Here is a 230686-nt window from a genome sequence, read left to right as displayed (position 1 = left end):
GCTGAGGTTTGATTTTGCACAATACGCATTTTCGAAGCCGCGTAATTGGCCATTTTATAATCGTATCTGTCTAAATGATCTGGTGTGATGTTGAGCAATACAGCGATGTCTGCTTTAAACGCATACATATCATCTAGCATAAAACTTGATATTTCTAAAACATACCAATCGAATTCTTGATCTGCCACTTGTGCTGCAAAGCTGTGCCCTATATTGCCAGCCAAACCAACATTTAATCCTGCATTTTTTAGGATATGATACGTAAGCATGCTCGTAGTAGACTTGCCGTTTGAGCCTGTAATGCAAATCGTTTTGGCATTGGTGTAACGCTTTGCAAATTCAATCTCTGAGATTACCGGAACGCCTTTTTCTACTAATGCTTTTACGATAGGCGCTTTTGAAGGAATACCTGGACTTTTAACCACCTCTGTAGCATTCAAAATCAACGCTTCGGTATGTTGGTTTTCCTCAAAAGGGATATTCATCTCTTGTAGATCAGCTTTGTAAACATCCGCTATGCCACCAAAATCTGAAACGAAAACATCGAAACCCTGCTTTTGAGCCAATTTGGCCGCACCTACTCCGCTCTCGCCTGCACCCAAAATAACAATGCGAGCTTGTCCAACAGCGTTTTGCTTAGGATTACTTTGCGATATGTTGTTATTCGAGTTCATTCTATTTTTTTGTGATTTCACTGATTTTATGATTTCACCGATTTTTCTTCTTATTTACCACCTCAGACACCTTAGTTCATTTTAGTGTTTGATTGCGCTATATTTTTACTTTTGACTTTCTACTTTTAACTTCTTTCCTATCTTAATTTCAGCGTTACAAATGCAATAACTGCCAATAAAATCCCAATGATCCAGAAGCGGGTTACAATTTTTGCTTCGTGATACCCTTTCTTTTGGTAATGATGGTGCAATGGCGACATCAAGAAAATTCTTCGACCTTCGCCAAAACGCTTTTTAGTGTATTTGAAATAAGTTACCTGCAAGCTCACAGATAAAACCTCTACCAAAAACACCCCACATATAATTGGAATTAACAATTCTTTTCTAGTCATGATGGCGAATACCGCTATGATACCCCCGATAGTTAAACTACCTGTATCGCCCATAAAAATTTGTGCTGGGTACGAGTTGTACCACAAGAAACCGATACAAGCTCCAATAAAAGCAGCTGCAAAAATAATCAGCTCACCACTGTTAGGAATGTACATTATATTCAGGTAATCAGCCATAACGGTATTACCCGAAACGTAAGCAAATATGCCCATCGTAATACCAATAATAGCGGATGTTCCTGTTGCCAAACCATCTATACCATCGGTTAAATTAGCGCCATTTGAAACTGCGGTTACAATCACAATCACAAAAGCTAAAAACACGATGAACGCATATTTCTCATAACCTTCGCCCAAAAACTTAACTACTTTTGCGTAATCAAACTCATTGTTTTTATAAAACGGAAGGTTAGTTTTTGTTGATTTTACGTCCTGTGTGTAATAATAAGTTTCGCCTTTTTTACGCAAAACCATCGGCGCAGCACTTTGAACTTTAGCTGTATCCACTTTCGCTGTTTCATCAACCGTTTGGCGCACTACAATATTAGGATGAAAATACATGGTACACCCCACAATAATTGCCAAACCCACTTGGCCAACCACTTTAAACCTACCCGCCAAACCTTCTTTGTTCTTTTTGAAAACTTTGATATAATCATCTAAGAAACCAATGGCGCCCATCCACAAAGTGGTCACAATCATTAAGATTACATAGATATTGGTAATGTTAGCGAATAACAAAGTTGGAATTAAAATTCCCATCAAAATCATGATACCACCCATAGTTGGGGTACCTTGTTTTTGCATTTGTCCTTCTAAACCTAAATTTCTTACCGTTTCGCCAACTTGTTTCGAGTGTAGGTAATCAATAATTCTACGACCGTAAACGGTAGTGATAATCAACGACAAGATGATAGACAATGACGATCTGAAAGTAAGGTATTGGAACAACCTTAATCCAGGAAAATCATAATGTTTATGTAGATATTCGAATAATAAATATAACATTAGTTGATTTGGTTTAGTTGTTCGTTAATAATTTCTTTATCGTCAAAATGGTGTCTCACACCGTTTACCTCTTGATATTTTTCGTGACCTTTTCCTGCAATAAGAATGATATCGCCCGGTTGGGCAATATGACAAGCCGTTTTAATCGCTTCTTTTCTATCTAAAATACTGATCGCTTTGCGTTGGTTGGTTGGCGATACACCTGCTTCCATATCCTTAATGATAGCCTGCGGATCTTCGGTACGAGGATTATCAGAAGTTAAAATCACTTTATCGCTCCAATCGCAAGCTACCTGTGCCATTACTGGGCGCTTGGTTTTGTCCCTATCGCCACCACAACCAATAACGGTAATTACCTGTTCAGTCCCTTTTCTAATATTGGCGATGGTGCTCAGCACATTTTGAACCGCATCTGGTGTATGTGCATAATCTACAATACCAACAATACCAGATTTAGAAACGATGTAATCGAACCTACCTTCGGCACCTGATAAAGCGCTCAGCTTAGTCAACACACTCAACTGGTCTTGCTCTAACAATACCGCAACACCATAAGCAGCCAGCAAATTGTAAGCATTAAAAGAACCTACCATCTTAAAGTAAACATCGGTATGGTCTACTTCTAGGTGCAAGCCACTGAATTTGTTTTCGATGATTTTAGCTTTAAAATCAGCCATCTGTTTCAAAGCGTAAGTTTTCTTGTAAGCTTTGGTATTTTGCAACATTACCATGCCATTTTTATCATCAGCATTGGTTAAGGCAAAGGCCGATTTTGGCAACATATCGAAAAAGCCTTTTTTAGCTTTGATGTAATTATCGAAGGTTTTATGAAAATCCAAATGATCGTGAGTGATGTTCGAAAACACCCCGCCAGCAAAGGTTAGTCCCGCAATGCGATGTTGAGATACCGCATGAGAACTCACTTCCATAAAACAATATTCGCAACCCTCATCTACCATTTCTCTCAACAACTCATTTAAAGCAATTGGATTTGGCGTAGTGTGCGTTGCTGGTACTATTCTTTGATTGATTTGATTTTGCACTGTAGAAATCAATCCTACTCCATAATTCAAGCTGCTAAATAATTGGAAAAGCAAAGTAGCAATGGTAGTTTTACCATTGGTGCTGGTAATGCCAACCAGCTTTAAAGCTGCCGATGGATTACCATAGAAATTACAAGCAATTACACCCAAAGCTTCAGCCGAATCTGCTACCTTTACGTAAGTTACCGCCTCGTTTAAATTAGTAGGCAACTCTTCGCAAACAATTACACTTGCACCAGCCGCTATAGTTTGATCGATGAATTGGTGTCCATCTACCGCGGTGCCTCTAATGGCAAAAAACAAAGTTCCAGCATTTACCAAACGAGAATCAAAAGCCAATGCAGCTACCTCTACCTGAGGCAAGCCTTTTAAACTTTTAATCGAAACTCCGTAAAGTAAATCTTGTAAATTCATATTTTCTAATAATGATTAATTGAGCAAATGAGTAAGTTTTAAATGTTGGAGCATATTCCGTCATCATTTTCTCATTTCGTCATTTCCTCATTTTAAATTTTCTTACTGCAACAATATATCTACCACCAGGCCTTTTCCAATTCTGCTTCCAGGATGAATAGACTGGGCAATCACTTTTCCACTACCTTTAACTCTAGCTTTTAAACCTGCATTGCCCAAAAGGAACATCGCATCTTTTAAGCCCATGCCATTTACGTTTGGCATTACGCCTTTTACTGGCGTACTTTCTTCGTAAGCAATACCATTGCTGGTATCTACCGAATTAAAATAATCTGACTTAGCGGCATAGAGCGCTTTAATACCAAAAGCGTTATACACTTTTTTAGTTGCTTGGCTTTGACCAGCTTTAGCCTCTGGCGCTACCGTATTACCAGCCAGATGCTCTTCTACCTTATTGTACATATTTACATCACTGGCGTAAATACGATCTGCCACTTCTCTAAATACCGGACCAGAAACCAACGCTCCATAATAAGCGCCTTTAGGGTCGTTAATTACCACAATCATCGAATACTTAGGATTATCTGCCGGAAAATACCCAACAAACGAAGCTTGGTACTGCTTTTTAGCTTTGTAACCCAAATTAGCATCAGCTACTTGTGCTGTACCAGTCTTACCAGCAATTTTATACAATGGATTATATACCACTTGTTTACCACTACCGTTAGTTACCACCCCTTCTAACATCGCTTTCACTTTACTCAAGGTTTCATCAGAGCATATTTTCTCATTAATTACCCTGGCCTTAAACTGCTCAATTGGGTTACCCAATCTTCTAATCTCTTTCACAAAAATTGGCGCTATCATTTTGCCATTATTAGCCACAGCATTATAAAGTGTTAGCATATTCAAAGGCGTCATCTGCATTTCATAACCATAAGCCATTTGCGGCAAAGTCATATTTTTATTCCAGCTTCTGTTGGCCTCAATATTTTTAACCACTGGTTGCGATTCACCAGGAATTTGCAGTCCCATTTTTTTGTTTAGCCCCCATTTATACAAATGGTCTGTAAACTTCATGGGGTTTGAACCGTAGTTATCATTGATCATTTTGGCGATGGCTGCATTCGACGATTCCTCGAAAGCTCTTTTTACCGTAACCATTTCATCTTTAGGATGAGAATCGGTAATTCTTTTCCCAGGTATCTGGTACCAACCTGTTCTAACTAGCGTGTTCGTATCTATTTTTCCGTCCTCTAACAAAGCCATATATGAAGCTAGCTTGAAAGTAGAACCCGGATCTTGATTACCCGCAATAGCATAATTGAACTGTTCTTTATAAATCCCTTCTTCAACCTTAGTAAAATTAGCGATAGCTCTAATTTCGCCCGTTGCTACCTCCATCACAATTACAGCTCCGTGATGCGCATTGCTTTTAATCAGCTGTTTTTCTAGCGCACTTTGTGCCAAATCTTGCATATTGATATCGATGGTAGAGATGATATCGGCACCGTCTTTAGGCGCCACTTCAGCATCGCTATTTACGGGGATCCAAACGCCACCACTAATGCGCTGTTTCAGTCTTCTACCAGTTTCGCCATTGATATAATTACCATAAGCACCCTCTAAACCTACACCATTAGCCACGTTTTCGTTTTTATAACCGATAGTTCTGGCAGCCAAAGCTTTAAAAGGAAGAATACGTTTATTTTTTGCGATAGCCATTAAACCTCCAGAATGCTTACCTATATTATACAAAGGAAAGGTTCTAACCACCTTCAAATCTCCATAAGAAACCTTACGTTTAATTAGTAGGTAACGAGCACTATCTTGCCTTGCTTTACGCAGCAAACGAGAATAATCTTTAGCACTTTTATCCTTAAAAAAACTCGATAGCTTCATCGCTAAAGAATCTACCTTTGAATTGAAAATCTTATCATCCTGGATGCCTCCAGCAAAAAGATCCATCCTCAATTCGTACTCCGGAACCGAGGTAGCCAACAAACTACCATCTACAGAATAAATATTACCGCGAGTTGCCTCTACCTCAAACTCTTTAATAGACAAACTATCGGCCATAGCCACCCACTTGTGCCCCTGCCTAAACTGCACATCGCACAACTTAACGAAAACCGCAAGCGCAAAAAGTACAATTAGCCCAAAAGCCAAGTACACCCTTAACAATATGTTTGCCCTGATATTCATTATTTACCTTGTACTATAATTTTTTTAGGCGGTTCTACCAACTCTTCTAAACCCAAGGTATCTACCTTCTTAGCCACCTCTGTCATTTTGCTTTTAAACATCAAATCTGCTTTAAGCGATTTGTATTCCCAGCTCAGCTCTTTTACTTCTTTACTAATCCTGTCAATATCTCTGATATTTTTTACCGCCATGTGGCTATTTGCGATATAAATCATCCCCAACACACACAAGAAAACCAAATACGGAAGCATGTCTGTTGCCGCTTCTTTAGAAACGGCACCCTCCACAAATAATTTTCTAAAGAAAGCCGTCGCACTTCCCTCTTTTGCTGGCTCTTTCTTTTTCGGCTCTTCTTTTTCTTTTAAAACTGGCTCATCTTCTTCTGCCAATTCTTCTTCTAACTTCTCTCTAAACCTATTCATCTTCCCCCCCTCTTTTTCCTTTTCCGTTGACTGAAGTCAACGGCAATGAAGACAGCGATGAAGATGACAATGAAACACGTTCGCCAATTCTTAATTTCGCACTGCGAGACCTACTGTTACGAGCCAATTCCTCCGCATTAGCCACTATCGCTTTCCTAGTGATTACATTAAAAGGTTTTTGATCGTTACCAAAAAAATCTTTCTCCACTTCGCCCCTAAATTTTCCTTTGGCTAAGAAATTTTTCACTGGCCTATCCTCTAACGAGTGATAAGACATCACTACCAAACGCCCACCAGGTTTCAACACCTCTGCACTTTGCTCCAAGAAACGCTCTAGCACCTCTATTTCCGCATTCACTTCGATACGCAAAGCCTGAAAAACCTGCGCCATATATTTATGCTCTTTTCCACGAGGGATATGAGCCGCAATTACATTTTTAAATCCAGACAAAGTTTGAATAGGCTCATCCAAACGAGCCGTAGCAATGGTTCTAGCTAAAGATTTCGCATTTTGCACCTCGCCATACAAACCAAAAATTTTATGTAAATTTTCTTCGGTATAGGTATTCAACACTACCGCAGCCGTTAAGTCACGTTGTTGATCCATACGCATATCCAAATCAGCCTCGAAGCGAGTAGAAAAACCTCGCTCTGGCTCATTGAACTGATGCGAAGAAACCCCCAAATCAGCCAAAATACCATCCACCTGTTTGATACCCAACAAGCGCAAATGGTTTTTCATGTAACCAAAATTTTGATCTACGAAACGAAAACGCGGATCATCAATCTTATTTCTTTGCGCATCAGGATCTTGATCAAAAGCCACCAGCACTCCATCCGGACCCAGATGCTTCAAAATCTCACGAGAATGACCACCTCCACCAAACGTCACATCCACATACACACCGTTTGGCTTGATATTTAAACCATCGATACATTCTTGCAGCAAAACAGGCACATGGTAATTACTCTCCATCAGCACCCCCTTTGTTTTGAACGCTCTTGCCACCCATTACCTCTTCCGCCAAGGCAGCAAAGTTTTCAGGAACATCATCAAAAAGCCCATCGTAAACCTTCTTATCCCAAACCTCAATCTTATCTAACTGACAAGCCAAAACCAGTTCGGCATCAATACCAGCATATTCAATTAAAGATTTAGGCAAAAGCACCCGACCCGCAGCATCTAACGACAAAGGCATTGCTCCACGCTGAAATGCTCTCACAAACTCACGATTTCTCTTCTCGAACATATTCAACTTACTTAACTCGGCCACCGTTTCATCCCAAACTTTTTTAGGATAGATGACCAAATTCTTCTCAAAACCCCTGTTCACAACCAATCCATCTCGCTCTACATCAAGCAATTGCTTCTTCAGCAAAACAGGCACCATCAAGCGCCCTTTCGCATCCATTTTGCAATCATATTCTCCGATGAGTTGGTTCATTTATAGTAGCTACACTTTTTATGTAGTGTAAAATTAAATACTTCTACCACTTTTTACCACTTTTTACCACAAAAAAGTTTTCAACACACACTTCTTACCACTTTAACCCATTTTTTAATATCTCTAGGGCATTTTTGGTGGTGGTAAAAAACAAAGCGGCCCCGACTTTTCAGTCGGGACCGCTTATTTACAGTGCTTTACGCTTTAAATTAAATCTAATTTAGCCACAGATGCACAGCTATTTTCACATCAGCATATCATCAAACATTATCATCTGTGCATCTGTGGCTACAAATCAAAAACACCTCTATTTCTGAATGGCAGCTACACCTGGCAACTCTTTACCCTCCATGTACTCTAGCAAGGCACCACCACCAGTAGAAACATAGCTTACCTCATCTTCTAAACCAAACTTAGCAATGGCCGCAGCCGAATCGCCACCACCAATTAATGAGAAAGCACCGTTTTTAGTAGCCTCTACTACCGCCTCAGCAACAGCTTTGGTTCCTTGTTGGAAGTTCTCCATTTCGAAAACACCCATTGGACCATTCCAAAGCAAAGTTTTTGAGTTTTTAATAATATTGCCAAATAACTCTACCGTTTTAGTACCAATATCTAAGCCCATCCAATCTGCAGGGATATGACCGCTATCTACTTGATCTTTGCTTGCATTGTTATCAAACTTATCTGCAATTACCGTATCTACAGGCAACACCAAGTTTACTCCTTTGGCTTTTGCTTTCTCTATCAGCTCCAAGCAAAGCGCCATTCTATCTGCCTCTAATAAAGAAGTACCTATTTCGCCTCCTTGTGCTTTAGCAAAAGTATAAGCCATGCCACCACCAATAATTAGGTTATCTACTTTCTCCAATAAACTTTCGATCAACAAAATCTTATCAGATACTTTAGCGCCACCCATAATGGCAGTAAATGGTTGTTCGGCATTATTGATGATTTTTTCGGCATTTTTTACCTCTTCTGCCATTAAATAACCGAAGTATTTGGCATTAGGAAAAAACTGTGCAATAGTGGTAGTAGAAGCGTGCGCCCTGTGCGCAGCTCCAAAAGCATCATTCACATAAACCTCAGCTAATTTTGATAGTTTTTCGGCAAAACCCACATCTCCTTTTTCTTCTTCTTTGTAAAAACGAAGGTTTTCTAACAATAAAACATCGCCAGGAAACAAATTACCTGCTTTATGTACCGCATCTTCTCCAATACAATCATCGGCAAACTTTACCGTAAGACTTAACATTCTAGACAAATCTGCTACAATATGTTTTAACGAATACTTGTCTGTTGGCCCATCTTTTGGCCTACCCAAATGCGACATTAAAATTACTGAACCACCATCATTCAAGATTTTTTTTATGGTTGGCAATGCAGCACGCATCCGTTTATCGTCGGTAATGTTAAAATCGGCATCTAAAGGAACGTTAAAATCTACCCTTACGATAGCTTTCTTATCTTTAAAATCGAACTGGTCAACTGTCTTCATTGTTTTCTATATTCTATATTAGGTTTAAAATCATGATGTAATGCGGCCCAACGCCTGGAATTTCGAATTCTTCAGAAATAATTTCAAATCCTTGCTTCTTGTAAAAATCTATGGCCGAGGTACGGGCATTGCACCAAATATACTCAGCTTTTGCCGTTTTTATATAATCTACTGCATAATTTATAAGAGCAGCACCATAACCTTTACCAAAAAAAGGTGTATCGGTAGCCATACCGCGAAGCTGATAACCAAAAGCTTCCCTGCCTGCTAATTTTTGAGGATAGAAAGTAGCCACCGTAGCAATTTCGGTTTGGTTAACATAATAAGCTAGATGAAAAATACCTTCTGCATTATCTGTAGGAAAAACGCATGCTGCAATATCGGCACCATCCCTAAGCATCTTGCTTCTTAATGGCAATACAATTCCTAAAGGAACAAATTTGATCATGGTTATAGATTTGAGTATTGAGTATTGAGAATTGAGTATTGAGTATTGAGTATTGAGTATTGAGAACAACTCTAAAGTCTGTTACTTGTTTTTATTTTAATTTGATATAGGCTAATTTCTTGAATTTTGTTTATTTGGGGATTTGGTTATTCGGCAATTTGCCTAACCTCCACGCTTTGGACCACCAACTTTCTCACTTTTCCAACTTTCCCGACTTTTCTGACTTTCCCGACTTTTCTGACTTTCCGTCTTCCAAACTTCCAGAATCCCCAATTTACCTATCCGCCCAGTTTTCATCCATCCTACTCCTGACCACTGATCCCTAACTCCTGATCACTTGTAAACTGTTCATCATCCTTTCCACTACATCACCCAAACGATTAGAATAACCAGATTCATTATCGTACCAACCCACTACTTTTACCAAATCGCCAACAATAGAGGTTAATTGAGAGTCGAATATACAGGAGTAAGGATTATTGATCACATCAACAGAAACAATTGGATCTTCGGTATATTGTACAACTCCACTTAGACTCCCGGTAGCAGCAGCTTTAAATGCTTGGTTAATTTCAGCGATGCTAGTTTTCTTTTTGAGGATGCAGGTAAAATCCGTTAATGAACCGTTTAATACAGGCACCCTAATACCTGCACCACCTAATTTCCCATCTAAATGAGGAAAGATATGCGTAATTGCTTTTGCCGCCCCGGTTGTGGTTGGTATGATAGAAGAAGACGCTGCTCTAGCCCTACGCAAATCCTGATGCGGGGAGTCGTGCAGGTTTTGATCACCGGTCATAGAGTGTACCGTAGTAATGTAGCCATCTTCAATTCCCCAATTATCGTCCAGAATTTTTACCATAGGCGCTACATTATTGGTAGTACACGAAGCGTTAGATAAAATTGGCAACGAAAAATCTACGTCTTCATCGTTAACGCCCATTACCACCATTGTGATTTCCTTATCTGCCGCTGGGGCCGAGATTAGCACTTGTTTAGCACCAGCCTGCAAGTGTTTATCTGCACCAGCCTTATTGGCAAATTTACCTGTGGCCTCTACTACCAAATGTACATTTAACTCTGCCCAAGGCAATGCTTCTGGATTGGCATTGGCTAGTATTTTTATTTTCCTACCATCAACAACCAAGTATTCGCCCTCGGCTTTAACATCACCTTGATAAATACCATGAACCGAATCGTATTTAAACAAATGCGCCAAGGTAGCAGACGTAGTTAAGTCGTTAATTGCTACGATCTCAAAATCCCTTTGCAACGCAGTACGAAGAAACATACGACCTATGCGTCCAAAACCATTAATGGCTATTTTCATTGCTATAATTTGTTTTCAAATTGATGAGGCCAATTAAATTTTGCTTGGTAACAATCATAAAATCATGATCATTTCAAAAGCTTCATCTTTATTAACTTCACGCAAAGCTAGCCAATATCTACAGAAAGAAAATCTAATATTAAAAATAAAGAAAAAACTATGACACCTTTAAGGTATCTTTCGTAAACACATCCAAAACGGTGTAAGATTTGGTAACCCTTCTGCCTTTCACGTATGTAAGCACCATATTAAAGGTCATGCAAATGCCTATCTGCAAAAAGATAAGCACAAAATTACCCAAATCGCTCAGCAATACCGTAATTGCAATTATACCTACATTAAACAGTAGGGTAACCAACAAAATCTGCTTAGCATTTAGCCCTAATCTCAGCAAGCGATGATGAATATGGTTCCTATCTCCCTTAAAAGGCGATTTTCTATTGATGATTCTAATGAAAAATATTCGCAACGAATCAAAAACAGGAACAATGAGAACGGCAACAGCAATAGCCGGGGCCGAATTAAAATAAGGCGTAGGAAAAGAGCCCACCTTATTGATCTCAATAAACTTGATAGCCAAAACTGCAGAAACCAATCCTATAATGAGCGAACCGGTATCGCCCATAAATATTTTTGCTGGCGGATAATTAAACACCAAAAAACCAAGGATAGCCCCAAGCATAGAAAAGGCAATGAAAGCATAGGCCACATCATTCCCTAAGGCAAAAAAAACACCAAAACAAAGACTTACGATAGCACCAACCGTACCAGCCAAACCATCTACACCATCTATAAGATTAAAAGCGTTATTGATAAAAATAATTAAAGCGATAGAAAAAACCCCTCCTGCAATAGGGTGTACATCCCAAATGTTAAACACCCCATAAAGGCTCGATAGCTTAAAGCCACCCAACACCACTAAAATTAGCGCAACCACAATTTGCAAGGCAAATTTGGTACTTGGGCTAACCCCATAAATATCATCCTTAATACCCAGAGCAAACAACAAAATGCTCGACGCAATTAGAAAGTTTGCCTCTTGGTAATGCACCGTGGTAGCAAATAACAAAACAGTTATGGTAAAACCACAAAACAAGCCAATACCACCCAACCTAGAAATATTTTCTTTATGCTCTTTTCTATGCAAATCAACAGAATCGAACAATTGATGTTTATTGGCGGCATGTATAATAGAAGGAATAGCAAACCTAACCAACAAAAATGCTAGCGATACGATTGAAAAATAAAACACCAAGGGGTACTCGGCAAATAGTTGTTTGGGCATGCTAATCTTTAAAGACTGACAGTCAAATTTATGAATTATTTACACAAATAAGTTGTGTTTTTTTTCAAAAGAACAAAAAATAACCTCTGCTTAACATACCAAGTTGTAGGTATTTCAAAAAAACTGGTTTATTTTCCTCAACTTTTTCAACACTAAAGCCAATAGTGGAAAAGGTATTTTATTATGTTTTAAAGCACTATAATCATTTAACAATGCTTGGTATCGATGCTTAGCAGACTGATTACTCATCCCCCCGTTACGCATATTTACCATAAGCAAGGGCAAATACCGTGTATTCATTTTTTGAGTATAACCATAACGCAGCATCAATTCGTAATCTGCTGCCGAGCCATAAGTCAAGCGATAGGCTCCGTACTTTTTAAATAGATTGGCTTTGATATACAAGGTAGGATGTGCGGGCATCCAGCCCATGGCCAAATCTTTAGGCGTAGCAGGTGCCGAACGCCATTTGCGCTGCACTTTCGTCACGTCATTTTGTGCTACATAATTCAAATCGCCATACACGGCCTCAACGCCAGACTCTTGAAACACTTTGGCCACCTCCGTAATTACACCACTATTGGCAAGTATATCGTCGGCATTTAAAATTCCAATCACATCGCCTGTAGCCAAGCCAATCCCTTTATTTAGCGCATCGTACATTCCTTTATCAGGCTCCGAAATTAAAACTGAAATTTCATTTTGATATGCTTTAGCAATTTCAAAAGACGCATCGGTAGACTTACCGTCAATTAAGATATACTCTAAATCTGCATAATCTTGAGCCAGCACAGACTCAATGCAGTCTCGCAGAAATTGCTCTGCATTATATACAACGGTAATGATAGTTACTTTCAACGATTGCAGTTTATGCCACGAAAATACGATTAAATTTGATGGTTGGTTTTTTGAGTTAAATTTTGAATGAGTAAATGAGTGAATATTCCTCACTCCTCCGGACATCGGACTTTTCGGACTTTTTACGTTGTTCGTTAGTCGTCTATCGCTTTTTGGGGATTCGTGGATTTGGAGATTAGTTGATTTGCCAATGCCACCAGCCTTCGGACCTCCGACATCGGACTAATTTAATTTTGATTGACTAAATGAGTAAATGATTGAATACTCCTTACATCTTCGGACATCTGACCTTTCAGACTTTTCGGACTTTTTACGCTGTTCGTTAATCGTGTATCGTTTTTTGGGGGATTCGTGGATTTGGAGATTCGGGGATTTGCCAATGCGACCAGCCTTCGGACCTCCGACATCGGACTAATTTAATTTTGATTGACTAAATGAGTAAATGAGTGAATACTCCTTACATCTTCGGACATCTGACCTTTCAGACTTTTCGGACTTTTTACGTTGTTCGTTAGTCGTCTATCGCTTTTTGGGGATTCGTGGATTTGGAGATTAGTTGATTTGCCAATGCCACCAGCCTTCGGACCTCCGACATCGGACTAAACAAATTTTGAATGAGTAAATGAGTAAATGAGTGAATATACCTCACACCTCCTGATATCTGACCTTCCCCGACTTTTCGGACTTCCCCGACTTTTCTAACTTTCCCGACTTTTCGGACTTTTCGGACTTCCCCGACTCTTTGCACCACCCACATCCTTAGCAAAAACGCTTAAAAACGCAATACCTAAAACTTGTGATTTACAAAATTTGACCCTTAGTTTTTTTATTTTATCATTTGACTCACAATAAAAAGTTGTAATTTGCACCTTCATTCAAACTAATGAACTACAACAAATTACCCTTAACAGTACTTATCTTTTTTAGCGTATCGGCAATGTTTTTCGGCTCCTGTTCTTTCAAAAGCAGAAACGCCTTATTAAAAACCCCTTACGATGCCGACACGGTTAAAACAGTAAGGGTAATCAACAGTTTAGACAATCCTGCCGACTATTACAACCTCATTAAACCAGAAGACGAGCTGGCCATTAGGAATGTACAAGATATGCGTTTAATTGTAAGAGACCCGCAATTGGGCAGCAATACAACTAACAACCAGCAAACCTACACTACATTTAAAGTAAACGCCAATGGCGAGGTAGTACTCCCTAAAATAGGCGCCATTAAAGTAGGTGGTTTAAACCGCACACAAGCGGCAGCCGAAATACAAAAAGCTTACGAAGCCAAAGAACTTAATGCTCCGTTAATTGATGTACGCATTGCCAACGCCTACATTGTATTGCTAGGCGAAGTGGGCAAGCAAGGCAAATACATTATAGACAGAGAAGATTACGAATTGGTAGATTTACTGGCCGATGCCGGAGGCCTAACGCCAAATGCCAACAACAAAATGTTACGCATATTTAGGGGCGACCGCAGTAATCCGGAAGTGATTATGGTGAACCTCAGCGATTATAGTTTCATCAAAGACCCTAAATTAAAGCTCCAGGCCAAAGATGTAATTTACGTAGAACCACGAAGAGCGGCGGTAAGTAGCCAAAACTTTCAGGCCTACTCCACTTTTATACAAGTGGGTTTCGTGATTGTAAATACCCTATTGTTAATTTATACACTTACCAAGTAATGGAACAGCCAGCGGCGGGGAATGCAAATGTGCAGCAAGATATAGACTACGTTAAAATCATCAAGATTGTACTTAGCAGGTGGTATTGGGTAGCGAGCTCGGTAATTATTGCCTTAATTGTAGCTTACCTTTATTTATGGTACACGCCAGAAGTATTCAGTACCAGTGCTTCCCTAAAATTCGACGAGAAGAGATCGGAAATATCTGAGCTGTTAAACGTACGCAACGTGTACGACCGCAACAATAAAATGCAGTCTGAGCAGTTTGTGATCCGCTCAAGAGATGTACTGAACAACGCAATAGGCAGCTTAGACTACAACATATCCTTTTACTTAAAGGGAAGGGTACGCACCAGCGATATTTATCCTCAAAAACCCTTAGATATCGCCATTATAGAACAAGACAGTGTAGAATTTACACAGGCGCTGTTCGAATATGAACCCATTAATGCCAGCACGTTTAAGCTAAGCCACCTAGAAAATGGCCAAGAAGTAAGCAAAAACTATCAACACGGGCAAATTATTTCGGTACCCGGCATCAAATTCAAGATCAACAATAGCACTTTCTCCAAAGACAACAATGCTATATACTGCTTTAAATTTAACACCAAGAGGAGTTTCTTAGGGCGTATCTCGAGCGGCCTAAATATGAGCGAAACCAAGGGAACCAATATCCTTACGCTATCGCAAACCGACAATAACCCCTATTTCGCTACCGATATCCTTAACGCCATTTTACGCTCGTACGTTAGCTACGATCGCAGTCAGAAAACCATATCGGCCACGCAAACCATTAAGTTTATAGACACGCTACAGCAAAACATGTCTAAGGTGGTTAAGGCTTCGGGCTCGCAACTAGAGCAGTTTAAAGTGAGCAATAAGGTATTAGATATTTCGGCAGCGGGCCAAGATGTAATGAAAAAACTTACCGACTTGGAAACCGAGAAAAACACGCTCAATCTGCAAGGTATTTTCATCAACCAGTTAGAAAAAGAAATTGTAGGCAATAAAAACCTTAATGCCATCAACTACAATTTGCAGGGCATTACCGACCCTATGTTGGCCAGCCTGCTTACGCAATACAACACCTTGTTGCTAGAACGAGAAACGGCGCTTAGCACGTTTAAACCTACTTCAGACAAGGTACAGCAAATAGACAAGCAAATTATAGACATTAAGGCGGCCTTTGTAAGCAATGCCCAAAGCCAAAGGCAAAAAAACCAAAAAACCATTGCCTTTTTAGACCAACAAATTGCTAGCATTAAGCAAACCTTTAATACGATACCCAAAGCAGAACGCGACCTCATTAACCTTCAATCTAGTTTTGAGATTAACCAAAAAGTATACAGCTACCTATCGGAGAAAAAATTAGAAGCACAAATAAGCAAGGCCGCCGTAACACCTGGAGCTACCATTGTAGATTTTGCGCTGTACAACCCTACGCCTATTGCGCCTGTACACAAAAAAACTTACGTAAGCGCCCTCATGATTGGTCTAATTTTAGGCATAGGCCTGATCTTTTTGGTAAGGATGCTTAACCCTTTCATTTACGATAAGGAAACCATCGAAAGCCTAACCAATATTCCAATTATTGGGGTAATTAGAAAATACCAGGATGCCATAGACGAAGATAACCGTCAGATCCTTTCCATCAAAAACCCCAAATCACTATTTGCCGAATCGGTAAGATCGGTACGTACCAACCTCAGTTTCTTGGCCTCAGAGAAAGCGAGCAAAATTGTGTGCATCACTTCCGAGATTTCTGGCGAGGGCAAATCGTTTACTACCGTAAATTTGGCAAGTACGCTAAGCTTAATTGATAAAAAGATAATTGTAATTGCGGCAGATTTAAGAAGATCGAAACTGCACCACACCTTTAAAGTAAACAACTTAAAAGGGCTAAGCTCTTACCTGTCTAACCAGGCAGAACTGGCAGAAGTAACCCATCCTACCGAAGTAGAAAACCTGATGTTTATCCCTGCTGGCCCAGTACCTCCTAACCCATCAGAACTCTTGTACTCTGATAAGATGAAGAACTTATTGGAAAGCCTTACCCAATCTTACGATTTCGTGATTGTAGACTCGGCACCAGTGGGTTTGGTTTCTGATGCCATTCCGCTAATTCGAATGGCCGATGTAAACCTATTTGTAATTCGCTCTGGCGTTTCGCGTTACCAAGCAGCCTCGGTACCCGAGCGCCTATCTAAAGAATTTAACTTATCTAATATCGCCATCATATTAAACGCTTTCGATAATGATATCCTGCATAGCAGGTACTATACTACCAATTACACGGGCAGTTACTATGCCAATTACTACTACTATTCGGATTATGCTAGTACTGGATATGGTGGTGGTTACTATAGCGATGAGCCCGGCAAAAAATGGTGGGAATTTTGGAAAAGGAAATAAAAAAATGATTGACAATTTGTACCGATGGTATCCAGTGTACACGAATTCGAGGGCAGAGAAAAAGGCTTATCAAGAACTACAAAAAAAAGGCATTGAAGCTTATCTCCCTTTAAGAAAAGAAGTAAAACAGTGGAGCGACCGTAAAAAAATAGTAGAAGAACCTTTATTCAAATCGTACTTGTTTGTGCGCATTTCGAATAAAGAACAGGCCGAAGTGCTAATGACGCCAGGCATCAGTCGTTTCCTATATTTTTCTGGAAAGATTGCCATAATGCCCGATAAGCAGATGGAAGACCTGAAATTGCTTTTGGCCTCCGGAGAAGAACTGGAGCTTATAGACCATGACATCCAACCGGGAGAAAAAGTAATTGTAAACGCTGGCCCTTTTAAAGGGATGATTGCCGAACTAGTTTCGATAAAAAATAAAAAAAGCTTGGTGCTAAAGCTAGAAAACTTGGGCTATGCACTAGAAATAAAAACCTCAATGGCTTATATAGAGCCGTTGAAATGAATGAAAGAGAATGAGTAAATGATGGAGTGAGTAAATGAGTAAATGAAATATCAGCATTAACGTTTATACGTGCTCATTCAATCATTCGAAATTTAATCATTCAAAATTAAATGCCCCGGAGGTACCGTAAATGGGACTGAAAGGGCGAAGCTGTATTCGATTAAGGAGTAAAAAAGGAGTTAGGAGTTAGGAATTAGGGACAAGAAATAAAGAGTAAAGAGTTGTGGAAGTTTTAAGTTACAAGTTGCGATTTACAGGTTACCATTCAGTCATTTACTCATTCAAAATTGTATTAGCAAAGACTAAAAAGCTGTGGAAGTTACGGGTTACAGGTTACGGGAAGTTGGATGTGCGAAGATTAAACGCTTAGTCAAATCACAAAATCCACGAATTAACAAATCTCCAAATCAACAATGAACCTGCTCTTCCTTACTTTAAAAACATTCAGTTTTACTGGCGGAATAGAAAAAGCTTGTCGATCGTTAATGTACGCCATCTCGCAACAAGAGCGCATGAGTTTAAGCACTTGGTCTATGTATGATGCCACGGCAGATTGCGATCACAAGTATGCGGCACAATCCATATTCAAAGGCTTTTCGGGCAGCCGAATATCATTTGCATTGGCTGTTTTGCGTAATGCGTTCAAATTTGATAAAGTCGTTTTAAGCCATATCAACCTGCTATTGTTTGGCAAGCTCATCAACATCATAAAACCCTCTACCCAAATCATCTTGTGGGCACATGGCATTGAAGTTTGGAGAACCATACCTAATTGGAAAAAGAAATTTCTACAAGAAAAAGCTGAAATTTGGGCAGTAAGCAACTATACCAAGCAACAATTGATAGAAAGACACCAAATTCCTTCAGCAAATATCAAGGTACTGCATAATACGCTCGATCCATTTTATAAAATACCTTCAAACTTTACTAAACCTAGCAACTTGCTAGATCAATACCAAATCAAACCAGATGCTTTTGTTTTGTTTACGCTAACCAGGTTATCGGCTACCGAACATGCCAAAAATTATGATTTGGCCATCAACGCCGTGAAAGCCTTAAAAGCTCAGTTTCCTCAACTCGTATATATAATAGGCGGCAAAGCCGATGAACAAGAGCAAATGCGATTGAGCCAACTGATTGCGAAGCACCAACTCTCAGATGAGGTAAAAATCATTGGTTTTATTGAAGAAAAGGAAATTGAAGCGCATTACCGTTTAGCAGATTGCTTTGTGCTCCCTAGCAAAAAAGAAGGTTTTGGAATTGTACTCATCGAAGCTGCTGCACATGGCTGCCAAGTGATTGCTGGCAATATCGATGGCAGTACCGATGCCCTACTGAATGGCAAGCTAGGCCAACTAGTCAATCCCGATAGCGAAGAAGAAATCATCAAAGCTATACAACAAGCATTGAATAACCCAGCACATGAGCCTAAAGCGCAACAAGCATTAACGGTAAAGCAATTTGGATTTGATAGGTATGTGGAAAAAGTTGGAGCGTTGTTAAAATGAAAATTCGTTTATCGAGTTTCATATATAATCGTTAATACCACTTAATCGATTAGATAAGCTGAAAAATAAAAATGTTACTAACTAAAAATATCCGCAACTTTGGTGTAACAGGCATTAGCCAATTAATTATTCAAGTTATCAGTGTTATCTCTGGTATTTTAGTTGTCAGGTTACTCTCCACTTCAGATTATGCTTTATTTACTTTGGCAAATACGATGTTGGGTACAATGATAATTCTTGCCGACGGAGGAATTTCGGGTAGTGTAATGGCTCAGGGCGGCCAAGTTTGGAATAACAAAAAGGCTTTAGGTAGAATTATGCAGACTGGTCTTGCCTTAAGGAAAAGGTTTGCTTACTACAGCTTGCTTTTTGCCATTCCTATATTGTATTATTTTTTACAAAGACTTAACCCAAACTTATTAAACTCAACGATAATAATATCCGCATTAATTCCTTTATTTTTTTTATCCTTTTCCAATTCACTCTTACAAATTGCTCCTAAATTACATCAAGATGTTAGCGAACTTCAAAAAAATCAATTGATATTAAATATCCTGAGACTAACATTACTTGTTTTTCTATACTTTATTCCTAAAGTTTCCGTGGCTTTACTAATCGGGGTTCTACCACTTTTATGGTCTAACAATAATCTAAAAAAAGTTTCCGGAAAATATATAGACTTTAATCAACAGACTGATGATATCGTAAAACAAAAGATGTATGCTACAGTAAAAAGAGTTTTACCTACATCTTTATACTATTGTTTATCCAGTCAAATCACAATATGGTTGATGTCTATCTTAGGCACTACATACGCAGTGGCACAACTTGGGGCACTTGGAAGATATAGTGCTTTTTTTCTATCATAACAATAATCATTTCTACAATAATCGTCCCAAAATATTCTAAACTTCTCCCAAACAAACAAATGCTATTGATTGCATTTATGAAAATAATAATTACTCTAACGGCTGGAATGGGGATAATCTTAATTGGATTTTGGTTATTTGCTACGCCTTTACTATTAATAATTGGAAAGCAATATAGTGGCCTTGAACACGAACTACTTTTAAGTATGATTGGAAGTTGCGTAAGCTTGCTTGCTGGAACTGTTTTTTCATTATATATTGCCAGAGGTTGGGTAATTAATCCTATTATATCTATACCTATTAACCTAGTCATCATTATTGTTGGAATCGTAATTTTTAATCCTTCTACTATTGAAAAGGCATTGGTACTGAATATTATCATAGCTGCAGGACAATTGCTGATGAATTTCATTTACGCACTTATCAAAATCAATAAAGTATCAAATGAAACAACTGTTCTTTAAAATTATTTTCAAAATAACTTCCATTTTAGAAAACGAAAAGCATAGACGATTGATAGATAAAATGAAATACTGCGGCATTAATGTCAGATTAGACAGATCAGTTCATATTCTAGTACCACAAGAGTTTGAAATAGGCAACAACAGCAGCATATCATCTTACACGACGATTTATGCCACATTTGGCGTAAAAATAGGAGAAAACTGCTTAATATCTAGCAATTGTGGAATATCTTCCTACAATCATGTTCCTAACTCTCTAAACCGTCCTCGAGACGTTTCGAAAGATAAAAATTATTCGAAACCAGTAACCATCGGAAATAATGTATGGATAGCAATGAACTGCTGCATTTTGCCTGGAGTAACAATAGGTAACAATTCCATTATTGGTGCAGGAAGTGTTGTAACTAGAAATGTTCCTGAAAACGAAATTTGGGCGGGTAACCCAGCAAAATTCATCAAAAAGTTAAGTTAGAAAATGTTATTATCTGTAATAATTCCAACTTGTAATCGTAACGATTTACTTAAAAAGTGTCTAGATGCATTACATCCCAGCATCCAAAATTTCGCAATAGATAACTATGAAATTATTGTTAGTGACGATAGTAAAGAGAATATAGCTAAAGAACTTGTTGAAACTGATTATAATTGGGTAAAATGGATTTCTGGCCCTAAAAAAGGCCCGGCCGCTAATAGAAATAATGGAGCACGATATGCGAATGGAGATTGGCTTGTTTTTTTAGATGATGATGTGTTACCGTCAACTGATTTTTTAGCCAACTATCACAAAGGTATTAACAGCAATCATAATGTGAAGGCGTTTGAAGGTGCCATTATACCTGATGACTGGGACCTTCTAAAAAAAGATCTTGCTGAATGCCCAATAAATACTAATGGCAACTGTTTCTGGACTGCTAATGTCGCGATTAACAAAGAGCTCTTTTTTCTTATAGAAGGATTTGACGATAGCTTTCATATTGCAGCACAAGAAGATCAAGATATATTTCTTCGTCTAAAAGAACATACTAAAATAGTTTTCTTAAACTATGCCATTGTTGTACACCCTGTACGAACAGTTTCTTTTTTTAAAAGCATAACATCAATTTATAAAAAATCTAGAAATTATATAAAATTCACGAAAAAGCATATAAAGAAAGGACGTGGGAATCTATTAAATTTTTCTATTTCACAATGGGAATTTCATACTATACACATGTTGAAGAATATCAGAAGTTTTAAGATTAAAAGTGCAATAGTTAACATATGTTGGATATTTTTTGGAGTTCCACTAAATATTTATTTATTAGCTAAAAATGAAATCTAAGATAATCGTATTAACTCCCATTAAAAATGAGGCTTGGATACTCGCTCATTTTCTATCAATTACTTCGAAATTTGCAGACCACATCATTATATTAGATCAAATGTCTAACGACGGTAGCAAAGCTATCGCAAAAAAATTTGAAAAAGTTATTCTCTTAGAAAACAACAATTCTGATTACGACGAAGCTTACCGACAAAATATTCTAATAAACAAAGCAAGAGAACTATTTCCCGACTATAAGCGTATACTAATTACGCTAGATGCTGACGAATTTATTAGCGCTAATGGAATAGTATCTTTGGAATGGAAATTAATAACGAGTGCAAAAAAAGGAACAGTTTTATATTTCGAAAAGCCTGATTTATACCTAAATGCAACTGATTGTGTAAGATATATAGATAACAAATGGCCACTAGGAATAGTGGATGATGAAAATTTAATACACACCGCAACGAAAATTCATAGTATTAGAGTTCCAATTCACGAAAACTCTGAAAAAATATATCTAAATGAAATTATCTTCCTACATACTGCGTACTTGCGCCCAAGTATACAGCGAGCAAAATTTAGATTCTATAGTGTAAAAGAAAACATCAATAATTCAAATCCTTGGTATAGGCGTAGACGAAGATATAGAGCCCCAAACCACTTATTAATCAAACCCGTGATTTCTCAAACGCCTACTGAATGGTTAGCTCATGAAGGATTCTCTCTTTTAGATATAAAAGATAGTATCGAGACCTGGCATAATACAATAGTAGCTGAAGACATTTGTAACAAAGGAAGTATTTATTTTTGGTTAGATGATATTTGGGATATAAGCTGGAACAGATATAATCGGAAACAAAAAATTATTAGTCCTCCTATGTTATTAACATTTTTTTTACGTCTATTTGATAAATACATTTTGAAATGATGTGCTTTTAGCTTCTTAAAAATTTGTCTAACTTGGATGATTAAGAGCATTTAAAAAGTTAAATAAATGATACCTTAATAGTCCAAAAATATTTCGCCAAAACTCCAGATACGAATTTGTCACTTTCTCAATATCATTATTAGCGATCTTATAATTGGAACTAGAAAACCGAATTAAATAGGGATTCCAAATTTTATTTAGGACACTCAGCTCCTAAGTTTTTTATAGCAACTTCAACAATAGTGTTAAAGTTCTAATTTGTATATATGAAAATTACAAACTATTTGCTTAGCATTTGTATTCCAACTTACAATAGATTTAACTATCTAACAGAGTTAGTTGAAGATATTTTTTCACAACATGGATACTCCACCTCGACTATCGAGTTAATTATAGCTCAAGACCGATTTAAAGATGGCCAGTTTTGTAAAAAAACGGAGGAATACGGAAAAGCACTTGAAGCAAGCTTTGAAAACATAACTTACAACCTAACTTCCAAAAATTTAGGCTTAGCTGGTAATTGGAACAATTGCGTAAACTTGGCTAAAGGAGAATATTGCATAATTTTAGGTGATGACGATTTATTTGTAGAAGGAGCTTTGAGCACCTATTTAGATCTAATCGCAAGATCGAACGCTGACATCATATTCTCTAACCACTTATTAATAGATGATAAAGGAGAAGTGCTGGAGAATTCCTATTCAAACAATGAAAAATTTAATAGAGGCGATTTAAATGAAGGAATTTTGTTAGATCCTGAAAAAAACATTTGGCAAAACGCTATCCCTATCTCTACATCAGCCATTAAAACTTTTTTTTAAAAAAGGAGATGTTTAGAGAAAATCTGAACACACCAGAGATTGAATTCTTCCTAAGAGTTTGGAACAATCATCAGGCTTCTTTTTATTTCCATAATGCCTATCTAATTAAATATAGAATTCATTTTCAATCCGCAACATCTAGCGGTCTTTCTATTCACAATTTATTCTTATGGTTAAAAGATATTGCGGTTAGTGAAAATAATAAAAAATACAAAATAAACTTTCTAAACCGTTTATCTGTTCCTGCGATGAATAGTTTTCTAAGAGAAGGAGACCTTAAAAAAGCAAAATTAGTCTACTATTCTGAGTTCTACAAAGATGTAAGTTTTTTAAATTATAAATCTACCATTCAGAAAATAATACTATTATTCCCATTTATTAGAAAGTATATTTAATTATAATTTAAAAAATCTTGCCGCATTAATACTTATAAGTATAAAAAGATCTATATAACTCCGAAAAATAAGTGAAAGAGAGTAATAAAAAAATATTATTCATTTGTGGTTCATTAGGAAATGGAAACGACGGCGTTGGCGACTACACATTAACCCTTGCGAAACAGCTCGATAAAATGGGCCATAACATATCTATCATTGCTCTTAATGATAAATATTTGTCTCAAAATAACTATATAAAAGAAAATATCGCTGATATCAATATACTCAGAATTCATCATACTCTGCACATTTCGGCAAAAAAATCACTTATTAAATCTTTTCTGACATTACATAACCCCAGATTTATTAGCTTGCAATTTGTTCCATTTGCATTTCAAAATAAAGGTTTGCCAATCAACTTATTATTTTTACTAAATAGTTTTGAAGATTTGAAATGGCATATAATGTTTCATGAGCTATGGGCCGGCATGGAAATAAACGACTCATATCGATTAAAGATATTAGGTTATTTACAAAAGAAAATCATACATTATTTAATATTTAAATTACAGCCTTTTGCCATTCACACTTCTAACACTCTATACATTCATCAGCTGAAAAAAGTTACTAAACTATATGTTTCTAAATTGCCTTTGTTTGGAAATATTGAAAAAAATGAATATATAAGCGTAGATAGCGACAAAAAAAAGAATTCAGAGTCATAATTTTTGCTGGAATACATCATGGAGCTCCAATAAGACTTTTCCTGAAATGGATAAAATCGGAAATAAAAAAACAAAACTTATTTTTAAAATTTACTTTTGTTGGGAGAAACGGTTCTTATCTGGAATCGTGGGAAAAAGAAATGAATCAGCAGAAAATACATTATGATGTTTTGGGTATACAGCCTGACAGTGTTATTTCAAAATTATTTACAGCTTCAGATTTAGGTATATCGACGACCCCATATTATTTATCAGACAAAAGTGGATCAGTTGCGGCTATGCTTGAGCATGCATTGCCTGTTTTATGTGTAAGTAGAAAATGGATACCGAGTGTTGCTTTAGATTTTGCATTGCTAGAGAACAAAAATATAATAAAATGGGATGACCAGCTTAGTTTGAATGACATCATAATCAGATCTATTAATCACAATAATTTATCCTCAATAACCAATCAATTCCTTGAAAGTTTGAAAGAATAATGGCAACATTAAGTTACTTGTGGAAGAACAGAGCAAAGTTTTCTATCCTCCAAAAAAGCTTTTATAGAGCATGGGGAAAAAGACTACTGACGCTCAAATCATTATATCTACGTAACAGGCGCAGATATAATTTAACAAGAAAAGGTGCTACAATAGCTAACACAGCAGAAATAGGAAAAATTAAGTTAGGAGGAAAAACAAATAACTTAACCGTTGGCGAAAATACATTTATAGGGAATGTCGAATTGGCACTACATGATAAAATTAATATTGGTAATTTTGTTTGCATTAATGATGGCTCTGTCTTATTAACTGCTTCTCATGATCTATCAGATCCATTATGGCAACAAAAAAAGAAACCAATTATTATCCAAGACTATGTATGGATTGCAACAAATGCAATTATTTTACCGGGAGTTAAAATTGGCAAAGGTGCAGTAGTAGGTGCTGGTTCGGTTGTGACTAGAGACGTCAAATCCTATGATATTGTTGGGGGCAATCCTGCGATACCCATTGGAAAAAAACGAGTTGAAAACCTAAAATATAATCCTTGTGAGTTTTTAGCAGCAAATCGTGCGTGGTTAAAAACCTGGTAAATTAACAATTTTGAAATTATCAAAAAAAATAAAGTTTAATGAGTTTTTGCTAGTTGGAATATTATTATTCACAGTTTTAAGTGGTGCCGTACGAAAATGGATAACAAATAATGGTGGAATAAATAATATTATTACACTTATGCAAATTCTAGTAGTTTATCTTTTAGTTTTTATAAAAGGTAGATCTACACTCAGCAATAAAAATATTGCTGGTATTTTTTTCATCTATGTTTCATATCTAGTAATTGCTGCATTTAACCCACTATCTCCATCCATTTATCATACTATCAGCGGCTTAATAATACATCTTAGTTTTTGGTTAGGGCTATTTGTCTACATTGCAAACAGAGATTTTATAAAGTTTGATAGATTTTACTACCTAATTTTAGTATTAATAATACTAGAGGCTATATTAGCAATAATTCAATATCAAATGCCTAGAGAGAGTGCGATTAATCAATACGTAATCGAACAGGAATTTGACGAAGAAAGTGCATTAAAGATAGCAATGGTTGGAAATGCTGTTAGGGTAACAGGAACGTTTTCTTACATAGCTGGTTTTTCTGCTTTTGTATTATTTGTTCAGTTATTTTCATTTTCACTTTTCTACAGAGAAGATAAAAATAAACATTTTGCTATAATAGGAGTGGCTCTGAGTTTAATTCTAGCTTTTTTAACAGGCTCTAGGTCTACTACAATCATTAATATCTTTTTAACAATCTCATTTTTCGTCTTTCAGCTAAGAAATTATAACTACAAACAACTTATATCTATACTCGGAGGATTATTTTTGATAATATCTATAAATCTCAGTATCGGAGACCCACTTCATACCATTGACTTTGTGTCCAACTCTTATGAAAATCTAGATACAAGATTTGAAGATAACAGAGATGAAGGACAAGGAAGAATTCTTACTCCCATTAATACTTTAATTAATAATGAATTTCCCAACAAAATAATAGGTAATGGTCTAGGTATAAGTTATCCCGCAATTGTGGCTGTTAAAGGAACATCTAAAGTGGCAGAAACTTTCTGGGTCCAAGATGATGAAATTGGAAGAACCTTATTAGAAGGTGGATATATTTTGCTTATTTTAAAGCTACTACTCATAATAACCGCATTGAAGCTTTTGCAAATGGATAAACGGTTTATGACAATAGCATTCTCACTAATATTTATATATATGCCCCTCACTACAAATATATATAACATCGTATTTTTCCTCATGGGAATTATTTATCTTGAACAGGCTATTTTAAGCAGTAAAAATACTGAAATTTCATTAAAATGAAAGTAATCGTTTCCCATCCTGGTAAACAACATGCCTACAAATTATTAATAGCATTGCAACAACTTGGTATTGAAGTTACATTTTGTACAAGTTTCGCTTTAAAAAAACAAGATAACTATTTTGCGAATAGATTTTTCGGTAAAAGGTTGTTAATCAATAGTAATGTAGCGTTAAAAACATTCCCCATTCTAGAGTTAATACGTTTGCTTGGAAGAAAAATTATTAAGCCAATTGTTGCACAACACTATTTTGAGAGAACTTTCGATCGATTAAGCTCAAATTGGCTGAAAAGGCAGGAATTTGATATTTTTATTGGCTATGAATGTTCCTCTCGCTTATGTTTCGAAGTATGTCGAGAGATGGGTAAAGTTTCATTATTGGATTTAGCCCAAATACATTATAACGAGCTTAAGCAATTAGGCAAAGAATATGAATGTCTAAATTATCTTTTGGAAGATGGTATTAGATCTAAGATAGACGGCACTAAACATAGAGAGCTCGAACTTTGCTCGAAAATATTGTCGATATCAAGCTTTGTTAAAGAATCATTATTAAAAAATAACATTCCAAAGAATAAAATTTTTGATTTGCCAATCGGAAATAAGTCTATTGTTAAAAATATCAAAAAAAGAAATCGGATAAATTTGAAATCATCTTTGTTGGTTCCATAAGGAACCAAAAAGGAGTTGAGCTATTAATTAAATGCTTAGACGAGATAGCAGATAATAAGATACAATTAACGCTTATTGGTCAGATAAATGAAGATCATTATGATAATTTGATTAAGGCGAGAAACTATATCATACATATTCCATATGTTCCAAACGAAGCATTAAATGAATATTATCAGCGTAGCGATATCTTTGTTTTACCATCCTATTTAGATAGTTGGGGAATGGTAGTAATTGAAGCCATGTCAAATGGAGTTCCAGTGATTGTTACTGAAAATTGCGGGGCTAAAGATGCTGTAAAAAGAGGTGGTGGAATTATTATTAAACCAGATAGTATTATGGATTTGAAACAAGCCATAGAATTTTATATGAAAGATGAAATGGCAAGGGAAATAGATGGCGCTAAAGCAAAAGAAATTGCATTAAGTTATAATGATATAAATTATCAACAGAAATTAAAGGACATCTTAGAAATAGTAAATCAGATTTAGTCATATTTTATCTCTCTATTTAATATTAATATTTTTTTTCAGATATAAATTTTAAACCCACCCCCTCCAAACCCCATAAAAAAAGACCCGCACGGGTCTTTTTCGCGTTTAAAGCTAATCAGCGCCTACGCCAATACCGGTAGAGCAGAACCATTAACAACAACACTAGCCCGGCGCCCAAGCTAAGCCAACGTTGGGTTTGGGTTTGCACTTCTTTTTCGCCTTGCTTCATTTGGCTAATCACTTGCTGCTCCTCTTGGTTTTCTAGCACCTCCTAACCGGAACTCAACAAACACCAGTACTTTGAAGCCTTTGCGCTTGTTGCCGCAGTAGCACCACTGCCTTAGCCCTACCCACAAAACCATCTGGGCCAAATTGTATGGCACCATCGGGGTAAATGAGTACCTGCTCTTTAAGTGCGGTGCTATCATTTTGCCAATAGCGGTGCGCCAGCTGTGTTTGGCTGGCCAAAAGTTGTGCTTGCTGCGTTTCAACCTTTTCGGTCTGTTGTTGTCGCTGCATCCAACGTTGTTTACTGCTACAGGAACCTAACAACAATAAAAATAACCAAGCAACAACGATGAACGAAAATCGAACAACGAAAAAACTCCTTTTCATGGCCTCCCTCCTTCCTTAACTGGCAACCAATTGGCATAAGCGGCAATGGTTTTGGCATGCCGCAGCTTGCGGTACACGCCATCCCCTTCTCTACTACCAGCGATATTGGTATTGCCTTCTATGGTGTAGATCCATTGGTCTTTTTGTTTTTCTACCAAGCCTGCGTGGGCAATGCGCCTCTTATCTTTAAAATAAATGCCAAATACCGTAGCGGGCTTTGCTGTACCAACTTGCTTAGCTTTGGGAAATAAAGCTGGGCTCCAGGCTGTGCAGGGTTGCTTATACCCAGCCTGCCCAAACACCCAGCTTACAAAGGCGGCACACCAAGGTTCGCCTTTTATGTTGCCAGTATAAAGCAGATAGCGCTCTACTTCTTCGCCATCGTTATGGCCTGTAGCCTCCCTTACACCTACTTGCGATTGTGCAATGGTTAGGAGTTGGTTAATTTGATGACCTGGAGATTTGGTAGTTGGACTACTAAATCTTTTGGTTTTCAATGGATGAAAAGTGCCGACTGCAACGATCAGATACAGTACAGTATAGTTTAAATATGTTTTAATCATGTCAGTTGAATTATTTTTTTTTATGAGTACACTACCGATAATCCGATAGCTATCGGATAGGCGCATGAGCTATGGTGGTGATATTTTATTTTTTGTATCCTTGGAAGAAGTAAAATGAGATTGAGCGAAAGCATGCCTAACGTTGAAAAAAATGGCTACATCAAGGGGCTTTATTCGACTTTTGTCTTGATACAAAAGTTAACAAAAAATCAAGGCTACATTGCCTTCCTTACATTACACTAGCGTACCTTCAATAGCGAAATTAGGAGGTCTTTTCCCTGGCCAATCCCTATCGCTCGACTGCCTAATTTCTTGTACCTTGATAGAGGTAAGGAACTGCAAAAGGTCCACTGCGTACTGCTACAGAATGCAATAAGGCCGTCTGCGTACTTAGCAATGGCAGTGGGTAAATCATCAAATCCCCAAATCCCCGTATCCACTGTTAACGAACAACCAACTAACATATCGCGATCAGTGCGCCAATGGCCGAGCAGAGCAACAAAGCATAGCAGGCCAAATACATGAGGTATTGTTCCCATAGTTTCAGTAATTTAAACTGGGCAATAAGTTGGTGGATAGCAGGCAGCCCCATACGCAATAATAAATAGCGCAACAGGTGATAAGCTGCCGCAACAGCCAATAACCAACAGCAGAAGCCGAGCAGCACTACGTGCAATATACCCAGATCTACAAAGCCAGCGGCCAGTTGCAGGGCGTTAAATACATAAGGTATGGCCAGCCAGCTGATGATTAGCAGGGCTAGAATGTGCCAGAAATTTAAGGGTACGGGTACCCAAGGTTTGCTAAGGTATTGAAGTAATGTTTTCATGATTTTTATTTTTTTAATTTGTTGGTGGTAATTGGAGGGGGCATGGGTTTGGGTTATATATTAACTGGCTCTTCCCATACGGTGCATACTACCTAAGTTGAGTTGTGAACTTATGGGATAATTTGTATTGTTCTTCATTTTGTCTTGATACAAAACGATGCAAAAAATCAAGGCTTGCCTAAATCCCCTTGCACTAAGCTAACAACAGCATCATAGCACAAGAAAAGGCGTTTGCTTTTGCTCAATCTCCACACACGCTGCTTTCTTGCGTGGCAGTAAGTGCTCGATTGTTTGTAGAAAGCTGTGTGTTGCTTTCTGCGGCGGCGATAGGCGAGGCCATTTTGTGCTTAGCAGTAGGGCTCGAATCCCCAAATCAACCAACAACAATGATCGAATTAACGAATCTCCAAATCCCCGAATAAACGATGAACAATTAACGAATCCCCAAATCAACCAACAACGATGAACGAGCAACGAACAATCAACAACGGCTCCTAGCGCAGCGCTACGCCAGAAACCGAATTGTAATTACCGTTGGCTAGCTGATAACTGCCGAGCCTAAGTAGACACTAGTGGCGGCTCTTTTTAGTTCCGTATTCACAAAACTTAACCATACATGTACGGTATCGCCTGTAAAAGCTGCCGGAACCGCAATAGCTGCAGTCATGTCTTCGCGTTGGGCCACATCATTGGATATGATGAACTGTCCCTTATCGCTATTATAAACTACTGCCAAGAGCACATCGGTCGCTTCGGCAAGCACCTGGCCACTATTGTTGGCCCATTGCAAGTTAACCGTAGCAGGTTGCAACGTTTCCATTGCCCCATCTTTTACGCCGATCACTTCGCCCTTACTGATCAATACTTTGGTATAATCAATCATAAAATCTGGGCTATCGCCTAACAGCGCCTGTTTCAAATGGTAAGAAACGGCATTATTTAGCCGAGAACTTACACCCGAGGAGCTACCATAATATTCGGATAATAGCGCCGTTAGCGGGCTTAAAAAGCCAATAATCGCTGCAAACTTTTCTCGCTGTACCACCTGTTTTTGGCTAGGGTTAGTATTCGATTTTTTGGGCAAACTGCGCATCACGTTTAGCCCTCTCCAATTAGAACCAATTACGGTTCCTACTTTTCCTGAAAATCCACCTAGGATTCCTTTGTTAAATGTTCCCATTTTTTTAAAAATTAAGTTGAAAAAAATTGTTTCCCAACCCATTGTTTTGCCGGCAAAAGCGATTGGTTGAACGAATGTAAAGGCTCTTTTTGGAAAAAATAAACAGCTGGCTAGTATTGGCAGGGTTTGACCGAATTTGGCCGCTTTTGACCAGTTGAAGAATAACCTTGTTCGAGACTTGTTCGAGAATGGTGGCTGTTTGTTCGGAAAAATGTCCTTTTTACCGAAGAAACCCCGAACAACTGTGGGAGCTCGCCCGAGCTGAAGAAAGACCTAAGACCAAAGGCTGGGCACATAGCCAAATCCACATATCCCCGAATCCACGCATCCACCAACAACGAATATCCAAATCCACGAATTGCCGAAGACTAAAGACCAAAGACTTGGCACATAGCCAAATCCACATATCCCCGAATCCGCACATCCGCCAACAACGAATATCCAAATCAACGATTAACGAAACACGAGCAACTAGTTGCTAACCAACACTAGCCTCTTCTTCTTCTGCGTTGAGCCAATTTTTAAAACCAACAAGATTACGGTAGCTTACCACCAAAGATACGGGAACCTCAAACCCCAACACTACCCGCATCAGTTTCTCTTCGGGCTGTGCTTCTTTTATTGCCAAGCGGCTTACCATAACACTGCGGCGTATGGTAAAAAAGTCGGCCCCTAATGTATGTTCGGCATCTTCAAAATTGCCTGGCCAAAGGAAAAACTCACCACTAAGGGTAACATAATGGCATACGCCCTTGTACATGTAAACACAGGCAATTTGGCTATCCATCAAATGGTTAGCCGTCTGCAATTTAGCGGACACCTTTTTGGCATGCAAGGGCTGCCGTGCTACATCTTTGATAGGTGCTGGTGGGGTTGGCATAGTGGGATCTTTGCGGAAATGCTGGTTCCAAGCAAACACGAGTGTGTTAAGTAGCACTAAAAACAAACTAATTAACGGAAAATAACGTCTGAAATATACCGTGTGAAGAATATTGATCCTAAAATACAAAAAATACAAGGTAGCAATGGCCATTGCCAATACTAGCGGATAAAATATACCATAAAGCAACTGGTTTTTTAGACGCTGAGCGAAAGCTTCTCTCCAAGCTAAGCTCGCATCAAGCTGGATACTCTTTTTCCTGACCCACCATACCAAGCCAACTGCTACCATCCAACTAAATAGCAAGGCCCGATAGTAGCCGAAGTTGGTCATGATCACACTCAGTTCTTTCTTCTCTTCAAAAGTGATGAGAAAGTGTACCAAGAACAGCAAAACCGGAGATAAAAAACAGGCAGAAGGATAAGGTTGATGACAGGCGGCACTAAAGTATTTTTTTAGATTGAGCATAGGAGAAAGCTTTAAGATGACCACTAATATAACTTTTTAGACTAAGCCATCAAAACCTACGCTCATTACCAAAACCAACTACGCTCGCTACAAAAAGGGCACAGAAGGCTTGCTAAGGCCATTTCTTTTATCAAGATTTGGGTTTATTAACCCTTAAACCTAAATTGAATGAAACATGCATTTACCCCTGGAGGTGCGGCCAAAGTGTTGGCCAACCTTTACGCATTAACAGACTCCGCTCTAGCTATAGAAGCACAAGCTTTTAGCAACGATCTTAAAAACTGGCTACATCAGCATTTTGAGCTTAATAGCCACCAAACGCTTTATCTGGCACAACTTAACCCAGAGGCTACCGGGTTTTATGCTACACAAGGCGCATTCGCCTTGCAAAATCGCTTGCCCATTTATTTAGAAGTAGGCGAACATGAAAGCCAAGACGGAGAAGAGGGTGGTAACAACCAAGGTAAGATCATTTACACTAAGGGCAGCGCCACTGCCGTAACCGATGGCCAAGGCCAACTATTTGCCGAAGGCGAACTCTATTATTGCATCAGGTATTAGCAGATGCTGCATCATTGATCATCGAGTTTACGTACTTACGGGGGTAATACCATTTACCCCCAACTTTTTTGGCGGGCAATTGTCCAGAACTACGCAGACGATAAAGCGTACGGTCACTAATTTTTAAGAGCAACTTCACGTCGGTATTGTCTAGCCAATCGTCGTACTCCGCTATTTTTATATTTCCTACTAAAACCTCAATTAGTTGTTGCTGCAATTTCAGGATGGCATCTAGATATTTAAAAAGCTCATTTTTCATAGGCTTAGCGTTAGTATCGCAAATTAAGCAATGCCCCTCCTTTCTTACAAACACTAAAAGATTAAATCAATGCTTATGAAAAATTCACATTTTATTCATTTACTCAAAAACCAATTTAACCTCTCGGAAGATGGAGAAAAAATGCTCGAACCCCGTATCAAAAAAATCTTTATGCCCAAAGGTACGCCCCTACTTCGCCCACGAGAAATTTGCAGGTATATCTATTTTTTAGAAAGTGGTTTCCTAAGGCTTTATAAAGAAAATGGAGAGCAACAAACCACCGACTTTGGCTGTGAAGGTCATTTTTGTGCAGCTGTAGAAAGCCTCCTTAACCAATCGGAAAGCGAAGAGGGAATCATCTGCGAAACCGATGCCAAGCTATATGCTTTGCATTATTACGACCTCATGATGCTCGAAGAACTGTCCATAGAATTTTTACTGCTCAGCAAAAACTTACTCAGTTATTACCTGCTTCGCCTTAACCAAGAAAAAAAGGTTTATCTAAAAGGTAATGCCACCGAAAAATTCAAATACGTGTGCAAGCACTATCCTGGCTTGGTAGCACACATTAAAAATAAAGACATGGCTTCTTACCTAGGCATAACGCAACAATCTTTTAGTAGAATGCTCAAAGAAAACTTAACAAAAGGGTAAATAAAATCTTTTCATTTTTTAACCTAACGTTCATTGTAGATGCGGGTGCTAGCTACAAACTTTGTAGTAAGCAATAAAAATTGACCAGCGTACACTATAGGAACAGGTTAGATCGGCTACATCAGTTGATTAGAACCCAACAAATGTTAGACGTGCCTACCATGGCTAAAAAGTTGGGCTACCACAAGTCTACCCTAGAAAGGCTTTTGAAAAGATTAAGGGCCGAAGGGCATGTGATTAGGTATGATACTACGCTAAAAAGATATGTGCTGGAGGAGGAATGATTGGTTCATTGGTCATTGGATTAGAGAATAAAGAACAAGGAGTAAGCAGCAAGGAACAAGGATTAAGGATTAAGGAACAAAAATTAAATGCAAAAACAAAATGTGCCCTGGGGTTCGGCGAACCAAATGGTACAGGTGCCAGGCCTACCAAAGTGGCTATAAATAAAAATCAACAAAATCGTTCGTCGTACTTCTTGTATCGTGTTTTAAGCAGGGAGCAACCACAAACGAAATTAAACCAAAACTTTTTTCGACTGCTTTTTCAAATGCAATAAAGCAGTCAACAAACATGAAAAAGAACAAAATTCTTTTTGGCCTTGCAGCGCTGGTAGTAGCGTTCGGCCTAGTATTTAGTATGAGTGCTTTCCGCTCCAATGAAAAACTGGCTACGCTCAAATACCGTTACACGGGTAATAACGAAGCAGGCCTTCATACTGCATCAAATTGGGATGATGTGTCGGCTCAGCCCAATCCAGAGGGTTGCGAGCCCGGTGAAGAAATCCCTTGTCTGGTAGAATTCGATACTTCGGAGTACACCGACTTACAGGATTTTATCGATCAAAATCCAACCTTGCAAGACATGATCGATAGCGAGCGTGTACAATCGTACAAAAACGAGGTTCAGTAAGCCTAAACTATGGGCGGAGAAATTCCCCGCCCATAGTTTAATCATATTTATTCTGCCACATGCCGCTCAACTCCAACACCACTTCTGGCAGTGGCATAGCAAACCTAGGAGAATTTGCGGGCAACCGATAAGTTTGCCCATCTACCGTTCTTTCCAAGGATATCCCTGCGCCCAACACGTTCAGCCTTTTGATATCGGCCCATCTCAAATTCCTCATCAACAACTCCTTACGCCTTTCCTGCAATATCAACTTTAGCACATCATTGGCATTTGATAACGTATATGGCACGAAAGTGCCATTGATGTAACGGTTCCTTAACAGCAGATTAAGATCTTCCAAGGCCAAGGCCTGCTGTCCTAACCTTGCCCTGCATTCTGCTCTAGTTAAATAAACTTCATCAACAGCTAAGCCACTAAATAAATTGGCCGAACCTTGATAGCTACCTTTAAAACGATAGGTACCGTCGGTGTTGCGGAGAAAAAAGACAGTTTTTCGCAGATCATTTGCTGCATAAGAGGCATATAGTGAAGGCTCAATACGGGCGGTACTAGGATTAATGATGGTAAGTAATTGCATCATACTAGAATGGATTACCTCTTTATTAAAGGCGGCAATGGGAAAATTAGCATTGGCATTTAGCGTATTGTAATTGAGCAGATCGGATTTGAGGGCCAAGCACAAATCGGCATACAAAGCCGCCTTTTCAAAATTTCCCATTTGCAAATGTGCCCGAGCCAACAGCCCATAGGCTGCAGGCTTACTAGGCCTATACACATGTAGCGGCGTAACTGGCAACAATTGTGCAGCCGCCTCTAGGTCACTTAGCGCTTGCGCATAGCCCACAGCCAAGCTGCTCCGTACCGATACCTCGTTGAAATTGACATTTAGCCGCAGTGGGATGCCCAGATCAGTAGTGGCACTGGCAGCCCTGTAGGCCTTGCCCCAAATGCTGAGGCCCAATAGAAACATTTTACCCCTGTGGAAATGGGCCTGCCCTTTTACATTACGCCATTCTTCCAAGTTAACATTACTTATCGGCACCTCGGCTATGCCCTCCAATACCGTATTTGTTCTGTACACAGCCCGGTAAAGGTTGGCCCATTCGTTATTGAGCGGGTCATATACGAAATCGTTTTGCCACGTGTGCAAGCGCTGCTGGTTTTCTACACGGGAGAGGTAATTGGCAGTAGTGAGGTAACTATCAGTTACACTGGCTTCGCCAGAAGAAGCATCCAAATCGTTCATCACACTGCTCTGATCTAAAAGTGCCTGAAAATCTTTTAAGCTGGTTGGCACAGCAAGGTTAGACCTAGGTTTTTCGTCTAAAAACTTTTTGCAGCCCAACAAGCTGCTCAAGGCAATTAAGCCTATCCAAAAATGATGATATCGTGTTTTCATTTACTTAAAATTTAATTTGAACGTTAATGGCATAGGTTTTCAATGCCTCACTGTAAGGATAATCTGGGTCGTTTGGCTCGTCATTGCGTTTCCATATCAAGCCAACTTGGTTCACGTTTCCAGTAACCGTTAACTGCTGAAAAGGCAAGCGCTTCCATTGCTGCTTAGCAAAAGCATAACTTAAACTGATGTTCTGCAAGCGAATATGGTCGGCACTTACCAAGGTGGCCTCAGAAAAATTGTAGAAAGTGTTCCTATTGCTGGCAACTGGATAGATCATACTCGGCACGTTTGTGAAGGCCTCATCACCCAGGCTGCTGCCACCGCTGACTAAATTCCCTATCGCCGTTCCTGTTGTTATATAAATTTGAATAATTTAAGCTCGTCCTCCGGTAGTAATGACCAAACTTGTACGACAAGCGAACCGATAGGTTAAAACCCCGGTAAGCCACGGTATTGGCAAAAGCGCCCGTTAGCTTGGGCAAAACGGGGCCCACATAGGCCAAGTCATTAATGGTGGTTTGGCTATTGGTCATTGCAGCATAATTTTCGCTGATTTCGCCATTGAAGTAGCCACGCGGATTACCATTCTGCGGATTAAGCCCTGCCCAGCGGTAACCATAGGCACCATACACCGGCATGCCCACTACGGCAGTGACTACGTTGCTCCCATTCACAAAGTTCGATCCCGTCTGCGAATTCAGATAATAAGCATCTACCCTATCCTTATAAAAGTTAGCAAACCAACTACTGTTCCATTTTACCACACCTACCGTGTTTTGAGAGGCAAGCTCTACATCTATACCGCTGGCCGTAATCTGTGCGGCGTTACGTACTACCCTAGTGCCCACCCCGCCAGTATAATCTACGGGATCGGAAGCCATCAGATCGTAAGACCTTTTTCTGTAATACTCTGCCGAAAGTGCCAACCTGCCGCCTAACCATTTACTATCCAAGCCAGCATTCAGGGTATTTACCGTTTCCCACCTTAAATCTGGGTTAGCATAATTGTTATAGCCTGCCATAGGTGTACCTGTAAAGTTAGAAACACCGGTATAGGTAATCGTAGTGGCGGCAGCATTCCTCGAATCGCTGTTACCACTACTGCCATACGTTAACCTCAAACGTAAATAGGTTAAAGGCTGCCATTTCAACCAACGCTCGCCACTAGCCAGCCAGGCAGCGCCTACCGACCATAGCGGGTTCCATAGATCATTGGTGGCTACCCCAAAAAGATTAGAAGCATCTCTACGTGCACTGCCAGATAGCGTATATTTCCCTTGGTAAGACAAAGCCCCATTGGCATAGGTAGAAACATAATTGTTCACTTCTCCAAACGCATCTGCCAAATAGGGAATAAACTGGTTATTGCCATTTACAATGTTTACGTAAGCGTTCTGATAATCTACCGGACTGCTCAATAAGGTCTCCGCATCTACCCCATAAACACCATTAGCCATGGTATTACGCTTAGTATTGCGTAACTCTGCACCAGCCAACACATTCAAATCAAACCCTGCCCAGCTTTGCTGATAGTTGAGTTGTGTACGCAAATTTTGGTTATTCAACAAGACCCTGCTTTCTTGGCTAATGCCTCCCAGTGGAATAGGCCGCTTCAGTTCGTTGCCATTTACTTGCGTAAATTGGTTAATCAGGTTGCGCACATAATAACTATTTGCACTATAATCCGTACTTGCAATGTCTCTAGCCACCTGTGCGGTATAGTTGGCACTCAACTGTAAGCCCTTTACTACTTGATAACTTAGCTTAAAATTAAAGAGCGCATCTAGCTGCTTCCCAGTGCTCAGCACCTCGTTTCCCTCCTGTAGGGGATAATAACGCCAATCCAACAACCTGCCCTGTGCCAATTGCGCCGTAAAACTTTCCCTGTAATTTTTCATTACCGATAGGGCATTGCCCTCGGCATCCGTAAAAGAAGTATAAGGCGGCAAAATGCCATTGCTGGTAGTTAGCTCACTAAAAGCGACCCTTCCGCTCTCGCTATTTTGCAAAGTAAGCCAAACCGCCGCACTTAAATCCAGCTTTTTCCACAACTTAAAAGTATAGTCAGATTTTAAGTTTAAGCGATCGCTACTGGCAGCCAAGGCATCCATACCTTGGTTATAACCCGCAAACAAATACCACTTGCTCACCGCACTGCCACCACTCACATCTAAATGGTATTGTTGCAACAAGGGCTGCGTATAAAACTGTTTACGGTATTCCTGCACTAGATCTATGCTGCCCAAGTTGCCCAACTGCTCATTCAATGCAGTGGTACTCCACTGCCCATCCCTGTTGGCAATCAGCAACTCTACCACTGGCGAAAGCGGAATACGAGCGATAGAGTTTTCTTGCGCATTGTAAAAGCCCTGCCCAAATAAGAACCGCTCTACATCAATCATCTCGGCACTACTCAAATTGTTATAATTGCGCAGCTTGGGCTTTTCGTTCAATAGCAGCCCACTACTTGCATTGATCTGGATGCTTTGGTTAAACCGCCCCTTCTTGGTTGTAATTACAATTACCCCATTTCCGCCCTGCGCTCCCCAAATAGAAGCCGCAGCAGCATCCTTCAATACCGTTACACTCTCCACATCATTAGGGTTCAAATTATCCAATCCTCCCGCATACGGAAAATCGTCTACCACTACCAGCGGTGCCCTATCGCCATTAATGGTACTCAAGCCCCTAATCATCATCGAACCACCATAAGTACGCCGATCTATGCTCAAGGCGGGGGTAATCCCCTCCAACCTACTCATCACATCTACCCCCTGCTGCTCATTGAAAGTTTGCTTGTCTACCACACTAAAACTACCCGTAGCCCGCTCCTTCGGTAATTGCTGGTAACCGGTATTCACAATTACTTCTTGCAACTGGGTGCTCCTGGGCTTCAACAAATGCACTACCCAACCCGCTAAAGGCAAACGCAGCTGTAAGGTATCGCTTTGGTAGCCCATTGCCGAAATCCTCAACCGCTGCTCACCATTTAAACCATCCAGTAGCACCTCTCCTCTTTCATTTCCCTGCAACTGCCTACCATTGTCTAGCAGCCGCACCGTTACATTCACTACCGCTTCTTTCGTTTGGGCATCCCTCACTGTTAATCCATATGGTGTTATCTGGGCGCTTACTGTGGTGCCAGCTAGGCACAACAGCAACATCATCATCCTCAATTTCATGGTGCTACCTCCTGCTTTGCCTTCCCGTTCAACACCTGCGCTACACTGGCTTCATTGACCAAACCAGAATCGCTAAAAGCCATCACATGGCCCTTGGCATTAATCCACACATAAAATGGCAACTGCCAATGCGGAAATAGCCTCCCTAAATGTTCATCGCCTACCACGGTACTCAAACCCGTTGCCTTGGCATGTTTATCAAAAGATAACCTTACTTTCTCGCTATCTTTATCACTTCTGGTTTTACTTACCAGCACAATAGCTACATCACCAGCGTAGGCTTTTTGCAATTGGCCTAAGCCTACAAACTTCTGTAAACAGCTACTGCACCATGTCGCCCAAAAATCTAGGATAAGCAGCTTTCCTTTATATTTCTCTAGCGTTTGTTTGCTGGTTTGCCCATTGCTATAAAAGGTATGTTCTTGTTGCCAAAAGGTTTCTGATAGTTTATCGCCAACTCGTAAAGGAGCCCCACCCTTACCCTCCCCTGAGGGAAGGGATTTGGACACTGTATAATCGTTGCGTGTTGTGTTTTTATTAAAGTTGGTCTGCCCCTGCGCCATAAAATTAAGGCATAACAATAAGGTTATTAGCGCATAAGCTTTCAGCTTTGGTCTTTTAGCTTTCAGCTTTATTTGGCAACGCAAAGCCATCGCACCGTGTATATGTATTTCATTGGTTAGTTTTTTGGTTGTTAGTTGAAAAATTTGGGACATAGTTATCCCCTTTGGCCGAAATGAACATTTCGCCATTCATTGAAAAAAGAAAAACTGCCGGCCAAATTATTATTAACCTAAACCTTTATTTATGAAATAGGCCGACAGTTTAATGATCTTTAAACTGGGTTTTTCGGCTTCAAAGCATAAAGCCGATCAAAAGGATAAAACGAATTCGGTTTGGATAGGCGGAGAGAAAATGTCAATAACCTGCGCAAACCATGTTTTGGCCGGGCTGTTGAAGAATGAGTGACTTGTTTTCTTTCCATTTTACTCGTATTGGTTATACGAGTCTTCTTGGCTGGCAGCAGTACAATACATGTGGGACTACAAACCATGGCTGCTTAAAGTTTCTGACGCCTTACGCTAACATGGATTTACAGCAGTCCCACATCTATTTCGATGTACAAATATATACATCTACGCATAGATATGGGCATTAATCTGCTGTCTTGCGTTAGCGGCGTCAGAAAATGCAACCACAAGACTCTTATTAATACCTATTTACAATAATCAAATATACAAAAACAATATCAATAAATGCAAATATTTACACGTTTTGAGATCATTTTCATTTTGAAATTAGCCTTATGGCTAATACAAATGATATTTTCACGGAAAACCTCAACTCACTAATTGAACATTCTGGTTTAACAGATGAAAACTTTTCTAATATGATGGGCTTCTCCCTGCGAAAACTGAAGTACCTTAAAAATGGGAAGGGCAGTTTAAAAGTAAATGAATTGGAAAAGATTAGCTCATTTTTTTCAATAAAGAATATCAATACCAAAAAGATTAACGTTGAAAAAGATCTAAGATTGAAGCTTATAAAAACTCACGCTAAAAATGAAGAATATATAACATCGTTGAGAGAAGCTCCAACAATAGTTTACGCAATTAAGGTTATTTTATTAGGTGAAGATATATTCAAGAACCCGATTGGTGTTAAAGAAATAAAATCATTTTTCATGCAAAGAGATTGGAATTATAGCAGTTCTGCAATTTCTATGGCGTTAACAAGGATGCCAGACTTAATCAAAATAGAACCACACCCTAGCAAGAAAGGTACTTTTGTTTATAGTAAGAGGTAATTTGAATTTTAAAACAAGCTCAAAATGAAGTCAATTTCATTTTAAGCTTACTTTTTATTTTAAACAGTTGCAAAAACGGCGATGGTAATTATCTCTTTAGGGAACTTCCCTCCTATGTTCAATAGGCTTATATTTTCCATAGCACGAGCACTGTAAACAGAGTCGCATAGTGTTACCTCCTTACCAACGTAGTTGACTACTTCTTTTGCAGTAACTTTAGTTTGCCCTTTAGCTTGGCTTAAGCCAACTATTAAGATTAGGATAGATAGATATGTTTTCATAAATTGAATTTACGATTTTTCACAAAAAGTCGACTGCGAAGAAAAAACGTAAAAGGCTAAAGTTGAATAAAAACAACAACTTATTAAAAAAGGAACGTTTGTTTATTCAAAAAGATAATTTAAAGATAAAAACACATTCAAAATGAAAACATCTAAAAATCTTAAAATTAATTGTGAGTAAAATCAAATTATAAAAGTTTTAATTCGGAGCATAAAAATGTGACTTTTTTGCACATTTTTGGTGGTCTGATTTCGCTTTGCTAGATTCATCAAACCTTAAATTGGTTCGTTACAAAAAAATAATTTTTCCTTAATAATTAACAAACTCATTATCATGTCATTAACACTCATAAAACCTATCAAAACTCTTCTAGGACACTCAACATCTACGGTCCTTTTATTGTATCAATCCTTTTTTTTAGTGCCTGCAAAAAAGAGTTATTAACCAGTGAGAACCCAGACGAAGTTGTTGCTAGCAAAAATGGTTCTTCAATGAATCAAATTAGTTATGAAGATTTTCTCAACAAAGTAGACTTAAATCAAATCGGAGATATCAGTAAGATTTTTCAAAAGTCACCTAAAGGATCCTTAGTGAGTACAGAGGCGTTGGGTGAACCTGACTATTTATTCGAACTTGAGACTTCAAAATTAATGGAGGTTAAGTTGAATGGCCATGTGAGTTACGTTTTTCCTATTAAATCATCGTCAAAATATGCTCGTGATTTTAGTAATCTGACAATTGACATAAAAGGAGGAGAAGTTAAAACGTTCATAAATACCTATACACCTACTTCACAATGGATCAATAATTGGAAAGATAAAAAGTTAACAGGTCCTTTTGACGGAGTGGTTAGCTATCAGGAAATCCCTAACAATTTTGCAGGATATAAGCAAAAATCAGGAACTATGACGATGTCGTCAATCGAATGCATAAGCTGGAATGAAACGTACGCTACTCCCTATCCATGTGACATTGATGATAGGCACATGCCTTGGGATCATTGTGAATGGGCAGGTCAATCGGGTGGCCCTGGTTGGCATGTAAGTTACACCACTAAAACAGTTTGCTATACTGGTGGTGGTGGAGGCGGTGGAAGTGGAGAGCCGGGCGGTAACGGTGGTGGTGGTGGCGAAACACCAATTACAAATCCATACCCTCCATCAACATACCAGCCTTGTGGAGTTCCACCATCAAGGCCTAGTCCAAACGTACCTCCCTGTGGCGAACCAACATTAGTTGACATTCTAATTTGGAATCTAGACCCACTTACCTCTAATCAGGAAAATTACTTGAGAAGTCCTGTTAGAAAACCATTGGTAGATAAGTTAAGTAATTATTTGCATGTCAATTGGGGTTCACAAGGCAGTTTAAATTTTGCAAAATGGTCAGTGGAGCACCTTATGAGTAATAGTCTAGCAACATTTGATAAATTAGGCGGAAACGTTATCAACAAACCGTTTGACTTTGAATCAAGCCAGCAAACTTACACACCTAAAGACAAAGAGCCTACAAGCTACTATTGGAGACCAAAGCTGAAAAAACAAGAAGATTTCCATGAGCATTTAAGCTTTGTCCCGTCAGACACTGATCCTATTGACCTATTTAATTGCCATTATCATGCTTTCGGTGATGTAGCAGGAGCAGTTAAATACCCTGGAAGCCCAAAGCACATACTCGCTATGAACATAACTCCTACATGGGAAAAGGTCACTGGTAATATCCAGGTTGGAGATAGAATAGGATACTATATGCCAAATTCAGCAGGTACCGGACCAGGGTGGGTGCACTCCGGCATAGTGGTTGAGGTAGATTCAGATGGATATGCCACAAAAATTGCAAGTAAGTTAGGACCGTATTATCAAATCATAGAACATCATCCACGAGACATTCCAGAATCATACGGCAGTAGTGAAGCTTCATTTACAGTCAATGGCAAAACTGAGCCCTCTCGTATTTATTGGAGAATAAAATAATTTGACATAGCATGAGAAAGATTCTCTTAATATTGACCTTATTAGTCTTCGCAACTACAACATTTGCGCAGGATAAAATCGCTCATGATCTCCAAAATCTTGCAAAGCTCAAGCTATGGTCAGAGATGTATGGTGCATATCCCAATAGAAAAGAATTCAAAAATGATGCAAAAAAGACGACTAGAGATTCACTTTACCATGAATATGTTTCCCTTATTGCCAAGGTAAAGAAATCGCCAAAAATATATCTGTCATATATCAATAAGGTGCTGAAAGAAAATACGGATTCGCTGCGTAAAAAAAGTATATTGTACAATAATCCGACCCCGACGATCCTCTACAATTATGATCCCCACTCTATAAAGGTTATTGATTTGTATCGTGTAATCAAGTTCAGTCTTTTTGAACGCAATGATGATTTTTTACCAGAAGACTTTAAAAAACCAGGAATAATTGATCCCAAAAACTACTATGGCTATTACGAACCTGAGCCTAAGCGTAAAGCAGCCATCAAATATATTATGAATAGGTTTGCTTTAAACTCGGAAGAAAAAAATTTCTTCGGAATAAATTAAATGTCGGGTTTGTAATGGATATAAAGAAATTTCTAGATACCAGTGCAAAGACAATCGAAAATGAAGAGTTCATAAAGAATTCTATAGCGGCTTTTGTAAAGAGTAGGGAAACTCCGTTGGCGGGCCGCTACTTTTATTTCAAGTTATCAAAAGAAACGAAAGACTATGTCCCAAAAGATAAGCAGCCATACCAAAAGTAATCTTGTGGAATATTGCACTTTTCTCACTTATATGCTTCAAATTTCATGTACCTGAATAGTCTTAGCCCCCCCTTTTCTATCACGCATCATTTCACTTCCCATTTCCGGAGATATATTAATTTGATCCCATGTATCGAATATTGGATAGTGCAATAGGACGTTTCGTACAAAGACGATAAATTCAAAAATGCCCTCAAAGCACTTTGGATTAGAGAAGTTTGTTTTTATATCATAAACTGCTTGAATTTCATCGAAGATCGAAAAGATTTCTTTTAGCAAGAGTAATCTAATTTGGGGTGGGAGGTTATCATTCTGCAAAGCGTCTTTAAGATGTACAAATCTGACAAAAGCATGTTCGACAAAATCACTTCTTATATTTCCTAGTGAAGCTCTTATTGCTGGATCAAGTTTGGCTGAATATTTAATCATACATTAATTTATTTATTAGCTATTTCAGATTAGTTATTTTAGATAATTTTGTTATACTTTATAACGTTATGTTTTAGAGCATTAGATAAGGTTAAAAAGCTAAAACACGAACATAACCGTGTTTTAGCTGAATTGATATTTTTGTTTAAAGTCTTAAGGAGCAATCCAATCAAAGTCAATTAAATGTGCTAGGTTGTCCGTTACTTTGTTATCTGGATTGGAACGTAAATACTTCCCGTTGCTACCATTAACAACAGTTACTGTTTCTCCAATATCCCATCCCCCTCTGGTATAATTCCATACCCAAGTTTTAGCGGTATTTCCTGTTTGCTCAAGCAGTGCTATCGCATCTGCTTTTGTTTTTTTTACCGCTCTTGAAGTTGAGCTTTCACCAACAGTATGAAAAGCATAATGAGTTATCACATCATTAGAGTTTTTCCACACACCTGTAATTTTGTATTGTGCCATAGTTTTTCTATTTTAATTAAAACTTAAAATTTGATAAAATTTCTTTCTCATGCTTTGCATAGGATTCAATGCCTAACCTATACATTGTATTGAGTTTTTTCACATCCTTCTCTAACATATTAGTACCATATTGAGGCTCATTAAAAGTATCGTTAATCCTCACTATAGATAAATCAGGAAATAATAATTTTGTAACTACTTCAGTGGTATTGGAACTCGCCACAAGTATTCTACTGGCAATTTGTCCCATCTCAAACCAGCTGATTACTTTATGAAATCGATGTAAGGGCTTTTCGATATAGTTGCCCACTCCTATGCTTAAAACCTTGATCTGATCATCAGCCAATTTCAATGCTTTTTTAGCATCAATTAGAGCAAATAGAGTTGGATTATTTGCAATAAATCCTCCGTCAATAGCCACTAATTCTTCTTTATTTTCCGTCTTAAGTACTTTCTTGCTAAAAACTGGACACGCTGCGCAAGATGCTTCTACTGCATCTAAAATGGTTACGCCAAAGCCTGATACAAACGAACTTTTGGTTCCGTGGGCCCTTGCTATGTCATTTTTAAATATTAAAGGCTTTTGAGTATTATAGTTCGTTGCAATTATTCCGATCCCTGTTTTAAATTCATCAAACTTCCTGTCACCAAAAATATCAGAGCCAAGCTTTCGTAATTTTTTCGACTTCCTTCCCGAGCCATAACACTTCATTATTGGAGGTATAAGTTCTAGGTATTTCTGCTTAACTTCATCAACGCAGTATCCCAACGCAAGCATCGAAGCGATAATAGACCCTGTACTAGTCCCATAAATAAGTTGAAATACTTGGTTTAAAGGTTTGCCAGCAGCTGTTTCAATTTCTTTCAATACGCCTAGAGTATATACACCCTTAGATCCTCCTCCATCTAGGCACAGTATATTAGTTAAATCTTCTTTGTTCATATTTTTTGAATAAAAGCCTACTAAATAAAAAATTAGTAGGCTTTAAATAATTAAGATGCATTTCTAAAAAACCTTTCAAACCTTACCTTATCCTCAAATGGCATACTTGAGTATGATGTAATTACAGTAGAATTAATTTCTTTAATCACTATATAAAGCTTCAGCACTTCCTTCGACATAAGATAAGTAGGTCCGAAAAGTTTTCTTGTCCCATTCGGTACCAGTGCATTTTCCATTTGTTCAGGATCATTTAATAGCCTTAGAAGAAACATTTCACAACTTTTTGAAAGTGCGACTGGAGAATAATCTTGAGCAATTAATTCCATTTCACTTTGTAAATACATTAGACCGGCAGCATCATAGCTTGATATTTTAATATCTTCCGAATCCTTTATAATATTCTTTACATATCTAACCAGTTTTTTATACTTACCTCCCACTCTTTTATCTTTTCCATCGCACTTTGCAATATGTAGAAAAGGATAATTTTCAATCATCTTATCCTCCTTTTTATCATACAGCATTATCCCTCTTGCGGTTAAATCTATAGACCCATAAGAATTAGTATTATGTACCCAAGAACATGGCACCAGGTCTATCTTTCTATTTAAAGAACCGCCCTCGATAGATGTTGCTTTACCACCAACATCATCTATTGTAACAGTAGGAAATTTAGTTTCTATTGTGCCAACTAGATCATCTCTCAACTCAATTAAATCATTAGTTGCATTGCCCTGATAAGGATTGGTTACAGGTAATGGAGGTGTAACCCAATAGTAACGGCCAGTTACAACTAGCAAATCAATATCACTATGCTGTTTAATATGAACATTTAAGGGAACAGAACCTTGGTATTCAAATGAAAGATTTGAATGATTTGCAGATATATTCTCTTTCAGTTGATTTATCACACGCTCACATTGCTTGAATGTATTCTCGGTGTAACTACGAGATACTGGTTCCATTGCTTCGGATATGTAAAGAACACCTTCTGAAGTCTTGCCAGAGAAATTTTCAAATAAGTCACCTTTTATTAAATCATCACCAAATTTTCTACGCTGCATAGCCTGCAGACTCTTTGTAAAATCAAACGCCATCTTATTTCCCCTCCTTTCTTACACCTTTAAACTTGCCCCCAGATGTTTTAACATCCATAAATTGTCCTGTTTGCGTATCTCGCTTGATCCATAATCCCGTTTTTGGGTTTTGTGTCTGCGTACGTTCGCCAACGTATCCATGTCGGCGGTTATCTCCGCTCTTTCCATTTCCTGCCATTGTATTTTTCTTTATCAAATTAAATTTCGTGCTTAAAGCACAGTTAAGCATACGGGCTTGCTAAGAAAGCAAAACACAGTATGGTGCTGGTGTGTATTTGCACCAACACAGAATTAAACCTAAATGACGTATTCTTTCGTACAGAACAAGGGGTACGTGCAAACCCCAAGGTACAATGGAAAGGAAAAGTATATTTACGGTTTTCCGTAGATTTTTTTTGGTATTGCGAAACAAAAAGCTTTATTTCGCGTTCAAAATAATGAAACAACTTCGTTCTACTTTCCAGGTACGGACGATAAAAATTTCAAGGAGTCAAGTCTTCGACCACTTGGCTCTTTACTTTTTATATCACCTTCTATTTCTCTATCTTTATTTTTTCATGCTAATTATTTTATCAAAATTACTATTTTTTTTAGTGTGCAGGTTAAATAAATATCCACACTCTCAAGGCTTACAAGGATTTAAAGAAAGCATGCCTTATTTTTTTAACATTATCGCATTTGCTCTACTTTTTTTAGTATCTCCTTTACTGGCTCTTTTAACTCTTCGCCCATTTTTATAATTTCATTGGGGAATTGCTCTTTGAGCAATGTCATCAAAGCATAATAGGTTGGTTTAAATATATCTTTTAGCTGTGTATGTTTATTTAGAATATCCAATAATATATAATTTTGCTTCTTAACAAGCAGCTCTAAGAATACCGGATTTAATTCATATATCTCAGATTTAGAATCTTTCACTATTCGATCTATTAAACCTATCGCTTGAGTAAATTTTCCTACAACTGTAAACGCATGTGCGTTAAGCGCTAGCGCAGGTATATCACCTATCTTTTCAATATCATCGACCAATCTCTCTATATCGCTTAAATGCTCAAGTGTATCCTCTAAATACGATTGCAGTAAGAATACTTGCACATATTTAATAGCAGAAGTTCTTTCCCCCTCATATAACTTGTACAATTTTTGTAAAGTTTCTAAATCTGTATTTAATATTAGATCACCTTTCGCATTTACGGAGCTAGTGTAAATCAATTCATAAAAAGACAGCTTAAATGACTTTTTTACCACCTTACTATCAATTGTATTTAAGACACTATTTCCAATTTCAACAGCTTTAATATTAAATCCCTTTTCAAATAAGTAATCAAGTAGCAGATATTTCATTTCACTATCCATTGAAATACCTTCTTTAAATGCAGCTATAATCTGATCTTCATCATGGTAAGACTTTAATAAAATGTTAATCGCTACTTTTCTTCCATTTTTTAGGCTGAGCAAAACATATTTCCGAACATTCTCCTCATCCCCAGTCATGAAGTAAGCATGAGCCAAAAATTCGTAAACTTCATTTTTTTCTTCGTCACTATAATTCTTTGCAATATCAACGATATCACTATATGCATCAACAAGTGCATAAAATGGAATTAATGATAAAATATCTTCTTTTTTAAATTTAGTATTTAAATTAATTGTATTAAGAACGTCTTTAATCCTTAAACCTTCTTTATCTTTTGTATACGAATAGATTAATAACAAATGTTTAATTTTAAGTAAATCATTGTCTTCAATTCTGTTAGCATAATCAATTGCTAACTCGAATTCTTTAGTCTTAATCAGCTCAAGAATTTTTTTACTTCTCCATTTTGTAATACTAGGTAATTGCTTTTGTAAATCTTCGTTTAAAATAGCTTTTGTTTCATCGTACAAAACCTCCATCTTATCCAATTCTATCTTACCGATATCAGCCAATGCATCAAGTATCATCAAAGCCGCATTCGGCTTATAATTACCCGTTTTTAACAGTTTTACATGATTTAAAACAAAACTAGAAAGCTCATCCCGATCGGCATACCATATCTCCAGAAACCTAGTAAGCCAAGCTACCCTTCTTTTATCCCTTCTATCTCCATTTCGCATTAAATACCAAATATTAAAGAAACGCTCTCTTAATTGGTATAGATGATTTTTTGTGTTGGTTTCTTTTTTCTCTACAATATTATTTTTCTCTAGCTGATTCAACTGTGCAGAAACAACCTTAGTTGCAATGTTTTTGCCGTCCTCTCGAATTTCGCTAGCGATTTCTTTAGCGCTCACCGCATCCCATTTTTTAGCAATTACATCAACTATTCTTCTTTGCTGTAGCGGCAGATCTTCTATTCGATGTTTATACAACGGTGTAGCTTTATCCAGAACTTTTTCCAAATCTTCCAATGCCGAACCATCCTTATCGTCAAGCAACACCTGATAAAGCATCATAATGGTACGTATAACACCGCCCGTAAGAATTGACAAGGTATCTATTTTGCCCTTGCTCCTTTTTAAGTCAATTTTCCTATCTTCTTCACAGCTTTCCTGCAACTTTCCAATCAATTCAAAAGTTTCGTCTTTTGTTAAGCCTTCAAGACGTATGATCTGAAAAAACTCATAAAACGGTTGCGAGTAATCGTGCAGGTCGTTAATTACAACGGCAGAGGCCCCTATAATCCTAATATCATTGCAGTCCATTAAGATTTCTCTTAATCTTCGCTTTTCTTTATCGCGTAAATTGTCTAGAAATAGCTCTCCAAAATTATCAAAGAATAATACCAGTTTTTTCTTATTCTTTCTTAATACTTCGATGAAATAATCAAAACATTTCTTCTCATAATCTACAGCATCAACGAATTGTTCTGTATAATCGTAATACTTGCCATTTGTTTCAAAATATTCATCTAAATACTTTAATAGTTTTTCCCACAAACCAGCCAATGAATTAACATCATAAGTTTCTTCGTTAAAAAAAACAGGTATTAGCCATTTATTTAGCTTATCATCTTTTTCTACCTCATACTTTAATCTCAGCAAAAGAGTGGTCTTACCCATGCCTCGCTGGCCTTGTATGATATAGTGTTTTTCTGGATAATGCATATCACTACCCTTTATATCCTTATATATTTTCTCAAAAGTTTTAGTTCGTACCACAAAGCTAGAAATAAGGTCTTCCTTATTTAAGCTTGCCGGATTATATAGTGTTGTATTCGCCATTTCAATTAATTTTTATCTGCATATATGCTGCTTACACCACATTTGCAATATTGGGGAGGTATAATAATAAACCGTATCTTGTTGACTATAATATAAATAACCATCTCCTTCAAGTACATTTTTAACACGTTGTTTTTCTACTACGTTATGCTTTACGGCATAGTCGTTCAGCTCATTCTCGTCAATAGTATTGTTTAATGCTACGTGCTTGAGCACATCCATAACAAAAGCATATTCTTCATCTTTAAATAGACTTGTCAACCGCGAAAAGTACGGCTCAAATTGAGGCCTATTTCGTACGTGCACCACTTGATCAAACGCCTTATCTACAGCATTTTTATCTAACTCGACACCATTATTAGCTTCAAACACTTCTATTAATTCTTGCGCTATGAGCTGCAAATGGAATGGAATAAGCCATTTCAGTTTTGCCATCACATAAGTCAATTCTTCCTCTTTCAGGGAAAGTCCTTCTTCTGCCAATAGTTTTTGCAGAAAATCTTTACCTTCATTTTCAGTTAGCCCACTAACTTCAACCGTACGCAAATCGTTTATTGCAGTAAGTTGAGTAACCTGCTCAACTATTGGAAAAAGAGATAGGGAACCTGTATATATAAACTGAATATTACCAGTCACATTATCATGATGGCGCAGTTCTCTGTTTCTTTGAATAAATTTTTCTGCAACTTCAACACCAGATTTAGCCACTATATTCTGTATAGTTTGTGGAAATTCGTCTATTTGAATCACCAAACTACCAACTTCTTTTTTCACCTTACCTAATACCTCAATTAGCAGCTCAAAATAATCAGGCTCTTCCCTTCCCTGTAACTCTACATTGTAAACTTTTTTAACCCTTGCTAACACTGCCTCTAGCCCCTCAGACAGATATTGCGATAACTTAAAGATTCCAACTATAGCATCGCTTTTCAGCAACGCATCAAAGATTGCTTTAAAAAAATCGTTCGAATCATCGATAGATTCAGTTATAACATAAACGAAATAAAAATTTTCCTCAGGCTGTTCTTCTATATGCCTTAATATAGAAGTCTTTCCAACTCTTCGAGGCGCCGATAAATAAATACTTACACCGCTTCTTAGCACCCTATATATCCTAGCAATCTCTTTTATTCTTGGATAAAAAGCTTCTCCTCTTGCTGGATTACCTAAACTGTTTCTCATCTTAACAATAAATTTGTTGTCAAATATAATGACAATAAATCTATTGTCAAAATTTTTAACAAAATATTTATTGTCAAATACTGCTTTCATTGCAGCGAGTGCTGTCATCCGTATGGCCATCATTTACAAAATTGGCTACATCCGTAACACGACAATAAATTGAATCACGGTTATTTAGGGGAAGTAGTGCCAGGAAACAGGTTACCATAAGCCTACTTAATCCCGTCTTCATTTAGCATCACTTCAATGTTTTCATATTCTTACATTTAGGATAATTTGTGCGCCCTAAAAAGTTACTATATGGTCCTTTTTTCTTTGTCATAAAACCACTTTTGCAACTTGTGCATAGCATTTTGTCATCCACAATTGCTATGCTAAATGTTTGGCTACAATTAGGGTAATGCGTGCAGCCCAGAAATGGCTGGCTACTTGACGGCTTTTGTCTCATTACCAATTTACCCGTTTTACAGTATGGGCAATTGGTAGTTTTTAGTGTTCCCTCAGTAGTTAACAAGTAATTGTTATCGGTCTCGTTGTGAAAAAGCTTGTTTTTTGGTTTGTTGAAATACACCGTATGTATTTTTTATTGTTCGACTTGTTTTTTAAATTGTTATTATCTACTTTCGAAGTAAGGAATCGAACGCCTCAGTTGTGAGTGACTGAAACGTGGGGTTAAAAAATCAATTAAAGACAAGTTAAACAGCAGATTTTTGTTAAACCGCTGGCATAGTTGTCCTTAAACACCCCCCTCTAGCGCCAGCATTTTGCTGGTGATCATGCTACATCATATTCAATATATCCGACTTAAATCAAGTTAATAAATAAACTGCAAGCGCCGTTGCACTTATGCTTGCGCTGGCCAAATCGCTTAAGCCGGTAGAGAACTGAAATTTAGCAAATAAGAGCAGAATTAAGTACTTCCATTTTAGAAGTACCTAGCTCCGATCTTTAAAGTTGTTGCTATTATTAATTTTATTATTTCAAACCATCTCTTATTTGGCAGAAAACATCTACGCTATACAGCAATTTGAATATTAATCAATAGATCATTAAACGGGTATCCAACGCCCATGTTCAGTTTCGCTTGCTACTCTGATATCAATTTGATTTGCATGGCTTACATCAGACAACACCATGCAGGCAAGAAATGCGGTTTGAAACGCTACTGTAGCGGCTGCGAAATTTCCTGAAACCGCTGCTACCGTCGCTGCAATTGCGCCTTGTTTTGAACACTTTTCTACGTTTGTTAGCAACAGATCCAAAGGATAACAAACTTCCGCATATACTTTATAAGTCACACTTCTACGATACACTCTTGGTCTGCCTGCTGTTCTAATTGTACCGTTCATCGGTATGCTTACGATAATATCATCTATTTCTGTTTTAAATTGGAATGGATGCTCAATAGCGGTAATGGTGGTTTTAATACAAACCTTATTGGCATCAAAAAAATTTACTGCTTTCTCTTGAATTATATTTTCAAAATGCTCTTGAAAACCTTTGTCAACAATAACTTGTTCTTTTGTTTCTCCTGTAGTTTCTACCGTTAACCACTGTTCATCCATACCATTTTCAGTGATGACACTAAACTTGATTTGTTCCATAATAATTTTTTGTTTTTTTTTGATGCCTACTCTAAAGTTTTTGGCTTCCCTTTACTTTGTCCGTTCATCAATAAATAGATACAATAAGCTCGGCTCTCCTTGCGTAATTTATACTTATACAACATCTAAATAATAAGCATTGGATGCTATATGCAATACTTCGGTCTTGTCGCCTTAAAACGAAAATGGGAATGGCTAGAAATTTTCGATACTGCAATTTCGGAACTGCACGCTCAAACTGCAATACCAACATACAGGTATTTTAAAACGCTATAAAACAAACATTTAAACTAAAATAAGGGGTTAGTTTCAATAAATTCAGTATAGCAGCTTTGCGTTGCTTATTTAAAGCAGATCTTCTGTTAAGGTTTCTTTACTTCACTACCTTAACTGCTTTTTTATAAGCTGCCAGGCATTGCTCGCCCAGCTCAATTTTAGGACTATATATCGTATTTCCTTCTGTTGTAGATTGGCTCACCTCAATTAGCTCCAGCGTTTCTAAATTAATTAGCATGCCGTATTCGTAATTTACACGTTTATCAACTATCCTAAAATTTAAATAATAGGGCAAAATTCTTTTTTCGTGATACCACGAAGCTGATAGATACACCTTTGGATTTTGATGTTGCTCGAAGTAATATTGTAAGCATTTTGGAAAGACAACTTCTCTATCTCTAATCCTTAACCTTTTTGCAGCCAAATCAAACTTAGCTGGGCCATACTGTTTAGGCAAACCAATAATGTTTCCAACTTTGTCTAGTTTTAACTGGGTATCTTGATGGAACGAATTTGGGAAGTAGACAAATAAAAATGTTAGGAAGACCAAAAGTATTTTCATTGCAGAAAGGAGCTAGCGTTATTTAGCTAAGGCAAGATAAATGAACGCTTTGAAATTTACAAATGGCTGTTAGTTCTTAATTATTTAATTAGTTTGAGGCTTATCATATTAATATCCCTACATACGCGAGGATGACGATAAGTAGCAAACAAAGATTTTCAAGATGCCAAGCTACAGTATGATTTTAACCAATTTCTAGGGATTACCGTAATTGAGTTAGTAAGTTTGTTATTCGAAATATCTTAGCACATTGCCGCTATCTTGCAGATAGATTGATCTGAGAAATTAACACAGGTAGTTACCTGCGAACAGGTTTCACCATTGCTCTGTTTAAATCTACCTCTATTGCGAAAAAATAAAAGAAAAAATTCATCGCCCTTTTTGTTAAGCACATTTTCCACATCACATGCTAGATTAATATGAATGCCTCTTTTTGTTTTAAGTCTCCTACTTTACGAGAGCACTCGTACCCCCAAAACTGAATGCAACATTTTAGGTTCGCTTGCGTCTATACGATAAATATCGAGTGAAAAACAATGCTATTGGCTCCCTCAACTCCTTGGCATTAATACATTTAACATCAAACAACTTGATCTGGGGTAGATAAACCATATTATCATTAAGCATGAAATACATCAATACGTATCAGCAATCAGTTTTAAGTATCATTACCTATCTTTTGGTATTTAGCTCCCTTGGTGTTCAGGCACAGTCTACTGAAAATACAAGAGCGTTATTTGGTAATTGGGGAATTGAAACACAGTTGATTAGCACCAAAATATTGCCGGGAGATGATTTTTATCGCTATGTAAACGATGGATGGCTAACCAACAAAACTATCCCAGCGGGCGCCTCAGGGCTGAGCAATTATAGCGAAGCAAAAAAATAGTAAATGATAGGATAGCCGACCTGATCACGGTACTCGCCAATGAAAAAACTTCCTCAAACGCACTAAAACAGATCGGAACACTATATCAGGGCTATCTCGATACTGCACAATTAGAAGCTTTAGGTATCAACTCGATTAAAAGGGAGGTCGATCAAATACTATCGCTTAACAGCCATAGGGAGGTAGCTAAATTTATGGCCCATCCAAAATCGTTCAGCATTGTAGCTATCAGCACCCAGCCAGATGTTAATGACAGGAGCAGGTTTTTGGTGACACTTAATGAAAGTGGCATTGGCCTGCCCGCACCTATATACTATCAAAAATCGGATGGCCCCTATCCCGCCTATCGCAAGGCTTATAGAGATTACATGATAGATGTGTTTCGTCTATTTGATATAACTGATCCAGAGAGACGTGCAGATGACATCATTGACCTAGAGACAAAACTCGCCGCCCTACAATGGACCCCGGCTCAAAAGCGAGATAGCAAGATTAATTTTCACCTGATGCAAACCAATGAACTTCAATCTTATGCACCCGGTTTTCCGTGGAAAGTATTCTTGGAAGAGCGACAGGTAGCAGAGGTAAAGGAAGTCGTGCTACAGGCAGATCTGGCAATCAAATCCAAAGCGGTATTGTTTGCTTCCACTCCTGTAGAAGTGTGGTCATCCTACCTGGCATTCCACTGGATAGTTAACCATTCAACGCTATTGCCTTATACCCTTCGAAAAAGTCAATTTGATTTTTACTCGGCCACACTAAATGGAATAAAGAAAGACATTGCCAGGGAACAGAAATCCATCTTGTATGTTAACAATCGACTGGGTCAGCTGATAGGAAAAATGTATGTGGAAAATTATTTTAAAGAAGATTACAAAGATCGTATCGCAAAAATGGTCGCCTATGTTTCTAGGGCATTTGAGTCTAGGCTAGACACCTTGCAATGGCTAGACGACGCTAGTAGAAATGAGGCTATAGCAAAGCTCAAAGCCGTTGTCGTTAGGATCGGATACCCAGATCAATGGCGAGATTATTCGACAGTTCATTTCAGTAAAAGCGATCCAATTGGAAATGAGCGAAATATGGCGTGGGCCAATTGGGATTACGAACGTTCGTTACTCTATAAAAAATACACCAGTAGAGAATGGTACCAAGTTCCACAGACAGTGGATGCGACCAGTAGCAAACTCTATAATTCGATTGAATTTCCTGCAGGCATACTGCAACCGCCATTTTTTGACCCCAATGCAGATGCTGCGGTAAACTTTGGGGCAATCGGCGCAATTATAGGGCACGAACTGGGGCACTGCTTCGATGATGAAGGTTCAAAATTTGACGCCAATGGAAACATGCGAAACTGGTGGACTGAAAGCACCCGTAGATCTTTTCAAATAAGAACGGCAAAGCTAGTTGAACAATATAGTTCTTTTTCTCCCTTAGATGGTCTTTTTGTGGATGGAAAACAAACACTCGGGGAGAATATCGGCGACCTGACAGGCGCCATCATAGCTTATGATGCCTATCATCTCTATCTAAAAGAAAGCAAGGAAAGCCCAGCTGTGTTAGATGGTTTCACTGGAGACCAGCGGTATTTTCTTTCATTGGCACAGGTTAGCCGCTCGCTTTACACGCCCGAAGCCTACCGAGCGACTTTAAGAGACTATCATGCGCCTGCAGAATATAGAGTGAATGGCGTAGTGAGAAACATGGACGCTTGGTACAATGCGTTTTCCGTAACCCAAGATCATAAACTCTTTGTGCCGGCAAACGAACGTGTAAGCATTTGGTAGTTGAGCCCCCTTCGGGGTTCAAAATCAAAAATATAATACTTTCTAAAAATAATGACATCCCCCAAAAATTGGGAGAGCTCTTCGGGATTTGATTTTTAAAAGCGATTTCCTTGTGATCGAATAACAAATAAATAAAGAGCAAGGGCTTTATGTTTCAACTTTCAAGGGAGTTCAATAGCTTGATATCCCAAATGGAACATTGAGCTGGGGCGAAAATTTTTTGCCTATACACCCCGAAATAATAAACAAATAACTTGCGTTTTTTGAATATTCTTTAAACAAATCATACTCAAAAAACGCAACGCTACAACCAAAAAAACATCACTAAAACACTAATAAAGCAAATATCTGTGTATTTCTAAAGTGGAGGGTATTGCGTATATTTGAGAGTTAGCGGTCAGCATAAAACCGACGCAAATAAAACAACAACAAACAAAGACTTAACACATAGATGAAGAAAGTTGAAATTCCATTAAGCAAGACAAAACTGACATTAACAATTTTTGGAGCTTTTTCTTTTGTATTTTTTGGGACACTTTTTATTATTAATCCAGACAAATTTGTTTCACCATTTTTGCGAAATCCCGAAATGGTAAAAATTGTTGGTTTCATAGGTGTTACATTATTTAGTATTTTAGGTATTTATGGTATTAAAAAATTATTCGACAAAAAATTAGGACTAATAGTTGACGAAAATGGAATTACCGACAACACAAACGCTTCAAGTGTTGGACTAATAAAATGGAATGACATAACAGAAATCAAGGCGGAACAAATTATGTCAACAAAATTTCTATTAATTTTTACAAACGACCCAAATAAAATTTTAGAAGAAACAAGCGGAATGAAACGAAAAATATTGCAAGGAAATATAAAAATGTATGGAACACCAATTTCTATAACTTCTACGACCTTAAAATATAAATTTGACGACTTAAATAAATTATTAACCGAAAGACTTAGTGAGCAAAGAGAAAAAATGCCGAACCGCTAACAAGGATTTTGCAATAGTGAGGCGAAACTGCAAAGTTCAACAGTTGTTCTTCGGTTTAACGTTTGTGCTAAATTGAAGATTTGTGCTCTTATTGCCCCACCATCGCAAAGTCCCGGAACGTTAGCACTAATTGCTAAAAACGGACATCAACAATGACAATTACTGAACTAATAAATGACTTCCAAAATACTTCTCGACTTGTCGCTGAAAAATTCTATGATAAATTTGGAACACAAGAGCGATTTCCGCCACTTCGCCAAGCTGAAAAACGTTATGTGCCATTTTAAACAAACCGTATATGACAAAAGAACTTTGGTATTTTTTAATCAATGGACAAGCAGACTGCAAGCAAGTAAAAAGCAGTCAAAAAATGGAATAAATTTAAAAACCGTTTATTGTCCCAACTGTAATACAAAACAGCCATTCATACGCATTCCGGCCAATACTAGGCTTCATTCTACATTTTACTTTATCAACTGCTTCTTATGCGATGTTACTTATCAAACAAAACCATCAACAATTGCTGTACACAAGCAGCTATTTTTTAATCAACTTATGCACACTACTGCCTCCTGTGCCTATGAGTTTAATGATATAAACCCCGGCTGGGTATGCTGCTACGTTGATACTGGTTTGGCGCTGTTCAGGTGTTAAACTTTCTTTCATGATTACTTTACCATCTATACCGCTAAACACCAAAGTTTGGTACTGCCCCGCACCAAAAGTAACCGTAGTTTTTGCCGTAGCCGGATTAGGGTAGACACTGATATCCAAAGCAGAAAGATCAAAGTTCAGTACCTTTTGACCAAGTTCGGTAGTTTTACCATCACGATCTATCTGTACCAGCCAGTAGTAGTTGTTGCCATTTAAAGGCCGCTGATCCGTATGGTTGTATACACCGGGCGCATTTTTACCCGCAATCTGTGCTATTCTTATCCGTTGCTTGTCATCGCCACTACGGTAAATTTCAAAGCCGCTATTGTCTTGTTCCATAGCAGTTTGCCATTGTAGTTTGGCAGCGTTATTTTCTATTTTTGCCGTAAACGAAACTAAGGTTACTGGTAAAGCTTGTTCGCGGTTGACGTTTATTGTATAAGTGGTACGGGAAATGCCATCTTGTGCAATAATCATTACTTCAACAGTGTTGTTACCTAAATCTAAACTAATAGGATCAGATGTGTTGCCGCTAGCCATCCATGAGCCATTCACTTTTACTTTTGCGCCATAATGTGCCAACGTTGGGATGAGGGTAAAACTGCTAGCGGAAGTAGTAAGGCTATAAGTATATATTTCGTTATCAAATGATGGGGAAAAGCTCCCTACGCTAGGCAGCAGTGAGGTTAGGGTTAGGTTATCTGATGGCAACTCCATTCGCCATAGGTCTCCACGATAGTTACTCTCGCCAGCTATATCATAACCGTTACCACCAAAAATATAAAAATAGCCCCCATTAAACCAGCTAACTGCGCTATTGCGTGCGCCTATTTGATTTTGTGATGGCACATTACTTAACACACCGTTGGCATTTGTTTGGTGGCTACCTTGGTGCCAAACCCATTGGCTACTGGCAATATCGTACATCCATACATCATTTAAACGACCTATAGTGTTGTTTGATGCATAGCCAAAGCCACCAAAAAGATAGAGTTTACTATTTACAGTAATTCCGGTAGCAGACATTCTACCTCCCGGTCGGCTACCTGCACTGGCAACACCAATTTGACCATACACACCCAACTTGTTCGCTACCACATCACCACTCATCAAAGCCCAATAGCTAGTGGCAGTATCAAATGCCCAAAGATCGTTATAGTAACTGGTGGTGTACGAGTTAGGATTATAATAAGTCCCTCCAAAAAGATACAAACGATTGCCTACTGCCCAAGCTACGGTACCCGCCCTAGCGCCGGGCGTATAATCTTCTGAAAACTGGGCTAAATTACCTGCGACTGGAAACTGAGGTCCGCCTTTAAGCCATGTCCAATTTCCAGTCTCTGGATTATGCGACCAAAGATCTGGTAAATGAGCGGTATTAAATGAGCTATAGCCTGTACCTCCAAATAGATAAAATTTACCGTTAACCACCACAGCGCTGGCATCATAACGTGAACGTGGCTGATTGCTTGCGTTTTCTACACCAAGTGTACCATAATTACCATATTCGTTCAGCTGCTTGCTTCCATTGAGGTAAGTCCAATTCTTAGTTTGGAGATCAAACACCCAAAGATCATTTAATATGCCTTCCGTTGCTGTTGTTGTTAAACCCCGACCGCCAAAAAGATAAAGTTTACCATCATAAGCCCATCCATTGGCGTAATATCTGGCGCCAGGGGTATTCGCTATAGCTGCTACCCCTATTGTTCCGTAATTACCTTCCTGCCCTGGTGCATTGCTTCCTTTTAACCAGGTCCATTGTTGTGTGGCCGGGTCATATTCCCACAAGTCGTTCAAACGCCCTGAGCCGCTAGGGGTAACGCCGTTGCCACCAAACAAATAGTGTTTTCCGTTAAGTGTCCATTGGGTAGCACCAGATCTAGCACCTGGTTGGTTCTTAACGGTAGCAAGACCTGGTGTGCCATAATAACCCGATTGGGCAGCTGTTTCTTCGCCGGCTAGCCAAGTCCATTGGTTGCTTGCAATATCATAAGACCAAATATCATCTTGCCTATAGCTTACAAAGGGATAGTAATATTGCCCCCTAAAAAGGTAAAGTTGGTTATTTTCTACCCAGCCCAGTGTACGCTCTCTTGCTCCGGGGGTATTAGTTGCGGCAGCTACGCCCTTTGTGCCGTAGCTGCCAGTTTGATTGGTGGTATTTCCACCCTTTAACCAAGCCCATTGGTTGGTACCAGGCTGATAAGACCAAAGATCATTCAGCGCCCCAGCAGTTGCTGTATTGGCATAGCCATTACCGCCAAAAAGGTACATCTTGCCATTGGCTGCCCAAGCAACCAAGCTTCTTCTGGCTCCGGGTGTATTGGCGGCAGCGGCTGTACCTTGTACGCCATAGGTGCTTAATTGATTAGTAGAACTGCTTCCCTTTAGCCAAGTCCAAGTGTTTAAGGCTAAATCATACATCCATAAGTCATTATAAAGGTTAGCATTAGCTAAGCCACCAAAAAGATATAGCTTGTCATTTAAGGTACAGGCTACACCTAAAGATCTTCCGGATGGTGTATTGTTTACATGGCCTACACCTATACTTCCGTAGATGCCACTAGCATTAGAATTGTCGCTTCCTTTAAGCCATTTCCATTGGTTAGTGGCCGTATCATATTCCCAAAGATCGTTTAAAGGCCCTAAACCGCTAGAAACCCCGTAACCGCCACCACCAAACAAATATACTTTTCCATTAACCACCCAAGTTAGGGCAGCAGTTCTGGCGCCAGGCTGATTACTCGCATCGTAAGTGCCTTTTACGCCGTAAATACCAGGTTGGTTGTGTTCTTTCTCTCCCTTTAGCCATGTCCAATTGTTGGTAGCAGGATCATATTCCCATAAATCATTCAAGTAATTGATCGCGATTCCTTCGGTCAAACCATATCCTCCAAACAAGTATAGCTTCCCTCCATTGGTCCAGGCGACAGGGCTTTGTCGGGCTCCGGGTCTATTGCTAGCAGCAGCTTCTCCCTTGTTTCCATAAATTCCGCTTTTGCTTACCGAAGTACCACCTTTTAACCAAGTCCATTCTAAAGTGGTAAGATCATAAGACCACAAGTCAGCAAGGTTGTCACTCGTTCTATCGGCACCATAGCCAAAGCCGCCAAAAAAGTAGATCTTATTTCCTATTTTCCAACTAGCAGCAGTTTCCCTAAGTCCCATCCTATTGTTTACAGAAGGTACACCCTGCTGCCCATCTATACTAAAATTACCAGAAGTTGAATAGCCTTTTATAAATTCCCAATTGGGTTGTTGAGACCAAGTAGCGTAATGAAAAAACACTGTAAAACAGAAAGCTAAAAGATACTTTAGTGGTATAGCAGATTGAAATGACATGGGAACTTGTTTTTGTTCAAAGCTATATCATTACTGCTTTAAAAAAAAATACTTTAAAATAGGTATTTTTTACTCTCCATTTCAAATTCGGAGATAAACTTAGCCATGGTATTAAATAGATGTAAATCAGCAAACTATTTAAAAAAACAACGTTACTACCGCTAAAAAACCAAAAAATTGGAGCTTTAAAACCCAAACCTTAGTTTTTACATTTATATTTGAAAATTCAGAGACGTTATCCAGCTGATTAAATGACTTGCAAAAACTGCGGTACAGCATTCAATTCATGTACTATATTACATCAAGAGCTTGCTGGCTTATATTTTAGGAATGATCAGCTTTTGGATTATTCCAATATTAATTGGGACTATAATAGACTTGATAAATAAACATTAAAAAGATAAATCCTAAATACAGGCTTTACTGAGCGTAAATCTGACAGCGTTTTTTTCTTCCACCACAAACAACCAAACAAAACTACTGCTTGGATGTTGCCTTTCTGTTGGGGATAAAGCTTCAATTTTGCGATGGGTAAAAGCGCATATTTATTAATCGCAATTTTACCGAGAACAACAGAAAAATCTATGTCAAATTACCGTGCCAATGAGCAACAGCGTTTAGCTGCCCTACAAGCTTACCAAATTCTTGACACTACCGCAGAAGAAGACTACGACGAGCTTACTGAACTTGCGGCCGCAATTTGCGGTACGCCAATTGCCCTCATTAGTCTGGTAGATAAAGAACGACAATGGTTTAAATCTCATAAAGGCTTAGATGTAAAAGAAACGACAAGGTCACAGTCTTTTTGCGCCCATGCCATACTAGAGCCCAGCACGCTGATGCAAGTAGAAGATGCACAGCTAGACGAACGCTTTAAAAACAACCCATTGGTTACGGGCAACCCGAACATTGTATTTTACGCCGGAATGCCCTTAGTAGATGCCGATGGTTACGCCCTAGGTTCGCTCTGCGTAATTGATAGCAAGCCACACCAACTTAACGAAGCGCAGCAACAAGCACTTAAAACCTTGTCTAAGCAAGTGGTTAACAAGTTTATGCTGCGTAAAAAACTACTTGATCTGGCCGCAGCAAATGAAGAGAACATTAGGTTAAACCAGCAAAGCATAGAACGAGAAAACCACCTCGAAAGAATTATAGAACAATCGCCAGCGGCCATTGTGGTTTTACGAGGAGAAGACATGATTGTGGATGCCATTAATCCGGCCATGCTGAGCCTAATTGACCAGCAACCCGATATTCAAGGCAAAAAACTATTAACCGCAATGCCGGAACTTAAGAACCAACCCGCCTACGAATTATTGCAGGAGGTATTTAAAACCGGCAAAGCGCTACATCGCTACGAAACACCAGTAAGCCTAGATCGAAATGGCAAAATAGCCACAGCCTATTTTGATTTTTCTTATACACCGCTGATAGAAAATGGCGAAGTAACGGGCATTATTGACATGGCTGTTGAGGTTACCGAGCAAGTAGCTGCCAAAAAGGTGATTGAAGAAAATGCTAACCACCTCTATCAAATGGTAATGAGCGCTCCAATGGGCATGTGTATCATTAGAGGTTACGACTTGGTGATTGAGGTAGCCAACGAACCAATGCTGAAAATTTGGACACGTACCGCTAACCAAGTGCTGGGCAAATGCTTAACGGATGTTTTCCCCGAAGTGATAGACCAACCATTCCCAGAGATGTTGCTTAATGTGTTGAGAACAGGCGAGGCACTTTCTATACCCGAACTGACTGCCGATATTGCCGAGCTAGACGGCACCATCAATAGAATTTATATTGATTTTACCTACAAACCCCTACGCAACGCCCAAGGCGAGCCCGAAGCGATTATCGCCACAGTAATAGACATTACCGAAGCGGTAAAGTCGCGTAGGCTTTTAGAAGAAAGCAAAGAAGAACTACAATCGGCCAATGCCGAGTTGGGCTCCGTTAACGAGGAGTATATGGCGCTGAACGAAGAGCTCATTGCCACCAACGAACAATTGATGAAGGCCGAAGAAAGCCTGATTGACCTTAACGAACGGATAAGCATTGCTATTGATGCGGGCGGGCTTGGCTACACCGAGGTGGATTTAGCTACGGGCAAAATGCGCTGCAATGATACTTTTAAAAGCTTTTATGGCCGCAAACCGCATGAAGAGCTACCTACGCCCAAATGTTTGAATTGATGGTGCCAGAACACAGAGAGGTAGTGCGTGCCAAAGCCATTAAAGCACGGGAAGAACGTTCACTCTACCATGCCGTTTATGAAATTAAATGGCCCGATGGCTCTAGCCATTGGATTAGCGCCTACGGCAGAGGGCGTTATGATGCTGAGGGAAAGGCCGACCGTATGGTAGGTATGATAGCCGAAGTAACCGAACAAGTAAAAGCCCAACAGCGGATAGAAAAGCTAAACACCGAGCTAAAAACGGCATTAGCTAGAGCCATCAATAGCGAAGAACGGATGAAATTGGCCGTAACAGCCGCACAGCTAGGCACTTGGTTCTTAGCCATCGCTTCTGGCGAGTTTATCATTACTTCACGTACCAAAGAGATTTATGGTTTTCATGAGGATGAAGAAGTTTCTTTAGAACAAACCATGGCCCAAATTATAGATACCCACAGAGATGAAGTGAGAATGGCGATGGAGATGGCGATTAAAGAAGGCAGCCCTTACGATATAGAATATCCAATTATCCGCCTTAAAGATGGCGAGCTGCGCTGGTTAAGAGCGGTGGGCAGAAAATACTCGGCCATTGCCAATGCTGCCGTCGAACACTTTTCTGGCACCATCATGGACATTACCGAACCTAAAGCTGAGGACCAACGTAAACAGGACTTTATCAGCATTGTTAGTCACGAGATGCGCACCCCTATTACCTCAATCAATGGCTACATCCAAATTCTTGAAGCCAAGGCTAAAAAAGCTGGCGACCAAATTAACGCCGACATTGCAGCGAAAGCTAGGCGGCAGGTAGCACGCATGACAGGACTGGTTAGTGGCTTTTTGGATATGGCCAGAGCCGGCGAAGATAAAATTTACCTGTATAAAAACACTTTTAACTTGGCCAACATGGTGGCGTACACCCAGGCCGAAGTGTTGGCAACCGTTACCACCCATCAAATTATATTTCAACCCTGCCCTGATGTGCTGGTAAAAGCTGATCAGGAAAAGTTAGAACAGGTATTGGACAATTTTATCAATAACGCGGTAAAAATGCTCGCCAGCTGGAAGCGTTGTACAAGTGAATTGCCAAAGAAAAGAAGCTTGCGTAAAAGTTAGCGTAACTGATAGTGGAATGGGAATTCCAATCAAAGATCAGCCGCATATATTCGACCGCTTTTACCGCGTTTTAGGACCCCAAACAGAAAACATTACCGGTTTTGGCATAGGACTTTACCTTTGTAAAGAGATTATTGGCAGACATGGCGGACGTGTAGGCGTAGAAAGTGATTATGGTAAAGGAAGTACCTTTTGGTTTGAAATCCCAATAGCGGATGAATTGCTAGGCTAACCCTTGGGCATGTAAAGGATAGTCACAGACATTACACTCAAACCATTACGACAAAATATGAAGGCTGCCCATCGTGGCCAACGCCAAAAGACACTAACAAGTGGGCAAATAGCTAGCAATCCAATTTTTACTAGATACGGATAGCCTATTTTAAAATAATTACAATTAATTCAAACAAACGGATGCATGTCTACGTTATCATGATAGCGTTTAAAAAAATAAATAGTTTGTTTGGTTTAATCCCGCCGATATGAAGTTGGTGGGATTTCTTTTTTTTAAACATAGCTTGGCAAAAATTGCACACCCTAAAAGCCTAAAGCTTTGGCAAACAACTCGGCTTAATAACTGTTTTTCTAGCCATGAAAGCACATGAACAATTGATGGAAAAGGCCATTGGCCTAGCTGAGCACAATCTCAAAAGCTTAAATGGCGGCCCATTTGGAGCCCTAATTGTGCGAGACGGAAAAATCATTAGCCAATCGGCCAATACCGTAACTTCCGACTGTGACCCTACGGCGCATGCCGAAATTAACGCCATTAGAAAAGCCGCCAAAAAGTTGGGAAAGCCAGATCTTTCGGGCTGTATATTGTACACCAGTGCCGAACCCTGCCCCATGTGCCTAAGTGCCATCTATTGGGCTAACATAGCGGAAGTGTATTACGGCAATACCAAACGTGATGCAGAGTGGGCCGGATTTGGCGATCAATTTATTATTGATGAGCTACAAAAACCCATTGATCAGCAACAAATTAAATTTAAACGGCTCATGCCCAGCAGGGCAATAAAAGCGTTTGAACAGTGGAAAGCTGCCGGACCTGAACTTCAAGAAAAAGTAAAAGATGGCTCACTGTAATTTACGCTGCGAACGCTCAACCCAATGCTTGGGAGACAGCAGCTTAAAGCCTTTAAAGCTAAATTGCCAAAACAATTGATTACCTAATGCAGTTCATCTATTAAAGCGAAGTTAAATGCATCTTGTTACTACGTCTATATTTCAAAAAAGTGCCAGAATACTGCTGGGAACTTTCATGGTGCTAGCGGGCATCGGGCACCTCACGTTTCAACGTAAGGAATTTCAAGCGCAAGTGCCCAACTGGGTACCGCTTCACAAAGATACCACGGTAGTGCTATCAGGTATTGCAGAAATCATGTTGGGCTTGGCAATGCTATTGATTGTAAAACAGCGACCGAAGGTGGGCATTGTGCTTGCCCTTTTCTTTGTTGCGGTATTTCCGGGCAATGTAGCACAATACCTCAACCAAAGAGATGCCTTTGGACTAAACACCGACCGTTTGCGACTACTGAGGCTATTTTTCCAATCGGGTACTTATCATTTGGGCGCTGTGGAGCACTGGTGCCTTATCTTACCTGAAGATGCAGAAAAAAGCCTTGGATGGCAATTTTACGAAGTGATTACACCTTCCTTTCACGATTATTTCTACAACCTACCGAAAAATTAGCGATCGATTTAGCACTAAGTAGCTTTTTAATAAATTGATCACTATTTTTTATTGCTCGACAACGGTGGGTACCAACCTAAATATTTAACTTAGCACACAGCTAAAACATTCGTCGTTAAACACCGTTTAAGTTTTATTAATTTCATTCGCATTTATAGCAAAGAGCAAGTACAGATATGAACACTATCGCTAAAAAACAACGCACATACATACCCCAAAACCTAGCAATTAAATGGGAGAACCTAGCTCCTATTTTTGAAGAACTACAAAACAGACCTATCAACAGCGCCGCCGAGTTAGAGCAATGGCTACGCGACAAGAGCGAGTTAGAAGCGGCTTTAGAAGAAGACTTTGCTTGGCGATATATTAAAATGAGCTGCGATACCGCCAATGAACAATTGGTAAAAGATTTCCAATATTTTGCCACAGAAATTGAACCTAAAATTGCGCCACTAGCCAACGAGCTGAACAAGAAACTGGTGGAAAACGACTATGTAGATGAGCTAGACCAACAAAAATATTTTGTTTACCTACGTGCAGTAAAAAAGGCTTTAGAATTATTTAGGGAAGAAAACATCCCATTATTTACAGAGCTACAAGTAAAACAACAACAATACCAAGGTGTTACTGGTGCTATGAGCGTAGAGCTAAACGGACAAGAATACACCTTAGAGCAGGCTGGTAATTTCTTAAAAGATACCGATCGAAGCGTGCGCCAAAATGCTTGGGAAACCATACAAAAACGTAGATTGGTAGATAAAGACCAGCTCAACATCTTATTCGACGAACTCGTAAAGCTACGCCACCAAGTAGCATTAAATGCTGGTTTCGAGAATTACCGCGATTACATGTTCCAAGCTTTGGGCAGGTTTGATTATACCCCTAAAGACTGCTATGATTTTGCAACAGCTATTGAAAAGGAAATTGTTCCAATATTAAAAGAACAGGCCGATAAACGCAAAGAAGCTTTAAGCCTAACCTCGCTAAAACCTTGGGATTTGGAGGTAAGCACTACAGGTAAACCAGCCTTAAAACCTTTCCAAAATGGAGAAGATTTAATAGACAAATCTATTGCTTGTTTCGATAAAATTGATAGCAGTTTGGGCGAAAAATTAGCCTTTATGAAAGCTAACAACTTGTTTGATGTTGAAAGCAGAAAAAGCAAAGCGCCCGGTGGCTACAATTATCCTTTAGCAGAAACTGGCGCACCGTTTATTTTCATGAATTCGGCCAATTCGCTAAGAGATTTAACCACCATGGTACACGAAGGTGGCCACGCCATACATACCTTTTTAACCGCCAATTTAGAGCTTAACGACTTTAAACACTGCCCTTCTGAAGTGGCAGAGTTGGCATCAATGAGCATGGAGCTGATTTCTATGGATCAATGGTCGGTTTATTTTGATAAAGAGGAAGACTTAGTTAGAGCCAAAAAAGAACAATTGGTTGATGTATTGAAAACTCTACCTTGGGTAGCAGTAATTGATCAGTTTCAGCATTGGATTTACACCAACCCAGAGCATAACGCTGCTGATAGAGAAGAGGCATTTAAACAAATTTATACCCGCTTTGGTGCCGGCTTTGTAGATTGGACTGATTTTGAACAGCAATTTGGCAACGTTTGGCAAAAGCAATTACACTTATTTGAAGTACCTTTTTATTACATAGAATACGCCATTGCGCAATTAGGTGCCATTGCCGTTTGGAAAAACTACAAGCAAGATCCTGAAAAAGGTTTACAGCAGTATTTAGACGCTTTAGCCTTGGGCTATACAAAGCCAATGAACGAAATTTACGAAACCGCAGGGATTAAGTTTGATTTCAGCGCAACTTACATTAAAGAATTAGCTGCCTTTGTGAAAGAGGAATTGGAGAAGTTGGGGTAGCGACCATGCGTCATTTCGGCCGCAGCAAAGCGAGTGGAGAAATCTCCAACATAGTAGCACCGCAAAAACATTAACCTTTTGCCTTTGCTTTTTTCCTTTGGGAGGTGTTATCAATACCTTTTCGTTGTTGGTGATAACACGATAACTGTTCGGAACAATTTATAGCTATTAATTTTGGATATAAATTAGCTACAATAGTTATCTTTTTAGATGTACAAACACGGCCTAAAACTTTTTATGCTTTGTACCTTTTGTGGTTCATCTTTATCTTTTTCCTTTGGTTGGTGTTATCACCAACCAAATACTTTCTAGTTGTTGGTGATAACACCAACAACAGGTTTAATACAAAGAAACAAACAAATCTCTCCTACTGCTACCGTAGAGATGACGCTAAAACAAAACGAAAGGTAAGAGACTGAAAACGATGAACTAAAAACAAAAGACAAAAAACGATAAACGAAAGAAAATCGTAAATTGCGCCATCATCAAACAAACCATAGCGCATGCTAAAAAACCTATTCAGAAAAAAATCCGTTAGTAAAATATTGGCCGATGCGGCAAAAGGATACGGCGACCATGAGAGTGGATCTTTACATAAAACCCTAGGTGTAAGAGACCTTACTGCTTTTGGTATTGCGGCTATTATTGGCGCCGGCATTTTCAGTACCATTGGTAAAGCCAGTGCCGATGGTGGTCCCGCGGTAATTTTCTTGTTCATATTTACGGCCATTGCCTGTAGTTTTGCGGCTTTTGCCTATGCCGAATTTGCATCAATGGTACCAGTTTCGGGCAGTGCCTATACCTATTCTTACGTAGCTTTTGGCGAGCTTGTGGCCTGGATTATCGGTTGGTCGCTCATTATGGAATACGCCATTGGCAACATTACCGTGGCCATTTCTTGGTCCGATTACTTTACTGGGCTGCTCTCCTCCATCAAAATACCTGCCTTGGGCATCAATGGTATTCATGTACCAGATTGGGCAAGTATGGATTATTTAAGCGCTTATAACGGACATCAACATGCCGAAGCTTTGGTAAATGCAGGAAAAAGCATGGCCAATTTAGACGATGCCACACGCATTGCGGCCAACGCTTGGAACACCGCTCCACAAATTGCTGGTTTCCATTTAGTAGCCGATATCCCGGCATTGGCCATTATCATTTTCATCACATGGCTGGTATACAGAGGTATGAAAGAATCTAGAAATGCCAGCAATGCTATGGTAATTGTAAAATTGGCAGTAATTTTATTGGTATTGGCCGTGGGTGTGTTTTACGTAGATACAGAAAACTGGAACCCATTTGCCCCTAACGGAATTTCTGGCGTATTGAAAGGTGTATCTGCTGTATTTTTCGCTTATATCGGTTTCGATGCCATTTCTACCACTGCCGAAGAGTGTAAAAATCCACAACGCGATTTACCCAGAGGCATGATGTGGGCCATCATTATCTGTACCACTTTGTACATTGCCATTGCCTTGGTATTAACCGGAATTGTAAAATATAACACTTTGGCCGTAGGCGATCCTTTGGCTTACGTTTTTGACCAAATAGATTTAAAACTGATGAGTGGTATTATTGCGGTAAGTGCAGTATTTGCCATGGCATCTGTGCTTTTGGTTTTCCAAATGGGGCAGCCACGTATCTGGATGAGCATGAGCCGCGATGGTTTACTACCTAAAAAATTCTCAAAAATACATCCCAAATACAAAACACCATCATTTTCTACCATAGTAGTTGGTTTTGTAGTGGCCATTCCATCATTATTCTTAAACTTAACTACCGTAACCGATCTTTGTTCTATAGGTACACTGTTTGCCTTTGTTTTGGTTTGTGCGGGTGTTTTAGTATTGCAAAACAGACCCGATGTACAACGCGGAAAATTTAAAATCCCTTATGCCAATGCCAAATACATTGCCCCTCTTTTATTTATAGGCGGCTTGGCTATTGCATTTACCCAATTTAAAAAAGAAACATTAGCCTTTGTAACTAACGAAGCAAAGGTGCTTAGCCCTGTAGCTTTTGTAACTTCTTTAAACAGCGAAGAATTACAAACAGTAAAACAGGAGATTAGCGCTAGTCCGGTGGTGTTACAAGGCAAACAGATTGATGCCGAAGCTTATTTAAGCAGCCTTAAACCTGAGCAGTATGAAAGCTTCATGAGCAGATCAAGCATTGCTTACGATAAAAAATACGAAAGCGGCTGGCATTTGTTTAAACACAAAATCCCAATGTGGATTTTCTTTTTCATTTGCCTTATTGTAACTTATTTTTGTGTCAAGAAAAACCTATCGCTTATACCAGTTTTGGGACTAATAAGCTGTTTATATATGATGTGCGAGCTAGAGCTAAGCAACTGGATAGGCTTCGGAACATGGCTGTTGGTTGGCCTTGTTGTTTACTTTTCTTATGGTTACAAGCATAGCAAATTGGCAAAAGAAGAAAATGGTTCATTGGTTCAATAGTTCATTGGCTTTTATTTATCAGATATTAAATACTAACTCCTAATTCCTGATCCCTGAAAACTGCGAAGCTTAAAATCATCCAAATATGTGCAGCCTATAAGCCAGCTTTTGTGTACGGCGGGCCGACCATGTCGGTAGCTAAACTATCCGAAGAGCTGACCAAAGCTGGACATGAGGTAACCGTGCTGGCTACCACCGCCAATGGCAAAGAAGAATTGAATGTGCCTATCGGTAAAAAAACCTTAGTGGATGGAGTTAAAGTTTATTATTTTAAACGCCTAACCAAAGACCATACGCATTTTTCGCCATCGTTGCTGTGGTTCTTACATCAAACCATCAAAAACACCAAACGCCAAACACCAAACAATAAGCTTATCATTCACATTCACGCCTGGTGGAACTTAGTTTCTATTTTTTCTTGTTTAGTAGCCAAACTGCATGGTGTAAAGGTAGTGTTGTCTCCCAGAGGAATGTTAACCAGCTACAGCTTAACTAACCGTAATTCTAAATTTAAAGATGCCATACATTTCTTTTTAGGAAAAAGTCTTTTACGTTATTGCCATATTCATGCTACCAGCAACAAAGAACAACGAGATGTAGCGCAAACCTGCGAAGTAAATGGCATTACGGTAATTCCAAATTTTGTATCGTTTCCGCAAGCAATTACTGTTACAGATGTCGAAAATAAGGAGCCTTACCAGTTGCTTTTCTTATCTCGAATTGAAGAAAAAAAAGGCTTGGAATTGCTTTTTGAAGCACTACCAACTTTAACAATTCCTTGGCAACTGGCCATAGCGGGCACTGGCGATAAAGCTTATGTACAAAGTTTAAAAGAGTTAGCGAGCAACCTAGATATCGGCAATAAAATAGAGTGGCTGGGCCATATCGCCAATGAAGATAAATTTAAACTAATGGCAAACAAGCAGCTTTTGGTATTAACTTCTTATAACGAGAATTTTGCCAATGTGATTGTAGAGAGTTTAGCCATGGGCACGCCTGTATTGATAAGTGAAGAAGTAGGTTTGGCCGATTATGTAAAGGAACATCAACTGGGTTGGGTAAGTACATTGAAAACCGAGGAAATTTCGGAGCAAATTGTTAGCTCATACCATGACCTAAGCAAAAGAATACAAATTAGAATAAGTGCTCCATCTGTTATCAGAAGTGATTTTGCCTCAGAGAATTTAGTAAAACAATATACAAACTTATACCACAGTTTTGTTTAACTTTACTTGCTCTAATGGCTGGTAAATTTAGTTTTATTGTACTTACTTTTAACGAAGAACAGCATCTTCCTCGTTTGTTAAATTCTATTGCCAAATTAGGCGCTCCACTTTTTATTTTAGATTCTGGAAGTACCGACCAAACTTTAAAAATTGCCGCAGATTTTGGGGCTACAGTAAAGTTTAACGCTTTCGAAAACCACCCTAAACAATGGGATTTCGCGTTAAAGAACTTTGATATTGAAAGCCCTTGGATTATAGGGCTTGATGCTGACCAAATTGTAACGCCAGAACTTTTTGAACAATTGGCCAATTTCAAAGATGACGACACCTATAAAGGTATTAACGGCATCTATTTTAACCGAAAAAATTTCTTTAAAGGTAAGTGGATTAGGTTTGGTGGCTATTACCCCAAATATCTCTTAAAAATGTTCCGCACTGGTGTGGGATTTTCGGATACCAACGAAAATATGGATCATCGGTTTGTAGTGCCCGGCAAAACCATTACTTGGAAAAAAGGACATATCTTAGAAGAAAACCTCAAAGAAAATGAAATTAGCTTTTGGATTAGCAAACACAACCGCTACAGTGATTTAGTTGCCGAAGAAGAAGTAGAACGCATGCAAGCTTTGAGAAGCCAAACCATTAAACCTAAGCTATTTGGCGACCCCTACCAGCGAATGGCCTTTCTAAAACGTATGTGGTGGAACATGCCGCGATTTTTAAGACCTTTGCTTTATTTTGGCTACCGCATGACATTTCAATTGGGTATCTTAGATGGTAAAACCGGAATTTTATTCCACTTTTTGCAGGGCTTTTGGTTTAGAATAATTGTAGACATCAAAATAGAAGAAAAACTGAAGAAACATGATTAAAGCCATCAAACGTATTCTTCCAGACCCCTACATTAGGTTCGTTATATTTTTTATCGTCCTTTATTTCGTGTTTTACTACTTTAATGAATTTTACATTGGCATTACGGCAAAAGGCGGCTTGTACAGTACATTTTTAGATGAGCACCTCAACTACATCAGGTGGTGGCGTAGGTTTTATTTAGAAAGTTCAGCATCGATACTGAGATGGTTTAATTACACCGTACTTACTAACGAAACAGATTTAATGGTGGTGGGCAAAGGTGGTATCAGATTAGTGTATTCTTGTTTAGGCTATGGTGTAATTAGTGTTTTTGCTGCGTTTTGTCTTACCTTTCCTAATCCGTTTAAACACAGGCTTGGCTTTTTAGCGGCAGGTTTAATTTTAATCCAATTGATGAATATCTTGAGGTTTGTACTGCTCTCACTGTATTGGGACAGACGGCATCCTTTATTCGGAATGGATCATCATGACCTATTTAACATTGTTATCTATTTACTTCTAATCGGAATATGTTACCTTTGGATCAGATATTCTAATAAGGGTACACATGTTAAAAACGCAGCTTAAAAAAGATTTCGACAGAAAAGATTTCGATGCAGGAGCGTCTGCACTAAAAATACTGATTTGGTATTTTGTGAGTGTGTTGTTCATCAGATCGGGTATTATTCCCTTTAGCACCATCATTGTATTTTTACTGAGACTATTTGGAGCTAAAATAGGCAAAGATGTAAGAATTAAGCCCGGAATTTATATCCACTACCCTTGGAAACTTCGAATTGGGGATCATGCTTGGCTGGCCGAGTGCAGAATAGAAAACTTAGAAGAGGTAACTATTGAGGCCAATGCTTGCGTATCACAACAAGCCTTGCTACTTACAGGCAACCACAATTATACATCCGTTAATTTCGACTTAATAGTTAAGCCAATTGTGTTAGAAGAAGGCGCATGGGTAGGTGCTAATGCAACGGTTTGCCCCGGAGTTACGTTAAAATCTCATTCGGTGCTAACGGTGGGTTCTGTGGCTACTAAAGACTTAGAAGCCTATACCATTTATCAGGGAAACCCAGCGGTTAAAGTGAAAGATAGGGTTATTGTTGCGTAGAAAATGGTTAATCGGTTAACTGTTGAATTTGTTTAATTGTTGATTTGAATATTTGGGAATTTGGCTATTCGTTATTAATTGGTTATTTGTTATTTCTTGACGTTCAAACCATCCACTAATACCTAATCCCTAACTCCTAATACCTGACTCCTAACCCCTAAAAACCAACTACCGCTAACTGTTTATTTCCTTCCACAGCATATCTTTAAGCTCTACCAAGCCCAATTGCGCTACCGAAGAAATAAACAAATGCGGAACATTAGGCAGTTCCTTTGTCATTTCGGCTTTCAACTCTTCATCTAACATATCAGCTTTAGTTACGGCCAACACATGAGGCTTTTGCATCAACTCGGCATTAAATTGCTGTAATTCATTCTTTAATATCTCATACTCTTCTGCAATGGTTCTGCTCGTATCTGCTGGCACCATAAACAACAGCACCGAGTTACGTTCGATATGCCTCAAAAACCTAAAACCTAAGCCTTTTCCTTTTGATGCACCTTCAATAATCCCCGGAATATCAGCCATAATGAAAGACTTAGAATCACGATAGGAAACAATGCCCAAGTTAGGTACTAAGGTGGTAAAAGGGTAATCGGCTATCTCTGGTTTAGCTGCCGACAATACCGATAGCAAGGTAGATTTGCCCGCATTTGGAAAACCAACCAAACCTACATCAGCCAATACTTTTAGCTCCAACACCATCCATTCTTCTTTGCCCTGCTCTCCTGGTTGTGCAAAACGTGGCGTTTGCTGTGTAGCGGTTTTAAAATGCCAGTTGCCTAAGCCACCTCTACCACCAGCCGTTAAAACTTTGGTTTCGCCATCTTCAGTAATTTCAAATAAAACCTCTCCAGTTTCGGCATTACGGGCAATGGTACCTAGCGGCACTTCCAAAACCTCGTCTTTACCCATCTTGCCAGATTTTTGCCCACTACCACCAGCACCACCATCTTCGGCAATGATATGCTTACGGTATTTTAAGTGCAGCAACGTCCAAAACTGTGCATTACCTTTCAAGATAATATGCCCACCTCTACCGCCATCTCCACCATCTGGACCACCAGTGGCAGTGTGCTTATCGCGGTGTAAATGTGCCGAACCCGCACCACCTTTACCAGAGCGGCAGCAGATTTTTACATAATCAACAAAATTTGAACCTTGAGACATTTTAAATTACGATTTTAGATTTACGAAGTACGATTGCTAAATGGTTATATTTTTTAAATGTTGAAATTTAGAATGCCGCTAAAATAGCGACCCTCAACTTCTTTGTGCCTTTGCGTCTTCGTGGTTAAACTTTTATAAAAACAAACATCCGTAAAAATAGCTAATGTATTTTATACGGATGTTAATCATCAGCTAATTCTCAAATCATCAAATTAGCTAATCAATACTATTTTAATAGCTATCAATAACCTCACAAAGGCTACTGAAAATAACTTCGATTTCGCCGATACCATTTACTTTAACCAATTTACCTTGACTTTCGTAATAAGGCAACACGTGGATAGTTTTGGTAAAATACTCGTCGATACGTTTCTTTAACTTTTCAGCATCATCATCTGGCCTACCACTAATTTTATGGCGTTCAGCAATACGACGGGTTAGTTCATCTTGATCTACATCTAAAGCAATTACCCCATCAATTTTAGCACCTTTGTCTTTCAAAAATTTATCCAGCTCTTCTGCTTGTGGCACCGTACGCGGAAAACCATCGAAGATAAAACCTTTTGCATCAGGGTTTTTATCCACTTCTTCCTCTAACATGGCAATGGTAATGCTGTCTGGCACTAATTCGCCATCTGCAATTAATTTGCTAACCTGCTGTCCTAATGAAGTTTGATTTTTGATATGCGCTCTAAAAAGGTCGCCGGTAGAGATGTGTACTAACTGATATTTATCAATTAATTTTTGAGATTGGGTGCCTTTGCCTGCACCCGGAGGGCCAAAGAGAACTAAATTGAGCATTTAAGTTTGTCTTTAAAGATTAAAAGCCTTCCCGCTTGGGCGGCAAGGCTTTACCTAATTGTTTGTGCTCTCGTAGGGATTCGAACCCCAAACCTTCTCATCCGTAGTGAGATGCTCTATCCAGTTGAGCTACGAAAGCGTTTCCGTATCGCTAACGGAATGCAAAAGTAATGTTTCCATTTTACTTTCACAATATTTTATAAGAAATATTTAAAAACAAATTTTAAAAAACCTACTAATAAACTGAAAATAAACATCGTACAAGATCAAAAAAATAGCTTAATACTATTCTATTTAAACTCTACAGCCACTAAATAGATTGCTTTACAAATTGCAACACTACACTTGCTGGTAGCACCACAGTAGTAGTTCTGCTAAACCTAGCGATATTTATCCCCAAAAACTTACCTTCCAAATCAAACACAGGCGAGCCACAATCGCCAGCTTTTACGTTAGCATCGTGAGCAAACACTTGTTTAAAACCATCTCGTCTTTCAGACTTTCCGCCTTCAATGCGCTCTGCCGGATGACTAGATACACCCTTTTTTACATCTGCCAATATCAACGTTTTGGTGATGGTAGCGGTATCGCTTTTCCAAGTCAAAGTAATTTCATCGCCTGGCCAATGTTTCTGCAAAGCAGGCACCAAATCATTTGCCTTTTCTATTTTTTGTCCATTAAATGCCACCAGCTCATCTCCTACCTTAATACCCGCCGTACCCGCCGGGCTTTCTGGATTGATTAAAGAAAAAAGTGCTGGCTTAGAATTATACTTTAACATAGCACCCAAATAAGGCCTGCTGCTGATTTTAGGCAGGCTAAATAATTCGCTGCCCAATACTCCAGCTAAAAGCTCGCCTTGATCTTTTTCGCAGTAAATAAGCTTACCCATATTGGCAGCTGCAAGGGGTACTTCCGATAAATTTATACCATCTGGCAAACTGTTTGTACCATGTACAGACAAGATTACTAAATCATTTTCTTGATCTTTAGCAATTAATGCCAGTTTTGTTTGAGGAAAAGCATTAAGCATAGGATTTTTGCCCAGCATGGATAGTTTAGTGACTAAAAATTGGCGTTTAACCCCTTGCTTATCTACCTCATTAAACAAAGTTGCCAATATTTGCTGCTGTTTAGATTGGATTGTACTTGTGATAGACATACAGTTTAGTTTCTTCGCCTTGGTATCAAAAGCTGGATGAAGCTTCCTCTGTTGGTTCTCTTTTTGAATTGTAGCTGCCAAAGGGTCTTTTCCTATGCTATCTTTTTGCTTTGGAAAATCGGTATAGCTAATTTCCTGCTGTAAGGCTGTCCAGTAGTTGCGGTACAAATCCACAGGAATTTCGAAATTTTGGTCTTCGCCAACATCGATGGCACTATGTAAACCAATTACACGGCCGTGATAATCAAACAAAGGGCCACCAGAATCACCAGGCTCCATTTTACAGGTAGAGCGAATAAAGCCATACTGATTTTTTACCTCGGCCACCTTACCTAGGCGCAATGTAGGGAGCTTATGATCTAAACTTTCGGGATAAGCAATGCTGATACAAGGTTCGCCAGCTACCAAACTGTGCGAAAAGCCCATTTCGGCAAAAGGCCAAACACCTTTGTCGGTGATCTTCATCATCCCCACATCGGGCATACCCGGAGTTTTTGGATTATCGATACGACCCAAAGCAATGGCAATACACTCTTTTCCATCTGGGAAGAAAACTTTGTAATTGGTTCCGGGATTGGTGGTGTGTGCCGCCGTTAAGATGTAACCATCGGCGGTAACTACTACCCCACTAAATTGCGCTCCGGTGCGCTGGTTTTGCTTCACATCGAAGCTCCACATCCTTACACTGGCCGGGTAACTTCTGTTAATAGCCTGCGCCACAACCTCTTCAAACTGCTTTAGCTTTTTCTTTTGGGCGTAAGCGTTGACACTAAGCAATATTGAACCCAAAAGCAACATTGCCAACTTCTTATACATGCTGTTCATCAATTTAAAATTAAAAAAGGCATGACCATTACTGGCCATACCCATCATTACTAACCTAAAGTCTTTAACGGTAGATTTGATGTGGACCTGAACTACAATTTTTAAGCCTAAAGTAAACCACAAGATCTTTGGCAAAATAAATTTGACCATCATTAAGCACCACCCATACAGAATTTAGATGAAAAATTTTAAACAGGCTTACTTTTTATGGCAAGCCTGTACTTATAGAGCGACTATTTAAAAATTTCTGCTAATTTTTCGTTCAAAGGTTCGCCCCTTAAACCGTTGCCAATAATCTTCCCTTGTGCATCTACCAAGAAACTGGCAGGCACAGCACGTACACCATACAAACGACCCACCTCGTTATTCCAGCCTTTTAAGTCTGATACGTGTGTCCATTCCAAACCATCTTTCTCTATCGCTTCTAACCATGCTGTTTTTACATGATCTAAAGACACCGAGATAATTTCGAAGCCTTTATCATGATAGGTTTTGTACTGTTTTACCAAATTTGGATTTTCCGATCTACAAGGCCCACACCAACTTGCCCAAAACTCTACCAACACCACTTTACCTTTAAAATCGGCCAGCGAAACAGGTTTACCTACCTCATTTTGCTGGGTAAACAAAGGTGCAGGTTTACCTACTGCTGTAAGCGTATTGGCTTCAATACGTTGCGCCAGTTCTTTACCCATATCTGTTGCCCTAAGTTCTTTAGGCAGTGCATTAAAAAGCGGTTGTACCTTGGCTACGTATACTTTGCTGCCAGCGGCCTCAGAAAGCGCCACTAAAGCGAAAAAAGACTTAGGGTTAGCTTCTGCAAATTCGAACTGCTTATTATTTCTATCTTCTATTCTTTTGCGAAAACGCTGATCAACCGATTTAACGAAAGCCGTATCTTTCTTTTGCTCTGGCGTTCCGCTATTAAAATCGGCATTTGCAGCTTTAGTTAAAGCCATAATGGTACCGCCGATAGCTTTGTTATAGGCCTCTGATTCATCGTAGATTTTAGAGCCGGTTATTGTAGCTGTTTGTAACGAATCTTTAGAAGTAAGGTTAAACTGCTCTTTTCCAAAATAAAAATAAATTACATCGCCAGTGTAAACGGCGTGCCCCTTACCTTTTCCAGTATGATCTAAAGCCATACGGGCATAACCATATCCAGATTTTATATTGCCATTAAATTTAAAAGCCCCATCTACCAAGGCTACCGAATCTTCGCGGCCTGCACCGTTATCCATGTAATCGAAATACACCATAGCAGGTTTATTCAAATTGCCAACTTTTCCAGTAAAAGTAAAATTGGGCGTTTGCGCCAAAGCCAATGTAGGCAATAGCATAGCTGATAAAAACAATCTTTTTATTTTCATTTGTGTTATTTTTTATGTTAGAAATCTTTTATCTACCACCTTCCTTGTATCTAGCCGATGGTAGATTGATTAAGGTGCTTTTCTGGTTACGATATCTACCGCAGCACCAGGAATACCATTAATAGTTTGCGTAATTACGCCATTTACCCCTACGCTTACGTTTACATCATAAACCGAACCATCGGCACCTACGGTAAGTGTGTTATCGTCGGCACTGATTTTTAGCATGGTTACTTTTTTACCTCCAAAATCGGCATCTAAGGCTCTCAAATCTTGGTTAAGTGGATTATAACGGTAAATCTTATCGTTAGAAGTAAAGTAGAATACATTTAACGTATTGCGCACCCATTTACTGTCGGCTTTTACTAACGATGCCCCTGCAAACACCCTTTTATTTAAGGCCTTAATTCTTTTAGAGCTAGAATCAAAGGTGTAACTAAAGCTCAGTTCGTAAATTGCACCATCTGTTGCTTTAAAAAATGCATAGAATGTACCTGCTTGGCCTGTTTGCATAAAAAGCAGTTCATCCATACCTACATTTTTAGGATCAAAAGCAGTACTTTCTGTATCTACCACATAATCTTTCCCCAAGTAGCTACCATCGCCACCAAAAGTTACAAAGCCTTTAGATTTGGTATCAAAACCAAAGTAAAACCCCGGGGTGCGTGTAAAATATTTCGACAGCATATAATCGCCAGCCTGCTCATTGGCAAACTTGCCATAATCTGGCGCAAAAGGTGCTGTAGACATTACGCCCACATACATTTTCCCGTTGATTACGCCAGTGGATACCGTACCCATAAAGGCTTCTAACCTACCCACGTTAATTGTACTTGGCGGCGTAAAAAACTGACCGTTAAAATTTCTGGTTTGCAATAAAGCACTAGCGGCCAGTATTGGGCTTGGCTTGGTAGCATCATCACACAACACCCAATACTCTTGGTTGGTAATGGGTTGGTAAGGCAGCGGATCTGAGAAATAAAGCTGTACGGGATTTTTAGGTAGATCTTCGGTATGAAAAGCTTTATAAATGTCAGCAATTACAGTAACATTGTCTGGCTTTACAAAAGATAGTTTAGCTACTCCGTTATCATTACTCAAAATTAGCTTGCCTATGCTAAATTCTGTGGAACCCAAAATTTTAAAGGGTATCACATACTTTAAGCCATTCCTATTATCGGTAATAAGCAATTTTGCCGTACGCAAACCTGGCCCTAAATTATATACTATCCGTAGCGGAAACTGCGTATAAACTACTTCGCGTTGCTCTTCTGCTACCGAAATTCTCCATTCGAAAGACAAATCTTTCTTTGGATCGGCATCTGCCAAACCTACAGTGGGGTTGAGAATTAGCGAGTCGCCAAGGAGTGCTGCAAAAGTAGAATCTCTAAATTTACTCAAGGTAGGTTCCGAAGGTGGGTGGTAATCGTAATTACCCAAATCTTTTTTACAAGCTGTATATAAACCAACCAAAATGGCCAGTACTAAAATTAATTTCAATTTCATCTTTACCATGTTTTAATAAAGGTTAAACAACAATTTGGTTGCCGCTCTCGTCAATAAAGAAATAGCCATTTACCTGTGCGAAAAAGCGCATCACAAAGCGTCTACCTGGTGTATCTTCATTGTAAAACTCATATTCGTTGCTACCATCAGTTTTTTGCACTAAAACATATCCTTTAGTTGGATTTTTGGCTATCCAAGCTGCTGGATCTTTTAGAAATACCCTAAAATTATCGATGTGATACAGGCTCCTAGGAATTTGCATATAAGCATCTGGCTTAGACTGATCTACCAACTCGGCATTGCCCGTAGCAATAAGAAATAACTGATGTTTAATTCGGCCGTAAGTGCCCAGCTGCGCTTGCCAATATATCCACCAAGCTGGTTGCTCTAGACGGCTAGAGAAAATAACTTTCTTAGTGCGTAAAGGCAAGGGCAAATCTGCCGAAAAGTCGCCTCCAGCTACCGCCCTAAAACCTAGGGTTACGGATTTTTCTGCCAATGCTGGATCATTATTTTTGATGACAATAGGTATTTTAAGCCTAGTGGAATCTGCCGGCAAAGTATAACTAGGCTTTAAAGGCTCATAATGCAGATCTTTAACTGCGGTAGTTAACGAATCGACTACGCTTAATACAAACTGGCGACTACGTGATACTTTATTGCCAGTTACAATAATAGGCACCCAAACCGTATCTTGCCCCAAGCTAGGGTTGTACGCAAACGAGTAGCTAATCGTTGTAGTATCTTGTAAACCATTTCTATCTAAATAATGTAGATAGATGTTGTCTGTGGCCTCAAAAGGGGCCAACTCATTCTTTTTGCAAGCCCATAACACTGTGCTCAAAAGCAAAAGATATAATATTTTCTTTTTCATTGCTTGGTCTGTTTTTAGTTTCTGTTGGTTTGCTCCTCAATTGGAAGAGGGAATACAAAGATCTTATCAGAGGCCGGGTAAATTAAGCCTGCGGTAGTGATAATATCTAAGTTTAAGCGCTTGTGCATAAAAAAGCTCTGACTTTCGCCGTAAAACTCTTTGCGGTATTCTCCTTTTAACAAATTGATAAAGTCTGTCTTGGCAATAGTTGCACTTACCGTAGCGCCAATGCCACGCTGTGCTCTAAATTTATTGAAATAATCTACCGCCGCTCCAGGATTAGTATCGAAAGAAGCCTCGGCAGCAATCAGATACAACTCGCTTAAACGTAAAGCTGGTGCCATTAGCGGATGTAAATTAGTGAGCGGCGTAGTGTTTGTAATGTACTTTTGCAGGTAAAACCTATCCGACTGGTTGGCATCTCTCACCAACCTAAACCATTGCTTGTATCGCCAATCATCAGCCCCTGTGGTGCCCAAATTGTAGATAGCATTGATTTGGTCTGCAGTGGCCGAATAATCGGGGTTATTTCTAGAAAAAAGACCAACTAATTGCTCTCTAGACTGCGGTACATACCATCCAAAAATGAGTTCATTATAAAAAATACGATCTCTCTGTGTGATATCGTCAGCAAAGAAATCAGCCTGCAATGTCCATGGAAATTTCAAAGATTCGATGACTTCTTTCGCATTGCTTAAACTGTTTACCTTATCGTTCTTATAAAGATAAACACGGGCTAAGGTACCAGCCACGGCGTAGTAATTCATGCGGTGTCTTCGGTTCTGCAAAAACAACGATGGATTTTGCAATTCGGTAGCATCTTCATCAGTTGGGTAGCCCACCACGTAGCTGGCCGGCAAGATGGGATCTTTCCCCTTCAACAGTGCCTTGGCCTCCTGCAAATCAGCTATTGCCTTATCTAACACCTCGGTTACGGTAGAAAAAGGTGTGGGTTTGGTTTCTACCGTAGTTACGTAAGGCATGGCCTTAAAATTGGGGTTATTTTGATAAGAGGTGCCAAACATGCGCAACAAATCAAAATGCATATAGGCCCTTAAAGCCAGAGCCTCGCCTTTCACAATCTCGTAGTTTTGAGCTCTGAAAAGACCTTTGCGCTGATCGATAACACTTAAAATTTGGTTAAGGTTACCTATTTGTTTGTAGGCGTTAGTCCAAATTACGCTGATTTTTTGCACATAGGAAGCAAGCGAATAATCAAATGCGGCAATCCTTATTAAGTTGGCATCGGTAAACTGATAGTTTTGTGCCATGATATCTAAATTGCTAAAGGTTAGGTTACCGCCATATAAATTGGCGCTAGCTAAGCCTACATAAGCACCATTTAGCGCTTCCTTAAAACCTTCTTCAGATGAAAAAAGCTCTTCTTTAGACACATCCGACTCGGGCTGTATATCTAGAAACTTTTTGCAAGAAGACAAAGCAATTAAGCTAATGAATAAGATTAAGTATTTTTTCATGTCTTTATGTTTAGAATGAGGCCAATAATGAAAAAGTTAAACTCCTTGCAAAGGGATAAATCGTTCCTCTTTCCATTTCAATACTCGAGGTTCTGAAAATATCGTTCATGGCCAAAGTAGTGCGCAGGTTTTGTAGGCCAAATTTCTTTACCATGTCTTTTTTAAAGTCGTATGACGCATAAATAGACCTTAGTTCTAATAGGTTTTCTTTTTGAACAAACCTCGAAGAAACGTTAGTTATAGATAAATCTGCAATGTTTTTAAAGAAAGTTTGATCGCCTGGTTTAATCCAACGTTGGTTAAGCACACGGCTATCTACGTTAAATCTCGGATCGGCATTCTCTACACGATCTACCAATGTTTGGTTGTAAGTATAGCCACCAAAGCGGTAGTAAAAACTGAAGCTAAACAAGAAATTTTTGTAGCCTATATTCGGGTTAAGGTTCCCTTCGGCCTTAGGTGCCCCGTCTGCAATAGGCATAATATCAGCCACGTTCCAATTGTAGGTTAACGAGCCGTCTCTTTTTCTAAAAATTTCCTTTCCCGTTTGCGGGTCTATGCCCAAAGAAGGTACGGCGTAAATCATTGTCATCGATTCTCCCTCATTGAAGCGTACCAACGGCGTAGATTGTGCCTTGTTATCAGGATTGGTTTGGTACTCGTCTATCTTACTATTTAAAGTATTTAACGAATTAGATAAACTTACTAAGGTATTTACATTATGCACCAAGTTACCCGTAACGTTAATATTAAAATCTTTGGTTCTAAGTACGTTGGCCGTTAAATAAACCTCGTAACCTTTATTAGATACATTGCCCAAGTTTTCTTTATACGTAGTAAAACCTGTTGAAGGTGCCAAATCAATATCGGTAATTAGGCCTTTGGTTAATTTATAGTAATACCTTGGCGAAACTACCACGCGGTCTTTAAACAAACCCAAGTCTATACCAGCATCATAAGTAGTGGTTTTTTGCCAACGTAAATTGCTATTGCCATAACCCAATACTTGTGCACCTAAACCGGTAGAATACCAGTTGTTGGGCTGATATTGATACAAAGATCTAGATAGATAAGCAGGAAAAGATACCGAACCGAGCTCGCCGGCACTACCTTTAACACGTAGCTGACTAATTACTTTAGACCCTGAAAGGAACGCTTCGTTGTGCATATTCCAGCCAATACCGCCCGACCAAAATGGTGCAAAACGTTGATTAGCACCAAAAGCAGAAGAACCTTCGTACCTAAAAGAGGCATCCAAAAGGTATTTGTTTTTATAAGAATAGTTTCCCGAAAAGAAGGCACCCGCCAAACGATTTTCGGCAACATTACCCTCGGGGCCTGCATCTATTTTGTAGATACGGGCAAAGCCGATGTTAGAAAAACGATCGTTAGAGAAACCTTGCGCCTCTGTTAATTTATCATCTGTTCTAACGGCAACAATGTTGGTTCCTAAAACCAAGTTAAAATACTGGTCTCCAATTTGTTTATTGTATCCCAACGTTGCTTTACCATCTATCGCCAAACGATCGTTCTCTAGCAACTCATAAGTACCCTTGTTATTTAGCTGGTCGCTCGCATAAGTATAAAATGCATTACTTAAGGGCGAAACAAACTTATCGTTGCTGGTTACACTTTTATTTAAGCTAATTTGACTTTTAAGGTTCAAGCTGGGTGTTATCCTCCAATCTACCGAAAAAGCATCGATAATTTCTAACATCGATGATTTATCGAAACTAGCCAGAGTACCTTCAAATAAAGGATTAAATACATACCTTGTTTGGATCTGATCAGGCCCTTCTGCCCCTGTATCTACACGCCAGTTGGCTAGTTCTTGAACAATATCTCCATTTTGGTTTCTGATAGGATAATAAGGGTTCATCCTTACATACGTAGAAAAATCGCCATAAGGCGAATTGTTACCATTTGCTTGTGTTACGGTAACTTCATTTCTAAAAATCAGCTTTTTGCTAGGATTATAAGTAAAGCTCATGCCACCGCTGTAACGATCTCTATTAGAGCCCAACATTACCCCAGGCGTGGTTTCGTACCGTAAGTCTAAGCCGTATCTAAATTTCTCATCGCCACCTTGTACATAAGCCGCATGTTTTTGGCGGTAAGCATTGCGCAAAGCTTGCGATAGCCAATAGGTATCTACCCCACTAGCCACATTTTTTAATCTGTTAAAATACTCGGCATCTAGCTGTTCTTGCGTATATCCAGTATTACCCAAAGCATTATAAAGCCCAGCTAACTTTTCGTAGTTTAATTTATCTGTAGCATTTAATACACGATAGTCGGTTAAATCTGGCGCATTAACGCTGGTTTCGTAATTATAAGATAGCTGAAGCTTGCCTGCTACAGGTGCCTTGGTGGTAATTACAATTACCCCGTTGGCCGCCCTAGATCCGTAAACTGCTGTAGCTGCAGCATCTTTTAGTAGTGTAACAGATTCTATCCTGTTCATGTCCAGGTCACTCACTTTCTGTAGCGTAACCTCAAAACCATCTAACATAAAAGCCGGCAAGTTATAATTGCTCGATAAATTGTTACGGTCTAATAGGTTGTTGGTATCTTCGATAGATGGCAATGCCGTAGCGCCCCGCACATTAATTCTTGGCAGTGCATTTGGATCTGAGCCAAAAAGATTATTGTCTAACACTTTAAAAGAAGGATCGAAAGTTTGGATACTCTTGATTAAACTCTGTGGATTGTTTTTCTGTAAATCTTCGCCTTTAATTACAATGGCATTACCAGTATAGTTATCTTTTTTAATGGTTTGATAACCAGTAACTACTACATCATTCATTTGTATAGAAACAGGCACGAGCTTTACAGTTAACAGTTTAGTGCCTGTTGCGGCAATTTCTAAAGGTTCGTAACCTAAATAGCTGAAAACTAAGATTGCACCATCTTCGGCAGTGACTTTAAATTCTCCTTTGCTGTTGGTGGCGCCAATGGTTGCACCACCTTTTAGAGCAATATTTACACCTGGCAATGTTTCTCCCGTGGTTTTATCGCTTACCACACCTTTCACATCAACTTTAGCCAGCTCATTTGAAGCGGCAGCGGCTAGCTCTTTTTTGCTAATCACTATGGTTTTATTGATAATGTGATAGCTTAAATCTTGGTTTTTCAGCAAGGTATTTAAAGCCTCTACGATGGTGGCTTTTTGCAATTCTATTTCTACATCTTGCTTGTTGTGTAACACTTGTCCTTTGTAGAAAAAGAAATAGCCTGTTTGCTTTTTGATTTCCTTTAAAATATTTTTAATGGAACCAGTTTGTTTGGGCAGTGTTACCGTTTGAGAAAAACCAGCCGCTGATACGTGCAATGCGGCCGTTAGTAGTAAAATGGCAGTCAATTTCATGACCAATAAAAATTTAGTCTTTACGCTCCGCTTTTTGCATACAGAGTTGTAAAGGGTAGTTAATTTCATACCTTTATAGTTAAATGAGGTTAATAATAAGCAGTTGGGTCTCAAAACAAACTGCTTGTCCGAATTTTTGACCGGAAGCGTTGCTGCGCTTTCGGTTAATTTTTAAAGGTACTTTTCGCTAAATTTCTGGTAGTTTTTTCATCAAATGTTTGTTTAGGTTTTGGTTGTTGATTTATTTAGAGTTGTTAGGTAGCTTTAATCGCCGGTTATCGTCATTGTTTTTCCGGAAATTTGGACATGAACGTGGTTCAGTTCTAGTATTTTAAAAACTTCTGAGAGGTTAGCGCTTCTTGGAATTTCTCCAAAATATTTTTCTGTGGTAATTTTACCTTTGTAAACTACGTCGATATCATACCATCTGGAGATTTGTCTCATTACCGATTTAAGGTCTTCGTTGTTAAAAGCAAACACTTCGTTTTTCCAAGCCACGTATTGGTCTGGATCTATATTTTTATCGACCACCAATTGCGTATTAACAGCGCTAAACTTCGCCTGCTCACCAGGTTTTAGTTTTACTTCGGTACCTCCCGCTGCTACTTTTACAGCACCTTCTAGTAAAGTGGTTTTTTGCGTTGGCTCGTCATTATACGCGTTTACATTAAAATGTGTACCCAATACCTCTATTATTTGTTGGCTAGCCTTAACTTTAAAAGGTCTTTGCCTATCTTTTGCTACCTCAAAATATGCTTCGCCCTGCAGTTCTACCGACCTTTCATTTTTGGCAAAAGGATATGGGTAGGTTAACGAGCTTGCAGCATTAAGCCAAACTTTGGTTCCGTCGGGTAAACTCACTTGATATTGACCACCACGTGGTGTCGCAATGGTATTGGTTCCGCTAGCAGCACCTGGATTGTCCTGTATGATATATTCCAACTGCCCGTCTTCCTTCTTCCGGATGATAATACCATTCAATTTGGTAATTTCGCCGTTTAAGGCCTTATCTAAGTCAATTACACTTCCATCAGCTAAGGTTAAAGTAGCTTTATTTCCTCCCGGAAGCACCTCTTCGAGTTTCCTTTTCGCTAGGGTTGCAGTAGGTGCTATTTCCCTATTGAAAAGAATAAAACCCAATCCAACACATAGCAATATACTTGCCGCAACAGCAATGGGCTTCAAGTATCCAATATTTCTAGTCTTGGGACGCAGCTTTAGTCTTCCCAAAACTTCATCATGACTGGCCTCAACCTGCTCGGCATTTGGTGCCTTTTTTTGAAACGGCAACTGTAAATACCAATCTTCAACAATTGCCTTTTCTTCTGGTGTGCAATCACCAGACAGATATTTTTTCAAAAGTTTTGCTGCATTCTTCTCCATAATATGAACGTTAATTTTGGTTGGTTATTTATAGTACGGCAAAGCCCCACCCTTGGGGGTACTAAAAGTTGATAATATTTTTAAAAAAATAAATGAAATAGAATGATACACCCTTAGAATTAGACTTCTTGTTCTATTTTCTTTATTTTAAACCGAGATAGCTTATATTTTTTTGATGTTTTTTTTGAAGCCGATAGCTTACGAACTTATTTTCAACAAAAACGCCACACAAACCACTAACCCTAATCTCGATCTAAGAATTTTCAATGCTCTTTTCACTTGTGTCTTCACTGTTAACTCCGAAATCTCTAATTCTTCGGCAATTTCTTTGTGAGATTTATGCTGCATTCTGCTCAGTAAGAATATTTCTCTCATTTTAGGAGGTAGGGAGTCAATTTCTTTTTCAATCAACTCTTTCATCTGCTTCTCCCGAATTTTATAATCGCTTAGCTCGTAATCTTGATCAATAAAGCTTTGTAGCGAGTCTACATATTTGTTTTCTACTTCCTGATGTGAAAAAATATCTAATATACGATGCCGAATAGCTGTGTACAAATAAGCCGATAAATTGCCATCAGGCTTAACCTGCGCCCTTTTTATCCACAGCGATTCGAATAGCTGTTGAACCAAATCTTTAGCTTCTTCTTCATTATTTAAACGCTTGCTAGCATGAATAAACAACAAACCATAAAACCGATGATAAATCTCCGTAAAAGCACGCTCATCATCTTGCGTAAGCAGATAAGACAACTGACTATCAGAATATGAACGGTAGGAAGGCATGGTTACACAAATGTAACTTAAAATGGTGCAAAAAGCCAATTAACCCCGCAAAACTTAAATTGCGAAACCACTTAGGTGTGAAATACAAAAAGATAACTCACTCGCTATCAATAAATAAAAACATCTCTACGAATAGAAAAGGCAAAAGTCTTAAAAAACAAAAGCGGGATTGTGCTTAAATATCAGCATCAATCCCGCATTCCAAAAATGTTTTTTACAGCTTTATCCAGCAACTACCTTATTAATGGCAGCAAAATCTGGCAAATTACCTGCCTCTTCTAACACCTCAGCATAAATCACTTTCCCTTCTTCGTCAATTACAAAAGCAGCACGTTTGGCAATTCCTTTCATCCCTAAAAAGTCTTCGTATAAGGCGCCATAAGCTGCTGCAGCTTCTTTGTTAAAATCAGATAATAACGGAAATTGGTAAGCTTGCTCTTCTTTGAATTTTGCCAAAGTAAACGGAGAATCTACAGATACACCTAAAACCTGTGCGTTTAAACCTTCATAATAACCAAAGTTATCTCTCATCGTACACAATTGTGTAGTGCAAACACCTGTAAATGCTAGCGGAAAGAAATGTAGTACCACTTTTTTCCCGCTAAAATCGCCTAGCGAAACCTCTTTAAGCTCGGTGCTCTTTAATTTAAAATCTGGAGCTTTATCTCCTACTTGTAATGACATATATATAATTGTTAATGGTTAATTATTAATGGTTAATTGTTTTAATTGTTTAATCGGTTAACTGGAAATTGAAAATTGCCAACTGAAAACTGTTTACTGACCACTGCTCCCTGACAACTGTTCTCGCACCAAAGCCAAGCCTTCCTCAAAACTATGTGGTTGGTAACCTAAATCTGTCATTGCTTTGTCTAAAATGAAACCTGTCTTTTTTGGCCGCTTAGCTTCCTGACCCAAACTATCAGAACTTATCTCGTTAATTATTGTTTTATCCAAGTTCCAAAAATCTGCAACACCGTTTACTATATCCACAATACTCATCATATCTTTCCCAGAAATATGGTAAGTACCCTTTGCCTTATGTTTAACTGCCAGCAAGCAAGCTCTCGCCAAATCTTCGGCAAGCGTAGGCATTCGCCATTGGTCATTAACTACGTTAATTGGATTTCTTTTTTCGAGCGCCCCTTTTGCCCAAAGTACAATATTGCTACGGCTCATATCTTTCAAAATACCGTAAACCAAAATTGTTCTGATAATGGCCCAGTTGCCTTTCATTTGTTGCGTTGCTTTTTCGCCAGCCAATTTACTTTCGCCATAAAAACTAACAGGATTTGGCTCGTCTTCTTCTTTATACGGCCCGTTTAAACCATCAAAAACAAAATCTGTAGATACATATATAAAATGTATACCCATTTTATCACATAATGATGCCAAATGCTTTGTTGCCTCCACATTGAGTTGCCAACAAGCTTCCTTATTTTCATGGCAGGTATCTACATTGGTCATGGCAGCCGTATGGATCAACGCATTTGGCTTATATTTTTCCAGCACCAATTTCACTTGAAGCTCATCCAAAATATCCATCGTTTCATAAACATAGCCTTCTTTTACCAGATATTTATTTGCTCCACGATTTGTAGCAATTAAATTCACGCTTTTATCCGCTATAATTTGCTCGGTAATTTTCTGCCCTAAAAGGCCGTTACTGCCTGTAACCAACACTGTATTCATAGGGGCTAATTTATCATTTATTAAAGTGTTGAAAAACATTTTATTTCTATATAAAAATTACATTAAAAAGTTTTAACTTTGCCATCCGAAAAGCAGGCGTATAAAACCGCCTTTAACATTTTGATTTTTATAATTTTACCAAATACAAAATATGCCTAATATTGGAAAGATAGCGCAGATTATAGGACCGGTAGTCGATGTAAGCTTTGTTAACGATGCCACTTTACCTAAAATTTTCTCTGCATTAGAGATTACTAAAGAGAATGGACAGAAAATCGTTCTTGAGGTTCAACAACACTTAGGCGAAGATCGCGTTCGTGCAATTTCAATGGACTCTACCGATGGTTTAGTTCGTGGAATGGATGTGGTTGATACTGGTGCTGCCATTAAAATGCCTGTTGGCGATCAAATTAAAGGTCGTTTATTCAACGTAGTTGGTGAAGCGATTGACGGTATCAACACCGTTGACAAAACAGATGGCCGTCCTATCCACAATGCTCCTCCTAAGTTCGAAGATTTATCTACAGAAACTGAAGTACTTTTTACTGGTATTAAAGTTATCGACTTATTAGAGCCTTATGCAAAAGGTGGTAAAATTGGATTATTCGGTGGTGCCGGTGTAGGTAAAACTGTATTAATCATGGAATTGGTAAACAACATCGCTAAAGCTTACGCAGGTTTATCTGTATTTGCTGGTGTGGGTGAGCGTACTCGTGAGGGTAATGATTTACTTCGTGAGTTTATCGAATCAGGCGTAATCAACTATGGTGATGATTTCTTACACTCAATGGAAAAAGGTGGATGGGATTTGAACGCAGTTGATACTGAAAAATTAAAAGAATCAAAAGCAACATTAGTTTTCGGTCAAATGAACGAGCCTCCTGGTGCACGTGCTCGTGTAGCCTTATCAGGATTAACAGTTGCAGAATATTTCCGTGATGGTGATGGCGAAGGCGCTGGAAAAGATATCCTTTTCTTCGTTGATAACATTTTCCGTTTTACTCAAGCAGGTTCTGAGGTATCGGCACTATTAGGTCGTATGCCATCTGCGGTAGGTTACCAACCAACATTGGCAACAGAGATGGGTTTAATGCAAGAGCGTATTACTTCAACTAAACGTGGTTCAATCACATCTGTACAAGCGGTTTACGTACCTGCAGATGATTTAACTGACCCTGCTCCGGCTACAACTTTCGCCCACTTAGATGCAACTACAGTATTTTCTCGTAAAATTGCTGAGTTAGGTATTTATCCAGCAGTAGATCCATTGGATTCTACTTCACGTATCCTTTCTCCTGCGGTATTAGGGGATGAGCACTACAACACAGCTCAACGTGTGAAAGAAACTTTACAACGTTACAAAGAATTACAAGATATCATCGCGATTTTAGGTATGGACGAATTATCTGAGGAAGATAAATTAGTAGTATCTAGAGCTCGTCGTGTGCAACGTTTCCTATCTCAACCTTTCCACGTAGCTGAGCAATTTACAGGCTTAAAAGGTGTATTGGTTGACATTAAAGATACCATCAAAGGATTTAACATGATCATGGATGGCGAAGTTGATGAATATCCAGAAGCTGCATTTAACTTAGTTGGTAGCATTGAAGATGCTATTGAAAAAGGTAAAAAATTATTGGCAGAAGCTAACTAGTATCGAGATTTGAGTATCAAGTATCAAGACAACAAATACTATCTCGATACTTGATACTAGATACTTGCTACTCAATTTTAAAAGAATGACTTTAGAAATATTAACTCCAGATAAAAAAGTTTTCGAAGGCGAAGTAACTGCGGTTACTGTTCCTGGAACTTTGGGTTCTTTTCAGATTTTGAAAGACCACGCTCCTATCATTTCAACTTTGGAAGATGGACCTGTTATTGTTAAGGAAGCTGCAAGCGAAAACATCTACAACATTAAAGGTGGTGTAGTAGAAGTTTACTGGATAATAAAATTATTGTTTTAGCTGAAGCTGTTGTAGCTTAAGTTTAAAATATCAAAATGTTTAAGAAGCCCCGAACGAAAGTTTGGGGCTTTTTTGTTTTACCTGTCCCGTCATTTCGACGAGGAACGAGGAGAAATCTAGCGCCATGAGAAATCCTTGCTTAAGAGTTAATTCATAAACAAGTATATCGTTTATTACCATACATCAACCTTCGCCAAAAACTTTCTCTTTAATTTCGTTCATATCATTTAAAATCGAATACAATGAAAGAAGAATTCTTAAACCTGCCCGTTATTAAAAACGAAGAAACCAAACGTTTCGAATTAACTGTAGATGGCCACACCGCATTTATCGACTACGAAGAGAATGAGAAAACTATCAAGCTCATCCACACCGAAAGCCCTGAAGCATTGGCTGGCAGAGGTGCAGCTACAGCATTAATTGAAAAAACGCTTATCTATTTAGAAGAAAACAAATACGAACTAGTCCCTTTATGTCAATTAGTATTTGCTTATGTGAAAAGACACCCCGAATGGAAAAGATTGGTGCCAAGCAAATATTTGAGGCTATTTGATAGGGAAGATAACAACTAAAATACCGATCATTATTTTCTCATCTTTTTCTGACATTTCTCACTTTTAAGAAGAATTTCGCTCAAAATACAATGCATGCATAACATTTATACCGAATACCGTTTTCATATTTGGTCTACATTAAACAAAGTTTAGGAAAACAAAATAGCAATTAATCGGAATTATAATTTGATTAAGACATAAATATCAAAATTATATACTAAATAAAATATTTTTATTTTCCCTATTGCTAATATTTGAACCAAATACTAAATTGGTATTTATAAAACAAAGAGAAAACTTAACCCTAATTCACATGAATTTAATTGTAGCAAATAATAGCCTTAACCAAGTCAATTTGACTTTGGTACTGCTGCTTAATGTACTGCTGCTAAAACAGTGCAAGGGTTCGTTATAAAATATTGAGTAACATCAAAAAAAGCGCCCCTTTCTAAAAAACTGGGGCGCTTTTTTAAAACAAGACAAAACCATCATGATTAAAAAATCATGACAGCTTCATCTCCATTGAAGACACAATTAAAAAGACAAAAATGGATTATTACAATTCGAACACGGTAATTTATCTCAACGGCCAATTTGTAAAAGCCAACGAAGCGAAGACTGACTTATATGGTCAATCGTTACACTATGGCTTTGCAGCTTTCGAGGGTATTAGGGCTTACAAAACCCACAATGCTACGCGTATTTTTAAGGCCAGAGAGCATTTCGAGCGGTTAAAACGCTCATGCGATTTAACAGGCATTCCGTTTAAATGGAATATCGACGACCTAATTAAGCAAACTTACCGACTGCTCGAATTGAATAATTTTAAGGATGCTTACATCCGTCCCTTAGTTTTTAGCGAGCCGCAAATGACCTTGGTTGCTCCAGAGCAAACGTCTATTATGCTTTGTGCTTGGGAATGGGGAGCGTATTTAGGCGATAGGCAATTGAAAATTTGCATCTCTCCTTTCGAACGTCCTAATCCAAAATCTACGAAAATCGAGGCTAAAATTAGTGGCAATTATGTCAACTCCATCTTGGCTACATCAGATGCTAAAAATAAAGGCTTTGACGAAGCTTTACTGTTAGACCACAAAGGTTTGGTTGCAGAAGGATCTGGCGCCAATATTTTCATCGAAAAGAATGGCAAATTGTATACGCCAGTTAAAGGAAATATCCTGCCAGGAATTACCAGAGCTACCATTATTGAGCTTTGTAAAGTGCTAGATATCGAAGTTATTGAGAAAGAAATTACTGTAAATTTTCTTAAAGAGGCAGATGGCGCATTCTTCTGCGGAACAGCCGTTGAAGTAGCCGGTATCCATACCGTAGATGAAACGGTATACAGACAAAGATGGAGAGATAGTATTGGAGCCACCTTACAAAGAGCATATAAAAACCTAGTATTAGAAAAAGTAAACTATGAAGTGATCATTTAATTTCTCTTCTTGATAATTTGTTAGTATGTTTGGCTGCAAGAAAAACTACACATGCCTTTAAACACAGTCATTATTAACAACATTATCATTATTCCTCAACCGAGGGAGGGCAATCGTTGTATATAATTGAAAAAATATAATTAGCGAAACCGCCTCCCAAAAAGAGGCGGTTTTTTTTTGAATTGAACAGAACAGAACAAACAACATAATATAAATGGAATTGAACAAATACAGTAAGACTTTTACGCAAGACCCAACACAACCCGCAGCTCAAGCCATGCTTTATGGAATTGGTTTAACCGATGCCGATATGGCAAAAGCACAAGTGGGCATTGCAAGTATGGGTTATGACGGCAACACTTGTAACATGCACTTGAATGATTTAGCCGCTGTGGTAAAAAAAGGTGTCTGGAACAATGATTTGGTCGGTCTTACTTTTAATACCATTGGTGTAAGTGATGGCATGAGCAACGGAACTGAAGGTATGCGTTATTCTTTGGTTAGTCGCGATGTAATTGCTGACAGTATTGAAACCATTTGTGGCGGACAATATTACGATGGCGTAATTGCTATTCCGGGTTGTGATAAAAACATGCCAGGGGCGATAATGGCTATGGCTCGTTTAAACCGCCCTTCGATTATGGTTTATGGAGGCACCATTGCTCCGGGACATTACAAAGGCGAAGAACTAAACATCGTTTCTGCTTTCGAAGCTTTAGGCCAGAAAATCTGCGGTAATTTATCTGATGAAGATTATCAAGGTATCATTAAACATACTTGCCCTGGTGCTGGTGCTTGCGGTGGGATGTACACCGCAAACACGATGGCTTCTGCTATTGAGGCTTTGGGCATGAGCTTGCCTTATTCATCGTCAAATCCTGCAGTAAGCGACGAGAAGAAAAATGAGTGCTTAGATGCTGGAAAATACATTAAAGTGCTGTTAGAAAAAGACATCAAGCCTTCCGATATCATGACGAGAAAAGCGTTTGAAAATGCAATTCGCTCCATTATCATTTTAGGAGGAAGTACCAATGCGGTATTACACTTCATTGCAATGGGCAAAGCGATTGGCGTAGAAATTACACAAGACGATTTCCAACGCATGAGCGATATTACCCCTGTTTTGGCAGATTTTAAACCAAGCGGAAAATACCTGATGCAAGATTTACATCAATTTGGCGGCGTGCCAGCGGTATTGAAATATTTGTTAGATGAAGGCTTATTGCACGGCGATTGTTTAACGGTTACCGGACAAACCGTGGCTGAGAACTTGAAAGATGTAAAATCGATCATGGATTACAATCAACCTATTATTCAACGATTAGACAATCCAATTAAAGCAACTGGTCACTTACAAATTTTGTATGGAAACTTAGCGGAAAAAGGCTCTGTAGCTAAAATCTCAGGGAAAGAAGGTGAAAGGTTTGAAGGCCCAGCTCGCGTATTTGACGGAGAAAAAGATTTAGTAACTGGCATCTCTACAGGAAGAATTAAACCGGGAGATGTAGTAGTAATTAAAAATGAAGGTCCAGTTGGAGCGCCAGGAATGCCTGAGATGTTAAAACCAACTTCATTAATTATCGGTGCAGGTTTGGGTAAATCTATTGCCTTAATTACTGACGGTCGTTTTTCTGGCGGTACTCACGGTTTCGTGGTAGGTCACATTACGCCAGAAGCTTACAAAGGCGGTTTAATTGGATTAGTGGAGGATGATGACATCATTGAAATTGATGCCGTAAACAATAAGATTACGTTAAAAGTGAGCGATGAAGTCATTGCTGAACGTAGAGCGAAATGGCAACAACCAAAACTGAAAGTTACCAAGGGAGTATTATTTAAATATGCCAAAACAGTAACAGATGCGGCTGGAGGTTGCGTAACCGACGAAGCTTAACCCCTAGCCTCCTAAAGGGGGAATATAACCGGTCACAAATTGTGACTGGTTACAAAAAACAAAATATGTCATCACAATTTGTGATAACATATCAACCAAACTTGAAGTTACAAGTTGTGACTTCAAGTTGAGATAAAATTGACCAAGAACCAAAAAATATAAAAAATGGAACAAGATACTTTAACCGCAACGAAATCAAGCCACCTTCAGGGGGTTGGGGGGTTTAAAGGTTCGGGCTCGCAAATGTTGTTGAACGCCCTTATTGAAGAGGGCGTAAGCACAATTTTCGGCTACCCAGGCGGTGCAATTATGCCAATTTATGATGCGCTTTATGACTATGCAGACAAATTAGAACATATTTTGGTACGCCATGAGCAAGGCGGTATTCACGCTGCGCAAGGTTACGCAAGAACAAGTGGCCGAGTAGGTGTTTGCTTTGCAACCAGCGGTCCAGGTGCGACTAATTTGGTAACTGGCTTAGCTGATGCGCAAATTGATAGCACACCTCTAGTTTGCATTACCGGACAAGTATTTGCACACCTTTTGGGTACAGATGCCTTCCAAGAGACGGATGTAATTAACATCACTACGCCAGTAACGAAATGGAACTACCAGATTACCGACGCAAAGGAAATCCCTGAGGTATTGGCAAAAGCTTTTTATATTGCCAAAAGTGGCAGACCAGGCCCTGTGTTGATTGACATTACTAAAAATGCACAATTACAGATTGAAGAATTTGAAGCTTACGTAAAATGCAACCACATCCGCAGCTACAGACCTAAACCAAAAGTGAGGGTTGAATTTATTGAAGAAGCTGCAAAGCTAATCAACAGTGCTCAAAAACCTTTTGTGTTGTTTGGCCAAGGGGTGATTTTAGGAAATGCCGAGAAAGAATTTAAAGCTTTCATCGAAAAAACTGGTATTCCTGCGGCTTGGACTATCATGGGCGAAGGTGCTATTCCAACCGACCATCCTTTGAACGTAGGTATGTTGGGGATGCATGGTAACTATGGACCAAACGTTTTAACCAACGAATGCGATGTTTTAATTGCCATCGGGATGCGTTTCGACGACCGTGTAACTGGCCGTTTAGATAAATATGCGAAGCAAGCTAAAGTAATCCATTTAGATATTGACCCAGCTGAGATTGACAAAAACGTAAAAGCTGAAGTTGGGGTTTGGGGCGACTGTAAAGAAACACTTCCTATCTTAACCAACTTAGCAAAAGAAAATAAACACGAAGCTTGGGTTGCTCAATTTAGAGATTACAACCAACAGGAAATAGATCAAGTCATTACACCTGAACTTTACCCTACTGGAGAAGAAATGACCATGGGCGAAGTGTTGAGAAACATCAATGAGATTTGTGGCGGCGATGCGATAATAGTTACCGATGTCGGTCAGCACCAAATGGTGGCCTGCCGATATGCAAAATTTAACAATACTCGTAGCAATGTAACATCTGGCGGATTAGGCACAATGGGTTTCGGCCTACCTGCGGCTATTGGCGCTAAATATGGTGCGCCTAACAAAACTGTAATTGCCATTATTGGCGATGGTGGTTTCCAAATGACGCCGCAAGAATTAGGTACGATTATGCAATTTGGTGCAGCGGTAAAGATTTTAATTTTAAACAACCAGTTCTTAGGAATGGTACGCCAATGGCAGCAATTGTTCCACGATAAACGCTATTCGTTTGTGAATATCACTAGCCCTGATTTTGTAGCATTGGCTAAATCTTACTACATAGAAGCGAGTAAAGTAGACCAAAGAGCTGAGCTTAAGAAAGCGCTGGAAACGATGATTAACCACGAAGGCTCTTACCTCTTAGAGGTAATGGTTGGCAAGGAAAATAACGTTTTCCCAATGGTACCACAAGGTTGCAGCGTAAGCGAAATTAGATTGAAGTAATTAGAGCAAAGAACAAGGATAAAAGAGCAAAGATTAAAAGTATAGACGTTATGTCTTTCATCCCTGTTCCTTTATACTTAATCCCATAAAAATGAGTAACGACACGATAAAATATACACCTAGCGACACCAGCTACGAAGGTAAGCAGGATTTTACCATTACAGTTTATGCTGAAGACAGGGTTGGTTTATTGAACCGTATTTCGATTATATTTTCGAAAAGAAAAATCAACATTGATAGCTTAAACACTTCTCCATCGGAGATTGCAGGCATACACCGGTTCACGATTTTAATTAACGAAAGTTATGAAGTAGTGAGAAAATTGGCACGCCAGATTGAGAAACAAGTTGAAGTCTTGAAAGTGTATTTCAATACGGACAGCGAAGTGATTTGGCAAGAACTGGCTCTTTACAAAGTTTCTACAGAAGAGATTACCGAGAAAGTAACGGTAGAGCGTTTATTGAGACAATACGGTGCAACCGCAGTAGTGATTAGAAAAGATTATACCGTCTTTTCTGTAACTGGCCACAAAGAAGAAACTGATGCTTTGGTAAAAGCACTTGAACCTTATGAACTGATTGAATTTGTGCGTTCGGCTAGGGTAGCAATCATTAAAGATAGTGCTGGTTTCCACGAGAAGCTGAAAGAATTTGAAGCAGAAGAACCAGGAGAAGAACGTGTAGAAAATGAGTTCTTGGATAAGGGCGAGAAGATTTTTACGATGTAGATAGTCGGAGGTCAGAAGACGGAAGTCCGAAGAGAAACAGCCTTAAACTTCGGTCATCGGACATCGGTCTTCTTACTTTTGTTAACTAAACCCGATTGAAGCGGAAATACTTTTTGGTGGTCTTGCGAAAAAGATTGCCACGTCGTTCCTCCTCGCAATGGCGAAAAGGGAGCGAATGACGGAAAACCAAAAAAGATTACAGCGAAAAGCGGGGCTAAAGAAGATAAGTGTTACTGAAATTCATTTTCAAAATAAAGAAATCCTTCGACAAGCTCAGGATGACAAGCAAAAAATTGAATTAAGAACTAAAACATAAACAATAAATCAGTGTAATCACAAAATCTGTGTAATCACTAAAAACTAAATAAAAAAAATGGCAAATTATTTTAACACATTACCACTTAGAGAAAAATTGAACCAATTAGGTGTATGCGATTTCATGGCTAACGATGAGTTTTTGGATGGCGTAAACGCTCTAAAAGGTAAAAAACTGGTAATTGTAGGCTGTGGTGCTCAAGGCTTAAATCAAGGTTTAAATTTGAGAGACAGCGGTTTGGACGTATCTTACGCATTGCGCAAAGAAGCTATCGAGCAAAAAAGAGATAGTTGGAAAAATGCTACGGAAAACAATTTCAAAGTTGGCACTTACGAAGAATTAATCCCTACTGCTGACGTGGTAATTAACCTTACGCCGGATAAACAACATACTTCGGTGGTAAATGCGGTGATGCCATTAATGAAACAAGGTTCTACTTTGCTTTACTCTCACGGTTTCAACATTGTAGAGGAAGGTATGCAAATCCGTAAAGACATTACTGTAATTATGGTGGCACCTAAATGCCCTGGTTCTGAGGTTAGAGCTGAATATTTAAGAGGTTTTGGTGTACCAACTTTAATTGCCGTACACCCAGAAAACGATCCTGAAGGTAAGGGGTTGGCACAAGCTAAAGCTTACTGTGTAGGTACTGGCGGTCACAGAGCAGGTGTCTTGAAATCGTCTTTCGTGGCCGAGGTTAAATCTGATTTAATGGGCGAGCAAACTATTTTATGTGGTTTGTTGCAAACTGGTTCTATCCTTTCTTTCGATAAAATGGTGGAAAAAGGAATTGACGCTGGCTATGCTTCTAAATTGGTTCAATATGGTGTTGAGGTAATTACAGAGGCTTTGAAACACGGCGGTGTAAGCGGTATGATGGATCGTTTGAGCAATGTAGCTAAAGTTAAAGCTTTCCATATTTCTGAGGAGTTGAAAAACATCATGCGTCCATTGTTTCAAAAACACCAAGATGATATCATGAGCGGCGAGTTCTCTAGCACCATGATGGCTGACTGGGCCAACGGGGATGCAAACTTATTGAAATGGAGAGCTGAAACTGGCGAAACTGCTTTCGAAAAAACGCCTGCTGGTGATGTGAAAATTGGCGAGCAAGAATATTTTGACAACTATACTTTAATGGTGGCTTTCGTAAGAGCTGGTGTGGAATTGGCTTTCGAAACTATGGTTGAAGCTGGTATTAAACCAGAAAGTGCTTACTACGAAAGTTTACACGAAACTCCGCTAATTGCTAACACGATTGCTCGTAAGAAATTGTTCGAAATGAACCGTGTAATTTCTGATACTGCTGAATATGGTTGTTACTTATTTGACCAAGCTTGTAAGCCTTTGTTAATGGATTTCATGAAAACTGTTGATACGGATTTAGTAGGTAAAAACTTTAACGAAGGTAAAGATGGTTCGGTTGATAACGCTGAATTAGTTGCGATCAACGAGATTTTACGTGACCACCAAGTAGAGGTTGTAGGCAGAAAATTGCGTAAAGCAATGACTGCAATGAAGTCGATTAAGACAGCGTAACCCCTAAATCCCCTAAAGGGGAATTTCGTAATGCTTTAAGCAAATTCGTAGTGAAATTTGCATTTTTGCTACAAACAAAATAAACTCTATACTAGCCCTCCCTTTTAGGGGAGGGTTGGGAGGGTTAACTAAAAACAATTTATAAAAAGATGGCGAAAACATTAGTAGAAAAAATATGGGATGCTCACGTAGTGAAACGTGAAGAAGGTTTTCCTGATATTTTATACATTGATACGCATTTAATTCACGAGGTTACTTCGCCTCAGGCTTTTGATGGTTTGAGAAAACGTGGCATCGGGCTTTTTCGTCCGAAACAAACGGTAGCTACTGCCGACCATAACGTGCCTACTTTAGACCAACATTTGCCCATCAAGGAAGAACTTTCGAGATATCAGGTAGATATGTTGACTAAAAACTGTGCAGAGTTTGGCGTAGAGCTTTATGGTTTAGGTCATCCTTTTCAAGGGATTGTCCACGTAATTGGTCCAGAATTAGGAATTACCTTACCAGGAAAAACCATGGTTTGTGGCGATAGCCATACTTCTACGCATGGTGCTTTTGGCGCCATCGCTTTTGGTATCGGCACCTCGCAAGTGGAGCAGGTTTTTGCAACGCAATGTTTGCAACAATCGAAACCTAAAACCATGAAAATTGAGGTAAATGGCGAGTTAAGAAAAGGTGTTGGTGCAAAAGACATCATCCTTTACATCATCGCTAAAATTTCTGCCGCTGGTGGCACTGGTTATTTTGTAGAGTTTGCTGGTTCGGCCATCCGTTCGTTAAGCATGGAAGCACGTATGACCGTTTGCAACATGAGTATCGAAATGGGTGCTCGTGGTGGTTTAATTGCGCCTGACGAAACTACTTTCGAATACGTAAAAGGTAGAAAATTTGCACCAGCTGGCGAAGAGTGGGACAATGCTTTAGCTTATTGGAAAACTTTATATAGCGATGAAGATGCCAAATTTGATGCGGTATTAACTTATGATGCTGCTGATATTGCACCAATGATTACTTACGGTACCAACCCTGGAATGGGTATCGGCATTGCTGATCATATTCCAGCGACTGCTGCCCAACCAGAAACGGAGCAAACGTCCTACAAAAAGGCCTTAGATTATATGGGCTTTGCGGATGAGGAAAGTTTGTTAGGTAAACCTGTAGATTATGTTTTCATTGGTAGCTGTACCAATTCTCGTATCGAAGATTTACGTGCAGTTGCGGAGTTTGTGAAAGGCAAACAGAAGGCAGAAAACGTAGAAGTTTGGATTGTTCCAGGTTCTAAGCAAGTGGAAGCACAAGCCATTGCAGAAGGTTTAGACAAAGTATTCGAAGCTTCGGGCTTTCAATTACGTGAACCAGGCTGTTCGGCTTGTTTGGGGATGAACGAGGATAAAATTCCGGCAGGAAAATATTGTGTTTCTACCTCAAACAGAAACTTTGAAGGCCGCCAAGGACCAAATGCAAGAACAATGCTGGCTAGTCCGTTAACGGCTGCTGCTGCTGCTGTAACTGGGAAGATTACAGATGTGAGGGAGTTGTTAACCCCAAACCCCTAAAGGGGATTTTACTACATGGGGCTTAAGTTATAAAAGTTTAATCAAATTCCCCCTTTAGGGGGTTAGGGGGTAATATGCCAGAAATACATTGGGACAGTAAACTGTACAACGAACAACATCGTTTCGTATCTAATTACGGAGCTGATGTTTTGCAATGGCTTGATGCCAAAGCGGGCGAAAACATTTTAGATGTAGGTTGTGGAACCGGCGATTTAGCTGCTAAAATACAGGAAAGTGGTGCCACTGTTTCGGGAGTAGATGCTTCGGCAGATATGATAGAATTAGCGAAACAAAACTATCCTCTTTTACAATTTGAGGTACAAGATGCAGCTGCTTTAGACTACAACCGTGAGTTTGATGCCGTATTTAGTAACGCCACGTTTCATTGGATTGAAAACCAAAGAGGATTGTTGAGAGGCATTTTTAAAAGCTTAAAACACGGTGGTCGTTTAGTCGCTGAATTTGGAGGTAAGGGAAATGTAAAGTCGATTGTAGATGCGATAGACCAAGCTGCAAAAGAACTAGGACTGGAGCACAGAGTGATTTCGAACTTTTGGTTTTTCCCATCCATAGCACACTACGCCAATTTATTAGAAGCAAGTGGATTTGAAACGGAACAAATGTGGCTTTTCGACAGACCGACAAAGCTAGTTGGCGAAGATGGTATGTTGAACTGGATCAATCAATTTGCACAACACGCTTTTGTAAATCTAAATGAAGAAGAAGCAAAAGCAGTAACGAATTTAGCAGTAAGCATTTTAAAGCCAACTTATTTCAAAAACGGAGAATGGACTGCAGATTATAAAAGATTGAGGGTAAAAGCTTTGAAAAGGTAAAAGGCGGAAAGACTAAAGATAAAAGAACAAAGAGTAAGGAATAAAGACAAATAGTATAATTTAATCGGTGTAACCGAGCTTGCGAGCTCATCACAGATAATCACTAAATCAGTGTAATCATCTTTAAGTATGAAAAAATTTGAAACATTAACTTCATCGGTAGTACCATTATCGATTGAGAATATAGATACCGACCAAATCATCCCGGCGAGGTTTTTAAAAGCCACTACCCGCGAAGGCTTTGGCGAAAACCTGTTCCGCGATTGGCGTTACAACGGCGACAATACACCTAAAGCGGACTTCGTGTTGAACGATCCTACTTATAGCGGAAAGGTATTGGTTGCAGGTAAAAACTTTGGTTGCGGCAGTAGTCGCGAGCATGCGGCTTGGGCTATCCAAGATGCAGGATTTGACGTGGTCATCAGCAGTTTTTTTGCTGATATCTTTAAAGGAAATGCGTTAAACAACGGTTTGCTACCTATACAAGTAAGTGAGGCTTTTTTAGCAGATATTTTTACGCAAGTTGCTAAAGATGCTACTTCTACCTTGACGGTAAACTTAGAAGAACAAACCGTAACGATTGATGCTACTGGAGCTAAAGAAAACTTCGAAATCAATCCCTACAAAAAATCTTGCTTGATTAACGGTTACGACGATATTGATTTCGTTCGTAGCCAAACTGATTTGATTGAAACCTACGAGCAGAACAGAGTATATCAACCTAAAACTTTATAATTAACAGTAGTTTATATCCAGCTAACCTATCATCTAAAACCTTGAAAAATGAAAATTAAACCACTAATGTTGCTACTTAGCTTGTTGTGTACGCAAGCATTGGCTCAAACTAGTTCAGAAGTATTAAAAAAGGAAATTGAAAACTTAAGTAATCAGCTGATTAGCGAGAAAGAGAAAACTGCGTATCTTAAGGCTGCACTAGAGCTAAGAAGTGGTAACATTGAAATTACATTGGATAGTACAACTATAAAAATAACAGAAGTAAAAGGTAGTAAAACTGATGATAAAATTACTGTTAGAGGATTAATTACATATTTAGGAACAAAAAAAGGAATTTACAATTTGCAGTGCAACAAATAGTTGACCCAAAAGGTAATACTTTGCAAAGCTTTACAGCATTACGTCCTAATGATTTAACAAAGACGTTTCGCATTGAACAGGCAGAAACAAAAATTTCTTATGCCTTTACAATTGAATTTAAGGAAGCAAAGGATATCATACCAACAATTAGTTTGCTACGTCTTCAAATTTATGGGGAGAGGGTCGGTTCTACATCAAATTACAATTTTAAGGGTTTAGATGTTAAATGGGATTAAGACTTTAGAGTTCAATAGTAGGATTTATTAATATGAAAAAATGAAACCACATAGAAACATAGGCCAATGAGAAAGCCTTCAAAAAAATCTATGTTTCTATGTGGTTAAAAAAATAAAACAATGATTAAAACAATAGTCCAAATTACCAACTTTAACCTAAAATACGGCAATAAAACCGTGTTAAGGGACTTGGAATGGACTATTCAAAACGGTGAAAATTGGCTTTTATCTGGTTTTAGCGGAAGTGGAAAAACTGCTTTGTTGAAAGCAATTGCTGGCATAGAAAAAAGTACAGAAGAAATTGTCGTCAGCTTTAATAAGCAAAGCGATACTAAACCCGTCTGCCAATACATTGCCCAATGGTATCAATTTAAAAATAAAGAAGGCGTTGCCAATTTTTATTACCAACAGCGCTACAATGTACAACAAGTACAAGACACCTTAACTGTTAATGCCGAATTAGCGCATTACGCCAAAGAAAATAACCTAAACTTAGCCAAAGCAGAACCCATTTTAGCAGCGCTAGGTTTTGCTGCCCTTAAAAACGCTCAGCTCATCGAGCTATCAAGCGGCGAACATAAAAAGTTGCAATTGGTTAAAGCCTTATGGTTAAAACCGCAGCTTTTATTGCTAGACCAACCTTACACTGGTTTAGATATCCAATCCCGTCAAAATTTGAATAACTTATTAGATGAAGCTACCAATGATGGTACACAAATCATCTTGGTTAGTAACGAAACTGAAATTCCGGCTTGCATCAACAGGTTTGGCGAAATCATCGATGGACAACTAGTAGAACATTTTACTTTTTGTACTAAAAGTGCCATTGTAATTGAACAGAGAAGTATTCCCGAGTTTTTGCACGAAGCACCATCATCAAGTAGTGAGGTACTGATTAAAATGGTTGATGTGAACATCAGCTATGGCGAGAAGCAAGTGCTTAAAAACGTAAATTGGGAAATTATAGCAGGCGAAAAATGGTTATTGCAAGGCCACAATGGTTCTGGAAAATCAACTTTGTTAAGTTTAGTAAATGGCGACCATCCGCAAGCCTACGCCAATGAGATTTACCTTTTTGGCAACAAACGTGGCAGCGGCGAAAGCATCTGGGACATCAAACAACACATTGGTTTAATTTCTCCAGAGCTACATTGGTATTTCGATTTTAATGCAACGGTTTGGCAAAGCATCGCCTCTGGCTTTTTCGATAGCATTGGCTTATACAAAGAAATTGGCTGGTACAAACGTACACAAGTCGATGAATTAATTGAATATTTCGGATTAACTGCCAATAAAAACGATTTGTTAGCGCACTTGCCATTAGGTAAACAACGCTTGGTTTTATTGGCAAGAACAGTAATTAAAAACCCGGAACTATTGGTGTTAGATGAACCCTGCCAAGGTTTAGATGCACACCAAACCCTTCAATTTAACACCCTAATTGATGGTTTGTGCACTACCAACAGAACGCTGATTTATGTGTCGCACAGCGATGACCAGTTACCTAAAAATTTAACGCATCAATTGTTGTTGAGCAAAGGCGAGGTAATATACAATGATATTTATAAACAGAAAACGTACAAAGAAGAATTAGAAAGTGTGATTTAATTTTAGCAGAAACTTTAAAAAAATCGTCATTTCGACCGCAGGGAGAAATCTAGCATCCAAAATAGTCGTTAGATTTCTCCTCGTTCCTCGTTCGAAATGACGACCGACTAAATGCAAATTAAGATACGCTCAAAAACATACAAACAATGAAAAACGGCACAGCCCTCTTGAATGCCGTTAGAAAGAAATAAACATACAATGAAAAAACACATTTTAGTAATACCTGGCGATGGCATTGGACAAGAAGTTACCCAATGGGGGAAAGCTGTGCTAGCGCAAATCGCCAAAAACTTTGGTCACGAATTTACTTTCGACGAAGCTTTAATGGGCCACGCCGCCATTGAAGTTACGGGCAATCCACTACCAGATGAAACCCTAGAAAAAGCCCGCAAAAGCGACGCTATTTTATTCGGTGCTATCGGTCATGCCATGTACGACAACGATCCTTCCCTAAAAGTTAGACCAGAGCAAGGCTTGCTGAAAATCAGAAAGGAATTAGGCTTATATGCGAACCTACGTCCCATTCTGTTGTTCGACGAATTGTTAGAAGCTTCAAGTATCAAAGCGCACATCTTACAAGGCACTGATATTTTATTCTTCAGAGAATTAACAGGCGATGTTTACTTTGGAGAAAAATCTCGTTCTGAAGATAGAAACACCGCTTCAGATTTGATGATTTACCACAAATATGAAGTTGAGCGTATTGCGCATAAAGCTTACCAAGCGGCACAACAACGTAGCAAAAGATTGTGTTCGGTAGATAAGGCAAACGTATTGGAAAGTTCTCGCTTATGGCGTGAAACCGTACAAGAAATTGCTAAACAGTATCCTGATGTAGAAACGGAACACATGTTTATCGACAATGCAGCCATGCAGTTGATTAAAAATCCGAAGAAGTTTGATGTAGTATTAACCGCTAACCTTTTTGGAGATATTTTGACCGATGAAGCTTCACAAATTGCAGGTTCAATGGGGATGTTAGCTTCTGCTTCGGTTGGCGATGGTGTAGGTTTCTATGAACCTATCCACGGTTCGGCACATGATATTGCTGGCAAGAACTTAGCAAATCCACTGGCTTCTATCCTATCGGCTGCGCTAATGTTAGAAATCAGTTTCGGACTAAAAGAAGAAGCAAAAACTTTAGTAGATGCAGTAGACAAAGCATTAAAGGACGGCTATAGAACTGGCGATATCGCCGACAAAAATACCGACACCGCTAAAGTGTTGGGAACCCAAGAAATGGGCGAAAAAGTACTTAGTCTAATAAAGTAAAAAGGTAAAAGTAAAAAATAAAAAAAGTTAGGAACCTAGAGTAAAACGATAAACAGGCTTTTGCCTTTTGAATTTTTACTTTTTAATTGGAATATTATGTTACACGACCCAAACAGAGTACACATTTTTGACACCACTTTGCGTGACGGCGAGCAGGTGCCAGGGTGCCAATTGAGCACACCTCAGAAAATTGAAATTGCAAAATCGTTGGAACTACTAGGCGTAGATGTTATTGAGGCAGGTTTTCCTGTTTCTAGCCCTGGCGATTTCAACAGCGTGATTGAGCTTTCTAAAGCAGTAAACGATCCTATTATTTGCGCATTAACCAGAGCCAATAAAAATGATATTGATGTGGCGGCAGATGCCTTGCGTTTCGCCAAAAGACCTCGTATTCACACTGGTATTGGTGCTTCTGACATGCACATCAGGACCAAATTTAACAGCACCAGAGAAGAAATTCTAGAGCGTGCTATTGAAGCGGTAAAATACGCCAAAAAATATGTAGAAGATGTGGAGTTTTATGCGGAGGATGCAGGCCGTGCAGATATTGAATATTTAGCTAAAATGATTGAAGCGGTAATTGCTGCCGGTGCTACGGTTGTAAACATTCCAGACACTAACGGCTACTGCTTGCCAGACCAATATGGTTCTAAAATTCTTTACTTAAAAGAGAACGTTAAGAATATCGATAAAGCGATTATTTCTTGTCACTGCCATAACGATTTAGGATTGGCTACGGCTAACTCTATCGCTGGTTTGCAAAATGGTGCCCGTCAGGTAGAATGTACCATTAACGGTATTGGCGAACGTGCTGGTAATACTTCTATGGAAGAAGTAGTAATGATTTTGAAAACGCACAAAGTTTTAGGTCTGCACACGAACATCAATACGCAGGGTATTTATGAAATTAGTCACCAAGTGCGCAACCAAATGAACATGCCAGTGCAACCTAACAAAGCGATTGTTGGTGCCAATGCATTTGCGCACAGCTCGGGTATTCACCAAGATGGTTTCTTAAAAAATCGTGAAAACTACGAAATCATTAGACCAGAAGATGTTGGCTTCCCTGATGCTACTATTGTACTAACGGCAAGAAGCGGCAGACATGCCTTGAAACACCACTTAGATAGGCTAGGTCACAATTTGGACAAAGAGCAATTGGCCGTGGTGTATACCGCTTTCTTAAACTTAGCAGATAAAAAACAGGGCATCAATGATGACGATTTGAATGAATTGGTGGTACTGCATTTGGCGCCTAAGTTGAGTTAGTTTCTTCTCATCGTTATTCTTGCCTTGTCGTTCCTATGTCGTCATTGCGAGGAGGAACGACGAAGCAATCTTAAAGCGAGAGAGAGCCAATTTGGAATAGAAGCACTGCTTTAAGTTAACTAAACCTGATAAGAGTGAAAAGTTTTTTGTTTTAGTCTGTCATCCAGAGCGTAGCGAAGGATCTACCTATAAAGTATTGAAGAAACAGATTCCTCGTTCCTCGGAATGACAGCAACAAACGTTAAAGCAAAAACTTGCAACGAATAGCAGGACTATCGTAACCGATGAAAAGCCGGAATTGCTTTTCAACAAATAAAATTAAAGCTTCGCCAACTGGCGGATTTGGAAAATGGAAACTACAACAGCATATAATTTCGATTTTGAAGAGGCATTTGCTACCCTGCAAGGTGTGGTAAAAAGAACGCCTTTAGAGTTTAACGCAGGGCTTTCTTTAAAGTACAATGCGAATATTTACTTGAAACGAGAGGATTTGCAAATTGTACGTTCTTATAAGTTACGTGGCGCCTATAATAAAATTAGTGGCCTAACTGCCGACCAACTTAAAAACGGAGTGGTTTGCGCTAGTGCAGGAAATCATGCACAGGGCGTAGCCTATTCTTGCCAAAAACTAGGGATCAAAGGTGTAATTTTCATGCCTGAGATCACTCCGAAACAAAAAATCAAACAGGTAAATATGTTTGGTGGAAATAACATTGAAGTAGTTTTAGTGGGCGATACTTTTGACGACTGCTTAAAAGAGGCCTTAGCTTACAGCGAAGAAAAATCGGCTACTTTCATTCCTCCTTTTGATGACGAAAAGGTAATTGAAGGCCAAGCAACGGTAATGATGGAAATTTATCAAGACTTGCCTGATTTGGATGCCATTGTGGTGCCTATTGGTGGTGGTGGTTTAGCATCTGGTGTTACGGCTTACCTACAAACGGTTAAACCTAGCGTTAAAGTTTTTGGTGTAGAACCTATGGGCGCACCATCATTAACAGAAGCTTTAAAACATGGTAGTCCGGTTACGGTAGAAAATATTGAACGTTTTGTAGATGGTGCAGCGGTAAAACGCATGGGCTGGATTACCTACAAATACTGCAGCGATTTATTGAGTTCTACGTATTTAATACCAGAGGGACAAATTTGTACTACCATTTTAAAACTCTATAACGAAGATGCCATTGTAGTAGAACCTGCAGGTGCTTTATCTGTAGCCGCACTAGAACAGGTAAAAGACCAAATTGTAGGCAAAACTGTAGTTTGTGTGGTTAGCGGTGGCAATAACGATATCGAACGTATGCAGGAAATCAAAGAGAAGTCTTTACTTTTCGAAGGATTGAAACATTACTTTATCGTACGTTTTCCGCAGCGACCAGGAGCTTTAAAACTATTTGTGAACGAAGTTCTGGGACCACAAGATGACATTACCCGTTTCGAGTTCATCAAGAAAACAAATAAAGAAAATGGACCTGCTTTAGTGGGTATAGAATTAATGGATAAAACTGACTATCCTAGCTTACTACAACGAATGAAAGATTTCAAATTTGATGTAATTGAACTGAACCAAGACGCCACTTTGTTTGAGTATTTGGTTTAATCGCCAAGTTGTAATTGCGAGGCACGAAGCAATCTTAAAGCGATAGTAGCGAACGTTGTAGGATTGCTTCGTGCCTCGCAATGACGAGACTAAGAAAAAAAGAAACTTTTCCATCATTATATAAATGTAGATAGGAGGCAAGAAATTGTCTCCTATTTTTTATTTCCAGTTACTTTTCCTCTCCAAAAAAGTAATCAATTTTAGTTTTAAATCTGGAACTTCAAAAATTATTCAATAGATATTTTCGCTAAAAAACTTTCAAAAAGTGGCTCAAATTAATCAAAAACAAAACATTTTATTTTTTGTTCAATTTTATTTTTATCAGCGGACGATATTTGCATTTTTTTGGCAATGGTTTTGATATACGCTTAACAACACACAAATGAAATTTGAAATATCCTCTTTAACACAGCAGGAGTTTCGCAAAAATTTAAACCAACACACAATGAAAAAACTAGCCCTACTCCTACTTTGCATTACCACACTAGGTTTGGCATCATGCAAGAAAAGAAGTTTACGTACCTGAACAAACTTTACCCAACGAAACAATCGAAACTGTGATAAATCCGAATCAATGGATTTCCTCTGAGAATAATACTAGACTGTCTGCAACAATTAACTTTCCTGAAATCGACGATTTAACATTTAAAAATGATGCTATTCTAGTATATATATATCCAGATAACAGTGTTGGTGAATACAGACAACTTCCGTTCGTATTTGATGCACAAGCTTACAGCTATGTAGTAAGGAAGGGTTCCATAACTATTGATATACAAACTTCTGGAGATAATGTATTAAACCCAATTAAACCGACCATTCCTGTTGGGTTAAGAGTGGTTATTGTTACATCGAAATTGAGATAAAAAAATATTATAACTCTAGAAAACGACCAATGTTCACATACACTTGGTCGTTTTTTTTATGCTCTCCGCTGTTTAACTGCAAAGCCCTGATATGTACACCATTTCTTTCCAGTAACAATTCGTCATAAAAACCTTTATAGTAAATATCGCGTACGTTAAATTTCTTTGCCGACCAGCTCGCTTTTAATTCTACCCATTCTGGATAAAAACAAATGTGCTCGCCATTTACTTTTAAGCCTAATTGTTGTGCTTCTTTTTTAGAAAGCACCACCGCATTGCCTAACATTTTAGCGGTGTAGGTATTGCTTGGCTGATTGTAAACCTCTCTCGGCTTACCTTCCTGTACCAATTGTCCATCCTTTAAAATTACTAATCGATCTGCCATAAACAAACCATCTGTAGCATCGTGAGATACCATGATGATGGTTAGTCCAGTTTCTTTAGCTAATCGCTTAATATCTGCCCGCAGTTGATTTTTAAGGATAGCATCAACTTGCGAAAAAGGTTCATCCAACAACAACACCTTAGTATCACTCACTAAGGCTTTTGCTATGGCCACACGTTGCTGCTCGCCGCCACTTAACGCAATAATCTTTTTATCTTTTAGTGCTTTAATTCGCAAATGTTCCATTACCTCCATGGTCTTTTGCTGTTTTAAAGCTACATTAGTATTAGAAAGCTGCGAAGCGATGTTATCGTAAACTTTGGCGTAGATATTCAGTGAAAAATCCTGTGTAACCATTTTCATCTCCACATGCCCTGGGATCAACTGCTCGTCTGGTCCTTTCACACGTTTACCATTAAAAATGATTTCGCCCTCATCAACTTTCAACAACCCGTTAATAGATTTTAACAAAGTTGATTTACCACTGCCACTTTCGCCAATAATGGCTACAATTTCGCCTTTATTAATATCAAAACTAACATTAGAAATACCAGATAGTTGCTCGGCTTGATGCTGCTTGGTTAAATTTTGGATGCTTAAGATTTTTTCGCTCACGGTTGTAAAGATAGGGAAAGTAGTCCGAAAGTTATACAGACCGAAAGTTAGTTTTGAACTAGCATTGTCCAATGGCTTCCACTCTTTCGGACTATAATCTTTCGGACTGTCGGACTAACAAAAAAATCCCGCATCTATAATAGAAACGGGATTGGTTCATTTGTGTGTGAATTGTTCAATAGTTCATTGGTTCATCAGCATTATATCTGCCGACTTTCCAACTATTTGACTTTACTGACTTGCGGACTAATTAATTCAATCCAAAAGTTATACCGAACGACATCGCCTTTAAGCCTTTTTGTGCATCGGTATCGAATAAATCGCTAGCGCTATATTTAGCAAACAAACCTAAACCACCGTAGCCAATTCTTGCTGTACCGCCGTAACGGAAAGGTGTAAAGTTATAATCATCAGTAAATTTAACTTTACCTCGTTCTTCACTAATTTGTTTCACTTTACCACCCAACAAAAACGCTACTTCTGGGCCTACTACAAACCTAAAGCGCTTGCCCTTATGATCTTCCTTGGTTCTAAATTCAAAGTTCAACGGAAAATGAACGTAGCTAGCCGAGAAACGGTTTTTACTGAAGGTAGCATCGGTAATTACATCGTAATCTAATACAGGCACATCTTTTTTAATAGTGATATTTCTATCTAAACGAATCAATGTCCAGTCGAACCCCCCAGCTAAATAAACTTTAAAATGGTTGCTAAATCTGTAGCCAAATTGCAAAACATCAAACGATACAGTACTCGTTTTCCAAGGTTTGTAATCTAAAAAATCGTTAGTTGGCGATAAGGAAAAGCTGCCGTTATCCACTAATTTAGTTAAACCTATATCTAAGCGAGTAAACGTAACGCCTCCCACAAAACGGCCGTTCTTATTCGCACTACTATCGCCGTTAATTTGTACTATGTTTCCATTACCAATAGAGATAGTTACCTTTTTTGCTTTTCTATTACTATCTATACTTATGCCTTTTCCATAATCAATCTTCACTTTAGTACTATCGCTTTGCGCTTTTAAAGCTCCTGCTGCCAGAAAAGTAAGTCCGCTTACCAATACTGCTTTTAAAATTAGATGTTTCATTTGTGTGTGTTTAATATTGTTTTAAGATTTGAAAGTTGAAATGTTGTATCTCGGATAGTTAATCCTGTTCATCCCGTAAATTCCAAAACCCAGTTCTTATTTTTTTTTATTTAGTTTCAAAAAGCCTATGTTCAATCCAATTATCGATGAGTTATCGTCATCATCAGTATCAAATCTAATTAGCTTTTTATCTCTTTTGTCTACTTTGTCTACCACGTAGTTTACTAAATCTCCCACATTACGGATCCCTTTTTTATTATCATTGGTTTCCTCATCCGGATCTACATAGGCTACTCCCGTTCCTTTGGTATCAACTACCCTGGCCATCATAATTTCCTCTGCATTTTCCTTCAATATGGTTTCTTTAGGCGTTACATCTAAAGGTTTTATTTGCTCCCTTTTAATATCTAGACGATCGCTACTTTCAGACGGTTGCATCGCTATGAAATTATTTTTTTCTACCTCTTTAATTTCAGTAGGAGAAGTTACCTTGGCAATGGTATTGCTTACCAAACGGCGATTACTTACTGCCGCATCTGATAAAACCGTAGCCTTACCTGTAGCAGTTTCTTCTATTGCCGCCACTTGTAATGTTTGTGATTCATTAGCAGGTTTTACCACAGCTAGCTCCTCACTTGCTCCCTGTAACTGCACCTTTTCGCTACGCTGCGTAAACAACATTACTGATGCCACCACAGCTACGCTTGCAGCCGCCATCCATAAAACGGGGAACGGACGCTTCTTCTTAGGTTCCAATTGCCCGGCAATATTGCCCCATAAATCTGCAGATGGTTCAATTTCTGCATCGGTAAACCTGTCTTTAAACAGTTGGTCAAAATCTTTATCCGGCATGTGTTGCATAACCAAAGCCCTCCAATTTTAAAATTTCTTGTTGCAATATTGCTCTCGCTCTCGATAGCTGCGATTTGCTTGCTCCCTCTGTAATTCCCAGCGTTTCTGCTATTTCTTTGTGCGAATAACCCTCAATAGCGTACATATTGAACACCATTCTGTAGCCATCGGCCAGTTTTTGTATTACCTTCATCAAATCCTGCATACCTAAACTACCAAAATCAAAACCTGTAGAGGGTTGTTCATAAGCATCCTCAATGGGCACCACATTTAAAGTTCGCAGGTTTTTTCTATAGCTTTCAATAGCAGTATTTACCATAATTCTGCGGATCCATCCCTCAAAAGAACCTTCTCCCTTAAACTCCTTTACCTTTTGAAAAATCTTTACATAACCCATCTGCAATACATCTTCTGCCTCCATCCTATCTTTGGCATACCGCATACAAACCGCCAACATTTTCGATGCCGTTTGCCTGTATAGCATTTCCTGCATCTGTCTGTTGCCAGCCTTACAGCCTTCCATCAGCTCGTTTAATGTATATGTTTTTGCCACCTTCATTTGTCTGCTTGTATTAGGGTAGATGCACAATCGTACCCAAAGGTTGCAAGCCTCATTAAATATTTTCTATTTTTTTTTGAAAAGCAAAAATAATGGTTCTTTGGGTATTTCAGTCCTGCTTTCCACTGCAATCTTTTTGTTGCTACTGCACCGTTCATCATTGTCATGCTGAGTTTATCGAAGCATCTAGTCACAAACCAATCCTTCGACAAGCTCAGGATGACACTGACAAAAAGTATTTTCGTTACAATCAGGTTTAAAAACCAAAACCTGCGCACCAAAAACAAGGTGCCAACCCTTGCATTTTCATCGCACTTTTTACTTAATTTTAAGTAAATCAAAAACTAAGAAAATGAAAATTGTAAAAATCGTTATCTGTGTCCTATTCGGATTGATGTTCATCAACGGAGGTCTCAATAAATTTTTCAACTACATCCCAGTACCAGAGTTACCGGCAGACCAACTTAAAGTAATGACAGCCATGACGGCTATTCCATGGTTAATGCCATTATTAGCAACAATGGAAATTGTTGGAGGTGTACTAATAGCCATACCTAAAACAAGAGCTTTAGGCGCCATTGTTATTTTTCCAATGATGGTTGGTATTGTACTACATCATATTATGGTAGCACCAGAAGGAATTATTATGGCGGCAGTATTATTCCTCATTAACGTTTGGGTAATTGCCGACAATTCGAGTAAATACAAACCAATGGTAAGTTAGTTCTAAAAATAAAAAGACTTACGAAGTTTTGAAGTTTCAATGCTAACTAATTAAACTACATCGTCATTTCGAACGCAGAGATAAATCTAGCATGTGATTAAACATTTAGCTAGATTTCTCTTCGTGGTTCCTCCTCATCGAAATGACGTGCAACTAACGTAAATTTCATCTACTCAATATTAACCGGCCTATTCTTAGGATACTTCACTTGATACTTCAAATCAATTTTCTTTTGCTCATTCGGTTGTAGTAAGAATTGCCAAGTTAATCTACCACTAGTTTCATCTAACTTAGCTTTCGATAATTCTTGTTTCTCTACCATTATATCGCTATTGGTTGGTATTGGCAATTGATCTTCGATAGTTAAATTTACCACCTGACTTTTCCTATTTTTAACATCAATTACAAAATGGCGGGTATCTTTTTGAGACGAACCAATAAACTGCCTTTCGGTATATCCTTTTTGTTTCTCTCTTTTTACAGCTACATTTTTATCAGCTCCCAAAGAAATAGTTAAGGTATCGGTGTTTTGAATATCCAATAACGATTTATCCAAATAAGTACCCTCAAAGAAAATACTAGCTTCGCCACTAATCAAATTTACCTCATTAAAGTCTGTAATTTTTGCAGTTAAAAATGCGTCTTGCGTTACTTTTGGCACTGCATAATATTGGTAATCTGCTTTAAAATCGTAGTTACCTATATCTACCGCCGCTTGTTTGCCATCGGTTAAAATGGTGTAAGGGGTTTTAATCTCAAAAGTTACATTGGTTTGCTTTTCTACATTTTTAACTTCCAAAGGCACCGAAGAAATTGAACTTACACCTCTAATTGTTGTTACCGAAGCCGCCACGCTAGCTCTTTTTTGAGACTTACCTTCTCCCGCAGCAGTAATCATCACCTCGTTTAAGGCATTACTACTTTCATTTAACCTTACATTTAGTTGTCGCCCTAAAATAGCCTCTAGTTCTTGACTTTCAAATCCTAAATAATTAAATTCTAACACATTTGAACCTACAGGCATTTGTATCGAATAATTTCCATCAGCATCTGTCACGGTAGCAATAGAAGAATTTTTAACTCTACCGAGGTGCCTGGTAAGGCTAAATTATCGGCCGCACTAACTACTTTACCTTTAACAACGTTTGATGTAGCAGCCACAGGATTAAAAAAAGAGTAACCAGCACTTAAATAACCTAACTGATATGTCGGTAAAGTTGGTTTTTCATTATTATTAGATGGATTACCAGAAGACAAGATCAACTTTACATTTTTCCAGTCTTCACCAGAATTTTGGCTCACATTGGCTTTGTAAACTAATTGAATTGGACTAGCCACATCTTTAGCTCTAATATCATAAGTTGGATACCAGCTGGCATTTTTCACTAAATACGTTAAGGCAAACTTTCCTTTAGTTGCAGCTTTGGTAGATACTTTAACCACCACATCGCTAGAGTTCCCGATAGGTTTTCCGTCTATTTCGGCAGCCTGTCTATTAATTTTGTTAATTTCTTCATACAGCTTAGCTACTTCTTTTTGCAAGCTAGCTTGTTTATTTTTTGTCTCATTTAACCTTAGTTTCTGAAAATCTAGAGCGGCTTTTAATTTTACCAAATCGTAATTTACGTTTGGTCCCATTACCGTTTGGTTCTTCATCAGCATTTCTTCTTCTGCTTTGTAAACTGCAATCTCGTTGTTAAGTACCACAATCTTATCCGAAATATCTTCAGATTTAGCTAATAAAGCAGCTTTCTGTTCAGACTTTTTCTTATCCAGTAAGAAATTATTCTGTTTGGTAACCGATAGAATAGTAAAATTTCCTTCGCCTTTAGCTTGCAAACTTTGTGTTTCTATGCTCGAAGAAAGCCCAGAGAACACCAATAAACTAACACCTTGCGGCAGTTCTACATGGTCTGATAAGCGTTGCACTTGTGCACCATTCATAAAAACAGTTACATCGCTTATTTTAGAGTTTACGTTTATTTGATTTTCTTGTGCAAAAGCAGCCGCGTTAAAAAAGAATAATAATGCGAAAAGTATCTTTTTATCCATTTGAATTGAGTTTATATCTCTATGATGCAAGGCTACTTCATTTTGCATAAGACACCAACAAAAAAAGCATCACTTTTTCGAGTGATGCTTTTTACTATACTAATCGTAATTGCGAGGCACGAAGCAATCTCTATCGTCTTAAGATTGCTTCGTGCCTCGCAATAACGACAGGACGAAATGTTAATGTATGCCTTTAAAAATTCGGCTCCAACGTATTTTATTGAGGAATGAACCCTCGCTATCGATACTTAACCAAATAAATAATGCCTTACCTACAATGTGATCTTCTGGCACAAAACCCCAATAGCGTGAATCTGCCGAAGCATGGCGGTTATCGCCCATCATCCAATAATAATTCATTTTAAAGGTATAAGTAGTTGCCTTTTTACCATTCAAAATCCAATCGTTGCCTACTTTCTCCAACTTATTTCCTTCGTAAATACGGATACTTCTTTCGTAAAGTGGCATGGTTAAACTATCTAAAGTTACTGTCCAACCTTTTTTAGGCACTATAATTGGCCCATAATTATCTAAATTCCACTTTCTGTTTTTATCGTGCGGAAAAATTAGGATGTCTTGCTCATCAGCAGGTGTTAAATCTTCGGTAACAGATTTTACGTAAGGAGATTTCTTCAATTCTTTAACCAAATCTGGCGTACCTTCAAATCTATAAATAGTAGGAAGTGCAGTTGAACCAATTTTAAAGCCCATATCTTCAAAAAGCTTCAAATTTACATCGGCAGTGGTAAACTCTACATTGTAGCCAAAGCCACCTGTACCTACCAAAGGAGCTGGCGTTCCATTAACTACTGCTAAGCCATTTTTCATGCTAATGGTATCGCCGGCAATGGCAATACAACGTTTAATAAAGTTTTCGCGTTTATCTACAGGTCTGCTGGTAACCGAAAATCCCGACCAAATAGACTCTCTACTTTCGCCACGCAATTGCATTTGGTAATAGTTATCATCTTGGCGTTCTAAAACTACTGTATCTCCCTCTGGGAAATTGAAAACCACTACATCATTACGCTTAATGTCTTGTAAACCTGGTAGTCTTTTATACTTCCATTGCACGCCATCCCAATAGGCTTTTGTGCCAGTTAGTGGCATTGTGTGGTGCGCAAAAGGGAATGCAATAGGCGTCATCGGGATACGTGCGCCGTAATTTACCTTACTTACAAAGAGGAAATCGCCAACTAAGAGCGAGCGTTCCATAGACCCCGAAGGAATGGTATAAGCTTCTATAAAAAACACACGGATAATGGTTGCCGCAACTACCGCAAAAACAATGGCATCAACCCATTCTCTAGTTTTAGTTTTTTCTTTTTTGGCGTATCAGAATCTTTTTTCTTTTGCCAGAATTTCCAGTTCATATTAATCTTTAAAATTAAATATATCAGCTATGCTGTAAAAACCTCTTTTATTTTGCAGCCACTCTGCGGCTACTACTGCGCCTAGGGCAAAACCCGCCCGGCTGTGTGCGGTATGTTTAATTTCAATATCATCTACCTCAGAACTGTAAACCACGGTATGTGTACCTGGTACATTTTCAATTCTAAGCGATTCAATTAGCAATTGATTATGCTTTAACTTATCGGTAATGGGCGTTCCTTCTAACTGGTTAACCCATTCTTGCTTACTATCAAACTGCTCAATAATACCTTCGGCAATAGTCATTGCGGTACCGCTTGGCGCATCTAACTTTTGCGTATGGTGTATTTCTTCTACTTGTACATCATAAGCTGGGTAGTTGTTCATCAGCTTTGCTAATACTTTATTTAAGTGAAAGAAAATATTAACTCCAATACTAAAATTAGAGCCATAAAGTAGCGTATTGTTACCATCACCGCAATCATTTTTAATTTTTTGCAACTCGCCATACCAACCCGTAGTGCCAACTACAACTGGCACTTTTGCTTCAAAACATTTGTAAATATTGCTAACTGCCGCATCTGGAGCACTAAAATCTATAGCTACATCTGCTTGTTTTAAATTTTCGACAGTAAAATCATTTAAGTTTTCTATTCCAATTTTAAGAACCACTTGGTGCCCACGATCTGTGGCAAAACGTTCTATTATTTGGCCCATTTTGCCGTAGCCTAACAGCGCTATATTCATTTGTTTAGTTTTTATGTTTAAGTACAGAGAACCTCTGCTTTCTCCTTGGGTTATAGTTTTAGGGTTAATTTTAATGCTGGCGTAACGTTACTAAAGCCGTACATGGTATTAGAATTTATTAGTGTTGGCGATAGCTTAATAGATAAGGTTTCGTCAACATTGAAGTATTTTAAACGGGCGGTAACGTAAGCATCCAACACATTTAAACCGTACAACCCTAATAAAGAGATAATTACCACCTCTCGGTTACGCTTATAGATATTTTTAGCTAGAGTAAGCCCGTTGGTGTCATATTGTTCTAAACCATTAGCAGGGTCTGATTTTCCATACAACTGCCTATATTGTAGTTCCTTTAAGAATAAATTATAGTTATTGTTATTATCTATAAAAGACATAACCAATAGCGTGCCACCAGCGTAAATAGCGCCAATTTTACCTATAATGTATAATTTCTGCCCTATGCGTTTACCTTGGGTTCTGCCTGCTTTAACATCATCAACCACCAGGCCATAATTATATACTTGGCCCAAGCCCGGAAAAATAAGCGAACGATATACCGCCTTTTTACCTGCAATTCTACCTTGGTTGATATATTTGGGTGGAGCAAGGGTATCCAGTTTTGCTGTGGTATCTGGCTTTATAGAGCGTACCGGCTTTTGCGCAGTTACCCAAGTAAAAGCGAAACAGAGTGCTACAGAAAGCAAAAATGCCCGCATTACCAATCTAAAAGTTCTAAAATACGGTTAAGATCGTCGTTATTTACGAAAGGAATTTCGATGGCGCCTTTTCCGTTATCTTTTACCTTTAACTTCACTTTAGTAGCAAATTTAGAGGCCAAATCATTTTGCAACTTTTGGTATTCGAAAGAAACCGCTTCTTGCTTTAAAGGCATTTTAACTTGTACATGGTTAATACCACGTACTAAATCTTCTACTTTACGTACCGAAAGTCCTTTATCTATAATTTCTTGATGGATAAAAAGTTGCTTTCCTTCGTCGTCTACAGATATTAAAGCACGGGCATGACCCATAGAAATTTTATTATCGCGAATAGAAGCTTGAATTGCTGGAGGCAACTTTAATAGCCTTAAATAATTGGCTACCGTAGTTCTGTTTTTGCCCACACGCTCGCCCAATTGCTCTGCCTTTAAGTTACATTCATCAATCATTTGCTGGAAACTTAAAGCTACCTCAATGGCATTTAAGTTTTCACGTTGAATATTTTCAATCAAGGCCATTTCCAACATTTGTTGGTTATCGGCAGTACGAATGTAAGCTGGAATTTCTGTTAGACCCGCCAATTTAGAAGCTCTAAACCTACGTTCTCCAGAAATTAACTGGTATTTGTTCCCGTTTTTACGAACTGTGATAGGCTGTATTAAACCTTGCACTTTAATCGAATCCGATAATTCGTCTAGTGCAACTTGATCAAACTCTGTACGTGGTTGGTACGGGTTGGTTTCTATATCTGCAATGCTGATAGCGCTAATACTGCCAACTTGTGGCGTTACATCAACATTTTCTACGGCAGGTTTAGAGGTATTAACCGTTTCGTTATCATCCAAAAGTGCACTTAATCCTTTACCTAATCCGGTTTTTCTTTGAAAAGTCATCTATATATATTAAATAGTTGCTGTGTTTTCTTGTTGCTCTTCGGTAAGCAATCCATTTTTACGAACAATCTCTCTGGCCAAATTCAAATAATTGATGGCACCTTTGCTATTGGCGTCATGCATAATTACCGAAATACCATAACTTGGCGCTTCGCTTAAACGGGTGTTACGTTGTATAATGGTTTCGAAAACCAAATCTTGGAAGTGCGTTCTTACCTCTTCTACCACTTGGTTTGATAGGCGTAGTCTTACATCGTACATAGTCAATAAAATACCTTCTATCTCCAAAGCAGGGTTTAACCTGTTTTGTACAATTTTAATGGTATTTAACAACTTGCCCAAACCTTCTAAGGCAAAATACTCGCACTGTACCGGAATAATTACTGAATCTGCAGCCGTTAAAGAGTTGATGGTAATTAAACCCAAAGATGGCGAACAATCAATAATGATAAAATCGTATTGGTCTTTTACCTTTTCCAGCACGGCTTTCATTTTGTATTCGCGGTTGGCTAAGTTAATCATCTCAATTTCGGCACCTACTAAATCAATGTGAGCAGGCAGCAAATCTAGATTTGGCGTGTCCGTTTTCACAATGGCATCTGTAGGTTCCACATCATTTATAATGCACTCGTAAATGCTATTCTTGATGTTTCTTGGATCAAAACCAATACCCGAAGTAGAGTTGGCCTGAGGGTCTGCATCAACCAGAAGCGTTCTATATTCTAAAACAGCTAAACTAGCGGCTAGGTTAATAGACGATGTGGTTTTACCAACTCCTCCTTTTTGGTTTGCTAAAGCAATAATTTTACTCATTTATTCTCCTTGAAAACGCCACAAATGTAATGGCCTTAATTTTAAACTAAAAATCTATAAAAAATGCTATTTTTGCAATGTATAGGCATATTTTAACAATTAGCTAAGATACGAACTAAAACGTAATATTAGTATCGACCTTGCTCGTGTTTTACACATCTTATTAACAATTTTTGCATGATCACTATTATAGCCGGAACCAACAGACCCAATAGCAATACGCTAAAAGTTGCTAAATATTATCAAAATCAACTGGCGGAAAAGGGCTTACAAACTACATTGTTTGATTTGCAAGATTTACCCAACAATTTTATTGCCGATAATTTGTATGGAAAAAAAACGGAGGATTTTGACAAAATCCAAGAATTGATAACCAATACCAGTAAGTTTTTGTTCGTTATTCCCGAATATAATGGCAGCTATCCTGGAGTTTTAAAAACCTTAATTGACGCTTGTGCTTTTCCAGAAAGCTTCTACGACAAAAAAGCTTGTTTGGTAGGTATTTCTTCTGGCAAGTATGGTAACATTAGGGGCATAGAACATTTTAACGGCGTTTGCGCCTACTTGCATTTACACGTAATGCCTTTGCGATTGCACATTCCAAACATTAAACAAGAACTTAATGAAAACGGCGAACTGTTTATGGAAGACACTTTAAAGTTTACCAACCAGCAAATGGATAAGTTTGTAGTTTATTAGTTGGGAAGTTGATTGTCAGAAAGCTGAAGTTTAATTGGTTAATTGTTTAATCGGTTAACTGATACCTAGCTCCTGATACCTGTCCCCTAATTCCTAGTCCCTATTTTTGCGCTAAAGCATAAACCGCAAACGAAGCCAACCAATGATCTCCACCGTAGTTACCTTTAAAAATTAAGGGCAGCGCATTGGCCAAGAAATGATTGGCAGTAGCTTCAAAATGTTTTTTTAAGGGGTGGTTTTTAGGTAGCTCTGATGCAATACCTTTCATACACCATGCCCTAGTGAAAGAAAGCCCCACCAAGTGAACCGTTTGATAATCGCTCAAATCACTAACTACAGGCATATCACTAATACGTTTGATGCTTCTTTCCTCATAAAATTTATCCAACCATTTCACAAAATCATCTTTTGCCAAAACCCTTCTCATCAAATCGGCAATTTCTAAGCTTGGAGAAAAGAAATCAGCCCCATCTGGCTCCATATAAGCCGGCGTTTTCTCATTATCCAAGTAAAAAGTCTTCGCTTTATCCTTCAATTGCACTTCAAAGACTTTATCGTTAGTTGCTCTAGCCCAATCTAGTGCAAAAACCAAAGCAAAAGCGGTATTTCCGTGTACGCCAGTTCTATTTGGGTAGGTTTGTTTTGGCAAGTAAGCTTTCCATAATTCTAAAATTTGCTTGGTTAAAGGCTGTAAAGCTGCATGCCATTTTTTTGCCTGCGGATTGTTCCATTCTAACAATTCTTGATCTAATTTTAGCAACCAAGCCCAACCATAAGTACGCTCGAAAATCTTGGCCAGCTCATACTTTTTAAAGTAATCGGCCTCTGCCTGCATATTTTCTGTGGTAAAGGTTTTATTAAGCTTTGCAATAATTTCTGCTCTATTGTTGATGTTGGGAAAAGTCTTTAGCAAATGCACCAACATCCAATGCCCATGCACCGAGCTATGCCAATCGAAACAACCATAAAAACCCGGATGCAATTGAGATGGCGTAAGCTTAGCATCGGTTTCTGAATTAATGGTGTGCGCTGTCTTGTTAGGGTACTCTTTATCCATACAATGCAGTGGCAACATTGACAACTTCTCAGCTATATCTTTGTCTAACTTTGGAGTTTGAGCAAAAGCCAAAGAAGAAACCATCAATAACAGTAGTAGTATTTTTTTCATCTGTGTAAATTACTTCATGAACTCGCAAGCTCGGTTACTCATTAGTGTTTGTGATTGGCAAAATCATGATGGTTTCATTTGCATGAATTTGTTAATCGCTTAAACTGACCACTAATCCCTAACTCCTAATACCTAAACAGTAAACCTGATCCACTTATCTCCCTCGTGGCCGAAAATAAAATGCCCAGGGTGTATCATTTCTGCAATATCTTCTACCAAGGCTACGGCCTCCTCTGGCTTCGACAGGTTATAATCATCAGAAAGCAAACAAACCCTATTAAATTTTACAGCCTGCCACTCTTCGCTCATTAAAACTGGAGCAGTGCGCATCAAATCATTTAGTTGCTTGTTAGCCTCGTAAAAAATCACATACACTGCTTCTTCTGTAGATAAAGTTACGGTAGCCCCACCAAGTTCGGCAATAGCCAACGGTCCTAGATAAGGCTGCCCCAAAGAATCTAAAAAACAAACCGGAACTTTATCAATGAACTTAATTTTATGTTCGACAATAGCTAGACGTTCCAAAAGTTCTTCACGCAATTCTGCATTGTTTTCGGTATTTATAAGTTCATTTAGAGAAGACATCTGATTTATTTTATTAATTTGTACACAAAAATAGTATTTCCCTAAGCGATGCGTACCATTAAGCTCAATATATTTTGCATTTGTCTTTTAACCACTTTGTTTTCTTGCAAAAGAAGCAGCAATGATGAAAAGAAAGTCTTTAATATTAATCTCGACCAAAACCTAACCTCTTTAGATCCGGCATTTGCTCGTAACCAAAACGCCATTTGGATGATTAACCAGATTTTTAACGGTTTGGTGCAGATAGACAAAGATTTGAATACCGTACCTTGCATTGCTAAAACTTGGCAGGTTTCTGCAGATGGGCTTAACTATACTTTTAACCTGCGTAACGATGTTTTTTTTCAGGACGATGCGCTATTTAAAAATGGCAAAGGCCGAAAAGTGATTGCTCAAGATTTCGCTTACAGCTTTTACCGTTTAATTGACCCAAAAGTGGCCTCTTCTGGCGGATGGATTTTTAGTGACAAAGTAAAAGACGCAAATAGCTTTGTAGCACTAAACGATAGCACTTTTCAAATTAAACTGGTAAAACCTTTCCCTGCTTTTATTAATTTATTAACTGCCCAGTATTGTTCTGTGGTTCCTAAAGAAGTGGTAGAACATTATGGCAAAGATTTTAGAAACCATCCAGTGGGTACCGGGCCTTTTAAATTCAAATATTGGAAAGAAGACGAAGTTTTGGTACTGCTTAAAAATGAAAACTATTTTGAAAAAGATAGCACGGGTAAGCAAATGCCATTTTTAGATGCGTTAAAAGCTACTTTTATTAACGATAAGCAAAGTGCTTTTATGAATTTCCTTAAAAAGGATCTCGATTTCTTTTACAGTGTTGATGGTAGTTACCGAGATGACATTTTAACCAAAAGCGGCAACATGACCAGCAAGTACAAAGACAAATTTCAATTAATTAAAGGCCCTTACTTGTGTACCGAATATGTGGGCATTTTGGTAGATCCAGATAAAGATATCGTTAAAAATTCTCCATTACGTTTCAAAAAAGTAAGACAAGCCATTAATTACGCCATTGATAGAAAAAAACTGATTAAATATTTACGCAACAGCATTGGTACGCCGGCAACTTCTGGCTTTATACCCAAAGGGATGCCCGGGTTTGATAGCACAAAGGTTAAAGGCTACGATTACAACCCTAGGCTAGCAGCTAAATTACTTGCAGAGGCCGGTTATCCTAATGGAAAAGGAATGCCCGAAATCAAACTCAGCACTTCTACCACCTACCGAGATCTGATTGAATTTATACAGGGCGAACTCGGCAACCTAGGCATGAAAGTTAAGGTAGATGTAAGCCCAAGTGCCAGTTTAAGAGACTTGATGTCGAAAAATGAAGTTGTTTTTTTTAGAGGTTCTTGGATTGCCGATTATCCCGATGGAGAAAACTACCTCTCTGTTTTCTACTCTAAAAACAAAGTGCCTTTTGGACCAAATTACACTGGTTATTTCAATAAAACATTCGATAAGTTATTTGAGCAAAGCTATTACGAGAACGATCCTCAGAAACGTCTTGAACTTTACCAAAAAATGGACAATATGGTAATGGAACATGCCTCTGTAGTGCCAATTTTATATGACCAATCGGTAGTGATGTTGCAGAACAACATCAGCGGCTACAGCATCAATCCATTAAGTTTAATGATTTTAAAAGGGGTTAAGAAAGAAAATAAGCTTAAATAATCAGTTTACTAACTGCTTAAAATTAATATCATAAAGCTCCAAAAATTATATTAATACGTCATATTAATTACCAACGCAAAGTTCCATTTTGATGGTTTTAAATCAATCTGTGGGCATAGGCATACCTCACTAGGCCAATGGCATTATTGGCACCAGTTTTACGCATTAGGTTTTTACGATGAGTTTCTACCGTTCGTTCGCTAATAAAAAGTTTTTCTGCAATTTGTTTACTGGTAAACTCTTGGGCTAAAAGCCCAAGTACTTCCAGCTCACGCTCTGTAGGTTGGTTTTCATTCGCCTGAGACTGTAAGGAACTTAGCAGTGCTTTGTTTACTTCTTCGCTCCAAAATTGTTTACCATTAGCTACCGTATGTACTGCATTCAGCAATTCTTGTTGCGCATATTTTTTAAGCACATAGCCATCTACCCCGGCGCTTAGCATATCTTTAATCATTGCGGCTTCGTCGTGCATGCTTAGCACTATGATCTTGAGGTTGGGCTTTAAAGCTTTTGCCTGTTTTACCAAAACTAGGCCATCCATGTCTGGCATAGAATAATCGGTAATCATCAAATCAATTTCATTTTGCTTTAAATAAGCTAGTGCGAAATTTCCCGAGGTAAGCTTTTCTACGATAGTAAAACCCACTTCATTTTGGAGCAACATCTGTAGACCATCAGTTACAATAGCATGGTCGTCAACTAGTAGAAGTTTCATCAATTAGTTTATTTATTTTTAAATGTAATGATATTCTTTTTTGAAGTAAAGATTTTTTTATCAAAATCAGTACTAACCCTTAGGGGTTTCAACCGCATTATGTGTATTTTAGGATAACCAATCGAAGATATGCAAATAACTCAATCGCCTTCATCCAAAAAACATCTATTTTTTTCTTCTTCTTGTTCTTTTGCGTTTTCTCTGGCACAGCTCAAAATAGAATTGATAGTTTAAAAAATGCATTGGCCTTAAATAAGAATGGAGCTAAAATTCCACTGCTCGTTGAACTCTGCTGGGAATACCGCTACCACCATCCCGATTCGGCTAGGATATTCGGTTATCAAGCGTTAAAGCTAGCTAGAGAAAAGAAAGATCTAAATTTTGAAGCAGAGGCGCTACATAATTTAGCCGTAACTTACGAAGCGCAAGGCGACTATAAAAAATCTCTCTCCTATAATTTAGAAGCACTTAAATTAAGGACTAAACTTAATGACGACATAAAGACAGCCAACACCATAAATAACATAGGGATAGCCTATGATGAGCTGGGCAACTTTTCTTTATCACTTAAATACTATCATCAGGCGTATCAAATCTACAAGCAAAAAAAACATACAGAAGGACTTGCAATGGTAAGCACCAACTTGGGAATTTTGTTTAAAGCACATAAAGATTATAAAAACGTAGTTAAATATTATCAAGAAGCAAATGCCATCTACAAAAAATTAAATATGCCTAGAGAGGTAGCCTTTACAGAAGCTAACTTAGGCTCGGTTTACTACTATATTAAGCAGTACGATAGCTGTATATACTATTCTTTAAAGGCGCAGCAAACGTTTAAAAAACTAAACATACAGCAATTTTTACCCACTACCTATACCAATGCAGGCATTGGTTATGCAGCTTTGGGGCAAACTAAAAAAGCGCTTGAGTTTTTGCGAACTTCTATAACATTAAACAACAAATATAACAACCGCAAAGAATTGGCTTTTGCCCACACTCATTTAGCAAAGCTGATGTTAAAACTCAAAAAGCTAGATGAAGCTAGAGAAAGTGCAAACAAAGCCGCCAGCCTTGCAGAAGCCATTGGCGCCAGCAAAGAGGTTATGGATGCGAAGGAAACACTAGCTATTATTTTCGAACAACAAGGTAAGTTCAAAGATGCCTACGAACTACACTTGGCTGCTACCAAAATTAAAGATTCACTATTCCAAAAAGATAAAACAGCGTTGATTTCCGACTATCAGGTTCGTTACCAAACTGAGAAAAAAGAACAGCAAATCCAATCTCTAAACCAGCAAAACACCATACAAAAACTAAAAATTAAGCAGCGAAATCTAGGACTAGGCATTGCAGGCGGCGTGCTCCTGTTAGGTGTTCTTTTTGCCTACCTACTTATTAACCGCCGCAAACTAAAGGCTAAAGCAGAACTACAATTAGCCATCATTAAACAACAAGACATTGCTTCTAGGGCGGTTTTAGATGCCGAAGAGCGAGAACGCAGACGCATTGCAGGAGATTTGCACGACGGTGTTGGGCAAATGCTGTCGGCAGCACTAATGAACCTAAATGGCCTATTCGCTAAGCTTAATCTGCAAAGTGATGCCAGTTTACAGGCAGAACAAGCTTTAGCACTGGTAAATGAAAGCTATGACGAGATGCGCTCTATATCGCACCAAATGATGCCCAATGCTTTAATTAAATCCGGGCTGGCATCGGCAGTGAAAGAATTTATTGGAAAACTTGACAAGAACAAGCTAAAGGTAAACTTAGAAACCGTTGGTTTAAATGAACGTTTAGACGAACAAACAGAAACAGTAATTTATCGCGTAATACAAGAAACTGTAAATAACGTGATTAAACATGCCGATGCTTCTAAGCTAGACATCCAAATTACTAAGGACGAGGAAGGCATTGCTGTTACCATAGAAGATAATGGCAAAGGTTTCGACAAAAGCAAGATTAATTTAAAAGCCGGAATTGGTCTTAGCAACATTTACTCTAGGGTAGAGTTTTTGAAAGGAACAGTAGATATCGATTCTACTGAAGGCAGAGGAACTTTGATGGCCATACATCTGCCTTAACCAAGCAAATCGCATTATGCCTCCCTACTTAATTCTCCCTCAAAAAGGGAAACAAATTAATGTGTGCCCCTTTTTGAGGAGGCATGGGAAGGTGTTTTCAACAAGAAATTAAATCCCCATTTCTTCTCTGTATTCTTGCTGCAACTCAAACAAACACTTAGCACACAAACAGCCATCATATAGCTCGGCAATGTATTGTACTTCGTTAATGGTTAGTTGTACCGCACTGCACTGGCATTTGGTGTAGGCATTTGCCTTGCACTCAATAGCCGCTCCGCAACGTTCGCAGGGAATGATTTCGTGTTTACTATGGATGATTGTTTTGTTCATTAGTTCATTATGTTCATTAGTTCATTTTTGCTTGGCGATTTAAAACTAATCTACCAATGGCCAATGAACTATTGAACAGTTACAAAAGTACAGACAAAAAATAAGGTTCTGAACTTTATGTCCAGAACCTTATCATTATTACGCTTTAATTACAACATTTTTTTACTCCAAAATCATTACCAAATAATCGGGAGCCGTTGGATCTGGAATACCCACATAACTTAATTTAAGATAAAATTTAACTTGATTTTTAGATATTTCGGAGATACGTAATGTTTCATCAGTTCCAAAATAGATTTCATTTAAATCCAAATTAAACCTATTGTTTTTAAAGTCATCCGCTTGAGACATGCACTTAGTATGAGGATTTTTAACTTCATAAGTTCCATTGGCATAAAAATAGAACCGGTCATCAAGTTCACAATCCCAAGCTTTTCTATATTCAATTTTCCCTTTAGGGTTGGTACTTGGATTTTTATCTACAGCAGCCCACTTCCAGGTTTTGGAAGTTAGGGATCAAGCAAATAATCTGGGGGGGCTAGAAAGATTACGCATATATTTTGGCTAATCTGTACATAAAGAATTCAACATTTCTGACTCCTCTGAATTGAGTTCTTAGTGCTTTGATTTTAGCATTGAACGATTCTGCAGAAGCATTTGTATGCCTGTTGTCAAAGTAGTTCAGGATGGTGTGGTAGTGGTTCTGTATGGTTCTTGCCACGGTTGAAAATGCTTTTATGGCTGATTTTTCAACCTCATCATACCATTTGGCGAGCCTGGTAAAACCGATGCCCTTCTCCTTTGTGTTTGAAAAGATATGAGACAGTTTCCTGCTCAGCCGATAGGCTTTCTCTAATAAGGGATACCTGGCAAACAGCAGCTCTGACCTGTGCTGTTGGGAAGCTGTCCAGTTTGTTTCATCTTTAAATAACAGGTGCCTGCTACGGGCCAGTAATTGCTTTAAACTATCTCCGTTTTCTAATATATCAGGCACATGGGGATGGTTTAGCTGTTTTGCCAGCTCCATTTCACTGTTTTCCTGATCGATAGCTTCCCATCGGTATTGAATGCGGATTTGTTGAACAGCATCTGCTGCAAGCTGCTGCACGTGAAAGCGGTCAGATACCAGTCTTGCCTTGGGGAAGGCACGCCTGGCAATACGCTCCATCGTTGGAGCCAGATCCAAAGTAACCTCCTTTACTTCTTTACGAAGACGATAGGGAATGCGTTCAAGTATAGCAATCACCTGATCGCTGATGGTTCCTTTTACCATAGCCAGTAAAGCACCCTTTTTCCCCTTTGCATCCTTATTGGTGAGTACCGTATAGAGTTCTCCCCGGGACAGGCATACTTCATCCAGGCTTAGGTATTCTCCAATATTTTGTTCGAATAGAACCCAGTGGCCTGCATGAGAACGTTGGTCCCAGTCCATGAAATCACTTAGGTAACGAATATATTGTTCCTGCAACCGCCTGCCATCAAGCCCATACAGCTGACCCAATAGTTTGCAGCTGATAGGATGGTTATCGATCAAATTCTTTTAAAAAAGCAGCGAACTCTGCGGTTAAACGCGTGCCCTCTGCCACCGTATTCCATGAACTGTAAACGGATTCTGCCGGTATCATGGTCATGCCATTTGCGACGGCGAAGATGAAGGAAACAGGCTTTGCCACGCAAGGGAAAATCACGGATAATTGCCTGATCTAAAAATCCTTTGGATTCCAACTTGTGGCTGGCAAATTCCGCAGGTGGAATATTATGCTGGTCAAGAAATAAATGATAACCATCTTCCATCGGTTCGATGCGGATAAGGTCAAAATGTTCGATAAGTTCTGTCGGTAGAAGTAGTTTGAGTAGCTCCTGCTGTTCCAAAAAATAAATCAAGAGTGAACAACAAAAATAAAAATCTAAATGAATCCCCCCAGATTATTTGCTTGATCCGAAGTTAGCATATCTATTGGTTCTTCTTCATCCTTTTTACATCCAAAGATAAATGTGCAAACAACAGCAAAAGCTATGATAAAAGAGAGACGTTTTTTCATAAGATAAATATACTTCTTTTTTTACAAAAAAAGGTTCTGAACTTTATGTCCAGAACCTTAAATATGATGACTTGCAAATTGTTTCGGCAACTTGCAAAGCCCCTCCTTTGGAGGGGTTGGGGAGGCCTCTTATCCCGAGCAGCTAATGCAACCTTCTTCCATGGTACAAACTGGGCCGTCTATAATTTCCTCGGCAACTTGATTTTGAGGAATATTTGCTGGAATTACAGCTTCTATAGCTTTACCACCTTGGTTTTCTACCGTAAACTTAACTGCTTGCGAAGCCGCTTGTGTACGCAGGTAGTACATACCTGTTTTCAATCCTTTTTTCCAAGCGTAGAAGTGCATTGAAGTTAGTTTTGAAGTATTTGGTGCATTGATGAACAAGTTTAGCGATTGAGACTGACAAATGTAAGCACCTCTATCAGCCGACATATCGATGATGTTCTTCATCTTGATTTCCCAAACTGTTTTGTACAGTTCTTTGATATAATCTGGAATTTCAGCGATGTCTTGGATCGAGCCATTGGCTAAGATAATTCTATCTTTCATTTGTGGAGACCACAAACCTAAAGCTACTAAGTCTTTCAACAAGTGTTTGTTTACTACAATGAACTCGCCACTTAATACCCTACGAGTGTAGATATTTGAAGTATAAGGCTCGAAACACTCGTTGTTACCCAAAATTTGAGAAGTTGAAGCGGTTGGCATTGGTGCTACCAATAACGAATTGTACACCCCTTTTTTAACTACACGTTTTCTCAAGCTTTCCCAATCCCAACGGTTGCTGTCTGGCGTTACGTTCCATAAATCAAATTGGAATTTACCTTGAGAAAGCGGAGATCCTTTGAAAGTTTTGTAAGCACCATGTTTCTCTGCCAAATCTGCCGAAGCGGTCATTGCAGCGAAATAAATGGTTTCGAAAATATCTTTGTTCAATTGTTTAGCTGCATCACTTTCAAACGGATAACGCATCAAAATAAACGCATCTGCCAAACCTTGTACCCCCAAACCAATTGGACGGTGGCGCAAGTTCGAATTTTCAGCTTCTTTAACTGGGTAATAGTTATAATCGATGATTTTGTTCAAGTTTAATGCCGCTTGATAAGTTACATCGTATAATTTTTGATGATCGAATTCGCCGTTGATTACGAAACGAGGCAATGCCAACGAAGCCAAGTTACAAACCGCAACTTCATCTTTAGAAGTATACTCGATAATTTCGGTACATAAGTTAGAAGACTTAATGGTACCTAGATTTTGTTGGTTTGATTTAGAGTTAGCTGCATCTTTGTACAACAAATAAGGAGTACCAGTTTCAATTTGCGAGTCTAAAATAGCAAACCAAAGTTCTTGTGCTTTAACTACCTTGCGAGCTTTGCCTTCTTGCTCATACTTTACGTAAAGTTTGTTAAACTCTTCGCTATGGCAATCTGCTAAGCCTGGTGCTTCATCTGGCGAGAACAAGCTCCATTCGCCATTTTCCTCTACACGTTGCATAAACAAATCGTTAATCCAAAGTGCATAGAACAAATCGCGGGCACGCATTTCTTCTTTACCGTGGTTTTTACGCAAGTCTAAGAATTCGAAAACATCAGCATGCCAAGGCTCTAAATAAATGGCAAAAGCACCTTTACGTTTACCACCACCTTGATCTACGTAACGAGCTGTATCGTTAAATACACGTAGCATTGGCACAATACCGTTGCTAGTACCATTAGTACCACCAATGTAAGCTCCCGTAGCACGAATGTTGTGTATGCTTAAACCAATACCACCAGCACTTTGAGAAATTTTTGCAGTTTGTTTCAAAGTGTCGTAAATACCTTCAATGCTATCGTCTTGCATGGTTAGCAAGAAACACGACGACATTTGAGGTTTTGGCGTAGCGGCGTTAAACAAAGTAGGCGTTGCATGGGTAAACCAGCGTTCGCTCATTAAGTTGTAAGTTGTAATTGCACTTTCGATATCTTCTTTGTGGATACCAACGGCCACACGCATAAATAAATGTTGTGGGCGTTCTACAATTACACCGTTAACTTTTAATAGATATGATTTTTCTAAGGTTTTGAAACCGAAATAGTCGAAACCAAAATCTCTATCGTAAATAATGGTACTGTCTAAAATATCTGCATTGTCTTGGATAACTTTCCAAACATCATCAGCAATTAACGAAGAATTTTTTTCTGTTTTTGGGTCGATGTAGTTATACAACAACTCCATAGTCTTTGAAAAAGATTTCAACGTGTTTTTATGCAGGTTAGATACGGCAATACGTGATGCCAGCAAAGCATAATCAGGATGTTTTGTAGTTAAAGAAGCTGCTGTTTCTGCTGCCAAGTTATCTAATTCTGATGTAGTTACCCCATCGTACAAGCCCTCAATTACCTTTCTCGCCACATCAATAGGATCTACCAATTCAGCATTAAAACCGTAGCACAGCTTCTCGATACGAGCTGTAATCTTGTCAAATTTTACCGCTTCTTTGCGGCCATCTCTTTTTATTACAAACATCCTTTACAAAATTTTTATGGTGCATATTTTCATAGCGGCACCTGGTTTCAAAATATTATTCTAAGTATTGAGATATGAGATTTGAGATATGAGACCTAACCTTACACCTAAAACCTTATACCTATTACCTAATTTTAAAAATCTTCATCTAATGAAAAAGCCTGTGCTTTATCTTCCGAAGAAGTTAACACGCCACTTTTTTGATAATCGCCTACACGTTTTTCGAAGAAATTGGTTTTGCCTTGCAGCGAAATCATCTCCATAAAATCAAATGGATTGGTAGCGTTATACACTTTCGAGTAACCAAGTTCGGCCAACCACCTATCGGCTACAAACTCAATATACTGTTTCATCAAATCTGCATTCATGCCAATTAATTTAACTGGCAAAGCATCTGTAATGAAATCTTTTTCAATTTCTACCGCATCTTTAATGATCGTTTGCACTTGCTCTTCGCTCAATTTGTTTTGCAACATACTGTAAAGCAGGCAGGCAAACTCGCAGTGCGAACCTTCATCTCTAGAAATTAGCTCGTTACTAAAAGTTAAGCCCGGCATTAAACCACGTTTCTTTAGCCAGAAAATAGAACAGAAACTACCACTAAAGAAAATACCTTCTACCGCAGCAAAAGCCACCAAGCGCTCGGCAAAAGTGCCATTATCAATCCAGCGCAATGCCCATTCTGCTTTTTTCTTTACCGCAGGTACGGTATCAATAGCATGGAATAGTCTATCTTTTTCTTCTGGATCTTTGATATAAGTATCAATTAATAAGGCATAAGTTTCCGAGTGGATGTTTTCCATCATGATCTGGAAACCGTAATAGCAACGTGCCTCTGGAATTTGAACTTCGCTCATGAAGTTAACCGCTAGGTTTTCGTTCACTATACCATCACTTGCAGCAAAGAAAGCTAAGATATGTGAAATGAAATGACGCTCGCCACTGTTCAAGTTTTCCCAATGTTTGATATCGTCAGAAAGGTCTATCTCCTCAGCTGTCCAAAAGCTAGCTTCGGCCTTTTTATACATTTCCCAAATTGCCGGAAATTTAATTGGCAATAGTACAAATCGATCCTTGTTCTCTCTTAGTAATAATTCGTCTTCCATAATCACTTTTTTTACATTCTTAGAAATTGCGATGCAGCATACAATTGATGTTCTATAATCTAGAAAGCGCCCAACAAGCCATACCTAGTTTATTAATTTAAAAAGCTTAAAAAAATGGCTCTTTTTAACAAACTAAACAACAACTAGTTAAATAATATTTTGGATGCTTTCTATTAAAGAACTTCGTATAACAAATATAGAAGTTGAGGGATTTTTTAAGGCTTAAAGTTGTTAACATGCCTTTCATTTTCTGTCAATTTCTAATCAGAATTTTGTCAGAAACGGGGAGAAAAAAAGCTAATTATTTCTTTTTAAGGGACTACAGAATCAAAAAGAGTGTTAATAAGTTTAAAAAGTGTGTAATTAGATGCGTTAATCTAGCACGTAGGAGATTTCTACTTTGGCATATCCTAAGCGATAAATACCTATTGCTTTGGCAGCAGCTTTAGAAACATCCAAAGAAAATTTTTTACTGAAAGGACCCCGATCATTAACCCTTACTTGTACTGATTTTCCGGTACGCAAGTTCTTAACCGTAACCATAGTACCAAAAGGAAGGGTACGATGAGCAGCAGTAAATTTAGCACCGCGGTAACGCTCGCCGCTGGTAGTTTTTTTGCCTTCAAATTTATTGGCGTAGTAAGTGGTAAAAATAATTTTCTTGGTGGTATCTGTAGCTTTTGCCACTACATTTTGCGATTTAGCACCTAATGCGATAAAGCATAAGAATAACAATAATCTCATAGGTTGACGATATTTTTTAAAACGTTCCAATTTGAATTGCTTTCTTTATTTATAATTGGTTGGCAAATATAAAAACCTAATATATTAAACAGCAGGCTCTCTAAAAAACAAGGCCCCGAATTTTACAATTCGGGGCCTTAAATTTTGTTTAGCTAAAATTACTCAGCTACTACTTCGAAAGGTACTTTCACTTTAACTTCTTTGTGCAAGTTTAAGTTAGCTACATATTCGCCTAAAGTTTTAGGCTCAGTTTCAAAAGTAATACGACGACGATCAACTTCAAAACCTTTAGCTTTTAATGCATCAGCCACTTGGATAGTGTTAACAGCACCAAAGATTTTACCGGTTTCGCCTGCTTTAGCACCAATGCTTAATTTCACATCAGCTAATCTAGCAGCTACGCCTTCAGCATCTTTCTTAATTTTATCTTGTTTAAAAGCAGCTTGCTTTAAGTTTTCTGCTAATACTTTTTTTGCAGAAGGAGTTGCTAAAGTTGCAAAACCTTGTGGAATTAAGTAGTTACGACCATAACCTGGTTTTACCGTAACGATATCATCTTTCTCACCTAGTGATTTGATATCTTGCTTTAAAATAATTTCCATTGCTCAGCTCCTATTTTAATTGGTCAGTAACGAAAGGCAACAAACCGATGTGACGAGCACGTTTTACAGCTTGAGCCACTTTACGTTGAAACTTCAAAGAAGTACCAGTTAAACGACGAGGTAAAATTTTACCTTGCTCGTTAACGAATTTCAACAAAAAGTTTGCGTCTTTGTAATCAATGTATTTGATACCATTTTTCTTAAAACGGCAATATTTTTTTCTGTTATCCTCCACTTTTGGAGCAGTAACATATTGGATTTGATCTCTTGCCATTACGCTGAAGCCTCCTCTTTCTTAGGTTTTTTGTTAAAAGCACCGCTGCGTTTTTTCTCGCTATATGCAATTGCATGACGATCTAATCTCACAGTTAAGAAACGTAAAACACGCTCATCACGTTTCAATTCTAGCTCTAACTTGTTTATTAATTCACCACCAGATTTATATTCTGTAAGATGAAAGAATCCGTTTCCTTTCTTGTCGATCGGATACGCTAATTTTCTCAAACCCCAATTATCTTCTGCGATAATTTCGGCTCCGCTATCTTTGATAATTGCTGTAAATTTGGCAATTGCCTCTTTTGCAGCTTCTTCAGATAACAATGGGGTAAGAACGATAACAGTTTCGTACTGATTCATTGTTGTATTTAATTATTTTTTTAATTTATTCCGCTCTAAAACGGGCTGCAAATGTAACAATATATTTCTATAAATCAAAGTGTTGTTTTGAAAAACAGTCTAGTTAGATTCACAAATACTCAATCCAACTTAAACTAGCAACACACACCTACACAGAAAAAGACACTTCAAAACAAAAAAGCATCGCCATGCGGCAATGCTTTCACTCTCTCGTACTAGTAATATATATGTTGCTAAATTAAAGCTTGATAGTTTCAGCATATTCTTGCCCGGCAGATCTAACCAAGAATGTCAATTCCCTTGATGTGGTTTTACTTACATCAAATTTTTTCGATACCTTACTGTTTTCTGCATAAACTTCTTCATGAAGCTTCTCATTATATTCATTATAGATCACCACTTCAACTGGCCCAGTACATGCACCATTCAAATCTAGGGTAATTAGGTTGTTCTCTTTAACAAAAATTGGTCTTTTAAGCTCCACAATAATTGGTTGCGAAAGCACCGCATTTTCTTCATTGATCTCAATTTGATATGTAATTTCTTTCGATTCTGACTCCATCTTCAGCTGGTAAGTTCCCTGAGGAAGCGAACTCAAATCATAAGTTTGAAATTTATTGCCAACCGTTTTAATGCGGTCTTGATAAAGCACCTCTTCATCGGCAGCATATAGCGTTACATCAAATTCTTTAGCATCGCTAGTAATAAAGCTTACCCATTTACTGTTTTCTTTGGCTACTCTAACCAAAAGCTCCATATCGTCTGCCATGGCAACATTTGCCATAAACACCGTAAGGATAACTAAACTAAAACCTAATAACTTTCTCATTGTGATTTGCCTTAAACGTTAATACTTATTTAACAGAAGCAAATGTAGTGAGTAACTCATCTGCATTTATGTTCCATATTTGCAAATAACTATGCTATTTTAACTCATAAAAACAACAAACAAATAAATAAAAGCAAAAACACATATTTTTTAGTTAATTTAGCATCAATTAGCATGAAAAAGATAAAACCCAGTTTCGAGATTATAGAACCTTCTTTTGGAAGTTCTTTTTACTATTCTAAATACCAGCAAAACGCAAACAATAAGGCCTACCTTTGGCATTACCACCCAGAAATAGAAATGGTTTTTGTTAATGGAGGAACCGGCAAGCGACAAATAGGTAGCCACATCTCTTATTATACCGATGGCGATTTGATTTTAATAGGCAGCGATTTACCACACTGTGGCTTTACCGACGAAACTACCGGCAACATTAATGAGGTAGTGATACAAATGAAGCCTAATTTTTTGGGATCGGATTTTCTTACCCTAAAAGAAACCAAAGGCATTGCTAATTTATTCGACAAGGCAAAATATGGCATCGCCTTTGGCAAAGACACCATGAAACTTGTTGGGCCAGTTTTAGAAAAGATGAACAACTTATGGCCTTTCGAGAAATTATTAGCGCTTTTAAGCGTACTTAGAGAGCTAGAGCAGGCATCAGACTATAAACTATTAAACGCACAAAACTTTTCGCTAGAAATGCAGGCACAAGATAATGATAGGATCAACATGGTTTTTAATTATGTTAAAGATCATTTTACCGAAGAAATTAGCTTAGAGCAAGTGGCAGAAATGACGAGCATGACCGTACCTGCATTTTGTAGGTACTTTAAAAAGATGACTAAAAAGACCTTCACTAAGTTCGTGAATGAATATAGGGTGGTACACGCTTCAAAACTTTTGGCCGAAAAACCCACCAGCATTGCCAATATCAGCTATGAGAGTGGCTTCCATAACTTTAGTCATTTTAATAAGATTTTTAAAGAGTTTACTGGGAAAAGCGCATCGCAATACCGAAAGGAGCTGAAGTCGATTATTTAAGTGGTTAGGGATTAGTAGTTAGGGATCAGGAGTCAGGGATCAGGGGTTAGGGATCAGGCATCACTAGTCAGTCAAGATGATCAACAAAAGGTCAACCAAGCTCGGGCCAACACGCAACTTTTCAACATTCCAAATTTCAATATTTCAACTCCGCAAATTTTCCCTATTTTCGTGCCAATGGAAAATTTTATTGTTTCTGCCCGTAAATATCGCCCAGCCACGTTCGAAACCGTAGTTGGACAGCAGCATATTACCGGAACTTTAAAAAATGCCATTAAAAATAATCAACTGGCGCAAGCTTTCTTATTTTGCGGACCGCGTGGTGTAGGTAAAACTACTTGTGCACGTATCTTAGCAAAAACCATTAACTGTACCAGTTTAACCGCCGAGCAAGAAGCCTGTGGCACTTGCGAAAGCTGCCAATCTTTCCAATCGGGACATTCTTTTAACTTTCATGAGCTAGATGCTGCCTCAAACAACTCTGTTGACGACATTAGAAGTTTGATTGAGCAGGTAAGGATACCGCCGCAAGCCGGAAAATATAAAATCTACATCATAGATGAGGTTCACATGTTATCAACCAGTGCATTTAATGCTTTTTTGAAAACATTGGAAGAACCACCATCTTATGCCATATTTATTTTAGCTACTACAGAGAAGCACAAAATATTGCCAACCATTTTATCTCGTTGTCAGATTTTTGATTTTAACAGGATACAAGTTGATGATATTGCTAATCACTTAGCCAAAATTGCCGAAAGAGAAAATATTGCAACCGATAACGACGGCCTGCACATTATTGCCCAAAAAGCCGATGGTGGGTTGCGTGATGCACTTTCGATGTTTGACCAAATTGTTAGTTACACTAACAGAAATGTAACCTACCAAGCGGTAATTGCCAATCTGAATATTTTAGATTATGACTATTATTTTAAGTTAACTGATTACCTAACCAGCGGCGATGTAAGCAATACGCTCCTACTTTTCAATGAGATATTGAATAACGGATTTGACGGCAATAACTTCATCAACGGTTTGGCTGGTCACTTTAGAAATTTATTGGTTGGCAAAGATAACCAGACTATCCAACTACTAGAAGTAAGCGAAAATATTAAGCAGAAATACCTGGCGCAAAGTAATGGTGCAAATTTAGGCTTCATTTTAACGGCACTAAATTTAGCTAACCAATGCGATCTTAATTACAAGAACAGTAAAAATCAGCGGTTGCAGGTTGAGCTGGCACTCATTAAAATGTGCCACATTCCATCTGTAATTCAACTCGCCAACACCGCAACTGACCAAGATCAGGATAAAAAAAAACTTTAGTTAGTTCTGGGCAAGCTCAAAGCAGTCCGAAAGAGATTAAGTCCGAAAGTCCAAAAGTTGCAGTTGCAGCACCTGTAGAGCAAAAGACGGAAACCACTGCAGCGGCTCCAAAACCAGCACAACCGCCACAACCAAAAGTAGAAGCGCCAAAAATTAGTGCAGCCCCCGCTTCTCCAATCAAAATACAGCCTTTGGTTAAAAGCACAGGCGGCTCACTAATCCCTTCTTTAACAGATTTTAGTAGTGGCAATAATTTAGATGGAGAAGATAAAGGGCCACAATACGTTAGTGGAAACGACACCCAGGCCTTTACACAAGACCAATTTATGGCGGTTTGGAAACAATGCATCCAAAAAGCAAATGCCGAAGATAAAATACATTTGTATACTTTATTAAGCAGCAACCAACCTGTTATAGACGGAACAAATATTATTGTATCTATTGAAAATATTGCGCTTGAAAGCACCTTACAGGATGAAAAAATTGAGTTGCTAAACTTCATCAGGTCGCAACTCAAAAATTTCGATATACAAATAGTTACTAAGCGGATAGAACCGAAACAGAGCAACAGAATTTATAGCAATAAAGATAAATACGCCTACCTAGTAGAGAAAAACCCACAGCTAGAGGAAATGCGTAAACGCTTTAATTTAGATCTGCTACCCTAGTGAGGCAAGTCATTCTTCGGATAACCTTCTTCATCCAAATCGTCCCTAAAATCTTCTTCGGTTTGCGCCAAAATTCTATCTTCTGCATTTAACCTTACACTTTCTCCCCTATTATCTATGTGCATTCCATTTTCATCTAGCTGCTCATCAACCTGTCCATCTTCATCATATTCGTTACCTACGTAAGGGTTAGCCTCGTCATAAGTACTGTCATCATTTACTGCCCCAGTAGAGATGGTATCATAAGGCAATGGATGATCATAATCTTTTTCTTCGCCTTTTACATCATACTCAAAACTATTTCTATTTTTGTCGTAAGTAAGTTCATTAAAATCCTTGGTTTCGCCAAGATCGCTAGCATGTAGCTTATCATTAGCCGGTTTTTGATTTTCCATTGTCTGTCTATTTTAAACATAAAACCTACTTCATCTGACTTTTGTTTTATCAAGCATTTAAAAAAGAAGAGCAACCAAAGCAGTACTATTATTGGCACTCCTGCTTTCTCTTCAAACCCGCACTCGCTATGCTCGCTTGCGGGCTTTCCGCTCAATCAGGTCTATTTAATCTAATTTATTGCTACTATCCAAATCAGCAAAGCCGCAAAATCAATATGCAGCTTAATTTTCATTTTTATTTGTATTAAATCTAAATAATATTAATTTTGCATTAACAAGTTAATTAAAGTGCAAAAGATAAAAGAACTAACCTTTCCCGCTGCTACATTCGAAGAGGTATTCGCTACACCAAGCGGTGCTATCTTTCAATCAGATTCGGAGAAATGCTGGTACATTGATTTTGCAGGCAAGTTAGCTCGTTTCGATTACAGAAATCTTTTAAAGCTTAAAAAAGCAGTTTACAACGTAAATATTGAAGAAAAACTATTGAGCAGCGACAAAACTGCCGACGTAGAAATTATCTTTATTTGCGCTTGCGACCATTCTTATGTGCTTTCTTTATTAGAACTTATCAAACTAAAAGAAATCTTACAAGGCACTTTCGTAATGCTGGAACTGAACCACATTATTCACGATCGTTTGTTTCGTATTGTAGTTTAACTAAGACTTAGACTCGTTCCGAATTATTAATAATTTCTTTTACAGAACATTATCGGCTTAACTTTGTAGTGTTCTAAAAGAAAGTTTTAGGTTATTATGATTTTTTTTTAGCAATCAGCCCGAACAACTGACCAATGCGAATGTTTCATAATAACTAATCATAAAATCTAATTGACAATGAAAGATATCATGAGAATTAAATGTTTACTATCAGAAGAGGTAGAAACATTGATCAATCAACAAATAAAAAAAGAGGCACTTTCTTCTTCTATATATTTATCTATGGCATCTTGGTGCAATAGAAATGGCTACGATTTTTCTGCTGATTACTTTTTTAAGCAAGCAGAAGAAGAAAGACAGCACCAGTTAAAATTCTTCAAATATGTGTTAGACATGGGTGGAAACGCTGTTTCTCCAGAAGTAACCAACATCAAACAAGAGTACAACTCGTTCCGTGAGGTATTTGAAGAAGCTTTAGAGCAAGAAGTTAGCGTAACGCAATCTATCAAAAACATTGCTGCCCGTTGCCATAAAGAGCAAGATTATGTTACTTTAGAGTTCTTAAACTGGTTCTTTAGAGAGCAACGCGAAGAAGAATACAAAGCACGCAGAGCACTAGAATTATTCGAAGTAATTGGCGAAGAAGGCACTGGAAGATGGCAAATTGACAAACACGTTGGCCAAATTTCTTACGACAGCGAAGCTTAGTTGAAGTTAAAAGTAGAAAGTTTAAAGTAAAAAGTGCCATAGTGCTACATTAAGCAAAACAACAAAACAATAATTGAAAGGTGTGTACAACAAGTATGCACCTTTTTTGTTTAATTTTAGGTTGTACAAAATAAGCCACCGATGCACAGATATTTTTTGGTAAATATCCATTAAGATTTGTGCATCTGTGGCTAAAACATTAATATGTCTAAGAAAGATAAAAAAAAGAAAACTTCGAAGCAGGAAAAAAAAGACAAGAAGAAGAAAAACTGCTGCGAAAAATATCTAAGAGGCAAGCGTTGTAAAAATTGCCCGCTAGGATAGCTATAATCTTAATATCCCTATTTCAAAGCCTCCCACAAAATTTCTACAGGATGTTTGGCCACTTTTTGAGCACCATCTTTAATTTGGTGCCTACAACTTGTTCCCGCAGCGGCAATAATGGTATCTGTAGCTGCATTTCTAACTGCTGGCAACAATACCAACTCCCCTACTTGCATCGATACTTCGTAATGTTCTTCTTCGTAGCCAAAAGAACCTGCCATACCACAACAGCCAGAAGGTATCATTTCTACGGTGTAATTAGCAGGCATTCCCAAAATCTTTTCGGTAGGTGTTAATGCATTTAAAGATTTTTGGTAACAGTGACCATGAAGTTTAATCTGCTGTGGCTTAGTCGTAAACTGATCGGCACTAATTTTTCCTGTCTCAAATTCTTGCCATAAAAATTCTTCAATTAAAAAGCAATTTTGTGCCAAGTGTTTTGCTTTCTGTACCAAATGAGCATCCACCAATTCAGGGTATTCATCTCTAAATGTTAATAAAGCCGAAGGTTCTACACCCAATAATGGCGCTTCTATGTTTACTAAATCTGCCAATAAACTTACATTCTTGTTAGCTAGAGCTTTAGCATCACGTAACAATCCTTTAGATAGATAGGTTCTTCCGCTTTCTTCGTGCTGCGGAATAATTACCTGATAACCCAATCGCTCCAAAAGTTTAATGGCAGTTATACCAATTTCAACATCATTATAGTTGGTAAATTCATCGCAGAATAAGTAAACTTTTTTATCCCTAACCTGCAACGATTGTTTATTGTCGTGCTTTTTCTTCCAACTACGCAAGGTAGTTTTGCCTACTTTTGGCAGTGAGCGGTCTGGAGCAAAACCGATTATCTTTTTAATTAATTTACTCGTGAAATTATTGGCAATTAAGGCATTGTAGATAGATGGCACAATAGCACCCAAAGCCTGCGATTTTGTGAAATTTGCGATTACTCGAGTACGGAAAGGTACGCCATTGGCATCGTAGTAGTGTTGCAAAAATTCTGCTTTCATTTTGGCTACATCTACACTTGATGGACATTCTGACTTACAAGCCTTACAGCTCAAACACAAATCCATCACTTCTTTAATTTCTTTGTGGTTAAACGGGTTATCGCCCTGCGAATTGGTTAAAAACTGGCGTAAAATATTTGCTCTTGCTCTGGTGGTATCTTTCTCTTGGCGAGTGGCCATGTATGATGGGCACATGGTGCCACCTGCCACATGTGTTCGCCTGCAATCGCCAGATCCCGAACATTTTTCGGCCAGCCTTAATATACTTTCGTTCTTAGAAAAATCAAAAATCGTTTGAATAGGTTTTACCGGCTTATCCGCTTCATAGCGCAAAAACTCGTTCATTGGTGGCGTGTCCACAATCTTGTTGGCATTAAAAACACCAAGTGGATCGAACAATTGCTTCACTTCTTTTAGCAATTGATAAACCTCAGCACCCAATACATCTGCTATAAACTCCCCTCTTAACCTTCCGTCGCCATGTTCTCCACTTAACGAACCGTTATGCTTTTTAACTAAAGCCGCGGTTTCTTTTAAAACCGTCCTAAAAAGCTCCTTACCCTCGGTCGTTTTAAGGTTAATCATAGGTTCTACGTGCAACTCCCCAGCACCAGCATGGGCATAGTAAGATGCTTTTAATTGATGCTTATCGAGCAGTTGTTGAAGCTCTTCGATATAGGCTGGCAAATCTTCTGGTGCTACGGCACAATCTTCAATTAAATTCACAGGTTGTGTGTCGCCTGGTAAATTTCTGATTAGACCCAAACCCGCTTTACGAACATCCCATGCTAATTTAGTTTGAGCGCCATACACAACCGGATAAGCGTAACCTAAACCTGCCAGTTTTAAATCTGCTATCAAAGCAGAAGTTTTAGAATCTAATTCCTGTTGTGTTTCGGCAAAAAACTCTACCATTAGCAAGGCTTCTGGTTCGCCTTCAATAAAAAAGCGGTTATGCTGATAAACGGGATGCCCTTTGGTAAAGTCCATGATGTATTTATCAACCAACTCTGAAGCCATCGGTTGGTGCTTCAAAATGATAATGTTGGCTAACAACGATTCGGCTAAAGAGTTGAAATGCACACAAACCAAGGCATCCATTTTAGGAGGCAAAGGCAATAGGTTCAACTTCGCTTCGGTTACAAACATCAAAGTACCTTCCGAGCCGGCAATCAGCTCGCACATGTTCAACGTTTCCTTTCCTTCTTCGGGAATTAGAAAATCTAAGGCATACCCGGTATTTCTTCTAGTTAGGGATTTTTTGGGATAACCTTTTTCAATGGCTTCTATGTTCTTAGGATTGTTTACCAACGCAGAAATGCCTTTGTAAATTACACCTTCCAAACTATTTTGCTGTGCCTTTTCTTCTATCGCAGTTAAAGACAGTTCGTTAAATGTTACCTCCTGTCCATTGCTTAAATAGCCTTTTACCTCTAATAAATTCTGGCGGGTATCGCCCCACACAATAGAGTGTAAACCGCAAGAGTTATTGCCAATCATACCGCCAATCATGGCTCGGTTGGCTGTAGAAGTTTCGGGGCCGAACATTAAGCCAAATGGCTTTAGCGCAAGGTTCAAATCATCTCTAATTACACCAGGTTGCACCCTCACATATTTCTCTTCGGCATTGATTTCTAAAATCTGATTGAGATACTTAGAGATATCAACAATTAATCCGTTACCAACTACTTGGCCCGCTAGCGATGTACCTGCCGCTCTTGGAATAAGTGTTAAGCGATTTTCGTTAGCGAAATCAATAAGTTGTTTAATACCCTCTTTTGTTTTAGGTACAGCTACAGCCAAAGGCTTCTCTTGATAAACTGAAGCATCGGTAGAATAAACTAACTTCTGGGCTTCGTGGGCGGCAGAATTATCGAAAAAAAGTTCTCCATCAAAACCAGCATTTAGTTTTTGGAAAGAAGTAATTAGGTTGGTAAGATTTGACACATGGTAAATTTAAGTATTTTACTTGCGTTTTTTAAAAACAAAAGCTGCAAAAAACTGCAAAACTGAAAACAAGTTTAAAACATCAACAAAATTTAAGCACTAATGGTAAAAATTCTTACTATTTTAACCATTCAAATTATGGATTATGAGTAACAACAAAATTTCATATACAGAGAAGATAAAAGCATCTTACTCGCCAACTGGTGCATCTATTTATTTAGGAGCCGGAATATTAGATGGAGAAACCATAGCCGAAGCCGAAGTAAACCTACCACTAAAAATGATGAACAGGCATGGTTTAATTGCTGGTGCTACCGGTACCGGAAAAACTAGAACCTTACAATTATTGGCAGAGCAGCTTTCTGATGCGGGCGTTCCCGTTTTTATGCTCGATGTAAAAGGCGACTTATCTGGTTTAAACCAAGCGGGTGCCAGCAACGCAAAAATAGAAGAAAGAGCTACGCAATTAAACAAACCCTTTGCACCTAGCGGCTTCCCGATTGAGCTTTACTCGTTAAGTGGTAAACTCGGCGCTCAAATGCGAGCAACAGTTACCGAATTTGGCCCGATACTTTTATCTAAAATCTTAGAACTTAACGATACGCAATCTGGCGTTTTAGCGGTCATCTTTAAATATGCTGACGATAACAAAATGCCTGTAGTAGACCTCAATGACCTGAAAAAATTATTAGGTTATCTTTCTGAAGGAGAGGGTGCAAAAGAAATCAAATCTACCTACGGTTCGATATCTACGGCAACATCAAGCACTATTTTGAGAAAAATAGTGGCGATAGAACAGCAAGGTTTGGGCGGTATTTTCGGCGAAACTTCTTATGATATTGAAGATTTGTTTAACCGCATAGATGGCAAAGGCGTAATTAGTCTGCTAAATATTGCCGATGTGCAGAGCCAGCCTGTACTCTATTCTACGTTTTTGTTGAGCTTACTAGCAGAGATTTACCAAACTATGCCCGAAGCTGGCGATTTAGATAAACCGAAGCTAGTATTCTTTTTTGATGAAGCTCATTTATTATTCAACGATGCGCCAAAAGCATTCCTAGAGCAAATCAACACGATTATCAGGTTAATTAGATCTAAAGGAATTGGTGTTTTTTTCTGTACCCAATCTCCTATGGATATACCCGAAAGTGTGCTCTCACAATTAGGGAACCGAGTACAACATGCTTTGAGGGCATTTACTCCAAACGATGTTGATGCTTTAAAAAAGACTGTGAATACCTATCCCAAATCTGATTTTTACACGATAGACAAAGTTTTAACTTCGCTTGGAACTGGACAGGCATTAATTACCGTGTTAAACGAAAAAGGAATACCCACAGAGGTGGCGGCGACTTTGCTTACCCCGCCTAGGGCAGTAATGGGGCCAATGGCGACTATTGATTGCGAAAAACTGATGCTAGCAAGCCCATTATATACCAAATATCAGGAAACTAAAGATCCTATTAGCGCCTATGAAATGCTAACTGATAGGATTAATGAGCGGTTGGCCAGCGAGCACGAGGCAAAAGCCGAAGAAGAAGAAAAGAAAAGAATTGAACAAGAAAGCAAACCAAAAGCAGGCGAAAAGAGTTTAGTAGAAGAGATTATGGGCGCAACCATAACACGCCAAATTGGGAAAGAGATTGTACGTGGTATTTTTGGAATGCTAACGGGCAAAAAAAGTCGCACAACTAAATCAAAAGGTGGTGGGCTTTTTGGATTCTAAAACTTAACTTTGGCAATAACTAATATTCATTTAAAAACTAAATAGTTAATGAAACCAACCTTACTAATTTTGGCCGCCGGGATGGCAAGCCGCTATGGTAGCATGAAACAAATTGATGGCTTTGGCCCAAACGGCGAAACCATTATCGATTATTCTATATACGACGCAATTAAAGCAGGCTTTGGCAAAGTAGTATTTATTATTAAAGAAGAATTTGCAGATAACTTTAGGGCAATTTTTGATGAGAAATTGAAAGGAAAAATTGAAGTAGACTACGTTTATCAAAACTTTGATTTGAAACAATTTGGCATTGAAGAAGAAATTTACAGGGAAAAACCTTGGGGTACTGCCCATGCCATTTTATCTGCAAGAAAAGTAGTTAAAGAACCGTTTTGTGTAATTAACGCAGATGACTTTTATGGCTATGATGCTTTCAAAAAAATGGTAGATTTTCTTACTACAGAAGTAAACGATGCTACTTATTCGATCATCGGTTACAAAATAGGTAAAACTTTATCAGATTTTGGAGCGGTATCTAGAGGCGTTTGTAAAGCAGACGAGGCGGGAAATTTAACTGAAATTGTAGAAAGAACAAAAGTGTACAAAAAAGATGGCGCTATTGTTTATGAAGAAAACGAGCAAGAATTCCCGCTTGACTTCGATACGCCAGTATCTATGAATTTTTGGGGTTTTACGCCAACAGTTTTCCAAATTACCGAAGATTTGTTTAGAACTTTTGCCATGGAGAACAAAGACAAGCCTAAAGCAGAATTTTTTATTCCGTTAATTGGAGAGCATTTGGTAAAAAACAATACTGCTTCTTTTAAAGTAGTACCTACCGATAACCAGTGGTTTGGTGTTACTTATAAGGAAGACAAGCCATTAGTACAAGCAAGCATCGACGAACTGATCAAAAATGGCAGCTACCCAGAAAAATTATGGAATTAACCATTGATGAAAATATCTTAGAAGCTTACGGCTTTAATAAAGAAAACATCAACATACAACAAATAGGTTCCGGTTTAATCAACGGAACCTATTTGTTAACCAACCTTTCTAATGGCGAACATTTTGTATTGCAACAGCTTAATACGAGTGTGTTTACCAATCCTTGGGCAATTGCCAATAACATTGAAACGGTAGCCAACTTCCTCAAGATTAATTCTCCAGATTATATTTTTCCCGCACCATTGCACACCACCAACAGAGAAGCAATGTACTTGCATGAGGGTAAATATTGGAGATTGATGCCTTTTGTAAAAAGCACTGTGGCTTTAGATACGCTAAGCACCGCCAAACAAGCTTTTGAAGCGGCAAAGCAATTCGGTAAATTAAGCAGGTTATTAGACAACTTTAATAGCAGCAAGCTGGAACCCACTATTGTTGGCTTTCATGACCTAGAACTTCGTTTCGAACAGTTTAAAACGGCATTAAGCCAAGCTTCGGTTACTGTTAAAGACCAAGCTGCGAAAGAAATTGAAACGGCTTTTGAATTTGAACCTATTCTCACGCAATATTTGCAATTAGGCAGCAATGCTGATTTTCCAAATAGGGTAATGCACCATGATACTAAAATCAGTAACGCCCTACTTGATAAAGAAACCTTCGAAGGTGTTTGTGTAATCGATTTAGACACCTTGATGCCTGGCAAGTTCATTTCAGACTTGGGCGATATGATGCGTACTTACTTGTGCGAGTTTTCTGAAAATGAAAGAGATTTATCGAAAATCAACATTCGTGTAGACTATTTTGCTGCCATGATTAAAGGCTATCTCTCTGAAATGGGAAGTATTTTAACCAGCACTGAAAAAGGGTTGATTTTGTTTAGTGGTAAGTACATGATTTACATGCAGGCCCTTCGTTTTTTAACAGACTTTTTAAATGGAAATATCTACTATCCTACCGCTTACGCAGACCAGAATTTAGACAGAGCAAAAAATCAGTTTAAATTATTGGAAGAGTTAGTTAAAAATGAAGAGCAGTTACAGCAACTGGTAGATGCGGAGCTTCTAGATAAATAAGCATAGAAATCGACTAATTCGGATAAATTATCTCATTCGCTTTCAATCTTTTTGGTTAATGAGCTACCTCATTTCAATAATCTGTCTTCTAACGGCAGCAATATCCTTTCATTCCAATCATTATCATTTTCCCTTTGCCGTTGGCTTTAGCCAACGGTTTTTATGCAATTTGTTCAGGGCTTTAGCCAAATTTTTAATAGTTGCTCAGGCTTTTGTAAATTAAACCCGACAGCAGCGGATATACTTTTTGTGAGCACATACCGCACAACTAGTGTCACGCTGAGCCTGTCGAAGCGTTTCTGCTATAAAAAATCCTTCGACAGGCTCAGGATGACAAAGCCAGAACAAAAAGATAGCAGCGGATGGCGGGGCTGGATTTGCGATGAAAGGCAGGCATTCGTTTTCAAAAGCCCCACCCAACCCTCCCCAAAGGGAAGGGCTTAACAAAGTTTGCAATGACGAGGCGTAGAACAAAAAAAGCGTCACTGAACTTAATCAGCAACGCTTTCTATATGATGACTAAAACCCTTTCGGACTTTCGGTCTCTAAACTTTCAGACTACTTTTTCTCTTCGTCTTTCACTTCCTCGTAATCCACATCAGTTACGGTATCGCCACCTTGTTGTGGCTCAGCTTGTGCAGCATCGCCCTGTGGCTGACCATCCTGACCTGCTTTGTACATCTCTTCAGAAGCAGCATTCCAAGCATTTTGCAACTCAGTTTGTGCAGCTTCAATATCAGCGAAGTTACGAGCAGCATGAGCTTCTTTCAATTTTTTCAAACCATCTTCAATTGGAGCTTTTTTATCGGCAGATAATTTATCGCCAAACTCTTTCAATTGTTTCTCGGTAGAGAAAATCAAAGCATCTGCACTGTTAATTTTATCCGCTTCTTCTTTCGCTTTAGCATCTGCTTCTGCATTAGCCTCGGCTTCTTGCTTCATTTTTTGGATTTCAGCATCAGTTAAACCAGATGAAGCCTCGATACGGATTTTTTGCTCTTTGCCAGTAGCTTTATCTTTAGCACTTACGTGTAAAATACCGTTGGCATCAATATCAAAAGCAACTTCAATTTGAGGTACACCACGTGGCGCCGGCGGAATTCCGTCTAACATGAAACGACCAATTGTGCGGTTTTGGGCAGCCATTGGACGCTCGCCTTGTAAGATGTGGATTTCTACCGATGGTTGGTTATCAGCCGCAGTAGAGAAAGTTTCCGTTTTCTTAGAAGGAATAGTGGTGTTAGCTTCAATCAATTTAGTCATTACACCACCCATAGTTTCGATACCTAAAGAAAGTGGCGTAACATCTAATAACAATACATCTTTAACCTCGCCAGTTAATACACCACCTTGAATAGCAGCACCAATTGCCACCACCTCATCAGGGTTTACACCTTTAGAAGGCTCTTTACCGAAGAAAGCTTTTACCGCATCCTGAATAGCAGGAATACGAGTTGAACCACCTACTAAAATTACCTCATCGATATCGCTAACTGACAAACCAGCATTTTTCAAAGCAGATTTACAAGGGTCGATAGTACGTTTAATCAAATCGGCAGCCAATTGCTCAAATTTAGCACGGCTTAATGTACGCACTAAGTGTTTTGGTCCGCTAGCATCTGCAGTGATATAAGGCAAGTTAATTTCTGTAGAAGTAGTGCTAGAAAGCTCAATTTTAGCTTTTTCAGCAGCTTCTTTTAAACGTTGTAACGCCATTGGATCTTTGTGCAAGTCCATTCCGTTTTCGTTCTTAAACTCATCTGCCAACCACTCAATTAATACGTGGTCAAAATCGTCACCACCTAAGTGTGTATCACCATCGGTAGATTTTACTTCGAAAACACCATCACCAAGTTCTAACACAGAAACGTCATGCGTACCACCACCACAGTCAAAAACCACAATTTTCATGTCTCTGTTGGTTTTATCTAAACCATAAGCCAAAGCTGCTGCCGTAGGTTCGTTAATGATACGTTTTACCTGTAAACCAGCAATTTCACCAGCTTCTTTAGTAGCTTGGCGTTGTGCGTCGTTAAAGTAAGCAGGTACCGTAATTACAGCTTCTGTTACTTCTTGACCTAAGAAATCTTCAGCGGTTTTTTTCATTTTCTGCAAAACCATTGCCGAAATTTCTTGTGGCGTATATTTTCTATCGTCAATCTCAACACGAGGGGTGTTGTTATCGCCTTTTACCACTTTATAAGGTACTCTTCCAACTTCTTTATCCACCTCGCCGAAGCTGCTTCCCATAAAGCGTTTGATAGAGTAGATCGTTTTTGTTGGGTTTGTGATTGCCTGACGTTTTGCAGGCTCGCCCACTTTGCGCTCGCCGTTTTCCGTAAAAGCAACAATAGATGGCGTAGTACGTTTACCCTCGCTGTTAGCAATAACCACAGGCTCGTTACCCTCCATTACCGCCACACAAGAGTTCGTAGTTCCTAAGTCTATACCAATTATTTTTCCCATTTTATTATATATTTTCTTTTGTTATTTTTTGTGTTTCCATGTTAATAACAAGCAATGTGCCAACAGGGTTTTGGCAGAATTTTGTCAAAAAAAGCTGTTAAAATGTAAAAGAAAACTAAGATTACTGCTGACAGCTTGGCAGGAATGAAGGTAAAAGGCTGAAAGACTAAAGCAGAAACACTAACACCTAATCCCTAACAACTAATTCCTATTTTAAGGAAACGAATGTCAGTAATTCTTCGCCTAGTCAGCCCTGCTGTTCGCTCCTCCCGATGAAACCTGTGCAACAAGCAAGCATACCGTAAATCAATAAGAAAGATGCTTAAATCGGGATCCGCTACCATCAGGTTTAATTCACAAAAGCCTGTTCATCTTCGCAAAAAAAACAAGCTGCTAAAACCTTATCTTTAACTATGCTCAACCTAAAATTACTGCTGCTTTTATTTAACATTTTCTTATTGCCATCAGCTGCAATAAAGCCCGAAAAACTAACCGAAGCTTTAATTTTTGCTAAAAAGAACCAGCTAGATACTACCATTTGCATCATGGTAGATATGAGCATCCCTTCGGGGAAAAACCGATTATTTGTGTACGATTTCAAGCAAAAGAAAACCATCATCTCTGGCTTATGTGCCCATGGCGGTGGCGGTGGCAGCACAGCTGCAAAACCTGTATTTAGCAACAAAGTGGGTAGCAATTGCACCTCACTCGGAAAATACAAAGTAAAAACTAGAGCCTACAGCAATTGGGGTATCAACATTCACTATAAAATGTATGGCCTAGAGCCAACCAACAACAATGCTTTTAGAAGAATTGTGGTACTGCACTCTTACACACCTGTTCCAAATTACGAAATACACCCACAAACACTATTTGGCGTAAGTGCAGGCTGCCCAGTAATTGCAGATGAGCAAATGAAGCAAATAGACAAACTGCTAATCAAGAAAAAGAAAGGTGTTTTACTTTGGATTTATAATTAAAAATCTCTCTCAAATAAATTAGTAGGGCTCCTTGGTATCTTTCGTGTAGTCATAAAAATACGGCTTAAAACCACTCATGCTACTCGTTAGACCGATATGATTGTTTAACAATTCTATAGCTTCAGGATTAAAAATATAAAAAAACATTCGAGGCCTATGATTAGGTTCGTAATTATCTGTCTTCAAAAAACCTCCGAAAGGATTTAGGTATTCTCCTTTCTTATTGTAATAGTTATTTTGATCGGGTATCATCTCACATTGTATCTGAACTGTCCTATCTCTTTTTCGCCAAGTGAATGTAGTAAAGCCAGAAATATGTTGGATAACTACTGGTTTTCCATGTTCTTTCTTCAGTTCTTCTAACAACTTCATCTGATCTTTAAATCCACAATAAGCATCGCCAGAAATCATCATTAAATTATCTTCTGCGTCGGCAATAGATTTAATCACATTAAAACTTACATTTTTAAGCTTTGCTAGTGGTTGGGTTGGCTTTTCGGCATCTACAAGATAGGTAATTACCTCAACTTGCTTGTTTCCACTATCATCTTTAAAACTTGTATCACAAGAAGAATAATAGGTTTTTGTATGTTCCTTTTTCAATTCAGTTTCGTAAAAACGACTTACACTCAAACCAAAAGGAAAATCATTCAAATCAAAAGTTTCTTCGCCTAATCGCTTTGGTTCGCACGAAGAAAAGAATAATAGTACTGCTAACGACAATACTGTTGATATTTTATAGGTAGTTGTTTTCAAGGTAAGCCTTATTAATTAACCGATGTTTAACAATTTCTCCAAATGATGGTAACCAATACCAAAATACGCTTTGGTGTCATTAATCTTTTTTAGAATTTCATCCTTGTTCCTTGCTCCTTGGTCCTTATTCCTAATCCCTACCACCAACACATTCTTTGGCGTATGCACATCAGAAACAAACTCAAAAACCTTTGTTTTATAGCCGAAATATTCCAAGATTAAAGCACGTAAGCCATCAGTTACCATTTCCGCTTGTCGCTCTAAAAAGATACCATGTTTAGTTAAAAAATTTAAATCGTTTTGGGCTTTATGCTTCTCAATTTCTCTACGAATTTGCTTATGGCAGCAAGGCGCAACCACAATGAGCTCGGCATTGGCTTGTATTCCTTTGTAAATGGCATCGTCGGTGGCGGTGTCGCAAGCGTGCAAAGCAATCAGTAGGTTAATGTTATCGTTTTCGTAGCTATCAATCGTACCTTCCACAAAAGAAAGCTGATCGAAATTGGCTTTTTGGGCAATGGCATTACATAAACCAACCATATCTTTCCTAAACTCTACTCCCACTACATTTGCCTTTTGTTGATGATTAAGCAGATAATCGTACAAAGCAAAAGTGAGGTAGCCTTTGCCAGAGCCCATATCTACCACATTTTTAATAGTACCAACAGGAAACTCCTTAATCAAAGGGCTCAAAATCTCGATGTATTGATTGATCTGTTTGTATTTATCTTGCGCATTTTTAAAAACTACACCATCAGCGCCCGTTAAACCAAGCTCTTGTAAGTATAGATTATCCTTCGCCAAAATCAAGCGTTTTTTCTGCTTATCATGGGCCACAACAACTTGCTTTTGTTGTTCCAATTTTTTAGTTCTTAACCTAAGACCGCCTTTTACAGTTTTTTCTAAAATGTGTTCCTCTGCCGTGGTAAACAGTGTAGCTATATTAAAACCCTCGGCAACATAATTTTTAATTAAGACGATACTTTCCTGCTCAGAAAAGTTTTTAAAAATATCTTTGGTTTGATAGCGATAATTAAAAGCCAACATCTTGTTGTTTTTAAGTACCACAGGTTTTACAAACAGTTGCTTCAACGCTTCTTCGTTACCTTTGTAATTGCCTAGAGATAACTTTACAAAAGTTCCGTTCCTTACGCTCTCTTCCAATTTCTCTAAAAATAAGCTATCGCTCTGTTGGTTCATCTTCATGCCTAATTATCAACTGCAAAAGTAAACACTAAAAACTAATAATAATTGCAGGTTAGTTATTTCTTAGTGAACAGCTCTTATCTTTACCTATTGCACAACAAAAAATAATGATGAACATACTATTGGCTTCTACCTCTACCCTATTTGGAGAGCACTACCTAGCTTACTTAAAAACAGAAATCATAGAGCTATTTCAAGGTATAGACGAAATTATCTTTATTCCATTTGCTAGACCAGCAGGCATTTCTCATGAAGAATATACTAAAAAAGCAGCCGATTTTTTTGCTACCATTAATATCGGCGTAAAAGGCCTTCACGAATTTGATGACCAAATTAAGGCAATTGAAAACGCTAAAGGATTTTTTACCGGTGGTGGAAACACTTTTCTATTAGTGAAAACCCTGCACGAGCTGGGTTTAATGTGCATTCTTAAAGAAAATATTGAGCATGGCAAACCTTATTTAGGATGTAGTGCTGGTAGTAACATTGGTGGTATCAACATGAAAACTACTAACGATATGCCTATTGTTTACCCGCCAAGTTTTGATTGTATGGGCTTGGTGCCCTTTAACCTCAACCCGCATTACTTAGACCCGCAACCCAACCTGCAACACAATGGCGAAACTAGAGAAACCAGAATACTAGAGTTTCTAACTCAAAACGATATTAAAGTAATTGGTTTGAGAGAAGGCAACTGGATCAGGAGAATTGGTAACTCGATAACTGTAGAAGGAACTGAACTAACTAGAATATTTGAACCAGGGAAAGCAGCTTATGAGATTGAGGCTGGCTCCAATTTATAGAAATATTGGCCTTTTAAATATATTAGACTTACTACAGCACATCTAAATATCGTTGGATTAACGAAGGTTTATTGTGTATATTTATGAGTTAGCTGTCATTTTACTTCACGAAACTGCTAAAAATAGAAATAAATGGAAAATGAAAAATTACCGCTACCTCTAAAACTCAAAAACGCTGATTTTAAGTTTGAAAATCAAAATATCAAAATTGATATTAAAACTGATATTCCAGAGAAACTTTATAAATATTATTCTATTACCGATTATTCTGTAAAAGGTCTTAAGAATAATACCATGTACTTTTCTCATTCACATCTGTTAAACGACGTGATGGACGGAAACTTTATATTATGGGATATGTCAGAATTTATTATTAATTACAAAGCAGATTTAAATATAAATTACAATATTGATAGTGAACTAACAAAAGAAATTCTTAAACAATTAAGCGAACCTTTTCTTGAATGCAGAGGAGTTTTATCACTTTCTGATACTTATAAAAACGAACTAATCTGGGCTCATTATACGAGCGAAATAGGATATTGTTTAGAGCTAGAAACAATACAATTCAAAGAGCATATTGAAAAAAACAGAAATGAGAATGATTTGTATTTTTTCCCAATAAGTTATGACCACTTAAAACAAATAAATTTTTCTGATTTTATCAACTATAAAATCGTTGCGAAAAGTAAAGAAATTAACAGTAAAACTGTAAGTGCTATTTTACCAATATTGTACTGTTTTGCTCAAAAAGATGATTGTTGGAAATACGAAAATGAGTGGCGTTTTTTACTTCGAGATAAAAAATTCAATTCAATTTCATTTCCAATTGAAATAATTAATGATCAAGATAAATTAGAAGAAGATTATAGAAAGTCTGGAGGCAATATTGAAATTAACCCAAAAGTAATCTCAAAAATTATTCTTGCACCTTTATTTTTTAATAATTCAAGATTCAACAAGTTGGAAGTTACCAATTCAAATTTTTTGATATACAATTTTAAAGGTAATGATGCAGGTAAAGTCGCAAAAGATTTTTTAGAAATCTTAAAACATAAATTCAACGATAAAATATATCAAGTCGATAAAATTATAAAAGATGGTTTAGTAGTTCGAGAACTTAAATATAAAATTGAAATCGTAGATATTGGAGAGAACTTTATTAAAATTTTTAAAAATTTGATATATGAAGAAGGTAGGTAACAGCGGCTTGGTAAAAAATGCCAGGTTCAGTGCCAAATTCAAATTAATAAAATCTAAATCAACCACTTACAAAATATCAAATACTTTTAAAACAAAAAACCCTTTAGGAAATCCTAAAGGGTCATAAGCATAATAAGTTAGTTAGATTACGCTTTTTGCTCTTCTGCATCGTCAGCAGCTGGTGCTTCTGGAGCAGTTTCTTCTGCAACTGGAGCAGCTTCAACTTCTTCTTTAGCTTCAGCAACTGGAGCCGCTTCTTCTTTTACTTCTGCAGCAGGTGCATCAGCTTTTTTAGCTTTGCTTCTTCCTCTACGAGTAGTTTTCTTTTCAGCAGCTGCTGCATCTTTTCCGTATACCTCGTTATAATCTACTAGTTCAATTAACGCCATTTCAGCATTATCGCCTAAACGATTGTTTAATTTGATGATACGAGTGTAACCACCTGGACGGTTAGCAACTTTCGCTGCAACATCGCGGAATAACTCTGTTACTACCTCTTTGTTTTGTAAGTAAGCAAATACTGTACGACGTGAGTGAGTAGTATCGTTTTTAGATTTAGTGATAATTGGCTCTACATAAACACGTAAAGCTTTTGCTTTAGCTAATGTAGTAGTGATTCTCTTGTGAGTGATCAAAGAAGAAGCCATATTTGCCAACATCGCTTTTCTGTGCGAAGTAGTTCTTCCTAAGTGGTTGTGTTTTTTACCGTGTCTCATTTTTTTGTTTATAAAGTGTGTACCGTCTCTTTGAAATTAATCTGAGGGAATTACACACAGTGAATTAATTTAATTCTCAAAGTGATACGTTATAAGTGATACGTAATACGTAGAACTTACAACCTAAAACTTAAATTATTCTTCGTCTAACTTAAATTTAGAAAGGTTCATTCCAAACGATAATTGTTTAGATTTACTTCAATTCTTGAATTTCCGTTAATGACTTCTTACCGAAGTTTCTGAATTTTAACATATCAGCAACATCGTAAGAAACTAGATCAGCTAAAGTACGGATATCAGCTGCTTTTAAGCAGTTCAATGCACGTACAGATAAATCTAAATCAACCAATTCAGTTTTAAGGATTTTACGCATGTGTAAAATTTCCTCATCAACTTCTTTAGTTTCTTCTTTAGCTTGAGATTCCAATACCAAGTTCTCATCAGAGAACAACATAAAGTGTTGGATCAAGATCTTAGCTGCTTCTTTCAAAGCTTCTTCTGGGTGGATAGAACCATCAGTAGAAATATCTAAGATCAATTTCTCATAATCTGTTTTTTGCTCAACACGATAGTTTTCAATCGTGTATTTTACATTTTTCATTGGGGTAAAAATCGAATCGATTGCAATTACACCAACTACGCTATCAGAAACTTTGTTTTCTTCTGCAGGTACATAACCACGTCCTTTGTTTACGGTTAACTCAACCTCCAAAGTAACAGATTTTTCCATGTTACAAATTACCAACTCTGGGTTTAAAACCTCAAAATTGTTAGAGAATTTGGTAACATCTCCTGCTAAGAATTGATCTTGACCATTTATAATGATAAAGATTTTTTCAGAATCGCCAGACTCACCTACTTTCTTAAAACGAACTTGCTTTAAGTTAAGGATGATTTCTGTTAAATCTTCAACTACACCTTTGATAGTAGAAAACTCATGAGAAACGCCTGAAAAACGGATGCTGGTAATCGCAAAGCCTTCTAAAGAAGAAAGTAAAATTCTTCTTAGGGCGTTACCAATTGTTACACCGAAACCGGGCTCTAAAGGACGAAATTCAAATTGACCATCGAAATCCGTTGATTTCTGCATGATTACCTTATCTGGTTTCTGAAATGCTAAAATTGCCATTTATTAATGTTTTTAGATCGTTTATTAATATTGCGTAACATAAAAAAGTTAAAGCCACTAGGGCTTTAACCGTTATGATTACTTCGAGTATAACTCGACTATAAGGTTTTCCTTAATGTTCTCAGGAATTTCGTCACGATTTGGGTATGACAAGAATTTACCTGATAATTCTTTAGCGTTCCAATCTAACCAAGAAAACTTGTTGATGGTTCTGCCAGCTACTGAGTTTGAAATTGCCTCAAGAGATTTTGATTTCTCTCTAACAGCCACAACATCACCAGCTCTTAATTGGTATGAAGGAATATTAACTGTTTCGCCGTTTACAGTAATGTGCTTGTGGCTAACTAACTGACGAGCACCTGAACGGGTTGGAGCAATACCTAATCTGTATACTGTATTATCTAAACGTGCCTCTAGTAATTGTAACAAGTTATCACCAGTGATACCTTGACGTGAAGAAGCTTTGGTAAATAAGTTACGGAATTGTTTTTCTAACACACCATAAGTGTATTTTACTTTTTGTTTTTCCATTAACTGTACGGCGTACTCAGATTGCTTTCCTCTTCTTTTAGAAGCACCATGTTGGCCTGGAGGATAGTTTTTTCTGTCTAGCATTTTATCAGGGCCAAAAATTGGCTCTCTGAATTTACGGGCGATTTTGGACTTTGGTCCGGTATATCTTGCCATTTTATTGTAGTTATTTTAAAGTATCATGCAACCTGAAGCTGCAGACTCTTAGCTTTAAAAATTAAATTGATTAAACTCTTCTTTTCTTTGGAGGACGACAACCGTTGTGAGGAAGTGGAGTGATGTCTTTGATAGACAAAACTTCGATACCTGCTACTTGTAAAGTTCTGATAGCCGACTCACGACCTGAACCAGGACCTTTAACGAATACGTCTACTTTACGTAAACCTAAATCGAAAGCAACTTTACCACAATCTGAAGCAGCTTGACCTGCAGCATAAGGCGTGTTCTTTTTAGAACCTTTGAAACCCATTTTACCAGCAGACGACCATGAAATAGTTTGTCCGTTAGTGTTTGTTAAGGTAACAATGATGTTGTTGAACGTAGCATTGATGTGAGCTTGGCCTACAGGCTCAATCACAACAAGACGTTTTTTGGTAACTTTTTTACTCTTAGCCATTTTTTCTTTTAGATTTGAGATATGAGAATTGAGATATGAGACAAACTCTACCTCGGCACCCTTATCCTAATTATTATCTTCTATTCCAGATTTGAGCAGATTTATAAGAAATTCTCACTTCTCCTATCTCAATACTCAGATCTATCTACTATTTAGATGCTTTTTTCTTGTTAGCAACTGTTTTTCTCTTTCCTTTACGAGTACGAGAGTTATTTTTAGTACGTTGACCACGAACTGGTAAACCTTTTCTGTGACGAAGACCTCTGTAGCAACCGATGTCCATTAAACGTTTGATGTTCAACTGAACTTCGGAACGTAAAGCACCTTCTACTTTAATTTCATCATTAATCATAGTACGGATTGCTGACAACTCATCATCAGACCAATCTTGTACTTTTTTGTTAAGATCGATACCTGCTGTATTTAAAATACGTTGTGCAGTAGTTCTACCAATACCATAGATATAAGTTAAACCAATCTCTCCTCTTTTGTTTCTTGGTAAATCAATACCTGAAATCCTTGCCATATTTCTAGTTGTGTTTTAATGAACGACCGAACGGCGGGCCACCGTTGTGCGGAACTCGTTCTAATGTTTTTAATTATCCCTGACGTTGCTTGAATTTAGGATTCTTCTTGTTGATTACGTAAAGTTTTCCTTTACGGCGAATAATCTTACAATCAGCGCTACGCTTTTTAATTGATGATCTAACTTTCATTGCTTTATTTATTTCTCTTTGGTAATGAAGTTGTCACAAGCTTTTTCCAAAAGAAAACGGCGCTTGTGATGATTTCATTTTATTTGTATCTGTAAGTGATCCTACCTTTTGTTAAATCATAAGGAGACATCTCTAATTTTACCTTATCTCCAGGCAAAATTTTGATGTAGTGCATCCTCATCTTACCTGATATATGCGCAATTATCTCATGTCCATTTTCAAGTTCTACCCTAAACATGGCATTAGATAATGCTTCTCTTATTACTCCGTCTTGCTCAATTGAGGCTTGTTTAGCCATATTCTATTGATTTTTACTTAATTAGCTGCCTACTAAACAGGGTTGCAAAATTAAATATTATTTTTTAATTATTTAAATTTTTTCGCTAAAACTTCTTCTATTAAAGAAAAAGTGCTTAAAACGTCTGCTTTACCCTTTTTAATTGCAACGGTGTGCTCAAAATGTGCCGACGGTTTATTGTCTTTTGTGGTTACCGTCCATCCATCAGCCCAAAACTTAACGTTAGCAGTTCCAGCATTAATCATTGGCTCTATCGCTAAAACCATTCCTTCTTCTAGCTTAATGCCGCTACCACGTTTTCCGTAGTTGGGTACTTCTGGTTTTTCGTGTAGCTTAACGCCAACACCATGACCAACCAATTCTCTTACCACACCAAAGCCATTAGATTCGGCATGAAATTGTACCGCATGTGCAATATCGCCAATTCGCATTCCTACCACAGCCTTCTCTATGGCAAAAGCTAAACATTCTTGTGTTACCTTTACCAGCTTCTTTTGCTCTTCGGTAGTTTCGCCAATAGAAAATGTATAGGCCGAGTCTCCAAAGTAATTATTTTTAATTACGCCACAATCTACAGAGATCAAATCTCCTTCTTTTATCACGTAATCATTAGGGAAACCGTGTACAACTTGCTCATTTGGAGAAATACAAAGGGAATTGGGGAAGCCTCCGTAATTAAGAAAAGCAGGCACCGCACCGTTATCACTAATAAACTCGTATGCCAGCTTGTCTAATGCTATGGTTGTGATACCTGGCTTAATCACTTTGGCAACTTCTGCCAAGGTTTTAGAAACCAGTAATGAGCTTTCTCGTATTAACTCAATCTCTTCCAGAGATTTGTAATGGATCTTAGACATGTAATCTAATTTCGAATAAAGAAATGAAAAAATGATAGCATATGATTTTTGCTAAATGCAATCCAAATATGCTATCATCCATTAATTCATTCATTTTCTATAATGCAGCCCCACTGGTTGTTGTAGCAGCTGGAATACCCGAACGACCGGTTACTCTACCTGTTTTCATTAAACCATCGTAGTGACGCATTAATAAATAGCTTTCAATTTGTTGTAATGTATCTAAAACAACACCTACCAAAATCAACAATGAAGTACCACCAAAGAAGTGGGCGAATTCTTGTTGAATTCCAACTTTAACTGCTAACGAAGGAATGATGGCAATAATAGCTAAGAACAACGATCCAGGGAAAGTGATCTTAGAAATTACATCATCAATAAAAGAAGAAGTTGCCAAACCTGGTTTTACACCTGGAATAAAGCCACCGTTCTTCTTCATATCGTCAGACATTTGCGTTGGGTTAACGGTAATTGCTGTATAGAAGAAGGTAAACGCAATAATCAAAAATGCAAACGTTAAACTATAAGTTAACGAAGTGATATCTGAATATTGGTGCAACCAACTTTCTTGCAAATTAGGGAACAAACCAATTAAAGCACTTGGCACAAACATTAAAGCTTGGGCAAAAATGATAGGCATTACACCCGCTGCATTTACTTTCAACGGAATATACTGTCTAACACCTCCTACCTGCTTGTTACCTACAATTCTCTTAGCATACTGCACAGGCACTTTACGTACACCTTGTACAATCAAAATAGTAAACATGATGATTGCATATAAAGCTACAATCTCCAATACTAATCTAATCAAACCGCCATCGCTACCAGCAAATACAGAGCTTACTTCTTGGCTTAGCGCAATAGGCAAACGAGCAATGATACCTACCATGATGATTAATGAGGTACCGTTACCAATACCTTTGTCGGTGATTTTCTCACCTAACCACATCACGAAAAGTGTACCCGCTGTTAATACTACTGCAGACAAGAAATAGAAAAGGGTATGGCTAATTACAATTGCCTCTTGAGGAACTTGCGTTTTAACATATCCAATTGCCTGTACAATGGTAATAGCTACTGTTAGGTAACGAGTGTATTGCGTTAATTTTTTACGGCCGCTCTCTCCTTCTTTTTGCATTTTTTGGAAAGTAGGTACTGCAATACCCAATAACTGCACCACAATAGACGCAGAAATATAAGGCATTACACCTAACGCAACAATTGATGCTTTAGAGAAAGCACCCCCTGCAAACATATCTAACAAACCTAATAGACCCGATTTTTGCGCATTTGACAATTGCGTAGGATCTACACCTGGCAACACCACCTGGCAAACAAGTCTATAGATCACAAGAATCATAAGCGTAAATAAGATACGCTCTTTTAATTCTTGGATTTTCCAAATATTACTTAAAGTAGTAAATAGCTTCTTCATTTTATAATTTTACGATTGAGCCTCCAGCAGCTTCAATTGCTTTTTGCGCACTTGCAGAAAAAGCATGAGCTGTAACTTCTAATTTAGCTTTAACTTCTCCACGACCTAAGATTTTTACTAGGTCATTTTTTGAAGCTAAACCATGTTCTTGCAATGTAGCAAAATTTACGGTAGTTAAGCTAAATTTCTCAGCTAATCCTTGTAAAACATCTAAGTTTACACCAACGTACTCTGTACGGTTAATTGGTTTGAAACCAACTTTAGGCACACGACGTTGTAAAGGCATTTGACCACCTTCGAAACCAACTTTTGTAGAGTGACCAGAACGTGAGCCTGCACCTTTGTGTCCACGTGTTGAAGTACCACCACGACCAGAACCTTGACCACGACCAATTCTCTTACTTGTTTTTACTGCACCTTTTGCAGGTTTTAAATTACTTAAGTTCATTTATAAACTTTATTGTGTTGCCCCTTCGCTTTCACTAATCAGGAAACAACGATTAAACAAAAAAAATTTGCCTAAGATATAAATCTTAAGCAAACTTTGATAATAATATTATATAGCTTCGATAGCTACCAAGTGATTAACTTTTCTAACCATGCCAATGATTGCAGCGTTAGCTTCAACCTCAACACTTTGGTTTAATTTTGATAAACCTAAAGCTTTCATGGTTCTCTTTTGGCGCTCGCTTCTGTCGATAACGCTTTTTACTTGAGTGATTTTAATTTTAGCCATGATCTTATCCGTTAAAAACTTTGTTTAAATCTACACCACGGTTTTGAGCTACGGTATAAGCATCACGCATTTTAGTTAATGCATCAACTGTAGCTTTTACCACGTTGTGAGGATTTGATGAACCTTTTGATTTAGCCAATACGTTGTGGATACCAGCACTTTCTAGTACGGCACGCATCGCACCACCAGCAATTACTCCAGTACCTACAGCAGCAGGCTTAATTAATACAAAACCTCCAGAATATTTACCAATTTGCTCGTGAGGTACAGTACCGTTTAACAAAGGAACTTTAACCAAGTTTTTCTTTGCATCGTCTACACCTTTAGCGATAGCTTCAGTAACCTCTTTAGCTTTGCCTAATCCGTAACCTACAACGCCGTTCTCATCACCCACAACTACGATAGCTGAAAAGCTGAAAGTACGACCACCTTTGGTTACTTTAGCAACACGTTGGATGCTCACTAAACGATCTTTTAACTCAATCTCGCTAGTTTTTACTCTTTTTATATTGATAGTTGACATTTCTCTTATTTAATGATTAAAATACTAGACCACCTTCGCGGGCACCTTCTGCCAACGATTTTACACGTCCATGGTACAAGTAACCATTTCTGTCGAAAACAACTTCTTTAACACCTGCTGCAATTGCTTTTTCGGCAACTAATTTACCTACTGCAGTTGATTGCTCAGATTTGTTGCCAGAAGCATTGAAATCTTTAGATAAAGATGATGCTGCAACTATAGTTTTACCAGTTTCATCGTTAATGATTTGAGCATAAATACCTTTATTGCTTCTATAAACTGATAAACGTGGACGGTTTTCAGATCCAGTAAGTCTTTTTCTGATACCTTTTTTAATACGCTCTCTGCGTGATAATTTTTTTCCTGCCATTTTAATTATTTTTTTAGAAGCCGATTTACCTGCTTTTCTTCTTAACACTTCACCAACAAACTTGATACCTTTACCTTTGTAAGGCTCTGGAGCACGTAACGAACGGATTTTCGCGGCTACCTGACCAATTAATTGTTTATCGATACTCTCTAAAATGATTTTAGGAGTTTGACCTTTTTCTGATGTGGTAGTTACTTTAATTTCTGCTGGTAACTGGAACACATAGTGGTGAGAATAACCTAAAACTAAATCTAGCGTATTGCCTTGGTTGCTGGCACGGTAACCCACACCAACTAATTCTTGTTCTAATTTATAACCTTCTGTAACACCTACAACCATGTTGTTGATCAACGAACGGTATAAACCGTGTAAAGCTCTGTGTCTTTTTTGATCGGTTGGGCGAGTTACAGTTAATACACCATCTTCTTGAGAAATAGTGATATCTGCATCTACAGCTTGTGTTAATTCGCCTTTAGGGCCTTTTACAGTAACTACGTTATCTTTACCTACTGTAATGGTTACTCCTGCTGGTACGTTAATTGGGGCTTTTCCTATTCTTGACATTGTACTGATCTCCTTTAATTAATAAACGTGACACAATACCTCACCACCAATATTCAATTTGGCTGCTTCTTTATCAGTCATTACACCTTTAGAAGTAGATAAGATTGCGATACCTAAACCATTTAATACTCTTGGCATATTTTCTACGCCTGCATACTGTCTCAAACCTGGTTTGCTGATACGAGTTAACGTACGGATTGCAGGGATTTTAGAGATTGCATTATATTTTAACGCAATTTTGATTACTCCTTGAGCAGTTGTGTCTTCAAACTTGTAGTTTGCAATGTAACCTTTGTCGAAAAGAACTTTAGTAATTTCTTTTTTAAGGTTAGAAGCTGGAATTTCTACAATCCTGTGATTTGCTTTGATAGCATTTCTTAATCTTGTAAGATAATCCGCTATTGGATCTGTATTCATTATGAATTGAATTGTGATACTGGTTTCCGTACGCGTCAGCCGACTTCCGGACCTAATATCGGTTAATATTCTGTTAAATAGCTTATACGCTAATGAGCCATAAGCTGTAAGGGCTGCAAAAATACAACTTACAACTTATAACTCAAAAACTTATATCACTTTTTCTGATTACCAGCTAGCTTTTCTAACTCCTGGTATCTTACCATCTAAAGCCATTTCGCGGAATGTTACCCTTGAGATACCAAAGGTACGCATGTAACCACGAGGACGACCAGTTAACTTACAACGGTTGTGCAAACGCACTGCCGAAGAGTTTTTAGGTAATTTATCTAATGCTTCGTAATCGCCAGCCGCTTTTAATGCTGCACGTTTCTCAGCATATTTAGCTACTAATTTTTGGCGTTTAATTTCGCGAGCTTTTACACCTTCTCTTGCCATTATTCTGCAGTTTTTTGATTTTTAAATGGTAATCCAAATTGTTTTAAAAGTTCCAATGCTTCAACATCAGTGGTAGCAGTAGTTACGAAAGTAATGTCCATACCTAAAATCTTGTTGATTTTATCGATGTTGATCTCTGGGAAGATGATTTGCTCAGTAACACCTAAAGTGTAGTTACCTTTTCCATCAAATCCTTTATCATTGATACCTTTGAAATCACGGATACGAGGCAAAGCTACTGAAATTAATCTATCTAAGAACTCGAACATGTTGTTATCACGTAAAGTTACTCTTACACCTACTGGCATACCTTTACGTAATTTAAAGTTAGAGATATCTTTTTTAGATTTAGCAGCTACAGCTTGTTGACCAGAAATGGTAGATAATTCTAAGATAGAGCTATCAATGATTTTCTTGTCAGCTACCGAGTAACGACCAACACCTTGGTTGATTGAAATTTTCAACAACTTAGGAACTTGCATTACGCTGCTGTATTGGAATTTATCCTTTAAAGCACCAACAATTTCCTCTTTATATTTGCTTTTTAATCTTGGTACGTATGCCATTATTTGATTTCCTCCCCTGAAATTTTAGCAACTCTAACTAATTTTCCGTCGGCGTTTAATTTACGGCCAACACGAGTAGTTTTACCAGATTTTGGATCAACCAACTGAACGTTTGAAATATGAAGAGCAGCCTCTTTTTTAATTATACCACCGTTAGGTGTAGCAGCACTTGGCTTAGTGTGTTTAGAGATAAGGTTTACACCTTCTACTACCACTCTGTTTTTAGCCACAAGTAATTTCTTGTACTTTACCTTGTTGACCTTTTGAGTCGCCAGCGATCACCTTTACTAAATCTCCTTTACGGATTTTTAATTTGGCTGGTTTGTTAACTTTGTTTCCCATTTTATAATACCTCCGGTGCTAATGATACAATCTTCATGAATTGTTTTTCACGCAGTTCTCTCGCTACCGGGCCAAAGATACGTGTACCGCGTGGCTCGTCTTGAGCATTTAATAATACTGCTGCATTGTCGTCAAAACGGATATAAGAACCATCTTTACGACGGATTTCTTTTTTAGTTCTAACTACTACTGCTTTAGAAACAGTACCTTTTTTGATATTGCCTGAAGGCAAAGCACTTTTAACTGTTACTACAATTTTATCGCCAATTGATGCATAACGTTTACCAGTACCACCAAGTACACGGATAACCAATACTTGTTTTGCGCCGCTATTATCGGCTACGTTTAATCTTGATTCCTGTTGTACCATCTTATTTAGCTTTTTCTAAAATTTGTACCAATCTCCAGTTCTTGTTTTTACTCAACGGACGAGTTTCCATGATTTCTACTGTATCACCGATACCGCATTCGTTTTTCTCGTCATGAGCCATAAATTTGGTAGTTGTTTTAACGAACTTACCATAGATTGGGTGCTTCACTTTACGTTCTACTGCAACTACAACAGATTTATCCATTTTGTTGCTCACTACCAACCCGATTCTTGTTTTTCTTAAATTTCTTTCCATTGGGCTCTAAAATTATTTAGTTTCTGTAGCTACTGCTGCTTTTTTAAGCGCAGACAATTCAGTGTTTAAACGGGCTATTGTTTTTCTAGCCGCTGTAATGCGGTTAGGATTTTCGATAGCCGAAATAGTATGCGCAAACTTCAACTTTACCAAGTTTTGTTTTTCTTCCGCAATCTTAGCTACTAATTCTTCTTGAGAAAGCCCTTTGATTTCTGAGTTTTTCATTTTACTTATTTTAATGCAGTGGGTCTAGCGGTTATAATAACAAGTTACTTACAACATTGATCCCACTTGGCTTTTTATGCTTCTACGTAATCTCTACGTACTACAAATTTTGTTTGAACAGGTAATTTCTGTGCTGCAAGTCTTAATGCTTCTTTAGCAATTTCCATTGGTACACCTTCTGCTTCGAAAAGGATACGTCCTGGTCTTACTACTGCTACCCAATACTCAGGAGCACCTTTACCTTTACCCATACGTACCTCAGCTGGTTTTTTAGTTACCGGTTTATCCGGGAAAATTCTGATCCAAACCTGACCTTCACGTTTCATGTAACGAGTTACTGCGATACGGGCTGCTTCTATCTGGCGACTTGTGATCCAAGTTGCCTCTAGAGATTTAATCCCGAAAGATCCGAATGATAATTCAGCACCACGAGTTGCTAAACCTTTCATTCTGCCTTTTTGCATCTTTCTGAACTTCGTTCTTTTTGGCTGTAACATTTTATTTTAATATTATCGTTAAACGATCTGTTGACTATTTGCGTGGGCCTCTGTTAGCACCACCACCTCTGTTATCTCTTCCGCCTTGGCCACCTGGACGATTTCCGCCACCGCGTTTATCGTTTCTTCTGTCGCCACCGCCTCTGTTATCTCTTCCGCCATCGCGGCCGCCGAAGTTACCTTCTGGTCTGCCACCTTTACCAGGTGCGTTGTTTGCAGCGCCGATGTTTGGAGAAAGATCACGTTTGCCGTAAACTTCGCCTTTACAGATCCATACTTTGATACCTATTTTACCATAAGTAGTTAAAGCTTCTGCTAAAGCGTAGTCAATATCGGCACGGAAAGTATGCAAAGGAATTCTTCCTTCTTTATACTGTTCGCTACGAGCCATCTCAGCACCACCTAAACGACCTGAAGTCATGATTTTGATACCTTCTGCACCCATACGCATTGTTGATGCGATAGATGATTTCATAGCTCTACGGAACGAGATCCTAGCTTCTAGTTGTTTTGCAACACCTTCTGCTACTAATTGAGCGTCTAACTCAGGGCGTTTAATTTCAAAGATGTTAATTTGAATTTCCTTTTTAGTCAATTTCTTTAACTCTTCTTTGATTTTATCAACCTCAGCACCAGCTTTACCGATTACAATTCCTGGACGTGCTGTGTGGATAGTAACAGTGATACGTTTCAATGTACGCTCAATTACTACCTTAGAAACACCGCCTTTTGCAATACGAGCTGAAAGATATTTTCTGATTTTTTGATCTTCAACTAATTTATCAGCATAGTTGTTGCCTCCGAACCAATTAGAATCCCATCCTCTGATGATCCCTAATCTGGCGCCTATTGGATTTGCTTTTTGTCCCATTTCTGTTAATTAGTTTTAGATTCAACGTTTATACTATCTACTACTATAGTTACGTGATTCGAACGTTTACGAATTCTGTAACCACGACCTTGAGGTGCTGGTCTTAATCTTTTTAACTGACGACCACCGCCAACCATAATCGATTTAACGACTAATTGGCTTTCTTCAGGGCGAGAACCACTGTTTTTTTGCTCCCAGTTATTGATGGCTGACAATAAAAGTTTCTCAACTCTTTCAGCGGCATCTTTATTAGTGAACTTCAAAATGTGTAATGCTTTCTCAACACGCTCACCTCTGATAAGATCCACAACCAAACGCATCTTACGCGGTGAGGTTGGGCAATTGTTTAATTTCGCTACTGCTTCCATCTTTTAATTATTTTTTCTTTTCAGAGTGGCCTCTAAAGGTTCTAGTTGGAGCGAACTCCCCTAATTTGTGGCCAACCATGTTTTCTGTTACGTATACTGGTATAAATTTATTGCCATTGTGCACAGCAAATGTGTGACCAACGAAATCTGGTGAGATCATTGATCTACGTGACCAAGTTTTGATTACAGTCCTTTTGCCTGAATCATTCATAGAGTTTACTTTCTTCTCTACGTTATGGTCAATATAAGGTCCTTTTTTAATTGAACGAGCCATTATTTCTTCCTTTTCTCTATGATGAAACGATTTGAGTATTTTTTCTTAGAACGAGTTTTAAAGCCTTTAGCTAAAACGCCGTTTCTTGAACGAGGGTGACCACCTGATGATCTACCTTCACCACCACCCATTGGGTGATCTACCGGGTTCATTGCTACTGGACGTGTACGAGGACGACGACCAACCCAACGAGCACGACCTGCTTTACCCAATACTTCGTTTGCATGATCAGAGTTAGAAACTGCACCAATAGTAGCTAAACAAGTTACTAAGATAGATCTTACTTCACCTGATGGCATTTTAACTGTTGCATATTTACCATCTCTCGCTGCCAATTGTGCATAAGCACCAGCACTACGTGCCAATTGCGCTCCTTTACCTGGTTGGATTTCCAAGTTGTGGATGATAGATCCCAAAGGAATTCTAGCTAACGTTAATGTGTTACCTACTTCTGGAGTAGCTTTTTCACCCGAAAGCAAAGTTTGTCCTACTTGCAGCCCTTCAGGTGCAATAATGTAGCGCTTCTCTCCATCTGCGTAGTGCAATAACGCAATACGTGCAGTACGGTTTGGATCGTACTCAACAGTTGCTACTGTTGCAGGAATATCAAACTTATCACGTTTAAAATCAATTAAACGGTAAGATTTTTTGTGACCACCACCAATGTAGCGCATCGTCATCTTTCCTGTATTGTTACGACCTCCTGATTTTTTAGAAGATACAACCAATGATTTTTCGGGCTTGGTTGCTGTAATCTCCGTAAAACTAGCACCAACTCTAAAGCGGGTACCCGGAGTAACTGGTTTAAATTTTCTTAAGCCCATAGTTATAAATTATTCAATTTTGATATTAAATATTCGCGTAATAATCTATTGTTTCGCCATCTTTCAATGTAACAATAGCTTTTTTGTATTTAGGGCTACGGCCAGTTACTAAACCTGCTTTAGTATTTCTAGATTTTGCCTTACCTTGAACAACCATTGTGTTTAAAGCAACGATGTTAACACCGTACATTTGCTCAATAGCTGATTTAATCTGCAACTTATTAGCTCTGTGATCTACTCTGAAAGTAAAACGGTTAGCTTTTTCAGTTAATGCAGATGCTTTTTCGGTTAAAATTGGTCTTTGTAAGATTTCCATATTACTTGGCAAATGCCTCCTCCAATGTTTTAAGCGAATTAGCAGTTAACAAAAGTTTACCAGCGTTTAACACATCGTAAGTATTTAAATCGCCTGCGGTAATTACTTTAGCTTTCTGGATATTTCTGCTTGATAAATAAATATTGTTGTTTTGCTCTGGTAACACTAGCAAAGTTTTTTCGCCTGCTAGGTTTAATGCGTTAACCAAATTGATATAGTTTTTAGTTTTGATGCTATCAAAATTGAAATCTTCTAAAACTACCACTGCGTTATCTTGTGCTTTATAAGCTAAAGCCGATTTACGAGCTAATGATTTTAGTTTTTTGTTCAATTTAAAACTATAGTCACGAGGTTGAGGACCAAAAACACGACCACCACCATTGAACAATGGAGATTTAATGCTTCCGGCACGTGCACCACCAGTACCTTTTTGTTTGTATAATTTACGGGTAGAACCAGCAATTTCGTTACGTTGCTTAGATTTGTGCGTACCTTGACGTTGGTTAGCCAAATACTGTTTTACATCTAAGTAAATTGCGTGATCGTTTGGCGTTACACCAAATACCGACTCAGGAAGTTGCACCTTGGCACCTGTCTCTTTTCCTGAAATGTTTACTACTTTAACTTCCATCTTGCTTACTTATCTAAGATTACGTAAGAACCTTTAGCTCCTGGAATGGAACCACTAACTACTACTAGGTTTTGCTCAGCGTAAACTTTCAATACTTGTAAGTTTTGAACTTTCACTCTATCACCACCTGTTCTACCAGCCATACGCATACCTTTGAATACACGTGAAGGCCATGAAGAAGCTCCTAATGAACCTGGCGCACGCATTCTGTTATGCTGACCGTGGGTTTGACCACCAACACCCGCGAAACCATGACGTTTCACAACACCTTGGAAACCTTTACCTTTTGAAGTTCCAACAACATCAACATAGTCACCTTCTGCAAAGATGTCTACAGTAACAGTGTCGCCTAAGTTTAAAGCATTTTCAAACTCAGAAAACTCAACAAGCTTACGTTTTGGGGTAGTGTTTGCTTTTGCGTAATGACCTTTTAAAGGTTGCGTTACGTTTTTTTCTTTAGCTTCATCATATCCTAACTGAATAGATGAATAACCGTCTTTTTCTTCGGTTTTAACTTGTGTTACTACACAAGGCCCAGCTTCGATTACAGTACAAGGAATGTTTCTTCCTTCTGCATCGAAAATACTGGTCATTCCTACTTTTTTTCCAATAATTCCTGACATTTCTTTAATTAAGTTAACACCCATCGAAGCAGTAGGGCTTCGTTCAAGGTGGATATACAATCCCCGTTAAGGGACGGCAAAGATAGGCAAGAATTATTAATTTTCAAATAGTTAGCTAAAAATATTTTAAGATTTTATTAGCCCACATTTAGAGATAGAAAAAGGAACAATACTTTGAATAGGGCAAATTCAGAGAAAATCATTAAAAATCTGATTTTTAGTTAATTATAAAAACAGATAAATTTTGATGATTTTTTTTTGGAAAGCAATTTAAATAACTTGAGTTCGAGTTAAGCGTTACCCTCTCTAACTTTGTCTAATTCGAATTTGACCTGTTTTCTTAGCTCGCCGCCGCTGGGCTCCTACTTTTTGACCGCAAAAAGTAGCAAAAACTCTCGGTTGCCTATTTTTCTTTCGAAGCAATTACTTTGGCTTATCGGTGCGATCCGAAAAATAGGAGACCGAAAATTAGCGGAACGGAGATTTGAGAGGCTATCGCTAGCAAACCCTATTTCTCTTATCCCGAACTAACGTTAAATAACATCAATTAACGGCAGTCCCTCTTTCCGCTTTACTACGTTGACAAACACATAGGTTTGCCAAAAGTGTTCGCTGCAATAGGGTTTAGTTTACTTAAGGCATTGCTAAGAAATCAAAACTAATGACTAGCCCATTTCGCCAAAGTTTTTAAATCAGTTAATAAAAATATCACTAAACATATAATTAATAAGATAATGAATACCCAAAAATTATGTTTATTCTTTTCGTCTTTAGACATATTGTTATAGCTGTTTAAATATTCTTCACGTCTTTTCTTCTTCGAATATGCTGATTTAGAATATGGATTTCTTGGTTTATAACTCATAATTTATTACTTTAAAAAAAGATTTCGGTTTAAAAATGAGAGTCTTTAAGTAAAAGACACCAATCAAGATAGAAAACAAAATTATCTCTTCCTTACGATATGCACTATAGAATACCTTTTAATGTGCAAAGCCGCCACTTAAACTCGCCATAATAATAGCTAGCACAATTAGACCTATCAGCACGTATAAATAATCTTTTTCGAGAAAGAAACTTATTACTGCCATTAGCACACGAGCAATTGGTGTAAAAATCAACATCAATAAACCAAACTGCACAACTGCTGCCCCTTTAAAAGTGAGCACATTAGAAAAAATTGCCCCTACAGTTTTTAGGGATACTTTATTTATATCGAATGTTACGTAGTCTATTTTTTCGTTAGCGTGATCAAGTAAATAGATAATTCCGCCGAGGATAACAATACCCATAGAAATATAGACGCCGGCTCTTAGCAGATTACCCACTAGGGATTGAATATCTTTATCTGTAATGTTTTTAGTCTGTTCCATTAATCTTTATTTCAAAGACAATCCTTTTTTCCAATAATTAATCGCTTTAAGATCCTGAAATAAATTCAGGATGACGTACAATGAGCGTAAGTGCTAACGCCTCAACTGTATATTAAAACCCTCCTGTTAAACCTTTATAAATCATTTGCAGTGCCAAAATGGTTACTACCACCGCAAATATAATTTTCAACTTGTCTGTTTTAGCCCTAACCAAAACTTTGGCGCCAACCGTTGCACCAATTAGTACACCAATACAAACTGGCATGGCAATTCCCGGGTCTATTTGTCCGCGGTGCAAATAAACTACCGCACTTGCCGCAGCAGTAACACCCATCATAAAATTACTGGTAGTGGTAGATACTTTAAAAGGCAAACGCATAATGTTATCCATAGCAATCACTTTTAGCGCCCCACTTCCAATGCCCAACAAACCAGATAAAGTTCCCGCAAACAACATCATGAAAAAACCACCAGCTACGTTTTTAACGGCATAAGGTGTATCTACTCCCTTAACCGGGTAGGAACCGTTTAGCTTAAAAAATTTAGCGCCTTTGCTGGTATACTCTAAATTGGTGTGGTCTACTTTTTTCTTCAATGTCATTAAAGAAGAGAAGATTAAGATACAGCCAAATAAAACAGCCACATAAGCTGCATTAAGATACACCGCAATTACAGCACCTAAAATTGCACCAACAGTTGTAGCTATTTCCAAAAACATGCCGATGCGCATGTTAGTTAACCCTTCTTTCACATACGCTGCTGCAGAACCCGTAGAAGTTGCAATTACTGAAATAATGGAGGCACCAATAGCATAATGAATATCGACCCCTAAACCTAAAGTAAGTAACGGAATAATAATTACGCCACCGCCCAAGCCCGTAAGCGAACCTAAAAAGCCAGCTAAAAAAGCGCCAACAAGTACAATTAAAGTAAATACTAATACTGACATGTCGGCAAATATAGTCCACTTCAATTGGCTTTATGCAATAAAAAAGCAATAAAAGAATGTCTATAGGATACTTAGAATTTATAGTATATTGAGGTTAATTGTTTTAATCGGTTAATTGGTTAACTGCATTACTCAACTGCTAATCCATTAGTTTGGCGATCATTTCTGTACTTAGCTTTCTTGCTTTCTCTAAACGCCCTTCGAAAAAAGACTTAGCTGCTTCGAAATGTGCTTTGTAACCCTTCATGTCTCCATAACCAATAATTGATGCCCATTCGTGAACGGCAGTATGAAATTCCAAATCGTCTTTTCTGATTGTTTTATCGAAAAGCGCTGCTTGTATGGTTTCTTCCAGCAAGTCTTCGTCCTTAAAAAGATATTCGGCAATGCCTAAGCGCAAACGAAAGGGCGGCGTTTGGCAAATCAAGTTATCGTAGGGATTAACATCCATTTTATGCCAAGCGCAAACCATACTAATGATGCTAAGATGCGAATTTGGTTTTCGATTTTGAGTTTGGTCGGCTAGGCTAAACGCCTCCATTACTTCTTGGTTCAATAGTAGAGGTCGACTTTCATTACTAAACACGAAATTTTTAGCTGCTTGTATTTTGCTTCTAAAGGCGGCTTCATTCTCGGAAATCATCAGTGCAAAGAGTTCGCTTTCTACTTGCGCATATACCCTAACCTGCTTTTGCGCATATGGATTTAAAATTGCCAAGCCGGCGTAGATATGAGATTTATAACTAAAAATACGCAGTGTGGTTAAAACTTTTACATTGTCAATACCACCAGCGTAAACCGGATTATCCCAGGGATAAAACCCTGCATTTTTCCAAGCAGAGCCCATGCTTTCGAAACCCATGTGTGTTACCGCCTGAGTATCGGCTACAATTTTATCGTGTTGCTTATAATCATCCATCTCAATGATGTTTGACTTTAAGGCGGCATAGATTTCTAATGCTTTTTGATAAGCTTGATTGGTAGAACGGTGGCGTATGACTACGAGCGTTTGCCCTTGGGTACTAAAACCAGGCCCATGTAAAGAATGACTGGTAACAATGTGCGTATCTTTTGGCAAGTGCTTTTCGAAAGCCACAATTTCTGGATGCTTAACCGAAGTTTGCCCACCCACAATAGCGCCATATTTGGTAGACTGAGCAAATTGCGAAACCACCTCTTCTATCAGCTCTGCTGCTACGGCATAAATAATAAAATCTGATTTTCGGGAGACCTCGTGTCCATTTGACAACACTTCAATATTTTTAGGAGAGAGTTCTCTTTTTAACATTTTTAATTGGACAGGAAGATCTGTTCCGCAAACTTTATAGCCAGCTGCTGCAAAAGCAACGGCATAAAGCCTGCCCATATCCCCCAAGCCTATAATCCCGATGTTCATTTTGCAAATTTATCATCACTATGAACAAAAAAAATGACCTCAATCAATTGATTTTTTGATTAAACATCTTAACTTGAGCAAAATTAACAGACTTAACACAATTACATAGCCACAATAATTTTATACTAATACTGTTTTAGTATAAATGATTATAGATTATGAGACAAACCTTACACTCTATTGCAAGCATTTTATTATTAAGCCTTTTTTGCACCAACATCTTTGCTCAAACACCTAGCACTACTCTAAAAAAGAGTACAATTACAGCAGCTCCTACTCGAATTTGGCAGCGAGATACTGTTAAAAATACAGACCCAAGTTTAAACGGACAGTATAAATTTATGCTGTCGCGTACACGTACTTCTGCAGATGGTTACAAAATGGTTGCGGGTTACAGATTAGATCAGCTTTGGAAGAACGTAATAGACACGCTACGCAAGGAAAAAGCGACAACAAAGGGTTTGCAGCAAAAGCTAAGTGATCACGAAAAAACAATCAGCTATTTAAAAACCGAGATTTCCGGCAAAGAGGCGTCGCTAACGGAGAACAATGATAAAATCAATGAAATTCGCTTTTTAGGAATTGCTTTCGAAAAAGGCACTTATAATATTATTGTTTGGAGCGTAATCGGCGTTTTGGCAATTGCTTTAATTATTGTAGTAGTTAGATCGGGGAAAAACATTGCCGAAGCCAAGCACCGTACTCAATTGTATAACGAAGTAGCAGAAGAATACCAAGCCTACAAATCTAAATCTGTAGAGAAAGAGCGTAAATTAGCTAGGGAATTGCAAGATGAGCGTAACAAGTTGGATGACTTAAATGGAAGGCGATAATACCTAAATACTATCGCCAGTATTCATTGAGTTTCTTTATCACTGCCACACTTATTTACCAATAAACAAACTGTAGTGGGTTTGCATATATTTAATAATGGCGTCTGCTACTTTCGGTGCCGACGCCGTTCTTAACGAAGGCGTATCTCTAAATGTTGGTCCTGGTGTTTCTAATTGTAAGGCCGAAATTGCACCGCCGTTTCTAGAACCATAGGTTAAGGTACAATAACCTCCGTTAAAATAGTCGTCGTTATTTGGCTTCGGATCTTGCTTACTAGGTACAGCAGCCACCCCTTCATTTGCCAAAAGCGTTCCAAAAGCATAATCACCCCTAATTAGTTGCGAGAAAGAATACGGCGATGTAGTAGACAGATGATAAATACTTGATACTGTTGCTCTATTGTTTAATGCGGCATCGGTTCCATTCAAATCTGATATTGAAGTAAGATAACCTACTTCTACCCTATGTTTGGTGTGGCCATGACCATGCATATCTAAAAACAAACCCTTGCCTACATTTTTGGACACCATGTCTGTAGCACCTTTTAAAAAGGCATGATATTCTTTCCAAAGTTGGTTAGCAGCTTCGCTTTGATGATAAGTTTCTGCCAATGCACGGTTAGGCTCCATCCTGGCTCTTTCTACGTAATTGATTAGTACATGCGGACGCACACCCGTTCTTTGATAAATGGCATTGGCCACCTTTTCTGTGACATCCGTTAAGTAAAGATCCCTAACTGTAACTGCATTTGCATGTGTTCTTACTGGCATATTACTGGGCGTCATCGTTCCATCATGAGGCGATGCTAAAACAATAGGAGAATTAGCATCACCCATGATCAATTTCACTTGATTTCCAGTAGTGGTATAGGTGGTATTAGGTTGATATTCTATTACTGGAAGTGATTCTTCTTTCTCATCATTACCTCCGTCATTTTCATTTTTCTTACAGGCTGCGGCAGCTAATAATAGGCAAGCCAACAGCCATAAATTCATTTTTTTCATTCTTACATTCTATTAAGTAAAATTTATAATAGTCTCTTCAGTCATTAGAGAAAACTCAGCTGCGTCTATATGATCCCAAACTTAGCCCAACGTGTTAAAATCTCTCCTACCACACTTCCAACACCCAATGCTGGATCTTCTTTTGCATTTAAACCCCATTTATTAGCTTTTGGCACTAAATTATCATGCCTGTAGCCTCGGATATGGGTAAATTCGTGGGCGATATGTCTGGCCAACCTTTGCGACAAAGCCCCTCCTTCTACCAACCAAAAATCGTAGGTAGTAATTTTATATGAGCAAGCACCAGCAAAACCCATAGTAGTTTGTTTATCGCCATTGTTTTTAATGACCATCGAAAGCGAAACGTTATTTTCTTTCAACAGGTTATCGTAAACTGCCTTGCCACTTATGCGCCCAGTTTCTGCATCATAAACCACATCAAAGCACTTCTTTTTTGACTTGCTGTACGCCGAGTCGCTGAAACTCTTTTGAGACATGATTTCTTTAAACTCTGCCGATGAAAATACTTTGCTTAACAATTGTTGAGCTTTAAGTAGCGTGTCTGCAAAATGCTTTGGTACTTGAGCACCTTCGCTAACGGTTAAAGAAACATTAAGCTTAAACGCTGTTTCTTTTGTTATTTTGGTACCGTATGGAGGCGAAAGTGCAAAAATATTGACGGCCAACAAGGCAAGTAAAATCAGTAATAGCAAGCCTATTTTTTTCATTATTTAGCGTTATTTTAACGTGAGTTATGGGTCTTAATCTTGGCTAACCGACCCTGAAATAAATTCAGGGTGACGGTATGAGCGGTTCGTCTCCCGAAATTCATTCGGGACTAGCTTTTAGGTTTATTTTTTAAAATCATATTTTCGAAACAAACATACAACTTACTGATAAACAGATAAAAACACCCACAACTCACGCTATTTGATTAAGTTGACACCCTACTATGGTTGGAAAAAATTGCCAAAAAGCTTCCACTTAGGCCCAATTAATGAGCCTATTACCATAATTCTAATTCTTTTTAGTTAGGAGGATTTTGTATCATATACGGATTAGCCTGCAATTCTCTACGTGGAATAAGAAACTGCCAGTATGCAAAACCGGCAGATCTTGCTGTCCAGTTAGCCAATGTTCCCGTATGACCCGAACTACCCGGCCTACTTAGTGCAACATTTTGTCTTTTTAAATCCAGAAACCTAAAACCTTCGCCCCAAAGTTCGGCACGTCTTTGGCGCATAATCAAACTATTTTGATCGGTTAAAATCTCGGCTAAATTGGTTGGTCTTACAAAATTTGGATCTCTGTTTTTCGCCAGCGGCTCCAAAATATCTAGCGCTTCGGCATTTAAACCTTGTCTTGCTTTTGCTTCGGCAGCAATTAAATACATTTCGGCAGCTCTCATGTAAGGGATATCGCCTGCACTTACCGCCGGATCTGCCACTACAAATTTCTTGTGCATATATTTTGCTCTTACCTGCGATGGTACAGGCTGACCAGTAGAAGCATCTATTACACCTGGAAAATTCACAAAATCATCCACGTTGTCGCAAAACAATTTCTTACGGATATCAGTATTGCTTAAAGAATTATACAAATCAATGTTGATCTTTTTTGGATTTGAGCGGGTATGCGACGAATTAAAGTTGCTCGACATGTAGGCATAAAATGAACCATAAGCCGGCAACTGGTCTGGTAATTGATGGGCTCCCCACATCCATTCTGAATTTTTCATATCAGAAAAACCGTCTAAGTAGGAAGCATTCGACATCAGTTGGTAACCTTGCACCGCCTCTAAAGCAAACTTCGCTGCATCTATCCAATTTTGTTGCGTAAGTGCTACCCTTGCTTTAATTCCCTTTGCTACGCTTTGATCAATGTGCGTTCTATATATGCCTCTGGCCGGAGCACCATTTAACAATACAATCGCATCATCCAAGTCTTTGTTAACCTGATTATATACTTCGGCAACGGTATTTCTTGGTTGCGGATCTAATGAAGTACTTGGTAACCACTGGCACTCCCAATGTTACCAAAGGAGAATTAGCTCCAGTAGGATCATTAAGCAAAGCCTCGGCATCGTATCTCTTACCAAACAACTGTACCGACATGAAATGCGCCCAACCTCTAATGGCCAAACACTCGCCTTTAATTACATTTTTTTGTGCTTCGGTAGCATCTGGCACCCTATCTATACCTTCTAGGATAATATTGGCATTTGCGATGATGCGGTAGTATAAACGATAAGCAAAATAAGGTAAATCATTCAGCTCAGAGCGGTGGTCTACCCAACGGTAAGCCCCTCTAAAGTAACTTGTACCTGTGGCGGTATGTACTATATCTTCGCCCATGTAATCCATAGTAATCATGATAGCCGGGCGACCATCTTGCTCCTGGTCTGAATATTGCATATACATGGCACGGTACACGCCGTTTAAAGCTACTTTTACATTAGTGATATTATCAAATATCTTATCTGCATCAATCTGGTCAGATGGTGTAGTATCTAAATAATCTTTTTTACAAGAACCTAGTGTTAGCAAAAACAAAAACACTGGTAAAATCGATAAATATTTTTTCATGACTGATAATTCTATAGTGTGATGTTTAAACCAAAACTTACGATACGTGAAGGAGCGTAGGTATATTCGGCATCGCCAGTGTAAGTTTGTGTGGGGTCCATTCCTTTTCTAGCCGACGTGATAAATAAATTCTCACCATTTACATAGGCTTTAGCGTTGGTTAGTTTTAACCTAGATAAAAACTTTTTAGGAAAATTGTAGGTTAAGGCTACGGTACGAAGGTTTAAATAATCAGATTTGGTTAACCATTGGTCGGTATCAGAAATACTACCCGAAGTGCTTAGCTTTGGAATATTGGTAATATCGCCAGCGTTTTGCCAACGCTTTAACATATCTACGTGCAAGGCTCTACCATTGGTAGTGGTACCGCCTCTAAACATCAACGAGCGGTAATCGTTATCAAAAGTATAACCACCTACCTGATAAATAAACAAGGCTTGTAGTGACCAGTTTTTATACGTAAATGTGTTGTTTACGCTTCCAAAATAATCAGGAATTGCGCTTCCGGCGTAATAATATGCGGCATTCGCAAGTGTAGTAGTTGTTGAGCCATCGGCAGCTTTATACTGCACACTTCCATCGTCTGGATTTACGCCCGACCAATCTCTTAACCAAAACTCATATAGAGATTTACCAGTTTGATACTTTTTAGTACCACTTACCCTTTCTTGATAAGAGCTAGGCAAGGTTAGTATTTTATTTTCGAAGGTACTCCAATTCACATCTACGTTCCACCTAAAGGATTTAGTTTTAATAGGCACACCATTCAGTTGCACCTCTATACCTCGATTGCGCATGCTACCGAAATTATCATTATAGGTAAGTAAACCCGAGGTTAAAGGTACTGTTACAGCAAAAAGTAGGTTACTAGACTGACGGTTAAATGCTTCTAGAGTACCACCAATTCTATTTTTCAAAGCAGAAAATTCAATGGCAACATCGGCATTTTGGTTGGCTTCCCAAACCAAATTTGGATTACCAGACTGCGTTAAAATTGCTCCGCCTTCGGTACCGTTGTTGTAACCTAAGGTATATAAACGTTGGTAAGTAAAATAGCTGCCAGTTCTGTCATTTCCCACTTCCCCGTAAGAAGCTCTTAATTTTAGCATATCTATCCATTTCACTTTGAAGAAAGGCTCCTTATCAATATTATAGGCTCCACTGATAGACCAAAAATTACCCCATCTACTCTGCGGGGCAAATCTAGAGCTACCATCTCTTCTAAATGAAGCCGAGAACAGGTACCTGCTCTTGTAACTATAGTCTAATTTTGATAGATAGCCTTCGGTTTTATAATCTCTATCATAAGAGCCTAGCGCCGTAGTGGTGGTCATATTGTCTAAAACCGACAAACCGGCAATACCTTCACTTCTTCGAGATCCCGAAAGGTAGTCGTAGTAGTTGAGGTAATTCTCGTGTCCAACTAACACACTTATTTTGTGCCTATTGATGGTTTTATTCCAAGTTAACAACTGATTAAAGTTGAGGTAGTTAGTTATGCTATTGGTACGAGTAGTTCTTCCCGCACCAACGGCATCGCCCATCACACTGTTATCATATACATTGCTTCTATAGTTGCCCAGCGTGAAACTAAAGTTAGAACTAAATTTAAAGTCTTTCCAAAATTTGGCTTCCACATTGGCAACTCCGTTTAGTGAATTTCTTTTTACTTGATTACTATTGTAAATTGTCTCATAAACGACGTTTCTTCCTGTAAACAAGGGGCGATAATCTCCCGGATCGTAAATCTTATTTCCTCTGTTATCCAAAAGATAAGCACCTGTTACAGGATCGTGTTTATAAACCGGATAGATTGGTGCTAAAATTAAATCTATGTAGAAAGGATTTTCGTTGATACCGCTACTTTCATTGGCTTGCTCAGATTTGGTGTAAGTACCGAATAAGTTTAACCCGAATTTAAGCCATTCTCTAGGGGTTGAATTTACCCTAAGTCTGCCCGAAAAGCGTTTAAAATCAGAGCCGATTACATATCCATTTTCATCTAAATAATTTAACGACACATAGTGATCTGTTTTGGCAGAACCTCCACTAAGTGTAATAGACATGTCACTTCTCATGCCCAGTCTTTGCAGTTCTTCCCTAAAGCGAACATCATCTGGATAAAGTAATCTTGCATTAGGGTTCATCTGTCCGTTTTGTAGCACAATTTCATCATCCGCCACGTTAAAAGGGTTCCAGCCAACGTAACCTTTCAAATCTTGGCTAGCCGCGGCGGCCGAGCCAGAAGTACCATTTTTTAAGGCTTCCCAAACAATAGGAAAATACTGATAAGCATCTAAAGTTTCGTAATTAGGCAAGCCACGCTCGGAGAAAGCCTGGGTAAATTTTGCGCTAATAGTAGTTTTACCATTGGTATTTCCTTTTTTTGTGGTAATTAAAACTACGCCATTAGCAGCACGAGCACCGTACAATGCCGTTGCAGAAGCATCTTTAAGGATAGAAATGTTATCGATATCTTCTGGATTGATGTTGCTGATTACCCCTTCATAAGGAGCACCATCTAGTACATACAGCGGGGCATTATCTCCAGTAACCGAACCAAAACCTCTAATTCTAATCTCTGGCCCTTCGCCGGGTTGTCCACTGCCCGCCGTAGTTTGCACACCAGGAGAAGCCCCAACAATAGCAGAATTTAAGTTGCTAATTGGTCTTTGTTCTATGTCTTTTGCAGAAATCTTGGTTACCGAATTGGTAAGTTCGTTACGAGTGGTAGTTCCAAAAGCCACCACTACTTCTTCTAATTGCTTACTATCTTTAGCTAAAACAATTTCATATTTTGTAGCAGCAGTTAATGTTAATTCTTTAGTAGCATAACCCACATAAGAGAAAACCAAAAATTTATCATTAGGGCCAACACTTATAGAAAAATTACCATCGGTATTGGAAATGGCGCCAACCTGTAAGCCCTTAACTCTTATAGAAACACCAATTAAAGGAGAGCCATCTTCCCCATCGGTTACTTTACCCGTAATGGTTCTATTTTGTTGTACAATTGGCGATAGGGTATTTGCAGGTAACGTGGTACTTGCAGGTTTAAGGGAAATGATTTTATCCTCGATAGTATAACTTAGGGATAAACCCTTTAATACCGAGGTTAGCACAACATCTATTGGCGTATTAGAAAAATTGGCCGAGACCTTTTTACCATCAGCCACTTCTTTACTGTTGTAAATGAAAAAATAACCTGTTTGGGATCTCAGTTCCTTAAATACATCTTTTAGTGTAATGTTTTCCTTTTTGATACTTACATTTTGGCCAAGAGTTTTGGCACTTACATGCAGGCTAAAAACAAACACTATTACGGCAATGATCTTCATAACCAGTAAAGCTTTTTTAAATAGTTGTTTTGGTTTAGTCGAAAAATCGTTACTAAAAATAGCACACGACAATCTACAATGTATTTTTTCTTTCATACATTTGTATATAAGGGTTTTGAATAAATAGTCTTGTTGTTTATTATTTTTTGAAGCCTAGTCTGCCTTTCTTGGTTGCCGCCGAGAAAGGCTTTTTTACTTCTTTATTTTATTTCGCCATCTTCTTTCTTTCGCAGGTTACTACATTATTTTCTATACCAAAAACTACATCGCCAGTAAGCTCTAGCGCTTTTAGCACCTTAGAAACATTGGCATTACGAGGAATTACACCCGTAAAAGAGATGTCCGGCTTTTCTCCCTCAAATTTCACTTTAACATCATACCACCTTACCAACTCTTTCATCACTTCATCAATATTGGTATTGTTGAAAACGAAAAGATCATTTTTCCATGCCATCACTTCTTCTATATTGGCATTAACTTGTTTGGTTTCGTTATCGTTTTCGGTAAACAAAATTTGCTTCCCAGGCTTCAACAATTCCGAATGGCCATTTTTGGTAAACTGCACCGAGCCTTCGAGCAAAGTAAGTTCAGAACGATACTCATCTGGATAAGCCATTACATTGAAATGTGTGCCTAATACCTTAATTTCTGAGCTTCCATTATTTACATAAAAAGGTCTAGCAGCATCTTTTTCGATTTCAAAGTAAGCTTCGCCCTTAATTTCTACTCTTCTAGCTTGCTTTGAAAAAGCCGCAGGAAACCTTATAGAAGATGAGGCATTTAACCAAACTTTGCTACCATCAGACAAAACCACGCTAAATTTACCGCCAGCGGGTGTAGACAAAGTATTGATTTTCTCCGAATCGTCTTGCTCGTTTCCCTTTACCATATAAACAATTTGCCCCTTTGCATCTCGATGAATAGCGATATCGCCCTGCGTAGCCAACTGTCCGGTCGAATTTTGGCTTAAAGCAATCTGCGATCCATCTGCCAAGGTTAAGGTTGCCTTATCGCCCCCCGGCAAAACATCGTTATGGTAGGCCAACGGCTTTTTATTTACTACAGGCTGCGAAGCATAGTAAATTGTAGCTCCCACTGTTAAAAATACAACGGCTGCGGCAGCATACTTCCAAAAAGCATAGCGTTTACGACCAACCGACTTTTTTGGGCTGGTAATGTTTTGATACATCCCATCCCAATCAATTTCGTGTACAAGCGCATCAGATTGTACTTTTTTATTATGCTCATCCATAAAAGCTAATACCTGCTCTTTGGTTTCCGGATTTCGGATGTAAACAAACAACTCCGCATATTCCTCTTCGGTAATGCTCTTATCTACATACTTTTGGAAAAGTTCCGCTAATCTGTTGTTTGTTCCTAGTGTCATCTGATGCTCTTGTTTGTCCATTTATACATTTATTGTCGTTAATTTACTTCACGACCAATAATGTTTGCTTTTCTGCGTTCGGCTTACCTTTGTTGATCCACAAAATATAAGTTCCAGTAGGTATATTGGCTAATTCAAGTTTTACACTTTCATTAGCCAACTGAGCGTAATTATTGGTCAATATGGTTTTTCCTGTCAAAGATATTAGATTTAAGGATACAATACCTTCTGCTGCATTTGAGTTTACGGTTACATAAGAACTTGCAGGATTTGGATAAACAGAAGTTTTTGCTACAGTGAAATCAAATTTTACAGCTTCTACTCCAAGCACTTTTGCTGTTCCGTCTTTGTCGTACTGTGTTAAGCGATAATAGTTAGTACCAGCTAGCGGCGTAAAATCGGTTACGGTGTAACTTAAAGGTGTGCTACTATCTCCGGCGCCAGCAACTTCTTTAAAGAAAGTAAAATTGGTAGCTGAAGAACCTCTCTCTATCACAAATTTTTGGTTGTTCTGCTCGCTTTCGGTTTTCCAAGTGATTACTGAGGTTGATCCTTTTTTAGCAACACTAAATGACGTTAGCGCCACAGGAAGTGGATCATCTCCAATTTGTAGCTCGTAAGCTCCCATATCAACGTTAACATCACGAATACGACTGTTACCATCGAGATCTAAACCACCAGATATCAATAAATTACCACCTGCGTTCAAGGCGATACTTCCCGCCACAAGCTTTAAGAAATTTGAGTTCGAAGGATCTGTGCTTACAAAAAGCATGGTGGGAGACGCATCAGAAACGTTTCCAACCAAGTTCGAACCATTATTGGCACGAGTTAATTGAAACAAATTATTCTTGTACGAACCTGCAGCCAATAAAGGAGATCTAGTATCGTCACCACTTCCCCCTGCACTATTCGCATTAAAAATATTGTTATTAAATTCTATATTTACTGCGGTGCTATTATTGAAATAGGCAACCGCACCACCTACTCCAGTGCCATTAGCCAAATTTCCATAAAAAGTATTATTTATCAACTTTGCAACAGAGGGAGTAGCAGTTCCTGAACCGATGTATATTGCGCCTCCACCAGATCCGTTCGACTCATTTTGAGCAAAAAGTGAGTTGGCGACATTTACCTCGCCAGAATACACAAACAATGCACCTCCGCTACCAGCCGAGGTTACGTTACGCATAAACTTAGAGGCAGAAATTACCAATTTACCTGTAAATGTAGTGGTACCACTTGAAAAATATACAGCACCATAATTTCCGGTTGAAGTATTATCTTCAAAAGATGTCTTCTCAATTGTAGATGAAAGTCCAGAATGAACCAAATAAACAGCACTACCACTGCCACTAGTCTCATTATCTTTAAAAACAGAACTAGTGATATTAGTAACTCCCGCAGCATTAATCGCTCCTCCAGTTGCCGCCTTATTGCCATCAAATGTACAACCCGTTATAGTTAACTTAGTTGAAGAGCTATTTGAAAAAATTGCTCCTCCCTCGTTACCATTCGCTAAGTTTCCTACAAATGAAGAGTTAATGATTGTAGCACTAGGCGAGTTAGTTCCTCGTAAAAAATAGATTGCTCCCCCATCATCACCGGCGCTATTCGCCTCGAACCTTACATTATCGAATAACAAGGTTTCGGTGTCGTTGGCGTTTAAAGAAATATGCGCATATACCGCACCACCAAAATTAGTCGACTCATTATTCGTAATCACTAAATTACGAAATTCTATCCGCTTTGAAGCGCCAGTACCACGCAAGCTAATTGCACCTCCCTGATTTCTATTTAGCACAACACCAGCGGTTACACTTCCTGTACCATTAGCATTACCATCACGAATTGTAAAACCATCAACAATTACTTTAGCAGAACTAAGATCATCAACTCGAGCAGTAATTACATGATAAGAATTATCGCTTTTATCTCCAATCGCACCTAAATCTCCACTTAAAATCGATATATTATTAACATGATCCCTAACACCAGTGGTAGCATTATATCCACCAAATAATTTCACACCATTTTTTAATACGAAAGCTTTATCTCTATTCTCTGCAGTAGCTGCCACATTTTGTGTCGGATAGTAAGTTCCAGCACTTACCCATATCTGTCTATCAGGGAAAGCAGTTGCATCCAAACTAGAGAGCTCATCTATCATACCTTGTAAATCAGAAGATGCATTTGCCCAACTTCCTGTACCATTACCAGAACCTGTAGGCGTAACATACCGAATGGTTTGTGCAAAAAGCGAATGAGAGCCTAACAAAACAAGAATTAAAAAGTAGAGTTTTTTCATAAAATGTTGGTTTAGGTTTTTCGTTGTTTTATATAGACTGATAAGACTAAGCAACGGACCGCCTAAGCGACATTTTTTTTGAAAAAAAATTATAGAAAATAAAAAAGCTTCAGAAAAGCACTATTACACTATATATTAGAAGCTTGGAAACTAAAAAACAGATTTTAACAGCATCAATAAAGACACTACAATATGATGTTTAGCAATATGATATTTTAAATGTTTAAGCACCTCTACAATTACATTTTTAACGCGACTTTTAGATAAACCTACAGCTTGGGCTATTTCTTCGTGGCTCATGTGCTGGTTACGGCTCATATTAAAAATTTCTTGCTTTTGGAGCGAAAGCGTTTGTAAAACCTTGTTAATCAAAAATGCACTTTCTTTAAGATTAATTTGATCGTCTACGTTATTAAGAGATACAGACGTATTTACCCAAGCATTACTGATTGTTTTTTCTGTTCTACTAACTTTAGCCAAATAATCGTAAGTTTTGTTACGGGCAATGGTATAGATATAGTTACGTGGATGCTCTATCGTTAACAATTTCTCTCGATTTTGCCAAATTACCAAGAAAGTTTCTTGGACAATTTCTTCAGCGTCGGCCTTGCTATGCACAAACGAATCTACAAAAGCCAATATCTTGCCTCTGTAAAGGCAAAACATCTTATTAAAAGCCAAAGAATTCCCATCAGAGATCTCTTTTAACAATAGCCTTTCTGCTGTTAAATCGTAAACTGCCATTAAAATAAGTTGTGCTGCATAAACTGTAACAGTCTAATTAGCTAGCTTGTGGTTTAGGTTACTTAAAATTAATAATCCTTATTTATTAATCAAAACTTTTTTGTTTTTTCAATACAAAAACCTATAAAAACAAAAAAAGGAAAGCTTTCGCCACCTTTAACATCATCAACATACGTAAAAAGCAAAAGACCTCACACACGGAGGCCTTTTGCAAGCATTTATTTAGATAGATTCACTCTTAAACCCAACTCTACAGCCCCATAAGTGTATTTTTTAAGATTATTATTAATAGGAAGCGAGTAAGAAGCCTGCATCTGATATTTTTTTAGAAGATTAAAACCGATACCGAAAGATAAGCTATTACTACTATGGTAAAATGCCAATAAATTAAATTGGTCTTCGGCAAATTGTGCGTTAATACCAGCATCAATGATGCTGTCGTAGCCGTCTACCCCTCTAAACAAAACCTTTGGGGTTAGTTTTACTGGTCCATCCAATAATTGATAAGCTGCCGAAAAATAAAATTTGCTATAGTTGTAGCCATCACTCACATTATCTGAATAAATGAGGTTACGTAAATTTGGCGCAACTGCACTTAAACTTAACTTATCATTGGTGTAATGCGCTCCCAAGTCGCCATCAAAAACATAATCGTCATATTGTGCTGGCAACAAATCGGTAGCATCGCCAATAATATCTCCCGTGTTAACTTTTAGCGTGGTAACACCTGCCGATATTCCAAACCTTAAATTTCCAGTTTCGGATAGTTGCACATCATAAGCATACGAAGCAGCAAATCTGTTTACGTTAAGTAAGCCGTCCTTATCGGTATTCACAAAAATACCGAAACCGCTCTTTCCCCATCCATAATCTGCTGTGATGGTATTGCCTACCGTTTGCCCGTTGCTGCCAGTTAGGTTATTTTTATAAGAAAGCCCCAAGTTTAGCCCTTGTATTTTACCTGCCATAGCAGGATTATACAAATATTCGTTTAGGTAATACATAGACATAGGCGGGCTTACCTGTGCCGTTGTTTTATTGGTAATTAAAAATATTAAAGCTAAAAGCGATATAAGAGCAATGTTATTTCTTCTCATTGTAATTTGGTTAACAATCATTTTTTTTCGACATTTTGACGCAGCCTATCTTCCTCTCAATATGGTAAGTGTGCCTTTAATTGGTTTCAGGTCATTTCCAATTTTGATGTGGTAATAATACGTACCGGTATGTAACGGAGTGCCGTTGAAGGTACCATCCCAATCATTTTGATAGTTTGACTTTTGAAACACTACCCTACCCGACTTATCATACACTGTCACTTCATTTTTTGGGTACATTAATGACAAATCCTGAGCTATCCAAAGGTCGTTCTTGCCATCTCCGTTTGGCGTAAGGATATTACTTACCACCACTTGCCCTGTGTATAATTTAAAAGTACCGGTAACAGCATCGCTTGCCTCACTGGTTCCAGAGGCATTACTTGCTACCACGTGAAAAGAGTGTGTGCCAGGAGTAACCTCATCCAAAAAATCTAATCTCCAATTACCCAAAGGATCCGAAGAAGCGGTTGTACCGTAAGCTACACCATCAACGTAAACTGTAATTGTACTTAGTGGCTCTGCCACGCCTATTAACTTAGGACGGTAGCTTATGATCACATCGTTAACCTTAGGATTAGTTAGCTGCGGCGCCTGAGGTTTTTCCATCAAGTTATTCAAATTTACCAACACCGGCAGATTTTGAACCAAACCAAAGTTGTTGCTAACCTTTAGAAATAAATTAAAAATACTTTTCGTCTCGTAATCTAGCTCGGTACTCTTATTCACAGTAATTTCGCCAGTGGTTGCATTAATAGCAAAGGCATCATTAATATTTCCAGAGAAAAACTCCCAGGTTAATGTGCCGCCCAACCTAGATGTTGGCTTGCCTACATAAGTACCAACAGGCGAATTTTCGTCAATATCTACCGTATATGGTGGAGGCAAATCCCCATCGTATTCTAAAGCTCCCAAATCAACTACAGCGTGCATAATCCTATTTACACCCGCAATATCTACTGTGGCAGTTGCTGGAACCATATTGTTATTACCAGCGTTTACTGCCCAACTATCTTCCGTTAACTTTAAAAAATTATTGTTTGCAACATCTACACTGGCAAACTCGGGATCACTGCCTACAATATTGCCGCCAGCACCATTTGTACCATAGTTTTGCGTAAGTGTGTACTGAATATCTAAATTATCGGTACTTGCACCATAGATATCTGTAGTGGTGGCATCTGTTGCTGTATTACCGTAAATAATGCTATTATAAACCTTGGCTAAAACACTAACATTTGATAATCCAATAGCACCACCTTTATCTGCTGTGTTTGCATACAGCGTTGAATTTACAATTAAAGGAGCGCTATTATCGCCGATATAAACTGCACCGCCCAAGCCTGTAGCGCTTGTTGCTGTATTGGCATAAAAAATATTTCCAACAATGGTAGGTGCGCTCAAAGAGCTTGGCAAACCGCCCAAAGTATAAATAGCTCCTCCAAAATCTACCGCTTTGTTGTTGTAAAATCTATTGTTCTTAATTATTGGGCTAGCCGAAGTTACATAAATAGCACCCGCCTCTTTAGCAGCCTCGTTGTCTTTAAAAGTATTTCCTTCAATATTTATTTCGTTGGTGTTAGTGCCTAAGTAAATTGCCCCAGCCGAGCCAGCAGATGATTTGTTTCCAGTAAATTCTCCTTTTTCAATACTTAACTTACCTACGGCATAAATAGCGCCTGCAAAACCAGTAGTAGCTATGTTATTGGTAAAAGTAGAACCAGAAATGGTAATTGGTAAATTGTAACCGTTGTAAATGGCGCCTCCGCTAACCGTTGCTTGATTGCCAGAAAATGTACAATCTTTTATTTCAGCAGTGGCTGTAGCAGAAAACATGTGTATAGCGCCACCATTGGTAGTAAGGGCTTTATTATTGATGAATTTACACTTGTTGAATTTTAACTCGCCATAGGCCGAAATAACAACAGCGCCCCCTGAAATACCTTGGTTACCTATAAAATCTACTTCGTTAAACTCTGGTTGACTACGAAGTGTAGTAGAACCAAATACAAATATGGCCCCACCAGCAGTAGAAACCGTTCGATTATTGATAAATTGAACTTTAGTGAATTTAGGCGACCCATAAAAAATATAAATTGCGCCAGCACTTTGATCCGTAGATGCGTTAACGTTTTCTGTGATGATGAGGTTTACAAACTCAGCACTGCTATAATAGCTGATGATCCCCGGCGAACGGCTCGCTGGAATAGCCCTGCCATTTACGGTAACAGCAGAGGTAGTTCCTGTACCACTGCTATATCCTTTAGTAATGGTAAAACCATCTAATTTAGCAGTTCCCAAATCATCAGCTGCAATAACTACGTGGTACGTGTTATCGGTATCAATAGCTTCGTTACCTATATTTCCACTTAAAACCGATGTGTTTGCTACAAAATCTCTATTGGCCTTAGAAGTTTCCGTTCCTGCAAAACCTCCAAAAACCCCCACGTCTTTTTTCATCACAAAAGCATTGAACCTATCATTTACAGTGATGGTTTCTAAGGCATTAGCTCTTCTATTTGGCTTGTACGTACCTGCGGCTATCCATACCTCATCTTTAGCAGCAGAAGCGTTAATCATAGCCTGTAAATCTCCCGAAGCAGTGGCCCACGAAGCACCGTCGCCATTAGCTCCCGCCTTTACATATCTAATTGTTTGCGCTGTTGCACCAAAGCCGAGCAACAGAGAAAGTAAAAGCAATACGTAAACTTTTCTCATATAAATGTATTAGTTTGTTAGTGGTTAGGTTGGCATTGAGGAAAATGATTTTATCCTCAAAACTATATGATAGACTGATATCGAAATAAATAGGACCTATTTTAGTTTCACTTTTTTCCAGTTTTTTAAAAAACACCGTTCCATAACAAAAATTATGATTACAAAACGGTACCACAGTTGAGTTCATCAGTCTATCTATGTAAAAAGATAAATGCTACATAAAATGAAATGTATTCGACTAATTTTATTGCTGCTTTTAGTTAGCAGCTTTGCTTATGCTCAAAAATGGGAAGCGGGCAAAACCTACACCGACGATGAAAAATGGACAGAATTTATTGTGGGCGATTTGCCACTTATCATTAGTGTGCCACATGGCGGTGCAATAAATTTACCAGATGTTCCACTACGCAACTGCAAAGGAGCAGTTACCGTTACAGATTCTAAGACTATAGAACTAGCTAAAGAGATAGAAGCAGCTTTCTTGGCAAAATACAAGGCAAGGCCATTTATTATCATCTCTAATTTATCTAGAAAAAATGTAGACCAAAACCGCGACCTAGAAGAAGGAACCTGTGGTAACAAAGCCATGGAAAAACCTTGGAACCAGTTTCACGACTATATTGACACGGCACTAGCATTAGCTACCAAAAAATTTGGGAAGGCAATCTATATCGACCTTCATGGGCACGGACATACCAAACAACGCTTAGAGGTGGGCTACCTTTTAAAAGCAGAAGAGTTAAGAAATACGGATGCCAAAAATAGCAAACAGGCCACAAAATCTTCTGTAGCTAATTTGCTTGCCAGCGATAAAAGCCTAGACCTTGAACAACTATTAATTGGTCAAAATGCGTTTGGAACTTTAATTACCAAGGAAGGTTTCGATGCTGTACCCTCTAAACAAGATGTAGCTCCTTTAGAAGAAGATAAATACTTTAACGGGGGCTATAACACAGTTAGATACACATCGAGCAAATACCCTAATGTTTTCGGTTGGCAGATTGAAAGCAATTACAAAGGCGTACGTGATGCTGCCGGCAGACCAGCATTTGCAAAAGCTTTTGTAGATGTGATGGGCAGTTATTTTAAAACCTATCTAAACAAATCTTTTTAGGAAATTAGACTAAATAACGTCAGTTATTTGTATTGATTATCAAATTGTTATTTCAATAGCAATTAAGTATGATCGTCATTGCTAGGCACGAAGCACCTGCGTAGCAAGCTTGAATGCAGATGAAGAAAAAAATAAAGTAATGAAAAATCTTAAAGCGGAGGTTTTGTTGCCGGCAATAGTTGTAGGATTGCTTCGTGCCTAGCAATGACGGATCAAGACCCATGATTGGTTAAATAACGTGAGTTTGGGATAAGAAAATTATGCTATTCGCTAGCGATAGCGCTTCAAATCTTCGTTCAGCTAATCTTCGGTCTCTTATTTTTCGGGCCGCACCAATAAGCCAAAACACTTTCTTTGAAAGAAAAATAAGCAACCGAGAGCTTTTGTTACTTTTTGCGGTCAAAAAGTAAGAGCCCAGCGGCGGCGAGCTAAAAAAAATACGTTCAATGCAAATTTCTCAAGAATTGTAAAAATACTTAACCCGAACTCACGCTAAATACGCTCAAACAAAAAAGCTCCGAGAATAAAATCCTCGGAGCTTTTTCAATGTGATATTAAAATCATTAAACTTTGATTTCTACTTCAACACCACTAGGTAATTCAAGCTTCATTAAAGCATCAACTGTTTTTGAGTTTGAGCTATAAATATCTAAAAGACGTTTATAAGCACACAATTGAAACTGCTCACGAGCTTTTTTGTTTACGTGCGGTGAACGCAATACAGTGAAGATTTTTTTCTCTGTTGGCAACGGAATTGGTCCGCTAACTACTGCGCCTGTAGGCTTTACAGTTTTTACGATTTTCTCAGCAGATTTATCTACCAAGTTGTAATCGTAAGATTTTAATTTAATTCTAATTCTTTGGCTCATTTTATTTTTAATTATGACAACCTGTTAGAGCTATTAATAACAAGTGTCGGATTTATTTTTGGATTAAAGAACAAAGAGCAAGGATAAAAGATTTGATGCTTAGGCATATTGGTCTTTGATCCTTGTTCCTTTATCCTTTATCTTAACTAATCTTCAGACTTCACTCTGCCTTTTGATTTAGCAACGATTTCGTCTTGTACGTTTTTAGGCGCTGCTTCGTAGTGATCAAATTCCATTGTAGACGTTGCACGACCCGAAGTGATGGTACGCAACTGAGTTACATAACCGAACATCTCAGAAAGTGGTACTAATGCTTTGATTACTTGAGCACCATTACGCGTGTCCATACCTTGTAACTGACCACGACGACGGTTCATGTCACCGATTACGTCACCCATGTTTTCTTCTGGGGTTAAGATCTCGATTTTCATGATAGGCTCCATCAACGTTGGCTTACACTTAGGCAACGCCTCACGATAGGCCATACGAGCGGCAAGCTCGAATGATAAAGCATCTGAATCGACTGCGTGGAATGAACCATCAATCAAACGTACTTTCATATCTGGAAGCGGATAACCAGCTAACACACCATTGGTCATTGCCGAAGCGAAACCTTTCTCTACCGAAGGGATAAACTCACGTGGAATTGCACCACCTGTAATTTCGTTTACGAATTGTAAACCACCTTTTTCGAAATCAGAATCAATTGGTGAAATAACAACTTTGATATCCGCGAATTTACCACGACCACCTGATTGTTTTTTATAAACCTCACGGTGCTCTGCAGTACCGAAGATAGCCTCTTTATATGCTACTTGAGGCGCACCTTGGTTAACCTCTACTTTAAATTCACGTTTTAAACGGTCAATTAAAATATCTAAGTGAAGCTCACCCATACCAGAGATTACAGTTTGACCAGTTTCTTGATCAGTCTCTACTCTAAAGGTTGGATCTTCTTCAGCTAATTTACCTAAAGCAATACCTAATTTATCTACGTCAGCTTGAGTTTTAGGCTCAATAGCTAAACCGATAACTGGATCAGGGAAGTTCATCGATTCCAAAATAATTGGATTTTTCTCTTCGCAAAGGGTATCTCCAGTTTTGATATCTTTAAAGCCTACTACCGCAGCAATATCACCAGCACCTACGTTAGGAATTGGGTTTTGCTTGTTAGCGTGCATTTGGAAGATACGAGAAATACGCTCTTTGTTTTCTGAACGAGCATTGTAAACGTAAGAACCAGCTTCTAAGTTACCTGAGTAAACACGGATAAAACACAAACGACCTACGAAAGGATCGGTTGCAATTTTAAATGCTAATGCAGAAAAAGGCTCTTTAATATCTGGTTTACGAGTTACCTCTTCGCCTGTTTCTGGGTTAGTACCAGTAATGCCTTCAACATCCATTGGCGACGGCAATAATTCCATCACTAAATCTAACATGGTTTGTACACCTTTGTTTTTGAAAGATGAACCACAAACCATAGGAACAATTTTAGCATCTAAAGTAGCCGCACGTAAAGCATCAAGAATTTCACGCTCAGTAATTGAATTAGGATCTTCGAAGAATTTCTCCATCAAAGTCTCGTCATAATCAGCTACTGCTTCTAATAAATTCTCTCTCCATTGTGCAACTTCGTCAACCATATCATCAGGAATTGGCACTTCAGTAAAGGTCATCCCTTTATCATGCTCATTCCAAACAATACCACGGTTGTTGATTAAATCAACCACGCCTTTAAAGCTATCTTCAGAACCAATTGGTAACTGCAATGGCACAGCGTGAGAACCTAACATATCCTTAACTTGTTTTACAACTTTAAGGAAATCGGCACCAGAACGGTCCATTTTGTTTACGAAACCAATACGAGGAACTGCGTAGTTATTAGCTAGTCTCCAGTTAGTTTCAGATTGAGGCTCAACACCATCAACTGCAGAAAATAAGAAAACTAATCCATCTAATACACGTAACGAACGGTTTACCTCTACGGTAAAATCCACGTGTCCTGGAGTATCAATAACGTTAACTTGGTATTTGTTACCACGGTAAGGCCAGAATACAGTTGTAGCTGCAGACGTGATGGTTATCCCACGTTCAGCTTCTTGTACCATCCAGTCCATGGTAGATGCACCTTCGTGTACCTCACCAATTTTGTGGTTAACACCTGCGTAATAAAGAATACGCTCGGTAGTTGTAGTCTTACCAGCATCGATGTGAGCAGCGATACCAATATTTCTAGTAAATTTTAAATCTCTTGACATATTTGTGAATTAACGAATGACTAAATGAGAAAATGATTAAATAAGCATTAAGCCCATTTAATCATTCAAAATTTAATCATTCAATCATTTTCTTTTTAGAATCTGAAGTGCGAGAACGCTTTGTTAGCCTCAGCCATTTTGTGCGTATCCTCTTTTTTCTTAACTGCTGCACCTTCGCCTTTAGCTGCTGCTACCATTTCGCCAGCTAATTTTTCTTTCATGGTTTTTTCCACCACGCTTACGCGAGTAGTTGATTAACCATTTCATACCTAAAGCAATTTTACGCTCTGGACGTACTTCTGTAGGCACTTGGAAGTTTGCACCACCCACACGACGAGATTTAACCTCTACAGCAGGGCTGATATTTGCTAAAGCACGTTTGAAGATTTCTAATCCGTTTTCGCCTGCTTTTTTCTCTGCTAATTCTACAGCATCATAAAAAATAGAGTAAGCGATAGATTTTTTACCATCAAACATCATGTTGTTTACAAATCTGGTAACCTGAACATCATTAAATTTAGGATCAGGAAGAATAATTCTTTTCTTTGGTTTTGACTTTCTCATTTCTGTTTCCTCCTAATTATTTCTTTTTACCTTTTGCTGGTGCTGCAGCTGCTTGCCCTGGTTTAGGACGCTTAGTACCATATTTACTACGACGTTGGTTACGACCAGCTACACCTGATGTATCTAATGCACCACGGATGATGTGGTAACGTACACCTGGTAAATCTTTAACACGACCACCACGGATCAAAACGATCGAGTGCTCTTGTAAGTTGTGACCTTCTCCTGGAATGTAGGCATTCACCTCTTTACCATTGGTTAAACGTACACGGGCAACTTTACGCATTGCAGAGTTTGGTTTCTTAGGGGTAGTAGTATATACACGTGTACATACGCCTCTTCGCTGTGGACAACTGTCCAACGCTGGAGATTTACTCTTAAACTCCAGTGCTACTCTACCTTTTCTAACTAATTGTTGAATGGTTGGCATTTCTTGCTTTTTGTTTCAAATATTTATTTAATTTCCTTGCAGTTAGCAGTTTACAACTAGCCCACATTAAGGGACTGCAAAAGTAGAACAATTTCTTTTAACTATCAAGAGGTTACGCTAAATATTTTCAGAGTTAAAAGTAGCTTACCCTAAAAATGGTTTTAGGTTAAAATAAGAAGTGTTTTTATTTGAAAAGCAATTGCGGCAACACTTGGCTTTGGGTAGTCCCGTCCCAAAGAGCAGAGTGGAGTATTCAATAAATTAGCCCGCAACGTTGGCGGAGACGCCAACGCTTGATACGCCTTTGTTGGCGTCCCCGCCAACAAATATGCAGGTTTCCAACAGCGCTAATTATAGAACTCGGAGTTACAGAATCCTAAGAGTAGGCAAAAAACAACGCATTTGATCTAACTTCACAAATTCAATCTTTCGGCTTCAAAGCAAATCACTAAGCGCCTAATTACAATCTGCAAACCCGTCTTTAATTTCTTTCAATTTTAGCGCTAAATTTTTTAAAGCATCAGGTGCTTTACCATATTCATAAGTAACCTTTTTCACTTTCCCATCTACTTTCATTGAAATCCATTCTGCACCGCCATCTGCACAATCCGGACAGCCAATTATTTCGGGCAATTTATTAAATTCAGCTACATTAACTAAAGCTTTCAATGCGTTTATTTCGTTTTCAGCAATAGCTTTAGTGCAGGTTTTTACACTTGGATTAATACCATTAGCTCTTTTTGTAAAGTCAATGCTACCGTTATTAATAATTGCAACCTGATTTAAACAATAACCAACACACATTCCAAAAGAAGTGCCATAGCCTATTTCTTCAATATTTCTATTTTTATCTTTTCTGCAAGAATTAAATATCAGGGCAATAATTATTAAGCAAATTGTTAATGATCTTGTTTTCATAGCTTTTATGGTTTTATTACTACTACGCCAATATTACGCTAACCGCTACACTAGCTCTTAAATATTTTAACCTCCGTCTTTAGGGTTCGATAAGTACGAAGCTAACATTTGTTAAGTCCAATTTTTATTTAGTAAACGGAGCAGGCTCTTCAATAAAATCATCAAAAATAAAGTCAAAAGTTAAAATAAAGACCACTCAACAAACAGAATAAAATATGGTAAAACATTGCCACCAGTAACCTGCAAAGTTTCTTTTACAACTTTTAGGTGTAATCAGATTACTTTTTTATACCTTTAATAAATTAACAATCAACCTGTTTACCATCTACGCTCAATGAATAAACTTACCAAACAAACAAAAATTGTTGTATACAACTATACCATCTGCGTTTTTGCTGCTATCGCATTAATTATCACACTAAATCATTACGGATTAAAGGCTATAGATGGCATTAGGGCTTTCACTTCTGGCGAATCTGTTTATATGAAAGCTCAACAAGAAGCTTCTAGGCATCTTACCAATTATGTTTTTACTGGCAACCCTCAACACTATCAACATTTCTTAACCCAACTTCAAGTTCCCGTAAACGACAGTTTGGCAAGACTTGCTTTAGATAAAAATGCAAGCCATGAAGTAATAAAAAAACATTTGCTATTAGGTAAGAACATACCAGACGATTTAGATAACATTATTTGGGTTTACAAAAATTTTAAATCGTTACCCCATTTTCAAAAAGCGGTAGAATTGTGGAAAGCGGCAGATCTGCTCATTATAGACCTCGAAAAACAAGGAGAATTGTTACATCAAAAACAAAAAAGCAACATCTTGCTTTCTTTAATGGAGAAAGAAGAACTTGCCGACAAAATTGACAAAACCTGTAAGCTTATTACCAAAAAAGGAAATGAATTTGATCATGCGCTAACCGAAAGCAGTAAGCTTGTAAACAAAACGGTGCTTACTATTAATACGTCGATTGCAATTTCTGTCTTTCTCTGCATTATCATCATCTCTATCAAATACATCAATCGTTTATCTATTTTACAAAAAAACACCATGGCACAAAATAATGCGCTATTAAAAATTAATGAGGAACTAGACCTATTTACCCATAGTGTATCTCATGATTTAAGAAGCCCTATCACATCTTTAAAGGGAATAATTGCTTTAGCCGAAAAAGAAAATTCGGAACAAGAACGTAGTTTATATTTCAGGTTAATGTCTCAAATTTTATCCAGACAAGATGATTTCATCTTAAAAATTATCCAATTATCTAAAAACAAGCGCCTAGACATCGAAATTCAAGAAATCAACTTATTTACTTTTTTTGAGAGCGTAGTAAACGATTTGAAACACGGCCAAGATTTTGACCTAGAGATAAAATACAACATACAGCCAATCGTTACCAAAATAGATAGTTTTAGGTTAGATATTATTTCACGCAACTTAATTTCTAATGCCCTAAAATATGCCGACCCTAACAAAGCCAATCGTTTCATTCACATATCGGCAGATTTAACAGAAGGTTTTTTACAAATTAATTTTGAGGATAACGGTTTGGGTATAGCCGAGGAGCATTTGGGAAAAATATTTGATATGTTTTACGTTACCACCCACCACAATAAGGGCAGCGGCATAGGCTTATACCTAGTTAAAGAAATGGTTAATAAATTAGGTGGCGAAATAGTAGCAACTTCTACTCTCAGCAAAGGGAGTGTTTTCTCTATTAAGTTACCTGTGATGTTATAGTGCCAACTTACAATCGCCTAATAAACAAGGGGCAACTTTACCGTAAGCATTTTACTCAATTGGGCAAATTAAAGAAAATTATGCCCCATTTAGGTTTGCAGCAAAATGTGCTTCTAGCTAAATAGCTTATTCTACCTCAATACCTACAACCTATATGTGTATCGGTATTGGTTTTGCAACAGCAATTATTTTAATTGTTAGAAAAACCAATATCAACAAGCTATGAAACATATAAAATTTCTATTCCTATTTTCACTAATAGCCCTACTCTTTTCTTGTACCAACTCGTCTAACACCACAGCGGTTAACTATTATTCGAAAACTGGTTTGGTAGCACCCAAATTTAGCAACCAAAAACTTAACGAGCATTTAAAATCTTTTGAACCACTATTTAATGACCTTGGTTCTGCCGCTGCTTCAAAAGACAAAGAAAAAAGTTACGATTTAAGCAAAGCTTATTCAGATTGGCTACTAAAGGGACTTGATTTTAAGGAAAGCTTATCGAAAGAAGAGCAACAGCAGCTAGATACATACTTAGAAAGCACCACCAAGCCTTGGGACGAATTTAAAGATCAGCTTTTTTAGGTAAAAAATTAGGAAATAGCTGATCTAAGTTTTAGCTATTGTAAGTTGATCAAAATAATTTAACCAAATGTTAAGAACCTTAATTATTGAGGACGAACCCGCTGTACGCAAAGAAATAGAGTGGTTGGTACAAAGTGAAACCAATTGCAACTTTATTGGGGCGGCCACCAATGTTGCCGAGGCATTGGTACTGATTAAAGCCACCAACCCAGAGTTGGTTTTAATGGATATACAGCTTACCGATGGTACCGCCTTTGACATTTTGAACAAGCTGACAGAAATTAATTTTAAAATTATATTTATTACGGCGTACAATGATTTTGCAGTTAAAGCCATCAAATACGGTGCAATAGACTACCTTCTAAAACCTTTAGATGAATACGAGCTTAAGCTTGCACTTGATAGAATTTATAAAGCAAATGTAGGCCATCAACAGCATCAAGCGGCGCAACTTGCTGTGATCAATACACAATTACAACAACAAGAAAATACCCTAGAGAACCGCCTAGTGCTACATACCCTAGAGTTTTTACAAGTTTTGCAGCTTAAAGAAATCATATACTGCCAAAGCGAGGGCAGCTATACTACTTTTTACCTATCAGAAGAAAGGAAATTAATTATCTCAAAGCCATTAAAATATTACGACGAGCTATTGCCAGAGCAATGGTTTTTAAGACCGCATCAATCTTATTTGGTTAATATTAAGTGTGTAGATAAATTTTTAAAATCTGGAACGCTAATCTTAAAAGACAAAACTGAAATTCCGGTTTCGAACAGGAGAAGAGAACTTATTATACAGCAAATTAACACCAATGTACAATGAAACAGCGATTGATTTATTTGATAGTGCTGTGTTTGGTAATGTTATACGCTTGTAAAGAAAAACCTGTAGCAACCCATACCCAAAGCTTACTATTAAGTTTTAAAGCAGCCAGCGAAAAGCTCAAAGAAAACCCAGATTTACAGGTAAGATTAAACTATTGGAATACGAAATTAAAGAACAAACAGGTTAAAGCAGATTCAGTTTTGCGCTCTAAGGTACATTATAACATTGCTGGTGTTTTTTATGGCATGAACGAGCTAGACTCGCTAAAATACCATTTGCAAAAAGCTTGGGAATTGATGGGCAATAGAAAAGGTTATACAGATGATCAAGTGCAACTTTATTCGGGTTTGGGCAATTTGGCGCTCATGGAGCAAAAAATACATCAAGAAAACTACTATTACAATACTGCTGCTCAAATGCTTTTGGCAGATACTTCGATAAACCTTACGGCCAAACAAAAAATAACTGTTTTTTTTGCCGCAGCACAATCTAGCTTACAGTTACGGCAGTTTAATAACGCGTTTAATTTTAACCGCAAAGCGATGGCTCTGTTGCCGCAGTTACCCACGCCTATCAAAGAAAAATTTAGGGCATACAGTCAAATGGCAACCTGCTTTTACCGTGCAAACGGCAGTGCCGATTCTTTGTATAGCTACATCGAAAAAATGGAGCAGCTGTATCAACAGCATCCAGAGCAACTTAACGCAAAATTTATTTGCGATAGGAAAGTTACCTATTTCTCTCTCATTAACGAACCCGATTCGGCGTTGTTTTACAACAGAAAAAGATTAACCTTAGATTTAAAAGACGCAATTGAAAATAGCAAAAATGCAGAGAGCGTTTTAACTGGTAATTTGTACAGCAGCTATAACGATTTGGCGGGTATCTTTATCAACAAAAAACAATTAGATAGCGCCAATTTTTACCTTAATAAGTGCCAAGAATTTATTAAAACCTACGGCAATAAGGTAGATGATGAGAACCTGATCATGTACGACCAAAATTTGGCCAATTATTACATTGCTTCAAAAAAATATCCGCAAGCGCTAAAACAGTATGATATTGTATTGGCACGCACCAAATTTGTATACGAATTAGAAAACGCTCGTGCCCTGGCCGAAATGGGCGCCATTGTGCAATTAAAAGCGAAAGATAAATCTATCTATACCTTAAACCAAACGGTAGCTTTATCAAATGCAAAACTACAAAGTAATCGGCTTTGGCTTGCCATAAGTACCTTAGGTTTGCTTTTAACCATTACGATAGCACTTTTACTGTACTTCATACAAAAACAACGCCGCTTAAAAAGCGAAACCGAACGCATACAACTAGAGCAGCGTTTATTACGCACCCAAATAGAGCCTCATTTTATTTTTAATACCTTATCTGCTCTGCAAAGCTTTATTCGTTTTAACCAAAATGACAAGGCCTTAAAATACTTACAGCAATTTGGGCGGTTATTGCGCAGCAGCTTGCAGCTATCGAGAGAAAGCTATGTAAAACTGAGCGAAGAAATAGAAACCCTGCAAAACTATCTTAGCTTACAACAAATGCGCTACGACGACGCATTTGATTATCAAATTAATATAGACCAAGCGCATGATGCCGAGAGCGTAATGGTGCCACCCATGTTAATGCAACCTTTTGTAGAAAATGCCATTATACACGGCATAAATCCGAATGGTAAAGAAGGCATGATCAACATAAATTTCGATATAAAAGATGAAATCCTGTTGGTTACCATTGCCGATAATGGTAAAGGATTTGCCAAGGAGATAGCCATCAAAAACCATAAATCGCTGGCTACAGCTATAAGCAAAGAACGTTTGGCAATACTCGCCAAACAAAGCGGCGAAACTGCAAGCATTGAAATACAAAGCGAAGAAAATAAAGGGACTACGGTTAGCATAATCCTTCCAATTAAAGCAGTGTAACCAAATATTTGAAAGCGATTAATAAGCCAAAAGCTACAAATAACTACTTGTTTAATGCAGATCATAATCTTTAAAAACTATTTTGCTGGTTATACTTAATTTAGATATCAATTCCTAAAGGCTAAACAATGACAATTTCAAAAAATCTGGCTCGTCTACTACTTTTAACGCTATCTTTTTTTACTGTTGGAATAGCAAATGTTACGGCACAAGAAAATAAAGAATACTTCTACCAAGGCACTATTAACAACCGGCCCGTAAGATTTTACTTAAAGCAATTTGCAAATGAATGTGGCGGAAGCGACACCTATACTGCAATGTATCAATATGGAAAGGGCAAAAACTGGATAGAACTTCAGGTACAAACCAACGAAAAGGGAAATTTTTGCTTTACCGAAATTAGATTTACGGGCGTGTTAGTTTTAAAAAAATCACAAAACAGTTTAAACGGAATTTGGATTAGCCCAGACGCCACCAAACAACTGAAAGTAACACTCAGTAAGCAAAGTATTTCTGAAAAAGAAAAAGAAGAACTTGAAAAACGTTTAGAAGTAACACATTATGAAAATTTCGATTGCTAAAATAACCGTCATGGATAAAGTGAACTTTATTTTTTTGTTACTAATACCTCTGATGATGACAGCCTGTAGCCAAGCGCCGCAAGAAAAAACTTTGGCAGAAGAATTAGCAGAAATAAGAGCCAAACAAATAGATTTTTTTCAAAACGCAACGCCCAAAGCCTTTAGCGCAAAAGCAATAGATGGAAGCACAATTAATTCGGAAGATTATAAAGGCAAATACTGGGTGCTTTTTGCTTATAACAACAGCTATTTAACCAAAAGCGAAAGTTACGATATGGTTGCCGAACTAAAAAACACACATCAATTATATGGAGAGAAAATACCAATGGTAGCCATAATTGATGGCTTTTGTGATAACGATGCCCAACTGAAAAAACAAGTAGACAGTGCAAAATTCAGTTTTCCGCAAATAGATAACACGCAAGCACCAAATAAAAACAAAAAAGTAGAACACAATATTTTTTGTACACCAGCAAAAATAATAATAGACCCAAATGGCAAGGTTGTTTATAATGGTTGTGGCGGTAAAACCGAGAAATTTGATTTAATGCTGGCCGCTTTAATTAAGCAGGAAAAACTATAGCTATGGAAAATTCTGAGGTAGATAAACAGAAAAACAGCAATTTGTCGCTGGGGTTAATTGCATTAAACATCTTATTAACGCTAATTTTAGCTAGTAACATAACCGCAGCTAATGACCCAGATGGCATTGCATTTTTGATGGTTTTGGTTATTTCGGCAACCATTTTATTGGGCGGTTATGCCATTACCTACCATGGCAAAGGTTACCGATGGGCAAAATGGTTATTTGGTGTTTTGCTCATTATTTCGTTAGGTTTTATTGGCTTGCTTTGGTACGCAGCGGGGCTGGCAGCAGCTTTTAAAAAACTAATGCCCATGAAAGTTAACAAGCTCAACAAATTTTATATTGGCTTAGCTGTGCTGCTTGTTGTAGGCATTATTTATAGAAAAATAAGCTACAAAAGCTGGGAGCGATACAATTATTCGGTAGCGGTAAATGCACCAGAAACTTTCCCTGTACACATTAGAGAAGCTTATTTTTTGCTACCAAACGATGATTTTGAAAGTGCAGACTATGAAGATGTAAATAACTTTACCACTACTTGGGGAGTAAATTATGGCACTACAAACCATGCCCGTTCGGCAAGGTTGCCCCAGCAATTGGTTTTAAAATATTTTTCCTATCGCGATCGAAATTTCTATGCTGATACCTTGAATTTGCCTCAACAAGAAATGCTGGACGTATTTAAGTCTGCCGAAAAAAACAATCAGTTTTTAAGACTTTCGGAATATGCCGGACTTAAGAAAGGCTTGAGTTTCGTAATTGGAGTAGCAGACAACGGCCATGTTATTGTTTGGCTAAGAGGCATTTATTTAGAAAAAGAGGTATTGCGAGCTAAATTAAAACCTGTTACACCTACCAAAGATGATTTGTACTACGAAAAAACGCTAACAGCGGAAGCGTATTTTGCACATGCTTTCGAAAATTTAAGCGATAGTTTAAAAACGGTTTACAAAAATGGTTTCGATGGTAAAGCAAATTACATTGATACGCCCTCTCGCTACATCCAAAAAAACACAGAACTGTGGGAATATCAAGAGAAAAATGGCTACATAGATTATAAAAAAGGAAATTAGAAAATGAAAGTTTATGGCTAATGGCAACGTTTGTTCCGCTTTACATTGCAGTTCCCGATGAAAAACTGGAAGATTTTCATTGCAATACAGGTTTATGAACAAGGGTTTGAGCACCCTGCAAACCGCAAAAATGAAAAACGTTATTGGCCACTTAGCCCCGGTTGTAGCGGGCACGAAGTAAAGCGAAAAACGGGACTAAACTTTATTTTGTGAACAGATCTTGCGCTTCAAAAAAATAAAAAACAAGCATTCGATTTTTACGGATATAAACTGATTACTGGCGAATAATTAATAAACCCCAGCGAATAATAAAATACAGTTTTTATAAGAAACCTAATATTTATTTTTAGTGAGGAAAACCTCAATTAAATACAAATATGGCTACACATTAAAAGCATAAGACCCTACAAAAACCTATGAAAAACAGTTACAAGTTTGCCACTATTTTAATGTTTACGTGCTGCGCTACCTCGCTTTACGCCCAAATACCAGAAGAAATACAGTGGAAACATTTAGTAAAAACCTATACCGCAGATAGCAGCGATTTGATGTTGAGCCTGAACGGCAAATACCTTAACGGGCAATACAAAATTCCGCTGGATGAGCAAAGCTATGCCCTGTACACCATTAAAAACGGAATGATTACCGGAGATGCTTTTTGGTACACCAACGGCGGCCGCTTGGAGTGCAAATTGGTTTACAAACGCGGTGTACGCAATGGTTTAAAAGAAAATTACGATAGCGAAGGTAAAGTTTGGTTGCGTCAGGAGTATAAAAATGGCAAGAAAAATGGGCTAAGCGAAATGTTTAGTGGTGGCAAACTCATTAATAAATCGGTTTACAAGGCCGATAAAAAGCATGGCCTATCGCAAACTTTCTCTGGCGATAGACTTACTACAGCTACTTTTTACGAAAACGATTTGAAAAATGGTACGTCGAAAAATTATGGTTTTGATGGGAAGTTAACACTAGAGGCAAATTACGCTGATGATAAGCGAAATGGCGTGTACCGCGTTTATAACGACGGCCAACTGATAACCGAAACCAATTACAAAAACGATCTGCAACACGGCTTATCTACTACCTACGCCCTAGGTAAAAAGACCATGGATGCCGAATTTGTAAATGGCAAACGCCATGGCGTGGCACACATGTACAAGCCTGATGGCACTGTGCTTTTTACGCATTATTATTTAGCTGGAGAGAAAGTGAGCGAAGCCGTTTTTAAGAAAGCGCAGCAATAAAATAATGAGGCAATAAAAACTATCTTAAAAAGCAGCGCATAAGCCATGAAAAAAATCATTTTAAGCCTAACTATCTTAGCAACAGCCTCAAATTTGGTATCGGCTAAACTTAAAATTCCTTTTGGCGAGCGACAGGTATTAAACAAAGTTTACGATTTGCCAAACACAGCTGATTTTAAGCTTGATAATGGCAATTATGTAGACTTGGCAACACTACACACCGAATTTAACATTGCCTATATTTTGCCTTTGTACATTACACAAGAACCCATATTGGTAGCTTACGACAAACAAAGCGAAACTTATTTTAACATTCCAGAAAATGAGCTGAAAAATATTTTGGCTGCACAAAAAATAAATGAAACTGACATTATTGGCTTACCATTTTACACCCGATATGGATGTAAAATAATGGTTTTACTATTTGTAGCCTTGCTTATTTGGGGCAGTATTCCGGGCGAAAAAAGAAAAATAACACCTAAACAAGTTTAATTAATATTTATCTAAAAAAAACGAAAAATGAGTAGTACAGTAATCATGATTATTATTGGCATGGGTGCCATTTATGGTGGTATCTTCTATTTTATGCATTTAAAAAAGAAAAAACAGAAAGAGCTGTTTCAAAACACCGACTTTAAAGCCGAAATGCGTAATGCCGACATTTACAAAAACAACTTCTTAAATGGAGAACTTGCTTTTATAGCCAAACAAATGGAAGGCAAAACTATTGATGCTTTTAATTATGCCAATATAGATTATTCTACCAAAGACTCTATTAAAGATGGCATTAAGGACGGCTTAAAAGGCATGGCCACACTGGGTACGGTTAAGTTTCATACCGTGCAAACACCCAAGTATTTAATTTTAAGCGGTGCCGATTTACATTTATTAGATACCGATACAGAAGGAGAAATATCAAATCACTTAGTATTTGATGCTGCACGCTTACAGGCCTCTACCATTACCGAATTGCCTTTAGAGGGTATGATAAAGGCTTTTGCCAAACAAAAAGGCGACAACGTTAAAGCTTATAAAATTGCTTTGGCAACAGATGGAGGTGCAATTGAACTGGTTATGTTCTCGGCCTTATTGTTTACCTATGCCAATGCTGGTGCAAGTGCTTTTTCGCTAAATGCACAAAAGAACGTACAAGAGATTATTATCGCTAATGATTTCTTGAAAAAATTGGGCGATAGCTATGCAAACCTAAAGGTAACGACTTTACTAGGCTAAAACTTTACTAAGGTTTTTAAAAACTAATAATTCTACACATAATTTAAATAAGTCTTTAAATCAACGAAAAACAAAATGAAAAAAATGCTATTTATCGCAATTGCATCAGCTATGCTGGTTGCTTGTACAAAAAACAAAGAAAAAGGAACTTTAGTAAGTATAGAAAAATACAATACGTTAAGTGAAGATAAAGAAAACAATGGCAAACGTTTCGCTATTGTGGGCTATCCTTTTATTGATGGCGATATTGAGGTAAAGGGCCCAATGGCCAACGATAGCCAATTGCCCTACATTAAATTTTACGAACAACCAGAAGGACAAGGAAAACTGATTGCCTCGCTCCCTATCCCAAATGGTAAAGGCAAAAACGAGTTTGATGCACCAACAACTTTTACCATGGCCGATGTAGTTTTTTACGATAACGAAGGAAAGCCGTTAAAACACACCGACAAAATGGAGGTTTCGTTTACGATGGATTTACAAGTAGACAGAAGCCCAACCACTATGGATGGCAGAACGGTTTATTATGGTGGCGCTGCCGATACCAGGATTGATAAGGCAAAATAAAATCTGAACGTTAACTACAGATATAGTTCCGTTATAGCGAGGTATGAAACCATCGACCATCTGTTGCAGGCAAAAATAGCTACCGATTTAAGGTAATTTCATACCTCTCTATAAAAAAACCTTATTTAATAGATTATCAAAATGAAAAACATCAACTCATTACTCATTATTTCTATCTGTATGCTCCTACTTGCTGCTTGCGGCCCAACCATTTCTGGTACAGACGAACAGTCTTTTAAAACCTCTAAAGCCAAAATGGAAGAAAAACTAGACAAAGCAGAAAAAGAGAACCTCGAAAAAGCTTTGCGTGTAATAATGCTAAAAGCGATGAAAGAGAAATGGAATGCGCCAGAAAAATACGAAGGCAAATCGTTCGATAAAATGGTAATGGAAATGATTGATGGCAAAAGCTACAGCGCAATCATCAGCTATGCGGAAGATTTTTTAAAAGCAGATAGAGATGAAAAAGTTGCAACTGCAACAGCCGAGATAGATAGTTTGCAGAAAGAAAAAGTAAAGGCGGAAGCCATTGCTAAAAAGTTAGATGCTTTTAAATTAACGAAAGTTTCGATTAGTGAAGATGAAGGTTTTGATGAGAAGCAACCTTATTTAGATTTAGTTTTTACCAATACGTCTGCAGAAAGTTTGATGGGTGAGTATATGTTCAACATCGAAATTTTCTCTAAAAAAACAGGTGAAAGAATTGCAGCACAAGGACAAGGTGGTACTTGGAATGACGATTACGCCATTAAACCAAATGAAACTTATCAGCACCACGAACCTTTACTATCAGAGGCCAGGGAACATTCTAACTTATGGAAAACGGCAAAATACCCAATAAACGATTTTGCTCCTTACGATTTGGTAATTAAAGCATACGCCACTAAAATAACTACCAAAACGGATGGTACTATTGAAAGGCCAAAGCAAGATGCCGCCTATTTTGATGCAGAGATTAAAAAATTAAACGAAGAGATTAAAGCCCTTAAAGAACAAAAAGCAACTTTAGATGAGTTGGAATTAACCGATAATTAACTAGCACCCTACCCTACCTATGACAACAAAATTTTACAAAGCAGAAGGAACAACTTACGTTTTAAAAACGAGCAAAATGGCTTCAATTATTGGTTTAATCGTATTTATAGCTTTGGAAATTTACTTTCTCTTTTTTGCACCCCAAACAAAAGATAGCACGCTATATAAAATTGTACCGTTATTTCCACTTATCCTTTGCTTAATTGAGTTGGGGAAATGTGCGGCAATAGATGTGGCACAAAAAACTATCACCACTTCTATTTATGGCAGCTTAAACAAAAAGCAGTTTCAATTTAGCGAAATTAAAAGGTTTATAACCACCCAGCACCGTACAAATTTCATTAAAAGCGGTGTTTCTTTGTCCATAGAATTTGTAAAAGATGGCAAGCTAGAAACCCTAGAATTTGCAAAACTAAACAAGGCGGCAAGCCTTGAGCAATTGTTGGCCGAAACCAAAGAAATCATGAAGCTTTAACAAACACAATGCATTGCAATCCAGCTTATAGATAGCGCTTATTACTTAAATTAATTATCTAAATCGCTTACTACAATGACAGCATTAACACAAGAGCAGAAGAAACTTATCGACGACAATTTCTATGAAGGACTTGACGAAAATGAGCTTGATAAGACAAAGTTTGAGTTATTAACATCGCCCTATGAACTTCAATATCTAGCAGAAAATCATAATTGGGACGGTGGAGTAAAAATATTACATTGGATTGCTGAAAGCAGTATTTGCAGTGAAGCGACTGCTTTAGAACTTTTTTGGTTATCACAACCAAAAGAGTATCAAAAATATAATCTAACTGAAAACATAGACGGCGATTATGTTGGAGACGAAAATGAAATATTTCAGCTAATTAAAACAGTGTTGAATAATTTCAAAAACGGTTTTTATAAAAAAACTGATATTCATTTTGACCCAACAGTTCACATAGAGGCAGAACAACAAGTTCCTGAATTTATGAAACAAGCAACAAATGGAGAAGAAACCTATATTTATTTAGAAAAAAGTGAAGTAGACAATTGGTTTGGAGAAACTTTGGAAAATAAAATCAAACGTTGCGACACACCAATAGAGCTTTATAACGTTGCCTCTTTTGTGAAGTATCAGCTTGATAATAGAGCTGAATTAATTCTAAAACACCCATTATGCGACAAGGGAATAGCACTTATGCTCTTTTGGCGGCTAAAAACATTTAGAAATATTTGGTTTGAAACAAGTTCATTGGCAACAGAAATCGTTACTAAAATTCGCAATAATGAGTATCCCGAAATTTTAGCCTATAACCCAAAATTAGATAGAGAAATTAAAATGAGTGAACCAAAGCCAAAATGGAAAATACCAGAAATGATGAAAAAACCAGTTTAACGCTATGGTTTTAAATTCATGATTTGAAATTATGATTATGTTATATGGAGGTAATTTTCAACACAAAAATAAATGTCTAAACGCATTACAAACACAAAAATCAGATGAAAGACAAAATAAAAACTGCATTAGGCCTGTTAGTTGTTGGCGTATTTGTTTTTGCTATTGGCGGGGCTATTTACCGGGGCATTTTTGGTAAGCCCGACTTCGAAGTTCTTAAATCTGCAAAAATATCATCGCCAATTAAAAACGCGTTATTCTGGCACGAAGAAGAGCTAGAAAAAGTTTCCTTTACTGAAGCGGTGGTAAGTCCAACTGCAGAAAGAACTGATTTTATTGAACCCTTGTATAATGCCTTAAAAGCAAGAGGCATGGTAAAAAACGAAGAGATTAAAACAATGTCGGAACTCGCTACCAAAAAGATGATAGAATTAGATGCGTATAGAGGAACTGAACCAAATGTTTGGGAAATTGCCGAACAAAATGGTAAGCCCTACATTTTTAAAGTTACCATCACAAACCTAAGTTCTAGAGGTATGGATCTAAAAAGTGTTACTTACTTATTTAACCTATATGATGTTGCTACAAAAGCAGTAGTCTGGCAAGCAAGAACTTGGCGAACGGCAGGTTTTTTTGGCGGAATGCCCGATGCCGAAGAAACCATAACGCTAATAGAGGGAAAATTAAAAGAAGCCAAAGTAATTTAAGATTGATTTTCTATTGGTGATCGATTGGTGGTTTGCGAGCTGTTGCAATTTTACAACTTTAGTTGGCAAAAAATATATAGTGGATGTTAAATAAAACTAATATGAATTATATCAATTCTATTTTCCTACCTGTTGCTATTTTTTTACTCATTTCGTCATGTGGAGCAAATTCTAAAGTTAAAAATGAAACGCTATTGGCAGATTTTGTTAATTTAAATCGTATTGAAAAGGCAGAGGTACAGAATAATTACGGAACATTTTACTGAACAAAACACAGCTCGAAAACCTAAAAAAAGCATTAAAAAAATTGAGCTACGAGCCAAACCAAGACATTAAAGTTGGCGAAAAGGGAGTTACAATTACCATCAACAAAAAAGAATATCACTTAGTCACGAGAACTAATGGAGAAATGGCTGAGATAACGATAGATAATGAAAGCTTAATTTTTAATACAAATGGATTAAACCTAGATAATTATGAAAAAAATTAGTTTAATGATAATGTTTTTAATCGGATTGTATGCCTGTAAAAATAAATTAAATAAAACCATCGAACAACCAAAACATAACGTTGAAAAGCGATCCTTTGATCCTGTAAAAGACACGCTAAATACTAAGGTAAATAACAATTATATCGAAGTTAAAACTTGGATTGATGATTTTAAAAATTTTAGACAAGCAGTTTACGCTAAAGATAAAGCAAAGCTGAAAAGTTATTTTAGGTTTCCTATTGTTGGCGATAACTCGGGCATTTGTTCATTACTGTCATTCAATGATGTAGAAATAGCAAAGAGAAAAGCTAAATATGTTAATCCTGATTTATTTTATGAAGAGTATTTAGATGAATTTTCGCAAATAATTTTCAACGCTGATTTTGTTAAAACCATCATGAAAATTAAAACAGCGCAGTTATTTACCAAACATCATGCAGAAACACCCCAGTTTATAGCAGATGGGAAGCATTATCAAATGATAGCTGATTATTATTATGAAGAACAAACCGCATTATATTTAAATATGAATTATGGCAATAATACTTTAGATGAAAGCGGCGAAAAGATAAGCGAAGGCGAATACAACGTGATTTATATTTTTGATGTGCTTGATGGTAAAAAAAATTATTTTAAAAAGATTGAATTAGCAGGATAAATGAGTAAAAAAATCAACAATTAAAAAATGAAAAACATAAAGTTTAAAACACACCTCTTTTTTATACTGCTTGGTTGTAGTTTTCTCTCATTGCAATCTTGCATCTCTCGCCTTAGGCGACCAGAGATTACTGGCGTGATTGTAGATTATGCTAAAAACCCAATTGCCAATTGCAAAGTTGGCGAAGTTGTAACCGATAACAACGGAAGATTTAAATTACCCGAACAACGTTATAATGCCTTTTTGCTAAGTGAGATGTTTGTGATGGAAGCGCCACCCTTAATGGTTTGGGAGCCAGTAGAAAAAGAAGGTTTTGTAAATGATGCGGTTTTAATATATAGTAAATGGGGTGGTGGACAAAGAAAAGGAGCGAAAACAGTTATCGATACGATTTTTTTAAAGAGGATAAACCAAACTTTCGATGTATCAGCATTGCTAAAAAATAGCGATTGGCAATTGGGCTTTACCAAAAAGGCAGATACACTTTTTTTAGTTAAAAATGGTTTTAAAGATTGGTGCAAAACAGATAGATGTAGTCCGTTTTATGGCGAGTTTCAAGCACTAACAGATAATTATTATAGTGGTGCAAAAAATCTCCCAGAGGGAATGATTAGGAGAACGATAGCTGTGAGGTTTAATGATGAAAAATCTCCGCTAAAAATCAACATGATTTGCGAATACAAAAGCAGTTTTGAAGGCCCCAACCGACCACCAGATACCACCAATACTAAAGGAAGCTATCAGGTTTTGAACAATACGAAAATGATTTTTGATGCAGGTAAGATTAAGCAGCTAACAGGAAAATACAATATCTCTGAGGTGGATTTATACCAAATGAAATTAACGAAAACGAAATAAGCAAATGATTGCAGCCATCATTTTATTGCTTATTACTTGCCCTATTTTGGGCTATCTTTTTTACAAAGAAATTAGGCGAAACGCAAAGCCAATAACCGTTTTTGGCGAATTCGTTTACATCAGTCTATTTTTCTTATCAGCCTGTTTGTTTAGTTTTATTTGGCTTTTTAATGGCGATGATTATTATACTGCCATTGATGTTGTTGATGGTGGTTACACGCCATTTGCAGCTAAACATTTGCCTACGCTTTTGGTATTTTTCCTGCTATCCATGTTGGCGCTAATTAAACTCTGGTACAAGCGCCGTAATTTACCACCTTTGCTATTTTCACTCTGTGTGGTTTTTGTAATTATTGGCCTGCCTATAAGTTTTGCTGTCCTTATCCAAACGGGTAGCAACACCTTACATGGTAAAGGAGAATTTCTATTTGTGCCTTTGCCATTTTTTTACATCGTTACAAGCATTATAGTTTTAAACAAAATTGTAAGTAACGAAATTACCTTTTCGGCCACTAAAAACTACCGCAGCAAATATTTAAACTACCTCAACCAAAAACTAGCCCAAACCAATTCACTTCCTTTATGGATTTTTCTGATGATTTTGCCAGTCTTTGCAGTAGTGGTGGCTATTTTAATCCTCTTCGGACAAGATGCGAACTCGATCACTAAAGTTTTTACCGAAACCACCACTTGGACATTCTCTCAAAAAACACATCCGCCTTTTTTAGAACATAATGGCCATTACCTATGTACCGTTGCTGTTTGCGGAACGCCCAAAGTTGTAAAACCATTACGCTTGGGTAAAAGGCACGGTCACGAAATTGTGGTAAACCGCCAGTTGTTAATTGCCAATGCTTTTGAAGAATTGATACAAGAAAACGCACCTCGTTTGCACAAAGTGATTAGGGGATTTTACGATAAGTACGGTTATCCGCTATCGCGAAAAATTACTACAGCTAAAGCATCAAATGCCGTTTATCTATTAATGAAACCTCTAGAATATTTCTTTTTGTTAGTGCTTTATTTGTGTAGCGCCAAACCCGAAGAAAAAATTAGTAGACAGTATACAATTTAAGAGCAAAGAGCAAGGAACAAAGACTAAAGAATAAAGCTGAAAAGACTTTGAGGAAAAAGGTTTAGCGTTTTGCGCTCCCTCCCTTCTGGGGAGGGTTGGGGTGGGGCTCTAAAGATTAAAGACTAAAGCTGAAAGAATAAAGATGAATAACCTTATGCAATTTAAAATAACCATCATTTTTTTGTTGTTTGCCTCTTTTAATTGCATTGGGCAGGAAGTAAAACCCACTAAAATGGAAGATAAAATAAGCACAGTTCCTGTAGAACCTTTTAGTTTAATTAAACAACGCAAACCCGTTGGCGATTTTATACCTGATTTTAAAGAGGGAATAGATTTTTTGATTGCCAAAATAGGTGATGAGCAATACAGCATTAAACCTGCAGATTTAGCTTCATTAATAATAGATGTGAGCTGGATGAGCAGTATTCCACGTTGGAACGCCTACATCAGTTATTATAAAGAAGGCAGGGCTGTTTACACCAATGCGCAATATGTGTTAAATATCGACCCGAAAAAGCTCGACCCCAAAATTTTTAAAAAGATTAAGCACAATAAAGAAATTATTGAGGATGAAGCGAAGTATACGGCCAGACGAAAAGAACTCGAAAAATTTAATGAAGGCAGATGGTCTGACAGGAGGCGTTATTTTGTAGAACACCATACGAATAAATACTTTCTGTATTTTATTGTGCATATACCATTAACTCTTGCCGAACTAACTGCGTTACCCTCAAAATTAGCAGATTATTATCGTGCTGATGGTAATAAAAAGTCTGAAAATAACATCAAGAGCAGAACTATAAACTACAATCGTTGCGAATATTATTTTGCTAGCGCTGATGATAATGAGAAAACCATTGGAGGTTATAATGCCAACAATGAGAGCCAGTTTTTAGTCCCGGTAAAAGTTTATTGCAGGTTAACCATAGATGATTGTAGGGCAAAATTTGATGCCAAAGCCATGCAGTTATTTTATGGTAAACCTATTGACCTTTATAAAGGTGCAGAGCAAAAAAATGAAGCTTATATTTTAGAATGGTTCGATTATTAGAGTTCGTAGGTATTTTAGAAACTTTGCTAAGTTGCATTGAAAGATCACTGTTTGATGCCAAGATCGACCGTCAATTCCAGTGCCAGCCCAATCAAAAAAACAGAAGCACAAAAGAAAAATTGGCACTGCCAAACCTTAAACGCAGTGGTTTTGTGTCTGCGTCCGTAGAAGCTTTTGTTTCTCACTAACGAACAAAACAAAGTGCCGCTGTTTTTTTGATGAGCGTAGGTTTGTGAAAAGGCACCTAAGGGATTGACAAGCATTTTTGGTTACTTTTGATGCCTCAAAAGTAAAATGCCCAGCGGCAAAGAGCTAAATATGAATTAACATTTACATCCTCACAATGAGCTTTTCATTAGAAAAAAAACCGATTTAGATAATTAAACAACCAATGAAAAAAATACTTATCATACTATTATCAGCACTGTCTTTTTTTGAGGTAAAAGCGCAAGAAGCTAAAGTTACTTCGATTATAAATTTTACGGGAACAGTTGGCAACTACCCTATCGAGATGAAACTAGAGCTAGACCAACAAACGGATAGCGTAGCTGGCGAGTATTATTACACCAAAAACAGCAGTTTGCAAAAAATCTTATTAGAAGGCATTTTAGAAGATGGCACACTAACTTTACAAGAAGAGGTTTACAATGATAAAAAAGGGCATTATGAAAAAACGGGCAGCTTTAGGTTAAATTATGTAGATCAAATTTATTTAAACGGTAATTGGCAAAAACCTGGCGAAAACGCAAAAGAGTTAACGGTAAAACTTACTGCCAGAGAAAATTTAAAGACATTTAGTCCATCTAGCTATGTTTTTCAATATACTAGAAACCGGGTTAAATTAGATTACTTACCTGCCGATGCGCAATATTATTTCAATCTGCTTTCGTTAAAGGTTTTTGTGAATAAAAGTATGCGTTGGGCCTTTGTAGATTTTGATGATGTGTACACCAAAGAAGCTGAAATTATATTACAAGATTTGAATTTTGATGGCTACTTAGATTTTAAAGTTCCTATTTACTACCCCGGTTTGGCCAAAGGCGATTATGCTTATCGGTATTTTATCTACCACCCTGCCAAACGTGGCTTTATCCAAAACAAGCAATTAAACGATATGGGCGTGGTATTTTTTGATGCCGTTAAAAAAGAAGCCCAAACTGTAGATGCCGATGGCAGTGGTAATGAAGGAACCCAATATTTTAAATGGCAAAATGGTAAGTTGTTTATCGTAAAAGAAGAACGAGTGTACGAAGATGATCCCTACATGCATTACACTTACTATAAAATCGAAAATGGGAAATCTGTTTTAATTAAAACCGAAAAGAAAAAGTAGTAAGCTCAAGAATTTCTATTTGCCATATCAACTTGAAATAATCGTATTCAATTATGATTTTCGTTGTTAGACGAGATTTTCTTTAAAGCACCGCCATTAACCATTGGCTTTCTGGCATAGTAACACTACCATCATCCCGAGCTTGTAGCCTGTCCCCAAACATTGGGAGACGGATCTTTGAATGGGGTTTTATTGAAAGTAACGTAAAAAAACTTAAAAAAGCTCTCGACTTCGCTGCTCTCTGCTCGAGATGACTGAAAAGGTGTGAGTTACTGTCATCCGCATTAATTTTACGTAATAAATTACTTTTTAGTTTTACGCCATAGCCACGTGTTTATTCAAAATTTCAAAAAATCTAGTTTACGAATAATAATTTTAAAGCAGCAAATCTTTAATAAATACAAGCGAATAATAAGCTTCGCATAAATTGATTTTCTAGAAATGTATCTTCATTCATCTAATATTTAAACAAATGGAAAACAACAAAACAGTAAACCTTGCCGAAAAAGCAAAAGCCATTGCCATTACCCTAATCGGAGCCGGCATTTTTAGTCAAGGTACATTTTATTTCAAAGCACAAAACAGCTACAACATTCCCCGAATATTATATCCTGTTTTTGAGCTACTGGGCCACGTAGGTTTAGCCGTTGCTATGCTATTTTTAGGCTTAGCTTTGGTTTATTGGGCGTATACCAAATGGAAAAACGGAAATGGTAAACCAAACATTTTTGGGATGATTGCTGTTGCCGCTTTTGGGCTGTTCTTCGCTATTTTATTGATTACAGGCAACAAGAAAACCACAACAGAAGAATTGATGAAAGCATCTGAAGAAGCTAGAGCTAAAGGCATAGAAAAAATTCAGGCTACGGATAAACCAGATTTCGGCATACCAGAAGTTGACGCACACTTTGCCGCTTTTGAAAAATTATTGCAAGAATATAAAGCAGCTTACAAAAATGAAAACGAGCATGAAATGGCAGCCAAACAAAATGCTTTTATAGAATGGAACAAAAAATCGGCAGAACTGATGCAAAAACTACAAACACCAGAACAAAAACAACAATTTTCGCAGTATTTAGGCAAACTAAGCATGCAGTGGCAAGCGGCTAAGTAAAGGTTGTTACGCAAAAAAAATCCCAAAATAAGCAACAAGGCTTTTCTTGAATACAAGAATAAATAGAAAACAAGCTGATAAAACATCATCATGAAAATAAAATCGACTTTACTTTTTTTAATGATCTGCATTGCTGCATTAAGCTTTGCACAAACTAAAAAACCAATTAAAAAGAAAGTAAATAAACCGATTACAGCAATAAAACGTGAGCTGCTACCGGAACCAATAAAAGAGCCAAAACCTTCGCAATATGGCAGCAACGCAGATCCGGGCATGTATTTAACAGAAGCACCAAGGTCAATTGGGATTTCGCTAGCCAACGGAAAAACCATAGCTGTTTATAAAATTTCGGAAATTGCTGATGTAGATTTTAAAATAATTAAAAGATTTTCATTAAATAATCGCTATACGAAAAACGTTGATGAGGCAGAATTAAGTACTTTAATATCAAAAGTATTTAACGAAGCTGAGCAACTGGAAGAACTTGAATTACGCAATGCAAAACTAAAATCGCTGCCCGAAATTACACGATTAAATACGAGCCTAAAAAAACTTTCGGTAAGCGAAAACGAGTTAGAAGATTTGCCTATTGGCTTTGAGAAATTAGTGAATTTAGAAGAACTCAACATCGATGGAAATAAATTTAAGGTATTACCCAACAGTTTAACTAAACTCAAAAAACTCACATCAATTTCGATGGAAAAAAACCCGCTTTCGGTGTTTCCTAATCAGTTGTTTGAGATACCTAGCTTAAAAGCTTTTTACATTTACAAAAGTGATATTGCCGAGTTGCCAAATAATTTCAATAAGCTGCCAAACTTAACCGAAGTGGTCATTCAATCTACTAAAATTTCTACACTGCCATCGTCTTTTGCTTTGCTTACTAAGCTAAAATCAATAGCGCTCGAAGGTAACCAATTCAAAGATTATCCAGCCAGCATTTTGGCGTTAAAAAGTTTATATAACGTTAATTTAAGCAACAATCCAATTGACAAAGCCTTGTTCTTTAAATCCATTGCAAATATTAAGTGGCGTGGCTTATTTGCCATTTATGATATAAATTTCACTAAAAAAGATTACGAAGCAGTACGAACAAAGCTTAAACTTATTGATGTTTATTATTAGTTGATTTGGCAAAATAATGATTAAACGATGAAAAAATTAAAAGCCATATTTTTTAGGGATGTAGATCAAAATCAGCTTTTTTCTACGCTCCAAAAGTTGATGCTGATCAACTTTGTTTCGTCTTTTTTAGCTTTAATTGATGGAGGGGCTGTGTTTTTCATTCCCATCATCATCGGTTCGTTTATTGTTTATCAGTTTTACGAAGAAAAGCAACGCATCAAATTTGTTGTTTACTTTTTGCCATTTATCTTTCTGTTTATCTTTTTTACGGGTGGCGGTGGATTTTTTATCATCCAATGGTTTGAAACGTATGGATTAGAAGATTACAAACAACTTTTTGTTGGCGTTTGGAGTGCCTACATCGTTTTACTTTGCATTTGGATGCTGTTTAAAGTAAAAATAAAAATCATCCACGTTGTGTTGCTAAGTACATTAATTCCTATTCCATACCTACTAGGTTTAAATGGAATAAATGAACATGTGAGTGGTTTTTTCTTTTTCTTTTATGGAATGCTGTGCTTTCTATGGTACTGAGTTTAATTTTCTCCCAAAAACCAATTCTAATCACCTATGAAAATATTTAAAATCTGCGTCTTCATCATCGCCTTGGCTACCAGTTGCGATGCTAAACCAAAGCCCTTAAAAACGATAAAAGGCCAAATGAAGAATGTGTTAAACTTTGATGCATCAACCAAAACCATCCATGTTTTTGTAGCACTTTGCGATAATAAATATCAAGGCATAGTACCAGTACCAAAAGCCATTGGCAACGGACAAGACCCTGCAAACAATCTATATTGGGGTTGTGCTTATGGTGTAAAAACTTATTTCAAAAAAAGCAAGGAATGGAAATTGGTAAAAACCCAAAAGCTTGATAAAATCAGGATGGAGCGTTTGGTGTTTAAACACATCAGCCAAAATTATTATTTAGTTGCCGATGCTTATGATGGCCAATACATTAAAAAAACAACTACAGATTTTTTGTTCAGTGCCGCTGGTCAGCTAAAAGACACCATTAAAGTAGGAGCAACAACCATTGGTATCAACGGCAATGCAAAAATGGTGGCCTACATTGGGCACGATGGTTTGATGGATTTTCAGCTGAACGAAAATTTCGCTAACGCCGATGGCAAACAACGCGATGCAATTATTCTAGCCTGCATTAGCAAGAAATATTTTGCACCACATTTAACCGCGGCAAAGGCAAACCCAATAGTATGGACCACCGGGCTAATGGCTCCCGAAGCTTACATTTTGCATGATGCTTTGAGCAGTTACGTTGTTGGTGGCACTGCAGAACAAATACGCAGCAAGGCAGCCATGGCCTACACCAAATTTCAAAAATGTAGTTTAAAGGCATCCAGAAATTTATTGGTAAGTGGCTATTAAAATTACATCTATTAAAATTAAATAAAACGAACATCGAAAAATTAAAAACCCTAGAAACCGACCAAAACATCATTAAAAAGTACGTTGGTGTTTCATCTTTTGGGAAAAACAGAATAGTTTATTTGCCTTTATTTGTAGGTATAGCACTTTTAATGTTTGTGGCAATGGCTATTTTTAGCAACCTCACCGAAACCATTGGTATGCCAACAATTATTGCGCTATCGGTGGTAAGTATTGTTTGTTTTGTGCTGGTAAAAGTAATTTCTACAGCCACAAAGAAAAAACTAATGAGCCAAACCACTGTTGCACCCACTTGTGTAGCCAAGAAAATTGTAGGTAACGATAATGCCTTAACTTATATCTGCATTTATACCGCCGAAGAACATAGACACGATGAAGCTTTTATAGAACGCATAGCGGAAAAAATTCTAATAGCCATTTCAAATCCTCAAAGTGCAGCAAATAAGGAAGTAGCAAATTTCTTTCGTCCAGATTTTCTAAAACCTAATGAATTTGCAAAAACCTTGCCCCTAACATTTACCGAGCAGGTTAAAGTATGGTGTAAGCAGGTATCTTTTGTTGGTACATCTACAGCGTTAAAGCAAAATTTAATAGACGAGCAAGACAAATTTGCCATGGTAGCCATAGTGCCAGAAAATGCTCGTTTGCTATTAGATTATTACAACTAACCTCTTAATTTAAACATCACTATGAAAAAAACAATTTTTACACTACTACTTTTTGCTACAGCCAACGTCACATTTGCACAGCAAAAGTATTACCCTTTTAGCGTTAACGGCAAATACGGCATTACCGATACTTTGGGTAATGAAGCAATAACGCCAACGTACAAATACGCAACGCTTATCGCTGCCAAAAGCAATATTTATCTGCAAGATTTTAGCGATAAACCTGATATTATTTTTAACACCAAAACTGGCGCAAAGCAAGTTTATGAAAGTGTTTATCAAGGTAAGGTACAAATAAAAAACGTGCCTTATTCTGTGGTAACCAGCAAGAGTAAGACTTTTTTGCTAAGTGAAGAAACTGATAAAATTATTCCATTTAGCAGAGATTACGATGATTTTTATCCTGCCGGGAAATACATTATTGCCAACTACCATGCGCAAGACCCTTATGTAGCAGGTGGTAAAGATAAAAACGGCAAGTTTTTACCTCCTAAAATTAGGAAAATGAGAAAGCATTTTGTAGTGTTAACCAATGATGAGAACTTAAAAACTGTTGTAGATAAAGGTTTTGATAAATACCTACCGCTTTACAAAAGGCCAGAAGAAAAGAAAGAAGATGGCATTGTAAAGGTGGAGACCATCACTTTGTCGTTACCTATTAAACAAAGCAGCATTGTATTCGATTATATTATACTAAGTGAAGGCAACAACCACAGGTTATACAATGCTAAAATGGTTTTGATAAAAGCTTTTGTTTTGGCAAAGCCCGATGAAGAGAAGTTGTTTGATTATGCTGAAAAACTGTTAAAAGTTAAACTCAGTACCATGGCAAGTGAACAACACGGTATGGTTAGTGCTCCGCCAATGATGGCTTCTCCAAGTATGGGAAGAGCAAGGAATTCGGAAAAAGAACCTGAGGTTAAAAAACCATTTAAGCCTTTCTTTTATCTTAAAACTTTACAGAACGGCAATACCATTTTCGCTTTGCAAGAAACAGAAGAAATTAGCAAGCGCATTTTCGAAGCTAACGCAAATGTAAAGGTGCGTTTGTACGAACGTGGACATGAAATTACGATTAAAACTGAGGGGAAGGAAGACAGCGTTTTTTATTATAACCCTACAACTGGAGATATTTATTTGCCAAAGGCTTATTTAACAGCATTAGCACTAAACGTTTTATAAATATGAAAAATTTAAAAATAGTGTTACTGGTTGGCTTAATTACATTGTGCTATGCTTGCCATGATACAACGCAAAACAACGATGAGCAAGCTGTGGAAGCTGCCAGTACAGATACTACAAATTTAGCTAAAGCAGATGGAGTTACTATTGAAACTACCCCTCCTGTTTTAGAGCAAGCCCCTACCGAAGAAGCTAGCATAAACTACAGCGATAGTATCAATTTTGAGCGATACAAAGTTGAAGCTGAAAAAATTGAGGGAAGAGCCAATTTAGATTGGGACAGCTACCCAGAAGCCAAAACTTTTAGAACTAGAATTATACAGGCTTACTCTATCAACGAAGTTGATTTTGCTGGTTATTATGTTACATCGATTTTTGGTTGTGGTGCAAGTTGCTTAATGGGCTTTATGGTTGATGTAAGAGACGGCAAGATTTATGATTTGCCCTTAGGTGAAGAAAACTCATGCTTTTTTGCTGAAGATAGAGCATCGTACAATTGGATGAGCCGTTTGTTTATTGCTGCCGTTTGTAAAGAAAATTTAGAAGATAAAAAGGTTTACTACAAAGCTTATTTATGGGATGAGGACAAAAAAGAATTTGAAAAAGTAGAACAAGAGAAATTTCTAGTTAAGAAATAGATATCGTGTTTTAGGTGCGGGCTTTTCTCCGTCATCTTCAGCCCGGCCGAAAGATCTTTTATGCTTTTTCTCTCACCTTGGCGTCATCGCCAACGTTCTAGGTAGAGATAACTAAAGTTGAGAAGTTAACCTTTTTAAATATGACTGTTAAAGATTTAAACACGTTGGCGGGGACACAAAAACACAAGAAACTAAAAAATTGAACGCAGGAAATTTGTAAAGCATTAAGCGCTTTGCCGGGTTTTGCTGCCAAACGCACCGAACCTAGGTTAATTAAACCTGACAGCAGCGAGCACGAGCGCAGCGAAGTAAAGCGGATGGCAGGGCTGCAAAACCAATGAAATACTAACAAACATTTACCAAAAATATACATGAAAAACAAACTAATTACCACCACCATTTTATGCCTTTGGCTGTGCGGTTTTTGCCACGCACAAGGCACCACGCCAGATTTCGCCTTTGCCTTGGGTAAAACCAATTACTTTATTGTGTTGAGCAATGGCAGCGCAAAAGCGCAAAACGATACGGCTTTTTATAATTTATACCGATTGGGCAAAACCCAACGAATTGGCAAAGAAATAAAACACGTAGTAAACAGAAGCACTGGCGATACGCTTAAAAGTGGCAGTTTTGAAACCAATGATCATCAAATATTTTTCTATGTAAAAGAAAAAAGCAAACCCTCCATATTAAGGTTATATACACAAAATGAAAAGGGTCTGCTTTCGCTTAAAACAGGTATATCAAACTTTGTTGCACCACCATTGCCTGCACCTGTTGGTCCAGTACCAAGATACGATAACACAGGCCACCCAGATAAGGTAGATGTTCCTGCTGAATTTCCGGGCGGGATCAACAAAGCCAGAGAGTTTATTGCCAATAATTTGATGTACCCAGATGAGGCACAAGAAAACGAGATTGAAGCCACAGCCAAGGTAAAATTTGTGGTTGAAAAAGATGGCACTGTAACCAATATACAGTTAGAGAAAAAGCTGGGTTACGGCTTTGACGAAGAAGTAATGAGGATATTTAAAAGAATGCCAAAATGGAAACCTGCACTACTTAAAGGACAGCCTGTAAGATCGCAATTTGCCATGCCAATTAGTTTTAGGCTGCATTAACAACGATGAAGGTTTTAAAAATATTGGGCATTGCTACTTTGGTATTTATGGCCATTATAGTGCTAATCATTGCATTGATTTGGGGAAGCATTGAATGGAACCGCTACAGCAAAAAGAAAGAGGCCATTCGTTATCAAAAAGAAGTTTGCGATACGATAAGGACTGTAGTTGGTAATTTTGAGCTAAAGGTTGATGGTTTTATGCCTAAAGAACTAAAGACGATTAAATTTTACCTTAAACGGGATCAACTAATTATCAGAGATACCACCATCAATTTTACGGCCGAAAATGATCTGGAAACCCAAATGCTTACCATTCCTTTTAAGATATGGGATGTGAAGGATTGGATCATTGTGGTAATTAAGGATAGAACTTACTTGCTTTCGGGCTTTAGTTACATAGCTTATTACAACTATGGTATGTTTGGTCCGGTTGGTCCTTGCCAATGCGGAGGTAGTAGCTACCAAAACGTAAATGGAAAGCCTGCAGGCTCGGGCTGGTTACTAAAAAAAGAAGGACTGTTGAACTATCAATTACCACCTAGAAAATGAAATCAATAAGAATAGTCACTTCACTTTTAATCATTTTTGCCATGGAAAACTGTAACGCCCAAGATACCATTCCAACAAAATTAACACCACCAGAAAGTTTACAAATAAAAATTAACCCAGCGCCATTTATGGATAATGGGCCACTGTTGGATAGCAGTTTGCAAGAACCTCAATTTTTAGTGAGCGGTTATGCTTTTTATCCGAAGCTAAAAAAGATAGCTTATGTAAAAAAATTCGTTCATCCAATGTCTAGCTCGGGTTATGGTAGGTTATATTACGATGAAATTAAGGGTATTGATTACCATAGCTTCGAAATTATTAATTCCGATTACGCTTTCGCGAAGGATAAAAACACTTATTATTTGATGGGTGAGCCTTTAAATGTTCAGCCAAATAATCAGAAGATATTCATTGATAATTATTACAGAAACATTCGTATTGTAAGTGCCAATAGCACTGTACTTTTAAGGCCTGGCCTAAACAAAGTTGATAAATACATTGATTACAAGCCACTTGGCGAGGTGGTTTATCAAAAAAATGATAGTCTTTTTTTGTTTGATGGCCAAGGAATGGAATACATTAAAGAGCCAAATTTTGATGCACCTTCTTTAAAACAAATTGATTGGAGGTTATACCAAGACCACAAAAATTTATATCAAACAGCTGATAACAAAATAGATAAAATTGAAAATGAACAAATTGTAAACCAACATTACTTTAAAAAAGTAAAATACGGAACGAGAGGTGGAGATGAGGGGCTGACTGTATTTGTGGGGGAAAAAAATTTTTATAGAGGCTACAGAGGCTTAATGAATTACAAACTACAAAACTATCATTTTATACCCAACAGCAACTTCTACGTTTACAATAGTTGCCTCTATTTTATGAATGGAAGTAGTTTTAATGCAATCGGTGTTTCAGCCAATTCAATTTTAGATTTTAATGAATTTGATGAAGGTTTAAACGACCCCAAAGCTTTACGTGTTAATTATACCAAAACAAAAGTATTAAGTAGAGATATTTTAGTTTATGCTGATAAACTAATGTTTAAAGAAGAGGATATAATTTCAGTAGACCCAAAAATTAACATCGCCAATTTACAATATGCAGGTATTTTGCCCGATGCTTTAGAGAAAATCATTGAAAAGCAATTTGACAAACAATATTTTTTTCATAATGATTTATTGAAAGACGACAAGGATTATTATGTGATCTATCGCAATAGTTTAACCAAGGTAAACAAAGCCAAATTAAGTTCATTTAAATGGCTTAACGAATTTTACTACACTTACAAAGGCACTTTGTTTGGTCATGAAGATTTTCGATATCTTAACTATAACGACCCTAAGTTAAAATTAACCGATAAAACCATCAATTTTAGTAAGCTAAAAGTATTTGGAATGTATTTTACCGATGGTATAGATATTTGGTACAAAAGCATAAAAACAGATAAAACCGTAAACGAGGTTACCATTGCACAAAATTACAACACAAGGGCTTTTTCTATACGACAAACCATAAAAACCTTTAACCTAGAAATTCCAAACATTGCTTTTAGTAAACTTAAAGAGGTAGAAAATACCGAATTTATTACTGATGGTACCTATCTCCTTTTTAGAGGAAATGTGATTGGTAAAATTGATGTTAAAACGCTAAAAGTATTGGCTAATAATTATGTAGAAGATGCTACTCAATATTTTTTGAGTATTATGCCATCAGCAAAAAGGATTTAAAAATTTAAGCTATAACGCAATACTAACCTATGCCGAAAACATCCTTTTATTGGTAATAAACAAATGATTAAAAACATACACGATTAAAATATGAGCTTTACCAGCAAAATAGAAAAACTGCAAGCCGCAACTAAAATTAAAATTCCTGTACTTTATATAAGCTTTTTAAAGCAGATAAACCATCTGCAAACCTATGAAATGCAAAACTCGGCAATTTCGTTTTATGCTTGCGATCTTTTGCTTGAGCGAAACGAGACCTACGAAGCAAAAATTTATGAGCCTAATTACTTGATGATTGCGCAAGATGGAGATTTAGGATATTTCATTAAAACAGGTACAGAAACTATTTACTCAAATGATTTGGGCGCTTTAGGGTCTCTTGAGATGAAAATCGAGGCACCAGATATTAGTGTCTTTTTGAAAGAAATTGAAGGCAACTAAACCATTGAAATTTAATTAAGTCACATGAACCACATCTCCAAAACCATTAACAAAGCAGTTTTTATACAAATTATCGGCACCATTCTTTTGGGTTCAGTCTTTTATGCCCTGTTTTTTTCTGTAACAGAAACTGTAGATTTTTTTAAAGTGTTGTGGTTTCCCCTTTTTGTAGGCTTTTTTACCATGTTTTTCTCAGGTAAGTTCATTGGAAATTCTTTTAAGCCAACTTTTAATTTTAAAGTTTGGCACGGCATAGCCATCATCTTTGCTTTGCTTTTTGTTGGCATTATCGCTGGTGTTTTAGCTATGCAATTTCTTCCAGACTGGCATATTTCAGATAATGTTCAAACTATCATTTCTCTGTTATTAATCTTTCTCACATTCGGCGGCTTACCCACTTTAATAGTTTGCATTTGGTTGGGTTATAAATTGTGTAAAACCTCAACCCTTAAAACTTAAATTCATTTTAAAATACTACAACAGATAACTATGCAAGAACAACAAAACAACGGTTTAAACCAAAATCATCCAGAAATAGAAAAACCGGCAAAACCCAACAAACGAAAAAAAATAATTTGGACAATTGTTATCGTTACCCTTGTAATTGGAGCTTGTACCTTCGCTTACCTTTATGGCGAGTATAAAGCTCGACAAGCTTATTACGACGTTGCCGATACTGAGGCTTACCCAGCAGACAGTGTACATGTTGATGGCTGGGCCAGCCCCGAAGATTATGCCAACTGGAAAAATGCAACATTTCCTATCCCACAGTACGATGATATACCTACACCCTTTAAAAGGGGAATTGTTAAGATTTTTTTAGACAATGGTTATCTAAATGGCAAAGAAGGAGATGATATTTATTTCTTCACCAAAATTAAAGATCGTGCCTACCGTGTAATCGCTTACGGAGATTTTACTGGTCAGGGCGACCGCGAGATGGCTTTTGTATTAGAAAACTCCGATTTCGAGAGCAGTGCCATTTTTATCATCCCACAAAATGGTAACATCTTGTACTGGAAAAAACTAAGCAACGAGCTGCCTACCATCAAAAGTTTTAAAAAAGGAGCTTTAATTTATCTAAACGAAATGAAGTTAGTTCCAGCACCCAATGATGGCATCATCAAACAAACCAAAAACTCAAAGTACGTGCTCATTTATAACAAGCAAACCAAAACTTTTGATGAGTATTACCAGTATACCGAAGATGACATCAAAAATGCGCAAGAGACAGAAGAAGGTGACGAACCCGAAGAAACTGCAGATACAATTGTGGTAGAGCAATAACATTAAATAAAATGATACTATTTTTTCTCTTCTTCGTGTTACCACTACCCCTGCTAATTTTGTTTTTTGTGCGCAGCAAAAGCCGAAAAGCCAAATGGCTTATTGGAGTTGCCATGTTACTTTTTTTAGCCTTTGTAAGTTTCATGGCCATTGGCCTTTGGAGTATGGATGTAGAAGATTTATATGGCGATAAACAAGAAATTTTTTGGGAAGGAAGTTCTGGTGATACTGTAAAATTGATTGACCACCATACGCAAGTGCATTTTGCAACAGGCATCCTTAAAAAAACATGGCACCGCATAAATGTAGCAGCTAATGGTAAAGAAGCTGACATTGTTGGCTGGATTGAAAATGAAACTGGATTGTATTACGTTGAAACTGAACAAAAAATTAAGAATGGTGTAATAACCATTACAGTTTTTAGTCCTAGAGATGCGGCTTATTTTATTGGCGCATACCCAGATGAATTAACACTAGAGTTAAACTGGATTGGAGAAAACTTTGCGCAATACAAATTAAAAGCTATTTGTGAGCACCAAATACCACAATTAGAAAATGGTCTGGCAATGTTTCAGCAAGCTAAAAAAGATACATTAGTTTATCAAAACAAAGTTGATGGTAATAACCTAACCATTTCTGTTTTGGAAAAAAAAGGCAACAGAAAAGCAAAAATCTACAGAAAAGGCGACGGCAAAAAAGCAAATTTTGAAGCGCTAGCTTATGATCAGTTTCGGGAGAAATAAAGTGAAAATATAAGTAAAAACTAACCATCTCGTCATTGCGAGGTACGAAGCAATCTATCTTACAGGAAAGATTGCTTCTGCCGATGAAAATCAGTATCTCAGTGACGAATATTGTGCTACCCAACGACTTAAAAAAATGGACAAAAAAATAAAAATAGGCACCATTTTCCTCATAGCAACTTGGCTTTTTACAGGCATTTATGCCGATGATGAATTTGGAGAACACAGCATGTTTTTAAAGTATCGCCCAACATTTCAATACTATTTCAAATCTCCTTTGGGCATGCAAGATATGCCCGCAAGCTTCCCGCTAAAATTAGCCGTAGAACAAGCTACTTACGATGAGTTCATCAATCAAAAACATTGGAGCGACAACGATTTCTTAGCAACTACCTTTTGTGGTGTTTTATATCTGGGAACAATTTATTTGATGATTTCCGGCCTTTTAAAACAGTTTAAATATGAAAAATAAAACAATATTGCTGCTGTTTTACCTAACTGTTTCGGCTTTAATGCTGCTTAACGTTTGCCTCTACACTTCCGCAAAAATGAGCTTTGCAGGTTATTGGAGCGATAGGGTCATTTTCTGGATTTGGCTTTTGGCAACACCAGTGGTGGTTATCTGTTTCTGGAAAATAATATGGACTAAAATTTATTTTTGGTTGCTTTTAACAGGATTAATCCTTAGTGTTTTGCCAATGGCATTGCCGTTTTTTGGCATTTTTTTATCAGGTACAGGTAGAGGCCGATTAAACCATTTTAGTATAGAAAATAATATTCGTGTACAAACAGTAGCCTATGGCATAATGGGCAGGCCACGTTTACAAATTGTTAAAGATGGGTTATTGTTTGATAAAGTTTTATTAGAAGATGTCGATGAAGTTAACAAGAACGACAGCACTTGGCTAGAATTTCGAAACGCAGCAA

227 protein-coding genes, 1 tRNA gene and 6 pseudogenes (2 of these 234 running past the window's edge) are annotated in these 230686 nt (G+C 38.0%); 109 read left to right on the top strand and 125 right to left on the bottom strand.

Translation table 11 applies throughout. From position 1 onward, the window contains the following. The 12 genes from murD to OVA16_RS10610 form a co-directional block, all read right to left on the bottom strand. Nucleotides 1-674, bottom strand: the start of a protein-coding gene (murD, locus tag OVA16_RS10665) for a UDP-N-acetylmuramoyl-L-alanine--D-glutamate ligase (protein WP_267759162.1). 718 nt of this gene lie to the left of the window's left edge; only the first 674 of its 1392 coding nucleotides appear in the window; the start codon lies at nucleotides 672-674; its stop codon lies beyond the left edge, outside the window. Between the two features lie 137 nt (nucleotides 675-811). Next, complete coding sequence (mraY, locus tag OVA16_RS10660; RefSeq protein WP_267759160.1) at nucleotides 812-2074, bottom strand: phospho-N-acetylmuramoyl-pentapeptide-transferase; 1263 nt, start codon at nucleotides 2072-2074, stop codon at nucleotides 812-814. Further along, entirely contained in the window at nucleotides 2074-3531 is a 1458-nt protein-coding gene (locus tag OVA16_RS10655; protein ID WP_267759158.1) for a UDP-N-acetylmuramoyl-L-alanyl-D-glutamate--2,6-diaminopimelate ligase, read from the bottom strand. The genes mraY and OVA16_RS10655 overlap by 1 nt, the downstream gene beginning before the upstream one ends. 102 nt (nucleotides 3532-3633) lie before the next feature. Further along, complete coding sequence (locus tag OVA16_RS10650) at nucleotides 3634-5736, bottom strand: penicillin-binding protein (RefSeq protein ID WP_267759156.1); 2103 nt, start codon at nucleotides 5734-5736, stop codon at nucleotides 3634-3636. Then, entirely contained in the window at nucleotides 5736-6158 is a 423-nt protein-coding gene (locus OVA16_RS10645) for an FtsL-like putative cell division protein (protein ID WP_267759154.1), read from the bottom strand. Before OVA16_RS10645 ends, OVA16_RS10650 begins: the two co-directional genes overlap by 1 nt. Further along, entirely contained in the window at nucleotides 6151-7134 is a 984-nt protein-coding gene (gene rsmH, locus OVA16_RS10640) for a 16S rRNA (cytosine(1402)-N(4))-methyltransferase RsmH (RefSeq protein ID WP_267759153.1), read from the bottom strand. The genes OVA16_RS10645 and rsmH overlap by 8 nt, the downstream gene beginning before the upstream one ends. Further along, a complete protein-coding gene (gene mraZ, locus OVA16_RS10635) occupies nucleotides 7124-7603 on the bottom strand; it encodes a division/cell wall cluster transcriptional repressor MraZ (RefSeq protein WP_267759151.1) in 480 nt (159 codons plus the stop codon). The genes rsmH and mraZ overlap by 11 nt, the downstream gene beginning before the upstream one ends. A 307-nt stretch (nucleotides 7604-7910) precedes the next feature. Beyond that, nucleotides 7911-9101 carry a phosphoglycerate kinase gene (locus OVA16_RS10630; protein ID WP_267759149.1) on the bottom strand — a complete coding sequence of 397 codons (1191 nt, stop codon included), beginning with the start codon at nucleotides 9099-9101 and terminating at the stop codon, nucleotides 7911-7913. A 13-nt stretch (nucleotides 9102-9114) separates the two neighbouring features. Then, nucleotides 9115-9549 carry a GNAT family N-acetyltransferase gene (locus tag OVA16_RS10625; protein WP_267759147.1) on the bottom strand — a complete coding sequence of 145 codons (435 nt, stop codon included), beginning with the start codon at nucleotides 9547-9549 and terminating at the stop codon, nucleotides 9115-9117. A 322-nt stretch (nucleotides 9550-9871) separates the two neighbouring features. Further along, a complete protein-coding gene (gene gap / locus OVA16_RS10620; RefSeq protein ID WP_267759145.1) occupies nucleotides 9872-10879 on the bottom strand; it encodes a type I glyceraldehyde-3-phosphate dehydrogenase in 1008 nt (335 codons plus the stop codon). Nucleotides 10880-11036: 157 nt separating this feature from the next. After that, nucleotides 11037-12164: an MraY family glycosyltransferase gene (locus tag OVA16_RS10615; RefSeq protein WP_267759139.1), complete on the bottom strand. Its 1128-nt coding sequence runs from the start codon at nucleotides 12162-12164 to the stop codon at nucleotides 11037-11039. A 114-nt stretch (nucleotides 12165-12278) separates the two neighbouring features. Next, complete coding sequence (locus OVA16_RS10610; protein ID WP_267759137.1) at nucleotides 12279-13022, bottom strand: glycosyltransferase family 2 protein; 744 nt, start codon at nucleotides 13020-13022, stop codon at nucleotides 12279-12281. An 883-nt stretch (nucleotides 13023-13905) separates the two neighbouring features. Between OVA16_RS10610 and OVA16_RS10605 the strand changes: the two genes are divergently transcribed. From OVA16_RS10605 to OVA16_RS10525, 17 genes are all read left to right on the top strand, one after another. After that, nucleotides 13906-14706 carry a polysaccharide biosynthesis/export family protein gene (locus OVA16_RS10605; protein WP_267759135.1) on the top strand — a complete coding sequence of 267 codons (801 nt, stop codon included), beginning with the start codon at nucleotides 13906-13908 and terminating at the stop codon, nucleotides 14704-14706. Next, nucleotides 14706-17117 carry a GumC family protein gene (locus OVA16_RS10600; RefSeq protein WP_267759133.1) on the top strand — a complete coding sequence of 804 codons (2412 nt, stop codon included), beginning with the start codon at nucleotides 14706-14708 and terminating at the stop codon, nucleotides 17115-17117. The genes OVA16_RS10605 and OVA16_RS10600 overlap by 1 nt, the downstream gene beginning before the upstream one ends. Then, on the top strand, nucleotides 17038-17628 hold the full coding sequence (locus OVA16_RS10595) for a UpxY family transcription antiterminator (RefSeq protein WP_267759131.1): 591 nt from the start codon (nucleotides 17038-17040) through the stop codon (nucleotides 17626-17628). The genes OVA16_RS10600 and OVA16_RS10595 overlap by 80 nt, the downstream gene beginning before the upstream one ends. 413 nt (nucleotides 17629-18041) lie before the next feature. Continuing rightward, the gene (locus OVA16_RS10590; RefSeq protein ID WP_267759129.1) at nucleotides 18042-19136 is read left to right on the top strand and encodes a glycosyltransferase family 4 protein; all 1095 of its coding nucleotides are present in this window, start codon (nucleotides 18042-18044) and stop codon (nucleotides 19134-19136) included. 71 nt (nucleotides 19137-19207) lie between these two features. Further along, nucleotides 19208-20005 (top strand): hypothetical protein, encoded by a 798-nt coding sequence (locus OVA16_RS10585; RefSeq protein ID WP_267759128.1) that lies wholly within the window; start codon nucleotides 19208-19210, stop codon nucleotides 20003-20005. Nucleotides 20006-20082: 77 nt separating this feature from the next. Continuing rightward, nucleotides 20083-20469: a hypothetical protein gene (locus OVA16_RS10580; RefSeq protein ID WP_267759126.1), complete on the top strand. Its 387-nt coding sequence runs from the start codon at nucleotides 20083-20085 to the stop codon at nucleotides 20467-20469. Continuing rightward, nucleotides 20450-20941 carry an acyltransferase gene (locus OVA16_RS20075; protein ID WP_324288363.1) on the top strand — a complete coding sequence of 164 codons (492 nt, stop codon included), beginning with the start codon at nucleotides 20450-20452 and terminating at the stop codon, nucleotides 20939-20941. Before OVA16_RS10580 ends, OVA16_RS20075 begins: the two co-directional genes overlap by 20 nt. 3 nt (nucleotides 20942-20944) lie before the next feature. Beyond that, entirely contained in the window at nucleotides 20945-21790 is an 846-nt protein-coding gene (locus OVA16_RS10570) for a glycosyltransferase family 2 protein (RefSeq protein WP_267759124.1), read from the top strand. Beyond that, nucleotides 21780-22706 (top strand): glycosyltransferase family 2 protein, encoded by a 927-nt coding sequence (locus OVA16_RS10565; RefSeq protein ID WP_267759122.1) that lies wholly within the window; start codon nucleotides 21780-21782, stop codon nucleotides 22704-22706. The genes OVA16_RS10570 and OVA16_RS10565 overlap by 11 nt, the downstream gene beginning before the upstream one ends. Nucleotides 22707-22972: 266 nt before the next feature. Continuing rightward, the gene (locus OVA16_RS10560) at nucleotides 22973-23527 is read left to right on the top strand and encodes a glycosyltransferase family 2 protein (RefSeq protein WP_267759120.1); all 555 of its coding nucleotides are present in this window, start codon (nucleotides 22973-22975) and stop codon (nucleotides 23525-23527) included. An 8-nt stretch (nucleotides 23528-23535) separates the two neighbouring features. Further along, nucleotides 23536-23922 (top strand): hypothetical protein, encoded by a 387-nt coding sequence (locus OVA16_RS10555; protein WP_267759118.1) that lies wholly within the window; start codon nucleotides 23536-23538, stop codon nucleotides 23920-23922. Nucleotides 23923-23993: 71 nt separating this feature from the next. Next, entirely contained in the window at nucleotides 23994-24629 is a 636-nt protein-coding gene (locus OVA16_RS10550; protein ID WP_267759116.1) for a hypothetical protein, read from the top strand. A 140-nt stretch (nucleotides 24630-24769) separates the two neighbouring features. Next, nucleotides 24770-25108, top strand: coding sequence for a hypothetical protein (locus OVA16_RS10545; RefSeq protein ID WP_267759114.1), 339 nt, complete (start codon nucleotides 24770-24772; stop codon nucleotides 25106-25108). Continuing rightward, entirely contained in the window at nucleotides 25108-25704 is a 597-nt protein-coding gene (locus tag OVA16_RS20070) for an acyltransferase (protein WP_324288362.1), read from the top strand. Before OVA16_RS10545 ends, OVA16_RS20070 begins: the two co-directional genes overlap by 1 nt. Before the next feature lie 10 nt (nucleotides 25705-25714). Further along, nucleotides 25715-26998: a hypothetical protein gene (locus OVA16_RS10535; protein ID WP_267759112.1), complete on the top strand. Its 1284-nt coding sequence runs from the start codon at nucleotides 25715-25717 to the stop codon at nucleotides 26996-26998. Further along, the gene (locus tag OVA16_RS10530; RefSeq protein WP_267759111.1) at nucleotides 26995-27669 is read left to right on the top strand and encodes a hypothetical protein; all 675 of its coding nucleotides are present in this window, start codon (nucleotides 26995-26997) and stop codon (nucleotides 27667-27669) included. Before OVA16_RS10535 ends, OVA16_RS10530 begins: the two co-directional genes overlap by 4 nt. Next, on the top strand, nucleotides 27648-28160 hold the full coding sequence (locus tag OVA16_RS10525) for a glycosyltransferase (RefSeq protein WP_324288605.1): 513 nt from the start codon (nucleotides 27648-27650) through the stop codon (nucleotides 28158-28160). Before OVA16_RS10530 ends, OVA16_RS10525 begins: the two co-directional genes overlap by 22 nt. A 285-nt stretch (nucleotides 28161-28445) precedes the next feature. Here OVA16_RS10525 and OVA16_RS10520 read toward each other — a convergent pair whose 3' ends face one another. From OVA16_RS10520 to OVA16_RS10500, 5 genes are all read right to left on the bottom strand, one after another. Beyond that, nucleotides 28446-28778 (bottom strand): hypothetical protein, encoded by a 333-nt coding sequence (locus OVA16_RS10520; protein ID WP_267759109.1) that lies wholly within the window; start codon nucleotides 28776-28778, stop codon nucleotides 28446-28448. Further along, nucleotides 28775-29341 (bottom strand): peptidoglycan-binding protein, encoded by a 567-nt coding sequence (locus OVA16_RS10515; RefSeq protein ID WP_267759107.1) that lies wholly within the window; start codon nucleotides 29339-29341, stop codon nucleotides 28775-28777. Before OVA16_RS10515 ends, OVA16_RS10520 begins: the two co-directional genes overlap by 4 nt. A gap of 457 nt (nucleotides 29342-29798) precedes the next feature. Beyond that, complete coding sequence (locus tag OVA16_RS10510) at nucleotides 29799-30170, bottom strand: hypothetical protein (RefSeq protein WP_267759105.1); 372 nt, start codon at nucleotides 30168-30170, stop codon at nucleotides 29799-29801. A gap of 538 nt (nucleotides 30171-30708) precedes the next feature. Next, nucleotides 30709-31350 carry a DUF6266 family protein gene (locus tag OVA16_RS10505; RefSeq protein ID WP_267759102.1) on the bottom strand — a complete coding sequence of 214 codons (642 nt, stop codon included), beginning with the start codon at nucleotides 31348-31350 and terminating at the stop codon, nucleotides 30709-30711. A 478-nt stretch (nucleotides 31351-31828) separates the two neighbouring features. Then, a complete protein-coding gene (locus OVA16_RS10500) occupies nucleotides 31829-32698 on the bottom strand; it encodes a hypothetical protein (RefSeq protein ID WP_267759100.1) in 870 nt (289 codons plus the stop codon). A 168-nt stretch (nucleotides 32699-32866) separates the two neighbouring features. Here OVA16_RS10500 and OVA16_RS10495 point away from each other — a divergent pair, with 168 nt between their 5' ends. Next, a complete protein-coding gene (locus OVA16_RS10495; RefSeq protein ID WP_267759098.1) occupies nucleotides 32867-33259 on the top strand; it encodes a hypothetical protein in 393 nt (130 codons plus the stop codon). On the opposite strand, the gene OVA16_RS10490 is transcribed toward OVA16_RS10495, so the two are convergent. Then, entirely contained in the window at nucleotides 33249-33518 is a 270-nt protein-coding gene (locus tag OVA16_RS10490) for a helix-turn-helix domain-containing protein (protein ID WP_138728826.1), read from the bottom strand. The genes OVA16_RS10495 and OVA16_RS10490 overlap by 11 nt on opposite strands. A gap of 75 nt (nucleotides 33519-33593) precedes the next feature. Here OVA16_RS10490 and OVA16_RS10485 point away from each other — a divergent pair, with 75 nt between their 5' ends. From OVA16_RS10485 to OVA16_RS10475, 3 genes are all read left to right on the top strand, one after another. Beyond that, nucleotides 33594-34172 carry a Crp/Fnr family transcriptional regulator gene (locus tag OVA16_RS10485; protein ID WP_267759095.1) on the top strand — a complete coding sequence of 193 codons (579 nt, stop codon included), beginning with the start codon at nucleotides 33594-33596 and terminating at the stop codon, nucleotides 34170-34172. Nucleotides 34173-34252: 80 nt separating this feature from the next. Beyond that, nucleotides 34253-34456 (top strand): hypothetical protein, encoded by a 204-nt coding sequence (locus tag OVA16_RS10480; protein WP_138728824.1) that lies wholly within the window; start codon nucleotides 34253-34255, stop codon nucleotides 34454-34456. Between the two features lie 289 nt (nucleotides 34457-34745). Next, a complete protein-coding gene (locus OVA16_RS10475; RefSeq protein ID WP_267759091.1) occupies nucleotides 34746-35084 on the top strand; it encodes a DUF6520 family protein in 339 nt (112 codons plus the stop codon). A gap of 37 nt (nucleotides 35085-35121) precedes the next feature. On the opposite strand, the gene OVA16_RS10470 is transcribed toward OVA16_RS10475, so the two are convergent. Genes OVA16_RS10470 through OVA16_RS10455 form a run of 4 tightly spaced genes read right to left on the bottom strand, consistent with a single transcriptional unit; the run spans nucleotide 35122 to nucleotide 40384 of the window. After that, nucleotides 35122-36483 (bottom strand): RagB/SusD family nutrient uptake outer membrane protein, encoded by a 1362-nt coding sequence (locus OVA16_RS10470; protein WP_267759089.1) that lies wholly within the window; start codon nucleotides 36481-36483, stop codon nucleotides 35122-35124. Between the two features lie 4 nt (nucleotides 36484-36487). Beyond that, the gene (locus OVA16_RS10465; RefSeq protein ID WP_267759087.1) at nucleotides 36488-36763 is read right to left on the bottom strand and encodes a hypothetical protein; all 276 of its coding nucleotides are present in this window, start codon (nucleotides 36761-36763) and stop codon (nucleotides 36488-36490) included. 25 nt (nucleotides 36764-36788) lie between these two features. After that, nucleotides 36789-39668, bottom strand: a complete 2880-nt coding sequence (locus OVA16_RS10460) for a TonB-dependent receptor domain-containing protein (RefSeq protein ID WP_267759085.1) — start codon at nucleotides 39666-39668, stop codon at nucleotides 36789-36791. After that, nucleotides 39665-40384 (bottom strand): TlpA family protein disulfide reductase, encoded by a 720-nt coding sequence (locus OVA16_RS10455; protein ID WP_267759083.1) that lies wholly within the window; start codon nucleotides 40382-40384, stop codon nucleotides 39665-39667. Before OVA16_RS10455 ends, OVA16_RS10460 begins: the two co-directional genes overlap by 4 nt. Before the next feature lie 590 nt (nucleotides 40385-40974). Here OVA16_RS10455 and OVA16_RS10450 point away from each other — a divergent pair. Beyond that, nucleotides 40975-41475: an HTH domain-containing protein gene (locus tag OVA16_RS10450; protein ID WP_267759081.1), complete on the top strand. Its 501-nt coding sequence runs from the start codon at nucleotides 40975-40977 to the stop codon at nucleotides 41473-41475. Between the two features lie 59 nt (nucleotides 41476-41534). Here the strand turns inward: OVA16_RS10450 and OVA16_RS10445 are convergent, their stop codons facing one another. Further along, a complete protein-coding gene (locus OVA16_RS10445) occupies nucleotides 41535-41756 on the bottom strand; it encodes a hypothetical protein (protein WP_267759079.1) in 222 nt (73 codons plus the stop codon). Between the two features lie 492 nt (nucleotides 41757-42248). Between OVA16_RS10445 and OVA16_RS10440 the strand changes: the two genes are divergently transcribed. Continuing rightward, nucleotides 42249-43730 carry a hypothetical protein gene (locus tag OVA16_RS10440; RefSeq protein WP_267759077.1) on the top strand — a complete coding sequence of 494 codons (1482 nt, stop codon included), beginning with the start codon at nucleotides 42249-42251 and terminating at the stop codon, nucleotides 43728-43730. 11 nt (nucleotides 43731-43741) lie between these two features. Next, nucleotides 43742-44305 (top strand): hypothetical protein, encoded by a 564-nt coding sequence (locus OVA16_RS10435; RefSeq protein WP_267759075.1) that lies wholly within the window; start codon nucleotides 43742-43744, stop codon nucleotides 44303-44305. A 236-nt stretch (nucleotides 44306-44541) separates the two neighbouring features. Here the strand turns inward: OVA16_RS10435 and OVA16_RS10430 are convergent, their stop codons facing one another. From OVA16_RS10430 to OVA16_RS10390, 10 genes are all read right to left on the bottom strand, one after another. After that, nucleotides 44542-44934, bottom strand: a complete 393-nt coding sequence (locus OVA16_RS10430) for a hypothetical protein (protein ID WP_267759073.1) — start codon at nucleotides 44932-44934, stop codon at nucleotides 44542-44544. Nucleotides 44935-45087: 153 nt separating this feature from the next. Then, nucleotides 45088-45402 carry a DUF3892 domain-containing protein gene (locus OVA16_RS10425; RefSeq protein WP_267759071.1) on the bottom strand — a complete coding sequence of 105 codons (315 nt, stop codon included), beginning with the start codon at nucleotides 45400-45402 and terminating at the stop codon, nucleotides 45088-45090. 16 nt (nucleotides 45403-45418) lie between these two features. Next, nucleotides 45419-46345 (bottom strand): patatin-like phospholipase family protein, encoded by a 927-nt coding sequence (locus OVA16_RS10420; protein WP_267759068.1) that lies wholly within the window; start codon nucleotides 46343-46345, stop codon nucleotides 45419-45421. A 50-nt stretch (nucleotides 46346-46395) separates the two neighbouring features. Further along, nucleotides 46396-47442 carry a hypothetical protein gene (locus tag OVA16_RS10415; protein WP_267759066.1) on the bottom strand — a complete coding sequence of 349 codons (1047 nt, stop codon included), beginning with the start codon at nucleotides 47440-47442 and terminating at the stop codon, nucleotides 46396-46398. A gap of 1 nt (nucleotide 47443) precedes the next feature. Beyond that, entirely contained in the window at nucleotides 47444-47620 is a 177-nt protein-coding gene (locus OVA16_RS10410) for a hypothetical protein (protein WP_267759064.1), read from the bottom strand. Nucleotides 47621-48111: 491 nt separating this feature from the next. Further along, nucleotides 48112-50646 (bottom strand): winged-helix domain-containing protein, encoded by a 2535-nt coding sequence (locus OVA16_RS10405; RefSeq protein ID WP_267759062.1) that lies wholly within the window; start codon nucleotides 50644-50646, stop codon nucleotides 48112-48114. A gap of 12 nt (nucleotides 50647-50658) precedes the next feature. Beyond that, entirely contained in the window at nucleotides 50659-51951 is a 1293-nt protein-coding gene (locus OVA16_RS10400) for an ATP-binding protein (RefSeq protein WP_267759060.1), read from the bottom strand. Nucleotides 51952-52066: 115 nt separating this feature from the next. Continuing rightward, the gene (locus OVA16_RS20255; RefSeq protein ID WP_420712318.1) at nucleotides 52067-52399 is read right to left on the bottom strand and encodes a topoisomerase DNA-binding C4 zinc finger domain-containing protein; all 333 of its coding nucleotides are present in this window, start codon (nucleotides 52397-52399) and stop codon (nucleotides 52067-52069) included. Between the two features lie 478 nt (nucleotides 52400-52877). Further along, nucleotides 52878-53432, bottom strand: a complete 555-nt coding sequence (locus OVA16_RS10395) for a hypothetical protein (protein ID WP_267759058.1) — start codon at nucleotides 53430-53432, stop codon at nucleotides 52878-52880. 373 nt (nucleotides 53433-53805) lie between these two features. After that, nucleotides 53806-54270: a hypothetical protein gene (locus tag OVA16_RS10390; protein ID WP_267759056.1), complete on the bottom strand. Its 465-nt coding sequence runs from the start codon at nucleotides 54268-54270 to the stop codon at nucleotides 53806-53808. Between the two features lie 625 nt (nucleotides 54271-54895). Here OVA16_RS10390 and OVA16_RS10385 point away from each other — a divergent pair. From OVA16_RS10385 to OVA16_RS10370, 4 genes are all read left to right on the top strand, one after another. Next, nucleotides 54896-55159 (top strand): hypothetical protein, encoded by a 264-nt coding sequence (locus OVA16_RS10385; protein ID WP_267759054.1) that lies wholly within the window; start codon nucleotides 54896-54898, stop codon nucleotides 55157-55159. Beyond that, nucleotides 55156-56949 (top strand): M13 family metallopeptidase, encoded by a 1794-nt coding sequence (locus tag OVA16_RS10380; protein ID WP_324288603.1) that lies wholly within the window; start codon nucleotides 55156-55158, stop codon nucleotides 56947-56949. Before OVA16_RS10385 ends, OVA16_RS10380 begins: the two co-directional genes overlap by 4 nt. Nucleotides 56950-57400: 451 nt before the next feature. After that, the gene (locus tag OVA16_RS10375) at nucleotides 57401-57943 is read left to right on the top strand and encodes an STM3941 family protein (protein ID WP_267759052.1); all 543 of its coding nucleotides are present in this window, start codon (nucleotides 57401-57403) and stop codon (nucleotides 57941-57943) included. Between the two features lie 152 nt (nucleotides 57944-58095). Continuing rightward, a complete protein-coding gene (locus tag OVA16_RS10370) occupies nucleotides 58096-58230 on the top strand; it encodes a hypothetical protein (protein ID WP_267759050.1) in 135 nt (44 codons plus the stop codon). A gap of 250 nt (nucleotides 58231-58480) precedes the next feature. On the opposite strand, the gene OVA16_RS10365 is transcribed toward OVA16_RS10370, so the two are convergent. Beyond that, nucleotides 58481-61939, bottom strand: a complete 3459-nt coding sequence (locus OVA16_RS10365) for a kelch repeat-containing protein (RefSeq protein ID WP_267759047.1) — start codon at nucleotides 61937-61939, stop codon at nucleotides 58481-58483. Nucleotides 61940-62523: 584 nt separating this feature from the next. Here OVA16_RS10365 and OVA16_RS10360 point away from each other — a divergent pair. The 10 genes and pseudogenes from OVA16_RS10360 (at nucleotide 62524) to OVA16_RS10310 (ending at nucleotide 74476) form a co-directional block, all read left to right on the top strand. After that, a complete protein-coding gene (locus OVA16_RS10360) occupies nucleotides 62524-64134 on the top strand; it encodes a PAS domain-containing protein (protein WP_267759045.1) in 1611 nt (536 codons plus the stop codon). Then, nucleotides 64134-65231 carry a PAS domain-containing protein gene (locus OVA16_RS10355; protein WP_267759043.1) on the top strand — a complete coding sequence of 366 codons (1098 nt, stop codon included), beginning with the start codon at nucleotides 64134-64136 and terminating at the stop codon, nucleotides 65229-65231. The genes OVA16_RS10360 and OVA16_RS10355 overlap by 1 nt, the downstream gene beginning before the upstream one ends. Next, the gene (locus OVA16_RS10350) at nucleotides 65194-65463 is read left to right on the top strand and encodes a sensor histidine kinase (RefSeq protein WP_267759041.1); all 270 of its coding nucleotides are present in this window, start codon (nucleotides 65194-65196) and stop codon (nucleotides 65461-65463) included. The genes OVA16_RS10355 and OVA16_RS10350 overlap by 38 nt, the downstream gene beginning before the upstream one ends. 359 nt (nucleotides 65464-65822) lie before the next feature. Next, nucleotides 65823-66317 (top strand): nucleoside deaminase, encoded by a 495-nt coding sequence (locus OVA16_RS10345; RefSeq protein WP_267759039.1) that lies wholly within the window; start codon nucleotides 65823-65825, stop codon nucleotides 66315-66317. Nucleotides 66318-66432: 115 nt separating this feature from the next. Further along, nucleotides 66433-66924 carry a MauE/DoxX family redox-associated membrane protein gene (locus OVA16_RS10340; RefSeq protein WP_267759037.1) on the top strand — a complete coding sequence of 164 codons (492 nt, stop codon included), beginning with the start codon at nucleotides 66433-66435 and terminating at the stop codon, nucleotides 66922-66924. 176 nt (nucleotides 66925-67100) lie between these two features. Continuing rightward, the gene (locus tag OVA16_RS10335) at nucleotides 67101-68810 is read left to right on the top strand and encodes a M3 family oligoendopeptidase (protein ID WP_267759035.1); all 1710 of its coding nucleotides are present in this window, start codon (nucleotides 67101-67103) and stop codon (nucleotides 68808-68810) included. 503 nt (nucleotides 68811-69313) lie between these two features. After that, entirely contained in the window at nucleotides 69314-71275 is a 1962-nt protein-coding gene (locus tag OVA16_RS10330; protein WP_267759032.1) for an amino acid permease, read from the top strand. Nucleotides 71276-71328: 53 nt separating this feature from the next. Continuing rightward, on the top strand, nucleotides 71329-72501 hold the full coding sequence (locus OVA16_RS10325) for an XrtY-associated glycosyltransferase XYAG1 (RefSeq protein WP_420712346.1): 1173 nt from the start codon (nucleotides 71329-71331) through the stop codon (nucleotides 72499-72501). Nucleotides 72502-72515: 14 nt separating this feature from the next. Beyond that, nucleotides 72516-73941: pseudogene (gene xrtY, locus OVA16_RS20250) on the top strand (exosortase Y). Beyond that, nucleotides 73922-74476, top strand: coding sequence for a WcaF family extracellular polysaccharide biosynthesis acetyltransferase (locus OVA16_RS10310; protein ID WP_267759024.1), 555 nt, complete (start codon nucleotides 73922-73924; stop codon nucleotides 74474-74476). The pseudogene xrtY and the gene OVA16_RS10310 overlap by 20 nt, the downstream one beginning before the upstream one ends. Before the next feature lie 174 nt (nucleotides 74477-74650). Here OVA16_RS10310 and obgE read toward each other — a convergent pair whose 3' ends face one another. The 13 genes from obgE to OVA16_RS10245 form a co-directional block, all read right to left on the bottom strand. After that, nucleotides 74651-75646, bottom strand: coding sequence for a GTPase ObgE (gene obgE, locus OVA16_RS10305; RefSeq protein ID WP_267759022.1), 996 nt, complete (start codon nucleotides 75644-75646; stop codon nucleotides 74651-74653). Nucleotides 75647-75877: 231 nt separating this feature from the next. Beyond that, complete coding sequence (locus OVA16_RS10300) at nucleotides 75878-76447, bottom strand: adenylate kinase (protein ID WP_267759020.1); 570 nt, start codon at nucleotides 76445-76447, stop codon at nucleotides 75878-75880. A gap of 65 nt (nucleotides 76448-76512) precedes the next feature. Continuing rightward, nucleotides 76513-76586 (bottom strand) — tRNA-Arg (locus OVA16_RS10295). A 171-nt stretch (nucleotides 76587-76757) separates the two neighbouring features. Next, a complete protein-coding gene (locus tag OVA16_RS10290; protein ID WP_267759018.1) occupies nucleotides 76758-78587 on the bottom strand; it encodes a S1C family serine protease in 1830 nt (609 codons plus the stop codon). 80 nt (nucleotides 78588-78667) lie between these two features. Beyond that, nucleotides 78668-79804, bottom strand: a complete 1137-nt coding sequence (locus OVA16_RS10285) for a redoxin domain-containing protein (RefSeq protein ID WP_267759016.1) — start codon at nucleotides 79802-79804, stop codon at nucleotides 78668-78670. Nucleotides 79805-79873: 69 nt separating this feature from the next. Continuing rightward, nucleotides 79874-81310 (bottom strand): PKD-like family lipoprotein, encoded by a 1437-nt coding sequence (locus OVA16_RS10280; RefSeq protein ID WP_267759014.1) that lies wholly within the window; start codon nucleotides 81308-81310, stop codon nucleotides 79874-79876. A 22-nt stretch (nucleotides 81311-81332) separates the two neighbouring features. Further along, nucleotides 81333-82184, bottom strand: a complete 852-nt coding sequence (locus tag OVA16_RS10275; RefSeq protein ID WP_267759012.1) for a DUF4843 domain-containing protein — start codon at nucleotides 82182-82184, stop codon at nucleotides 81333-81335. A 14-nt stretch (nucleotides 82185-82198) separates the two neighbouring features. Next, nucleotides 82199-83662 (bottom strand): RagB/SusD family nutrient uptake outer membrane protein, encoded by a 1464-nt coding sequence (locus OVA16_RS10270; RefSeq protein WP_267759010.1) that lies wholly within the window; start codon nucleotides 83660-83662, stop codon nucleotides 82199-82201. A gap of 10 nt (nucleotides 83663-83672) precedes the next feature. Beyond that, complete coding sequence (locus OVA16_RS10265; protein ID WP_267759007.1) at nucleotides 83673-87029, bottom strand: SusC/RagA family TonB-linked outer membrane protein; 3357 nt, start codon at nucleotides 87027-87029, stop codon at nucleotides 83673-83675. A 264-nt stretch (nucleotides 87030-87293) separates the two neighbouring features. Beyond that, nucleotides 87294-88412 carry a FecR family protein gene (locus tag OVA16_RS10260; protein WP_267759005.1) on the bottom strand — a complete coding sequence of 373 codons (1119 nt, stop codon included), beginning with the start codon at nucleotides 88410-88412 and terminating at the stop codon, nucleotides 87294-87296. A 198-nt stretch (nucleotides 88413-88610) separates the two neighbouring features. Further along, entirely contained in the window at nucleotides 88611-89195 is a 585-nt protein-coding gene (locus tag OVA16_RS10255; RefSeq protein WP_267759003.1) for an RNA polymerase sigma-70 factor, read from the bottom strand. A 222-nt stretch (nucleotides 89196-89417) separates the two neighbouring features. Continuing rightward, nucleotides 89418-89879: a redoxin domain-containing protein gene (locus OVA16_RS10250; RefSeq protein ID WP_267759001.1), complete on the bottom strand. Its 462-nt coding sequence runs from the start codon at nucleotides 89877-89879 to the stop codon at nucleotides 89418-89420. 93 nt (nucleotides 89880-89972) lie between these two features. Then, nucleotides 89973-90887, bottom strand: a complete 915-nt coding sequence (locus OVA16_RS10245) for an SDR family oxidoreductase (protein WP_267758999.1) — start codon at nucleotides 90885-90887, stop codon at nucleotides 89973-89975. 151 nt (nucleotides 90888-91038) lie between these two features. Here OVA16_RS10245 and atpD point away from each other — a divergent pair, with 151 nt between their 5' ends. From atpD to ilvA, 17 genes and pseudogenes are all read left to right on the top strand, one after another. Further along, nucleotides 91039-92541 (top strand): F0F1 ATP synthase subunit beta, encoded by a 1503-nt coding sequence (gene atpD, locus OVA16_RS10240; RefSeq protein WP_267758997.1) that lies wholly within the window; start codon nucleotides 91039-91041, stop codon nucleotides 92539-92541. 85 nt (nucleotides 92542-92626) lie between these two features. Beyond that, nucleotides 92627-92874: pseudogene (atpC, locus tag OVA16_RS10235) on the top strand (ATP synthase F1 subunit epsilon). A 222-nt stretch (nucleotides 92875-93096) separates the two neighbouring features. Continuing rightward, nucleotides 93097-93426: a GNAT family N-acetyltransferase gene (locus tag OVA16_RS10230; protein WP_267758996.1), complete on the top strand. Its 330-nt coding sequence runs from the start codon at nucleotides 93097-93099 to the stop codon at nucleotides 93424-93426. A 530-nt stretch (nucleotides 93427-93956) separates the two neighbouring features. Further along, on the top strand, nucleotides 93957-94847 hold the full coding sequence (locus OVA16_RS10225) for a branched-chain amino acid transaminase (protein ID WP_267758994.1): 891 nt from the start codon (nucleotides 93957-93959) through the stop codon (nucleotides 94845-94847). A 214-nt stretch (nucleotides 94848-95061) separates the two neighbouring features. Continuing rightward, nucleotides 95062-96741 (top strand): dihydroxy-acid dehydratase, encoded by a 1680-nt coding sequence (gene ilvD / locus OVA16_RS10220; protein ID WP_267758992.1) that lies wholly within the window; start codon nucleotides 95062-95064, stop codon nucleotides 96739-96741. 243 nt (nucleotides 96742-96984) lie between these two features. Continuing rightward, the gene (ilvB, locus tag OVA16_RS10215; protein ID WP_420712345.1) at nucleotides 96985-98652 is read left to right on the top strand and encodes a biosynthetic-type acetolactate synthase large subunit; all 1668 of its coding nucleotides are present in this window, start codon (nucleotides 96985-96987) and stop codon (nucleotides 98650-98652) included. A gap of 91 nt (nucleotides 98653-98743) precedes the next feature. Then, nucleotides 98744-99379 (top strand): acetolactate synthase small subunit, encoded by a 636-nt coding sequence (gene ilvN, locus OVA16_RS10210; protein ID WP_267758988.1) that lies wholly within the window; start codon nucleotides 98744-98746, stop codon nucleotides 99377-99379. 373 nt (nucleotides 99380-99752) lie between these two features. After that, nucleotides 99753-101234 (top strand): ketol-acid reductoisomerase, encoded by a 1482-nt coding sequence (gene ilvC / locus OVA16_RS10205; protein ID WP_267758986.1) that lies wholly within the window; start codon nucleotides 99753-99755, stop codon nucleotides 101232-101234. Nucleotides 101235-101383: 149 nt separating this feature from the next. After that, complete coding sequence (gene leuC, locus OVA16_RS10200; protein WP_267758984.1) at nucleotides 101384-102793, top strand: 3-isopropylmalate dehydratase large subunit; 1410 nt, start codon at nucleotides 101384-101386, stop codon at nucleotides 102791-102793. Between the two features lie 74 nt (nucleotides 102794-102867). Further along, nucleotides 102868-103629 (top strand): class I SAM-dependent methyltransferase, encoded by a 762-nt coding sequence (locus OVA16_RS10195; protein WP_267758982.1) that lies wholly within the window; start codon nucleotides 102868-102870, stop codon nucleotides 103627-103629. A gap of 129 nt (nucleotides 103630-103758) precedes the next feature. Continuing rightward, the gene (gene leuD / locus OVA16_RS10190; protein ID WP_267758980.1) at nucleotides 103759-104364 is read left to right on the top strand and encodes a 3-isopropylmalate dehydratase small subunit; all 606 of its coding nucleotides are present in this window, start codon (nucleotides 103759-103761) and stop codon (nucleotides 104362-104364) included. A gap of 48 nt (nucleotides 104365-104412) precedes the next feature. After that, complete coding sequence (locus OVA16_RS10185) at nucleotides 104413-104724, top strand: hypothetical protein (RefSeq protein ID WP_267758978.1); 312 nt, start codon at nucleotides 104413-104415, stop codon at nucleotides 104722-104724. Further along, entirely contained in the window at nucleotides 104712-104960 is a 249-nt protein-coding gene (locus OVA16_RS10180; RefSeq protein WP_267758976.1) for a hypothetical protein, read from the top strand. Before OVA16_RS10185 ends, OVA16_RS10180 begins: the two co-directional genes overlap by 13 nt. Nucleotides 104961-105080: 120 nt before the next feature. Next, nucleotides 105081-106568 carry an ATP-binding cassette domain-containing protein gene (locus tag OVA16_RS10175; protein ID WP_267758974.1) on the top strand — a complete coding sequence of 496 codons (1488 nt, stop codon included), beginning with the start codon at nucleotides 105081-105083 and terminating at the stop codon, nucleotides 106566-106568. Between the two features lie 198 nt (nucleotides 106569-106766). After that, nucleotides 106767-107840, top strand: coding sequence for a 3-isopropylmalate dehydrogenase (leuB, locus tag OVA16_RS10170; RefSeq protein ID WP_267758972.1), 1074 nt, complete (start codon nucleotides 106767-106769; stop codon nucleotides 107838-107840). A 96-nt stretch (nucleotides 107841-107936) separates the two neighbouring features. Continuing rightward, on the top strand, nucleotides 107937-109109 hold the full coding sequence (locus tag OVA16_RS10165) for a 2-isopropylmalate synthase (RefSeq protein ID WP_267758970.1): 1173 nt from the start codon (nucleotides 107937-107939) through the stop codon (nucleotides 109107-109109). Between the two features lie 349 nt (nucleotides 109110-109458). After that, the gene (ilvA, locus tag OVA16_RS10160) at nucleotides 109459-110709 is read left to right on the top strand and encodes a threonine ammonia-lyase IlvA (RefSeq protein WP_267758969.1); all 1251 of its coding nucleotides are present in this window, start codon (nucleotides 109459-109461) and stop codon (nucleotides 110707-110709) included. An 873-nt stretch (nucleotides 110710-111582) separates the two neighbouring features. Here the strand turns inward: ilvA and OVA16_RS10155 are convergent. The 4 genes from OVA16_RS10155 to OVA16_RS10140 form a co-directional block, all read right to left on the bottom strand. Further along, nucleotides 111583-112575, bottom strand: a complete 993-nt coding sequence (locus OVA16_RS10155) for an ABC transporter ATP-binding protein (RefSeq protein WP_267758967.1) — start codon at nucleotides 112573-112575, stop codon at nucleotides 111583-111585. A 250-nt stretch (nucleotides 112576-112825) separates the two neighbouring features. Beyond that, on the bottom strand, nucleotides 112826-113665 hold the full coding sequence (locus OVA16_RS10150) for an outer membrane beta-barrel protein (RefSeq protein ID WP_267758965.1): 840 nt from the start codon (nucleotides 113663-113665) through the stop codon (nucleotides 112826-112828). Between the two features lie 96 nt (nucleotides 113666-113761). Beyond that, on the bottom strand, nucleotides 113762-114517 hold the full coding sequence (locus tag OVA16_RS10145; protein WP_267758963.1) for a hypothetical protein: 756 nt from the start codon (nucleotides 114515-114517) through the stop codon (nucleotides 113762-113764). Next, a complete protein-coding gene (locus OVA16_RS10140; protein WP_267758962.1) occupies nucleotides 114507-115076 on the bottom strand; it encodes an RNA polymerase sigma factor in 570 nt (189 codons plus the stop codon). The genes OVA16_RS10145 and OVA16_RS10140 overlap by 11 nt, the downstream gene beginning before the upstream one ends. A 352-nt stretch (nucleotides 115077-115428) precedes the next feature. Between OVA16_RS10140 and OVA16_RS10135 the strand changes: the two genes are divergently transcribed. Beyond that, nucleotides 115429-115800 carry a DoxX family protein gene (locus OVA16_RS10135; RefSeq protein WP_267758960.1) on the top strand — a complete coding sequence of 124 codons (372 nt, stop codon included), beginning with the start codon at nucleotides 115429-115431 and terminating at the stop codon, nucleotides 115798-115800. A 169-nt stretch (nucleotides 115801-115969) separates the two neighbouring features. On the opposite strand, the gene OVA16_RS10130 is transcribed toward OVA16_RS10135, so the two are convergent. The 7 genes from OVA16_RS10130 to OVA16_RS10100 all read right to left on the bottom strand — a co-directional run bounded on the left by OVA16_RS10130 (nucleotide 115970) and on the right by OVA16_RS10100 (nucleotide 122395). Beyond that, on the bottom strand, nucleotides 115970-116857 hold the full coding sequence (locus tag OVA16_RS10130; RefSeq protein WP_267758957.1) for a mucoidy inhibitor MuiA family protein: 888 nt from the start codon (nucleotides 116855-116857) through the stop codon (nucleotides 115970-115972). Next, the gene (locus tag OVA16_RS10125) at nucleotides 116854-117852 is read right to left on the bottom strand and encodes a mucoidy inhibitor MuiA family protein (RefSeq protein ID WP_267758952.1); all 999 of its coding nucleotides are present in this window, start codon (nucleotides 117850-117852) and stop codon (nucleotides 116854-116856) included. The genes OVA16_RS10130 and OVA16_RS10125 overlap by 4 nt, the downstream gene beginning before the upstream one ends. A 180-nt stretch (nucleotides 117853-118032) precedes the next feature. Further along, nucleotides 118033-119106, bottom strand: coding sequence for a signal peptidase I (gene lepB / locus OVA16_RS10120; RefSeq protein WP_267758949.1), 1074 nt, complete (start codon nucleotides 119104-119106; stop codon nucleotides 118033-118035). 120 nt (nucleotides 119107-119226) lie between these two features. Beyond that, nucleotides 119227-119970 carry a 4-hydroxy-tetrahydrodipicolinate reductase gene (gene dapB / locus OVA16_RS10115; RefSeq protein ID WP_267758947.1) on the bottom strand — a complete coding sequence of 248 codons (744 nt, stop codon included), beginning with the start codon at nucleotides 119968-119970 and terminating at the stop codon, nucleotides 119227-119229. 50 nt (nucleotides 119971-120020) lie between these two features. Further along, nucleotides 120021-120686, bottom strand: coding sequence for a DUF5683 domain-containing protein (locus tag OVA16_RS10110; protein ID WP_267758945.1), 666 nt, complete (start codon nucleotides 120684-120686; stop codon nucleotides 120021-120023). Beyond that, nucleotides 120686-121582, bottom strand: coding sequence for a ParB/RepB/Spo0J family partition protein (locus OVA16_RS10105; protein ID WP_267758943.1), 897 nt, complete (start codon nucleotides 121580-121582; stop codon nucleotides 120686-120688). Before OVA16_RS10105 ends, OVA16_RS10110 begins: the two co-directional genes overlap by 1 nt. Nucleotides 121583-121591: 9 nt before the next feature. Then, nucleotides 121592-122395 (bottom strand): ParA family protein, encoded by an 804-nt coding sequence (locus OVA16_RS10100; protein WP_267758941.1) that lies wholly within the window; start codon nucleotides 122393-122395, stop codon nucleotides 121592-121594. 177 nt (nucleotides 122396-122572) lie between these two features. Between OVA16_RS10100 and OVA16_RS10095 the strand changes: the two genes are divergently transcribed. Continuing rightward, entirely contained in the window at nucleotides 122573-123094 is a 522-nt protein-coding gene (locus OVA16_RS10095) for an NADPH-dependent FMN reductase (RefSeq protein ID WP_267758939.1), read from the top strand. A gap of 100 nt (nucleotides 123095-123194) precedes the next feature. On the opposite strand, the gene OVA16_RS10090 is transcribed toward OVA16_RS10095, so the two are convergent. Together OVA16_RS10090 and OVA16_RS10085 are read right to left on the bottom strand one after the other, a co-directional pair. Next, on the bottom strand, nucleotides 123195-124262 hold the full coding sequence (locus OVA16_RS10090; protein ID WP_267758937.1) for a DUF2891 domain-containing protein: 1068 nt from the start codon (nucleotides 124260-124262) through the stop codon (nucleotides 123195-123197). A 132-nt stretch (nucleotides 124263-124394) separates the two neighbouring features. Then, complete coding sequence (locus OVA16_RS10085; protein WP_267758936.1) at nucleotides 124395-124847, bottom strand: hypothetical protein; 453 nt, start codon at nucleotides 124845-124847, stop codon at nucleotides 124395-124397. 48 nt (nucleotides 124848-124895) lie between these two features. Between OVA16_RS10085 and OVA16_RS10080 the strand changes: the two genes are divergently transcribed. Further along, the gene (locus tag OVA16_RS10080) at nucleotides 124896-126539 is read left to right on the top strand and encodes an ABC transporter substrate-binding protein (protein WP_267758935.1); all 1644 of its coding nucleotides are present in this window, start codon (nucleotides 124896-124898) and stop codon (nucleotides 126537-126539) included. Between the two features lie 97 nt (nucleotides 126540-126636). Here the strand turns inward: OVA16_RS10080 and OVA16_RS10075 are convergent, their stop codons facing one another. Continuing rightward, nucleotides 126637-127254, bottom strand: a complete 618-nt coding sequence (locus tag OVA16_RS10075) for a response regulator (protein WP_267758933.1) — start codon at nucleotides 127252-127254, stop codon at nucleotides 126637-126639. A gap of 101 nt (nucleotides 127255-127355) precedes the next feature. Between OVA16_RS10075 and OVA16_RS10070 the strand changes: the two genes are divergently transcribed. Beyond that, on the top strand, nucleotides 127356-129338 hold the full coding sequence (locus OVA16_RS10070) for a tetratricopeptide repeat-containing sensor histidine kinase (RefSeq protein ID WP_267758931.1): 1983 nt from the start codon (nucleotides 127356-127358) through the stop codon (nucleotides 129336-129338). A gap of 108 nt (nucleotides 129339-129446) precedes the next feature. On the opposite strand, the gene OVA16_RS10065 is transcribed toward OVA16_RS10070, so the two are convergent. From OVA16_RS10065 to OVA16_RS10015, 11 genes are all read right to left on the bottom strand, one after another. Further along, nucleotides 129447-129668 carry a cysteine-rich CWC family protein gene (locus tag OVA16_RS10065; protein ID WP_267758929.1) on the bottom strand — a complete coding sequence of 74 codons (222 nt, stop codon included), beginning with the start codon at nucleotides 129666-129668 and terminating at the stop codon, nucleotides 129447-129449. A gap of 162 nt (nucleotides 129669-129830) precedes the next feature. Next, nucleotides 129831-130019, bottom strand: coding sequence for a hypothetical protein (locus OVA16_RS10060; RefSeq protein ID WP_267758927.1), 189 nt, complete (start codon nucleotides 130017-130019; stop codon nucleotides 129831-129833). Between the two features lie 196 nt (nucleotides 130020-130215). Further along, nucleotides 130216-131169, bottom strand: a complete 954-nt coding sequence (locus OVA16_RS10055; protein WP_267758925.1) for a transposase — start codon at nucleotides 131167-131169, stop codon at nucleotides 130216-130218. Between the two features lie 29 nt (nucleotides 131170-131198). Next, nucleotides 131199-131540 carry a hypothetical protein gene (locus OVA16_RS10050; protein WP_267758921.1) on the bottom strand — a complete coding sequence of 114 codons (342 nt, stop codon included), beginning with the start codon at nucleotides 131538-131540 and terminating at the stop codon, nucleotides 131199-131201. Between the two features lie 299 nt (nucleotides 131541-131839). Then, complete coding sequence (locus OVA16_RS10045) at nucleotides 131840-134224, bottom strand: ribonucleoside-diphosphate reductase subunit alpha (RefSeq protein WP_267758918.1); 2385 nt, start codon at nucleotides 134222-134224, stop codon at nucleotides 131840-131842. Nucleotides 134225-134358: 134 nt separating this feature from the next. Continuing rightward, nucleotides 134359-135330: a ribonucleoside-diphosphate reductase small subunit gene (locus OVA16_RS10040; RefSeq protein WP_267758915.1), complete on the bottom strand. Its 972-nt coding sequence runs from the start codon at nucleotides 135328-135330 to the stop codon at nucleotides 134359-134361. 372 nt (nucleotides 135331-135702) lie between these two features. Next, nucleotides 135703-136074, bottom strand: a complete 372-nt coding sequence (locus OVA16_RS10035) for a septal ring lytic transglycosylase RlpA family protein (protein WP_267758913.1) — start codon at nucleotides 136072-136074, stop codon at nucleotides 135703-135705. 158 nt (nucleotides 136075-136232) lie between these two features. Next, a complete protein-coding gene (gene rplI / locus OVA16_RS10030) occupies nucleotides 136233-136676 on the bottom strand; it encodes a 50S ribosomal protein L9 (protein ID WP_267758911.1) in 444 nt (147 codons plus the stop codon). A 10-nt stretch (nucleotides 136677-136686) separates the two neighbouring features. Beyond that, nucleotides 136687-136950: a 30S ribosomal protein S18 gene (gene rpsR, locus OVA16_RS10025; RefSeq protein WP_097132857.1), complete on the bottom strand. Its 264-nt coding sequence runs from the start codon at nucleotides 136948-136950 to the stop codon at nucleotides 136687-136689. Then, nucleotides 136950-137312, bottom strand: coding sequence for a 30S ribosomal protein S6 (gene rpsF, locus OVA16_RS10020; RefSeq protein WP_267758905.1), 363 nt, complete (start codon nucleotides 137310-137312; stop codon nucleotides 136950-136952). Before rpsF ends, rpsR begins: the two co-directional genes overlap by 1 nt. 238 nt (nucleotides 137313-137550) lie before the next feature. Continuing rightward, nucleotides 137551-138141: a hypothetical protein gene (locus OVA16_RS10015; RefSeq protein ID WP_267758903.1), complete on the bottom strand. Its 591-nt coding sequence runs from the start codon at nucleotides 138139-138141 to the stop codon at nucleotides 137551-137553. Between the two features lie 174 nt (nucleotides 138142-138315). On the opposite strand from OVA16_RS10015, the gene OVA16_RS10010 reads away from it, so the two are divergent. Next, nucleotides 138316-139185, top strand: coding sequence for an AraC family transcriptional regulator (locus OVA16_RS10010; RefSeq protein ID WP_267758901.1), 870 nt, complete (start codon nucleotides 138316-138318; stop codon nucleotides 139183-139185). Nucleotides 139186-139362: 177 nt separating this feature from the next. Continuing rightward, a complete protein-coding gene (locus tag OVA16_RS20065; RefSeq protein WP_324288356.1) occupies nucleotides 139363-140511 on the top strand; it encodes a DNA polymerase III subunit gamma/tau in 1149 nt (382 codons plus the stop codon). Nucleotides 140512-140527: 16 nt separating this feature from the next. Here OVA16_RS20065 and OVA16_RS20060 read toward each other — a convergent pair whose 3' ends face one another. Then, entirely contained in the window at nucleotides 140528-140692 is a 165-nt protein-coding gene (locus OVA16_RS20060; protein WP_324288355.1) for a hypothetical protein, read from the bottom strand. A gap of 10 nt (nucleotides 140693-140702) precedes the next feature. Between OVA16_RS20060 and OVA16_RS20055 the strand changes: the two genes are divergently transcribed. Further along, a complete protein-coding gene (locus tag OVA16_RS20055; protein WP_324288354.1) occupies nucleotides 140703-141179 on the top strand; it encodes a hypothetical protein in 477 nt (158 codons plus the stop codon). Here the strand turns inward: OVA16_RS20055 and OVA16_RS10000 are convergent. Next, nucleotides 141176-141574: a hypothetical protein gene (locus tag OVA16_RS10000; RefSeq protein ID WP_267758899.1), complete on the bottom strand. Its 399-nt coding sequence runs from the start codon at nucleotides 141572-141574 to the stop codon at nucleotides 141176-141178. The genes OVA16_RS20055 and OVA16_RS10000 overlap by 4 nt on opposite strands. 288 nt (nucleotides 141575-141862) lie before the next feature. On the opposite strand from OVA16_RS10000, the gene OVA16_RS09995 reads away from it, so the two are divergent. Both OVA16_RS09995 and OVA16_RS09990 read left to right on the top strand, forming a co-directional pair. Next, the gene (locus tag OVA16_RS09995) at nucleotides 141863-142234 is read left to right on the top strand and encodes a hypothetical protein (protein ID WP_267765306.1); all 372 of its coding nucleotides are present in this window, start codon (nucleotides 141863-141865) and stop codon (nucleotides 142232-142234) included. A gap of 177 nt (nucleotides 142235-142411) precedes the next feature. Continuing rightward, nucleotides 142412-142942, top strand: coding sequence for a ferritin (locus OVA16_RS09990; RefSeq protein WP_267765304.1), 531 nt, complete (start codon nucleotides 142412-142414; stop codon nucleotides 142940-142942). 341 nt (nucleotides 142943-143283) lie between these two features. Here the strand turns inward: OVA16_RS09990 and OVA16_RS09985 are convergent, their stop codons facing one another. Then, nucleotides 143284-146226 (bottom strand): FAD-binding and (Fe-S)-binding domain-containing protein, encoded by a 2943-nt coding sequence (locus OVA16_RS09985; protein WP_267765303.1) that lies wholly within the window; start codon nucleotides 146224-146226, stop codon nucleotides 143284-143286. Between the two features lie 145 nt (nucleotides 146227-146371). On the opposite strand from OVA16_RS09985, the gene OVA16_RS09980 reads away from it, so the two are divergent. From OVA16_RS09980 to OVA16_RS09970, 3 genes are read left to right on the top strand one after another with little or no spacing between them, the layout of a single operon-like run. Beyond that, nucleotides 146372-147952: a helicase HerA-like domain-containing protein gene (locus tag OVA16_RS09980; RefSeq protein WP_267765300.1), complete on the top strand. Its 1581-nt coding sequence runs from the start codon at nucleotides 146372-146374 to the stop codon at nucleotides 147950-147952. 48 nt (nucleotides 147953-148000) lie between these two features. Next, nucleotides 148001-148900 (top strand): nucleotidyltransferase family protein, encoded by a 900-nt coding sequence (locus OVA16_RS09975; RefSeq protein ID WP_267765299.1) that lies wholly within the window; start codon nucleotides 148001-148003, stop codon nucleotides 148898-148900. After that, on the top strand, nucleotides 148891-149973 hold the full coding sequence (locus OVA16_RS09970; protein WP_267765298.1) for a phosphotransferase enzyme family protein: 1083 nt from the start codon (nucleotides 148891-148893) through the stop codon (nucleotides 149971-149973). The genes OVA16_RS09975 and OVA16_RS09970 overlap by 10 nt, the downstream gene beginning before the upstream one ends. Before the next feature lie 558 nt (nucleotides 149974-150531). Here OVA16_RS09970 and dnaK read toward each other — a convergent pair. Further along, on the bottom strand, nucleotides 150532-152439 hold the full coding sequence (dnaK, locus tag OVA16_RS09965; protein ID WP_267765296.1) for a molecular chaperone DnaK: 1908 nt from the start codon (nucleotides 152437-152439) through the stop codon (nucleotides 150532-150534). 413 nt (nucleotides 152440-152852) lie between these two features. Here dnaK and OVA16_RS09960 point away from each other — a divergent pair, with 413 nt between their 5' ends. Continuing rightward, a complete protein-coding gene (locus tag OVA16_RS09960; protein ID WP_267765295.1) occupies nucleotides 152853-153419 on the top strand; it encodes a murein L,D-transpeptidase catalytic domain-containing protein in 567 nt (188 codons plus the stop codon). 18 nt (nucleotides 153420-153437) lie between these two features. Here OVA16_RS09960 and OVA16_RS09955 read toward each other — a convergent pair whose 3' ends face one another. Together OVA16_RS09955 and OVA16_RS09950 are read right to left on the bottom strand one after the other, a co-directional pair. Beyond that, nucleotides 153438-154142 (bottom strand): hypothetical protein, encoded by a 705-nt coding sequence (locus tag OVA16_RS09955; protein ID WP_267765294.1) that lies wholly within the window; start codon nucleotides 154140-154142, stop codon nucleotides 153438-153440. Nucleotides 154143-154190: 48 nt separating this feature from the next. Beyond that, nucleotides 154191-155375: a class I SAM-dependent methyltransferase gene (locus OVA16_RS09950; protein WP_267765293.1), complete on the bottom strand. Its 1185-nt coding sequence runs from the start codon at nucleotides 155373-155375 to the stop codon at nucleotides 154191-154193. Nucleotides 155376-155488: 113 nt separating this feature from the next. Between OVA16_RS09950 and pepE the strand changes: the two genes are divergently transcribed. Both pepE and OVA16_RS09940 read left to right on the top strand, forming a co-directional pair. Continuing rightward, entirely contained in the window at nucleotides 155489-156184 is a 696-nt protein-coding gene (gene pepE / locus OVA16_RS09945) for a dipeptidase PepE (protein ID WP_267765292.1), read from the top strand. A 132-nt stretch (nucleotides 156185-156316) separates the two neighbouring features. Continuing rightward, complete coding sequence (locus OVA16_RS09940) at nucleotides 156317-157387, top strand: DUF2971 domain-containing protein (protein ID WP_267765291.1); 1071 nt, start codon at nucleotides 156317-156319, stop codon at nucleotides 157385-157387. Between the two features lie 146 nt (nucleotides 157388-157533). Here the strand turns inward: OVA16_RS09940 and rplQ are convergent, their stop codons facing one another. The 32 genes and pseudogenes from rplQ to OVA16_RS09780 form a co-directional block, all read right to left on the bottom strand. Then, the gene (gene rplQ, locus OVA16_RS09935; protein ID WP_267765289.1) at nucleotides 157534-158103 is read right to left on the bottom strand and encodes a 50S ribosomal protein L17; all 570 of its coding nucleotides are present in this window, start codon (nucleotides 158101-158103) and stop codon (nucleotides 157534-157536) included. A gap of 135 nt (nucleotides 158104-158238) precedes the next feature. Further along, a pseudogene (locus OVA16_RS09930) lies at nucleotides 158239-159232 on the bottom strand (DNA-directed RNA polymerase subunit alpha). Between the two features lie 78 nt (nucleotides 159233-159310). Next, nucleotides 159311-159919: a 30S ribosomal protein S4 gene (gene rpsD, locus OVA16_RS09925; protein ID WP_267765286.1), complete on the bottom strand. Its 609-nt coding sequence runs from the start codon at nucleotides 159917-159919 to the stop codon at nucleotides 159311-159313. Between the two features lie 70 nt (nucleotides 159920-159989). Beyond that, nucleotides 159990-160379 (bottom strand): 30S ribosomal protein S11, encoded by a 390-nt coding sequence (gene rpsK, locus OVA16_RS09920; RefSeq protein ID WP_138721993.1) that lies wholly within the window; start codon nucleotides 160377-160379, stop codon nucleotides 159990-159992. Nucleotides 160380-160527: 148 nt separating this feature from the next. Next, complete coding sequence (gene rpsM / locus OVA16_RS09915) at nucleotides 160528-160905, bottom strand: 30S ribosomal protein S13 (RefSeq protein WP_138721994.1); 378 nt, start codon at nucleotides 160903-160905, stop codon at nucleotides 160528-160530. A gap of 73 nt (nucleotides 160906-160978) precedes the next feature. Then, nucleotides 160979-161095: a type B 50S ribosomal protein L36 gene (gene ykgO, locus OVA16_RS09910; protein ID WP_082434884.1), complete on the bottom strand. Its 117-nt coding sequence runs from the start codon at nucleotides 161093-161095 to the stop codon at nucleotides 160979-160981. A gap of 79 nt (nucleotides 161096-161174) precedes the next feature. Next, the gene (infA, locus tag OVA16_RS09905; protein WP_010599888.1) at nucleotides 161175-161393 is read right to left on the bottom strand and encodes a translation initiation factor IF-1; all 219 of its coding nucleotides are present in this window, start codon (nucleotides 161391-161393) and stop codon (nucleotides 161175-161177) included. Between the two features lie 68 nt (nucleotides 161394-161461). Beyond that, nucleotides 161462-162250, bottom strand: a complete 789-nt coding sequence (map, locus tag OVA16_RS09900; RefSeq protein WP_267765281.1) for a type I methionyl aminopeptidase — start codon at nucleotides 162248-162250, stop codon at nucleotides 161462-161464. A gap of 97 nt (nucleotides 162251-162347) precedes the next feature. After that, nucleotides 162348-163688 carry a preprotein translocase subunit SecY gene (gene secY, locus OVA16_RS09895; protein WP_267765279.1) on the bottom strand — a complete coding sequence of 447 codons (1341 nt, stop codon included), beginning with the start codon at nucleotides 163686-163688 and terminating at the stop codon, nucleotides 162348-162350. Between the two features lies 1 nt (nucleotide 163689). Then, nucleotides 163690-164136, bottom strand: a complete 447-nt coding sequence (gene rplO, locus OVA16_RS09890) for a 50S ribosomal protein L15 (protein WP_097132833.1) — start codon at nucleotides 164134-164136, stop codon at nucleotides 163690-163692. 108 nt (nucleotides 164137-164244) lie between these two features. After that, nucleotides 164245-164424 carry a 50S ribosomal protein L30 gene (gene rpmD / locus OVA16_RS09885; RefSeq protein WP_097132832.1) on the bottom strand — a complete coding sequence of 60 codons (180 nt, stop codon included), beginning with the start codon at nucleotides 164422-164424 and terminating at the stop codon, nucleotides 164245-164247. A gap of 4 nt (nucleotides 164425-164428) precedes the next feature. Beyond that, on the bottom strand, nucleotides 164429-164947 hold the full coding sequence (gene rpsE, locus OVA16_RS09880; RefSeq protein ID WP_097132831.1) for a 30S ribosomal protein S5: 519 nt from the start codon (nucleotides 164945-164947) through the stop codon (nucleotides 164429-164431). A 16-nt stretch (nucleotides 164948-164963) separates the two neighbouring features. After that, nucleotides 164964-165326: a 50S ribosomal protein L18 gene (rplR, locus tag OVA16_RS09875; RefSeq protein WP_420712344.1), complete on the bottom strand. Its 363-nt coding sequence runs from the start codon at nucleotides 165324-165326 to the stop codon at nucleotides 164964-164966. Then, nucleotides 165327-165881, bottom strand: a pseudogene (gene rplF, locus OVA16_RS09870) (50S ribosomal protein L6); the annotation flags it as partial. An 18-nt stretch (nucleotides 165882-165899) separates the two neighbouring features. Next, nucleotides 165900-166301 (bottom strand): 30S ribosomal protein S8, encoded by a 402-nt coding sequence (gene rpsH / locus OVA16_RS09865; protein ID WP_240775135.1) that lies wholly within the window; start codon nucleotides 166299-166301, stop codon nucleotides 165900-165902. Between the two features lie 165 nt (nucleotides 166302-166466). Next, nucleotides 166467-166736 (bottom strand): 30S ribosomal protein S14, encoded by a 270-nt coding sequence (gene rpsN / locus OVA16_RS09860; RefSeq protein WP_138722001.1) that lies wholly within the window; start codon nucleotides 166734-166736, stop codon nucleotides 166467-166469. Beyond that, the gene (gene rplE / locus OVA16_RS09855) at nucleotides 166736-167302 is read right to left on the bottom strand and encodes a 50S ribosomal protein L5 (protein WP_097132826.1); all 567 of its coding nucleotides are present in this window, start codon (nucleotides 167300-167302) and stop codon (nucleotides 166736-166738) included. The genes rpsN and rplE overlap by 1 nt, the downstream gene beginning before the upstream one ends. Next, a pseudogene (gene rplX / locus OVA16_RS09850) lies at nucleotides 167302-167644 on the bottom strand (50S ribosomal protein L24). Before rplX ends, rplE begins: the two are co-directional and overlap by 1 nt. Nucleotide 167645: 1 nt before the next feature. Beyond that, a complete protein-coding gene (gene rplN / locus OVA16_RS09845) occupies nucleotides 167646-168014 on the bottom strand; it encodes a 50S ribosomal protein L14 (RefSeq protein ID WP_041878524.1) in 369 nt (122 codons plus the stop codon). Nucleotide 168015: 1 nt separating this feature from the next. Then, complete coding sequence (gene rpsQ, locus OVA16_RS09840; RefSeq protein WP_097132824.1) at nucleotides 168016-168270, bottom strand: 30S ribosomal protein S17; 255 nt, start codon at nucleotides 168268-168270, stop codon at nucleotides 168016-168018. A 12-nt stretch (nucleotides 168271-168282) separates the two neighbouring features. Beyond that, the gene (gene rpmC, locus OVA16_RS09835; protein WP_138730922.1) at nucleotides 168283-168495 is read right to left on the bottom strand and encodes a 50S ribosomal protein L29; all 213 of its coding nucleotides are present in this window, start codon (nucleotides 168493-168495) and stop codon (nucleotides 168283-168285) included. 74 nt (nucleotides 168496-168569) lie between these two features. Next, nucleotides 168570-168992: a 50S ribosomal protein L16 gene (rplP, locus tag OVA16_RS09830; protein ID WP_138722004.1), complete on the bottom strand. Its 423-nt coding sequence runs from the start codon at nucleotides 168990-168992 to the stop codon at nucleotides 168570-168572. A 34-nt stretch (nucleotides 168993-169026) separates the two neighbouring features. Then, a complete protein-coding gene (gene rpsC, locus OVA16_RS09825; RefSeq protein WP_267765276.1) occupies nucleotides 169027-169863 on the bottom strand; it encodes a 30S ribosomal protein S3 in 837 nt (278 codons plus the stop codon). Between the two features lie 5 nt (nucleotides 169864-169868). Continuing rightward, entirely contained in the window at nucleotides 169869-170231 is a 363-nt protein-coding gene (rplV, locus tag OVA16_RS09820) for a 50S ribosomal protein L22 (protein WP_097132820.1), read from the bottom strand. Nucleotides 170232-170238: 7 nt separating this feature from the next. Further along, entirely contained in the window at nucleotides 170239-170505 is a 267-nt protein-coding gene (rpsS, locus tag OVA16_RS09815) for a 30S ribosomal protein S19 (RefSeq protein ID WP_097132819.1), read from the bottom strand. Continuing rightward, entirely contained in the window at nucleotides 170505-171329 is an 825-nt protein-coding gene (rplB, locus tag OVA16_RS09810; RefSeq protein ID WP_267765274.1) for a 50S ribosomal protein L2, read from the bottom strand. Before rplB ends, rpsS begins: the two co-directional genes overlap by 1 nt. Nucleotides 171330-171354: 25 nt before the next feature. Beyond that, nucleotides 171355-171645, bottom strand: coding sequence for a 50S ribosomal protein L23 (gene rplW / locus OVA16_RS09805; protein ID WP_267765272.1), 291 nt, complete (start codon nucleotides 171643-171645; stop codon nucleotides 171355-171357). Between the two features lies 1 nt (nucleotide 171646). Then, on the bottom strand, nucleotides 171647-172276 hold the full coding sequence (rplD, locus tag OVA16_RS09800; RefSeq protein ID WP_138730925.1) for a 50S ribosomal protein L4: 630 nt from the start codon (nucleotides 172274-172276) through the stop codon (nucleotides 171647-171649). Between the two features lie 5 nt (nucleotides 172277-172281). Continuing rightward, nucleotides 172282-172899, bottom strand: coding sequence for a 50S ribosomal protein L3 (gene rplC / locus OVA16_RS09795; protein WP_267765270.1), 618 nt, complete (start codon nucleotides 172897-172899; stop codon nucleotides 172282-172284). Between the two features lie 983 nt (nucleotides 172900-173882). Further along, nucleotides 173883-174272 carry a DUF1634 domain-containing protein gene (locus tag OVA16_RS09790; protein WP_267765268.1) on the bottom strand — a complete coding sequence of 130 codons (390 nt, stop codon included), beginning with the start codon at nucleotides 174270-174272 and terminating at the stop codon, nucleotides 173883-173885. Between the two features lie 112 nt (nucleotides 174273-174384). Then, nucleotides 174385-175221 carry a sulfite exporter TauE/SafE family protein gene (locus OVA16_RS09785; RefSeq protein ID WP_267765267.1) on the bottom strand — a complete coding sequence of 279 codons (837 nt, stop codon included), beginning with the start codon at nucleotides 175219-175221 and terminating at the stop codon, nucleotides 174385-174387. Between the two features lie 139 nt (nucleotides 175222-175360). Then, nucleotides 175361-176617: a prephenate dehydrogenase gene (locus tag OVA16_RS09780; protein ID WP_267765266.1), complete on the bottom strand. Its 1257-nt coding sequence runs from the start codon at nucleotides 176615-176617 to the stop codon at nucleotides 175361-175363. Nucleotides 176618-176775: 158 nt separating this feature from the next. Here OVA16_RS09780 and OVA16_RS09775 point away from each other — a divergent pair, with 158 nt between their 5' ends. Then, on the top strand, nucleotides 176776-177450 hold the full coding sequence (locus OVA16_RS09775) for a hypothetical protein (RefSeq protein WP_267765264.1): 675 nt from the start codon (nucleotides 176776-176778) through the stop codon (nucleotides 177448-177450). A gap of 51 nt (nucleotides 177451-177501) precedes the next feature. On the opposite strand, the gene OVA16_RS09770 is transcribed toward OVA16_RS09775, so the two are convergent. The 10 genes from OVA16_RS09770 to OVA16_RS09725 form a co-directional block, all read right to left on the bottom strand. Continuing rightward, nucleotides 177502-178455 (bottom strand): hypothetical protein, encoded by a 954-nt coding sequence (locus OVA16_RS09770; RefSeq protein WP_267765261.1) that lies wholly within the window; start codon nucleotides 178453-178455, stop codon nucleotides 177502-177504. A gap of 65 nt (nucleotides 178456-178520) precedes the next feature. Next, nucleotides 178521-179183: a hypothetical protein gene (locus OVA16_RS09765; protein WP_267765260.1), complete on the bottom strand. Its 663-nt coding sequence runs from the start codon at nucleotides 179181-179183 to the stop codon at nucleotides 178521-178523. 299 nt (nucleotides 179184-179482) lie between these two features. After that, nucleotides 179483-180397, bottom strand: coding sequence for a RagB/SusD family nutrient uptake outer membrane protein (locus tag OVA16_RS09760; RefSeq protein WP_267765258.1), 915 nt, complete (start codon nucleotides 180395-180397; stop codon nucleotides 179483-179485). Between the two features lie 16 nt (nucleotides 180398-180413). Then, nucleotides 180414-181040, bottom strand: coding sequence for a RagB/SusD family nutrient uptake outer membrane protein (locus tag OVA16_RS09755; RefSeq protein ID WP_267765256.1), 627 nt, complete (start codon nucleotides 181038-181040; stop codon nucleotides 180414-180416). An 11-nt stretch (nucleotides 181041-181051) separates the two neighbouring features. After that, the gene (locus OVA16_RS09750; protein ID WP_267765255.1) at nucleotides 181052-184378 is read right to left on the bottom strand and encodes a TonB-dependent receptor; all 3327 of its coding nucleotides are present in this window, start codon (nucleotides 184376-184378) and stop codon (nucleotides 181052-181054) included. Nucleotides 184379-184583: 205 nt separating this feature from the next. Beyond that, nucleotides 184584-185786, bottom strand: coding sequence for a FecR family protein (locus OVA16_RS09745; protein ID WP_267765253.1), 1203 nt, complete (start codon nucleotides 185784-185786; stop codon nucleotides 184584-184586). Nucleotides 185787-185808: 22 nt separating this feature from the next. Next, nucleotides 185809-188073, bottom strand: a complete 2265-nt coding sequence (locus OVA16_RS09740) for a T9SS type A sorting domain-containing protein (protein WP_267765251.1) — start codon at nucleotides 188071-188073, stop codon at nucleotides 185809-185811. 150 nt (nucleotides 188074-188223) lie between these two features. Continuing rightward, complete coding sequence (locus tag OVA16_RS09735) at nucleotides 188224-188817, bottom strand: RNA polymerase sigma factor (RefSeq protein ID WP_267765250.1); 594 nt, start codon at nucleotides 188815-188817, stop codon at nucleotides 188224-188226. A 218-nt stretch (nucleotides 188818-189035) separates the two neighbouring features. Further along, nucleotides 189036-189914, bottom strand: coding sequence for a PorP/SprF family type IX secretion system membrane protein (locus OVA16_RS09730; protein WP_267765248.1), 879 nt, complete (start codon nucleotides 189912-189914; stop codon nucleotides 189036-189038). Between the two features lie 45 nt (nucleotides 189915-189959). After that, nucleotides 189960-192632 carry a gliding motility-associated C-terminal domain-containing protein gene (locus OVA16_RS09725; protein ID WP_267765246.1) on the bottom strand — a complete coding sequence of 891 codons (2673 nt, stop codon included), beginning with the start codon at nucleotides 192630-192632 and terminating at the stop codon, nucleotides 189960-189962. A 223-nt stretch (nucleotides 192633-192855) separates the two neighbouring features. Between OVA16_RS09725 and OVA16_RS09720 the strand changes: the two genes are divergently transcribed. Further along, entirely contained in the window at nucleotides 192856-193746 is an 891-nt protein-coding gene (locus tag OVA16_RS09720; RefSeq protein ID WP_267765245.1) for a hypothetical protein, read from the top strand. A gap of 563 nt (nucleotides 193747-194309) precedes the next feature. Here OVA16_RS09720 and rpsJ read toward each other — a convergent pair. The 5 genes and pseudogenes from rpsJ to OVA16_RS09695 form a co-directional block, all read right to left on the bottom strand. Beyond that, nucleotides 194310-194615, bottom strand: coding sequence for a 30S ribosomal protein S10 (rpsJ, locus tag OVA16_RS09715; RefSeq protein ID WP_008244591.1), 306 nt, complete (start codon nucleotides 194613-194615; stop codon nucleotides 194310-194312). 146 nt (nucleotides 194616-194761) lie between these two features. After that, entirely contained in the window at nucleotides 194762-196876 is a 2115-nt protein-coding gene (gene fusA / locus OVA16_RS09710) for an elongation factor G (protein ID WP_267765223.1), read from the bottom strand. A gap of 95 nt (nucleotides 196877-196971) precedes the next feature. Next, nucleotides 196972-197440 (bottom strand): annotated as a pseudogene (gene rpsG, locus OVA16_RS09705) (30S ribosomal protein S7). Nucleotides 197441-197456: 16 nt separating this feature from the next. Then, nucleotides 197457-197870 carry a 30S ribosomal protein S12 gene (gene rpsL, locus OVA16_RS09700; RefSeq protein WP_010599925.1) on the bottom strand — a complete coding sequence of 138 codons (414 nt, stop codon included), beginning with the start codon at nucleotides 197868-197870 and terminating at the stop codon, nucleotides 197457-197459. A gap of 456 nt (nucleotides 197871-198326) precedes the next feature. Continuing rightward, nucleotides 198327-198788 carry a DUF6438 domain-containing protein gene (locus OVA16_RS09695; RefSeq protein WP_267765215.1) on the bottom strand — a complete coding sequence of 154 codons (462 nt, stop codon included), beginning with the start codon at nucleotides 198786-198788 and terminating at the stop codon, nucleotides 198327-198329. Nucleotides 198789-199122: 334 nt separating this feature from the next. Here OVA16_RS09695 and OVA16_RS09690 point away from each other — a divergent pair, with 334 nt between their 5' ends. From OVA16_RS09690 to OVA16_RS09510, 37 genes are all read left to right on the top strand, one after another. Continuing rightward, nucleotides 199123-200535, top strand: a complete 1413-nt coding sequence (locus tag OVA16_RS09690) for a sensor histidine kinase (protein ID WP_267765214.1) — start codon at nucleotides 199123-199125, stop codon at nucleotides 200533-200535. Nucleotides 200536-200757: 222 nt separating this feature from the next. Next, nucleotides 200758-201120, top strand: a complete 363-nt coding sequence (locus tag OVA16_RS09685; RefSeq protein ID WP_267765213.1) for a hypothetical protein — start codon at nucleotides 200758-200760, stop codon at nucleotides 201118-201120. 67 nt (nucleotides 201121-201187) lie between these two features. Further along, nucleotides 201188-201943, top strand: a complete 756-nt coding sequence (locus OVA16_RS09680; protein WP_267765211.1) for a LytR/AlgR family response regulator transcription factor — start codon at nucleotides 201188-201190, stop codon at nucleotides 201941-201943. Continuing rightward, nucleotides 201940-203880 (top strand): sensor histidine kinase, encoded by a 1941-nt coding sequence (locus OVA16_RS09675; RefSeq protein ID WP_267765209.1) that lies wholly within the window; start codon nucleotides 201940-201942, stop codon nucleotides 203878-203880. Before OVA16_RS09680 ends, OVA16_RS09675 begins: the two co-directional genes overlap by 4 nt. Before the next feature lie 128 nt (nucleotides 203881-204008). Then, nucleotides 204009-204461: a hypothetical protein gene (locus OVA16_RS09670; protein ID WP_267765208.1), complete on the top strand. Its 453-nt coding sequence runs from the start codon at nucleotides 204009-204011 to the stop codon at nucleotides 204459-204461. Continuing rightward, nucleotides 204442-205044: a peroxiredoxin family protein gene (locus OVA16_RS09665; protein ID WP_267765207.1), complete on the top strand. Its 603-nt coding sequence runs from the start codon at nucleotides 204442-204444 to the stop codon at nucleotides 205042-205044. The genes OVA16_RS09670 and OVA16_RS09665 overlap by 20 nt, the downstream gene beginning before the upstream one ends. 2 nt (nucleotides 205045-205046) lie before the next feature. Beyond that, entirely contained in the window at nucleotides 205047-206120 is a 1074-nt protein-coding gene (locus OVA16_RS09660) for a DUF2931 family protein (RefSeq protein ID WP_267765206.1), read from the top strand. Between the two features lie 416 nt (nucleotides 206121-206536). Next, nucleotides 206537-207364 carry a toxin-antitoxin system YwqK family antitoxin gene (locus tag OVA16_RS09655; RefSeq protein WP_267765205.1) on the top strand — a complete coding sequence of 276 codons (828 nt, stop codon included), beginning with the start codon at nucleotides 206537-206539 and terminating at the stop codon, nucleotides 207362-207364. A gap of 45 nt (nucleotides 207365-207409) precedes the next feature. Next, entirely contained in the window at nucleotides 207410-207856 is a 447-nt protein-coding gene (locus OVA16_RS09650; RefSeq protein WP_267765203.1) for a hypothetical protein, read from the top strand. A gap of 27 nt (nucleotides 207857-207883) precedes the next feature. Continuing rightward, nucleotides 207884-208597: a hypothetical protein gene (locus OVA16_RS09645; protein WP_267765202.1), complete on the top strand. Its 714-nt coding sequence runs from the start codon at nucleotides 207884-207886 to the stop codon at nucleotides 208595-208597. 75 nt (nucleotides 208598-208672) lie between these two features. Continuing rightward, the gene (locus OVA16_RS09640) at nucleotides 208673-209164 is read left to right on the top strand and encodes a hypothetical protein (RefSeq protein WP_267765200.1); all 492 of its coding nucleotides are present in this window, start codon (nucleotides 208673-208675) and stop codon (nucleotides 209162-209164) included. Between the two features lie 141 nt (nucleotides 209165-209305). Further along, on the top strand, nucleotides 209306-210199 hold the full coding sequence (locus OVA16_RS09635; RefSeq protein ID WP_267765199.1) for a DUF6694 family lipoprotein: 894 nt from the start codon (nucleotides 209306-209308) through the stop codon (nucleotides 210197-210199). A 19-nt stretch (nucleotides 210200-210218) separates the two neighbouring features. Further along, nucleotides 210219-210674, top strand: coding sequence for a hypothetical protein (locus OVA16_RS09630; protein WP_267765198.1), 456 nt, complete (start codon nucleotides 210219-210221; stop codon nucleotides 210672-210674). A gap of 75 nt (nucleotides 210675-210749) precedes the next feature. Further along, complete coding sequence (locus tag OVA16_RS09625) at nucleotides 210750-211574, top strand: DUF4274 domain-containing protein (RefSeq protein ID WP_267765196.1); 825 nt, start codon at nucleotides 210750-210752, stop codon at nucleotides 211572-211574. Nucleotides 211575-211678: 104 nt separating this feature from the next. Then, complete coding sequence (locus OVA16_RS09620) at nucleotides 211679-212281, top strand: hypothetical protein (RefSeq protein ID WP_267765195.1); 603 nt, start codon at nucleotides 211679-211681, stop codon at nucleotides 212279-212281. A 307-nt stretch (nucleotides 212282-212588) separates the two neighbouring features. Beyond that, nucleotides 212589-212771: a hypothetical protein gene (locus tag OVA16_RS09615; protein ID WP_267765194.1), complete on the top strand. Its 183-nt coding sequence runs from the start codon at nucleotides 212589-212591 to the stop codon at nucleotides 212769-212771. Beyond that, entirely contained in the window at nucleotides 212758-213429 is a 672-nt protein-coding gene (locus tag OVA16_RS09610) for a hypothetical protein (RefSeq protein WP_267765192.1), read from the top strand. The genes OVA16_RS09615 and OVA16_RS09610 overlap by 14 nt, the downstream gene beginning before the upstream one ends. Before the next feature lie 27 nt (nucleotides 213430-213456). Beyond that, a complete protein-coding gene (locus OVA16_RS09605) occupies nucleotides 213457-214287 on the top strand; it encodes a hypothetical protein (RefSeq protein ID WP_267765191.1) in 831 nt (276 codons plus the stop codon). A gap of 4 nt (nucleotides 214288-214291) precedes the next feature. Further along, nucleotides 214292-215362, top strand: coding sequence for a DUF6688 domain-containing protein (locus OVA16_RS09600; protein ID WP_267765188.1), 1071 nt, complete (start codon nucleotides 214292-214294; stop codon nucleotides 215360-215362). Nucleotides 215363-215594: 232 nt separating this feature from the next. Beyond that, nucleotides 215595-216413: a hypothetical protein gene (locus tag OVA16_RS09595; protein WP_267765186.1), complete on the top strand. Its 819-nt coding sequence runs from the start codon at nucleotides 215595-215597 to the stop codon at nucleotides 216411-216413. 391 nt (nucleotides 216414-216804) lie between these two features. After that, nucleotides 216805-217746, top strand: coding sequence for an XAC2610-related protein (locus tag OVA16_RS09590; protein ID WP_267765184.1), 942 nt, complete (start codon nucleotides 216805-216807; stop codon nucleotides 217744-217746). A gap of 472 nt (nucleotides 217747-218218) precedes the next feature. Continuing rightward, complete coding sequence (locus OVA16_RS09585; RefSeq protein ID WP_267765183.1) at nucleotides 218219-218860, top strand: hypothetical protein; 642 nt, start codon at nucleotides 218219-218221, stop codon at nucleotides 218858-218860. A gap of 90 nt (nucleotides 218861-218950) precedes the next feature. Continuing rightward, on the top strand, nucleotides 218951-219985 hold the full coding sequence (locus OVA16_RS09580) for a leucine-rich repeat domain-containing protein (RefSeq protein WP_267765182.1): 1035 nt from the start codon (nucleotides 218951-218953) through the stop codon (nucleotides 219983-219985). A 27-nt stretch (nucleotides 219986-220012) separates the two neighbouring features. Next, the gene (locus OVA16_RS09575; protein ID WP_267765180.1) at nucleotides 220013-220519 is read left to right on the top strand and encodes a hypothetical protein; all 507 of its coding nucleotides are present in this window, start codon (nucleotides 220013-220015) and stop codon (nucleotides 220517-220519) included. 36 nt (nucleotides 220520-220555) lie between these two features. Beyond that, nucleotides 220556-221374, top strand: coding sequence for a hypothetical protein (locus OVA16_RS09570; protein ID WP_267765179.1), 819 nt, complete (start codon nucleotides 220556-220558; stop codon nucleotides 221372-221374). Between the two features lie 122 nt (nucleotides 221375-221496). Next, nucleotides 221497-222063: a hypothetical protein gene (locus OVA16_RS09565; protein WP_267765178.1), complete on the top strand. Its 567-nt coding sequence runs from the start codon at nucleotides 221497-221499 to the stop codon at nucleotides 222061-222063. 21 nt (nucleotides 222064-222084) lie between these two features. After that, nucleotides 222085-223245, top strand: coding sequence for a hypothetical protein (locus OVA16_RS09560; RefSeq protein ID WP_267765177.1), 1161 nt, complete (start codon nucleotides 222085-222087; stop codon nucleotides 223243-223245). A 2-nt stretch (nucleotides 223246-223247) separates the two neighbouring features. Continuing rightward, nucleotides 223248-223883 carry a hypothetical protein gene (locus tag OVA16_RS09555; RefSeq protein ID WP_267765176.1) on the top strand — a complete coding sequence of 212 codons (636 nt, stop codon included), beginning with the start codon at nucleotides 223248-223250 and terminating at the stop codon, nucleotides 223881-223883. Between the two features lie 371 nt (nucleotides 223884-224254). Continuing rightward, complete coding sequence (locus tag OVA16_RS09550) at nucleotides 224255-225004, top strand: energy transducer TonB (RefSeq protein WP_267765175.1); 750 nt, start codon at nucleotides 224255-224257, stop codon at nucleotides 225002-225004. 5 nt (nucleotides 225005-225009) lie between these two features. Further along, nucleotides 225010-225555 carry a hypothetical protein gene (locus tag OVA16_RS09545; protein ID WP_267765172.1) on the top strand — a complete coding sequence of 182 codons (546 nt, stop codon included), beginning with the start codon at nucleotides 225010-225012 and terminating at the stop codon, nucleotides 225553-225555. Further along, nucleotides 225552-227288 (top strand): DKNYY domain-containing protein, encoded by a 1737-nt coding sequence (locus OVA16_RS09540; RefSeq protein WP_267765171.1) that lies wholly within the window; start codon nucleotides 225552-225554, stop codon nucleotides 227286-227288. The genes OVA16_RS09545 and OVA16_RS09540 overlap by 4 nt, the downstream gene beginning before the upstream one ends. Nucleotides 227289-227378: 90 nt before the next feature. Continuing rightward, nucleotides 227379-227729 carry an SMI1/KNR4 family protein gene (locus OVA16_RS09535; RefSeq protein ID WP_267765169.1) on the top strand — a complete coding sequence of 117 codons (351 nt, stop codon included), beginning with the start codon at nucleotides 227379-227381 and terminating at the stop codon, nucleotides 227727-227729. Nucleotides 227730-227753: 24 nt separating this feature from the next. Then, nucleotides 227754-228188 carry a hypothetical protein gene (locus OVA16_RS09530; RefSeq protein ID WP_267765168.1) on the top strand — a complete coding sequence of 145 codons (435 nt, stop codon included), beginning with the start codon at nucleotides 227754-227756 and terminating at the stop codon, nucleotides 228186-228188. Between the two features lie 30 nt (nucleotides 228189-228218). After that, nucleotides 228219-229016 (top strand): hypothetical protein, encoded by a 798-nt coding sequence (locus OVA16_RS09525; protein WP_267765167.1) that lies wholly within the window; start codon nucleotides 228219-228221, stop codon nucleotides 229014-229016. 11 nt (nucleotides 229017-229027) lie between these two features. Further along, nucleotides 229028-229759, top strand: a complete 732-nt coding sequence (locus tag OVA16_RS09520; protein ID WP_267765165.1) for a hypothetical protein — start codon at nucleotides 229028-229030, stop codon at nucleotides 229757-229759. 136 nt (nucleotides 229760-229895) lie between these two features. Further along, nucleotides 229896-230231 (top strand): hypothetical protein, encoded by a 336-nt coding sequence (locus tag OVA16_RS09515; protein ID WP_267765164.1) that lies wholly within the window; start codon nucleotides 229896-229898, stop codon nucleotides 230229-230231. Further along, nucleotides 230221-230686 carry the 5' portion of a hypothetical protein gene (locus OVA16_RS09510; RefSeq protein WP_267765162.1) on the top strand. The gene runs 113 nt beyond the window's last position, so the window shows 466 of its 579 coding nt (coding positions 1-466); the start codon lies at nucleotides 230221-230223; the stop codon falls past the right edge of the window. The genes OVA16_RS09515 and OVA16_RS09510 overlap by 11 nt, the downstream gene beginning before the upstream one ends.

The organism is Pedobacter sp. SL55, from assembly GCF_026625705.1.
Classification (GTDB): domain Bacteria; phylum Bacteroidota; class Bacteroidia; order Sphingobacteriales; family Sphingobacteriaceae; genus Pedobacter.
Note: the sequence above shows the minus strand (reverse complement) of the source record. Positions and strands in the feature narration are given on the sequence as shown.

What these genes read in the sequence shown, in the direction of transcription:
- OVA16_RS10375 (WP_267759052.1), top strand. Translation starts at nt 57,401, where the DNA reads ATGAAGAAAGTTGAAATTCCATTAAGCAAGACAAAACTGACATTAACA.
- OVA16_RS09650 (WP_267765203.1), top strand. Translation starts at nt 207,410, where the DNA reads ATGAAAAAAATCATTTTAAGCCTAACTATCTTAGCAACAGCCTCAAAT.
- OVA16_RS10245 (WP_267758999.1), bottom strand. Translation starts at nt 90,887, where the DNA reads ATGAATACAGTGTTGGTTACAGGCAGTAACGGCCTTTTAGGGCAGAAA.
- OVA16_RS10490 (WP_138728826.1), bottom strand. Translation starts at nt 33,518, where the DNA reads ATGAAAAATGAGCTTTTTAAATATCTAGATGCCATCCTGAAATTGCAG.
- OVA16_RS10485 (WP_267759095.1), top strand. Translation starts at nt 33,594, where the DNA reads ATGAAAAATTCACATTTTATTCATTTACTCAAAAACCAATTTAACCTC.
- fusA (WP_267765223.1), bottom strand. Translation starts at nt 196,876, where the DNA reads ATGTCAAGAGATTTAAAATTTACTAGAAATATTGGTATCGCTGCTCAC.
- ilvB (WP_420712345.1), top strand. Translation starts at nt 96,985, where the DNA reads ATGTTGTTGAACGCCCTTATTGAAGAGGGCGTAAGCACAATTTTCGGC.
- OVA16_RS09740 (WP_267765251.1), bottom strand. Translation starts at nt 188,073, where the DNA reads ATGAAAAAACTCTACTTTTTAATTCTTGTTTTGTTAGGCTCTCATTCG.
- OVA16_RS09645 (WP_267765202.1), top strand. Translation starts at nt 207,884, where the DNA reads ATGAGTAGTACAGTAATCATGATTATTATTGGCATGGGTGCCATTTAT.
- OVA16_RS10390 (WP_267759056.1), bottom strand. Translation starts at nt 54,270, where the DNA reads ATGAAAATACTTTTGGTCTTCCTAACATTTTTATTTGTCTACTTCCCA.
- OVA16_RS10565 (WP_267759122.1), top strand. Translation starts at nt 21,780, where the DNA reads ATGAAATCTAAGATAATCGTATTAACTCCCATTAAAAATGAGGCTTGG.
- rplB (WP_267765274.1), bottom strand. Translation starts at nt 171,329, where the DNA reads ATGGGCTTAAGAAAATTTAAACCAGTTACTCCGGGTACCCGCTTTAGA.
- OVA16_RS10600 (WP_267759133.1), top strand. Translation starts at nt 14,706, where the DNA reads ATGGAACAGCCAGCGGCGGGGAATGCAAATGTGCAGCAAGATATAGAC.
- rplP (WP_138722004.1), bottom strand. Translation starts at nt 168,992, where the DNA reads ATGTTACAGCCAAAAAGAACGAAGTTCAGAAAGATGCAAAAAGGCAGA.
- OVA16_RS10515 (WP_267759107.1), bottom strand. Translation starts at nt 29,341, where the DNA reads ATGATTAAAACATATTTAAACTATACTGTACTGTATCTGATCGTTGCA.
- OVA16_RS09670 (WP_267765208.1), top strand. Translation starts at nt 204,009, where the DNA reads ATGACAATTTCAAAAAATCTGGCTCGTCTACTACTTTTAACGCTATCT.
- OVA16_RS10555 (WP_267759118.1), top strand. Translation starts at nt 23,536, where the DNA reads ATGTTTAGAGAAAATCTGAACACACCAGAGATTGAATTCTTCCTAAGA.
- OVA16_RS09785 (WP_267765267.1), bottom strand. Translation starts at nt 175,221, where the DNA reads ATGTCAGTATTAGTATTTACTTTAATTGTACTTGTTGGCGCTTTTTTA.
- OVA16_RS10035 (WP_267758913.1), bottom strand. Translation starts at nt 136,074, where the DNA reads ATGAGATTATTGTTATTCTTATGCTTTATCGCATTAGGTGCTAAATCG.
- OVA16_RS09585 (WP_267765183.1), top strand. Translation starts at nt 218,219, where the DNA reads ATGGAAAACAACAAAACAGTAAACCTTGCCGAAAAAGCAAAAGCCATT.
- secY (WP_267765279.1), bottom strand. Translation starts at nt 163,688, where the DNA reads ATGAAGAAGCTATTTACTACTTTAAGTAATATTTGGAAAATCCAAGAA.
- OVA16_RS09680 (WP_267765211.1), top strand. Translation starts at nt 201,188, where the DNA reads ATGTTAAGAACCTTAATTATTGAGGACGAACCCGCTGTACGCAAAGAA.
- OVA16_RS10290 (WP_267759018.1), bottom strand. Translation starts at nt 78,587, where the DNA reads ATGATGGTCAAATTTATTTTGCCAAAGATCTTGTGGTTTACTTTAGGC.
- OVA16_RS09580 (WP_267765182.1), top strand. Translation starts at nt 218,951, where the DNA reads ATGAAAATAAAATCGACTTTACTTTTTTTAATGATCTGCATTGCTGCA.
- OVA16_RS10545 (WP_267759114.1), top strand. Translation starts at nt 24,770, where the DNA reads ATGAATCAGCAGAAAATACATTATGATGTTTTGGGTATACAGCCTGAC.
- leuB (WP_267758972.1), top strand. Translation starts at nt 106,767, where the DNA reads ATGAAAAAACACATTTTAGTAATACCTGGCGATGGCATTGGACAAGAA.
- OVA16_RS20065 (WP_324288356.1), top strand. Translation starts at nt 139,363, where the DNA reads ATGGAAAATTTTATTGTTTCTGCCCGTAAATATCGCCCAGCCACGTTC.
- OVA16_RS10360 (WP_267759045.1), top strand. Translation starts at nt 62,524, where the DNA reads ATGTCAAATTACCGTGCCAATGAGCAACAGCGTTTAGCTGCCCTACAA.
- pepE (WP_267765292.1), top strand. Translation starts at nt 155,489, where the DNA reads ATGATGAACATACTATTGGCTTCTACCTCTACCCTATTTGGAGAGCAC.
- OVA16_RS10225 (WP_267758994.1), top strand. Translation starts at nt 93,957, where the DNA reads ATGGATTATTACAATTCGAACACGGTAATTTATCTCAACGGCCAATTT.
- OVA16_RS10040 (WP_267758915.1), bottom strand. Translation starts at nt 135,330, where the DNA reads ATGGAAGACGAATTATTACTAAGAGAGAACAAGGATCGATTTGTACTA.
- OVA16_RS10345 (WP_267759039.1), top strand. Translation starts at nt 65,823, where the DNA reads ATGAAAGCACATGAACAATTGATGGAAAAGGCCATTGGCCTAGCTGAG.
- dapB (WP_267758947.1), bottom strand. Translation starts at nt 119,970, where the DNA reads ATGAATATAGCGCTGTTAGGCTACGGCAAAATGGGCCAAATAATAGAA.
- OVA16_RS09515 (WP_267765164.1), top strand. Translation starts at nt 229,896, where the DNA reads ATGGACAAAAAAATAAAAATAGGCACCATTTTCCTCATAGCAACTTGG.
- leuC (WP_267758984.1), top strand. Translation starts at nt 101,384, where the DNA reads ATGGCGAAAACATTAGTAGAAAAAATATGGGATGCTCACGTAGTGAAA.
- gap (WP_267759145.1), bottom strand. Translation starts at nt 10,879, where the DNA reads ATGAAAATAGCCATTAATGGTTTTGGACGCATAGGTCGTATGTTTCTT.
- rpsJ (WP_008244591.1), bottom strand. Translation starts at nt 194,615, where the DNA reads ATGAGCCAAAGAATTAGAATTAAATTAAAATCTTACGATTACAACTTG.
- rplN (WP_041878524.1), bottom strand. Translation starts at nt 168,014, where the DNA reads ATGGTACAACAGGAATCAAGATTAAACGTAGCCGATAATAGCGGCGCA.
- map (WP_267765281.1), bottom strand. Translation starts at nt 162,250, where the DNA reads ATGTCTAAGATCCATTACAAATCTCTGGAAGAGATTGAGTTAATACGA.
- OVA16_RS09725 (WP_267765246.1), bottom strand. Translation starts at nt 192,632, where the DNA reads ATGAGAAAAGTTTACGTATTGCTTTTACTTTCTCTGTTGCTCGGCTTT.
- OVA16_RS09975 (WP_267765299.1), top strand. Translation starts at nt 148,001, where the DNA reads ATGAAACCAACCTTACTAATTTTGGCCGCCGGGATGGCAAGCCGCTAT.
- OVA16_RS09660 (WP_267765206.1), top strand. Translation starts at nt 205,047, where the DNA reads ATGGAAAATTCTGAGGTAGATAAACAGAAAAACAGCAATTTGTCGCTG.
- OVA16_RS10060 (WP_267758927.1), bottom strand. Translation starts at nt 130,019, where the DNA reads ATGTCTCAAGCGGATGACTTTAAAAACAATAGGTTTAATTTGGATTTA.
- OVA16_RS09535 (WP_267765169.1), top strand. Translation starts at nt 227,379, where the DNA reads ATGAGCTTTACCAGCAAAATAGAAAAACTGCAAGCCGCAACTAAAATT.
- OVA16_RS09775 (WP_267765264.1), top strand. Translation starts at nt 176,776, where the DNA reads ATGAGACAAACCTTACACTCTATTGCAAGCATTTTATTATTAAGCCTT.
- rplQ (WP_267765289.1), bottom strand. Translation starts at nt 158,103, where the DNA reads ATGAGACACGGTAAAAAACACAACCACTTAGGAAGAACTACTTCGCAC.
- OVA16_RS09950 (WP_267765293.1), bottom strand. Translation starts at nt 155,375, where the DNA reads ATGAACCAACAGAGCGATAGCTTATTTTTAGAGAAATTGGAAGAGAGC.
- OVA16_RS10560 (WP_267759120.1), top strand. Translation starts at nt 22,973, where the DNA reads ATGAAAATTACAAACTATTTGCTTAGCATTTGTATTCCAACTTACAAT.
- OVA16_RS09540 (WP_267765171.1), top strand. Translation starts at nt 225,552, where the DNA reads ATGAAATCAATAAGAATAGTCACTTCACTTTTAATCATTTTTGCCATG.
- OVA16_RS10135 (WP_267758960.1), top strand. Translation starts at nt 115,429, where the DNA reads ATGAAAATTGTAAAAATCGTTATCTGTGTCCTATTCGGATTGATGTTC.
- OVA16_RS09545 (WP_267765172.1), top strand. Translation starts at nt 225,010, where the DNA reads ATGAAGGTTTTAAAAATATTGGGCATTGCTACTTTGGTATTTATGGCC.
- OVA16_RS09550 (WP_267765175.1), top strand. Translation starts at nt 224,255, where the DNA reads ATGAAAAACAAACTAATTACCACCACCATTTTATGCCTTTGGCTGTGC.
- OVA16_RS10065 (WP_267758929.1), bottom strand. Translation starts at nt 129,668, where the DNA reads ATGAACAAAACAATCATCCATAGTAAACACGAAATCATTCCCTGCGAA.
- OVA16_RS09630 (WP_267765198.1), top strand. Translation starts at nt 210,219, where the DNA reads ATGACAACAAAATTTTACAAAGCAGAAGGAACAACTTACGTTTTAAAA.
- OVA16_RS09525 (WP_267765167.1), top strand. Translation starts at nt 228,219, where the DNA reads ATGCAAGAACAACAAAACAACGGTTTAAACCAAAATCATCCAGAAATA.
- OVA16_RS20070 (WP_324288362.1), top strand. Translation starts at nt 25,108, where the DNA reads ATGGCAACATTAAGTTACTTGTGGAAGAACAGAGCAAAGTTTTCTATC.
- OVA16_RS10140 (WP_267758962.1), bottom strand. Translation starts at nt 115,076, where the DNA reads ATGAAGGTGGCAAAAACATATACATTAAACGAGCTGATGGAAGGCTGT.
- rpsL (WP_010599925.1), bottom strand. Translation starts at nt 197,870, where the DNA reads ATGCCAACCATTCAACAATTAGTTAGAAAAGGTAGAGTAGCACTGGAG.
- OVA16_RS10300 (WP_267759020.1), bottom strand. Translation starts at nt 76,447, where the DNA reads ATGCTCAATTTAGTTCTCTTTGGCCCTCCGGGTGCAGGCAAAGGCACC.
- OVA16_RS10285 (WP_267759016.1), bottom strand. Translation starts at nt 79,804, where the DNA reads ATGAAAATAAAAAGATTGTTTTTATCAGCTATGCTATTGCCTACATTG.
- OVA16_RS09570 (WP_267765179.1), top strand. Translation starts at nt 220,556, where the DNA reads ATGAAAATATTTAAAATCTGCGTCTTCATCATCGCCTTGGCTACCAGT.
- OVA16_RS09735 (WP_267765250.1), bottom strand. Translation starts at nt 188,817, where the DNA reads ATGGCAGTTTACGATTTAACAGCAGAAAGGCTATTGTTAAAAGAGATC.
- ykgO (WP_082434884.1), bottom strand. Translation starts at nt 161,095, where the DNA reads ATGAAAGTTAGATCATCAATTAAAAAGCGTAGCGCTGATTGTAAGATT.
- OVA16_RS10230 (WP_267758996.1), top strand. Translation starts at nt 93,097, where the DNA reads ATGAAAGAAGAATTCTTAAACCTGCCCGTTATTAAAAACGAAGAAACC.
- OVA16_RS09610 (WP_267765192.1), top strand. Translation starts at nt 212,758, where the DNA reads ATGAAAAAAATTAGTTTAATGATAATGTTTTTAATCGGATTGTATGCC.
- infA (WP_010599888.1), bottom strand. Translation starts at nt 161,393, where the DNA reads ATGGCTAAACAAGCCTCAATTGAGCAAGACGGAGTAATAAGAGAAGCA.
- OVA16_RS20075 (WP_324288363.1), top strand. Translation starts at nt 20,450, where the DNA reads ATGAAACAACTGTTCTTTAAAATTATTTTCAAAATAACTTCCATTTTA.
- OVA16_RS10145 (WP_267758963.1), bottom strand. Translation starts at nt 114,517, where the DNA reads ATGCCGGATAAAGATTTTGACCAACTGTTTAAAGACAGGTTTACCGAT.
- ilvN (WP_267758988.1), top strand. Translation starts at nt 98,744, where the DNA reads ATGAGTAACGACACGATAAAATATACACCTAGCGACACCAGCTACGAA.
- OVA16_RS09970 (WP_267765298.1), top strand. Translation starts at nt 148,891, where the DNA reads ATGGAATTAACCATTGATGAAAATATCTTAGAAGCTTACGGCTTTAAT.
- OVA16_RS10370 (WP_267759050.1), top strand. Translation starts at nt 58,096, where the DNA reads ATGACAATTACTGAACTAATAAATGACTTCCAAAATACTTCTCGACTT.
- OVA16_RS09990 (WP_267765304.1), top strand. Translation starts at nt 142,412, where the DNA reads ATGAAAGATATCATGAGAATTAAATGTTTACTATCAGAAGAGGTAGAA.
- OVA16_RS10395 (WP_267759058.1), bottom strand. Translation starts at nt 53,432, where the DNA reads ATGGAACAAATCAAGTTTAGTGTCATCACTGAAAATGGTATGGATGAA.
- rpsF (WP_267758905.1), bottom strand. Translation starts at nt 137,312, where the DNA reads ATGAATCAGTACGAAACTGTTATCGTTCTTACCCCATTGTTATCTGAA.
- OVA16_RS10105 (WP_267758943.1), bottom strand. Translation starts at nt 121,582, where the DNA reads ATGACTTTTCAAAGAAAAACCGGATTAGGTAAAGGATTAAGTGCACTT.
- OVA16_RS10645 (WP_267759154.1), bottom strand. Translation starts at nt 6,158, where the DNA reads ATGAATAGGTTTAGAGAGAAGTTAGAAGAAGAATTGGCAGAAGAAGAT.
- OVA16_RS10450 (WP_267759081.1), top strand. Translation starts at nt 40,975, where the DNA reads ATGGCTAATACAAATGATATTTTCACGGAAAACCTCAACTCACTAATT.
- rplI (WP_267758911.1), bottom strand. Translation starts at nt 136,676, where the DNA reads ATGGAAATTATTTTAAAGCAAGATATCAAATCACTAGGTGAGAAAGAT.
- OVA16_RS09765 (WP_267765260.1), bottom strand. Translation starts at nt 179,183, where the DNA reads ATGAAAAAAATAGGCTTGCTATTACTGATTTTACTTGCCTTGTTGGCC.
- OVA16_RS10260 (WP_267759005.1), bottom strand. Translation starts at nt 88,412, where the DNA reads ATGGAGAAGAATGCAGCAAAACTTTTGAAAAAATATCTGTCTGGTGAT.
- mraY (WP_267759160.1), bottom strand. Translation starts at nt 2,074, where the DNA reads ATGTTATATTTATTATTCGAATATCTACATAAACATTATGATTTTCCT.
- OVA16_RS10265 (WP_267759007.1), bottom strand. Translation starts at nt 87,029, where the DNA reads ATGAAATTGACTGCCATTTTACTACTAACGGCCGCATTGCACGTATCA.
- OVA16_RS09745 (WP_267765253.1), bottom strand. Translation starts at nt 185,786, where the DNA reads ATGGACAAACAAGAGCATCAGATGACACTAGGAACAAACAACAGATTA.
- OVA16_RS10175 (WP_267758974.1), top strand. Translation starts at nt 105,081, where the DNA reads ATGATTAAAACAATAGTCCAAATTACCAACTTTAACCTAAAATACGGC.
- OVA16_RS10590 (WP_267759129.1), top strand. Translation starts at nt 18,042, where the DNA reads ATGAACCTGCTCTTCCTTACTTTAAAAACATTCAGTTTTACTGGCGGA.
- OVA16_RS09695 (WP_267765215.1), bottom strand. Translation starts at nt 198,788, where the DNA reads ATGAAAACAAGATCATTAACAATTTGCTTAATAATTATTGCCCTGATA.
- OVA16_RS10530 (WP_267759111.1), top strand. Translation starts at nt 26,995, where the DNA reads ATGAAAGTAATCGTTTCCCATCCTGGTAAACAACATGCCTACAAATTA.
- obgE (WP_267759022.1), bottom strand. Translation starts at nt 75,646, where the DNA reads ATGTCTCAAGGTTCAAATTTTGTTGATTATGTAAAAATCTGCTGCCGC.
- OVA16_RS09980 (WP_267765300.1), top strand. Translation starts at nt 146,372, where the DNA reads ATGAGTAACAACAAAATTTCATATACAGAGAAGATAAAAGCATCTTAC.
- OVA16_RS10165 (WP_267758970.1), top strand. Translation starts at nt 107,937, where the DNA reads ATGTTACACGACCCAAACAGAGTACACATTTTTGACACCACTTTGCGT.
- OVA16_RS10330 (WP_267759032.1), top strand. Translation starts at nt 69,314, where the DNA reads ATGCTAAAAAACCTATTCAGAAAAAAATCCGTTAGTAAAATATTGGCC.
- OVA16_RS09690 (WP_267765214.1), top strand. Translation starts at nt 199,123, where the DNA reads ATGAATAAACTTACCAAACAAACAAAAATTGTTGTATACAACTATACC.
- OVA16_RS10150 (WP_267758965.1), bottom strand. Translation starts at nt 113,665, where the DNA reads ATGAAACATCTAATTTTAAAAGCAGTATTGGTAAGCGGACTTACTTTT.
- OVA16_RS10085 (WP_267758936.1), bottom strand. Translation starts at nt 124,847, where the DNA reads ATGTCTTCTCTAAATGAACTTATAAATACCGAAAACAATGCAGAATTG.
- rpsC (WP_267765276.1), bottom strand. Translation starts at nt 169,863, where the DNA reads ATGGGACAAAAAGCAAATCCAATAGGCGCCAGATTAGGGATCATCAGA.
- OVA16_RS09625 (WP_267765196.1), top strand. Translation starts at nt 210,750, where the DNA reads ATGACAGCATTAACACAAGAGCAGAAGAAACTTATCGACGACAATTTC.
- OVA16_RS10355 (WP_267759043.1), top strand. Translation starts at nt 64,134, where the DNA reads ATGGTGCCAGAACACAGAGAGGTAGTGCGTGCCAAAGCCATTAAAGCA.
- rpmD (WP_097132832.1), bottom strand. Translation starts at nt 164,424, where the DNA reads ATGGCTAAAATTAAAATCACTCAAGTAAAAAGCGTTATCGACAGAAGC.
- OVA16_RS09640 (WP_267765200.1), top strand. Translation starts at nt 208,673, where the DNA reads ATGAAAAAAATGCTATTTATCGCAATTGCATCAGCTATGCTGGTTGCT.
- OVA16_RS10310 (WP_267759024.1), top strand. Translation starts at nt 73,922, where the DNA reads ATGTTAAAAACGCAGCTTAAAAAAGATTTCGACAGAAAAGATTTCGAT.
- OVA16_RS09655 (WP_267765205.1), top strand. Translation starts at nt 206,537, where the DNA reads ATGAAAAACAGTTACAAGTTTGCCACTATTTTAATGTTTACGTGCTGC.
- OVA16_RS10045 (WP_267758918.1), bottom strand. Translation starts at nt 134,224, where the DNA reads ATGTTTGTAATAAAAAGAGATGGCCGCAAAGAAGCGGTAAAATTTGAC.
- OVA16_RS10585 (WP_267759128.1), top strand. Translation starts at nt 19,208, where the DNA reads ATGTTACTAACTAAAAATATCCGCAACTTTGGTGTAACAGGCATTAGC.
- atpD (WP_267758997.1), top strand. Translation starts at nt 91,039, where the DNA reads ATGCCTAATATTGGAAAGATAGCGCAGATTATAGGACCGGTAGTCGAT.
- mraZ (WP_267759151.1), bottom strand. Translation starts at nt 7,603, where the DNA reads ATGAACCAACTCATCGGAGAATATGATTGCAAAATGGATGCGAAAGGG.
- OVA16_RS09730 (WP_267765248.1), bottom strand. Translation starts at nt 189,914, where the DNA reads ATGAGAAGAAATAACATTGCTCTTATATCGCTTTTAGCTTTAATATTT.
- OVA16_RS10080 (WP_267758935.1), top strand. Translation starts at nt 124,896, where the DNA reads ATGCGTACCATTAAGCTCAATATATTTTGCATTTGTCTTTTAACCACT.
- rplE (WP_097132826.1), bottom strand. Translation starts at nt 167,302, where the DNA reads ATGGCATACGTACCAAGATTAAAAAGCAAATATAAAGAGGAAATTGTT.
- OVA16_RS09755 (WP_267765256.1), bottom strand. Translation starts at nt 181,040, where the DNA reads ATGAAAAAATATTTATCGATTTTACCAGTGTTTTTGTTTTTGCTAACA.
- OVA16_RS10520 (WP_267759109.1), bottom strand. Translation starts at nt 28,778, where the DNA reads ATGAAAAGGAGTTTTTTCGTTGTTCGATTTTCGTTCATCGTTGTTGCT.
- ilvC (WP_267758986.1), top strand. Translation starts at nt 99,753, where the DNA reads ATGGCAAATTATTTTAACACATTACCACTTAGAGAAAAATTGAACCAA.
- OVA16_RS09605 (WP_267765191.1), top strand. Translation starts at nt 213,457, where the DNA reads ATGAAAAACATAAAGTTTAAAACACACCTCTTTTTTATACTGCTTGGT.
- OVA16_RS10385 (WP_267759054.1), top strand. Translation starts at nt 54,896, where the DNA reads ATGAAATACATCAATACGTATCAGCAATCAGTTTTAAGTATCATTACC.
- OVA16_RS10100 (WP_267758941.1), bottom strand. Translation starts at nt 122,395, where the DNA reads ATGAGTAAAATTATTGCTTTAGCAAACCAAAAAGGAGGAGTTGGTAAA.
- OVA16_RS10500 (WP_267759100.1), bottom strand. Translation starts at nt 32,698, where the DNA reads ATGCTCAATCTAAAAAAATACTTTAGTGCCGCCTGTCATCAACCTTAT.
- OVA16_RS10655 (WP_267759158.1), bottom strand. Translation starts at nt 3,531, where the DNA reads ATGAATTTACAAGATTTACTTTACGGAGTTTCGATTAAAAGTTTAAAA.
- rpsK (WP_138721993.1), bottom strand. Translation starts at nt 160,379, where the DNA reads ATGGCTAAGAGTAAAAAAGTTACCAAAAAACGTCTTGTTGTGATTGAG.
- OVA16_RS10595 (WP_267759131.1), top strand. Translation starts at nt 17,038, where the DNA reads ATGCTAGTACTGGATATGGTGGTGGTTACTATAGCGATGAGCCCGGCA.
- OVA16_RS10405 (WP_267759062.1), bottom strand. Translation starts at nt 50,646, where the DNA reads ATGGCGAATACAACACTATATAATCCGGCAAGCTTAAATAAGGAAGAC.
- rpsD (WP_267765286.1), bottom strand. Translation starts at nt 159,919, where the DNA reads ATGGCAAGATATACCGGACCAAAGTCCAAAATCGCCCGTAAATTCAGA.
- rpmC (WP_138730922.1), bottom strand. Translation starts at nt 168,495, where the DNA reads ATGAAAAACTCAGAAATCAAAGGGCTTTCTCAAGAAGAATTAGTAGCT.
- OVA16_RS10625 (WP_267759147.1), bottom strand. Translation starts at nt 9,549, where the DNA reads ATGATCAAATTTGTTCCTTTAGGAATTGTATTGCCATTAAGAAGCAAG.
- OVA16_RS10010 (WP_267758901.1), top strand. Translation starts at nt 138,316, where the DNA reads ATGAAAAAGATAAAACCCAGTTTCGAGATTATAGAACCTTCTTTTGGA.
- OVA16_RS10505 (WP_267759102.1), bottom strand. Translation starts at nt 31,350, where the DNA reads ATGGGAACATTTAACAAAGGAATCCTAGGTGGATTTTCAGGAAAAGTA.
- rplC (WP_267765270.1), bottom strand. Translation starts at nt 172,899, where the DNA reads ATGTCAGGAATTATTGGAAAAAAAGTAGGAATGACCAGTATTTTCGAT.
- OVA16_RS09575 (WP_267765180.1), top strand. Translation starts at nt 220,013, where the DNA reads ATGAAAAAATTAAAAGCCATATTTTTTAGGGATGTAGATCAAAATCAG.
- rpsQ (WP_097132824.1), bottom strand. Translation starts at nt 168,270, where the DNA reads ATGGAAAGAAATTTAAGAAAAACAAGAATCGGGTTGGTAGTGAGCAAC.
- rpsE (WP_097132831.1), bottom strand. Translation starts at nt 164,947, where the DNA reads ATGTCAACTATCAATATAAAAAGAGTAAAAACTAGCGAGATTGAGTTA.
- OVA16_RS10340 (WP_267759037.1), top strand. Translation starts at nt 66,433, where the DNA reads ATGCATCTTGTTACTACGTCTATATTTCAAAAAAGTGCCAGAATACTG.
- OVA16_RS09530 (WP_267765168.1), top strand. Translation starts at nt 227,754, where the DNA reads ATGAACCACATCTCCAAAACCATTAACAAAGCAGTTTTTATACAAATT.
- OVA16_RS10090 (WP_267758937.1), bottom strand. Translation starts at nt 124,262, where the DNA reads ATGAAAAAAATACTACTACTGTTATTGATGGTTTCTTCTTTGGCTTTT.
- OVA16_RS10570 (WP_267759124.1), top strand. Translation starts at nt 20,945, where the DNA reads ATGTTATTATCTGTAATAATTCCAACTTGTAATCGTAACGATTTACTT.
- OVA16_RS10580 (WP_267759126.1), top strand. Translation starts at nt 20,083, where the DNA reads ATGAAAATAATAATTACTCTAACGGCTGGAATGGGGATAATCTTAATT.
- OVA16_RS09770 (WP_267765261.1), bottom strand. Translation starts at nt 178,455, where the DNA reads ATGAAAAAAATGAATTTATGGCTGTTGGCTTGCCTATTATTAGCTGCC.
- OVA16_RS10275 (WP_267759012.1), bottom strand. Translation starts at nt 82,184, where the DNA reads ATGAAAAAGAAAATATTATATCTTTTGCTTTTGAGCACAGTGTTATGG.
- OVA16_RS09685 (WP_267765213.1), top strand. Translation starts at nt 200,758, where the DNA reads ATGAAACATATAAAATTTCTATTCCTATTTTCACTAATAGCCCTACTC.
- OVA16_RS10445 (WP_267759079.1), bottom strand. Translation starts at nt 41,756, where the DNA reads ATGAAAACATATCTATCTATCCTAATCTTAATAGTTGGCTTAAGCCAA.
- OVA16_RS10195 (WP_267758982.1), top strand. Translation starts at nt 102,868, where the DNA reads ATGCCAGAAATACATTGGGACAGTAAACTGTACAACGAACAACATCGT.
- OVA16_RS09560 (WP_267765177.1), top strand. Translation starts at nt 222,085, where the DNA reads ATGAAAAAAACAATTTTTACACTACTACTTTTTGCTACAGCCAACGTC.
- OVA16_RS10510 (WP_267759105.1), bottom strand. Translation starts at nt 30,170, where the DNA reads ATGAAAACATTACTTCAATACCTTAGCAAACCTTGGGTACCCGTACCC.
- OVA16_RS10425 (WP_267759071.1), bottom strand. Translation starts at nt 45,402, where the DNA reads ATGGCACAATACAAAATTACAGGTGTGTGGAAAAACTCTAATGATGTG.
- OVA16_RS10125 (WP_267758952.1), bottom strand. Translation starts at nt 117,852, where the DNA reads ATGGATAAAAAGATACTTTTCGCATTATTATTCTTTTTTAACGCGGCT.
- OVA16_RS10470 (WP_267759089.1), bottom strand. Translation starts at nt 36,483, where the DNA reads ATGAAAACACGATATCATCATTTTTGGATAGGCTTAATTGCCTTGAGC.
- OVA16_RS10280 (WP_267759014.1), bottom strand. Translation starts at nt 81,310, where the DNA reads ATGAAATTGAAATTAATTTTAGTACTGGCCATTTTGGTTGGTTTATAT.
- OVA16_RS10435 (WP_267759075.1), top strand. Translation starts at nt 43,742, where the DNA reads ATGAGAAAGATTCTCTTAATATTGACCTTATTAGTCTTCGCAACTACA.
- ilvA (WP_267758969.1), top strand. Translation starts at nt 109,459, where the DNA reads ATGGAAACTACAACAGCATATAATTTCGATTTTGAAGAGGCATTTGCT.
- OVA16_RS10440 (WP_267759077.1), top strand. Translation starts at nt 42,249, where the DNA reads ATGAATCAAATTAGTTATGAAGATTTTCTCAACAAAGTAGACTTAAAT.
- OVA16_RS09665 (WP_267765207.1), top strand. Translation starts at nt 204,442, where the DNA reads ATGAAAATTTCGATTGCTAAAATAACCGTCATGGATAAAGTGAACTTT.
- OVA16_RS09790 (WP_267765268.1), bottom strand. Translation starts at nt 174,272, where the DNA reads ATGGAACAGACTAAAAACATTACAGATAAAGATATTCAATCCCTAGTG.
- ilvD (WP_267758992.1), top strand. Translation starts at nt 95,062, where the DNA reads ATGGAATTGAACAAATACAGTAAGACTTTTACGCAAGACCCAACACAA.
- OVA16_RS10415 (WP_267759066.1), bottom strand. Translation starts at nt 47,442, where the DNA reads ATGGCGTTTGATTTTACAAAGAGTCTGCAGGCTATGCAGCGTAGAAAA.
- OVA16_RS09520 (WP_267765165.1), top strand. Translation starts at nt 229,028, where the DNA reads ATGATACTATTTTTTCTCTTCTTCGTGTTACCACTACCCCTGCTAATT.
- OVA16_RS10650 (WP_267759156.1), bottom strand. Translation starts at nt 5,736, where the DNA reads ATGAATATCAGGGCAAACATATTGTTAAGGGTGTACTTGGCTTTTGGG.
- OVA16_RS10270 (WP_267759010.1), bottom strand. Translation starts at nt 83,662, where the DNA reads ATGAAAAAATACTTAATCTTATTCATTAGCTTAATTGCTTTGTCTTCT.
- OVA16_RS10095 (WP_267758939.1), top strand. Translation starts at nt 122,573, where the DNA reads ATGATCACTATTATAGCCGGAACCAACAGACCCAATAGCAATACGCTA.
- OVA16_RS10605 (WP_267759135.1), top strand. Translation starts at nt 13,906, where the DNA reads ATGAACTACAACAAATTACCCTTAACAGTACTTATCTTTTTTAGCGTA.
- OVA16_RS10075 (WP_267758933.1), bottom strand. Translation starts at nt 127,254, where the DNA reads ATGAAACTTCTACTAGTTGACGACCATGCTATTGTAACTGATGGTCTA.
- dnaK (WP_267765296.1), bottom strand. Translation starts at nt 152,439, where the DNA reads ATGGGAAAAATAATTGGTATAGACTTAGGAACTACGAACTCTTGTGTG.
- OVA16_RS10475 (WP_267759091.1), top strand. Translation starts at nt 34,746, where the DNA reads ATGAAAAAGAACAAAATTCTTTTTGGCCTTGCAGCGCTGGTAGTAGCG.
- OVA16_RS10400 (WP_267759060.1), bottom strand. Translation starts at nt 51,951, where the DNA reads ATGATGGCCATACGGATGACAGCACTCGCTGCAATGAAAGCAGTATTT.
- OVA16_RS10630 (WP_267759149.1), bottom strand. Translation starts at nt 9,101, where the DNA reads ATGAAGACAGTTGACCAGTTCGATTTTAAAGATAAGAAAGCTATCGTA.
- OVA16_RS10185 (WP_267758978.1), top strand. Translation starts at nt 104,413, where the DNA reads ATGAAAATTAAACCACTAATGTTGCTACTTAGCTTGTTGTGTACGCAA.
- rplV (WP_097132820.1), bottom strand. Translation starts at nt 170,231, where the DNA reads ATGGAAGCAGTAGCGAAATTAAACAATTGCCCAACCTCACCGCGTAAG.
- OVA16_RS09720 (WP_267765245.1), top strand. Translation starts at nt 192,856, where the DNA reads ATGAAATGTATTCGACTAATTTTATTGCTGCTTTTAGTTAGCAGCTTT.
- OVA16_RS10250 (WP_267759001.1), bottom strand. Translation starts at nt 89,879, where the DNA reads ATGTCATTACAAGTAGGAGATAAAGCTCCAGATTTTAAATTAAAGAGC.
- OVA16_RS09620 (WP_267765195.1), top strand. Translation starts at nt 211,679, where the DNA reads ATGAAAGACAAAATAAAAACTGCATTAGGCCTGTTAGTTGTTGGCGTA.
- OVA16_RS09960 (WP_267765295.1), top strand. Translation starts at nt 152,853, where the DNA reads ATGCTCAACCTAAAATTACTGCTGCTTTTATTTAACATTTTCTTATTG.
- OVA16_RS10410 (WP_267759064.1), bottom strand. Translation starts at nt 47,620, where the DNA reads ATGGCAGGAAATGGAAAGAGCGGAGATAACCGCCGACATGGATACGTT.
- OVA16_RS10110 (WP_267758945.1), bottom strand. Translation starts at nt 120,686, where the DNA reads ATGCGGGCATTTTTGCTTTCTGTAGCACTCTGTTTCGCTTTTACTTGG.
- rpsN (WP_138722001.1), bottom strand. Translation starts at nt 166,736, where the DNA reads ATGGCAAGAGAAGGTGTAAAAGCTCGCGAAATTAAACGCCAAAAATTA.
- OVA16_RS10455 (WP_267759083.1), bottom strand. Translation starts at nt 40,384, where the DNA reads ATGTCCCAAATTTTTCAACTAACAACCAAAAAACTAACCAATGAAATA.
- rsmH (WP_267759153.1), bottom strand. Translation starts at nt 7,134, where the DNA reads ATGGAGAGTAATTACCATGTGCCTGTTTTGCTGCAAGAATGTATCGAT.
- rpsM (WP_138721994.1), bottom strand. Translation starts at nt 160,905, where the DNA reads ATGGCAAGGATTTCAGGTATTGATTTACCAAGAAACAAAAGAGGAGAG.
- OVA16_RS09940 (WP_267765291.1), top strand. Translation starts at nt 156,317, where the DNA reads ATGGAAAATGAAAAATTACCGCTACCTCTAAAACTCAAAAACGCTGAT.
- OVA16_RS10465 (WP_267759087.1), bottom strand. Translation starts at nt 36,763, where the DNA reads ATGATCTATCCAGTTGCCAGCAATAGGAACACTTTCTACAATTTTTCT.
- OVA16_RS10000 (WP_267758899.1), bottom strand. Translation starts at nt 141,574, where the DNA reads ATGGAAAATCAAAAACCGGCTAATGATAAGCTACATGCTAGCGATCTT.
- OVA16_RS10615 (WP_267759139.1), bottom strand. Translation starts at nt 12,164, where the DNA reads ATGCCCAAACAACTATTTGCCGAGTACCCCTTGGTGTTTTATTTTTCA.
- OVA16_RS10365 (WP_267759047.1), bottom strand. Translation starts at nt 61,939, where the DNA reads ATGTCATTTCAATCTGCTATACCACTAAAGTATCTTTTAGCTTTCTGT.
- OVA16_RS10335 (WP_267759035.1), top strand. Translation starts at nt 67,101, where the DNA reads ATGAACACTATCGCTAAAAAACAACGCACATACATACCCCAAAACCTA.
- OVA16_RS10460 (WP_267759085.1), bottom strand. Translation starts at nt 39,668, where the DNA reads ATGAAATTGAGGATGATGATGTTGCTGTTGTGCCTAGCTGGCACCACA.
- OVA16_RS10430 (WP_267759073.1), bottom strand. Translation starts at nt 44,934, where the DNA reads ATGATTAAATATTCAGCCAAACTTGATCCAGCAATAAGAGCTTCACTA.
- OVA16_RS09555 (WP_267765176.1), top strand. Translation starts at nt 223,248, where the DNA reads ATGAAAAATTTAAAAATAGTGTTACTGGTTGGCTTAATTACATTGTGC.
- OVA16_RS09780 (WP_267765266.1), bottom strand. Translation starts at nt 176,617, where the DNA reads ATGAACATCGGGATTATAGGCTTGGGGGATATGGGCAGGCTTTATGCC.
- leuD (WP_267758980.1), top strand. Translation starts at nt 103,759, where the DNA reads ATGAAAAAATTTGAAACATTAACTTCATCGGTAGTACCATTATCGATT.
- OVA16_RS10420 (WP_267759068.1), bottom strand. Translation starts at nt 46,345, where the DNA reads ATGAACAAAGAAGATTTAACTAATATACTGTGCCTAGATGGAGGAGGA.
- OVA16_RS09600 (WP_267765188.1), top strand. Translation starts at nt 214,292, where the DNA reads ATGATTGCAGCCATCATTTTATTGCTTATTACTTGCCCTATTTTGGGC.
- rplO (WP_097132833.1), bottom strand. Translation starts at nt 164,136, where the DNA reads ATGAACTTAAGTAATTTAAAACCTGCAAAAGGTGCAGTAAAAACAAGT.
- rpsR (WP_097132857.1), bottom strand. Translation starts at nt 136,950, where the DNA reads ATGGCAAGAGATCAAATCCAATATGTTACTGCTCCAAAAGTGGAGGAT.
- OVA16_RS10495 (WP_267759098.1), top strand. Translation starts at nt 32,867, where the DNA reads ATGAAACATGCATTTACCCCTGGAGGTGCGGCCAAAGTGTTGGCCAAC.
- OVA16_RS09675 (WP_267765209.1), top strand. Translation starts at nt 201,940, where the DNA reads ATGAAACAGCGATTGATTTATTTGATAGTGCTGTGTTTGGTAATGTTA.
- OVA16_RS09595 (WP_267765186.1), top strand. Translation starts at nt 215,595, where the DNA reads ATGGAAGATAAAATAAGCACAGTTCCTGTAGAACCTTTTAGTTTAATT.
- OVA16_RS10015 (WP_267758903.1), bottom strand. Translation starts at nt 138,141, where the DNA reads ATGAGAAAGTTATTAGGTTTTAGTTTAGTTATCCTTACGGTGTTTATG.
- OVA16_RS09635 (WP_267765199.1), top strand. Translation starts at nt 209,306, where the DNA reads ATGAAAAACATCAACTCATTACTCATTATTTCTATCTGTATGCTCCTA.
- OVA16_RS09750 (WP_267765255.1), bottom strand. Translation starts at nt 184,378, where the DNA reads ATGAAGATCATTGCCGTAATAGTGTTTGTTTTTAGCCTGCATGTAAGT.
- OVA16_RS10255 (WP_267759003.1), bottom strand. Translation starts at nt 89,195, where the DNA reads ATGCCTTCCTACCGTTCATATTCTGATAGTCAGTTGTCTTATCTGCTT.
- OVA16_RS09590 (WP_267765184.1), top strand. Translation starts at nt 216,805, where the DNA reads ATGAAAAAAATACTTATCATACTATTATCAGCACTGTCTTTTTTTGAG.
- rplD (WP_138730925.1), bottom strand. Translation starts at nt 172,276, where the DNA reads ATGGAAGTTAAAGTAGTAAACATTTCAGGAAAAGAGACAGGTGCCAAG.
- rplW (WP_267765272.1), bottom strand. Translation starts at nt 171,645, where the DNA reads ATGGAAATCTTACAAAGACCAATTTTAACCGAAAAAGCATCTGCATTA.
- rpsS (WP_097132819.1), bottom strand. Translation starts at nt 170,505, where the DNA reads ATGGCTCGTTCAATTAAAAAAGGACCTTATATTGACCATAACGTAGAG.